Annotated in this window: 132 protein-coding genes, 1 tRNA gene and 1 pseudogene (1 of these 134 cut by a window edge); 59 read left to right on the top strand and 75 right to left on the bottom strand. The window is 52.1% G+C overall.

Going from position 1 to position 170,658, the window contains the following annotated elements; all coding sequences use genetic code 11:
* Positions 1 to 135: 135 nt before the first annotated feature.
* On the bottom strand, positions 136 to 2,070 hold the full coding sequence (locus JI741_RS24455) for a PAS domain S-box protein (RefSeq protein ID WP_202014063.1): 1,935 nt from the start codon (positions 2,068 to 2,070) through the stop codon (positions 136 to 138).
* Between the two features lie 913 nt (positions 2,071 to 2,983).
* Here JI741_RS24455 and JI741_RS24450 point away from each other — a divergent pair.
* From JI741_RS24450 to dapA, 15 genes are all read left to right on the top strand, one after another.
* Complete coding sequence (locus tag JI741_RS24450) at positions 2,984 to 5,218, top strand: M28 family metallopeptidase (RefSeq protein ID WP_202014062.1); 2,235 nt, start codon at positions 2,984 to 2,986, stop codon at positions 5,216 to 5,218.
* A gap of 233 nt (positions 5,219 to 5,451) precedes the next feature.
* Positions 5,452 to 5,889: an arsenic resistance N-acetyltransferase ArsN2 gene (gene arsN2, locus JI741_RS24445; RefSeq protein ID WP_202014061.1), complete on the top strand. Its 438-nt coding sequence runs from the start codon at positions 5,452 to 5,454 to the stop codon at positions 5,887 to 5,889.
* A 519-nt stretch (positions 5,890 to 6,408) separates the two neighbouring features.
* A complete protein-coding gene (locus JI741_RS24440) occupies positions 6,409 to 7,293 on the top strand; it encodes a hypothetical protein (RefSeq protein WP_202014060.1) in 885 nt (294 codons plus the stop codon).
* A gap of 109 nt (positions 7,294 to 7,402) precedes the next feature.
* Positions 7,403 to 9,295: a phosphoglycerate dehydrogenase gene (gene serA / locus JI741_RS24435; protein WP_202014059.1), complete on the top strand. Its 1,893-nt coding sequence runs from the start codon at positions 7,403 to 7,405 to the stop codon at positions 9,293 to 9,295.
* Between the two features lie 141 nt (positions 9,296 to 9,436).
* A complete protein-coding gene (locus JI741_RS24430) occupies positions 9,437 to 10,264 on the top strand; it encodes an ion transporter (protein ID WP_202014058.1) in 828 nt (275 codons plus the stop codon).
* Positions 10,265 to 10,642: 378 nt separating this feature from the next.
* Positions 10,643 to 11,725: an aminotransferase class V-fold PLP-dependent enzyme gene (locus JI741_RS24425; protein WP_202014057.1), complete on the top strand. Its 1,083-nt coding sequence runs from the start codon at positions 10,643 to 10,645 to the stop codon at positions 11,723 to 11,725.
* A 117-nt stretch (positions 11,726 to 11,842) separates the two neighbouring features.
* Complete coding sequence (locus JI741_RS24420) at positions 11,843 to 12,379, top strand: RNA polymerase sigma factor (RefSeq protein WP_202014056.1); 537 nt, start codon at positions 11,843 to 11,845, stop codon at positions 12,377 to 12,379.
* 38 nt (positions 12,380 to 12,417) lie between these two features.
* A complete protein-coding gene (locus JI741_RS24415) occupies positions 12,418 to 12,825 on the top strand; it encodes a hypothetical protein (RefSeq protein WP_202014055.1) in 408 nt (135 codons plus the stop codon).
* A gap of 13 nt (positions 12,826 to 12,838) precedes the next feature.
* The gene (locus tag JI741_RS24410) at positions 12,839 to 13,351 is read left to right on the top strand and encodes a hypothetical protein (RefSeq protein ID WP_202014054.1); all 513 of its coding nucleotides are present in this window, start codon (positions 12,839 to 12,841) and stop codon (positions 13,349 to 13,351) included.
* 54 nt (positions 13,352 to 13,405) lie between these two features.
* Complete coding sequence (locus JI741_RS24405; RefSeq protein WP_202014053.1) at positions 13,406 to 14,329, top strand: hypothetical protein; 924 nt, start codon at positions 13,406 to 13,408, stop codon at positions 14,327 to 14,329.
* 177 nt (positions 14,330 to 14,506) lie between these two features.
* Positions 14,507 to 16,033: a serine hydrolase gene (locus tag JI741_RS24400; RefSeq protein ID WP_202014052.1), complete on the top strand. Its 1,527-nt coding sequence runs from the start codon at positions 14,507 to 14,509 to the stop codon at positions 16,031 to 16,033.
* A gap of 167 nt (positions 16,034 to 16,200) precedes the next feature.
* The gene (locus JI741_RS24395) at positions 16,201 to 18,072 is read left to right on the top strand and encodes a M1 family metallopeptidase (RefSeq protein WP_202014051.1); all 1,872 of its coding nucleotides are present in this window, start codon (positions 16,201 to 16,203) and stop codon (positions 18,070 to 18,072) included.
* 113 nt (positions 18,073 to 18,185) lie between these two features.
* Positions 18,186 to 20,201 carry an NAD-dependent DNA ligase LigA gene (gene ligA / locus JI741_RS24390; protein WP_202014050.1) on the top strand — a complete coding sequence of 672 codons (2,016 nt, stop codon included), beginning with the start codon at positions 18,186 to 18,188 and terminating at the stop codon, positions 20,199 to 20,201.
* Between the two features lie 15 nt (positions 20,202 to 20,216).
* Positions 20,217 to 20,723: a DUF6913 domain-containing protein gene (locus JI741_RS24385; protein WP_202014049.1), complete on the top strand. Its 507-nt coding sequence runs from the start codon at positions 20,217 to 20,219 to the stop codon at positions 20,721 to 20,723.
* 9 nt (positions 20,724 to 20,732) lie between these two features.
* Complete coding sequence (gene dapA / locus JI741_RS24380; RefSeq protein WP_202014048.1) at positions 20,733 to 21,611, top strand: 4-hydroxy-tetrahydrodipicolinate synthase; 879 nt, start codon at positions 20,733 to 20,735, stop codon at positions 21,609 to 21,611.
* A 55-nt stretch (positions 21,612 to 21,666) separates the two neighbouring features.
* On the opposite strand, the gene JI741_RS24375 is transcribed toward dapA, so the two are convergent.
* Complete coding sequence (locus tag JI741_RS24375) at positions 21,667 to 21,843, bottom strand: BF3379 family histone-like protein (protein ID WP_073131007.1); 177 nt, start codon at positions 21,841 to 21,843, stop codon at positions 21,667 to 21,669.
* An 86-nt stretch (positions 21,844 to 21,929) separates the two neighbouring features.
* On the bottom strand, positions 21,930 to 23,186 hold the full coding sequence (locus JI741_RS24370) for an aminotransferase class I/II-fold pyridoxal phosphate-dependent enzyme (RefSeq protein ID WP_202014047.1): 1,257 nt from the start codon (positions 23,184 to 23,186) through the stop codon (positions 21,930 to 21,932).
* A gap of 297 nt (positions 23,187 to 23,483) precedes the next feature.
* Here JI741_RS24370 and accC point away from each other — a divergent pair, with 297 nt between their 5' ends.
* Complete coding sequence (gene accC, locus JI741_RS24365; protein WP_202014046.1) at positions 23,484 to 24,983, top strand: acetyl-CoA carboxylase biotin carboxylase subunit; 1,500 nt, start codon at positions 23,484 to 23,486, stop codon at positions 24,981 to 24,983.
* A 35-nt stretch (positions 24,984 to 25,018) separates the two neighbouring features.
* On the opposite strand, the gene JI741_RS24360 is transcribed toward accC, so the two are convergent.
* Both JI741_RS24360 and JI741_RS24355 read right to left on the bottom strand, forming a co-directional pair.
* Complete coding sequence (locus tag JI741_RS24360) at positions 25,019 to 26,176, bottom strand: site-2 protease family protein (RefSeq protein ID WP_202014045.1); 1,158 nt, start codon at positions 26,174 to 26,176, stop codon at positions 25,019 to 25,021.
* Complete coding sequence (locus JI741_RS24355) at positions 26,166 to 26,789, bottom strand: HAD family hydrolase (protein WP_202014044.1); 624 nt, start codon at positions 26,787 to 26,789, stop codon at positions 26,166 to 26,168. The genes JI741_RS24360 and JI741_RS24355 overlap by 11 nt, the downstream gene beginning before the upstream one ends.
* An 84-nt stretch (positions 26,790 to 26,873) precedes the next feature.
* Between JI741_RS24355 and JI741_RS24350 the strand changes: the two genes are divergently transcribed.
* A tRNA-Ile gene (locus JI741_RS24350) sits at positions 26,874 to 26,947 on the top strand.
* A 155-nt stretch (positions 26,948 to 27,102) separates the two neighbouring features.
* Here JI741_RS24350 and JI741_RS24345 read toward each other — a convergent pair.
* On the bottom strand, positions 27,103 to 27,492 hold the full coding sequence (locus JI741_RS24345) for a hypothetical protein (RefSeq protein ID WP_202014043.1): 390 nt from the start codon (positions 27,490 to 27,492) through the stop codon (positions 27,103 to 27,105).
* Positions 27,493 to 27,504: 12 nt separating this feature from the next.
* A complete protein-coding gene (locus JI741_RS33115) occupies positions 27,505 to 27,714 on the bottom strand; it encodes a type II toxin-antitoxin system HicA family toxin (protein ID WP_369411849.1) in 210 nt (69 codons plus the stop codon).
* Positions 27,715 to 28,000: 286 nt separating this feature from the next.
* Here JI741_RS33115 and JI741_RS33265 point away from each other — a divergent pair.
* The 15 genes and pseudogenes from JI741_RS33265 to JI741_RS24270 form a co-directional block, all read left to right on the top strand.
* A pseudogene (locus JI741_RS33265) lies at positions 28,001 to 28,348 on the top strand (DUF6563 family protein); the annotation flags it as partial.
* Between the two features lie 90 nt (positions 28,349 to 28,438).
* Positions 28,439 to 28,954 carry a hypothetical protein gene (locus tag JI741_RS24335; protein ID WP_202014041.1) on the top strand — a complete coding sequence of 172 codons (516 nt, stop codon included), beginning with the start codon at positions 28,439 to 28,441 and terminating at the stop codon, positions 28,952 to 28,954.
* Positions 28,955 to 29,079: 125 nt separating this feature from the next.
* Entirely contained in the window at positions 29,080 to 29,946 is an 867-nt protein-coding gene (locus JI741_RS24330; RefSeq protein WP_202014040.1) for a hypothetical protein, read from the top strand.
* Between the two features lie 483 nt (positions 29,947 to 30,429).
* The gene (locus tag JI741_RS24325) at positions 30,430 to 32,319 is read left to right on the top strand and encodes a transglutaminase domain-containing protein (protein ID WP_202014039.1); all 1,890 of its coding nucleotides are present in this window, start codon (positions 30,430 to 30,432) and stop codon (positions 32,317 to 32,319) included.
* A 5-nt stretch (positions 32,320 to 32,324) separates the two neighbouring features.
* Positions 32,325 to 34,409 (top strand): DUF3858 domain-containing protein, encoded by a 2,085-nt coding sequence (locus JI741_RS24320; RefSeq protein WP_202014038.1) that lies wholly within the window; start codon positions 32,325 to 32,327, stop codon positions 34,407 to 34,409.
* Positions 34,410 to 34,691: 282 nt separating this feature from the next.
* A complete protein-coding gene (locus tag JI741_RS24315; protein WP_202014037.1) occupies positions 34,692 to 35,549 on the top strand; it encodes a heme/hemin ABC transporter substrate-binding protein in 858 nt (285 codons plus the stop codon).
* A 9-nt stretch (positions 35,550 to 35,558) separates the two neighbouring features.
* Complete coding sequence (locus JI741_RS24310; RefSeq protein WP_202014036.1) at positions 35,559 to 36,626, top strand: FecCD family ABC transporter permease; 1,068 nt, start codon at positions 35,559 to 35,561, stop codon at positions 36,624 to 36,626.
* On the top strand, positions 36,626 to 37,438 hold the full coding sequence (locus tag JI741_RS24305) for a heme ABC transporter ATP-binding protein (protein ID WP_202014035.1): 813 nt from the start codon (positions 36,626 to 36,628) through the stop codon (positions 37,436 to 37,438). The genes JI741_RS24310 and JI741_RS24305 overlap by 1 nt, the downstream gene beginning before the upstream one ends.
* A 41-nt stretch (positions 37,439 to 37,479) precedes the next feature.
* Positions 37,480 to 38,556, top strand: a complete 1,077-nt coding sequence (locus JI741_RS24300) for a hemin-degrading factor (protein WP_202014034.1) — start codon at positions 37,480 to 37,482, stop codon at positions 38,554 to 38,556.
* Between the two features lie 5 nt (positions 38,557 to 38,561).
* On the top strand, positions 38,562 to 40,715 hold the full coding sequence (locus JI741_RS24295; protein ID WP_236676253.1) for a TonB-dependent receptor plug domain-containing protein: 2,154 nt from the start codon (positions 38,562 to 38,564) through the stop codon (positions 40,713 to 40,715).
* Between the two features lie 27 nt (positions 40,716 to 40,742).
* Positions 40,743 to 41,381: an HmuY family protein gene (locus JI741_RS24290; protein WP_202014033.1), complete on the top strand. Its 639-nt coding sequence runs from the start codon at positions 40,743 to 40,745 to the stop codon at positions 41,379 to 41,381.
* Between the two features lie 47 nt (positions 41,382 to 41,428).
* Positions 41,429 to 41,767 (top strand): DUF6686 family protein, encoded by a 339-nt coding sequence (locus tag JI741_RS24285; RefSeq protein WP_202014032.1) that lies wholly within the window; start codon positions 41,429 to 41,431, stop codon positions 41,765 to 41,767.
* Positions 41,768 to 41,875: 108 nt separating this feature from the next.
* Positions 41,876 to 42,808 (top strand): S1C family serine protease, encoded by a 933-nt coding sequence (locus JI741_RS24280; protein WP_202014031.1) that lies wholly within the window; start codon positions 41,876 to 41,878, stop codon positions 42,806 to 42,808.
* 126 nt (positions 42,809 to 42,934) lie between these two features.
* Positions 42,935 to 43,111, top strand: coding sequence for a hypothetical protein (locus JI741_RS24275; protein ID WP_202014030.1), 177 nt, complete (start codon positions 42,935 to 42,937; stop codon positions 43,109 to 43,111).
* Positions 43,112 to 43,156: 45 nt separating this feature from the next.
* Positions 43,157 to 43,540, top strand: a complete 384-nt coding sequence (locus JI741_RS24270; RefSeq protein WP_202014029.1) for a DUF5655 domain-containing protein — start codon at positions 43,157 to 43,159, stop codon at positions 43,538 to 43,540.
* A gap of 42 nt (positions 43,541 to 43,582) precedes the next feature.
* Here JI741_RS24270 and JI741_RS24265 read toward each other — a convergent pair whose 3' ends face one another.
* Together JI741_RS24265 and JI741_RS24260 are read right to left on the bottom strand one after the other, a co-directional pair.
* Positions 43,583 to 46,888 (bottom strand): DUF7948 domain-containing protein, encoded by a 3,306-nt coding sequence (locus JI741_RS24265; RefSeq protein ID WP_202014028.1) that lies wholly within the window; start codon positions 46,886 to 46,888, stop codon positions 43,583 to 43,585.
* Between the two features lie 62 nt (positions 46,889 to 46,950).
* Complete coding sequence (locus JI741_RS24260; protein ID WP_202014027.1) at positions 46,951 to 50,676, bottom strand: BamA/TamA family outer membrane protein; 3,726 nt, start codon at positions 50,674 to 50,676, stop codon at positions 46,951 to 46,953.
* A 146-nt stretch (positions 50,677 to 50,822) separates the two neighbouring features.
* Between JI741_RS24260 and JI741_RS24255 the strand changes: the two genes are divergently transcribed.
* From JI741_RS24255 to JI741_RS24245, 3 genes are all read left to right on the top strand, one after another.
* Positions 50,823 to 52,043: a Pycsar system effector family protein gene (locus JI741_RS24255; protein WP_202014026.1), complete on the top strand. Its 1,221-nt coding sequence runs from the start codon at positions 50,823 to 50,825 to the stop codon at positions 52,041 to 52,043.
* Positions 52,044 to 52,263: 220 nt separating this feature from the next.
* On the top strand, positions 52,264 to 52,800 hold the full coding sequence (locus JI741_RS24250) for a HEAT-like fold family protein (protein WP_202014025.1): 537 nt from the start codon (positions 52,264 to 52,266) through the stop codon (positions 52,798 to 52,800).
* A gap of 84 nt (positions 52,801 to 52,884) precedes the next feature.
* Positions 52,885 to 53,748, top strand: a complete 864-nt coding sequence (locus tag JI741_RS24245) for a DUF3667 domain-containing protein (RefSeq protein ID WP_202014024.1) — start codon at positions 52,885 to 52,887, stop codon at positions 53,746 to 53,748.
* A 30-nt stretch (positions 53,749 to 53,778) separates the two neighbouring features.
* On the opposite strand, the gene JI741_RS24240 is transcribed toward JI741_RS24245, so the two are convergent.
* The 4 genes from JI741_RS24240 to JI741_RS24225 all read right to left on the bottom strand — a co-directional run bounded on the left by JI741_RS24240 (position 53,779) and on the right by JI741_RS24225 (position 57,154).
* The gene (locus JI741_RS24240; protein WP_202014023.1) at positions 53,779 to 54,375 is read right to left on the bottom strand and encodes a tetratricopeptide repeat protein; all 597 of its coding nucleotides are present in this window, start codon (positions 54,373 to 54,375) and stop codon (positions 53,779 to 53,781) included.
* Positions 54,376 to 54,456: 81 nt separating this feature from the next.
* Positions 54,457 to 55,314, bottom strand: coding sequence for a non-homologous end joining protein Ku (gene ku, locus JI741_RS24235; RefSeq protein WP_202014022.1), 858 nt, complete (start codon positions 55,312 to 55,314; stop codon positions 54,457 to 54,459).
* Between the two features lie 77 nt (positions 55,315 to 55,391).
* Positions 55,392 to 56,126 (bottom strand): LytR/AlgR family response regulator transcription factor, encoded by a 735-nt coding sequence (locus JI741_RS24230; RefSeq protein ID WP_202014021.1) that lies wholly within the window; start codon positions 56,124 to 56,126, stop codon positions 55,392 to 55,394.
* Positions 56,123 to 57,154, bottom strand: a complete 1,032-nt coding sequence (locus JI741_RS24225) for a sensor histidine kinase (RefSeq protein WP_202014020.1) — start codon at positions 57,152 to 57,154, stop codon at positions 56,123 to 56,125. The genes JI741_RS24230 and JI741_RS24225 overlap by 4 nt, the downstream gene beginning before the upstream one ends.
* A gap of 256 nt (positions 57,155 to 57,410) precedes the next feature.
* Here JI741_RS24225 and JI741_RS24220 point away from each other — a divergent pair, with 256 nt between their 5' ends.
* The 3 genes from JI741_RS24220 to JI741_RS24210 all read left to right on the top strand — a co-directional run bounded on the left by JI741_RS24220 (position 57,411) and on the right by JI741_RS24210 (position 60,319).
* Complete coding sequence (locus JI741_RS24220; RefSeq protein ID WP_202014019.1) at positions 57,411 to 58,283, top strand: alpha/beta fold hydrolase; 873 nt, start codon at positions 57,411 to 57,413, stop codon at positions 58,281 to 58,283.
* 143 nt (positions 58,284 to 58,426) lie between these two features.
* Positions 58,427 to 59,005 carry a DUF7010 family protein gene (locus JI741_RS24215; protein WP_202014018.1) on the top strand — a complete coding sequence of 193 codons (579 nt, stop codon included), beginning with the start codon at positions 58,427 to 58,429 and terminating at the stop codon, positions 59,003 to 59,005.
* Positions 59,006 to 59,254: 249 nt separating this feature from the next.
* Complete coding sequence (locus JI741_RS24210; RefSeq protein ID WP_202014017.1) at positions 59,255 to 60,319, top strand: hypothetical protein; 1,065 nt, start codon at positions 59,255 to 59,257, stop codon at positions 60,317 to 60,319.
* A 219-nt stretch (positions 60,320 to 60,538) separates the two neighbouring features.
* On the opposite strand, the gene JI741_RS24205 is transcribed toward JI741_RS24210, so the two are convergent.
* Together JI741_RS24205 and JI741_RS24200 are read right to left on the bottom strand one after the other, a co-directional pair.
* Entirely contained in the window at positions 60,539 to 63,037 is a 2,499-nt protein-coding gene (locus JI741_RS24205; RefSeq protein WP_202014016.1) for a phosphocholine-specific phospholipase C, read from the bottom strand.
* Positions 63,038 to 63,148: 111 nt separating this feature from the next.
* On the bottom strand, positions 63,149 to 65,638 hold the full coding sequence (locus JI741_RS24200) for a zinc-dependent metalloprotease (protein ID WP_202014015.1): 2,490 nt from the start codon (positions 65,636 to 65,638) through the stop codon (positions 63,149 to 63,151).
* Positions 65,639 to 65,993: 355 nt separating this feature from the next.
* Here JI741_RS24200 and JI741_RS24195 point away from each other — a divergent pair, with 355 nt between their 5' ends.
* The 3 genes from JI741_RS24195 to JI741_RS24185 all read left to right on the top strand — a co-directional run bounded on the left by JI741_RS24195 (position 65,994) and on the right by JI741_RS24185 (position 67,410).
* Complete coding sequence (locus JI741_RS24195; protein ID WP_202014014.1) at positions 65,994 to 66,464, top strand: ferritin-like domain-containing protein; 471 nt, start codon at positions 65,994 to 65,996, stop codon at positions 66,462 to 66,464.
* A 25-nt stretch (positions 66,465 to 66,489) separates the two neighbouring features.
* The gene (locus tag JI741_RS24190) at positions 66,490 to 67,071 is read left to right on the top strand and encodes a DUF4142 domain-containing protein (RefSeq protein WP_202014013.1); all 582 of its coding nucleotides are present in this window, start codon (positions 66,490 to 66,492) and stop codon (positions 67,069 to 67,071) included.
* Between the two features lie 144 nt (positions 67,072 to 67,215).
* Positions 67,216 to 67,410: a YwbE family protein gene (locus JI741_RS24185; protein ID WP_202014012.1), complete on the top strand. Its 195-nt coding sequence runs from the start codon at positions 67,216 to 67,218 to the stop codon at positions 67,408 to 67,410.
* A 15-nt stretch (positions 67,411 to 67,425) separates the two neighbouring features.
* Here the strand turns inward: JI741_RS24185 and JI741_RS24180 are convergent, their stop codons facing one another.
* Complete coding sequence (locus JI741_RS24180; protein ID WP_202014011.1) at positions 67,426 to 69,789, bottom strand: ABC transporter permease; 2,364 nt, start codon at positions 69,787 to 69,789, stop codon at positions 67,426 to 67,428.
* Between the two features lie 199 nt (positions 69,790 to 69,988).
* Between JI741_RS24180 and JI741_RS24175 the strand changes: the two genes are divergently transcribed.
* Positions 69,989 to 71,107, top strand: coding sequence for an MBL fold metallo-hydrolase (locus JI741_RS24175; protein WP_202014010.1), 1,119 nt, complete (start codon positions 69,989 to 69,991; stop codon positions 71,105 to 71,107).
* 1 nt (position 71,108) lies between these two features.
* On the opposite strand, the gene JI741_RS24170 is transcribed toward JI741_RS24175, so the two are convergent.
* The 3 genes from JI741_RS24170 to JI741_RS24160 all read right to left on the bottom strand — a co-directional run bounded on the left by JI741_RS24170 (position 71,109) and on the right by JI741_RS24160 (position 72,668).
* Positions 71,109 to 71,570 carry a hypothetical protein gene (locus JI741_RS24170; RefSeq protein ID WP_202014009.1) on the bottom strand — a complete coding sequence of 154 codons (462 nt, stop codon included), beginning with the start codon at positions 71,568 to 71,570 and terminating at the stop codon, positions 71,109 to 71,111.
* A 20-nt stretch (positions 71,571 to 71,590) separates the two neighbouring features.
* Positions 71,591 to 72,373, bottom strand: coding sequence for a carboxylesterase family protein (locus tag JI741_RS24165; RefSeq protein ID WP_202014008.1), 783 nt, complete (start codon positions 72,371 to 72,373; stop codon positions 71,591 to 71,593).
* Between the two features lie 97 nt (positions 72,374 to 72,470).
* A complete protein-coding gene (locus JI741_RS24160) occupies positions 72,471 to 72,668 on the bottom strand; it encodes a cold-shock protein (protein WP_202014007.1) in 198 nt (65 codons plus the stop codon).
* 319 nt (positions 72,669 to 72,987) lie between these two features.
* Between JI741_RS24160 and JI741_RS24155 the strand changes: the two genes are divergently transcribed.
* Positions 72,988 to 73,272 carry a hypothetical protein gene (locus JI741_RS24155; protein WP_202014006.1) on the top strand — a complete coding sequence of 95 codons (285 nt, stop codon included), beginning with the start codon at positions 72,988 to 72,990 and terminating at the stop codon, positions 73,270 to 73,272.
* A 61-nt stretch (positions 73,273 to 73,333) separates the two neighbouring features.
* Here the strand turns inward: JI741_RS24155 and JI741_RS24150 are convergent, their stop codons facing one another.
* The 6 genes from JI741_RS24150 to JI741_RS24125 form a co-directional block, all read right to left on the bottom strand.
* Positions 73,334 to 73,996 carry an alpha/beta hydrolase family protein gene (locus JI741_RS24150; protein WP_202014005.1) on the bottom strand — a complete coding sequence of 221 codons (663 nt, stop codon included), beginning with the start codon at positions 73,994 to 73,996 and terminating at the stop codon, positions 73,334 to 73,336.
* A 525-nt stretch (positions 73,997 to 74,521) separates the two neighbouring features.
* The gene (locus JI741_RS24145; RefSeq protein WP_202014004.1) at positions 74,522 to 74,944 is read right to left on the bottom strand and encodes a PRC-barrel domain-containing protein; all 423 of its coding nucleotides are present in this window, start codon (positions 74,942 to 74,944) and stop codon (positions 74,522 to 74,524) included.
* Positions 74,945 to 75,124: 180 nt separating this feature from the next.
* Positions 75,125 to 77,422: a transglycosylase domain-containing protein gene (locus tag JI741_RS24140; protein ID WP_202014003.1), complete on the bottom strand. Its 2,298-nt coding sequence runs from the start codon at positions 77,420 to 77,422 to the stop codon at positions 75,125 to 75,127.
* A gap of 259 nt (positions 77,423 to 77,681) precedes the next feature.
* Positions 77,682 to 78,227: a hypothetical protein gene (locus tag JI741_RS24135; protein WP_202014002.1), complete on the bottom strand. Its 546-nt coding sequence runs from the start codon at positions 78,225 to 78,227 to the stop codon at positions 77,682 to 77,684.
* 228 nt (positions 78,228 to 78,455) lie between these two features.
* A complete protein-coding gene (locus JI741_RS24130; protein WP_202014001.1) occupies positions 78,456 to 79,418 on the bottom strand; it encodes an ABC transporter ATP-binding protein in 963 nt (320 codons plus the stop codon).
* Positions 79,419 to 79,469: 51 nt separating this feature from the next.
* Positions 79,470 to 80,339 (bottom strand): zinc-dependent peptidase, encoded by an 870-nt coding sequence (locus tag JI741_RS24125; protein WP_202014000.1) that lies wholly within the window; start codon positions 80,337 to 80,339, stop codon positions 79,470 to 79,472.
* 63 nt (positions 80,340 to 80,402) lie between these two features.
* Here JI741_RS24125 and JI741_RS24120 point away from each other — a divergent pair, with 63 nt between their 5' ends.
* Positions 80,403 to 82,043: an ABC-F family ATP-binding cassette domain-containing protein gene (locus JI741_RS24120; protein ID WP_202013999.1), complete on the top strand. Its 1,641-nt coding sequence runs from the start codon at positions 80,403 to 80,405 to the stop codon at positions 82,041 to 82,043.
* 22 nt (positions 82,044 to 82,065) lie between these two features.
* Here JI741_RS24120 and JI741_RS24115 read toward each other — a convergent pair whose 3' ends face one another.
* From JI741_RS24115 to JI741_RS24090, 6 genes are all read right to left on the bottom strand, one after another.
* A complete protein-coding gene (locus tag JI741_RS24115) occupies positions 82,066 to 82,338 on the bottom strand; it encodes a hypothetical protein (RefSeq protein ID WP_202013998.1) in 273 nt (90 codons plus the stop codon).
* Between the two features lie 26 nt (positions 82,339 to 82,364).
* Positions 82,365 to 84,425 carry an N-6 DNA methylase gene (locus JI741_RS24110; RefSeq protein ID WP_202013997.1) on the bottom strand — a complete coding sequence of 687 codons (2,061 nt, stop codon included), beginning with the start codon at positions 84,423 to 84,425 and terminating at the stop codon, positions 82,365 to 82,367.
* Positions 84,422 to 85,012, bottom strand: coding sequence for a restriction endonuclease subunit S (locus tag JI741_RS24105; RefSeq protein ID WP_202013996.1), 591 nt, complete (start codon positions 85,010 to 85,012; stop codon positions 84,422 to 84,424). Before JI741_RS24105 ends, JI741_RS24110 begins: the two co-directional genes overlap by 4 nt.
* 260 nt (positions 85,013 to 85,272) lie before the next feature.
* Positions 85,273 to 89,760, bottom strand: coding sequence for a T9SS type A sorting domain-containing protein (locus tag JI741_RS24100; protein WP_202013995.1), 4,488 nt, complete (start codon positions 89,758 to 89,760; stop codon positions 85,273 to 85,275).
* A 631-nt stretch (positions 89,761 to 90,391) separates the two neighbouring features.
* Positions 90,392 to 92,023, bottom strand: coding sequence for an alpha-L-rhamnosidase-related protein (locus JI741_RS24095; protein WP_202013994.1), 1,632 nt, complete (start codon positions 92,021 to 92,023; stop codon positions 90,392 to 90,394).
* 14 nt (positions 92,024 to 92,037) lie between these two features.
* Positions 92,038 to 93,681 (bottom strand): glycoside hydrolase family 140 protein, encoded by a 1,644-nt coding sequence (locus JI741_RS24090; RefSeq protein WP_202013993.1) that lies wholly within the window; start codon positions 93,679 to 93,681, stop codon positions 92,038 to 92,040.
* Between the two features lie 172 nt (positions 93,682 to 93,853).
* Here JI741_RS24090 and JI741_RS24085 point away from each other — a divergent pair, with 172 nt between their 5' ends.
* A complete protein-coding gene (locus JI741_RS24085) occupies positions 93,854 to 97,312 on the top strand; it encodes a ThuA domain-containing protein (protein WP_202013992.1) in 3,459 nt (1,152 codons plus the stop codon).
* Positions 97,313 to 97,322: 10 nt separating this feature from the next.
* Here JI741_RS24085 and JI741_RS24080 read toward each other — a convergent pair whose 3' ends face one another.
* From JI741_RS24080 to JI741_RS24020, 13 genes are all read right to left on the bottom strand, one after another.
* A complete protein-coding gene (locus tag JI741_RS24080; RefSeq protein ID WP_202013991.1) occupies positions 97,323 to 98,012 on the bottom strand; it encodes a response regulator transcription factor in 690 nt (229 codons plus the stop codon).
* Positions 98,013 to 98,113: 101 nt separating this feature from the next.
* Complete coding sequence (locus JI741_RS24075) at positions 98,114 to 99,118, bottom strand: glycosyltransferase family protein (RefSeq protein WP_202013990.1); 1,005 nt, start codon at positions 99,116 to 99,118, stop codon at positions 98,114 to 98,116.
* Positions 99,115 to 99,969 (bottom strand): UDP-2,3-diacylglucosamine diphosphatase, encoded by an 855-nt coding sequence (locus tag JI741_RS24070; protein ID WP_202013989.1) that lies wholly within the window; start codon positions 99,967 to 99,969, stop codon positions 99,115 to 99,117. Before JI741_RS24070 ends, JI741_RS24075 begins: the two co-directional genes overlap by 4 nt.
* 236 nt (positions 99,970 to 100,205) lie before the next feature.
* Entirely contained in the window at positions 100,206 to 100,859 is a 654-nt protein-coding gene (gene trmB / locus JI741_RS24065; protein WP_202013988.1) for a tRNA (guanosine(46)-N7)-methyltransferase TrmB, read from the bottom strand.
* Positions 100,856 to 102,151: a bifunctional folylpolyglutamate synthase/dihydrofolate synthase gene (locus JI741_RS24060; RefSeq protein WP_202013987.1), complete on the bottom strand. Its 1,296-nt coding sequence runs from the start codon at positions 102,149 to 102,151 to the stop codon at positions 100,856 to 100,858. Before JI741_RS24060 ends, trmB begins: the two co-directional genes overlap by 4 nt.
* Positions 102,152 to 102,194: 43 nt before the next feature.
* On the bottom strand, positions 102,195 to 102,401 hold the full coding sequence (locus tag JI741_RS24055; RefSeq protein WP_202013986.1) for a hypothetical protein: 207 nt from the start codon (positions 102,399 to 102,401) through the stop codon (positions 102,195 to 102,197).
* 7 nt (positions 102,402 to 102,408) lie between these two features.
* A complete protein-coding gene (locus tag JI741_RS24050; RefSeq protein ID WP_202013985.1) occupies positions 102,409 to 103,362 on the bottom strand; it encodes a hypothetical protein in 954 nt (317 codons plus the stop codon).
* 117 nt (positions 103,363 to 103,479) lie between these two features.
* A complete protein-coding gene (locus tag JI741_RS24045) occupies positions 103,480 to 104,256 on the bottom strand; it encodes a hypothetical protein (RefSeq protein ID WP_202013984.1) in 777 nt (258 codons plus the stop codon).
* Between the two features lie 125 nt (positions 104,257 to 104,381).
* Positions 104,382 to 106,085: a porin family protein gene (locus tag JI741_RS24040; protein WP_202013983.1), complete on the bottom strand. Its 1,704-nt coding sequence runs from the start codon at positions 106,083 to 106,085 to the stop codon at positions 104,382 to 104,384.
* Positions 106,086 to 106,113: 28 nt separating this feature from the next.
* On the bottom strand, positions 106,114 to 109,149 hold the full coding sequence (locus JI741_RS24035; RefSeq protein ID WP_202013982.1) for a tetratricopeptide repeat protein: 3,036 nt from the start codon (positions 109,147 to 109,149) through the stop codon (positions 106,114 to 106,116).
* 157 nt (positions 109,150 to 109,306) lie between these two features.
* Positions 109,307 to 110,341, bottom strand: a complete 1,035-nt coding sequence (gene holA / locus JI741_RS24030) for a DNA polymerase III subunit delta (RefSeq protein WP_202013981.1) — start codon at positions 110,339 to 110,341, stop codon at positions 109,307 to 109,309.
* Positions 110,342 to 110,345: 4 nt separating this feature from the next.
* Complete coding sequence (locus tag JI741_RS24025) at positions 110,346 to 110,909, bottom strand: rhomboid family intramembrane serine protease (RefSeq protein WP_236676252.1); 564 nt, start codon at positions 110,907 to 110,909, stop codon at positions 110,346 to 110,348.
* Positions 110,910 to 110,986: 77 nt separating this feature from the next.
* On the bottom strand, positions 110,987 to 111,406 hold the full coding sequence (locus JI741_RS24020) for a hypothetical protein (RefSeq protein WP_202013980.1): 420 nt from the start codon (positions 111,404 to 111,406) through the stop codon (positions 110,987 to 110,989).
* A 238-nt stretch (positions 111,407 to 111,644) separates the two neighbouring features.
* On the opposite strand from JI741_RS24020, the gene JI741_RS24015 reads away from it, so the two are divergent.
* The gene (locus JI741_RS24015; protein ID WP_202013979.1) at positions 111,645 to 113,006 is read left to right on the top strand and encodes a sigma-54-dependent transcriptional regulator; all 1,362 of its coding nucleotides are present in this window, start codon (positions 111,645 to 111,647) and stop codon (positions 113,004 to 113,006) included.
* A gap of 12 nt (positions 113,007 to 113,018) precedes the next feature.
* Positions 113,019 to 114,929, top strand: coding sequence for a PAS domain-containing hybrid sensor histidine kinase/response regulator (locus JI741_RS24010; protein ID WP_202013978.1), 1,911 nt, complete (start codon positions 113,019 to 113,021; stop codon positions 114,927 to 114,929).
* A gap of 19 nt (positions 114,930 to 114,948) precedes the next feature.
* Here the strand turns inward: JI741_RS24010 and JI741_RS24005 are convergent, their stop codons facing one another.
* From JI741_RS24005 to JI741_RS23930, 16 genes are all read right to left on the bottom strand, one after another.
* Complete coding sequence (locus JI741_RS24005; protein ID WP_202013977.1) at positions 114,949 to 124,926, bottom strand: immunoglobulin domain-containing protein; 9,978 nt, start codon at positions 124,924 to 124,926, stop codon at positions 114,949 to 114,951.
* Between the two features lie 78 nt (positions 124,927 to 125,004).
* Positions 125,005 to 126,270 carry a hypothetical protein gene (locus JI741_RS24000; RefSeq protein WP_202013976.1) on the bottom strand — a complete coding sequence of 422 codons (1,266 nt, stop codon included), beginning with the start codon at positions 126,268 to 126,270 and terminating at the stop codon, positions 125,005 to 125,007.
* Positions 126,254 to 127,363 (bottom strand): porin family protein, encoded by a 1,110-nt coding sequence (locus JI741_RS23995; protein ID WP_202013975.1) that lies wholly within the window; start codon positions 127,361 to 127,363, stop codon positions 126,254 to 126,256. The genes JI741_RS24000 and JI741_RS23995 overlap by 17 nt, the downstream gene beginning before the upstream one ends.
* Complete coding sequence (locus JI741_RS23990; RefSeq protein ID WP_202013974.1) at positions 127,363 to 130,515, bottom strand: nSTAND1 domain-containing NTPase; 3,153 nt, start codon at positions 130,513 to 130,515, stop codon at positions 127,363 to 127,365. The genes JI741_RS23995 and JI741_RS23990 overlap by 1 nt, the downstream gene beginning before the upstream one ends.
* Positions 130,516 to 130,703: 188 nt before the next feature.
* On the bottom strand, positions 130,704 to 131,048 hold the full coding sequence (gene rplT / locus JI741_RS23985) for a 50S ribosomal protein L20 (RefSeq protein ID WP_202013973.1): 345 nt from the start codon (positions 131,046 to 131,048) through the stop codon (positions 130,704 to 130,706).
* 82 nt (positions 131,049 to 131,130) lie between these two features.
* Entirely contained in the window at positions 131,131 to 131,325 is a 195-nt protein-coding gene (gene rpmI / locus JI741_RS23980) for a 50S ribosomal protein L35 (RefSeq protein WP_202013972.1), read from the bottom strand.
* 22 nt (positions 131,326 to 131,347) lie between these two features.
* Positions 131,348 to 131,881, bottom strand: a complete 534-nt coding sequence (gene infC / locus JI741_RS23975; RefSeq protein ID WP_202013971.1) for a translation initiation factor IF-3 — start codon at positions 131,879 to 131,881, stop codon at positions 131,348 to 131,350.
* A 109-nt stretch (positions 131,882 to 131,990) separates the two neighbouring features.
* Positions 131,991 to 133,925: a threonine--tRNA ligase gene (gene thrS / locus JI741_RS23970; RefSeq protein ID WP_202013970.1), complete on the bottom strand. Its 1,935-nt coding sequence runs from the start codon at positions 133,923 to 133,925 to the stop codon at positions 131,991 to 131,993.
* A 136-nt stretch (positions 133,926 to 134,061) separates the two neighbouring features.
* On the bottom strand, positions 134,062 to 136,587 hold the full coding sequence (locus JI741_RS23965; protein ID WP_202013969.1) for a DUF5686 and carboxypeptidase-like regulatory domain-containing protein: 2,526 nt from the start codon (positions 136,585 to 136,587) through the stop codon (positions 134,062 to 134,064).
* Positions 136,588 to 136,646: 59 nt separating this feature from the next.
* Positions 136,647 to 137,222, bottom strand: a complete 576-nt coding sequence (locus JI741_RS23960; protein WP_369411847.1) for a SanA/YdcF family protein — start codon at positions 137,220 to 137,222, stop codon at positions 136,647 to 136,649.
* A gap of 96 nt (positions 137,223 to 137,318) precedes the next feature.
* A complete protein-coding gene (locus tag JI741_RS23955; RefSeq protein ID WP_202013967.1) occupies positions 137,319 to 138,005 on the bottom strand; it encodes a TrmH family RNA methyltransferase in 687 nt (228 codons plus the stop codon).
* 73 nt (positions 138,006 to 138,078) lie between these two features.
* Positions 138,079 to 139,386, bottom strand: coding sequence for a NupC/NupG family nucleoside CNT transporter (locus tag JI741_RS23950; RefSeq protein WP_202013966.1), 1,308 nt, complete (start codon positions 139,384 to 139,386; stop codon positions 138,079 to 138,081).
* A 146-nt stretch (positions 139,387 to 139,532) separates the two neighbouring features.
* Positions 139,533 to 140,132 carry a bifunctional nuclease domain-containing protein gene (locus JI741_RS23945; RefSeq protein WP_202013965.1) on the bottom strand — a complete coding sequence of 200 codons (600 nt, stop codon included), beginning with the start codon at positions 140,130 to 140,132 and terminating at the stop codon, positions 139,533 to 139,535.
* Entirely contained in the window at positions 140,133 to 141,086 is a 954-nt protein-coding gene (locus JI741_RS23940) for an electron transfer flavoprotein subunit alpha/FixB family protein (RefSeq protein WP_202013964.1), read from the bottom strand. It abuts the gene before it with no gap.
* Positions 141,087 to 141,140: 54 nt separating this feature from the next.
* Positions 141,141 to 141,878: an electron transfer flavoprotein subunit beta/FixA family protein gene (locus JI741_RS23935; protein ID WP_202013963.1), complete on the bottom strand. Its 738-nt coding sequence runs from the start codon at positions 141,876 to 141,878 to the stop codon at positions 141,141 to 141,143.
* Between the two features lie 303 nt (positions 141,879 to 142,181).
* Positions 142,182 to 142,607, bottom strand: a complete 426-nt coding sequence (locus JI741_RS23930) for a PRC-barrel domain-containing protein (protein WP_202013962.1) — start codon at positions 142,605 to 142,607, stop codon at positions 142,182 to 142,184.
* Positions 142,608 to 142,848: 241 nt separating this feature from the next.
* On the opposite strand from JI741_RS23930, the gene moeB reads away from it, so the two are divergent.
* Positions 142,849 to 144,003, top strand: a complete 1,155-nt coding sequence (gene moeB / locus JI741_RS23925; RefSeq protein WP_202013961.1) for a molybdopterin-synthase adenylyltransferase MoeB — start codon at positions 142,849 to 142,851, stop codon at positions 144,001 to 144,003.
* 74 nt (positions 144,004 to 144,077) lie between these two features.
* Here moeB and JI741_RS23920 read toward each other — a convergent pair whose 3' ends face one another.
* The 12 genes from JI741_RS23920 to JI741_RS23865 all read right to left on the bottom strand — a co-directional run bounded on the left by JI741_RS23920 (position 144,078) and on the right by JI741_RS23865 (position 155,515).
* A complete protein-coding gene (locus JI741_RS23920; protein ID WP_202013960.1) occupies positions 144,078 to 145,253 on the bottom strand; it encodes a trans-sulfuration enzyme family protein in 1,176 nt (391 codons plus the stop codon).
* A gap of 49 nt (positions 145,254 to 145,302) precedes the next feature.
* Positions 145,303 to 145,722, bottom strand: coding sequence for an OsmC family protein (locus JI741_RS23915; protein WP_202013959.1), 420 nt, complete (start codon positions 145,720 to 145,722; stop codon positions 145,303 to 145,305).
* The gene (locus JI741_RS23910; RefSeq protein WP_202013958.1) at positions 145,709 to 147,103 is read right to left on the bottom strand and encodes a high affinity choline transporter 1; all 1,395 of its coding nucleotides are present in this window, start codon (positions 147,101 to 147,103) and stop codon (positions 145,709 to 145,711) included. Before JI741_RS23910 ends, JI741_RS23915 begins: the two co-directional genes overlap by 14 nt.
* A 79-nt stretch (positions 147,104 to 147,182) precedes the next feature.
* Positions 147,183 to 148,064, bottom strand: a complete 882-nt coding sequence (locus JI741_RS23905; protein ID WP_202013957.1) for a DUF5777 family beta-barrel protein — start codon at positions 148,062 to 148,064, stop codon at positions 147,183 to 147,185.
* 11 nt (positions 148,065 to 148,075) lie between these two features.
* Positions 148,076 to 148,621, bottom strand: coding sequence for a YceI family protein (locus JI741_RS23900; RefSeq protein ID WP_202013956.1), 546 nt, complete (start codon positions 148,619 to 148,621; stop codon positions 148,076 to 148,078).
* A 37-nt stretch (positions 148,622 to 148,658) separates the two neighbouring features.
* Entirely contained in the window at positions 148,659 to 149,192 is a 534-nt protein-coding gene (locus tag JI741_RS23895) for a YceI family protein (RefSeq protein WP_236676251.1), read from the bottom strand.
* A 12-nt stretch (positions 149,193 to 149,204) separates the two neighbouring features.
* Positions 149,205 to 149,579, bottom strand: coding sequence for a hypothetical protein (locus tag JI741_RS23890; RefSeq protein WP_202013955.1), 375 nt, complete (start codon positions 149,577 to 149,579; stop codon positions 149,205 to 149,207).
* A 593-nt stretch (positions 149,580 to 150,172) separates the two neighbouring features.
* A complete protein-coding gene (locus tag JI741_RS23885; protein ID WP_202013954.1) occupies positions 150,173 to 150,370 on the bottom strand; it encodes a hypothetical protein in 198 nt (65 codons plus the stop codon).
* A gap of 4 nt (positions 150,371 to 150,374) precedes the next feature.
* Positions 150,375 to 153,533 (bottom strand): HEAT repeat domain-containing protein, encoded by a 3,159-nt coding sequence (locus JI741_RS23880; RefSeq protein WP_202013953.1) that lies wholly within the window; start codon positions 153,531 to 153,533, stop codon positions 150,375 to 150,377.
* 72 nt (positions 153,534 to 153,605) lie between these two features.
* Positions 153,606 to 154,211: an OmpH/Skp family outer membrane protein gene (locus JI741_RS23875; RefSeq protein WP_202013952.1), complete on the bottom strand. Its 606-nt coding sequence runs from the start codon at positions 154,209 to 154,211 to the stop codon at positions 153,606 to 153,608.
* Between the two features lie 130 nt (positions 154,212 to 154,341).
* A complete protein-coding gene (locus tag JI741_RS23870) occupies positions 154,342 to 154,920 on the bottom strand; it encodes a hypothetical protein (RefSeq protein WP_202013951.1) in 579 nt (192 codons plus the stop codon).
* Positions 154,921 to 155,005: 85 nt separating this feature from the next.
* Positions 155,006 to 155,515, bottom strand: coding sequence for a gamma carbonic anhydrase family protein (locus JI741_RS23865; protein WP_202013950.1), 510 nt, complete (start codon positions 155,513 to 155,515; stop codon positions 155,006 to 155,008).
* Positions 155,516 to 155,882: 367 nt separating this feature from the next.
* On the opposite strand from JI741_RS23865, the gene miaB reads away from it, so the two are divergent.
* The 5 genes from miaB (at position 155,883) to secG (ending at position 160,691) form a co-directional block, all read left to right on the top strand.
* Positions 155,883 to 157,343, top strand: coding sequence for a tRNA (N6-isopentenyl adenosine(37)-C2)-methylthiotransferase MiaB (miaB, locus tag JI741_RS23860; RefSeq protein ID WP_202013949.1), 1,461 nt, complete (start codon positions 155,883 to 155,885; stop codon positions 157,341 to 157,343).
* Between the two features lie 80 nt (positions 157,344 to 157,423).
* Positions 157,424 to 158,698: a sigma-54 interaction domain-containing protein gene (locus tag JI741_RS23855; RefSeq protein ID WP_202013948.1), complete on the top strand. Its 1,275-nt coding sequence runs from the start codon at positions 157,424 to 157,426 to the stop codon at positions 158,696 to 158,698.
* Positions 158,688 to 159,284, top strand: a complete 597-nt coding sequence (locus JI741_RS23850; protein WP_236676250.1) for an LptE family protein — start codon at positions 158,688 to 158,690, stop codon at positions 159,282 to 159,284. The genes JI741_RS23855 and JI741_RS23850 overlap by 11 nt, the downstream gene beginning before the upstream one ends.
* A 33-nt stretch (positions 159,285 to 159,317) precedes the next feature.
* Entirely contained in the window at positions 159,318 to 160,331 is a 1,014-nt protein-coding gene (locus JI741_RS23845; protein ID WP_202013947.1) for a DUF8458 domain-containing protein, read from the top strand.
* 9 nt (positions 160,332 to 160,340) lie between these two features.
* Positions 160,341 to 160,691, top strand: coding sequence for a preprotein translocase subunit SecG (gene secG / locus JI741_RS23840; protein ID WP_202013946.1), 351 nt, complete (start codon positions 160,341 to 160,343; stop codon positions 160,689 to 160,691).
* A 70-nt stretch (positions 160,692 to 160,761) separates the two neighbouring features.
* Here the strand turns inward: secG and JI741_RS23835 are convergent, their stop codons facing one another.
* Complete coding sequence (locus JI741_RS23835) at positions 160,762 to 161,478, bottom strand: hypothetical protein (protein WP_202013945.1); 717 nt, start codon at positions 161,476 to 161,478, stop codon at positions 160,762 to 160,764.
* Positions 161,479 to 161,793: 315 nt separating this feature from the next.
* Between JI741_RS23835 and JI741_RS23830 the strand changes: the two genes are divergently transcribed.
* From JI741_RS23830 to JI741_RS23815, 4 genes are all read left to right on the top strand, one after another.
* A complete protein-coding gene (locus JI741_RS23830; RefSeq protein ID WP_202013944.1) occupies positions 161,794 to 162,072 on the top strand; it encodes a co-chaperone GroES in 279 nt (92 codons plus the stop codon).
* 25 nt (positions 162,073 to 162,097) lie between these two features.
* The gene (gene groL, locus JI741_RS23825; protein ID WP_202013943.1) at positions 162,098 to 163,738 is read left to right on the top strand and encodes a chaperonin GroEL; all 1,641 of its coding nucleotides are present in this window, start codon (positions 162,098 to 162,100) and stop codon (positions 163,736 to 163,738) included.
* Positions 163,739 to 163,868: 130 nt separating this feature from the next.
* Entirely contained in the window at positions 163,869 to 164,252 is a 384-nt protein-coding gene (locus tag JI741_RS23820) for a TerB family tellurite resistance protein (RefSeq protein WP_202013942.1), read from the top strand.
* Positions 164,253 to 164,261: 9 nt separating this feature from the next.
* Positions 164,262 to 164,780, top strand: coding sequence for a hypothetical protein (locus tag JI741_RS23815; RefSeq protein ID WP_202013941.1), 519 nt, complete (start codon positions 164,262 to 164,264; stop codon positions 164,778 to 164,780).
* A 261-nt stretch (positions 164,781 to 165,041) separates the two neighbouring features.
* On the opposite strand, the gene JI741_RS23810 is transcribed toward JI741_RS23815, so the two are convergent.
* Both JI741_RS23810 and JI741_RS23805 read right to left on the bottom strand, forming a co-directional pair.
* A complete protein-coding gene (locus JI741_RS23810; RefSeq protein WP_202013940.1) occupies positions 165,042 to 167,078 on the bottom strand; it encodes an OPT family oligopeptide transporter in 2,037 nt (678 codons plus the stop codon).
* A gap of 33 nt (positions 167,079 to 167,111) precedes the next feature.
* Positions 167,112 to 168,365, bottom strand: a complete 1,254-nt coding sequence (locus JI741_RS23805; protein ID WP_202013939.1) for an MFS transporter — start codon at positions 168,363 to 168,365, stop codon at positions 167,112 to 167,114.
* Between the two features lie 233 nt (positions 168,366 to 168,598).
* On the opposite strand from JI741_RS23805, the gene pckA reads away from it, so the two are divergent.
* Both pckA and JI741_RS23795 read left to right on the top strand, forming a co-directional pair.
* Entirely contained in the window at positions 168,599 to 170,212 is a 1,614-nt protein-coding gene (pckA, locus tag JI741_RS23800; protein WP_202013938.1) for a phosphoenolpyruvate carboxykinase (ATP), read from the top strand.
* Positions 170,213 to 170,357: 145 nt separating this feature from the next.
* A protein-coding gene (locus tag JI741_RS23795; protein WP_202013937.1) for a metallophosphoesterase crosses the window boundary here: on the top strand, positions 170,358 to 170,658 show its beginning. 872 nt of this gene lie beyond the right edge of the window; the window shows 301 of its 1,173 coding nt (coding positions 1–301); its start codon is at positions 170,358 to 170,360; the stop codon falls past the right edge of the window.

Genomic DNA, 170,658 nt, shown 5'->3' with positions numbered 1-170,658 from the left:
CTAATTTCGTTTTGATTAACTTAGATTCTGTTCTCATTTTTCTGACAGTTTAAAGGGTTTGACTTTAGATAGTTTGCACTTCTAAGTTAACCCAACTGTCAGATTAAGTCGGAACTACTACACGTTAACGGACGATCATGCAATCACTTTGTGTTCTACTTCCTTTCGGATACCCATCGCGAGTAGCTGCTTCTCAAAAAGCCTGCTCCCGACCTCGTCGTCCTCAATGACATAGCGCACACCGATATATTTGATCGGCTTCCCGCGCTCATCCAGCACCGGCGAAATCACCGCGTCCACCCAATAGTGTGAGCCGTCTTTCTTCCGGTTTTTCACAATGCCTCGAAACACGTTGCCTGCTTTGATCGTGGTCCACATGGCTTTGAAAACTTCGCCGGGCATGTCGGGATGGCGCACTTTTTTGTGCGGCGCACCAACCAACTCTTCGCGACTGTATTGCGACACCTGGCAAAACTTTTCGTTCACATACAGGATGTCGCCATAAAGGTTCGACTCCGACATGATGGTGCTTGTGTTCAAGGCTGCCACGCGCGCATCAAGCTCCTGATTGACGCGACGTGTTTCGCGCATGTTCTGACTCAGCTCTTCTTCCTGCGCGCGCAGTTCCTCAATATATTGTTGCTGATCGTGTTCTGATTTCACGCGCTCGGTGATGTCGTGCAGGATGCAGGTAAAGATCTCCTTGCCCGCCACCGTGGTCATCTTCACGGTGAACTCAACAGGCACCTTCTCGCCACGCTTTTGAAACGCCTCCAGCACCGTGCGTGTGTTCGTGTTGTGTTTTATGGACGTTGCCTTTTCGTTAAACAGGATTTCCATATCTGCTTCCGGAAAAATAAGGTGCGCAGATTTGCCAATGATTTCACTTTCGGCATACCCCAGAAGTTCGAGGCCTGCACGATTCATTGATTCGATCTTTCCAGTACGGTCGGCAGTGAAGATGGTATCGGCGGCCGAGTCGAGAATGGCATTCAGCTTTGTGTTTTGCAGGAGTGACTCAGTCGATTTTCGTTCCAGGGCTTCCTGTGTGGCGTGAATTTCTTCGAGGTTCTGACGCAGCTCTTCTTCCTTCGTCTTCAGTTGCGTGGCCTGTTGCTGACTCTCCGCCAGCAGCTTTTGTGTTGCTTCCGTCATGCGAATGTCGCTCAGTGCCGCGCCAAGAATTTCGCCAACGCGCTCCAGGAAATCTGCCTCATACTTCTTCCAAACAGTGAACGAGGCCACCTCCAAAACCCCTTCCACGGTGTCGTAGTTTTTCAAGGGCACCAGCACAACACATCGCGGCGTGGCCTCGCCCAGCCCGGACGTGATGTTCACATAGTCCCGGGGAATGTTCGTGAGCAACGTAACATCACCTTCCAGAAACGCTTGCCCCACAAGTCCTTCGCCCGGTGCAATGATGCGTTCCACAAATTTCCGGCGTCCATAGGCATAACATCCTTTCAGTTCTAAAACCGGATTGGCATGATCGTCTTCCCCAACCACAAAAATTCCGCCCTGGTTGGCGCCGATATACCTCACCAGCTCGCCAATAAATTGGTTGAGCAGCTCGGCAGTGTTTTGATGTTGCTGCCGTGCTAACTCCGAAAAGCGCGTCAGCCCGGAAGCTGTCCACATGCGCTGCCGTTCTTCTTCGGCCACCGCCCGCATTTTATCTTTCATGTTTAGCAACTCGCCCGAGAGATTGTTTTGATTCAAGGCGTGCAGCGCGGGAGTCATGCCAGGGTAGGGGACATCGAACTTTCCCTCGCCGATGTATTTGATAAATTCGGTGGCGTTTTTTAGCTCTGTTTCCAGCACCATCAAATTCGCTTTATTCGTGTCCCCACTATTAAACAGAAAACGCGAAACTTGCTCGCCAACACGTTTATGAGTTTGTTGCACCGAAGTCTGCGTTCTCATGAACACCACAACCCAAATGCCTATGCCGGTCAAAATCAACAACTCGGCGGCTACCGGCAGCCACGGTGTTTGTGTGTGAATGTATAAAGCAATCTGCAGCAACACCAGGCCCAACGAGATGGCCACAATCCCAAAAGTCTTCATCATCAATTTTTTTCTACGCCCAAAAATGAAGGACTGCCCGCAAGCAACACCTGACAAAAATCAGTTTGGCAGAAAATGATGGGCTGACGTAAGGAATGGAGTGAGATTGCTTTTTTTTTGCGGGGAAAGAGTTGACAGAGCGGCAGTTTTTAGGAGAATCAAAACCAGAACGGCGATTCCCACAAGCCATTATTCTTCATGATTGGGGGAAACGGGGAAAGCGATCCAAAATGTATAGGAACGGCTAAATTCGCAAGACATGATTACACTATAATTTATATTATGTTAAATATAAAACAACCAATATTGCACCCCAATCACAATTCCAGAGCCCCGACGATAACGCGAGAATCCGCGTGCGACCCATTGATGGCCGCTTCGCGCGCCGGACCCGCGGCACCTTCTTCAACAGCCTCCTACGATTTCGGTCTCGAAAATAATTCAGACTGCCAACTCGACCTCAGTCCGATGGTCTTTGCTTGCATGGCACTGGGCAGCCCATGGAACGTTCCACAAACATAGTTAGGACCTACCATTGGTCGTGAAGCGTTGTTGGAACGTGTGCTGGCGTGCTATGGTGAATTATTATTATTGAAGTCCCGCAAGACGCAGCGGGGTAATTCTGTCTTTTTTTTTCGATTGGTCATTACGCGTTGCGTCACATCACGCGCCGACACACATTGTGTGCGGTGGATGTCGAAATATTATGAAACGAATCGTCAATGTCGATTCAGATACCTTTCAGAACTAAACCCAATTCATCCCTACATGCTCGAGTACTTCACGTGGACGAGACCAGAACATTCAACCTGACTCAGCCCCGGCGCCCACACCCCCGCCCACCCCAAACCGTTCGCATAAAATTCCGGTTTCAACCTTCTCCTTTCAGTATCTTTCCTCTTCAAACCATTAACCTATGAGAAAACTCCTACCCCTGTTGGTGCTGCTATCGTTTGCTGCGGCGCAGGCCCAGCAGAAAACACTATCGGGCTACACGAAAGAAGCGGCCGAGCGACAGCTTAGCGCTGAAGAGAAATTCGACAGCTACCTCACACCCACCAACCTCGACACGTGGATGAAGCGCCTCGCGGGTCGCCCCCACCATCTGGGGTCGGCCTATGGAAAGCAGAATGCCGAATACATGCGCGACCTCTTTAAAAGCTGGGGCTACGATGCGCAGATCGAAACCTATAAAGTGTTGTTCCCCACGCCCAAGGTGCGCCAGCTGGAATTGGTTGGTCCCACACGCTTCACTGCCAAACTCACCGAGCCCGCCTTCAAGGAAGACGCCACCAGCGGTCAGGTGAAAGAACAATTGCCAACTTATAATGCATGGTCGGCCGATGGCGACGTGACCGCCGAGCTTGTGTTTGTGAACTATGGCGTGCCCGCCGACTATGACCAGCTTGAACGCATGGGCATTGACGTGAAAGGAAAAATTGTGATCGCGAAATATGGCGGCTCATGGCGCGGCATCAAGCCCAAGGTTGCTCAGGAGCATGGCGCTATTGGATGCCTCATCTACTCCGATCCGGAAGGCGATGGCTATTATCAAGGCGATGTTTATCCGAAGGGATCGTTCAGACCTTATCAGGGTGTGCAGCGTGGTTCGGTTCAGGACATGCCGATCTATCCCGGCGATCCGCTCACGCCGGGTGTTGGTGCTACCGAAGATGCCAAGCGTCTCGATCGCAAGGTTGCCACCAACCTGTTGAAGATACCGGTGCAGCCCATCTCCTATGCCGATGCGCAGCCGTTGCTGGCTGCTTTGGGTGGCCCTGTGGCACCTGAGGGTTGGCGCGGTGCGTTGCCCATCACCTACCATGTGGGGCCAGGTGCGGCCAAAGTTCACCTGAAGCTATCGTTCGATTGGAAGATGGTGGATTGCCACAATGTGATTGCCAAACTGCAAGGCAGCGAGTTGCCCGACCAATGGGTTGTGCGGGGCAACCACCACGATGCGTGGGTGAATGGTGCCAACGATCCCATCAGCGGCATGGTGGCCCTCATGGAAGAGGCCCGCGCCGTGGGCGAGTTGGTGAAGACTGGCTGGAAACCGAAACGCACCTTGATCTACTGTGCATGGGATGGTGAAGAGCCGTCGTTGATTGGTTCAACGGAATGGGTAGAGCACCACGCCGCCGAGCTGCAACAAAAGGCTGTGGCCTATATTAACTCCGACAGCAACGGCCGTGGCTTTCTGGATGCTGGCGGCTCACACACATTGGAAACGTTGATGGATGAAGTGTCGCGCGATGTGGCCGATCCTCAAACGGGCATCAGCGTGCGCGACCGTCAGTTGGCCTACAGAGCGGCGAATGCTCCCAATGCCAAAGCAAAGAAGGACGCCCTCGATCAAAGGAAATTAACACTCGATGCCTTGGGTTCGGGATCGGACTATAGTCCTTTCTTCCAACACCTTGCCATTCCTTCGCTGAACCTCGGCTATGGTGGTGAAGACAACGGTGGCGAATACCACTCCATCTACGATTCGTACGATATGTATGTGCGCTTCAAAGATCCCAAGTTTGCCTATGGCATCGCGCTGGCCAAAACCGCCGGTCGCGCAACCCTAAGGCTAGCCAACGCCGAGGTGTTGCCCTTCGATTTCAAAGCCTTCTACAAAACCGTGAACGGCTACATGGGCGAAGTGACCGCCCTGCTCGACAACCTGCGCGAGTCGACCGCGGTTGAGAACCAGCTGATTCAAAACAAGACCTATGTGCTGGCATCGGACCCCAACATTAAATATATTCCGCCCACACCCAAAGACGCGGTGCCCTTCCTGAACTTCTCAGCGTTGCAAAATGCGCTGGCGGGGTTGGAAAAAGCAACGACCTTGTTTGCCGACCTGCGCGCCGCCAACACGGTGCCCAACACAAACCTGAAGCAACTGAACGAAATCCTCTATCGCGCCGAGCAAAAGCTGATGGCCGACACAGGCTTGCCCCGTCGCACGTGGTATCGTCACACCATCTATGCCCCGGGCTTCTACACCGGCTATGGTGTGAAGACATTGCCTGGCGTTCGCGAAGGCATTGAACAACGCACCTGGCAGGAAGCACAGGAACAGATCGACATCGCCGCCAAAGCCCTGGAGCGCTACACCAAAGAGGTGGAAGCCGCGTCGCGGATTTTGATGATGCGCTAGTTTCTGTATCAACCTATTCTTCAAGAGCCTGACCTCCCTTTCGAGGTCAGGCTTTTTTTTGTTTCCGGTGTTTGATGAATGCACCGGTGTTCGCGCATCCATGGCACGCAACGCGACATGCAGGTCGGCCCGACAGACACGTGCGTGCTTCGGGGTGAACACGCGATAAAAAAATTGGAAAAGAATCAAAACACGGTGTGGAAACGGGCGGGGAATTCTTTTACTTTAAGCTTATGGAACAGAACCTGAAAATGATAGACGATGCGGCAAGCTTTGAACACTTCCGCACCCTGCTACGCTCTTCCAATCTCCCGGCCGACGACCTGGACTATAAACGCGACATGCTGGTGGGCTACATCGAAGACAACGCCATGGTGGGCACCGGTGGCCTTGAAGTGTATGGCGACTATGCCCTGCTACGATCGCTCTCTGTCAAGTTCGGCATCCGTGGCAAGGCCCTTGGCACCACCATCACCGAACACCTCATTGCCCAGGCCCGCGAACGAAAGTTGAAAGCCATTTATCTGTTGACAGAAAACGCACACGGCTTTTTCTCGCGCAAAGGTTTCTCGCCGGTGAAACGTGAAGACGTTCCGCAGGAGCTCAATGCATCGTCTGAGTTTTCGCATGTGTGCCCTACGTCGGCAGTGGTGATGCAACTGGTGCTCTAGGGCTGCGTTGGCTCGCGCACACATGCCCATCTTTTCGATCGGTGGGTAATCACTGTATCTTTTCTTAAAACTCTTTCATTGGCTTAGGCTACTCTTGCATTCCCGTATGGGAATTGTGGATAATATCATGCTCAATCGCCGGGTTCCCACCCGGCGATTTCAAGCCGTGTCTCGTAAGGCATTCGTGCCACGCACAAACGAAATCGATCTTCAAACTCTCTGGCACGCGAAGCGCACGTTGAATCGGGTGATGCGCCTTTGCACCATGAACAACCCTGTGTCGAGATGACGCGAGCGTGGCGCAATTGAATGCGGGTATCGATTGCTATCGTCGGAGCCCGACGATTTTGATACAGCGCCACGCACAAGCGAAATCGATCGTCAAACTTTCTGTGCCTGCTGTGAACAACTCGTCCCGAACACCGTTAGTGTTTCGAGTGCATTTGCCGTGACCGATTGTTGGGGCGGCCGGTAACTTAATTTCATAAAGTGTTCTTTTCCTCAAAACTCCCTCTTGTCATGAAAAACGTTCTCCTGATCTTGCTGTGCGGCATGGCCGCGATGGTGTCGGCGCAGTCCTACACGCGCATACAACCCGGCACACGCTACGATGCTGGCGAAACGGTGCGATCGGCACGCTATGGTGTGCAGTCGCGCATTCCGTTGGGCTGGCGTGGTGTGTTGCCGCGCGACACGGAGGTGTTCATGGTGTTGCCCGACGATCCCGACAACGGCCAGGTGTTTGTGTTCATGAACGAAAAGGACAGCCCGGCCACCGCGCGCACAAGGTTTGAGCAGGGCATCAACCTCGACCCAAACATAAAGCTTGCCCCGACCGGCAACGTGACGCAACGCGGCGAAGGCATTGCCACCGAGTTCAGGCTCGAGGGAAAGAAAACAAACAAGGCAGACCGCTACTATGCCGAATCGAAATGCCACCCGAAAGGAACCGGTTGCCTGGTGGTGCTCCTCACAGGCAAGACCGTGAACTTCGAGGCCGGCAAAGCGGCCGTGATGGAGATCATGGACCACACCACGTTTGTTGAGCCTTCGGCCGAGCCCTATGTGGATTTTGACTGGAACGAATTCCTGACCAACAAGGTGCTGGTGAACTATGCCCTGACCTATGATGTGAAGAAAGAGAACACCGTGACCCTGTGTGCCGGCGGCACCTTCCACTCGCGACTGAAAACGAATGAGTTTGTGAATGGCAACGTGAAGCCCTATAAAGGAAAGAAGGCGGGTACCTGGTCCGTGACGGGTAAGGGTGAAAACACCACGCTGGTGCTGACCTTTGAGGGCCTTCCGCCGGTGAAGGTTGCCCTCACCATTCGCGACGAGAAAGTGTTTGCCAACGGGCAGCGATACTTTGTGGGCGAGAACGACGACTGCAAAGCCAAATAGCTCACCATCAGTCAACTTACACTAGCATTCGTTAGGACAATAAATAATGGGTAGCCTAACAATCGTAAATCGCAAAACCAAATTACATTTGCGGTTCACAACCAACCCAATGAAACTGAACAAGTACTTTGTCATCGATTTCGACAGCACCTTTACCAAAGTAGAAGCCTTCGACGTACTCGCCGACATTTCACTGAAAGACCACCCCGAACAAGCGCAGCGCAAGAGCCAGATCATTGCCATTACCAACCAGGGCATGAACGGCTCGCTTTCCTTCCGCGAATCGCTGGAAAAACGTTTGAACCTGCTGGCCCCTACCCGCCAGCATCTGGGTCCGCTCATCGCCTTGCTAAGAGACCTGGTGTCGGAGTCGTTCAAGCGCAACCGCGAGTTCTTCACCACCTACTCCGACAACATCTATATCATCTCCAATGGCTTCCGCGAGTTTATCGAACCCATTGTGACGGAATACGGCATCAAAGCCGAAAACATACTGGCCAACGAGTTCCGCTTCGACGAAGACGGACGCGTGGTTGGCTTCGACACCGAGAACCCCTTGTCGGCCAACGGTGGCAAAGTGGAACAACTCAAAAAACTGAACCTCCCCGGCGATGTATACGTTATTGGTGACGGATACACCGATTATGAAATAAAACACGCAGGACTGGCGAATAAATTTTACGCCTTTACTGAAAACGTAGAAAGGGAGAACGTCTTGAAACAAGCAGACCACATCACACCAAGCCTGGATGAGTTCCTGTACCTCAACAAGCTGAACACCGCCATCTCATATCCCAAAAACCGGATCAACGTGCTCCTGCTGGAGAACGTGCACCCCGTAGCCGTGGAGCTTCTGAAATCGGAAGGCTTCAACGTCGAAACCTATCACGCCGCCCTCACCGAAGACGAGCTGATCGAAAAGATCAAGAACGTGTCGGTATTGGGCATTCGCTCCAAAACGCAGGTTACCGCCCGCGTGCTCGAACATGCCAACCGCCTCATGGTGATTGGCGCCTTCTGCATTGGCACCAACCAGATCGATTTGAAGACCGCCACCAAAAAAGGCATCGCGGTGTTCAACGCCCCCTTCAGCAACACCCGCTCGGTGGTGGAACTGGCCGTGGCCGAAATGATCATGCTCATGCGCAACATCGTTGACAAGTCGAGCAAGATGCACAATGGCGTGTGGGACAAGTCGGCAAAAGGAAGCTTTGAAGTGCGTGGTAAAAAGCTGGGCCTCATTGGCTATGGCAACATCGGCACACAGCTTTCGGTAATAGCCGAATCGTTGGGCATGAAAGTGCTCTACTACGACACCGAAGAGAAACTCTCCCTTGGCAACGCCATCAAATGCAAGTCGATGAAGGAAGTGCTGGAACAGGCCGACGTGCTCTCGTTGCACGTTGACGGTCGCGAGTCCAACCAAAACCTTATTGGTCCCAAGGAGTTTGCGCTCATGAAAAAGGGTGTGATCTTCATCAACCTCAGCCGCGGACACATTGTCGACATCCAGGCCCTCCGTGAGAACGTGCTCAGCGGAAAAGTGGCAGGCTGTGCCATCGACGTGTTCCCTTATGAACCTGTGAGCAACGACGAAGAATTTATGTCTGAACTGCGCGGCTTGCCAAACACCATCCTGAGCCCGCACATCGGCGGCAGCACCTCCGAAGCCCAGGAAAACATCGGCAACTTTGTGCCCGGCAAGATCATGGACTACATCAACACCGGAAGTACCTCCAACAGCGTGACCTTCCCGAACCTGACGTTGCCCCTGCTGGAAAATGCACACCGCCTCATTCACATACACGAAAACGTGCCGGGCATACTCGCCAAGATCAACCACATTCTGGCCAACAACGGCATCAACATCGTGGGCCAGTATCTGAAAACCAATGAGAGCATCGGCTACGTGATCACCGACATCAACAAACAATACGACAAAGACGTGATCAAAGAACTTCGCGAAATTGACAACACCATAAAGTTCCGCGTGCTGTATTGATCGGCATGACGCCTTAACATCACAAAGCCTGTTGATCCTATGTCGACAGGCTTTTTTATTGCGCCGCCGCGAACGCACCAACCCTAACCTTCGCCATTGTCCTTTGATGCATTTCAATGCATTCCTGTATATCTTTCAGACATGGATAACAAAGAAGAACTACGCGGCACGCGGCGGAGATTGTATGAAATCATCTTTGAAGCCGACACACCGGCCGGAAGGGGTTTCGATCTCGTGCTGCTGTTCTGCATTGTGATGAGCGTGATCACCATCATGCTCGACAGCGTCCAGTCTGTGAAGGACGTCTATGGCGATTGGATCTTTGGTCTGGAGATGACCTTCACTTTGATCTTCACGGCGGAGTACATCGCGCGTGTGGCCGTGGTGTTGAACCGGCGCAAATACATTTTCAGTTTCTTTGGCATCCTCGATCTCATCTCCATTCTGCCTACGTATCTGGCCTTGTTCGTGGCCGGTGCGCAGTCGCTGATGGTGATTCGCAGCATCAGGTTGCTGCGTGTGTTCCGCATTCTGAAGCTTACCCGCTACGTTGGCGAAGGGCAAAATCTGACGCGCGCGTTAAAAGCCAGTCAGCATAAGATCACCATCTTTCTGTTCACCATTCTCACCACGGTCATCATCATGGGCGCGCTCATGTATCTGGTGGAAGGGCCAACACACGGATTCACCAGCATACCCCGCAGCATCTACTGGGCCATTGTGACCATGACCACCGTTGGCTATGGCGACATTGCACCGCAGACGGCGCTGGGCCAAACGCTGGCCTCGTTCATCATGATTATGGGCTATGGCATTCTCGCGGTGCCCACGGGCATTGTGTCGGCAGAGATGGTGAGTTTGAAACATTCGCAGGTGACCACACAGGTCTGCCCGCATTGTTTAAAGGAAGGGCACGACGCCGATGCCGTGTTCTGCAAGTTCTGCGGCGGCGATCTCAACAACGGGTAAGCGGCGCGCGACGGCGCGATGGCAAAAAAAAGCCCACTGGGTTTGGTGAGGTGTTTCTGAACCCCATGAAAGACAAGTTTTGAGCTGCTGTCGTTCGCAACCTTCTTCTGTTATCCTGCTTTTTGGGCGAGGTCCGCCAATTGGCGGATGAAGCCTGATTTTGTACGAAAGCTTCACTCGGTATTGTTTAAATTGTTAGGTTCAGCAAACGTGTCCCAAACCCGAGTGGGATTTGTATGCAACTTAGACAAAACATGCTTTTGCATCAACCTTGATCGGGAAGATTTTTTGGCAAGCAATATTCTGGTCACCGCAGTCGTTTGCTCCCGCCGGAAATGCCTGATATATCAATATCTTTTTTAGTTTTGTTTCCGCATTATGAACCCTACAGTCAACTTCACCCCCGGCCCTTCCCAGCTTTATTTCACGGTCGAAGATCACGTGCGCACCGCATTCCGCGAAGGCGTTCCGTCGTTGTCGCACCGCACCAAAAAATTTGAAAGCTACTACCAGTCCACTGTGGAAGGATTGCGCGCCTTGCTGAACATTCCGGCAGGCTATCACCTCTACTTCACCGGATCGGCTACAGAAATATGGGAACGTGTTGTTGAGAACCTGGTGGAAGAAAAGTCCTTTCACCTGGTGAACGGCTCGTTCTCCAAACGCTTCTTCGAAGTGTCGCAGCAACTGCAGCGCAAGGCCGACAAACTTGAAGTGGCCAACGGCCAGGGGTTTGATGCGTCGTTCCGCGCCACCGAAGGCACGGAGCTTATCGCCCTCACCCACAACGAAACCAGCACGGGTGTGATGCTGCCGCTGGAGTTCTTCAAAACGGTTCGCGCCAACCATCCCGATGCCTTGCTGGCGGTGGATGCCGTGTCGTCGCTGCCGTTTCCCGACTTTGATTTTAACCTGCTGGATTCTGTGTTCTTCTCCGTGCAAAAAGGCTTTGGTCTTCCCGCAGGGTTGGGCGTCTGGCTGGTAAACGACAAGTGCGTGGCGAAAGCCGAACAACTGCTGGCCAAAGGAAAGTCCATCGGGTCCTATCACACCATCCCAAGCCTGCACACCCACGCGCTGAAGAACCAAACACCCGAAACGCCAAACGTGCTGGCCATCTACCTGCTCAGCAAAGTGGTGGAAGACATGAACCGCAAGGGCATACAAGCCATTCGCAAAGAAACCGAATACAAAGCCGCCCTGCTCTACAACACCCTGAACCAACACAGTGTGCTGAATCCGTTTGTGAAAGACAAAGCCTTCCAATCGAAAACCGTGGTGGTGGCCGACACGGGCGAGCACACCGAGCGCATCACCAAACTGCTTCTCGAAAAAGGCATGCAGCCCGGCGATGGCTATGGTCCATCCAAGAAAACACAGCTGCGCTTTGCCAACTTTCCCACGCACGCCAAAGAACATTTCGAAGCCCTGGTCGACACGCTCGAAGCCTACAAGCCATAGCGCATCCCAAACCAAAATAATTGAATCCGCTTGCGCGGGAAGAAAAGAATTTAGGCTTACTTTTAAACCTTACCCTCACGCCTGAGTCTAAACAGTCCAATTGATTGATTTTCTTCCTTGGAAGATAAAGAACTGTTACAAAAGCTTCGAAGCCCCGAAACCCGGAATTATGGTTTCAACTTGCTGGTGCGCGAATACCAGAAGCGGGTCTATTGGCACGTGCGCAAAATGGTGATCGACCACGACGATGCCGACGACCTGACCCAGGAAGTCTTTATCAAAATCCACAAACACATCGACGGCTTTCGCGAAGACGCCCAGCTATATACCTGGATCTATCGCATTGCCACCAACGAATGCCTCAGCTTTCTGCAACGCAAGAAGCGGCGTTTCTTTCTGCCCATCGGCGATGTGGAAGGCGAACTCGCGGCCAAGCTCGACAGCTCATCACAACTCTCGGGCGACGACATTCAGCTGAAGCTGCAAAAGGCGCTCTTGAAACTGCCCGACAAGCAACGGCTGGTGTTCAACATGAAATATTTCGACGACATGCCCTACGATCAAATCAGTGAAATCACCGACACCAGCGTGGGTGCACTGAAGGCGAGCTATCACCACGCAGTGAAGAAAATTGAAGATTATTTATCAGAATGATTAAACTTTTAGGAGATTAAGATGTCAAAGAACCGATCATGAAAAAGCTGGAAGATATTCCGAAAAAAGAGGTGTTCGAGGTGCCCGATGGGTATTTCGACAAGCTCCCGGGCATCATTCACGCCCGTGTGAGCAAACCGGGAGCCGCCATGGCCACACCCGGGTGGGCTTACGGCCTCCGTTATGCGCTTCCTGCCGTGGTGCTTTTTGCCGCGGGCATCTTCTGGTATACACGCCCCGGCACAGACCTCTCACCCGAAGGCTTGCTGGCCGCCGTGCAAACCGAAGAACTGGTGGCCTACCTCAACGACACCGACGTGAGCACTGACGAGCTTCTGGAAGACGCCCAACTGGACGGCATTGACGCCAGTGAGATTGAAGGCGATGTGTATGGACTGAACATACCCGACGACGACCTGACCATTATTTTAGACGACATTGATTAAAAGATATACTGAGATGAAGGCGATTCTAGGCATTTTATTTACGCTCATGATCCTGCCGGCGTGGGCGCAAGACGACGACCTGCCGGCACCCGACCACAAAGCCCGCGAGAAAATACAGGCTGCCCGCATAGCCTACATCACCGACCAGCTTCAGCTCACGCCCGAAGAAGCCGAACGCTTCTGGCCCATCTATCGCGAGTTTGCCGAGCGACGCAAAGAGATTCGACAACAGTTGAAAGAGCTGAAGCACAATCAGGACGGCGGCACGCAAAACACAGAGCAGAACGCACAGGCTGCCGTGGAGACACAACTCAAGGTGAAACAGAAAGAGCTTGATCTGGAGAAGGACTATTCCGGCCGCTTGCTCAAGGTGATCTCGGCGCAGAAGCTTCGCACGCTTCCCGATGCCGAGCGACGCTTCCGGCAAATGATACTCGAACAAATTCAACGCCGCCAACTGCAGCAAGAGCGAAGGCAAAACCTACGCGACCAGCAGCAACAGAGGCTTCAGCAACGAAACAACTAAACAAGACTCTCCCGCGGCATGCATTGGTGTAGAAGATGGCTCTTCACTATCCTGATGTCTGCTTCCTGTCTGGCCGCCACGGCCCAGGAAGCAGATTCGCTTTTATTGCCCGACATCGACGACGTGCTCACTTTCGAAGACTCGCTCTCGATCTTCAACCTCATCGACAGCCTGTTGCAATATGGCGAGCCGGTGCGTTCGCAGTTTGCCCTGCGCATGGGCTACAACAGCAACGTGCAGTCGGCAGGCCGAACGCTAGGCATCGAAAACTTCGGACTCGCACCCGCGGTTTCCTACTATCACAAGTCGGGTCTCTATGCCGACGTGGCCGGCTTCTGGAGCAAAGACTTTGAACCCTCCTACTACCTCACCATCGCCTCCGTGGGCTACATGCACAGCTTCTCGAAACGGTTCTCTATCATGGGCGAGTACGATCGTTACTTCTACAACACGCCCAGCGAAGACGCCTACATTCCCTATAAGAACACGCTGTCGGTAACCCCCATGTTCGAGTTGAAGCCGCTGCTCATCAGTGTTAACTACGCCTTCTATTTTGGCGATGCCCACGCGCACCGCATCATGCCCGGACTCAGTGTGATTCTGGAGAAAAAGAATGTGAGGTGGATTGATCGCATTGCCGTGTCGCCGTCGTTCTTCGCGCTCTATGGAAACGAAACCATCACCTCGATTGAATATGTGGCACCGACAACGATTCGCGAAGCGCTGGAGAATTTCAGGAAGTATGGCACGCGCTTCAGCCTGGTGCAAACCACCCGGAATGTTTTTGGCATTATGAATTATGCGGCGAGTGTTCCGGTGTCTATCGGGTTCAGGAATTGGGGCATTACGTTTACCTACACCTACAATATTCCGAAAGCATTGCCCGGCGAGCCACTTACTCTGTCGGAAAGTTCATACCTGTCGGGCAGCCTCACCTACTTCTTTAAGGGGTTCAGGCGGAATAAATTCTCGTTGTAGTAAGGGCTTAGGAATCGTAATGAACACGACACAGCTCTCTCTTCTTCTCAAAAATGATGACGAACGCGAGGCTAAAAAGCCGATACTCCTTCAAACAGAAAATTGAGGGTGAACGATGACCCGGCGTTGTGGGATTGAATATAAAATCCCTATTTTCAATTTTTTCAAGTCCAACAAATGCGCTACACGAACTACCTACTCACCACACTCCTTTTGCTTGCCATCGCCGGTCGCGGCATTGGTCAAACGCCCAGTTTCATTACCGACAGCCTGGATGCGTACATTCAAAAGGGCATTGTCGATTGGAATATACCCGGTCTCGCCATCGTGGTTGTGAAAGATGGCAAAATCGTTACCATGAAAGGCTATGGTGTGCGCGACCTTTCGACCAAGGCACCGGTGGATGCAAACACGCTCTTCATGATTGCCAGCAACACTAAATTATTTACCGGCACGGTGCTCGCGCAATTAGAGAATGAAAAACGGCTTTCGTTAAATGACAAGATCAGCAAATACTTCCCGGAGTTTACGTTATACGATGCCAACGCGTCCGACCTGGTGACGATCAGGGACATGCTGTCACACCGCTTGGGAACCAAGACATTCCAGGGCGACTTTACGTTTTGGAACAGCACGCTTTCACGCGCCGAAATCATGAACAAGATGCGCCTGCTGAAGCCGGTTGGCCTGTTCCGCCAGGACTATGGATATTGCAACAGCTGTTTTATGGCGGCGGGAGAAGTGGTATCGAAAGTGACCGGACAAAGCTGGGAGCAATATGTGCAGCAAACCCTCCTGAGCCCGCTGCAAATGACCCGGTCAACCGCCGTGGGTGCGGGCATGGAGAACAAGGAAAATGTTGCCCGCCCGTATACCACAAGTTATACGGGCGTACTGAATCGTGTTCCGTACGACCAGTGGGACAACCTGGGGCCCGCAGCGAGTATTATCAGCAGTGTGAACGATCTTTCGCACTGGCTGTTTTTTCAACTCGACAGTGGCCGCTACCATGGGAACAGACTCATGCCGTTCAGCGTTCTGCAACGCACACGCGACATTAACATCGTGACCTCAAGTCGCAGGTCTTCTCAGTTGCCTATTAATTTTCGCGGCTATGGACTCGGTCTTGTGGTGGCCGATTACAACGGGCGGCAGGCCTATTGGCACACCGGTGGCGCGGCAGGAATGGTTAGTAACGTATGCTTCATACCGCAAGAAAATCTGGGTATCGCCATTCTAACGAACAACGACAATCAGAGCTTCTTCGAATTGTTGCGCTATCAGATTCTCGATGCCTACCTCGGCATGAAATACATAAATCGCAGCCGGCAATCGCTTCCGGCTTTCCGAAAAGAAATGAAGACACAGCTTGCGGAAATAGCCCGTTGGAAAACAAGCGTGAAAGGAAACAAGCCGGCCGTTGCGTTGCCGGCCTACGCGGGCACGTACACCAACGAACTTTACGGGCAGCTCACGATTGTGCAGCAACAGAATCATCTTGCATTCCGCTTTAACACCCACAAAGACCTTACGGGGACGTTGGAATACATGGACAATGACGAGTGGCTAATGAAATACGACAACATCGAGTATGGGCTGTTTGCCATCAGGTTCAAGATCGCCGGAGAAAAGGTGATTTCGGTCGAGACAAAGGCGAACGACTTCGTGGAGTATGATTCCTACACGTTCGTGAAACAGCCCTGAGACCTGATGTCCGGCTTCTGCGGTGAAGCGGCCGTCTGTGTCCGAAAAAAGTTGGTGGTCGTAAAGAACGCCTCACCGACTTTCTTCAATGGCCCAGGCGGAATAAATTTCCTTTGTAAAATTAAAGGCTTTCAATATTTTGCACACGTTACCAAAAAATGTGCGGAATGTTAAAGTTTGCGAGTGCTCTTCTCTTTGTCCTCATCATTGTCCAACCCAGCTCCGCCCAAGACTACCGGTGGCAACAACGCGCCGAATATACCATGGACGTGCGGTTGGATGTGAAGACGCACAAAGTGTCCGGCTCGCAAAAGCTTGTGTACTTCAACAACTCCAAAGACACGCTCACCAAAGTTTACTATCACCTCTACTTCAACACCTTTCAACCCGGCAGCATGATGGACGTGCGCTCGCGCAACCTGCCCGATCCCGACCCGCGTGTGAAAGACCGCATCTTCAACCTGAAGGAAAACGAGATCGGCTACCAGCACATCCAAAGCCTGAAGCAAGACGGCAAAGACCTCGGCTATAAAGTGGACGGTACCATCCTGGAAGTGGCCCTGGCCAAACCCATCCTGCCCAATACAAAAACCACGTTCGACATGAAGTTCGAATCGCAAGTGCCGCTCCAGATCCGGCGCTCTGGTCGCGACAGCAAAGAGGGCATCGCCTACTCGATGACACAGTGGTATCCGAAGATGGCCGAATATGATTTTCAGGGATGGCATGCCTATCAATATGTGGCCCGCGAATTTCACGGTGTGTGGGGCGACTTCGATGTGAAGATCACGCTCGACCCCTCGTTTGTGGTGGCCGGCACCGGCAAGCTGGTGAACGCCGACAAGGTGGGCTATGGCTATGAGAAAGCCGGTAGCACCGTGAAGCGCCCCGAAGGCGACCTGACCTGGAACTTTGTTGCGAAAAACGTGATCGACTTTGCCTGGGCCGCCGACCCCGACTACACCCACGACAAGGCACAAGTGCCCAACGGCCCCGAGGTTCACTTCTTCTATCAGAAGAGTGACAAGACCACCGAAAACTGGCTGAAGATGGAAGGCTATGCCGTGAAGCATTTCGAGTTCATGAACAAAACCTTTGGTAAATATCCATACGAAACCTACTCCATCATTCAAGGTGGCGACGGCGGCATGGAATATCCCATGTGCACGTTGATCCTGGGCGAAGGCAGCTTTGGAAGTCTTGAAGGTGTGATGAGCCACGAAGTGTCGCACAGCTGGTATCAAGGTGTGCTGGCATCGAACGAATCGCTCTATCCCTGGTTGGACGAAGGGTATACAGACTTTGCAAGCCAGGAATCGCGCTCGGCCCTGTTCAGCACACCCCTGGCCGAGGCGCATCAGGCGAGCTACACAGCCTACTTCAACCTCATCAAACGCGGCCTGCAAGAACCCATCAGCCAGCACTCCGATCACTACAACACCAACACTGCCTATGGCACGGCGGCCTATGCCATGGGCACCGTGTTTCTTCACCAGCTCAAGTACGTGATGGGCGAAGAACTGTTCTACAAGGGCATGCGCCAATACTACAACACGTGGAAGTTCAGACATCCCGAACCCAACGACTTCATCCGCGTGATGGAGAAAGTGTCGGGCCTGCAACTGGGCTGGTATCTTCGCTATTGGGTATACACCACCAAGAAGATCGACTATGGAATACAAAACGTTGTGGACCAGGATGGCAACACGTTTGTAACACTTGAACGTCTTGGTGAATTCCCTATGCCCATCGACCTGCTGGTAACCTATAAAGACGGCACAAAGGAAATGTTCTACATTCCCCTCAACGAAACACTGGGCAACAAACCCGTGGAAGACAAAACCATTCCCCGCAGCGACCTGGAAGCCTGGCCCTGGGTGAATCCCTCCTACACCCTCAAGGTGGGACATAAGACTTCCGACATCGCCACGATCCAGATCGATCCATCACAACGCATGGCCGATGTGAACACGCGCAACAACACCATCGACATCAGTGAAGGACTGAAGGCCTACGAAGACCCCACACAACAAAAGTAGACCTCTGCTGTTACATGCGTCACACCGTCCACGGGACTTCTTCGAGAAGAGCCGCGAAGCGTTCAGACATTCGTCATTATTTTTTAGCTTTATGCCCTTAGTGTTTACGCGATATGAAACCCGAACAGGCAAAAGCAGAAATTGAACAACTGACGGAACAGATCAACCACCACAACGATCTGTACTATCAGCAGAGCCGCACCGAAATCAGCGACCAGGCATTCGACAAACTCCTGGAGAAACTGATTGCCCTTGAAGAACAGTTTCCCCAATTCCGCGACGTGAACTCTCCCTCGCAACGGGTGGGCGGCACGGTCACAAAAGAGTTTGCCTCCGTCAACCACAAGTATCCCATGCTGTCGCTGGGCAACACCTACAGCCAGGAAGAACTGGAAGAGTTCGATGCCCGCGTAGCCAAAGCCCTGGACGGTGACCCCTACGAATATTTCTGCGAATTGAAATTCGACGGCGTGTCCATCAGCCTCACCTACGAAGACGGTATGCTGGTGCGCGGCGTGACCCGTGGCGACGGCGTGCGCGGCGACGATGTGACGGCCAACGTGCGCACCATCCGCAACATACCCCTGAAAGCAAAAGGCAAAAACGTACCACCCTCCTTCGAAGTGCGTGGCGAAGTGTTTATGCCCAAAAGTGTTTTCACCCAACTGAACAAGGAACGCGACGACATTGGCGAAGAGCGCTATGCCAACGCCCGCAACACCACCTCGGGCACACTCAAAATGCAAAACTCGGCCGAAGTGGCGCGACGCAAACTCGATTGCTTTGCCTACTACCTGCTGGGCGACGAAACAGGATTGAAGACACACGAAGAAAGCATTCACAAACTGGAAAGCTGGCGCTTCAACGTATCGCCTACCTACAAGCAGTGCAAGACCATAGCCGAAGTGCTGGAGTACATTCAGCACTGGGAATCAAAACGCCAGGACCTTCCCCTCGAAACAGATGGCGTGGTGATTAAAGTGAACAGCCTGGAGCAACAGCGCACGCTGGGGTTCACGGCCAAAAGTCCCCGATGGGCCATCGCCTACAAATACAAAGCACAAAGCATCAGCACACGACTCAACGGCATCACCTATCAGGTTGGACGCACCGGGGCGGTAACGCCGGTGGCCGAACTTGAGCCCGTGTTTCTCGCCGGCACAACGGTGAAGCGCGCATCGCTGCACAACGCCAACGAAATTGCGCGACTCGACTTGCGCGTGGGCGACTATGTGTTTGTGGAGAAAGGCGGCGAAATCATTCCTAAAGTGACGGGCGTTGAACTAGAGAAACGTCCTGCACACTCAACGCCCGTGGTGTATATCGACAAATGTCCCGAGTGCAACACACCGCTGGTGCGCGAAGAAGGCGAAGCGGCGTTCTACTGCCCCAACCTGAACGGCTGTCCACCCCAGATCCGCGGCCGCATCGAACACTTCATCCAGCGCAAAGCCATGGACATCGACTCGCTGGGAGAAAAGACCATTGAACAAATGCACACGCTGGGATTGGTAAAAAGCCCCGCTGACCTATACGACCTGAAGAAAGAAGACCTGCTGCGCCTCGACGGCTTCAAAGATAAATCTGCGCAGAACTTGCTGAGCGGCATCGACAAATCGCGCGAAGTGCCGTTTGAGAGTGTACTGTTCGCCATCGGCATCCGCTATGTGGGCAAGACGGTGGCCGAGAAGCTGGCGCGCTATTTCAAAACCATCGACAAGGTGGCCGCGGCTTCGGTAGAAGAACTGCTGGCCGCACCGGAGATTGGTGGAAAGATTGCACAGACGGTGCACGAGTTCTTCCGCAACCCGCAGAACCAACGTGAGATCGAGCGTCTGAAAGCGGCCGGTCTGCACTTTGAAAGCGACGCCAAAGAGCCGGAGAAAGAGAGCGACGTGCTGGGCAACAAATCGTTTGTGATTTCGGGCGTGTTTCAGGCCTATGAACGCGAACAACTGCACGACATTATCCTCAAAAACGGAGGAAGGATTTTGTCGGGAATTTCGGGAAAGTTGGATTATTTGCTGGCAGGTGATAATATGGGGCCTTCAAAGCGGGAGAAAGCCGAAAAACTGGGCGTGAAGATCATTTCCGAGCAGGATTTTGAAAATTTGATGAAGGGACAATAATTTTAACACCATTTGATGAAGCTGAATTTCCTGAAAATGAGAACCCGCATGCTGCTGAAGAACAACAAGGCAGAGCGGACCAACGTGACCTACAAAAAGGCGGAGAAGATCGGCATCATTTTCAGCGTGGAAGACAAGCTCAAACACGAAATTGTGAAAGAGCTCGTACGCAAATTTGAAACGGACGGCAAACACGTGGAAGTGCTGGAGTTTCTGCCCAACAACAAAGACAACTACGAGTTCAAATTCAACTTCTTTTCCGAGAAAGACCTGTCGTTCTGGGGCAACATCACCTCGCCTGACGCCGTGAGCTTTTCGGAGATGAAGTTCGACTTCCTGTTCTACCTCGACATCGCCCCCAATCCCCTCGTGCTCAACATCCTGGCACGAAGCCATGCGCGGTGTCGCGTGGGCCGGGCATGGGAAGACAGCCATCCCTATTTCGAACTCATGATCGAGTCTATCAACAGCCTGAAAGGGCTGATCGACGACATGTACAAGTACACAACCCAACTAAAATAAACACACGAAATGAGAAAACTTTACGGAACAGGTGTGGCGCTGGTCACACCGTTTACGGAAACCTTGGAAGTGGACTACAAAGCCCTGAAAAAACTTCTTCAGCACACCGCGAAGGGCGCAGACTATTATGTGGTGATGGGCACCACCGGCGAATCGGTGACCTGCTCTGACGACGAAAAGCTAAAGGTTCTCAATTTCGTAAAGGCCAACAACCCCAAAAACCTCCCCATCGTCTACGGCATTGGCGGCAACGACACCCGCAGCGTGGTGGACGAAATCATCGCCACGGACCTGAAAGGCGTGGATGCGCTGCTGTCGGTGAGCCCCTACTACAACAAGCCCTCGCAAGAGGGCATTTACAGGCACTACACGGCCGTTGCCGACGCCAGCCCCATTCCGGTGCTCCTCTACAACGTTCCGGGCCGTACGGCCGCTAATGTGACGGCAGAGACCACCCTGAAACTGGCCGAGCACAAAAACATCGTAGGCATCAAAGACGCTTCCGGCAACATGGAGCAGTTTCTGAAGATCGCTAAATACATGCCCAAAGACTTCGTGCTCATTTCCGGAGACGACATGTGGACGCTGGGCGTCTATGCTGTGGGCGGCAAAGGGGTTATTTCGGTGCTGGCAAATGCCTTTCCACAGTCGTTCAGGAAAATCAAGGACTATGCGTTTTCGGGCAACTATGCCAAGGCGGCGGTGGAACAAGCGCGCCTGCTGGAAATAAACGGCCCTATGTATGAGGAAGGCAATCCCGTGGGCATCAAATATGTGCTGTCGAAAATGGGGATCATGAACCCGGGCGTGCGGCTTCCTTTGGTGCCGGGCTCAGGCGAATTGAAAGCTAAAATAGACCGCATCCTGGCGGTTTTGAACAAAAAATAAGGGATAACTTTTCAAGTTATCCCTTTTATATTTCATTTCGGTTAATCCTGGCAGACTAAGCTTTGTTCTTGATATCCTGAACCTCAGAACGGATGGCTTGAGCAAGGTTCTTGAGATCTTGCATACCCTTTCTCACACGGGTACCGGCAGCACTGTTGCCCTTATTATAGAATTTGTCAGCATCTCCTTCAAGCGAAGCTATGAGATTCTTGAGCTCTTCAAACTTTTGCATTTTATTAGAGTTTTAGGATTAAAAATTAGTTTCTTACTGCCAATTTAGAAAATAACCTTTTAAAACCACTGAAAAAGCGGTTTTTTTTACATCCCCTTCGTCACCGACACCAACACTTCTTCCTTGTAGAACCCGTTGTCGAGCTTCTCTTTCAGCTTCGAGAAGGCCGTAAGTGTCAACTCCACGTCGGCCAGCGTGTGAACCGCCGTCGGAATGATGCGGAACATGATAACATCCTTAGGAACAACAGGATAGATCACGACCGAACAGAAAATGTTGAAGTTTTCGCGCAAGTCCATCGACATGTTTGCCGCTTCGCCAACACCACCCTTGAAAAGTACAGGCGTTACGGGCGAATTGGTGCTGCCGAGATTGAATCCACGGGCCTTCAGACCTTCCTGCATGGCTTTCACCACTTTCCACAGGTTGTCTTTCAGTTCGGGCTTGGTCTTCAGCAATTCCAGACGCTTCATGGCACCGATAACCAGCGGCATGGGCAAGCTCTTGGCATATATTTGCGAGCGCACACTATAGCGCAGGTATTTCAAAATCTTCTTGTCGCCGGCCACAAATGCACCGATGCTGGCCATGGATTTAGCGAACGTTGAGAAGTACAAATCTATCTGATCCTGAACGCCTTGCTCCTCGCCTGTTCCAGCACCGGTTTTACCCATTGTGCCAAAGCCGTGCGCGTCGTCCACAAACAGGCGGAAGTTGTATTTGCTCTTCAGCGCCACAACACCTTTCAGGTCGCCCTGCTTGCCCGACATGCCAAACACACCTTCGGTGATCACGAGAATGCCGCCGCCGGTTTCGTCGGCCAGCTTGGTGGCGCGCTGAAGTTGTTTCTCCAGGCTTTCCATGTCGTTGTGGGTATAGACAAAACGTTTGCCCATATGCAGGCGAACGCCGTCGATGATGCACGCGTGTGATTCGGCATCGTAAACAATCACGTCTTTGCGATCAACCAGCGCGTCGATGATCGACACCACGCCCTGATAGCCAAAGTTGAGCAACATCACGTCCTCTTTCATCTCAAATTCCGCCAGTTGGCGTTCCAGTTCCAGGTGATGCACCGAGTTGCCCGACATCATGCGTGCGCCCATGGGAAGGCCCATGCCATATTGCGCTGCCGAATCGGCATCTGCTTTTCTAACCTCGGGATGATTCGCCAATCCCAGATAGTTATTCAAACTCCAATTCAATACCTCTCTGCCATTGAACGTCATGCGCGGGCCAATCTCTCCTTCCAGCTTCGGAAAGAAGAAATAGTCATCCGGAAGGTGTGAATACTTGGCCAGGGGACCGGCCTCCATTCTGAGCTTTTCAAATAAGTCTACCATTGCGTCTTGATTGAATTAAAATTGCGGCAAAAATAACGAAAAAACCTTAACGAACGCTTCAACGATGGTGGTGGGTGGCGAAAAAGCGTGTTTAATATTGGTATTTTAAACAGCGGTAGCCGGTCGCCTGTTCAACAAAAATGATAAAAAAGCGGATATGAATTATTTGGATCGCCGCCATGCCTGTTTTCGCCTATTTAAATACCTTTGATTTTGCCTCATGATGATTTGAACAGATTCAGCACATGCAGCAGAAGTCCTAACGCTTTCATCATTTTCAAGACCAGACGTTCAAACATGCCGAAGATTCAGAAAATACTGGTGGCCAACCGTGGCGAAATAGCCTTGCGTGTGATGCGCAGCGCGCGCGAAATGGGAATAAAAACCGTGGCCGTCTATAGCGAAGCCGATCGCGAAGCCCTTCACGTGCGCTATGCCGACGAGGCCGTGTTCATTGGTCCGCCCGCATCGTCGGAATCGTATCTGCGCATGGACAAGATCATCGCCGCCGCCAAGCAAACCGGTGCCGATGCCGTGCACCCCGGCTATGGCTTCCTGTCGGAGAACGAAGACTTTGCCCAATTGGCCGCAGATGCCGGCATCATCTTTATAGGCCCCTCGGCTAAGGCCATCGAACTGATGGGCAGCAAGCTGGCCGCAAAGGCGGCTGTGGCCAAATTTAACGTACCCCTCGTTCCCGGCACCTCCGAACCCATATCCGATCTCACCAAAGCGAAGAAGATCGCGGCCGAAGTGGGCTACCCCATCCTCATCAAAGCCAGCGCCGGCGGTGGCGGAAAAGGCATGCGCGTAGTGGACAAGGAAAGCGATTTTGAAGAACAGATGGAGCGCGCCACCAGCGAAGCCAAGTCGGCTTTTGGCGATGGCTCCGTGTTCATTGAGAAGTACATCACCAAGCCCCGCCACATCGAATTCCAGGTGTTTGGCGACCAGCATGGAAACGTGGTGCACTTGTTTGAACGCGAGTGTTCCATTCAGCGTCGCCATCAAAAGGTGGTGGAAGAAGCGCCCTCGTCGGTGCTCACGGCCGAAAAGCGAAAGCTGATGGGCGAAGCGGCCATCAACGTGGCCAAAGCCTGTGGCTATTATGGCGCCGGCACTGTGGAGTTCATTCTGGACGATCACCTCGATTTCTATTTCCTGGAAATGAACACACGCCTTCAGGTGGAACACCCGGTAACCGAAATGATTACCGGGCTTGACCTCGTGAAGCTGCAGGTGAAAGTGGCCGAAGGCGAACCCATCCCCTTCAAACAGGAAGACCTCAAAATCAATGGCCATGCCGTAGAGATTCGCGTATACGCCGAAGACCCCGCCAACAACTTCCTGCCCGACATCGGCACGCTGAAAACCTACAACCGCCCACAAGGTATTGGCGTGCGCGTAGACGACGGCTTCGAGCAAGGCATGGACATCCCGTTCTATTACGACCCTATGATCGCCAAACTGATCTGTTATGCCGACACCCGCGCCAACGCCATCGAAAAAATGATCCGCGCCATTCGTGAATACGACATCACCGGCCTGCAAACCACACTGGGCTTTTGCCTCTTCGTGATGCAACACGAAGCCTTTCGCTCCGGCAACTTCGACACGCGCTTTGTGGAAAACTACTTCACGCCCGCCGTGCTTCAACAGAACCCTGTGGCCGAGGAAGAGATGATTGCCGCAGCGTTGGCCGTGATGCTGCAGCAACAGGAAAAGGTTGTGATGGCGGAAACGGCAAGTGCATCAACGGGTGGGGTAAGCAAATGGAAAGCGAACCGGCTTAAGTAGTTATCAAGCGGTCAATCAAGTTACAATTCCGTTTTTTAGGGCATTGCTTTCTTTGCCAGGATCGCCATTTGGAGGGGAGCCGGTGTGAAGCAAATGATAAAGACAACCACCGCGATCCACCCCAACACTTTTCGTCTGAAGTCGAGCGGCTCCTCAACGAGCGACGGAGGATGCTGAATGCCCACAAACCTGCCCACGATAAAAGCAAAAAACAAAAAGCCCGAGTATCCCTGCACCTGAGGAACAAAGCGCGCCAGCACGAACAACACCGCGAACATGAGCACGGCATACATGAGCGTGTCTCGCTTCTTGGGCAAACCGAGCGCATGAAGCACGTTGTAGAGAAACAGTATGGATAGTGGCGCGGCAATCATGAGCGAATCGTTGGGAAAATCGGTTGGGTTTAGGAACCCCAGTGCGCCGTAGAAGGTGAAGGCCACAAAAAACACAGTAGCAATGATCCTATGCTTCTTGAGTCCGAACAATCCATACACCACGTGCCCGCCATCAAGCTGCCCCACGGGAAGCAAATTCAGGAACGTAAAGAATAAGGCCATGTAACCTGCAAAGATGATGGGGTAATGATAAATCTCGTGCGCATTGGGCATGCGCGCAGGATCGGCCACATAGTTTTTGAAAAAGAGGAACAACAGATTGTCACCGATGGTTAGGTCGATCACCTCTTTGTCCTGCGGCTGATATACGTGGTCGGCATACGCCAGGCCATACGCCTTATATTCGGGATGCACGTTGAAGATATACTCCGGCTCCGGCAAATGTGTGAAGCCATAGAAAAGCACGATGATCGCCATCACAAAGCCCGCCAACGGACCGGCCACACCAATGTCGAAATTCTGACGACGCGAGTAGACCTGTTCCTTCAACCGGATCACCGCCCCCATGGTGCCGATGTTGAACATCAGAAACGGAAGGGGTGGCAACGGAATGTAGAACGGCAAGGTAGCCTTCACCTTATGATAGCGCGCTGTGAGGTAATGACCAAATTCATGAACCGTCAGAATCAGCAAAAGCGGCACAGAAAACTGCAGCCCGCCAATAAAATCATCCCAGCTATAGGGGCCATATAAAAATGACTTGCCGTACATCAATTCGCCGCCCGCCAGTGTGGTGGTGATGATGGTCGCGATAAACAGAGATGCCTGAATAATCCCGCGCCGCAGATCAGTATTCATGGAAGAACTCAAGGATTACGTCGGGAGTGGAAACGTGCAGGGTTTGGATGCCCAGTGCGCGGGCGCCGTCGAGGTTGGCCAGGTTGTCGTCGAGGAAAAGCGTTTCGGCTGCCGCCAATCCATTCTCGTCCAATACTTGCTGAAAGATGTCTGCGTTGGGCTTACGCTTCTTCATGACGTGTGAGTAGTAGGCACGGTGAAAAAACGGATCGAGCGAGTCGCCGCCCGTGATCATGTTGCGATTGATGTGCGCCAGGTGGATGGCATTGGTGTTGCTGAGCAGATAAACGTTGAACGAGTTTTTGAGTCGTTGCAACAGGTCCAGTTTTCGCGCGGGAATGTGTCGCAGCATGGCCAGCCAGCACGCGTCGACGTCGGCATCGGAAGCGTTCACGTCGTAGGTGTCGCGCACAAAGCCGCGAAACTCTTCGTCGCTCATCATTCCCATTTCATAAATTTCAAAGCCCTTGGAGGAGTGAAACAATTCCTGCACCTTCTGTTTGTCCATGCCCGACAAGTCGGTGAATGCCTGAAGCGTGTGATCGATGGAGAGGTCGAGGATGACACCTCCGAGATCGAAGATGAGATTTTTAATGGAAGGATCTGGCCGCACGATTTCTGTTTTGTGTATTCAACTTCAAATATGTAACATTGCAGCACTTTTTCAAACCGCGCTGCAAAGAACGGTTGCAGAAAGGGGCCCATAGCTCAGATGGTTAGAGCACCTGACTCATAATCAGGGGGTCGTTGGATCGTTCCCAACTGGGCCCACTTTGAATATCAAGCAGTTACAGCCCGTAGCTGCTTTTTTGTTTTTAGAACCGGCGATGTACGCGACATTCGGTTCCGGATTTTCTAGTTGAAGGATACCGAGCGTATTTCCCCGCAGTACACCCAACAAATTCAAAACCCGTTCAGCTTTGCTTTTAACGCGTAATGAGATTCAACTCCGACAATTCTCTGCCGAGCTCATGAATACTATCCATGATAAGCGCCGTTTGGCGTGACGAAGGTTTTTTCTTTCCCGTGGCATACTGCGCCAACAACGAGTAGTTCATCCCCACACGCGCCGAAAGCCCTTTCATATTAATCACGGGATACACTTCGAATATGCTCATGAGATCCATCTCGAAAGTGATATCTGCTTTTGTTACTTCCTTTTTCTTTTGCTCTGCTTCAAACAACACGTTAAGCGCCTCAACCATATTTGTGGTCAGCTCGTTAACGGTTTTCCCGGTAGTGAATGCAGCATACTTTTCTGCATAGGCCGAAAAGCCAGTCCGTGTCTTCTCTACTTTCACTTTAATCTTAGCCATTTTTAAGTGTATTTATTTTCTCTTCTTTTCTCCCAAATGCAACCCGGCAGATTTGAGCACGGCATGCAACGTGCCTACCTTCATTTCCTGCGAACCATGATTTGGAAACACGATCTTATTTGTTCTATCCGGATGTCCCAGAACAATGTGCGAACCGCGCTGTCGTTCCATTACCCATCCGTTCCGATATAGAAATCGTAAAATTTCGCTGCACTTTGCCATTCATAACTGGGATTGATCTAACACAATTTTCCTACGTCTAAGGAAAAGCCAAACCCATTCTCGCGACACAACAAAAGTACACTTTTATTTACCTTTTTTAAAACACAAAAGGTAAATTTTTATTTACCAATCCGTTCCTCAAGTTCTCCGACTAGTGTCATTCCTAAATGCGCGCGATTTACAACCATATCCGCAAGCAATCCGCCATAATTCGCACCACGCTAGCGCAACAAAGTATTTAAAAAAATATGTACTTTGCTCGAATTCGTTACTCGTCAGCCTACCCATGACACGTCGTATTCGCCTCGCTTGCCTTTTCATTGTTTGTTCAACGTACGTTTCCGCTCAACGTATTCCTCCCATTCTCGAAAGCAAGGCCTATGTGCGTGGGATTTACAGAACATACAAAGAGTTCCTCAACAACGCCCCCTCTATTCGCGACGAGTTCACGGTTAGCAATGGATCGGACAGTCACGGTTGTCTTCCGTTGCTTAAGGACAGCGTGGTGAACCGAAGGGATGCAAAATCGTTTTGGGGGTTCTCTACCGGCGACAGTATTTATGTGAATAGCCGACACTATCAGCATAACAAAGGTTATCGGGCCATGCGCGAAGTGAATCGTTATTGTTTTTGGGTGGACCGGATCACTACCATTACGTGGCTGGTAGTGTTGCCATATCCGGTGGCCGTACCCATACCACACGTTAACACAGAGAGTCTCGTTATGAATCTCAACAACGGAAGGTTCTACATCCTCGACAAAGCTGTGATGAATACGATTCTAAAAGATGACCCACAACTCTTCACCCAATACAAAAAGGAACAGGGACGCGGAAGAAGCAGCGTAATGTTTTCCTATGTTTCAAAATACAACGAACGTCACCGCGATGAGATTGGCCGAATTGAAAAGGATGCCAGCGTTGTGTTTTATAGACGGGCCAAAAAAGAGCGGCAAGACTCCATTCTAATTACAACAGCCGATAGTGCTGTCCATAAAATTGGTCCCGGCCAAATCATCAGATTAAACCTGATGCAGGCGGTCACCACACTTTGTTTTGACCAAAAGTGTTATGACGTCACTCTTAATACTTCCTTCACTAACTACGTTGAATGCAGTTATCAGGACAAAGACAATGCTTCCCATGCCAAACGTGTGGAACAACAAGCCGGCGAATTTTACATTCGCGAGATTGAATCACTTCAGGAACGAGAACGAAGACGAGCCCTGGAGGGGAAATAAAACTATGTACATCCCTTTGGTAAATATGCTCCAACACTAACAATCTACGTAAATCATTCCCGGTGAATAGTTTATGCGATTGCAAAAAAGTAGATTCGCCCATGCGAAGTATTATCGCATCAACAATGAGAATTCTATTCTATGGTGTCCCCTTTACAATCACCATCCTGATCGGATGCTCGCCTCGCGGAAATCAACATTCTGAAGAAGCCGTTCGTGTCGATTCTACACAGCCGATCGACAGTCCGTTGGAAATAAAAGTGGTTTCTCAGGACGTGGCCACTCAAGAAGTAGCCCCGAGAAAGTCCTATCAATTCGACACACTATCCCTTCCAAAGGTTGACAAGAACTCGCCCGTCAAGATTCTTGCTACCGGCACCTTTCATGCAAACGAAGTTTGGAAAGGGGTGGAGAAGGAAAACTGGGTTGCCATTTTTCGCAGACACAACCACTTCTTCACACAAAAAACGACAGTGGTTGCCAAGCGCGTTCACGATGAAATTATGGATGCCGACGATGAGAACACAGGCTGGTCTGTTTCTACGGTCTCGCCCGACACTGCTATCCTCTTGGTCTCAGGCATTACACTCCCCGAAGGAAAGATAATGCCCCTCACGTTGCCTGGCACGGAAATTTTGCCCGGCGATTCAATCACCTTCCGATATCAAGGCAACGACTACGCTTTGTTCGCCACCGGCAGCGACAAAGGTGATCCATCCGATCGGTACGACATTTACAACTATAAGCTTTACATCGCCGCCAACCGCAACGGACAGATCATTGTTCAACACATCGTAGCCATACCTAACTTTGACGACCACATGGTCAATGTTATTTTTGCCGGCGACCTTGACGGCGACAACGTGCCCGACTTTTTGATCGACACCGCCAGCAAATACAATAGCGAAATGCCTTCTCTTTTCCTTTCAAATTCGGCTACGCCGGAGACGCTATTGAAAATGGTGGCAACATACTTTGTTGTTGGATGTTAACACCCGTTCGAAACCACGAACGCCAGCCAAGAAATGCCGACGCCCCTCAACGGCCGTCACCATTCCTCCCCTGCCCTTACGAATGTAAGATCTCACTCCATTCTTTGAATTTCCATCGCGCCGGAAAGTGGAATTCAAAACCGGGCGAGTTATCTGACAAGCGGACGGCATCAAAACTGTTTGTTTTAAGCGATTCTGTGAGCCCGGCAGCCGTGTTGCGTTTCTTTGCAAATCATCAGGTGTGCTCAATGGGCGATGTGCCTCAAACGCGGGTGTGCGATTTCCAAGAAAGTCTTGCGAAAAAACTGCAAAAAAGCGTCACGGTTAAATTATGTTCTGGGCAACCTTCCCGACAGATTCATTCCCTTGGTTGCGGATTGTCTTTCCATCATATACCTTTATAGAAAGGCTTGACTTGCATTTTTTAATTTCCGGATCGTTACGCACTAAACGCACGTCGCAAGGCGTGTTTTACCTATACCTATGAAGAAACTCCTTCTCGCTTTTCTGCTGTCTGCGGCGGTGCTTTCGCATGCCCAGGATTATCCTAAGATGGCGCGCGACCTTCAAGTGAAATACAAGGATGAAGAGGCGGCCATTCTCAGGTCTAACATCGAATTTGTTCTCACAAAAGATTCCCGGGTCGGTGCCAAGGCCACGGTGAACCGCTCGGAGCAATTGCTGTCGCTGCGCTACAATGTTCCCATTCAGGAATCGGAAGTGTATGATGGCAACGCACTGATCGAAAAGTTTTCTGCCGAAAGCAACCTGAAGCAACGGGCACCCGATGCGGCGAAAGTGTGCGGGTCGTATACGTCGGAAGGTTTGTTTTTTGACGACAGTAAGTTTTGTACACACCAGTTGAAGTTGAAGGAAGTGGGCGAAGTGTGGGACATCTCGAGCGTGAAGAAAATCAACGACGCCAAATACCTGACCGCCGTCTACTTCCAGGACAAATTTCCATTGATCGACAAGAAGGTGACGTTTGTGATTCCTCAAGACATGGACGTGGAACTTCGCGAATTTAATCTCGCCGACTTTCCCATCACCAAAACCGAAACCACCCAAGGCGGCAACCGCGTGGTGGTTTATTCCGTGAAGGAAATACCCGGCATTGAATCCGACAGCTATACGCGCGGCGTGCAATACAACCATCCGCACATTCTGGTGCTGATGAAGTCGGTGGGAACGGCAGCACAGAAGACAAACATCCTCGCTTCCCCGCAAGATCTTTATAAATGGTATAGCAGCCTGACAAAAAGGCTCCAACCCAACCCGGCGGCCTATAAAGCAACGGTGACGCAGTTGATTCAAGGGAAGACTACTGACGAAGAAAAGATCAAAGCCATCTACTATTGGGTGCAGGACAACATCCGCTACATCGCCTTCGAAGATGGGCTCGCGGCCTTCAAGCCCGACGAAGCACAAAACGTTTTCGAGAAGCGCTATGGCGATTGCAAGGGCATGGCCAACCTCACGAAAGAAATGTTGAAGACGGCGGGCTATGACGCGCGCCTCACGTGGATTGGCACCAAGCGCATCATGTACGACCACTCGCTACCGTCGCTGGCCGTGAACAACCACATGATCTGCACGCTGATTCTGAACGGCAAGAAATACTTTCTGGATGCCACGGAGAAATACATGCCCTTCGGCGAAAACGCTGAGCGCATCCAAAGCCGTCCCGTGATGATTGAAGACGGCGACACGTTTATTGCCGACAAGGTGACTGCCTCCGACAAAAACCGCGACGCCGACCTGCGCGTGCTGAAAGCCAGTGTGAATGGCGAAAACCTGGAAGGCTCCTACAACATCACGCTGAAAGGCGAATCGAAAAAGAATTTCCTCTACGGCTATCACTATACCAAAACCGACAACCGGAAAGACTTTCTGGCCGACTTCATCGCCAGCGGCGACAAGAATGTGAAGAACACAGACCTGACCTTACCCGACCTGGAAGAACGCAGCGGCCCACTGGCCCTCGATTGCAAGCTGCAATATGCCGGCGCCGTGAGCTCGTTCAACAACGAATATTATGTCGACATCGATCCTTCGAAAACCTTCAAGCACTGGACCATCAAAGACACACGCCAGAGCGATCTTGACTTTGGTGAAAAGATCCATAACAAAACTACTGTGGAGCTGAGTGTGCCAGCCGGCTATTCGGTGTCGAGCTTGCCGGGCAACGTGGCCATTAACGATCCGGAGTTCAGCTTCAACATTCAGTATGCAACCCAGGGCAACAAGATTGTCTATACCAAAGAACTATCCGTGCCCGAAGGCGTGATCCGCAAGGCATCGTTTGGTCGCTGGAATGCCGCGGTGAAACAACTGGCCAAGGCCTATGAAAATCAAATCGTATTAAAAAAATAACGTTCATGAAAAAGCTGCTGTTAGCATGTAGTCTCGCTGTTGTTTTGGTGCAAGGCCTGTGGGCGCAATCGGAAGTAGAAAAGAAGGTGAAGCTGAAACTCTGGGGCCAGGCGCCTGACGAATTCAAGACCACGCAGGTTCCCGAGAAATGGAAGAACGAGTCGGCCGTGATGCTGGCCTTTCAGCGTGAGTATATTTGTGACTTCACCACCAAAGTGACCGGCATTGCCAGCGTGAACCGGTTCTATATCGAACAGATCAACATCCACTATCGCATCAAGTTGCTTGACAAGGCGGCTGTTGCTGACTATTCGGAGATTTCGTTTAACAACAAGACCATCAAGACCAATTTGTTTGGCAAGGCATCGGCCTATCGGATTCTGGGCATCAAGGTGATCAAGGCGGCGGGCACAGAAAAAGAAGTGGATCTGAAAGACGCCGTGAAGTCGGACGCCGGAAGCGGCAACGACCTGAAGATTCCCATTCCCAACCTGGAGCCCGGCGACATTGTGGACTACTTCATTGCCCTGCGGGATGAGAGCATGACGATGCCCGACTTTGGCGACGAGCAACTGCTCGAATCGAAGTATCCCATTGTGAAGCAAACCATCACGTTCATGCTGCCCCACCAGATGAACTTCTACAACACCCCCTACAACGGCGCACCCGACTTCAAGAAAGAAGTGAAAGACAACGACGTGCTCTATACACTGAAAGACGAGATGCGCGACAAAGCGCCACGCCTCATCTGGAATTATCCCTACCTCACAGCACCCCACTTCCGCTACCGCATATCCAAAGAAGAAAAGAAACCGGATGCCGAACAGGGTGCGCGTGATCTTATGAAATATTTCGCCTACAACAATTCCGACATCGGCTATCTTGTAGACTTCATGGACGTGAACTTCAAGAAAGACAAGAGCTCACGCAAGGCCATTGAAGAATTGTATTTCCTGCTGCGCAATCCCATCTACAAACAAGCCTACTTCGACATCAAGCAAGGAGAGCCCCTTGACAATGGCTACACACCCGATCGCTTTTTCTTTCTGGTGAGTCGCTATTGCACCAAGTATGACATTCCGCACGAGGTGTTGCTGATCCCTTCGCGCGAATACGGTCCTTTCCCCGACCTGGTGAACTATGGTTCGTGCGATCTCATCATGAAGATCAACATAAAGCCCACCCTGTATCTGAAACGCCCCACGCCGTTTGCATTGCCCGGCGATGTTCCATATGGTTTCGAAGGCATGGAGGGCGTGGCGCAATACACATCTGTGAAAGACAACATTCCGCCCGTTACCACCGCCGATCAGAACAACACGTCGGCCAACATTGATCTGACGCTCGATGCCGACGACAACACCAAGCTGAACGTGAAACGTAACATCAAGGCCATTGGTCACAGCAAAGTGTATCATCAGTATCTGGTGGTGACGGACTATGACTACATTAAAGAATATGATCAACCCAAATACATGGTGGAGCGTTCGCGTTTGCTTCGCGACCTGATAAAGGACTATAACAAAGAGAAGGCGAAGTTCGAACAACGCCTCACACAGGATTATACGGCACGCGACGAACGCATAAAGAGTGAATTGGAAGACGACATGGAGGTCAAGATTGCCGACTATAAAAACCTGACCGTGAAAAGCGCAGGCATGTGGCAAGAGTCTCCCACGGTAGATTATAGCGACGAGTTCTCGGCCGAGAACCTGACCAAACGCGCCGGCCCGAACATCATTGTGGAACTGGGCAAGGCCATCGAAAAACAAACCGATCTGAAAGAAGAACAGAAGACACGCACCCGCGATGTGTTTATGGACTTTGCCCGCTCATTCAACCACACCATTACCTTCACCATTCCCGAGGGTTATACCGTGGAAGGCCTCGATAACTTTACACGCAAAACCGAAAGCGACGCCGGCGGCTTTGTTTCGTCGGCCACCAGCGACGGCAAGAAGGTGGTGATCAACGTGCGGAAGTACTACACAAAAAATCACTACGCCGCAACAGACTGGCCTAAGGTGAACGCATTTCTGCAAACGGCCGTCGACTTCTATGGCACCAAACTGTTGTTGAAGAAGAGCTAGCCCTACCGGCCTTTCATAGCCCATCCAAGTCCTTGTTGCCCGCTGCAAATGTCTGGCAACAAGGACTTTTTAGTTTTCATATACCCTCAGCGTTGCAACCGCCTACCCTGCTCAGGGTACATTGACGAACCAACAGCACCGGACTTGTGATACCCTTTACGGCGTAGGTCACATTCTAAAACCCTACTCTCATGTGACACTGAAAATTGGCTTCTGCAAGCGATTGACGCAGGGTTAACGACCGGCCTACCTTTGCTTCCGATTCAACTAAACCTTGTCATCATGAAGAAGCAACTACGCTGCGAGAACATGGTCCTCGCTGTTCTTTTTATATTCACCTCAGCCTTCTCTTTTGCGCAAGAGCGCATCATTACCGCCGGTAGCGCCCTTACTGAAACGGTGTGCGCACTCGGCGACTGCGACAAAATTATCGCCTCCGACCGCACCAGCCTCTACCCTGCCCACATTCAGAAGCTACCCTCCATAGGCTACCGCGGGGGCATCCAGGCCGAGGGCATCATCAGCCTGAAGCCCACACTCATCATTGCCGAGAAAGACTATGTGGAAGATGCCGTGCTGCAACAACTTCGCGCCAGCGGCATCAAGCTTGTCATTGTAGATCGTCAATATACTATAGACGACACAAAGCGCTTCATCGCACAAATTGCTGCTGCGTTGGGCCGCGATGCTGAAGGCAAAAAACTTATCGCCACAATAGACCGGCAGATTGCCGACGCCACGGCGCAGCTCAAGAAAGCAAAGACAAATCCCAAGGTGTTGTGCATCTACAATCGCGGTGCTGCAACGGTGAGTGTGGCCGGCAAAAATACATTCGGAAACATTCTCGCCTACGTGGGTGCCACCAGTGCCGTGGGCGATGTGGAAGGCTATAAACCGCTGAACGCCGAAGCTTTGCTGGCGTCCAATCCCGAGTATGTGGTCACACTGTCGTCGGGCCTCGAAAGCATTGGAGGCATTGATGGTCTGTTGAAAGTGCCGGGCATGGCTCAGACCACTGCCGGAAAGCAGCGACAGATAGTGTCTATCGATGGCTTGAAGCTCACCAACTTCGGACCGCGTGTAGGCGAAACCATACAAGAACTGGTGACACTGTTGCATCCTGAGTTGCGCGCAAAATAGAAGTCGGTCATGAATCTTGCGCTTCCCCTTCGCGACTATCGCACACCGTTTCTTCTCACAGGCCTGAGCACCTCGCTGGTGGCGGCTGTACTGTTGTCGCTGGCCACGGGTGCCGTGTCTATTCCGGTAAACGATGTGGCCCTGATCTTTCTTCACAAGCTTGGTCTTTTTCAGCACGTGCCGGTAGACGATGTGTATGATCTGGTGCTCACGTCCATCCGCTTGCCTCGCATTCTGATGACGGTGCTCATTGGTGCATCGTTGGGTGTGAGCGGTGCGGCCTTGCAGGCACTGTTTCGAAATCCCTTGGTAGAGCCCAGCCTCATTGGGGTGTCGGGTGGATCTGCTTCGGCCGTGGTGTTGGTCATCGTGTTTGGAGGTGCGTGGGCCATTGCTCCTGGCCACTGGCTCTACAACTCGGTGCTGCAACTCACGGCCTTTGGTGGTGGCATTGTCGCCACGTTCATCGTGTTACGCCTGAGCAGTCAGCTGGGACAAACCAACATCGCGGTGCTCATTCTTTCGGGCGTGGCACTCAATGCGTTGTCGGGTGCCATCATCGGGCTTGCCATTTTCTATGCTGACGAAAATCAGTTGCGCACCTTCACCTTCTGGACGCTGGGCGACCTGGGAGGTGCCACGTGGGATAAGCTTCTGGTTGCTGGACCGTTGCTTGTAGGCTCATGTGTCGCCTTGCTCTTCTTTGCTCCGGCGCTGAACGTGCTGGCGCTTGGCGAGGCCGAAGCCTATCACTCCGGTGCAAATGTGGAGCGCGTCAAAAAACAGGTCATTGCCCTGACGGCATTGGCTGTAGGCATCAGTGTGTCGCTGTCGGGCATCATTGGGTTCATCGGATTGGTAGTGCCACACGTGATCCGACTCGGACTTCGGCCCGACAACCGGTTGGTGTTGCCTGCTTCCGTTTTGGGTGGAGCGTTGTTGCTGGTGCTGGCCGACATTGTGGCCCGCACCGTGGTGACCCCTTCTGAACTTCCCATTGGTGTGGTGACAGCCCTTGTGGGTGCGCCTTTCTTCATCGGCCTTCTTCTTCGCGCCAAACGCAAACACGAACTCTAATGTATCAAGCCACGAACATATCCTACCGCATTGGCGAAAAGCAATTGCTTCACAACGTGAACCTCACGGTGGTGCCGGGCAAGTTCACGGCGGTGGCCGGACCAAACGGCGCGGGCAAAAGCACATTGCTGAAAACCCTTGCACAGGAACACCGAAACTATCAGGGCGAAGTGCTGGTAAATGGCAAGTCGGCAAGAGTTTACTCACCGCGCGAGCTGTCGCTGGTGCGCGCCGTGCTTTCGCAAAACACCACCATCTCGTTTGCCTTCACGGTGCAGCAAATTGTGGAACTGGGTCGTCATGGCCATCGCAGCACGCGCAGGGAAAACGACGACATCGTAGACGAAGTGGTCGCGCTCACGGGCCTCGAAGCTTTTCGCGACCGCAGCTACCTCACGCTTTCGGGTGGCGAAAAGCAACGCGTGCAGCTGGCCCGTGTGTTGACGCAGGTTTGGGAGGAGACCCTCTTTCCCCGCTACATTTTGCTGGACGAACCCACCAGCAGCCTCGACATTGCCCAGCAGCAACTCATTTTCGCGCTTGCCAAGAAGGCCTGTTCGCGCAACATTGGTGTGATGGCCATTGTGCACGACCTGAACCAGGCCGTGCAGTTTGCAGACGATCTGTATTTTTTGCGGGCCGGCAAGATTATCGCCTCGGGCGAAGCACATGTCGTGTTCACCAAGCCCGTGATTGAAGAAACGTTTTGCTGCCGCGTCAACATCTATCGCGACCCGTGCAACAACTGCCCCTACATCATTCCCGAACGCGAAACCTTTTCGGAACCGCGATCGGTCGCCATCAACCTTTGAAACAATAACTCTAATTAAATAACGCTAAACGAATAACACACATGAGCATCATCGCCGAAAGTAAATCATCCTCCCTCATCGAAGCCTGGAGAGGAATTCAAAATGCAAAGCCTGGCATCCGCATCCGCGAAGCCGCAAAGGATCTGGGTGTGAGCGAAGCCGAACTGTTGGCTACCAAAACGGGCGAGCAGGTTGTGCGCTTGCAAGGCCCGTGGCCCGAATTGCTCACCCGTTTCAAAACGCTGGGCAAAGTGATGTCGCTCACGCGCAACGGCACGTGCATTCTGGAACACAAAGGTCCCTTTCAACAAATCGATGTGATGGGCGAAGGTGCCCGTGCCATGGCTACCGTGATCGGCCCCATCGAGACGCGCGTGTTCTTTAGCGGCTGGAAGTTTGCGTTTGCTGTGACCGAGGAGAAATCGGACCGCATCCTGAAAAGCATCCAGGTGTTTGATGGCGCCGGCGATGCTGTAACCAAAATATACCTGCAGGAAAAAAGCGACGTCGCTGCCTACGAAAGTCTCGTGCAAGACTTCCGCGCAGCCGATCAAAACCCTGATCTCGACGTGACCCCATATGCATCCGAAGCCCAGAACGGTCCTGAAGACACCGAAGCATTTCTGAAAGAATGGAGCGAGTTGAAAGACACACACGACTTCTTCGGTTTGCTGCGTCGTCACAACGTGCATCGCTATCATGCCCTGGAGTTGGCCGAAGGCACCTTCACCTATCGCGTCAATCCCAAGACCACACCCAAACGGATACTCGACGAAGCTTCCGCAACCAAATTGCCCATCATGATCTTCGCGGGAAACCGTGGCAATCTGCAAATACATCAGGGGAAAGTGCGGACCATTCGCGTGCTCGAGCGCGGCCACACGGGTCCTGAACAATGGCTCAACATACTCGATCCCGATTTCAACATGCACATGCGCATGGACCTTGTGCACACGGCATGGGTAGTGCGCAAGCCTACAACCGAAGGCGATGTGACCTCGATCGAACTTTTCGACGTGGAGAAAAATATGATCGCGCAATTCTTCGGTCTGCGCAAACCCGGCATTCCCGAGAAGACCGAGTGGCGCGCTGTGGTGAAATCATTATCTGCTCTCTGACCATCATGACTACATTTTTTGATACTGTTTATGTTGCCTTTGCTGTCGATCCCTATCGGAAGGGGTTGACGCGGGGAATGCTAGCGCTTGGTTTGGTGGCGCTCAGCATTCCCGTTGTGCGGGCGCAGGATTCGCTGGCGTCGCGTCAGCTGGATGCTGTGGTGATCTCGGCTACCCGCAGCGAGCGGGCGCTTTCTGAATTGCCGGTGCCGGTCACCGTCATTTCGCAGCAACAAATCAAGAACATGGGCTCGCTTCGCCTGAACGACGTGCTGGCCGAACAAACCGGCCTCACCCTGGTGAGCGATCATGGCACGGGCATTCAGATGCAGGGCTTCGCGCCGGAGTATACGCTTATTCTCATCGACGGCGAACCACTCATTGGCCGCGCTGCGGGAACGCTTGAGCTGAATCGCATTGCTGTGGGCAACATCCGCCAGGTAGAGATCATGAAAGGACCAAGCTCCAGTCTCTATGGATCGGAAGCATTGGCCGGTGTGGTGAACATCATCACCGACCGTCCAGCCGGAACCAGCGGAACCATCACGACGCGCTACGGGGCAAATCAAACCACCGATTTCTCCGGCACCGTGAACTATCAACGCGAGAAACTGGGCATCTACGCCTTTGCAAACCGCTACAGCACCGACGGCTACGACCTGACACCGGACACTGATGGGAAAACGGTTAGTCCTTTCACAAACTACACATACCAGACGCGTGTGTCTTACGACCTGTCGTCGCGCACCAAGTTCTCGCTGTCGGGTCGCTACTTCACCGAATCACAAAGCAGCGTGAGCAGCATCGCCGACGGCTCCGACATCGCACTGCTGGATGGCAAGGGAACTGTGAAAGACTGGAACGTGAACCCCGTGATGCATTTTAAACTGTCGGACAAATGGAAGACAACGCTCCGGTTCTATCATTCAAAATATAGCACAACTTCGACACTGAACTACCGGACAGACGGCGCCGTGTATGACGACACCTATTTCGATCAAACGTTTCTGCGTCCGGAAGTGCAGGTCGAATATTTTGTGAACACACGCAACGTGGTGACCTTGGGTGTGGGCAGAATCTGGGAGAGCGTGGCGGCAACGCGCTACGACAACCGGATGACCTATCAGACCAACTATGCCTATGCGCAATACGAATGGCAGCCGCTGTCGAAGTTGAATGTGCTGGCCGGTGGACGTTTCGATCAGCATAGCGCCTATGGTTCGCAGTTCAGTCCGAAATTATCGGCGCAGTATGACGTGAACCATTGGCTGAGTGTGCGCGGTTCGTTTGGAGTGGGGTTCAAAGCTCCCGACTTCCGTCAGCTATACCTCAACTTCACCAACTCTACGGTGGGCTACACCGTGCTGGGTTCAGAGGAGCTTTTGCAGGGCATTGCGCGCCTGCAACAAGACGGTCAGATCGACGCCATGCTGGCCGACCCCGCAACGTTTGGCGAGCTGAAAGCGGAATCGTCGCGTGCCTATAATCTTGGTGTGAAGCTGGTTCCGGCCAAACGTGTTTCTGTTTCACTGAATGCTTTTCGCAACGACATCCGCGACATCATCGACACCAAACCTGTGGCGCGCAAAACCAACGGACAGTTTGTGTACAGCTACTACAACCTGGCCCAGGTGTTCACGCAAGGTGCTGAAATGGAATCGTCTTTTATGGCCACCGACAACCTGACGCTTTCGCTGGGCTATCAATACCTGGTGGCAAAAGACAAGGCGGTGATCGACCAGCTCAACGCTGGCGAAGTGTATGCACGCGATCCGGAAACCAACGTGACACGCCGCGTGAAAGCAAATGAATATGGCGGCTTGTTCAATCGCTCGCGCCACATGCTCAACGCCAAGCTGTTCTACAACGACGAAGCCCACGGCTGGAGCGCCACCCTGCGCGCCATCTATCGCGGACGTTATGGCTTTGCCGACATGAACAACAACGTGATCCTGGACGACGACAGCGAATATGTGAAGGGCTATGCCACCGTGAATCTCTCTGTGGCCAAGACCATCCGCAAATCGCTGCGCCTGCAAGCCGGATGCGACAACCTGTTAGACTATTCCAGTCCGCAATACATTCCCACACTTCCCGGGCGATTGCTTTGGGTGAGTGCTGCGTTCACGCTTTCGAAGAAAAACAAATCAACACTTTAATCTATACACTTTTTAACTTCTACTATTATGAAATCTATTCTGAAATTGAATGCCGCCATGTTGTTCCTCGCGCTAACTGTGTTCACTGCCTGCAGCGACGACGATGACGATAATACACCTGTGAAACTCACCGCCAGCGAAGTGAAAGACCTCAATTCGGAAAGCACCAAAAACTTTACCTTGTTCAGTTTTGCCAATGGCGCCGTGGTGGCCAACACCGACAGCGTATCCTCCAAATGGGACATTGGTTTTCGCGGCACCACGCTCGTGCTCAACGGTGGCGTGAGCGGCCCGGGCCAGGCACAAGGACAAATTGTGAGTGGTATCTTCGACGAACTGAAAGAAGCTCCCGCAGACGGCTACACCGCCGACAGTCAAGCAGCCAAGGCCATCGTGGGCAGCGGCACCAGCGGTTGGTATACCTACACCGGCACAACATCGGTTCCTAACCACGCCATTCTTCCCAACGCCGGCAAAGTGATTGTGTTGAAAACAGCCGATGGAAAATATGTGAAAGTAGAAATCATCAGCTACTACAAAGGCAATCCCTCGACTACCACCACCACGTTTGCTGACCTGGCAACTCGTCCGTTGTCGCGCTATTTCACGTTCCGCTACATCTATCAACCCGATGGCACGCGCAACTTTGAGTCTACTGTAAAATAATGGCCGAACTAAAAAAAGACCTCTCACTATTTTTAACCTCCACGCCCATGCATTCCAAATCCGAACGCGAAATCATTACCGAGTCCAGCAACGGCTTTGTGAGCCGGTGTCCGTGCTGCCAGGAATATAACGTGGCCTACAAAACGGTGCTCCTGGTGTTTGATGAAGAGCAGATGCTACGCTTTTTTGAGTGGGTGGTCTCCTATCGTCATTCGCGCGAAAACTATAATCCTCTGCCCCACGGTCGCACCCGCATCTATTCAAGTCCGCACAGCAATCTGTTTTTGGTTTATAGTGATGCCGAGTTGGATGAGCTGGCCGACCTGTCGGCCGAGGTGCAGATTGTGCTGGAAGCCAGGAAACTTGTCAGGGGAGTTGGCTATTAAGGTCCTCTCTCCTGTCAAATTGGCTTTGCCGCCATTCAATAACCAGCCAAATCTTCCACCCAAACCAACTGGGCAGCTTTTTGAGGACGTACTCTGAAATTTCAGCGTATGGATGCTTTCTCGCAAATGATCATCGCGGCTGTGAACACCGCGAAGAACGCCGTTGTCAAAATTGATGTATTCAAAACCGTGCAAGGCAAGCTACGCCCCGCCGGTTCAGGCTCAGGCTTCATCTTTTCATCCGATGGTCTCATCTTCACCAACCACCACGTGGTGCAGGGCGCGGAGAAAATTATGGTATCGCTCCTCAACGAAAACGAAATAGAAGGCACCGTTGTCGGTGCCGACCCCGACACAGATCTGGCCATCCTGAAGATCTATAGCGACGGCTATTCTGTGGCCACCCTTGGCGATGCGCAGCAACTGCAAATCGGTCAGTTGGTCATTGCCATTGGCAACCCGTTTGGCTATCAGCACACCGTCACAACGGGTGTGGTAGGCGCATTGGGTCGCACACTACGCTCGCAGTCGGGCATGCTGGTCGACAACGTGATCCAATCAGATGCCGCCCTCAACCCCGGCAACTCGGGCGGTCCGCTCATCAACACCGACGGCGAAGTGGTGGGTGTGAACACCGCCATCATCACCGGCGCACAAGGCCTCAGCTTTTCTGTTGACATCAACACCGCGAAAGAGGTGGCCAGCCAGATCATCAAGAACGGAAAAGTATTCAAAGCCTACCTTGGCTTTATGCTCCAGGAAGTGAACATCACACCAAAGGTGCTGCGGCATTTCCATCTGCCCAATCAAAAAGGATTGTTTGTGGTGAGCATCGAACCAAACTCGCCGGCGGCATTGTCGCAGGTGAAAGAGGGCGACATCATCACGGCCTTCAACGGCAAGCCCATGAACTCGTTGCAGGAGCTGTTCAAGGAGCTTACCAAAAAAGACATCCTCAACATGGTCGACATTTCGGTAGTGCGACACACAGAGCTTCTTAACTTTGGAATATTTCCGACCCAGAAGGCTACGAAAAGCTAACCACTACTTTACAAGATTCTTTACCATCCTTTGCGGGATTTAGAAGCGATCGACAACGAGGCCTGAAAAAGAAATTTAGAACCCCGCTCCGATTTTCTTATCTTCATAGCCTAAACACAAGGTGCTATGGTATACTACAAGTTCATCTTCGGAATACTATTCCTGATCACGTTCGTTTTTTTGTTTGTGAAGACAGGGAAGCAAACACAGGGCAACCTTGTTTATCAAATGGTGCGCCGCACCGACATCCTGCTGGGTATTCTCGCAGGTGTGGTGTTGATCGTGACTTCGTTTGCTGCATAGCATTGTTGCGCCATGTGGACCTGTCCGCTCTGCCGTCAAAACTTTGTGAAAGCCAACCAAAGCCACTCGTGTGGCGACAAGGTGCTTGGCGATTTTCTGTACAACAAATCCGAGCACACACTGGCGTTATTTCGATATTTTGTGGAGCAATATCAAAAGATCGGACCGGTCACGGTTCATCCCACCAAGTCTATGATTGCACTGGCGGCCAAAACCCGCATCGCCTACATCACCCGGCTGGGACGCGACTTTGTTGATGTTGTTTTTCCGTTTCCAAAGCCTTACGAAGACAATCTTTGCTTTACCAGAATTGCGCAGGTGCCAGGCACGTCGCAATACAACCACCACCTTCGTCTTTCAAGCGTCGAAGATGTTAATGCAGAAGTAAGGAAGTTTATGAAGATGGCGTTTGCTCAGGCGAACGCGTAGGGCGTGGCTTACCGATCTTTGGCCAAGGAGATACGATCAATCTCACTTCACCACCTGCACCCAACTCTTGCACGTTGCGTGGTCGCTCACCGTCACTTCGTAATAATACACACCGGCCGCAAGGCCTTCGCCCTCCCAGTCGTATTGATAGTCGTCGGCACCAAACACTTTCTTGCCCCATCGGTTGTAGATCACTACCGAGGTTTTGAAGCCGTAGTCTGCCGGTGTCAAACCGGGTACGTCACCATACTGAATGGTGAAGCTGTCGTTGGTGTTATCGGCTTTGCCGGGAGTAATGATGTTGGGGATCAATAATTTGAATATGGCCGTCGGCACCACTTTCTCTGTCACACAAAATTCCCGCACGGCCACCAGCTTCACGTTATACATGCCGTCTTTCTCATATTCGTGTTGCTCCTGCTCGCCATCGGACGTTGCGCCATCCCCAAAATCAAAGAAGATGCGGTCGTTTTGCCAGAGGCTGTCCGTGAGGTTGCGAACGGATATGACGGGCCGGTTAAAACATTCGGCGGTTCGGTCTATTTCGAAGTCGGGTGCAATGAGGGGAATCACGTTAAGTTGCACCGTGTCCTTCTTCACACAACCCGTGGCCTCGGTCACCGTCACATAATAGATCGTGGTGTCTTTCGGACTAACGGTTGGGGTAGCGTCTCCCGACGTAAAGGCTCCATCCTTACTCTGCCAGGCATACACCGCACCGCCGCTCGCCGTCAGCGTATAGGACGCATTGAAGCAAAGGGCATCGTCGTCCTGCACTTTGGCTTTCGCGATGAACACGTTCACCTTGGTGCTGGTGGAATCTTTCCCAATGCAGGTGCCTTTGTCTATCGCCTTCAGCCAGATGGTGTACGTGCCCGTGTTTTGATAGCGGTGCACCACCATAGACGTGTCGAACTTTGTGATTTTGGTACCGTCGCCCAGGTCCCACTCATAAATCTCACCGCCGGTGCTGAAGTTTTGAAACACGATAGAGTCGGGAATGCAAACCACGTTGAGGCCCGGGCGATCGAGCGCCACAGAGTTGGATTGTATGCGGGCTTTCAACGACGACAAGTCGAACTTGAACGCGGCGTTGTTGCAATTCTGACTGTTGTTGGTGCGCGAGTGGGCATTGGGTGTGGTCGGAAAATCGGACGACGGCCCCCCCGAAGCATTGTCGAAGGCACAACCAGAGCATACAGCATGATAGACAATACCACCTTTATCGAAGCGACTTGTGCCACCATCAACGTGCGTCTTCGATTGTGTTCCGCCAAGATAGGTTCCATACAGAAACTGCGATGCATCGTCGGTCAACACCATGAAGTAAAAGTCCGAACCCGATGTGGTGCGCTGGTAGGCATCGGGTGTCACGGGCATGCCGTTGAAATTGGTTGGCCAATGATCCTCGTTCACGGCACCACCCCACCCCGACATGTAGATGTTGTTGCACTCGTTCACCAGAAATGCCGTGGGCGATATGTCGGGTATGCCGCGCCCCGAACCAAACACGGTAGAGAACACAACCGAAGAAAGTGACGAATTCAGTTTTTGAACAAACTGCCCGCTGTTGGCATTGCGAAACACGCCCGCAGTGACCAGAAAGGCTCCTGTGGTCTGCCCATAGACATACACTTCATCGTCTTCATTCAGGTCCAGGAAATAGATTTGATCAAAGCCCAGTGTGCCGGTAAAGGTCGCTTGCTTAATGGCGCTGCCATCGTGATCGACACGGGCGATCCAGCCATCGGCAAAACCCGCCATGGTCGTTTGAAAGGACCCGGTAGTGACGGGGAAGTCGGTGCTGGCTGTGCCACCTGCAATATAAATATCACCCGCCTTGTTAAACTTCAGGGTGTGCGATGCATCCGCGTCTGCACCGCCCAGAAATGTTGACCATGTGATGGCCGAAAGGTTTTTGTTGAGCTTCATCAGAATGGCGTCGGTCTCCCCACCGTTGTATGAATTGTCGATGCTATTCAGCACCGGGAAGTCTGCCGACGAAGTCACCGAACTGATGTACACATTATCAAACTCATCGGTGATCACATCGCCGCGAAGTTCGTCGCCATAGTTTTGCGTGAGCGGACTGAAGGGTGGATTCTGCCCATCGTTGGCCGAACCGCCAACATAGGTTGAGGCAAGCAATTGTTTACCGTCGCTGCTCACGCGGCTCAGGAAGATGTCGGTGCCCCGACCGAAGTCCACCACGTTTTGCACGGCAGTGCCTCCGTTGAAGCTGCGGTCGAACGCGGTTGCTGATGTCGGAAAGTTTATGGAACTGGTGGTGCCCAGCACGACCAACTCGTGGCTGGCATTCATCACCAGGCTGTGTGGCGATTCGGACAGGTCGCCCCCCAGGTGTGAAGCATAGAGCAAGGTGCTGCCGGTGGAGTCATACTTCAACAGTCCCACATCATAGGCGCCGCCATAGCTGGTTTGAAAGGCCCCCGGTGTAGCCGGAAAGAATCCGCCCAGGTTTCGGCTGGTCACGCCCGCCGAATAGAGTGTACCCCGCTCGCCGGGCGTAGCCGTGCTGCCCCAGTTGTCGGCTGTTGATCCGGAATAGGTTGAGAAAATCAGCAGGGGATCAATCACCAGCTCATAGCATGGGTCGTAGCCTTGTGGAAAGCAAAACGACAGGCGGTTGCCTTCCAGGTAAAATTCACACTTCACCTCCACGCGCTTGCCATCGATGAACTGATAGGCTACCGGCCGCTGCTCAATCACATCGGCCACCGAAGTTTTCACATAGAGATTTCCTTTGTCGAGCAGCAAGGCGTCGGTGCCTTCATACACCATGCTGATCAGCGACGGGTCTGCATAGGGTGCCACCACCAGGTCATACTTCACCTGCTGGCCAAGGCCGTATACTTTCAAATCGATGCCGGCATAGAATGACGGATAGAGTACTCCCTGAAAGGCATGTGCTTCGGAAGCCCACTGCGCCGGGTCGTTGCCAATGAAGTAATTGAAATAGGCCGACGATTGTCCGAAGGGATGCGGCACGGCGTCGGGGTTTGCACCCGAAAACGTAACGTCCACCACGTGGCCCTGAATGAGTTCTTCGCCGCCTTGTGTCGGGTTGTTTGCCTCGCTGTGTTTGTGATGCGACCGGTCGTGAAGCGCCTGCAGTTTGCCCTGGTCGATGAAGCGATAGCTGAAGCCGCCCCGTTGCAACACCATGTTGCCGCCGGGTATGGTGGCCGAAAACTGAACGTTGGCCGGCCACTGATTTTTGTTTTCAATAAAGGTGATATCCGGCGTGGGATCAGCCAAGGCCTGCATGGAAACGATCATCCCAACCCAAAAGAACGAAACCGATAACCTGATCATCCACGGCCGCATAAAAAACACAGTTTATTCAAAGGGTCTTCGAGTATGAAAGATAACGATAATCTGAAGCCTCGTCAAAACAAAAAGCCCATCCGGATGTAGCCCAACGTGCCCTCTTCGGAGTGCGCGGCTTCTACCGACAATATCGTGAGGTTAAACGGCGTGAACCACAGTCCACCACCCCACCCCCGGTGCCATTCGCTAGATTTTCCCGACACGGTTGACGGGTCGTTTCCATTGGCGTCCTTATACCACACTCTTCCAAAATCGTGGAAGCCCACTATGCCCAGGCTGGCTGGAAACAAATACGTTTTCAGACTCAACAGCTTGATCCGCATTTCGAGGTTGGAGTATAAACGGCTGTCGCCATAAAATCTTGTTTTGCGGAAGCCTCTTATTTCCGTGCGGCCACTCAAAATCTGGGCCTGATAGAATTCATACGTCCCCGTATTCAATCCTCCTCCTACACGCGCGGCAAACACAATGCGCGACGGAAACCGGAACGAATGATAGAGGCTCAGCGAACTTTCGTAGGACGAGAAGCTGTGGGCACGCATGTCCACACCGGCCATGTTGCGTCCGCTCACGGCAAACACAACGCCACGGGTAGTGAATATGGGGTTGTTGCGTTTGTCGACGGTGAATTTCCACGCGCCCCCCGTATAGGTGTTGTGGCCGTCGAACAACGGATAGGGCAAGGTAGCCGCATACTCTTCTATAAACCGGTCCTTACCTCCCGGATCTTCCACCTCCACGCGCTGAAAGGCGGGTCCGGCCTGGAGCAATCCCCAGTTGCCAATGCGACGGGTGATATAAGCTTCCAGTTTCCATTCCTCAAAGCGATAACGATAATATTCAATGGGCGTAGACAGCCCGGCGTGTTGCGGCTTGTCGTCGATGTTCAGGTCATACACACTTTCGTTGCCCCACCCGAAGAAGTTGTTCACGTAGTTGGGTTGTTTCAGGTCGGCAATGATTTGCAGCCCCCACTTGCCCACCACGTTGTTGAAGTCACCACGATACGAAAGATTGAACGAGGCCGTGCGCGGCGCCACGCTGAACAGTGCAAAGTGGCGCGACTTGAACGGCGACTTTCTGAAGCCTTGCGTCTGGTAAAGAAACCCGCCCCCGATAAACAGTCCGTCGTCGGGGTTCACGTTGCCCGTCACCAGGGGTGCTAACGTGTTATATTTGAAGGCCTTGCGGTCCCATTCATTCACCTGTGAATCATCCGACATACGATTGCCGGTTTCGCCTTTGGTCACCACGGTGCTGCCTTCTTTCAGGTCATAGAACAATGTCTTGTTGGCCAGCCCGGTCACGTGCGACTCGTCGCGCAAGGTGTCTTTGCCGTCGCCGCCAATCACACGCACCAAAATGCTTTGAGGGGTTGTGCCCGTCACGGCAAACAGGTCTTTTCCTCCGCGGCCATACAACCGGATCTCTTTCGTTTCGAATTTCTTGAAAAGACGTTCATACAGTTTCTTGCCTTCTTCGCCGTCTTTGTATTTATAGACCTTCACCAACACATCGCCCGAGGGCTGTCGTTGCACGTCGAACTTTTCATCCTTCTCCGAGCCAACCACTTCCACGGCCTTTGCCAAAAACTTATAATGTAAGACCGCGTCTTTCACCAGGTTCTCGCGCCGCACTTTCAGTTTCTGGATCACTTCCTTACCATGAAGATCATAGATCTCTATGGGCCATGCTTTGATGGAAGTCTCAATCACCTCGTCGGTCAATTTCAGTTGCAGGTCTTTGGCGGCGGCCACCCACTCGTCTTCCGATGGCTCGGTCAGAAATGTGCGGTCGAAGTAGCGTGCGTTGAACGACAATCCGGAGGGCCACCGTATGGTTTCAGCAAAGCCTTCAAACTTCGGCAACGCCCACTTGCGACTCCAGATCTTGGGGATCACACCCTCATTCACAAAGAACGCCTGGTCGCGGTCGCGCGGCACGGGCCGGTAGGTCTCTCCTTTTTTTGTTTTGAATGAAGACCAGCGCCATTGATCGTCGTGACGGTCCCAGTCGCCAATCCACAAATCGAAGATGCGCGAGCGCAGCACGAACCGCTGATCAACCTGGTTATCGTTGTCCTTTTCGGTCCTTTCCAGGACTTTACTTGTGTTTATTATATTCTTTGAATTACCAAAAAATGCCTTGTCAGACCAATCGCCCGCCGGCCGCTCTTCGAACAGCGACAGGGTGTTGGCGAATTGGCGGCGATAGATTCCCAGGCGAGCATCGTCGGGAATGTAGACGATGCGGGGGTTAGTGTGATAGATCTGGGCCGCGTCGGCAAGGCCGGGAACCACCACGGCCGAGTATGGATGTGAGGCCGATATCTGATCCTGCACCAGGTCCTGTGCAAAGGTTTTCCGAAGCATTTCGGGCACGGCGTTCTCCGGATATTTTTCAATGGAGCGGAGCACAAACTCCCGACCCGTCGAGTCTTCGAGGCGCAGCGAAAGCGTCTGCATGCCTCCACCCTTCTGCACAATCTTGAGCCCACCCTGCTCGGTGGCGATGTCGAACACAGGCACATCTATTTCCTGCCCCCAGGCCGACCGGTAGTTGGCGCCCAGCAGGCGCTCGTGGGTCTTGCTGGCGGCATACTGTTCGCTGGCCTTCACGCGCACCACCTTGTCTTTGAACGACACCGCGCCTTGCTCCGGCAGCGGCTTCATGCGATGCAATGCCGGAAGCTTGTCGCTATAGACCGACTTGCCTTCGGGATAGGTTTCGTCCACCTGTTTGTATTCTGTCAGAGCCGAACCGTCTGTATAAAGCGTGAGCTTCACATAGCCTTGCACGGCGCCCGCATATTTGGAGTATTGCTTTTGCTTCACGAACGATGTCTTGGAGCCTGCGCCGCTCACAATGAGGTGAAGGCTGTCGCGCACCAGATATTGCAGGGCATGCTCATGCCCGGCGGCATAGACGCTTCCGGGATATTGCAGCATCAGGTTCTGGATGAGGCCGCTCATCTCCTTATACAACGGATGGGCTGCATCCTGCACATCGCCAAACCATTTCCGGTAGAGCGGGTAGATGGAGCCGATCACCGGCATGGGGATGTATAAATTATGGTTCGCGGCCGTGAGGGGAAAGAGGTGGTCTTTCAATTGGAACACGCCACCGTGTTCGCCGTGTGTGATGAGCGGATGGTGGGCGGCCACAATCACACGCTTGCCGGCGTTGCGGGCAAAGATGTCGCTCAGCAACAGCCACACTTCGGCCGGTGTTTTGGCATCGCAGTCGCTTTCCTCACCGGGTTTGTCCCACGGGTGAAGAAGCCATTGCGTGTCGAGGATGACGAGCACAGCCTTTTCGGTGAGTGGAATTTCCACAGGACCCGGGCAGGCATCGCGGGGCAAGAGGGTTATGTTGTTGTCGTGCAGCGAATCGAGAAACTGCTGCTGGTTCAGAATGTATTCCTGGCCGCGGCGACGGGCGCGTTGCCAATCGTGGTTGCCAGGCAGAAAAATGCCTTTGGCGTCGAGGCCTTGAATCCACCCGGCCTGTGTTTTCAGAATGGTTTCGGAAATGGCGCGTTGCTTGGAGCCCACGGGCGGCATGCCTTTGGGATAAATGTTGTCGCCCAGATAGACCACGGTGGCGTTGGCACCCGAAGCGGACACCTCGCGGCGCAGGGCCTTGCCGAGGGGTTGGTCAACAATGGCGGGTTCACCGGCATCGCCCACGAGATAAAGCGTGTAGGCCACCTCGGCGGGAGCCTGCGCCCATAGGCCAAGGGAGCCGAAAAAGAATAACAGAGCGGGGGGTATAGTTTTTAACATGCGCGAACGTTCTAGCCAATACTTATCGAGTCGACCGGTGGGTGAACTCCCGATGAAAATTGCACGAAGCTATAAAGTTTGTTTCATCGGGGGGCTTTCCACCGATTCGAAGATAAAATATTTTCTACCTTTAGCTTTTAACAGTTATGGATTCTGAGTTCATCAGGCAAGCGCAAACGCTAGCAGAGGAAATTTTCCACGATCGAGCCTTCGAAAAGCACGTTTTTCACAACCTCGAACACACCCGTGACGTGGTGGCTGCGGCTACCGAGATTGGCAAGTACACCCAACTGAGTGCCGAAGACCTGGAGTCGGTGATTGTGGCGGCCTGGCTTCACGACGTGGGCTACAAGAACGGGTCGCAGGATCATGAGGCTGCCTCCATCGCCATCGCCACCGAATGGATGAAGGGCCTGGGCATTGCCGAGAAAAGAATCAACGACATCGCCCTGGCCATAGGCGCCACAAAGATGCCGCAAAACCCGCAGAACGAAATCGGCAAGGTGCTGTGCGACGCCGACCTCTATCACCTGGCCACCAAAGCTTGCCAGGAGAAAGGCGAACTGCTGCGGGCCGAGTGGTCGTTGCTGAACGACCAGCACATGACCAACGAAGAATGGATACAGTCGAACATCAACTTTTTAAAGTATCACGAGTATAAAACGCTCTATGGGCAATCTGTTTTGGAAGAAGGCAAGAAAAAGAACATCAAGAAATTGAAAACACTACTGAAAGGCGGCAGCGACGGTGTGAGCGAAAAGAAATACCGCAAGCTCGAAGAAGAAGTGGAGCACCTGAAGGGTAAGCTCGAGAAGGCCAAGACGTTAAAGCCCGACCGCGGCATCGAAACCATGTTCCGCACCACCTCGCACAACCACATCATGCTGAGCCAGATGGTCGATAACAAGGCCAACATTCTCATCACCATCAACTCCATCATCTTGTCGTTGGTGGTGTCGGTGCTGGTGCGCAAGCTGGAAGAAAATCCCTACCTCACCATTCCCACCATCATCCTCATCACGGTGTGTCTGGCCACGATGGTGTTTTCCATTCTGGCCAGCCGGCCCAACGTATCGTCAGGAAAGTTCACACGCGACGACATTCGGAACAAGAAGACCAACCTCCTGTTTTTCGGAAACTTTCACGCCATGAAGCTGGAAGAATATGAGTGGAGCATGAAGGAAATGATGAAAGACGCAGACTACCTCTACGGAAGCCTCATCAAAGACATCTATTACCTTGGAAAAGTGTTGGGCAGAAAGTACCGCCACCTCCGGATCGCCTACAGCATTTTCATGTTCGGCTTCGTGGTGGCAATCTTGTCGTTTATCGTGGCGTTTCAGTTAGCGGCTAAAGCTAATCTCTGAAGTCTTGTCGAGCACGTGGTGGTCCGACTGTTTTTTGATGAAACAGAAAACGCAAAGCCCGAGCTGCACCACTACGGTTGAGAATATAGTAATGAATAATTCCATACGTCGTCCCTCCTGTTTTTAATCGTGATGTGAAAGTAGTCAATCGAGGTAACCGGCCTCGTTCAGAAATGTTTATCAGACTTTACTTCCGATAACCGATCAAATATTCCTTCGAATGGATTTGACCAAGGCCCTCGAAAAAGAGCACTCCAAAGCTCAAATGACCAAAATCGTTGATTATGTGGGTCATAACAAGACCCGATTTAAAGCTTTGGTAGAGGTTTATCTTGCTGGTCCTTACCGTATTACCCAGAGGGCCGCCTGGCCGCTGAGCGTCATCGCCGAGCATCACCCGAACCTGATTCTCCCCCACCTGAAGCAACTCCTTGATTTTCTGAAGAAACCGGGCATCCACGACGCGGTGAAGCGCAACACCATGCGCCTGCTGCAGTTCGTTGAACTACCCAAGCGCTATCATGGAAAGGTGGCCGCCCTCGCCTTTGGCTACCTCCAGAGCAAATCGGAAACGGTGGCCGTGAAAGTATTTTCCATGACCGTGCTGCTCGCCCTTGTGCAGTCGGAGCCGGAGCTGAAAGAAGAACTGAAGATCATCATCGAAGATCAGATGCCCTACGCGAAGCCTGCCTTCCTGTCGCGCGGCGCGAAGACACTGAAGGCGTTGGCTAAGATGGATCGTCGATCCGCCGCTTAGGCCCACTTCCTGTGACGTGTAATATTCCCGCTGCCCTTGCCCTTGTTTTCTCCTGAGCCTATGGCGTATCTTCGCCCACCGAAAATGGAAATCTCTCAGCAAACCGACCTGCCGGAACACATCTGCAAAAACTGTGGTCACACCTTCAAGGGTATCTACTGCAACCTGTGTGGCGAGAAGGTGATCGAACCCAAAGACCGAAAGCTCAATTCCATTCTCACCACGGTGCTGATCTCCACCACCTTTGTGGACAACAAGTTCCTGAAATCGCTACGCCTCACCCTCTCCAACCCGGGCTTCCTGGCACGGGAGTATGTTGATGGGCGACGGGTGCGCTACATGCGCCCCCTGCAAATGTTCTTCATCCTGAACCTGGTCTACTTCCTGTTCCCGGTGTTGCAGATGTTCAACGCGTCGCTCTACACCCAACTGAACGTGTTGCCCCACAGCAACCTGGCGCGCAAAATGGTGCACCACAAAGTGGTTGAGCAAGGGCTGAGCATGCAGGGTTTCGAATTGATCTACAACCAGGAAACCACCAACCTGGCCAAACTGCTGGTGGTGATTTTTGTGGTGCTGGCGTCTGTGCCCCTCAGCCTCATCTTCCGAAAGAAGAACCGGTTCTATACCGACCACGTGGCCCTGGCGGTGGAACTCACCAGCTTCAACATGGCGCTAAATGCCATTGGCCTTTCGCTCATTTTCCTGGTGTTCAGCAAACTCTTTCATTGGGGGCACTTCACCTGGGGCACCTACCTGAACGACATCACGCTCACGCTCATCTTCATTGCCACCAATGTGTATTTCATTTTCCGGGCGGCCAAGACGTTCTATAACCAAAAGGGAAAACGTTTGGTCATCAAGGCCATGCTGGGTGTGGTGGGATTGTTTCTGGCGCTGGAGGCCTATCGCTTCGTGCTGTTCATTGTCACGATGCTTTCCATCTAAGGGGAGCTTCGCTCCTTCCTCAAATCAACATCAATAGGCTTGCTGCAGTTTGCTGATGAGGTCGTCGGCCTGCTTATAGTTATCGGGCGACGTGAGCTGGCGGTAGCGTTGCAGCACCAGCACAGCTTCGGGAAATTCCTTGTTCATGGCCAGGGTGAGGCCAAGGTTAAAATAACTATTGGGAAACGATGGCTCGATTTCGATGGACACTTCATAGTGCACTTTCGCCAACGGAAAGTTGCCAATCTCTCCGTAGAGGTTCGCCAGGTTATAGTGCGCCTCGAAGTGGCGCGGGTCGTTCTTGAGACTCAGGGTGAAATTGTCGATGGCCTTTGTGGTGTAGCCTTCCTGCCATTCCAGGATGCCGAGGTTGCAATAGGCATCGGCCAGGGAGTCGCCATCGTCGATGGCTTTCTGGTAAAGCTTGCGGGCTTCGTTCACGTCGCCCTGGTTGTCGATCATGAGGGCTTCTTCGAACTCGGAGAGTTGGTGAAGCCGCACAATCTTGGCACCGGTAAACAGGTTGAGCTGGCCGGGTGGTTTCGGTTCGACAGACCTCTTCTTCTGAACCCGCACGGGTCCGAACTTCTCAGGATCGGGAAGAGGAAATTTAACAACCTTGGCCATGTCGTACAAAGTTAACGGTAATGTACGAAAGGTGAAAGCGCTGCCCCTCGGGAAGCCCAAGTAGTTTTGAACCGTAGTTTCCTAGCTCGCCTTCCGCGTTTTGGCTTTTGGCTTCTCGGCTTTTTCGGTGGCTTTCTCTTTGGCGGCGGTGCCTTTGGCTTTCTCCATCGGCTTCTTGGCGGCGTCGATGCTGGCTTTGAGGGCGGTCATGATGTCGACCACTTTGGGCTCCTCTTCTTCCACCATCACCACTTCCTTGCCTTCTATCTTGGCATCGATGATGCCTTTGAGGGCATCGAAATAATGGTCTTTCATTTCGATGTTGCTGAACTTGGTGGTCATGGAGTCGACCAGCGTTTTGGCCAGCTTCAACTGTTCCTTGTCGGCTTTCACTTCCAGGAGCTGGGGCACCTCGCGCATGCTGCGCACCTCGTTGGGATAGCGGAGGCGGTACATGATGATGCCGCCGTCGTGAGGCGACAACAGCAACGGCGTTTCGCGGTCGCGAAGCACCACTTTGCCCACGGCGATCTTTCCAGACGCCTTCAGCGTCTCAGACAGAAGTCCGTAGGTTTTGGCTGCGATGTCGCCATCGGGCCCGATATAATAGGGTGTTTCAAACAAGGTGGGGTGCACTTCCGAGGAATCGACAAAGCCTTCGATCTCGATCACCTTCTCGCTTTTCAACTTCACTTTGGCGAAGTCTTCATTTTCGATGATCACGTATTGGCCAGGCTCGTACTGGTAACCTTTCACGATGTCTTCCTGGCGCAGGGTTTGGCCGGTCACTTTATCCTTCTTCTCGTAGCTCACTGGGTTGTGCCCTTCTTTCGACAGCAGGTTGAAGCTAATGGTTTGGCCAGTATCAATGGCGTTGTAAATACGAACCGGGATGGTGACCAGCGAGAATTGGATATGTCCTTTCCAGATTGCTCTCATAACATTATCAGTTAGATTAAAAAATGAATCAGGTGCTGCTAAGTTATTGAAAATGTTAAAGTTTAAAAACTTTACTGTCAATTTTTAATTAAGCGCTCCAGGATCTCCGCTTTCTTGTCGCGGCTGATCGGCAGGCGTTTGTTTCCCACCACCACCTCGTTGCCGTCGATGGCCGAGATGGCCCTCACGGCCACGATATACGACTTGTGAATCCGAAGAAACGCGGGCGCCTGCAGGATCTCCTCCAGGTTCTTCATGCGCAGCAGCGTCATGTATTGCTGCGCCGCCGTGTGAATGACCACATAGTTCTCCATGCCCTCCACATACATAACGTCTTTGTAGTGAATCTTTTCGTAGCGATAGTCCACTTTCACAAAGAAGTAGTCCTCGTCAGTCTTTTCCCTGGGTTCGGTGGGGCCGCTGCCGACGCTCCTGCCCTTCTGCTTCAGCTCAAAAAAGTCGCGGGCTTTGTTCACCGACTTCAGAAAACGCTCGAACGGAAAGGGCTTCACCAGATAGTCCACCACATCCAGCTCATAGCCCTGAAGGGCGAAGTTGGGATAGGCCGTGGTCATGATGGCCATGGGCGGCTCTTTGATGGACTTCAGGAATTCGATGCCCGTGATTTTGGGCATCTGGATATCGAGAAACATGAGGTCTACCGGCGTGGACCCGAGCACCTTGTTGGCTTCGAGGGCGTCTTCGCAGGTGGCCTTGATCTCGAGGAAGCCGATCTCGCGCACATACGAGAGCAGGCCTTCGCGGGCCAGGGGTTCGTCTTCTACAATGATGGTCTGTATTTTCAAGGTCATAACGTCAGGGTCAGGGTTACAGAATAGGTGCGCGCTGTGCTGTCGATGTGCAGGGTGTGGCGATCGGGATACAACAGTTCGAGCCTGCGTTTCACATTCTTCAGCCCGATGCCTCCCACCGTGCTCTTTGGCAAGCCGTCGTGGGTGTTAAAGAAGGTGGCCACGAGTTGGTTGTCGTTGCGGGTCAGACCGAAGCGGATCTCGTTGGGTTTGTCGCTGTCGTTGGATACAAACTTGAACGCATTTTCGAGAAAGGGGATCATGAGAAACGGGGCAATCTGAAATCCCGAAAGGATGCCTTCGGGCGCGTAGTCCACTTTCACCTTGCTGCCCTTCCGGAGCTTTTCGAGGGCGATGTAGTTTTGAAGATATTCAAGCTCTTTCTCGATGGCAATCTTGTCGTCGGAGCAATCGTAGAGTTGGAAGCGGAGCAGATCCGATAGTTTGATGAGCGTTTCGGAAGCCATGTCGGGGTCCTTCTTAATAAGAAAGTAAACGCTGTTGATGGCGTTGAACAGGAAGTGAGGGTTTACCTGCGCCTTCAGGTATTGCAATTCCGACTCCAGCCGCTGATGCTCCACGATGCGTGAATGGCGGTCGTTCTTCACCCGGTCGACCAGAAACTTTGCTGCCCCAAACGCACCCAACACGGTACCGTTAGACGTCAGCGCATAAAAGAAGATCACACTATAGTGGCTCGCAAAGACGCTGTTGTTCGCCTTGAAGATCATGGAGATGCACACCGCCAATCCCGCGGAAGCGACCAGCAACATACCCACAAACAGGAGGCAGAAAAGCCCATAGCGACGGGTATTGAAGTACCTGGGAATCAGCACATAAATAACACTGTAGAACGTGGCGGCATTAAACACAAAATAGAACGAGATCACAAACAACAGCATCACCTTGGATTTGTATTGCTCCTGGTAGACCGTCATCCAGAACAGGAAATAGCAAACCCACAACACCAGGTGATGTGCTTTGATGCGATAGAGCTTTTGCCAGAGCGTGATGCGCGTGTCCGTCATGCGGTTCAGTTCAAACCCCAAAGTAAAACATCGCCGCCCAAACACAATAATTCCATTGACCAACTGCGCCGAAGCATTGACCAACCGGAATCATGCGCCAGGGTGCAGGGTAGAAACCTGTAGAATCAGCATGATGCCGCCTGCTATTGTCGGCTGGAGCAGATGGTCATGGCATTGGTGCAGTTAGTCAATAAAAATTTCCGGGCCGTGCACACCGCCGTTCCTTTGAAGCATGAAAACGCAAAACCCGAAAATCATGAAACGAATCTATTCCCTCCCCACCATTGCCCTGCTGGCTTCCTTCCTGCTGACCAACTTCCTGGCCAACGGTCAAAAGCTGTTCACGGTCAACGTAACAGGAAAAGGCCAGCCCATGATCCTCATCCATGGCCTGTTCTGCTCCGGCGAAGTTTGGAAGGAGACTGTTGAACACTACCAGAATGCCTATGAATGCCACGTCATCACCCTGGCGGGATTTGGTGGCAACGCCCCTGCCCTGAGCGACCACTTCCTGGAGTCGATGAAGGACGAGGTGATTACGTATGTGAAAGACAAGAAGTTGAAGAACCCGATTATCATGGGACATAGCATGGGCGGTTTCCTTTCGCTCTGGGCCGCCGCGTCGGCACCCGACCTGTTTCAGAAAGTGATTGCTGTTGACGGGATTCCCTTCCTGAGTGTGCTGGCCAACCCCAGCGCTACACCCGACAACATGAAACCCATGGCCCTGAACATGAAGAACTCCATGGCCGGCCAGACCCCCGAGCAAATCAAAACAAATCAACAACGCATCCTGCAGTCGATGATCACCAGCCCCGAACGCATCAGCCAGGTGGCCGAGATTGCCTCGAAAGCCGACTCACCCACCCAGGGCGAAGTGATGTATGAGATGTTCACCACCGACCTTCGCCCCACCGTGGCCGCCATTCAAAGTCCCGTGCTGGTGATGGGTCAGTGGGCCGCCTACAAAAGCTATGGGGCCACACACGATGGCTCAGTGGCGGCCTACCAGGCACAAGTGGCCAACGTGAAGCACGCCACCGTGGCCATCAACGACACCGCGAAACACTTCATCTTCTATGATGAACCTGCCTGGTTCTTCCTGACCGTAGATAACTTTCTGAAATGATGTATCTTAAAGCAGGAGTCTCGCCATATCGCTTCATTCCTGCCATTCACTTCTCCGATCGTGCTATTCACTTCACCATCCTATTGTTTATCACAACGCCACCGCTACCTTAACTATCTGAACCTCCTTAACCTGTTAGACCTATGAATCTTAAAGAAAGCCTCCTCCTCGAAAAAAGAAACGCCTTCATCAACGCCAACGGCGGGCTAGCCTTGCCTGTGGCAGGATTTATATACTGGCTTGCCCTGGGCATTGCCGGTCTTTATGTGGCACCACGCTTCTGGTTTCCGCTGGCGGCGTTCACGTCGGGTCTCATCTTTCCCCTGGGCCTTGCGTTGGCCAAGCCAATGAAGTCAGACCTGATGGTAAAGTCGGCCCTCACCAACCTGCTGCTGCCGGCGTTTGTTTCCATGCTCATGTTCTGGCCCCTCGCGTTTGCCGGCGCCCGTGCCGACCTCTCTTTCGTGCCCCTCGCCATCGGCGTGGGCATGGGCATTCACTGGCCCGTGATCGGCTGGACCTATGGCCGCCCACTCTACATGGCACATGCCATCGCAAGAACCGTTGGTTGCACGGTGCTATGGTATACACTTCCCGATCAACGTTTTGTGGCCATTCCCTTCTTTGTGTCGGCCGCCTACCTCGCGACAGTGTTTGCCATTAAAGCTGACGTGAAGAAAGCCCGCCGTGAGAAGGAAACGGAGCGGATGGTGGTGGCGTGATGACGCAGTGTTTGCTTCGACTAAGCGATATATAAGGAAGCGTCAAAGCTTTATCGTCGTAGCATAGTCTCTCGCTTCGAGGACTATGCGGGTTCTATAATGAAACGCACAGTCCTCGATAGACTGTGCTACGACATCACAAACAAGATGACATGGGTCGTCTACACATTAGCCCATCCTGTCTATGATCCCGTCATTCAAGCAATTTCCTGTGCAGCTTGAGCGTATTAAGAGGCAAATGGAAAGCTCATGAAAAACATACGTATTCTTTTCGCGGCCCTCGTGGCCTTATTCGTCTGGAGTTGCGCCAACGAGAACGCCGACAACGCCCTGTCGGACACCAGCACCAGCAACACAACCTTGATAGACGTGGCCGAAACGTCGGGGCAACTGGCCAGCGGCACAAGCTTCCGCATCAACGGAAGCAGCACCGACAGCACCGACACTCACGAAAATGCGCATGGTCGTCGTGGCCATCCGAAGTTCAGGGGCATACTTGACGGCGCCAATCTTCTGGCACCTACGGAAGAGTTGCTCACCATCATCGATGCCGAGAGCGCCAGCGACTTCAGGGGACTTCGCATTTCGCGTAACGGTGGTGCAACCATCACAAACTACGATGCCAGCGGCAACGTAATTGCGCTCACGCTTCCCGCCACGGGTGGCCCAAATGGTTGCAGCTTCAGTGGTCATCAGTTCCCGGTCTATGATTCATTGTTGTCGAAGATCGCGAAGACGGTGATCGACTTTGGCAGCGGAGTCACCTACCGGCGCGACACCGTCACGATCACACGGTCGGGCAAAATCATTATCACACGCAGTGGCGACAGTGCCAACAAAACAGAAGTGACAACCTTTGAGAACTACGCCGTGAACGGCAACACCATTGAGGGAACAAAGACACGCACCAGCACATTCGACGCCACCACCGGCTCGGGCAAATCCGTCACCACTGTCACCGATGGAAAGATCACCTTCAGCGACGGCACCGTGGCCACCTGGACGAGCGACAAAACACGCACATCCACCGTGGTGCTAAACGACAACGGCCGCCCTATAAGCGGCGAGATCACAACAGAAGTGAAGACCTTTGTTACGGCAGCCGACGGCACGGTGATCTATTCCCACCAAACCACCAAACCCCTTTCCGAAAACCTGGCGTGCGAAGGCAGACGCTCCGGCCCGGTAAGCGGCACGCTCGAAACACACTACAGAACCGACACCGTAGTTGTTGATTTTGGCGACGGCTCCTGCACAAACCGTACCCTCACAATAACCATCAACGGTGTTACTACTACCAAGACTATAGAGTAACCTATAAAAACAAAAGCATCGTGACCGGCAGAGAGTGCTTGCGTCACGATGCTTATTAAGAATGTTATTATCGGTTGTGATCATACGTGGTCCATCATAGCATAGTCTCTCGTTTCGAGGACTATGCGGGATTTGAAGGAACGCGCACAGTCCTCGAGACGAGAGACTGTGCTTGGACCATTCCGCATGAGGTTATGTCACAGCGTTCTTTTATGTTGACTACCTTCCAATCAACGGATCGGTTGTGCCAGGGCGGCCTGTTTCCACGCGGCCGGCAAAGCGGCGCTCAAAGCCTGGCATTTCGCGGATCAGCACGCTGAAGTCATACCAGCCCGAGCTTTCCGTAAGGTCGAGTGTGGTGGTGAGCTTCCCTCCTGGCTGCACAACGTTTCCGCGTGTGCCATTCTGATAGGCCCAGTCTTTCACGTCGATGGTGAATTTGCTTTTGCTTTTGTTCACCACCAGCACGTCTACATTTCCATTGAACTCTTTGCCTGCGCGCGAATAGTCTACGGTCACTTCCAGTGAAGGATCGAGCGATGTTCCTTTGAATGTGCGGTAAAAGCCATTGGGACCATACACATGAAGATCATAGCCATCAGCACCAAAGTCTGTCAACATCCATGTGTCTGCAATGGGCTTTCCGGCAGACACCGCATAGGCGCGTGTGGCAAACGTTTTGCCGTGCGAATACACATGAAAGGGTGAGCCGCTGGAAGCTGCTCCGAATTTCTCTGTGCGGGCATCGAAGTTTATGACAATGCTCTTCCTGTCTTCACTAAGCTTGCCGTGGGCATAAAGCTGGTAGGGCAACGGCCGCGATGTGCGCGTGCCTTTCTCCTGTTGTGGCATGAGTGCAGACGACGATGGGTCGTTATTGATTTTTGCCGCTTCTTCTGCCGTGATCTTCTGAAAGCCGGCGGGGAGTTGCTTGAACTGCGCTTTGTGAACACCTTCAATAAACGATTCCTTATTCACAAACGGCGGCAACGAAAACGTCTCTCCGTTATAGGGAATGAAGGAAGACGTGAGGTCGCCACACACCGCGCGACGCCAGGCCGTGATGTTGGTTTCGGTTAAGGGCTTTCCGGTTTTGTGCGATACAAATTTCTCCAGGAACTGAATGACAGAGGTGTGATCAAACACCTGCGAGCACACCGCGCCACCGCGACTCCACGGCGAGGCAATCACCAGCGGCACACGGTATCCTAAACCAATGGAGCTTTCACGACTGTCTGCAGCAGGCTTGCGTTTCAGCTCCTGCGCCATGGTAACATATTCGATATTGGCATCCAGACCCGGCGACAGTTTGCCGGTGTTGGGTTTGGTGGGATGTGGTGGAACAAAGGGGGGCACGTGATCGAAGTAGCCGTCGTTTTCGTCGTAGGCCAGGATGAAGATGGTCTTCTTCCATACCTCCGGGTTTTGCGTGAGGATGTCGAGCGTTTCCGAAACATACCACGCGCCATACCATGGTGCGCCGGGGTGATCGGAAAAGTTCTCGGGAGCCACCAGCCACGAAACGGCGGGCAGTGTTCCATTCTTCACATCCTGGCGAAACTGATGAAGCACATCGCCCTTGGGGACTTTCATTTCGCGCACGGTACCGCCGTCTTCATACTTGGCCGTGGTGAGCGTATGATAGTCTGGATCGTTGCTGTTGGTGGTGAACGCTTTCCGGTGCAGGCTCTTCTCACGCTCCGGAATTTTCGCGAAGGCTTCGGGGGTGAGCGTCTTCAGGTCCTGCTGCAATTCGGCAAGCGTTGTCTTGCCTCTTTCAATCCTGGAGGCAAACGCTTTGGCTTCTTCGCCGGCAGGCATGCCTTGCAATTTCTTTTCGGCCGCTGCAATCTCATGAGTAATCTTCTCGATCTGCGCGGGCAGATGTTTGATATATACCTGCGAGAACTTGACATGATATTGCGAGAACCACTCAATGGGATTGTCGGTAAAGTTCGAAAGCCATGAGTCTTCTTCGCCTTCAAATCCTGCGCCCACACTCAGTTCGTTTTGATAGATCTTCCACGACACGCCACGTTCTTCCAATCGTTCGGGGAAGGTGGTCCATTGTGCGGGTCTATCATAGTCAAGCTCTTCGTTGCGCACACGCGCTTGTGCCGAAACATTTTCGCGGATGGTGCCGGTCCATAGGTATAGACGGTTGGGCGTTGTGCCGGTCAGCGACGAACAGAAGTTCTGATCACACACGGTGAAGGCATCGGCCAGTGCATAATAGAACGGCAGGTCTTCGCGGTTGTAGTGCCCCAGGGTGAGCGGCATGTCTTTATATTCTTCTTCGCCCGAAGGTTTGGCGATGAGCCATTGATCGCATCGGCCCCCGTTGCGGGCGTCCACCTGGTTTGTCCAGCTGTGGGGCAGCGAGCCCATCCAGGTGGCTTTGGTGTCTTTCATGTTGAGGCGAAAGGGTGCATAAGTCTCGCCTGCGGCGTTGGTCTGAAGCCACACTTTGTTTTTGTTGGGTAGTGTGATGGCCCGCGGGTCGTTGAAACCGCGCACGCCCTGCAGGGTGCCATAGCTGTGGTCGAACGAGCGGTTCTCCTGCATGAGAATCACCACGTGTTCGGCATCGAGGTAGGTGCTGCCAACGGCAGGGTTAATGGCAAATGCTTTTTGAATTGAGGGGGGCAGCACACCTGCTCCACCGGCAGCGGCAGAGAGCATGGCTACCTTTTTAAGAAAATCGCGGCGTGTTTCCATTCGCTGGTTTAAATAAAGGGTACGCTTAAAAGTAAGGCAATCCACGCGATCGCCGATGCGCATATTGCGAATTTAAAGATACATTAACGTACCGATAATGCCACGAAAGAGTCAGCGCTGCTTGTCGGCCAGCGTGGTGGTGATTTTGTTGTCGATGTAGCGAAGGTGGTAGATGCTCATCACGTCTTTCATCTTCAGCATGCCCTTCCTGATGTGCTGCTGAATCTCCCCCAGCTTGATGATGACGATGGGCGCCACGTCGCGATACTCCCGGTCGGATTTGGATGGACTGGCCAGGTCAAGCAGGCGTTCGATGTAGGACCGCTGCAGGTTGCGCCGGTAAAGGCTGATGCTTTCATACGTATTGAGTTCGGTCCACAGCGCCTCGTCCAGCTCGTCGAGGTAATTAATGAGCGGATAGGCCTTGCGTCCATAAGTAGCTTCGGAGGTCACGATCCTCGAAAGGCGCGAAGGGCTGAGCAGACTCGACAACACCATGTCCTGCGAACGGCTGATAATTTGTGTTGGCGATTGCCCGATGCGGGTGAGTATGGCCGTGTCGAGCAGCCACATCGGGGTTTGAAAGATGTGACGCGACAGGAAGTCCATCGCTTCGCGTTGCTGGTCTACCGGCACCGTTTCATAGACCGGTCCGGGTTGGTCCATGGATTTCAGGGTTTCATATTCTCCGCCAATGTAGGTCATCACGTGGCCGAGGTAATAGTCAAACTGGTTTGTAAGAGCGTTATACATGGTTGTGAGGCTGCGATAACCTTCGTGCGGTTGATAGGTCCACTCGGTGAGGTGGGGCACCACGCGTTGTAGATTCTTGATGCCATAGTCGCCGGCGCGCATGGCGTTGTCGCCAAGGTCTTCGGTTTGCGAGCGCGGGTCGTCTGTGGAGAACTCCGAACCAAACCGCAGCTTGTCGTTGCGCAGGCGCTCGTTGGCCCAGATGGTCATGACTGGAGTTTCTTCTTCGGCGGTCTTTGCACGGGGCAGCCAACGGTATCCCCACTCAATGGCCCAGATGTCGTACACACCGATACGCGAAATGAGTCCGCGTTCGCCCACGCTATCTTCGGGTTGGGCCACATAGTTGAAGCGGGCATAGTCCATGATCGACGGTGTGTGGCCGTTGGTGGCCAGCCACTCGCGGTCGCGAAGTTTTTCTACGGGCACGGTGGCGCTTGCACCAAAGTTGTGCGTGAGCCCAAGCGAGTGCCCCACTTCGTGAGACGCCACCGAGCGAATGAGCTGACCCATCAGTTCATCGTCGAAGGTCATCTTCTGGGCGCGGGGGTCGTTGGGTGCACATTGAATCATATACCACTCCCGCAGAATAGACATGAGGTTGTGATACCAGTTGATGTGGCTTTCCAGGATCTCGCCGCTTCGGGGATCGGTGATGATGGGCCCCGCCGCGTTGGCAAACGACGACGGCTTGTAGACAATGGCCGAGTGACGCGAATCCTCGAGGCTCCAGTTGGAGTTCTCACGGGCCGTGGGTGCCTCCAGCGCAATGATCGCATTCTTGAACCCCGCCTTTTCGAACGCCACCTGCCAGTCGGTCACACCTTTGATCAGGTACGGCACCCACACTTTGGGCGTGGCCGGGTCGATATAGTAGACGATCGGTTTCTGAGGCTCCACCAATTCGCCTGCGATGTATTTCGCCACGTCTTCGGGTTTGGGCTCGAGGCGCCAGCGTTTGATGTAGCTCACCACCCTCACGCCTTGCGGGTTGGCATCATAGTCGGTATAGCGTTCCGAGAAGTAGCCAATGCGCCGGTCCGAGAATCGCTTGCGCATGGGTTTCTTGGGAAGCAATACCACGGAAGTGTTCAGCTCAAGTGTAAAATTGTTGTCGCTCACCGTTTGCACATACGTCTTTATGGTTCTGATTTCCAGGTTCAGCGGGAAGGCATTCACATCCTTGATGTAGCTCATGTTGTTTTGCATGCTGCCCACACGCATGGTCTTGCGCGCGGCAGAGTTGAAAAAGAACACGTCGTTGTCGCCATTGATGTAGTCTGTCACGTCGATGAGGCTGCTCCTACCGCTCGGGCCATACGCACCAATACCAAACGCGGCCACGAGCGGTTGAAGGTTCGAACGCACCACGGCGTTATACATGGCGTCGGTGCTATCGCCGGCGTTTTCCTCGAAGGTGATGCGGCGCAGGAACAGTTTGTGACTGGGGCCTTTTTCGAAACGGATCACCGTGTTGTTAATCTGATCGCCGGCATAGCCCGTATACTCCTGCCGTATGCCCGCTGCCCCCTGCGCAATGCGGCACACGATCAGCAGGTCACGGCCTAGCAAGCTGTCGGGAATTTCGAAGTAGTAGTTGTTGTCGGTCTTGTGAATGGTGAACAGCCCGCGACGGGTGATGGTATTGGAGCGAACAATGTTGTTGTAGTTGCGCGGTGCCGACGACTGGTCGTTCCCCGCGGGAACAGACACCGGTGTTTCTTTTTTTGTAGTATCCTGTGGCGCAGCGGGCGCAGTGGTGGTTGTGGCCGGAACAGGCACCTGAACCTGTGCAAACAACGACACCGATAGAACCATGAGCAGAAAGGCAAATACGTGTATCCTCATACAATATTGTCTTTTATAAAAATGAAATACGCGCGATTCCACCATCCGGCAGACCTCAGTCTTGAAGTTAACCCTTTTCCCCTGCAAAGAGTTTTCAGCCTAACCTCTCCCAGCCTACGCATAACGAAATATAAGACAGCTCAATTGTAGCGGAGGCACGTCTGCCTTCGTTTTTCACGCAACATCTCGTCGCCGTTTAGGGTGTGCGCTACACACGAGCGCGATCTTTTTCCCCAAGCACCGTGGCTCACGGCCCCGAAAAGCACATCATACGCCGTGAACGGGTGTTTCCTGCATGGCATGGTTTTTACCCTCCTGTTGAAAACGTTTACAAATAACTTAACGAACAACACTCATGGAAAAGAATGAAAAAACCATTGAGGTACTGAACGACCTCATCCGAATCAATAACGACAGAATTGAAGGCTATAAAAAAGCTTCGTCCAACACAGAAATTGCTGAGGCAGACCTGAAGACGCTTTTCCACCGCATGGCCGAAGAAAGCCGTGACTATGTGGAAGAACTGTCGGCGCAAGTGGTGGACCTCGGTGGTCAACCGGCATCCGACACCACTACTTCCGGAAAAATCTACAGAACGTGGATGGACGTGAAGGCAACCTTCAGCGGCAACGACGCCGTGTCTATGCTCCGCGCCTGCGAGTTTGGTGAAGACGCCGCACAACGCGCCTACAGTGATGCGATGGACTCCGGCTCCGAAGTAGATCCTACCGTGCTTGGCCTCATTGCCCGTCAGAAAGCTTTGCTGAAAGGATCGCACGATCTGGTGAAGACCTATCGCGATCAATTCACCGAAATCGAAAAGTAATCATACAACCCAAAACTACAAAAGCATGAAATATAAAACCCTTAATATGCTGGCGGCACTAGCGCTGGGAATTTTCCTGGTAGGCTGCGGCCCGTCAAAGAACAAAGAAGAAAACACCGATAGCAACGAGGTGGCCGAAGAGCAGAACGAAGACAAGTTCGAAACAAAAGCTTCCGAACGCGACGCGGAGTTTGTAGCCAACGCTGTGGCTGGAAACTATGCCGAGATCAAAATGGCCGAGATTGCCAAAACCAGATCTTCAAACACCGAAGTGCAGGCCATCGCCGCCATGCTGGTAGACGATCACACCGCGGTGCTGAACCAATTGAAAGACTTCGCCTCCAAACGCGGCATCTCCATACCTGTTGAAGAAAAGGACGACGCCAAAGACAAGATTGCCGACCTTGAAAAACAGGATGCCAAAGACTTTGACAAAAAGTGGTGCAACACGCTCGTTGACAAGCACGAGAAAACCATCAAAGACTTTGAAAGCAACTGGGAGAAAACAGACGACTCGACGCTGAAGGAATGGATCAACCAAACCCTTCCGCACCTGAAGACTCATTTGGACAAGTTGACCACGTGCGATAAGAATCTGAAATCGTAAGGCCGAACAAGCCAACGCATAAAAGCTCAAAAATCTCAGGTCAGAACCTAGGAGGACTAATAATCCGCATCGAAGTTCTGACCTGATTTTTTGTTTTAAAGATCTGCAAGGTATTAGCTTTGCCGTTCAGCATAATACTGGCAGATGAACGGAACACAACGCTCAAACATCCGGGCCGGCCAACGCGTGGCCATTGTCCTCAAAAAAGATCAGCGCTCGGGCGCACTAACCGAAGGCGTGGTGAAAGACATTCTCACCAAGTCGCCCAACCACACCCACGGCATCAAGGTGAGGCTGGAGTCGGGCGACGTGGGCAGAGTGAAAGAGATACTTGATTAGCACCCCACAACATGTTTACTCGTTCCGAAGCGAATTCACCGGGTTGCTTCTGGCGGCACGCATCGCCTGTGTGCTCACAATGATCAACGCAAACGCCAGCGCCACAAAGCCCGTGAACGGAAACACCCACCACGGAATGCTGATGCGATACTGATAGCGCTCCAGGAAAATATTCAACAACCACCACGCCACCGGCGCCGCCACCACAAAGGCGATGATGACAAGTCGCGAGAAATCTTTCGACATCAAACCCACCAAGCTGCCCACCGAAGCTCCCAACACCTTGCGGATGCCAATCTCCTTGGTGCGCTGCTCTGCCGTGAATGCCGCCAGGCCAAACAAGCCCAGGCCCGTAATGAAAATGGCCAGCGATGCAAAGAGGCTTGCCAGTTTGCTGGTCATGGCAATGGTGGTGAACTTCTTCTGAAACTCCACATCCACAAACGTATATTCAAACGGATAGGCAGGATTGTACTTCTTGAAAATCGCTTCCACTTTGCTCAGCTCTTCCTTCAAATCATTGGCGCCGGCGAGGCGTATAGACACCGCGCTGATCCACTCCGGCTGCAACACGATGAACATGGGGCCGATCTGATGTTCGGGCGATCCCATCAAAACATTGTCTACGATGCCGATCAATTCCACCTTCCTGTCCCATAGGTCAAGCTGTGCACCAAGAGGGTTTTTCAGTTGCATGATGTCCATTGCGGCTTTGTTCACAAGGATGGCAGCAGTGTCGCTTTTGAAATCCTCGGAGAAATCGCGGCCTTCCACCAGTTTTATGCCCATGGTTTTGGTGTAGTCATATTCTGTGGCAATGGTGGCAAACAACACCTTGCGTCCTGGCTCCATGCCTGGCCAGGCCAAAAAATTGTTCGAATAGATGCCCGTGATGGGACTGTTTGATTTCGTGACCGAACTCACCGCCCCCGATTGAAGGAGTTCCTGTTTCAATACTTTGTAGTTCTTGCCAACGTCGGTGGTATAGTCAACCGTGATGAGGTTCTTCTGGCTATAGCCCAGGTCGCGACTCTTCACGTGTTCGATTTGCCGGTAGATAACCAGCGTGCCGATGATGAGCAGAATAGAAAAACCGAACTGCAGCGTCACCAATATCTTCCGCGGCAGACTGGCACTTTTTCCCACCTGCACTTTGCCTTTCAATACTTTGGAAGGCTGAAACGACGACAGGTAGAATGCCGGATAACTACCCGAGATAATGCCCGTGAAGAAGATAAGACCAAAAGCAAATATCCAGAACGACGCGCTGTTATAGGCAATGAACAGATGCTTGTCTACGAGATTATTATAAGCCGGCAACAGCAACTCTGCCAGCAATACGGCAATCACAAACGCCAGGAAGGAGATTAGCAAAGACTCGCCCAGAAACTGAAAGATAATTTCAAACCGTCGCGATCCCACGCTCTTGCGTATGCCCACTTCACGTGCACGCCGTTCGGAACGCGCCGTGGCCAGGTTCATGAAGTTGATGCAGGCGATGATGAGAATGAAGATGGCGATGACCGTAAACATCTGAACATACTCGATCATGCCGCCGCTTTCCTTCCCATTTTCAAAGTGGGAATGCAGGCGCCAGCGGGCCAGCGGATGAAGAAAAAACTCACGCTTCGTATCCACCTGGTCGTGCTTGGCGAGCATGTCTACAATCGCTTTCTCCACGGCTTCTTCCTTGTTGCCGTCGTTGAGCTCTACAAACACCTGAAACGAATAGTTGCCCCAGTTGCTTTTGTTTTCCTTAACCCACGAACGCGTCTCATTATATTTCCATGGCAACAGGCAGTCGAACTGGAAGCTTGAATTTTCGGGCACGTTCTTCAGCACACCGGTCACCTTCAAATCTGCTTCGTCGTCCACGCGGATCACCTGATTGATCGGATCGGCATCGCCAAACAACGCTTTGGCTGCAGCTTCGCTGATAACAATGGAGTGAACGTCGGTCAACACCTGCGCGGCATTACCCTTAACGAGCGGGAACTCAAACATGGTAAGAAACTCTTCGCTCACATAATGTCCTTTCTTCAGAATGCGCGTCTCCCCCACCGTCAGCATGTGATCACCACCCCAGTCGGCAACAACAGAGTTCTTGATGTTGCTGTCGGCCGTCTTCATGGCCTCATAGGTAGGCAAGGGCACCGACGTCCAGGAATTTATTTTGCCGTCGTAGGAAGCATGTATCCACACCTGGAAAAGCCTGTCGGTTTTGGGATGAAAGCGGTCAAACGAAAGCTCGTCGAACACCCACAGCAGGATGAGGATGCTGCACGCAATGCCGATGGAAAGACCGGCGATGTTGATGACCGAGTAGACACTGTTTTTAACCAGGTTCCGGAAAGTGACGAGCAGGTAGTTCTTCAGCATGGGGTTTGGCGTTTGATGAGGTACTGGATGAAAGGTGAAAGGTTTCAAGGGTTAGGGTTCAATTTTTTTGGACCTTGCACCCTTTCAATTGAAAACCTGGACGGCAGAAAGATTGATCTACGCTGACTTAGGTTGCACGACGGCGCAATTTTTTTACGGGCGGGCAAAATAATAAGGCTACCTTTTGCGACTCATCCCTATGTCACGACTGAAACGGATTGTTATCAGAATCATTAAAGGCCTGGCGCTAACGGTTGTGGCCCTCAGCTTGATTACCTACTTGTTTATGCAGCAGAAACCCTTTGGCAAACTTCCTTCCGGCGCACGACTGGAACGCATCAAAAAATCGCCACACTATCGCGACGGCGCCTTTCAGAACCTGGAAGAAACGCCCATGCTGGCAAAAGACGTTTCGTATATGGATATGGTCACCGAATACTTCTCGAAGGGCGAAGACAAGGAGCCAACCAAAACGCTTCCCTCTGTGCGCACCGACCTGAAGCACCTGCCCGACGGCGAGCCGTCCATCGTCTGGTTCGGACATTCATCCTACCTTATCCACATCGATGGCAAGAATATCCTGGTCGATCCTGTATTCAGCTTGCGCGCGTCGCCCGTGCAATACATGGGCATGAAGGCCTATCCCATTGAGACACCCTACAGCCTCGACGACTTCCCCGACCTCGATGCCGTGATTATCACGCACGATCACTACGACCACCTCGACTACAATAGCATCCTGAAACTGAAAGACAAAACCAAAAACTTCTATACCGCCCTGGGCGTGGGATCGCACCTCGCACACTGGGGCATCGAAGAAGAACGCATCCATGAATTCGACTGGTGGGAAGGCGAAACCATTTCGCCGGGCATGCAACTGACAGCAACACCGGCAAGACATTTTTCAGGAAGAGGGTTCACACGCTACCAAACGCTGTGGGCATCGTTCGTGCTGAGCACACCCACAAACCGGATATTCATCGGGGGCGACTCGGGCTATGACGGCTCGTTCAAAAACATCGGCGACAAATTCGGTCCCTTCGACATTGCCCTGCTGGAATGCGGACAATACGACCGCAAGTGGCCGTTCATACACATGATGCCGGAGCAAACCGTTCAGGCGGCCATCGATCTGAAAACACGCGTGCTCATGCCGGTGCACTGGGGCAAGTTCACCCTGTCCGTCCATCCCTGGCGCGATCCTATTCGCCGCGCAAAAAAGGAAGCCGCGGTGTTGCACATGCCCCTCACCACACCCCGCATCGGCGAAGTGTTGAAGTTGAACAGTTACCTGCCCAATAAAGCCTGGTGGGAATAAATCACTTCGAGGCCGTGAGCGCGCGCACCGCTTTCATCAGGGGCACGAGCTTAGCGTGAGGCTCTTCGTTGTCGAACGAATGACCAAAGGTTTGATTTTGTGTGGTGGTGATCTGAAGACTGGCCGCTAACGCGCCGTCGTATGCGCGTCGGTCTGTTGGTGGAGGAAGCGTTGGAACTTCTTTCAACTCAACACCGGCCAACGTCTTGAGCAATGTTTCCCATTCTTTGGGCGCGAGTTTTCTGCCGGTCCGTTTCGATTTCTCTTCGGCCCTGAAGTCTTCTATTTTCGAGATCACGCTATCGGCTGTGACCCTCACGTTTTCCTGATAGCCCCGACCGGTTTTGGTGAATTCAATCTGGCGGATGTCCGACTCTTTTTGAGCCTTGAGCGAGCAGGCGGTTAGCAGCAGCACGAGGACCAGCGACGACAATCCTGTATAAATTCGTTTCGTGTTTTTCATAAGTGTGTAAGTGTTTCGTTTCAGCGTTTGTTGGTGAATAGCCAGGGAATGAAGTCGGTGTCGGCAAAGGCCTTCACCCAACTGTCGTGCCCCACGCCGGGATATTCTGTGTATTTAACCTGAGCTTCGAAGCTCTTCAACTTTGCATAGATGTTACGCGAATGTTTGACAGGCACCACGTTGTCTTTCTCACCGTGAAAGATCCAAAACGGAATCTTGGCCACGCGCCGGGTATATGCTTTCAGGTCGGCGCCACCACAAATGGGAATGGCCGCTGCAAACACATCGCGATGCCGAAACACTGCCTCGAACGTGCCCATTCCACCCATCGATAATCCGACGATATAGACCCGCCGCTTATCGACCCGTTCGCGCTTTGTGATGTCTTCCACAAGCTCCATGGCGGTCTTGAGCGCGGTGGTCTCGGGATAGGTGTAGTTAAAATCAAGATCAAGCGGATAGTGGGTGCGCTCAAATTTCACCGATGCCCAATAGTCGTTTGTCGGGCATTGCGGAATCACAACGATGCAGGGAAAGGTGGCGCGGTGTTCGGCATTCAGAAAGATGGAGGCGCCCCAGGTGAGCTGCTTCTCGTTGTCGTTTCCCCGTTCGCCGGCGCCGTGCAGCAGCAACACCAGCGGATAGACATTCTTCTCGTCATATGCCTTGGGATATAGAATCCGATACGGAAGCGTTCCGGCCGACCCGGTGAAAGTCTTCTTGTCGAACAGTGAAAAGTCCTGCGTAAGGCCTTTCAGGTAAGCAAAGAGGGAGAGAAAACTCATGAGGAATATGCGTTTCATGCCGGGGTGCTGGTTTTAAAAATGTGCGGGATGAATATAAAAACAAAAAAGCCACCCCGATCTGTCGGGGTGGCTTTTGTGCAAGAATGATGTGTTATTAGTTGGCTAAACGAACGTTAACCGCATTCAATCCTTTTTTGCCTTCTTTCAATTCGAAAGTGACTTCATCATTTTCGTGAATTGCATCGACAAGAAGTCCTGAGATGTGTACAAAATACTCTTGTCCTGTTGCTGTTTCTTTGATAAATCCGAATCCTTTGGATTCATTAAAGAATTTTACTGTTCCTTCTTTCATTATTAATAATTATAAAAACTTGACGCAAAGATAATAGAATATTTCTAAGTAACGCAGTTCGGCGTCAACACGACGTAATAAAATTATCGGATTGGGAAGCATTTCTCCTTCCTGTAATGATTTGTGCAATTCTTTCGCAATTACTGAAACTAATCACCGCAACTTCGCGTATTGATAGTAGATTTGTATGCGTAACTTATTGATAAACAGCAAGAAGCAAACAAAATTTCCCTGGGCGAGCATTCGCCCGAAGGCCGTGCTGCAAGGCTTGGGAATCCAGAATTTAAATCCGTTAAACGCGACAACGCAAAAGATAACTATGGAATGGACAACCGTGTATTTAAGAGGCAAGGCTAATTTCGAAAACGACGTACGGCACAACCTGGAGCACTCCAGCTTCACGTTCATGCCTGGCTTCTCAAACGAACGTGGCCTCACACTCTATTGGATCGAAGACAAACATTGTCTCCGCGATTTCAAAAAGGCCATTGGAAGCAAAACAATCTTCAAACACCGCCTGCGCTTCTACAACAGCATCGAAGAATTTGTGGAGTCGAAGCACAATGTTTCAAAGCCGCGCCTGCCCTATAAGAGCAGCATTTAAAAATGCCGATGGGGCGACGCCCTTCCGTTGTGATGTTAGTTTGTTGAACAGCAATCGATTCCTACAGTTTCTCCTTTAGCCAGTCAGCGGTTGCCGGTACCAACTCTTCGATAAACTCCTTTTTCCCTTTTTTGAATGAATGATCGGCTCCCTCGAAAGTCACCAGTGTGGCCAACGGAAGCTTTCCGCATACCTGGGTGATCAGCGTCAGATCTGCCAGGGCATCTCTTGTGCCCTGAAGAAACAGTATGGGAACGGCAACCTGTCCGAGGTGCTCTGCCCGATCCGTTGCGGGAGCTCCTGCCGGATGAAGGGGAAAGCCATAGAAGACTATGCCGCGGATGCCCGTGTCTGACTTTCCTGATAGAAACCGCGACGACATTCTTCCTCCAAACGACTTGCCTGCTGCAAACAAGGGAAGCTTCGGAAACAGCTCACGCGCTTTTGCCAACGCAGCCCCTACGGTTTTTTCTGCTACAGCCGCCACGTCGGGCCGCTTCTTCTTGTTTTCGGTAAACGGGAAGTTGTAGCGCAGCGTGCCGATGCCCACTCCGGCCAATTGCCAGGCAAGCTTTTCCATGAACGCGTGCTCCATTCCTGCTCCTGCTCCATGTGCCAGCACCATCAGGGCCTTAGGATGTTCAGGCAAAATAAGCAGTCCCGACACCGCGCCAATGCTGTCGGATACGGGAATGGTTATCGTTTCGGGGGTTGTTGCACTCATGCCTTATGAAGTCAAAATGGTGAATGCGAAGATAAAAAAGAAGCGGTTGAAATGTAGAAATATTGAGAGGCAAACCGCCAGTGGACCTGTTGTTCGTGGCAAGGTATTAGCTCTAACCATCCTCCGTTTATCCTCCGTTTAAATACGGAGGATAAACGGAGGATGAGTAAAGGCACCCTACACCCAAGTCCTGAACACTACGAACGCATGGTTATGGCAGAACAAAGAAGCCCAAAGACAAATCCATGGATACCTTCAATGGAATGATGGTGGACTATGCTTTGGAGACAAGCAGACATTTCTGACCTGGAAACAGCGATTCCGAGAAAAGCCGTAGTGGATGAATGACGATATATCGTGGATAATCAACGATATATCGTAAAGCTTTGAGCAGTTTTTAGCAATCAATTGACCCTGGCAGGTGTAAGTTCGGAGCGCCAGCGAGGGGGCTATCCTGCGTCTTCCAACCTTAACCTATCCCGGAAGATGCATGGACCGCCCCACAGCGCAATGGCGTTTTCTTTGTTAGACAGGCGCTATCGTGTCGCCCCAATATGAATTGACGTCGTTATAATAGGAATGATCGTTGGTGGCCGGCCAATGGCTCTTGTCAAAACCCGGCATGGATTTGAAACTGTCGCGGTCGCGGTCCAGCACAAAACACTCCCGATCAGCGTCGAGATAAAGTTTGGTGAACGGGATGGCGAACAGTTTGCCGCCCAACCCCAGAAACGAACCGAATTCGAGCACAGCATAGTCAATGCCGCCGCTCACAACGTTGATCATCAGGTTATCGATCGTGCCCAGGCTTTCGCCCTCTTCATTCTGCACCGGGTCACCAATGATAGAGGTGGCCGTGAGGCGTCGAACCGGAAGATTGGCCATCGGCCCCTCATGATTTCTCCCCGTCACATTGTCTACTTCATAATCTTTTCCGTGCACATTCATAATCCCTCCTTTGTTTAAGGTTGAACATAGTGTTTCAGGAAAAGCAGATTAAAAATCGTGCAGAAAACGAAATGTGCTCAGAAGCATCGAAGCCGCTTTTCTTTAAAAGGACAGTGTGGATTTTACGCGCACCTGGGGCAATTAGTAAACAGCGATGGGAGTGGCCAAAGCCGACTGACGTCAACGGTCACGGAATGTTGTGCGTTTCGTTTTCTTTTTGGTCTTGAAGAGACGCTGAAAGAAGTTCCGGTCCGAGCGCGCCATGCTGCAATCCAATTTACCCGCCACCTCAGGCGAGAGCGGTGCAAAGCGCGCGGTGGTGACGGCGCGAAGTGTGTTGTCCTTGTTCATTTGCTGGAGCATGCCGCCCACAATGGGCAGCGCCGTGGAAGCCCCCTGGCCCAGTGAGGTACTGCGGAAGTGAATGGCCGGATCGTCTGCTCCTACCCAGCAGCCAATCACCAGCTTGGGCGTGATGCCGATAAACCACCCGTCGGCGTTAGATTGGGTTGTGCCCGTTTTGCCGGCGATGTCGTTTCGCAGGCCGTAGCGCGAGCGCAGGCTTGCGCCGGTGCCTTCGTTCACCACACGCTCAAGCATGTGCAGCATGATGTCGGCCGTCTCCTTCGCGACGGCGCGGGTAGGTTTGGGCTTCACGTCAAATTGCTCCAGCACAGTGCCGTTGCCTTCTGCAATCGCCGTGAGATAAGTAGGTTCCACGTGGTTGCCTCCGTTGGCAAATACGCTGTAGGCGCCGACCATTTCCAACATCGAAATAGACGGTGTGCCGAGCGCGATGGAAGGCACCGCCGGAAGTTCGCTGGTGATGCCCATCTTGCGGGCGGTGGCAATGGCGTTGGGTATGCCCGCCTTCTCGAGCAGCTTCACCGACACCGTGTTGACGGAACCGGCCAGGCCGCCTTCCATAGAATACTTCTGATCATAGGTATCGTCGTGCGAATTCTCAGGGGTCCAGCCTTCCATGTTTGTGTAGGCCGTTTTGCGTGCTGAAATATAGTCGCAAGGACTCACGCCTTGCTCCACGGCAGAGGCATACACTATCGGCTTGAAGGTGGATCCAACTTGCCGCTTCGTGGTTTCACGCACGTGGTCGAATTGGAAAAATTCATGATCGATCCCTCCTACCCAAGCTTTGATGGCGCCGGAATGAGGATCGACTGCGAGTATGCCTGCCTGCAAAAACTGGAGATGATGCACCAAAGAATCGTAAGCGCTCATGTCCATTTCTTTTTCGCCATCCCATGTAAACACTTTTCGGAGACCACCTTTTTTCCAGTCAGCCATGATCTCTTTCTCCGAGAGCCCTTCGCGCTTTTGGGACACATAGCGTGGCATGAACTTAAGTTTGGCTGCTGCAGCGTTTTTTACACTTCGCTTGTCTACCTGCGCTACAAATTTCTTTTGAAGAATCTTCATGTGCAGCTGCATGGCTTGCTCGGCATAGCGTTGCATGCGCGAGTCGATGGTGGTATATACTTTCAAGCCATCGGTATATAAGTTGTAAGGCGTGCCATCGGCCTTCTGATGTTTTTGACACCAGGCGAGCAATTCGTTCTGGATATAGGAACGAAAGTAGGGAGCAAGTCCCGAGTTGTGTGTGAGCCTTTGGTACTGAAGTTTTAAGGGACGTTTTTGCAACGACGTTTTTTCCTCTTCAGTGAGATAACCGTATTTCTCCATCTGCTCCAGCACCACATCGCGTCTGCCCTTGGCACGTTCGGGAAATATCCGGGGATTGTAAGTGTGCGTGGCCTTCAGCATCCCCACCAGCACGGCAGATTGATCTGTGGTGAGCTTATTGACGGGCACGGAATAGAATCGCTCGGCCGCCGTTTTGATGCCATACACATTGTCGCCAAAAGGAATGGTGTTCAGGTATAGCGTAAGGATCTCATCCTTTGAATACACGCGCTCCAGGCGACGTGCAACAATCATCTCCTTCACCTTGTTAGCCGCGAGCGAGAAAACAGCATGCGATTGACGCGGATACAAATTCTTGGCAAGCTGTTGCGTCAACGTGCTCCCCCCGCCTGCCGACTCGCGTTGAAAAAGAATGCCTTTGATGAATACCCTGAACAGACTCCGCGTGTCGATGCCGCTGTGCTGATAGAAACGGGCGTCTTCCGTGGCAATGAGTGCGTTCTTGAGATTATCGGAAATGGCCGACGACGGAACGGTGGAACGTTCTTGCAAATAGTAACGGCCCAGCAGTACACTGTCGGCGCTATATACTTCTGTGGCTACCTGATGTCGTATGGTTCGGAGCTCGGTCCGGTTGGGAACATGGCCAAACAGTCCAATCCAAACCAGCCCGACAAACAGAAATATCAATGCCAGCAAACCCGCCACCGCGAGCAGGGCGATGCGTATGGCTCGCTGATGCCGGAATGAAGAATTAACAACACGGCCCAGGGCCACCTTCAGGCGCTCCAACAGTTCAAAAAATGATTGCTTCATAGTAGGGTTCGGCAAACTAACGACAAGCCCTCGACAAAAAGCATGCACAGTTTAATTTCTTCCGATCAATGGCCATAATGAGCCGCCATGCGTCGTTATGAGCTGTCTTGCGAGAATGAGGTTACCGGGTGACAAGACGAAGGTGTGTAAATTTTCCACGGTCAGTGGTTATCATAACATAGGAGTGACCAGACATTCGGCCACAAAAAAAAGGAGGCTTCCCTCCTTTTCAAAAAACAATATGACCGTTAACGTGATTCTATATCCAGGAGATCTTGTAGTCGTCGAAGGAGTCACCAGCTTTTACTGATTTCGCATATTCCACTTTGGGTGATAGCACACCGGTTTTGCGAATGATTTCGTCCAGCAACCCGAATTGCAGCGAACTGTTGAAGGTCTGGGTTCTGCGCATGGTGATGTGCTTGGGCGATGATTCGAGAATCTCCCAGCCTCTTCCTTTCGGGTCCTTGATCATGGTGCTGGCCGTGGTGGCGAGGGCTTTCATGGTTTCGAGCGGCGTCGATTTGTCGCTTACCATCTTATAGGTCTTCATGGCTTCGAAGGCTGTGCGGCCAATTTGCCGGCCCACCACACGCATGTTGGCCTGGCCCAATTGCTGTTCGATATAGTCACACATTTTGTTGTAGATATCCATCGGCACCTGGTGTGTCGGGATCTGCAAGTTGATGTTGGCCGTCATGGCCTTCAGGGTTTCGTAGTCTTTTTGTGATTTCTCTTTGTAGATTTTCAGGATGTCCGTGATGAACGCCACGGCGATTGTTACCTGGTCGGTTGAATGATCCATACTGCACGTTAAATTGAATGGGCGAAATTACAGCAGCGTGCAGGTTAACGGGGATCGGCGTAAGGCTTTCCATCCTTCTCCAGAATTTCAGTCCGGGCAACGAAGACGACTCCATCCCAAGCCAGCGCCAAAGTGTTCGTAAACGATTGTAATCCCATCTAATACCGTTCAACCCATCTCAACGGAAAAAGTTACCCCGCCTACACCGTGTTGGGTTCGTCCGAAATATCAAATAACTGCGTCTTGCGAAGTAAATAAAATGAAGACGTTCTCTCCTTTTGCAAAAGGATCTTTGCCTCGCACGGTGAGGAGTTGTCCGGCAACAGCAACATCCAGCTCATAATGACTTCCAAAATAGTGCACGGCCGAAACAACACCGGGTTGCCCGAGCCGGCCCTCGCGCGACACCTGGAATTCCTCAGGTCTCACAAAACGGCCTTCGTCAGAGGCATGCCCAAAGGCTTTTGCCAGCGAAGGCGTGAGAATGAAATACTTACCAAAGAGCGCGGCCACATATTCGTTGATTGGTGCATGGTAAACCTCGTGTGGGCTTCCCTGCTGCACGATTTCTCCATCGCGTATCACGATAATGGAATCGGCCCAGGGCAAGGTGTCATCTGGATCGTGCGACACCAGCATACACGAAATGCCCAACCTATGCCCGATGTCATCCACCACAGCCTTCAGGGTGGTTTTATGAGCCATATCCAGGTTCGAGAAGGGTTCGTCCATCAGCAACAACTTTGGCGACGTTATGAGCAACTTTGCCAGCGCAACCCGCTGACGTTCGCCTCCCGACAGTTGGTCGGTTTTGCGCCCCAGCAAATGCGTGATCTGGCACACGTCATACAAGCGTTGAGCGTCGTCGTCCGAAAGCTTGCTGGCGTAGTGCAACACTTGTTCGATACGAAGTGACTTGGGCAATTCAAAATGCTGTGACAGATAAGCGATTGCCGGATGGCCAGCCACCAGTTTCTCTCCAGCGCCCAACACGCGCACACCTTCAAAAAAGATCTCTCCGGCGTCGGGCTGATTCAACCCGGCAATGGCTTTCAGTAAAGTGCTCTTCCCCGATCCGGTTTCGCCAGCAATCGCTATCTTCTGAAACTGCCCAAGTGAAAAGCTGATGTTCCTGAGCACGTGGCCATCGTCGCGCTGCTTATAAATTCCGGATACTTCTAGAAATGCCATGCAATGTTTGTTGGTGCTGAACGTCCTGGTGTTGGCCACGTAAATTTCATACTACGCTCCACAGCAATGCTTGAACTTCTTGTCCAGACCACACGGGCACGGATCGTTCCGCTGAATGGAAGAGCGCACGGGCGGCGCTGCCCCGGCAAGACGCGCCGTGTCCTGGTGAAAGGCTTGCGCGAGAAGTGTGTAAAGCTGAGGGTGATTTTTCTGAAGCAACTGCGGGCGTTCAAAAAAGTATTCGCCCACCACGGCAAGAAACTCTTGTTCGTTGGTGGCGCCATAAACATTGATGTCGCTCTTTCCTTTCAGGATGTCTTTCATGCTGGCATGAATCAGTTGCAGCCAGGGGCCGGCATAGGCCTTGTCGTTCAGAACAGTAGGAACGCCGTCGACGCTCCCGTCCTCCTTGTCGAGGAGGTGAACGAACTCGTGGATGCCCACGTTTTGTTTATCCGACCGGTTCGCGAAGCCTGCGCGAAGGGCGGGTTGGGACAGGATCATTTTGCCTTCGAGCGTTCCGCTGCCCACCATGCCCAGGATAGCTTCGTTTTTGCTTCCAATGTCGTAGTCGCGATCGAAGTGGCCAGGATAAAGCAACACCTCGTCCAGGAAGGTATAGTCCCAATCGGGAAATCCGAACACAGGAATAGCCGCGCTACTGGCCACGAGCAATTTGTCGGTGATGTCGAGGGTGGTTTCGATACCGGTAATGCGCACGTTGGCCAGGAAGCGCATCACATCGTTTTCAAACCGTTGCTTTTCGGATGCGGGAAGGTTGGTGTAGAACGTCACATTCTGACGCAAAATGGCTTTCCATGCCTCAGGAATGGGCGTTGTCACCACCTTCTTCTGGTGTTGCCGGGAATAGAAAATGCCAAATCCAATACAGAACGCAATGATGATAAAAAAAGGAATCATACCCGGAAAACCCATTAAGGGCTGGCAATTTAATAATATATTTGCCCCCTTATTTCAAAAATCATGATTTCAGTCGACGCGGTCAGTGTAGAGTTTAACGGTTCAGCCCTTTTTAGCAACATCACCTTCAACATCAACGACAACGACCGGATTGCCCTCATGGGTAAAAACGGTGCGGGCAAGTCCACGCTGCTGAAGATCATTGCCGGCGTGAGCAAACCTACACGCGGCAAAGTGTCGGCTCCCAAAGACGCCATCATCGCATACCTGCCCCAACACCTTTTGACGGAAGACAATGCCTCGGTTTTTGAGGAAGCATCAAAAGCCTTCTCCAAAATACTGGACATGAAAAAGCAGATGGACGAACTGAACCATCAACTGGAGACACGCACCGACTATGAGTCTGACGAATATTCTAAAATCATCGAACAGGTCTCGGAACTCAGTGAGAAATATTACTCTATCGAGGAAATCAATTTCGACGCGGAAGTAGAGAAAACATTGATGGGTCTTGGCTTTCTGCGCTCGGACTTCACGCGCCCCACAAAAGAATTCAGCGGCGGATGGCGCATGCGCATTGAACTGGCGAAGATCTTGCTGCAAAAGCCCGACCTCATCCTCCTGGATGAGCCTACCAACCACATGGACATCGAATCCATTCAGTGGCTCGAAGATTTTCTCATCAACAACGCCAAAGCGGTTATCGTGATCAGTCACGATAAGACCTTTGTAGACAACCTCACCAACCGCACCATCGAGGTGACCATGGGGCGCATCTACGATTATAAAACCAACTACACACACTACCTGCAACTCCGCAAAGAGCGTCGCGAGCAACAACAGAAACAATTTGACGACCAGGCCAAGCAGATTGCCGACATACAGGAATTCATCGATCGTTTCAAAGGCACGTATTCAAAAACACTTCAGGTGCAATCGCGCGTGAAGATGCTGGAGAAAATTGAGATCGTGGAAGTGGATGAGGTCGACACATCGGCGCTCAACCTGAAGTTCCCGCCTGCTCCGCGTTCCGGAAATTACCCTGTCATCGTGGAAGGCCTGACCAAACGCTATGGCGATCACGTTGTTTTTCAGGATGCCTCCATCACCATTGCCCGCGGCGAACGCGTGGCCCTGGTCGGAAAAAACGGCGAAGGAAAATCCACGCTGGTGAAAGCCATCATGGGAGAGCTTGAATACGAGGGAAAGCTTCAGCTCGGTCACAACAGCCTCATTGGATACTTCGCTCAAAATCAAGCCGCACTGCTCGATGAAAGCCTCACGGTTTTCGAAACCATCGACCAGATTGCACAGGGCGATGTGCGCACTAAGATCAAAGACATTCTTGGCGCATTCATGTTCAGTGGCGAAACCATCGACAAGAAAGTGAAAGTGCTCTCCGGAGGCGAAAAGACTCGCCTCGCCATGATCAAGCTACTCCTGCAACCCGTGAACCTGCTGATTCTGGATGAACCTACCAACCACCTCGACATCAAAACAAAAGACATCCTGAAAGAAGCCCTCATATCCTTCGACGGCACACTCATCCTTGTATCGCACGATCGCGACTTCCTCGACGGCCTGGCAACAAAAGTGTTTGAATTCGGCAACAAGCGAATCAAAGAACATTTTGAAGACATCAACGGATTTCTCCGGAACAAAAAAATGGAGAACCTTCGCGAGATCGAACGCAACAACAAGTAGGCATTTCAACCTTATACCCTTTTCACGAAGGGTCTGTGTTCTTCTTCCGGATCTCCGCCTCCACCCTTCGCAGAAACTCCGTGAGAGTATACATTTGTGATGCCATCTCATCAAAATTCAGCGGCAAATTTCCGTGTTCATAGATGAGGTAGAGGTGATAAATCTCCATCAGCGTATCCCTGTATTCTTCCGGCGTGGCCGATTCCAACAAGCGTTCGAACTCTGCAATAATCTCCACCGTTAATTTTGACGAAGATTCAATTTTAAAAACCATCTTGTCTTGATGTTCATCCATATCCGCAAAAGTTTAAAAAGTGAACGTTATAAGTGATAGTAATCCTTTCCTGCTTCGATGCACTGCTCAACAAGCAGATCCCAACGTACCGATCTTCGAAGTTGCCCCTGATCAACCCGCAAAATATCCTCAAGCTTTCCCTGAGTTTCCTTAATATGATTTATAGCGGAGCTCCAATCGCGAACAGCCGATCGCTGCAACACATCTACTACACGATGAACCAACTCTTCCAGATTAGCCTCAACAGGATCCTGATCGGCCTCCAATAACATCGACGACAAAATTCCAAACAACGTCCGCGTATCCTCGCCATACCTGACGGATGCTGGAAATGTTCCATAGCAATACGCTTCCACATCTCCCTTTATCGCCAGAACACGCTGCAAGTATTCCTCCCCTCCAATTTTTTCCTGCCGATAGGCGTCCACAATAGCATCCAGCCTGCGGTGATGGCTCAATGTAACAGCATTATCTTCTCCAGCTTCGTGAAGGAGTTTTCTCAACCGATACGCCAGCCGATTAGCCGCTGCGATCATCGGAGAGACATAAAGAAGAGCCCCGTCGGTGGCCTTGGTCAGATTGATGTCGTCGAGGCCATAGATCGCCAACTCGGCAAGCTTCGATTTGATCTCAACCCTTACCTCTTGCAACGCATCCTCCAACTGCTCCATTTCCTCATTCCTTGATATGATTTCCGATTCGTCCTCGAACAGCGCTTTTCTGTTGACATAGCGTGCAACACTAAGATTACATTGTTCCTGCTTCACGTCATCGACAGGAACAAGTCGCGAATACTGCGGCATAAATTCCCGCTCACGGCAAACTCCCACTATTTTCTCGATGTCTTCCGATCGCAACGAATTTTGAGCCTTCCCCGCCAGAAATTCACGGCTGGCATCTACAAACAAAATATTCTTACTCTTCCGGTTCTTTCTGAAAACAAGAATTGCCATGGGCGTTGTGCGTCCAAAAAACAAACGCGGCGGCAATTCAATCACGGCATCAACGAGATTTTTTGCGACAAGCCTTTCCCGAATCTTCTTCTCCTGGCGCCCCCGAAACAATGCTCCCTGCGGAACCACAACAACACCCATTCCTCCGGGTGCTATTGCTGAGACGATGTGCAGCATATAAGCCCATTCGCTTTTGCCCTTGGCGGGAAAGCCATACCCAAAACGTTGGAACACATCGCGCCTTGCTTCCTCTGAGGTGACCACCGTGGCTGTGAACGGAAGGGAACTGCCCACGCGCTCAAACAACATGAGGTTGTTGTTTTCAAGGTGTGCAGGTTTCTTCAACGTATCACCAAAGGCAATTCTGGCATCGTCAAGACTATTAAGAAACATATTAAGCTTGGCTGTAACCCACGCATCGCGATTAACCTCCTGGCCGTACAGCGCAAAATTGCGCGACGGATGTCCATCACGGTCCTTGACCTGTTTCGCCATGGCCACCAGCAACGAACCTGTGCCCAGAAAGGGGTCATATATCCGCATGCCCGGCTGCGGGTCCAATAGCTTGGCAACCAATTCGGAAACGGCCGATGGCGTATGGTTCCCCCCGTGCGACAACGAGGTTTCAAAGAATCTATCGATGAGATTCAACGCAGCACTTCCAACGTCATTTCCATGCAAAAGCTGAGTGCTCCAACTCCGTCCCGACAAATCCACCAAAAGTCTTTTTAACCTCTGGTCCCTTTCTCGCGTTTTACCAAAAGCCTCTGAATCAAAAATCAAACTATTAAAAACATCCTTCATGTTTTCAGAATTCTCCTTAGCAATATGCTGAAACACGGCGTCCGTGGCGGCACTCACCGAAGAATATCTAGCGCCGCTAACCAACGAATCAATATCATTTCCGGGAGGCATTAAAAATCTCACACGCTTCATCTTGCGTTGAATCCATGCTTCATCGCTACCAAACTGTTCTTTCGCACGCTCATGTGTATCATGCCAAAGATCACTCATATAGCGCAGCAGAAAAATTGCCAGCACTCCCTGCAATTTCAGCCATGAATCTTCGCTGGCACGAAACGTTTCATCAGCCAAATCTAATGCAGCTCCGATCTTGCTCTTTTCCGTGCTCATACTTTTTTATCAACAAGTTTCATCAGCGCCGAGGTAACCAACATCTTTTTCTTTTGCATGATCGATTGCATCAGAAGGCCTTCCTTTCTCACAAGTTTGTCAACCGCAACAATCTTTTCCTGAATCTCACGTGAAGGTAATTGCACCGTGACGCGCTCAAGCGTGGTCTTCGCCACACTGAGCATGTACGATCCTGATTGGTTAGCCGCAAAGAAATTCTGAACGTTCGATTGATTCAAATACCACGCGAGATACGCAGGCAAAACCTTCTCCGGATCCGGTCGCAGAACAAAAAACGCAGACGAGGCGATAGCCATAGGCAAATTCAAATCATACTCCAACGCACAATTGTGCGCCCCCTTAGCAACCAGCAACACATCTCCCTTAGCCAACAATGTTTTTCGTTCAAGGTTCTCCGAATAAACCCGCGTAAGACCACTGATTTTTATGGCCGAATAGTGATGCATCAGGTCCTTCATTTGAATAACGCGAAGGTCACCATCGTCATCGTGTATAATTCTACGTCGGAAAGAGTAGCCTGAGAAAATTTTTATCAGCAGACTATTTATTGGACAGGTTGCTATCATAACGGTATCGCTATGCAACAAAGTAATTCAAACCCTCAAGGGATCGCAAAATTATTTTTTCGCATAACGCTGCGGGTGTATTTTTTACCTCATCGTCCTTCCAAGCACAACACACTCAATTCACTGAAAATCAAAACCTAATCGTTTTCACCGTAAGGCCCATTTTTTTCACATTTTGCATTCTTCTCCACTACCCCAACAAAACAAAAAGGCTGCCTCACCAAGTGAGACAGCCTCTTTTATTTTGTTTGATCTAAAGACTATTGAACAACTACCTTCACACTTGCAGGTCCATGACTGCCACGCACCGTCAGGATGTAAACCCCGGGAGTAATCGAGGTGGTGTCAATCGCGTAAATCAATTCCCCTGTGTTCTCAGTGGTCAAAACCTTGGATAAAATCGACAATCCTTTGATATCTCTCAAATCTAGTGTCACATCTTCATTCGCGCCGTATCCTCTCAGGTTAACATTCAAAGGCACGCTGCGTGCGGGGTTAGGAAATACTAAAAGCGTTTGGTTTTCAGAGCCCCCGGAGTTGTTCACAGCAACAATTCCGATATCCACCGTCTTGCCGTCAAAGTCAGTTTGACGGAGGCGATAGTATGAAATACCGGAGTACGGTGTTTTGTCAAAGCCACCGTAGTGTGAAGCCATGCTGGTTGTTCCCGAGCCCTTCACGCGCAACACTTCAGAATACTTTTTCGTGTCTTTGGTTTTTTCGACGGTGAAATAATCGTTATCAACTTCAGTCGCAGTATTCCAGTCGAGCTCCACTTCGCCCGACAATAGTTTGGCTGTGAAGCTCACGAGGGTGACGGGAAGCGGGTTGTTGTTGTTGCCGGTTGCCAGGGTAAATGGACTGAATGCGGTGACTTTCGCGGATGACGTCACCGTTCCCGTTGCCGGACTAGCGCTTCCAGTTACACCTGCAGTTCCATGATCTTTCCACATACTGCCGTTCCAACGAGCCACTTTTATGCTACTCAAGTCATTAACGGTTCCAGAATACGCATCCCAACTTAGGGTTACAAATGCAGAAGTGATACCGGAAATAACATTAAGTATCCAATATTCACCAGTCTGGACACGCACGAGGGTCGGATCCTTCAGTGCCGTGTTGTATAAGGCCGTGGGATCACTGTGGAAATATTCCGCCTGAAAGGTTCCCGTAGCCGTCAGGCTGGTTGCGGTAATGGGTCTGTAAGCACCATCCTTTCCTACCGGAAAAGTAAAATCGGTAGCGCCAGCCTTCTGCATCGGCCCTTCTACGTAGCTATCGTCCGAAACACCTGTTATGGACGAAGTAGCTGATAGAAGAAGCAAGTTTGCGCCTGACGTAACAAGATTTCCTGACGTGAACGTCAGCGTTCCAGTAACCGTAATGTCTTGACCAAGAACAACTCCCAAGGGACCCGAATTATTCAACTCCAAATTCGTTATTGTAGTGGGCAATGCACCGTCCATTGCTTGATCTGCTGCTCCTGAAAAAAGCATGTTGGTGGTTGCCCCTTGTGTGAATGTACCGCCATTATATGTCCAGCCACCTGCTCCATTAATTTCAAGGGTAAAAGTCCCGCTTGTTGTCAGCCTGCCTGCAGTCATTGTCAATGTGCCGACGATCGCGTCGTTATCCAAAGTCGAAGTGGCTGTACTTGAACTATTAAATACAAAGTCGTTTGCCACATTCAGTGGAGCGCCTAAAGACCCTATTTTCGCAGTACCCGCCAACGCAACAGTCAAATTATTGGTCACATTTCCACCATTCGTGAAGTTGTAGGTCGCCGCGTTGCTGCCCGTGAGCTGGAGATTGTAGTAGTCAACGAGACGCACGTCATATGTATTTCCAGCGGCTTGTTTAAGTGTGACAGTGCCACCGCTCAAGGCATATGCTCCCGCTAACTCCGGGTAAGTTCCTGATGCGGTTTTCCCAATCGCAAGTTCCGACGTGCCCGTCATGATCAAATCTCCAGCACCATTCAGGGTGCTTGTTAGCATATCAAATATAGCCGCATCCTGAATTGTCAGGGAGTTATCAACTACGATGTCTCCGCCTGTGGTTTTCGTGCCTGCATTTGAAATCTGAAGATCGTAGTAACTTGAAAGAGGCACTTTAACAGTTTGCGCTCCGCCACCATTATAGTTGACGGTATTGGGTGATGCGCTTGCGTTGAGTACCCCGGTGGTCATAACCGCGCCAGTAACGTTGTAGACCGCGTTAACATCGTTAACCCACGTAGACGTAGCAGATCCACCTGTCAAACTTCCGGTATGAGTCACTGTACCTCCGTTGGTGATGGTCATTCCGGCACTAAGGTTAATGTTGGGACCGATCGTTATGTCTGCCGTATTCTGAATGGTCTTTGATTGTGTGACGTTTATCGCCCCCGTTCCACTAATGGTAGCCGCTCCGGTCACTCCTGTAATGGTAGTGTTAACACCACTTAGGGTCAATGTAGACCCACCCATTGCCAAAGTACCATCAACTTCCAGGTCACCCGCAACCGATAGAGTGTTTCCCATTGTTAGGCTATTACCTGCGTCAATCTGAAGATTTCCTCCAATGGTCAGCGGGGCACTTGATGAGGATACGCTTGTTCCGGAAATTGTCATATTTCTGGTCACTCCCCAAGTGCCCCCGGTTGGTGTAATTCTGCCCGTCCCTTGGGTGGAAAGGTCATAATTCACTGTAAACGTTCCTCCTGTCGCCGTCAGGTTACCCCCCGATTCAACAAAAACAAAATCAGTCGATGCTGCAGAGGATAATCTGACTGTAGTCCCCGCCGTGATATAAACGATTGAGGACGCAATAGGAACACAATTACAACTCACTCCTCCACGTGTCAGTGACCATGTTGAGTTTCCCGTAGTAGCATCATTCCATGTGCTGGATTTTCTTGAATAATAAGATGCCACCATGGGTGTAGCACTTCTATCACGTGTGCCAATCACAAACGAATTGTTCAATTGAGTAACAGACAGGCCCGACCTTATCACTGTCGGTGCTGCAGGTGTACCGGTTGTGGCTACCGTAGTTCCAACCCCATAAGGAGGACCTGCCAAAGTTTCCATTCTTAAATCGGCCACGGTCCCTTGATTGGAAAGTGAATTCATCGTGACGCTTAGAGTGTATGTGCCACCTGCAAGCGTCGTTGTCGAAACCACCGAGTTCATATCCGTCACCCGTTGAATGGGCGTTGATTCATTGTCTGTATAGGCAACATCCGTTGCTGTGTTGGCATCATTGTGCGACACGGTTACGTATCCAGCCGTCGTCGGATTGCTCGTGGAATTTATTTGAACCGGTCTATACGCAAGCGCGGTACCTACGGGAAACAACCCATATAATGGAGCAGCCGTGCTGCTAATCGCAACGGTTGGAAAATATCTTCTAAAGAATCCACCATAGGCGGTTCCTGTCGTTCTTACCAATGTGGCCGCAGCGCCATTGCCGACCGTCAATGTTTTTCCGTTCAGGTTGATGTTTCCTGATGTCAGGGTTAACGTATTTGAAATCGTTGCGTCGGTTGACGAAGCAAGTGTGAGGGGGCCGGTTGTGTTTACAGTAACTCTGTAAAACAACTCTCCTGCAGCATTGGTAATCGTCTGCACACCGGTTCCTCCAAACGTTGTTGTAAAGTTACCCGCCACAGAAGGTCCCGTATTCGTCCAGTTTCCACGGACGTTGATGTCGCCTCCAAGTGTCTTTGTTCCTGCGTTGATAAACGAAATATTGTAATAACTACTCGGGGGTGCGTTCAAACTCCTCACCGTTTGGTTGCCTGCTCCACTAAATGTTATGGTGCCGCCCGTTATGTTGTAGGTACCCGTCAATTCAGGAAGCGTCGTTCCGGTTTTGCCAAGCCTTAGTTCTCCACCCGTTGCCGTAAGTCTTGCCGCACCGGTTTGTCCTAGAGTAAAAGTTCCCATATCAAAAACACCGGCTGTCATGCGCAGGGTTCGGCCCGAAGTTATCGTGATGTTGCCGTTGGCCGTAACTGTTCCTCCTGCAAATGAATTGTTAATGGTCAGATCATAAAACTGCTCCGCAGTAACGGTTTGGTTGTTCAGACTTCCGTTGAATGTAACCAAACTGGTCCGCTCGGTGAAGTTTCCGCTGTTCGACCAGTTACCGGCAATATTGATGTTTGTTCCCTGATAAATATCTAGCGTCGCCGAAGCGTTGATGGTAAGATTTCCCCGAATAGTTGTTGTAGTCCTGATGATGCGTGACACTCCTGTAGCCCCAGACCCGCCAATAATGAGGTTGTAATAGGAGCTTTGAGCGTCCATGTTTCTGCTGCCGTTAGCGGGACGGTATTCAACTGTGTTGCCTGTTGCGGTTGCAGTCAGTGTCGTGCCCGTAGGGAAACTTCCCAGCCTCGTATATAGCAAATAGGAAGTTGACGCCGCATTCACGAACGTGCCACCGCCTGTAAAATTCGACGGGTTCAAAATGGAAATTTTGCCATTGTTGGTGGCTGTCCGACCATTCAAACTGAAACGGCTGTTGTTTGTAAACTTAATATCAGAGCCCGCGAGGATTGTTGTGTTATTTTGAAGTCTTATATAACTGTTTGTATTTGTGTTGCTATACGAGCCAACGCCACTTAAGGTGGACGGACCCGAATTGCTTATTCGAAGGTCGCCGCTGCTCCCGCCGTTAACAGTTCCATCCAAGATCAAGGAATTCGAATAGATATTACTACTGGAGCTAATGGTCAAAATACCCGTTGGGGTAATTTCCAAGCTAGCAACTGTTGTAGAATTACCTCCGTTCCAGGTCACCGTACGGCCGGCACAGATTATAACGTTGTCCGAAGCCCCCGGTGTTGTCGTTGCAGCGGACCCACCGCAAGACGAAGTTGACCAAGTAGACGCAGTGGTCCAGTTGCCATTCACACGCGCATAATACGTTTGCTGTGCGATCGAAATGTATCCCGTGATACACAAAATGAACGAGAGAATTGCTCGGAACGACCAACCCATTGTAGACAGTTTCACCATAGCTTAAAAACGTTTTACACCGGCAAAGATAGTGATTAAATGGCGGCCGGCTAGTGTGGCCCGGGATGATTTTGTTGGTAGATGCTTCCTCATAGATCGTTGTTGCGTTACTACTTCTCCTTTTTAATGACACACTCCTGCATTTAGTAACACCCCAAAACTAGCCATAAAACCCGTATACAATGCCCACACAAACCCAGCAATTCATGGCGCATGTAATTTCTAAGGCCATTTTGTCAAAACATTTTTGAATACAAACGATCAAACGTCTGCCCTCTTACAAGACAAAACCTTTACCCCTGTACACGGTCGGAAAATTAAAGATTTGAACGGCAGGCTTGAGCGTCTCGCTGTTTCCCACCATGATACACACCTACTGCTGAAAGACCTCGGGGTACTTCCGGATGAAATAAACCGGTGTACAGCTCCAGGCGTGGCAGTAACTATTTACTACAAAAGCATTGTAGGGTGTTAAGTAATCGTTAAGCGGATCGTATACTTCCCAAAACGTGTCCGCTCCCTTCGACACCATCCCGCCCCAGTAATTCATCATCAACGTTTTCGATTCTGCTTTCAGGTCGCATTGGATCATGGCTTCGAGGACGTAGTGGTACAAATACGGTGCCCCCGGGTACACCACACTCTTGACGGCCGACAACGCCCGGAACGCCTGGGCACCCTCCGCCTTTGTCGCCACGCCGCCCAAAACCATCCACGCCTGCGACGCGAATGATACCTGCCGTGATGGTCCACTTACGAATACTTTCAAGGTGGGATCGTATAGATTCTTCCTTGCGGCCTTGGTAAGTGTTTGCACGAGCGAAGGAAGTTCTGCTACGTCCTTTTCCTTTCCCAGGAGTTTTGCCAACGCATAAGTTTCGCGATACGCATGGATCACGAGGCCTTGCAGAGCAGCCTGTTTGTCTAGTCCTTCGCGCCAGTCGAAGAATAGCCAATAGTCATGACCCGCTTTCTCGTAGTCCAGCAGGTTGTTTTTTTGGATATAGGGTTTGGCTATTTCGAGTTGCTTCACAGCCACGGGCCAAAGGTCTATCACGGTTTCTTTATCGCCTGTTGCCTCCAGATAGTTTTTCAATACGAGGTTATATAACAGCGCATAATCCAGAAGCACGTTGGCCTGGGGATGCGGCGTGGGCTTCTCAAATACATTGCCATTGAGATAACCCTTATCATTGCTCAACGCGGCCAGCAGGTATAAACATCGCTTGGTTAGCGTGTGATTCTTATAGGAATATGCGTTGGCCAGCGCTTCCAGATAAAGATCGCCGATCCACAAACGGCGGTCGCGTTTTGGTCCGTCTTCATACACCGTTTGCATGCATTCCTTCAGCGTTGTTAATCCAATTTTATCGATGTCTGCAATCATTGGATTCGTTCCGGGTGCCAGTGCATCAGGAGTCGACGTCACACTCGTGGTGGCTTTTGCTTCGACGTGCGTTATCCTGAAATCAGAATAACGTGAACTTCCCAACAGTTCAATCTTTACATAGCGAAAGGCCAACCTTCGACTGAACGTGTAGGTGGCCGGCACCTCAGAAAGCGTAACAATTTCATCCTGCAGCCACGCGCGGCTCAGTGTTCCCTGATAAGGATCATAGGGCATCATGGCCTCGGCTGGAACTTCGGCAAAGGTGAACTTGAAACGCAGGGGAGCATCGGCCACACCGCGAATGTTATCTACCGAAAATGTGAAATGCCCGGTGAGGTGTTCACCAAAGTCCAGTACTATGCCCGACTTCTTCTTGAACGACCCCGTATAAAGCGAGTCGATGGGATGACGCGGAGCGGCCCGCCATCCCTGAAAAGCTTTTACATCTCGTTCCATCGAAACAACGCCGATGGGTTGCTTCACGGTTTCCCTCAGTTCCGGTGTGGCTTGCCGGGCTTTCTCTAACCATCGCGCACGCATGTCTTTGTAAACATCCTGCGCGCGCAGTTGTGCCACGCTACTGAAGATGAGGTAAAACGAAATCAAGATTCTCATACAAAGTTGTTTTTTCAGTTGGAACGTTCACCGATGAGCAATACCCAAGGACCGGCATCCGGAGCTCGATACGTGATAGACGCTTCGCTCTTTCCTCCACCCTGCTCCTCGCCTGTTTTGGGATTGAACCAATAGTAAGGCATATTCACCGGAACATCCTTAACCTTCAACTCACCTCCTGCGGGTAGATAAGCGACATAAAATTTTCCTGCTTTGGCCAGCAAGGGTTTGTTCCCCTCTGTTAGCTCCCAACGTTTTTCCATATCGGCAAAGTCAAAGCCGGCGAAAGCTTTGGCCACATAGCCCACGTAGCGACTTCCCTCCAGGTCAATTGCTTCGCGCCACGACACGGGTTGGTCGGTCCATGCACCCCAGCCGGGTTCGTCGGGAGTGATCTTCCATTGCCAGAGGCCGGCGGCGCCATAAACAACGCCCATCGTTCCGCCTTCCATGAGGTTCGACCACGCTTCCTCACCCTGCCACCATCCTAAACCTAGTTTTCCGCCACCCATGCCTTCGTAGGTTGGCTCTCCGTTGAGGTTGGCTTTGGTGGGTTGAGTGGCATACATTTCACTCACTTTATAGGTGACGTGCTTGCCCTCATGCCCGCTTTGTGCCCACTGAAAATCGAGCCATGGTTCTGCCTGGTGCGAGCGGTTGTGATGGAAGCATTTGGTGCTATCGCCTTGCGCCCATGGAGCAAGGTAGTTGTCTGCAGGATTGTAGTGGATGCCCGTGGGTTGCTTGTAGGCATCCCACATTTCAACCATCTCTCCTCCTGGCTTCACTCCCGGATCAAGGCCGGTGCCGTCGGCACTCACCAGCCAGAAGGCCGGCATGCTTCCGTAGCGGGCCACGAGGTATTGACAATAGCGCGCATACTCGGTGGGATCGGCTGTTGTGCCCAGCACCGTTTTTCCTTTCCATCCGAAGCCATGGAACACGGGTTGATAGACCGGAACAATTCCATGGTCTACGAGAACATCCATGAGATTGTCGAGGTGTTGAAAATATTCAGGCTTCAATTTGTTGATGTGCCCTTCGGGTAAGTCATCAAATCCACGCGCAAATCCGGTAACGGTGTCGCGTCGCGCGGGGCCTTCGGCATAACGGTCGGGTTGCACGGACATGAGCAGGGCTGCGTTGAATCCTTTTTTCTGACGGTCGGCCGAATAGACCTTCACTTGCTCCGCCGTGGCCCTGAAGGGAATTCCCCAGGGGGTGTCGCCAACAACAAAAAAAGGTGTGCCGTCGGCATGTACAGCATTCCGTTTTCCGGGTGACATTTTCAGAAAGCCATGTTTCAAAAGTGTGTTTGATCCGGAATAGGAAACGGATTTCAACGCTCCGGTTTTATTAGCCAGACCGTTGTCGGCAACCGAAGCGTACGATTTCCAGGTCCAGGTTGAGCCACTATCGAGTGGCGCGAAACGTACTTTCCAGCGATTGGCGCCATCCCAAAACGCAGGGCGAACCAGCGAGTCGGCGTCATTTTTGAACACGGCCCATACCGACACATCGGTATAAGGATTTGGATAACTCTTCTCGGCCGTCAACAAAATCTCGAGGGTTGTCCACTGAGGCACTTCTTTCAAGGGCTCCTCCCGTCGGCATGCGGCAAGGGCGAGACACAGGAATAGCGGAAGGATATACTTCATACGGGTTCTGATTGCATGACTGAAGATATGAAAATCGCTTTACTATCCTCCATTGATTTACGCCCGACAAAACCCCATGCTCCACTTAACCGGCCCCTGCTCCTTTGGTAAACAATCTAAAACTGCGGGCGATTTTTTCGCTATTTTATCATCACCATAACCATTGCACCCTATGTTTCGAATCAAGTCCGGAGGGAAATTCATTTCCTCCCTGCTCTTTGTCATCGTGATGTTTTCTATGTCCGGATGCCGCAACAGCTCCGGCCCCACCCCACCCAGAGTTTTGGTATTCTCAAAGACCAACGGATGGAAACACTCCTCCATTCCGTTTGCAAACACGGCCATACAAAAGTTGGGTACGGAGAACGGTTTTGCCGTTGACACTACCAAGAACGCATCATATTTCACCGACGACAGCCTCAGGCGCTACCACGCCGTGGTGTTTAACAACACGACGCGCAACGTCTTGAACGCCGAGCAACAGGCAGCCTTTGAGCGCTACATTCAAGCCGGAGGCGGCTATGTGGGCATACATTCGGCAGCCGACACAGAATATGAATGGCCCTGGTATGGAAAACTTATGGGCGCCTATTTTTCCAGCCATCCCAACAACTCGAACGTGCGCAAAGCAACCGTGAACGTCACCGACAAATCGCATATCTCCACGCAACATCTGCCCGACACATGGGAACGCACCGACGAGTGGTATAACTATAAATCTTTTTATTCCGATCTGAAAGTATTGGCTTACCTCGACGAGAATACGTATGAAGGGGGCACCAACGGCGCCGATCACCCCATTGCCTGGTATCATGAGTTTGATGGCGGACGTGCGTTCTACACCGGCGGCGGTCATCAGGATTCATCCTACACCGAACCCCTTTACACCGCTCACCTGCTGGGCGGTCTAAAGTATGCCATGGGCACGGGTGTGCTAGACTACAGTAAGGCTTATTCAGTGGCCATGCCCGAAGAGAACCGTTTTGTGAAGACAATCCTTGTGAACGATCTCAACACACCCATGGAACTTGCCGTGGCCGGCGATGGTCGCATCTTCTTCTCGGAGTTGCGCACAGCTAACCTCAGCATGTATAACACGATCACGGGAGAGTATAAGATCGTGCACCGTTTCAACGTCTGTACCAAAGGAGGCACCGGGCTGATCGGGGTGACGCTTGATCCGGACTTCGCCAAAAATCATTTCATTTATCTGTACTATTCACCGCCCATCGACAGGGAGCCGATCCTCTTCAACCTGTCGCGCTTTACCATGAAAGATGACAACACGCTGGACATGGCGTCGGAAAAAATTCTATTGAACGTTCCTGTGCAGATCAACAGCGGTGCGCACCATGGCGGCTCTCTTGCCTGGGACAAGAATGGCAATCTCTATCTGTCCACGGGCGACAGTTCAAGCCCCTTTCCTGCCAACGGCTATCCTCCGCTGGATGAACGCCCGGGTGATGAATTTTATGCGCTTGATGCCCAGCGTGGTCCTGCCAACACCAATGATCTGAAGGGAAAAGTGTTGCGCATCCATCCCGAGCCCGATGGCACGTACACCATTCCGGATGGAAACCTGTTTCCGAAAGGCACAGAGAAAACCCGTCCGGAGATTTTTGTGATGGGATGTCGCAATCCCTATCGCATTGCCGTGAACCCGAAGACTTCCGTTTTGTATTGGGGAGAGATCGGTCCCGATGCGGGCAACGATGGCCCACAGGGTCCGCGAGGCTATGACGAGTTTAATCAGGCAAAGAAGGCAGGCAACTTTGGCTGGCCCTATTTTGTGGGCAACAACAAGGCGTATGCCGAATGGGACTTTGCTAAAAACACTGCCGGCCCACTCTATGTAGCGGAGAAGCCGATAAACAATTCACCCAACAACACCGGGTTGAACGAATTGCCACCGGCACAGTCAGCCATGATCTGGTATCCCTATGCGGCTTCGCCCGAGTTTCCCGAGCTGGGTCAGGGTGGACGCAGTGCCATGGCCGGCTCGTTCTATACGTTTGACAAAGCATCTTCTTCGAAAACAAAATTCCCGGACTATTATGATGGCGCGTTGTTCGTGTTTGACTGGATGCGGAATTGGGTGTTGGCCCTGCGGTTCGACAAGGATGAAAACTATGTACGCAGCGAACCTTTTATGTCGGCCAATGGAGACTTCCGTCGTCCCATTGACATGGCATTTGGTCGTGATGGCGTGATGTATATGCTGGAGTATGGCTCGGTGTATGGCGCCGACAACGACGATGCGCGACTGGTGAAAATTGAATACAACACCGGCAACCGCGCACCCGTGGCTAAAGCGCGGGTGATCGACTCGGTGGCACAGGCACAACTAAACAAGCGTGTGTTCCTCACGTCCGAAAATCGCGCGCTCCCCATTGTGAAAGAAGCCGTTGGTGAAACACCGCTCCGTGTGAAGTTCGGCAGCATGGGAACAAACGATCCTGACGATGACGACAACGTTACATATGAATGGCTGTTTGACGGAAAAACCGTCGGCGCCAACATTCCCAATCCAACCTATACTTACACAACCCCCGGCACCTACGCCGCCGTGCTTCGCGTTACCGACAAGGCCGGATTGACCGCGACGGACACCATCGTGGTGAAGGCCGGAAACGATCGTCCTCAGGTGGCCATTACATCAAAAGGCAACCGCTCATTCTACTGGGGCAAGAAACCTTTTAACTACACTGTTGTTACCTCCGACCGCGAAGATGGTAAGATAGCCCCCGGCGCGGTGAAGGTCTTTTATGACTACAACCCTGAGCCTGGTGCACCCGATGCGTCGGCCAAGACAGCGGGTGTGTCTGCCTCAACGAACGTGCCCATAGGCTATGCTTTGATACAAGCCAGCGATTGCAAGGCATGCCACACTATCGACAAGCCCTCGGTGGGCCCGACGTACACCGCGGTAGCGCAACGCTATAAAGGCAAACCCGAGGCGATTGACATGTTGACAAAGAAAGTGATTGCCGGAGGTGGCGGCACATGGGGCAAAGAACACGTGATGAGCGCGCACCCCCAACTTGATGCGCGCGACGTGACTGAGATGGTGAAGTACATCATCTCGCTGTCGCGTACGAAAAAAGAAAAGTCTCCCATTCCCGCGCAAGGCACGTTGACCCTGAACGATCACCAGGACGACGAGCCCCGCGGCATGTATAAAATCACCGCGACCTATACCGACAAAGGAGCAAACGGCGTAGGCCCCATCACAAAGACCGATGTGGTGACACTGCGACCTGCAAAAGTGAGGGCGATAGACACCGACGCGCAAGTAGGCATACGCAGGTTTGGAAACAACCTTTCCGAAGCCGATCACAAGTCGTTTATGCAGCTGAACAACATTGACCTCACCGGCATCAAGAAGTTCATTTTTGAATATAGTGCCAAGGATAAAAACGGCGTCATTGAAGTGCGCATGGATTCACAGGCAGGCCCCATCATCGCCAAGGCAACGTGCAACAGCACGGGCGGTTTCGATAAGTTTGAGTCGGCCACGGCCATCCTGTCGGCTCCCCAGTCGGGTATGCACAACGTGTATTTTGTGGTGGTGAAACCCGACAAACCTAATGACGACATTCTTAAACTCAACAGCATTGAATTTGTACCCTAACAAACACACACTATTTGATGTCGAGGCGATAGCGGTTGTCGGAGGTGCGATGAATGAGGTTAAGGCCGAGTTTGTGACGAAGGTTTTCGATATAGACTTCGATCGATGTGTCGAATAGATAAATTTCTGAACCCCAGATGTTCCGGAGAAGGCTTTCGTGCGAGATGGTCTTCCTCGGATTCTGGGCAAAGAAAAACAGCAACTCAAACTCCGGTCGGCTCAGGGTGATTTCGGCATGATTAAACATGACCGAGCTTGATTTACGATTGATTACCAGGTTGCCGATTTTCAATTCGCGAATGCTTTTCCGGATCACAAAATTGCGCTTCAGCACCGTCTTCACTTTGTAGGTAAGCGCACGCAAGCCGATCACCTTCTCGATGTAGTCATCGCCACCGGTGTCGAGCGCCGCTTCCTGGTAGTAGCTCTCCGATTTTGCTGTGAGGAAAAAAATGTAGGTATCCTCAAAACGTTTAATGCTGCGCAGTGTCTTGCAGATTTCGATGCCGTTGGGATGTGGCATCATGATGTCGAGAATGATAAGGTCTGGATGAAATTCCTTGGCCACCTCAACGGCCTGTAGACTGTCGTCGATGGCCTTCACGCGGAAGCCTTCCTTTTCAAGATTGTATTCCAACAACTCCAGTATGTCCCGGTCGTCATCTACCAGAAGCACCCGAAAAGATTTCTTGTCGCCCATAGCTTTATGAACGACAAAGTACAACTCCACTATTACCCCACGTTTACAGGGCAGTTATGAAAAGTTTAATGTTCGGGATGCTCCGGCTTGCTAAATGAAGCTTATTGCTTGCCAATCTTACGGGTTCCCATGGCCACCGCCATCTCTACGGCTTCGGCGGTGATGTCTTTATAGTCGACAGATACATGGGCATCGGTATCGATCCATTCGATGATCTTTTCGATACTTTTCTTCTTCATTTTCTTCAACACCGGCACACCGAGCTGTTTCAACGACGCGGCATTGTAGTGTTGCTCCAACTGCGACTTCATGGGCACCACCAAAAGCTTCTTGCCCAGGTAGAGCGCCTCAGCCGGAGTTTCAAACCCCGCACCACACAAAACTCCCCGCGACGACGTCATGCTTGCCGCGAACTCATCTTTGTTGACAGGATAGACCGAGAGCTTTCCCACGTGGTAGGGCTTCTTCGCATGCTTCGAAAAAATGTGCCAGCGCACGTTGTTGATCTTTGCCAGCAAAGGCACCAGCTTCTTGTCATCATACGACGGCAGGTAGACCGTGTAGTGATCTTTCGTTTCGTTTTTGGCTTTGCGCACTGCCTCACGTATCACGGGAGTGAACATGTTCTTGTCGTAGCGGTTGAAATGAAACGACACATACGAATCGACGGGTGCATAGTTATGCAACACCCATTCTCCCACCGGGTCTATTTTTTTTGGCTTCGGAACCTTGGGCGACAACAAGGATGACTGATGACTAAGCCCCACACACGGAATGTCGCGCTTGCGGCAGGCCCACGCCGTCACGGGCTCAAAGTCGTTGATGACGAGGTCGTATTTTTCTACAGGGAATTTCTTGATTTCTTTATACACTTCCTTCGAGCTGTTGTGCCGAAATGTTTTCACGAAATCGATGCCCCCGCTTTTGCCGAAGTAAAAACTCAGGCCTTTCGATTTGTACTTCACGGGATAGGCCAGTTTGATGTCGGCCTGTGCACCGCTCACAAACAAGTCGAGGTCACCATATTGTTTCAGAATGGGGATGATGTCTTCGGCGCGGGCTAGGTGACCGTTGCCTGTTCCCTGAATGGCGTAAAGGATTTTCACTTTTTAACGTTTAAAAATTCATTGACCAGTCCCTTGAAAATCTTGTCGTCGTCCAGGCTTTCGTTGAAGCGCTTGGGGAGTTTAACGGCCTGGGCCTGGGCATCGTCGTGATAACGATAGATGCGCCATTGGCCGGCGTCGTACTCCAGAGCTGTAAGATTCTCAATCCAGTCACCCGAATTTAAGTAAATAACTTCACCTTTTTCGGTTTGGATTTTTTTCATTTCCGGGTGATGGATGTGCCCGCAAATAACGTAGTCGTATTCGTTCTCGATGGCAATGTCGGCCGCCGTCTTCTCAAAATCGTTTATGAATTTCACCGCCGACTTCACGCTGTCTTTCACCCGTTTGGAAAGCGATATCTTTTCCCGCCCCAGTTTCACCAGCAACCAATTCACCATGGTGTTGATCAGGATAAGCGTGTCGTAGCCAATGGCGCCCAGTTTGGCAAGCCATTTCGAATATTGCATGGTCACATCAAACACATCGCCGTGAAAAATCCACGCGCGCTTGCCGTTCAGTTTCAACACCAGCTTGTTGTCGATCTGGAAGGAACCAATGCGGAAGTGTGAAAACTTGCGCAGCATCTCGTCGTGGTTGCCCGTGAGGTAAACGATTTTTGTGTTCTTGGCCAGCAAGCCCGTGATGTGCTTCACCACCGCCATGTGCGACTTGGGCCAATAGCGTTTGCTGAACTGCCACATATCTATGATGTCGCCGTTAAGAATGAGTTTTTTGGGACGGATGGTTTTGAGATAACGCAGTAGATCTTCTGCGTGACACCCATAGGTGCCCAGGTGGATGTCTGACAATATAACGAGCTCAACGTCCCGTTTTCGCTTCTTCCCCATGTTTGCAAACTGCGATTCCCCAACAGACAATGGCTTCAGGAAATCATCGACCTATGATGAAAATTCTAACAAAACAAAAGTAACGTTTATCCCCCACTTTCCACGAGCACCCCCATTATGAAATTGTTACGAAGCAACAAACCGGCTACTGCATCCGTTTTAAATTGTTCTCTCCCGGCGGACCAATCATGGTCTCATTGTCATCTCAACAAACCTATGAAGCCGTTCTGTGCATCCTAGAAGTGATAGCGCATATACTTTATCTTTTCTCCCTTGGCGGCAAAGTGTTCTTCGTAGCGGGTTTTGATGTCGAAACACTCCGGCCTCAAAGCAGAATTATACACATCGTCAGAGAATTGCAGGTCGCTGATGTCGGTGCGCAGTTGCGCTTCTTCGAGACTATATTCGTACAGACCGGTGTTGTCGGTTTTTAGCCGGATGTAGGCGCCGGGCCTCACAAGCTTCTTGTAGATCTCTATGTAGCGCGGGCTGGTGAGTCTTCGTTTGATGTCGCGCTTGCGCGGGCGGGGATCGGGAAACGTGATCCAGACTTCATCTATCTCGCCCGGCTCGAAAAAGTTTTCCAGCAACAAAATCGGTGTGCGCAAGAATGCTACGTTGGTCAGGTTCTGTTCTGTTGCCAACGTGCTGCCTTTCCAGATGCGCTCACCTTTGATGTCGATGCCAATGAAGTTCTTTTCGGGAAACAGCTTGGCGAGGCTAACGGTATATTCTCCACGGCCACAGGCTAGTTCCACCGTCACAGGGTTGTTGTTCTTGAAATAGGTCGAACGCCAGTTTCCCTTGATCGTTTCGTAAATATCTTTGGTGCGCTCAATCACGTTGTCGCGCGCTTCAATGATTCTAAATCGTTCCTGCTTTCGTTTCATAAGTCTTTAATTTCGGCCACCACAAAGGTGCTCCCGCCTACGAAGATCATATCGTCTTCCGATGCTTCCTTTCGTGCTGCCTCCAACGCGTCGTTCACGTCGGGCATCACAATACCCGAGAGTCCGGCTTCGTTGGCCAATGCAGCCAGTGCCTGCGCATCCAGGGCGCGTGGAATTTTGGCCTGGCAAAAATAATAGCGCGCGTCGTTTGGCAAAAGCCGAAGCACGTCGCGAATGTCTTTGTCTTTCACCATGCCCACAATCATGAAAAGCCGGCGATATGGCTGGGCTTTGATCTGCGCCACCACCTCGCGTATGCCGTCCACGTTATGACCCGTGTCGCAAACCGTGAACGGCTTCGTTTCTAAAATCTGCCAGCGTCCTTTCAGACCGGTTTGTGTAGTGACCCGCTGCAGGCCATCGTCAAGTTGTTTATCGTCAATTTTCCAGCCGAGGTCGCGCATCAGCTCGACTGCCTTCAAGACACCGGCAATGTTCTTTCGCTGATAATATCCCTGCAAAGGCAGGACGAGGTCGGAGTATATGGTCTGATTGCCTTTTGTGATTGACAAGGCCACGCATCCCTTCACGTTGTGCTGGTTCACCTCAAACTCGTCGGACGCAAACTGAATGGTGGTGTGAAGTTGATCTGCCCGTTCCTGAAAAACCGTATCGATTCCCGGCTGTCTTTCGCTGACGATCACCGGCACATTAGTCTTGATAATACCCGCCTTTTCGCCCGCTATTTTTTCGAGTGTGTCGCCCAACAGATCCTTATGATCCCAGCCGATGTTGGTGATGACCGAAAGCTCGGGCACGATCACATTGGTAGCATCGAGTCTGCCCCCAAGTCCTACTTCAACAATGGCAATGTCTACCTGGCGCGACACAAAATATTCGAACGCCATGGCCACCGTGATCTCAAAAAACGATGGCTGCATATCGGCGATGGCGGGCTTCATCCGATTCACAAAATCGACAATAAAGTCCCGATCAATTTCTTCTCCATTCACGCGAATGCGTTCGGTGAATGTTTTCAGGTGGGGCGATGTGTAGAGTCCTGTTTTATATCCGGCCGACTGAAATATGGACGCCAGCATGTGCGAGGTGCTGCCCTTGCCGTTGGTGCCGGCCACGTGTATGCTTTTGAACTTGTGTTGGGGATTGCCCAGCAGGGCACAAAGCTTCAGGGTGTTGGTGAGATCGGGCTTTAACGCCGCCGCCCCTACACGTTGAAACATGGGCAGATTGCTGTATAGGAAGTCGAGTGTTTCCTCGTAGGCCGTTAACATGGGGCACAAAGGTAAGCGATGCCTTCATGCCGCGCCAGTTTTTTCAAAACCCCAGCTCGTCGCGGGGAATGTTGAATTCGTCGGCACTGGACTGTAGTATGGATAACATTTCCTGGTAGGCCAGCAGCTTGGCTTCGATGTGTGTTAGCTCTTCGGCATCGGCAAAGCCACGCCGCTCTTTCAGGTCGCGTATGTTCTGGTGAAGGGTGATGAGCACGTCCTGTATGAATTCAACAAAGCGGGCTTGCATGGGGCGTTTACCGGGCGCGTAACACAAAGATCACTTTACCCACCGATTTGGAGGCCACGTTTGCCCCGGTCTTTGTGAAGGACAATTCCTGCACAGCATTGCGGCACATGCGTTCGGCTTCGGCGCCGACAGTGCTTTCCAGACGGGTGACTTTGGTGAGGTTGCCGTCTTCGTCTATTTCAATCTGAAATACGAGTCGGCCTGTTTCGTTGGGCGGAACATTCACGACCGGTTTCTTATCCCATATCCAGCCCGACAGTTCAAGGCTTGAGCCTGTTCCGCCTCCGGTGCCACCGCCGCTCCCCGGAGATCCATAGAGGGCTTTAGCGTCGAGCGATCCGTTAGGGTTCCCCTTGTCGCCCACGGCACCGTCGTCGTCGCCATGGTTGCCGGGCTTGCCTTCCTTGGCTCCCGTTTTGTCGCCATTAGCCTGCGCGTTGGTTGGCGGGGTGTATACTGCTTTAGAATCGACCTTAGGTTTCACGGGCTCGGCGGGTTTAACCTCGGGCTTCACTTCTTTCTTTTCTTCAACCTTTTCCTTTGGCTTCTCGGCAGGCTTCGTTTCCTTCTTGTTCTCTTTCACTGCCACCGGACTCTCTTCGTCCTGCGAAGACAATATCTTTTCTTCTACCGCTTTGGTTTCGACAGGTTTGGATTCTTCGCGCGTTTCGGCGGGTTGCTCGGCAGGCTTTGTTTCTTCCGGCTCAGGTTGAGGCTTAGCGGTTTCTTCGGGCTGATCGCCATTGTTGCCAATGGGCTCCAGGGGCTGCACGTCACCGCTGCCCTGGTTGTCGACTCCGTAGTTTAATTCAATACCTCCTGGGTCAAGCTCACTCCATGGAGGATCGGGCGCGCGCCAGCCGATGACGATGAACGACAAAAAAATCAACAGCGCTTGCAGGCCTGTCGTGAGGAGAAAGGCTACCACTCTGTTTTTGTCTTCTTCTTGTCGAGCACTCATATGGCTTGGGCTAAAAATGCTATACTTCTATAACGCCTTAAAGCAGGCTTCTGTTATTGACGAAGCCGGTTAAAAAATTAACCCCGATGACCGTTTGATCATCGAGGTTTTTGATTCTTAGTATTTCACGACCCACACCTTCTCGCCATAGTCGCCGCCTTTCAGGCCGTCGGCTGTGGTTTGTGCGTTGTCGTAGGTATCGCCTTCGGCTATTGCCAGGCGGTGGAATTTCGTTTTACCAAACGGAGGGATGATTTTAGATCCCACTCCTTTTGCCGCGAGTTTCTTCGCGAAGTCCATGATCAGGTCGCCGTCGATAGAGCTGGCCACCACCACATAATATTTTCCAGAGCGTCCGCTCAGTGTTTCAATGGTGCCGGGTTCGGGTGTGGCCGAAGCTTTTGCTTCTTCTGCCTTTCTGCGTTCCTCTTCCTGGCGTTGTTGCTCGGCCAGTCGGTCGGCTTCCTTCTTGCGTTCGGCTTCCTGAATAGCCTGCAGTTCTCTCCGTTCCTTTTCTTCGGCGGCCTTCTGCTTGGGAAGCACAATGCCGAAGTAGTAGCCTGCCCCTGCCACAATGAGCAGCAGCAACAAAATGCCAAGCACTTTGGGCCACACGGCAGGTTTCTCTTCCTCTTCTTCCGGTTCCGAAAACTGCTTGTGATCGAACTCCTGGAATTGGTTGGTCTCCTGCAGGTCTTCAACAGGAACTTCGTTCTCAACTTCAGCGGGTTCCGATTCCTCTACCGGGGCTTCGGCGATGGGTTCAGGTTCTGGCTCAGGAGGCGTGTCGCGCCGTAAGGGTTCATAGTCAACCTCGGGCAAGCCAAAGGTGTCGTCTGAATTATCGGGATTCTCAGGTACTTGTTCTTCGTTTGGTCTCTTTCTTCTGGCCATGTTCTGGGCGCGTTATGGTTAAGGAACAGGGTAATTATACAAAAATAAGCTAAAATTTCACCGATACAAATGTCACCCCCTTTGGCTCCACCCCTCCGGTCACCCCTGCTCCACCCAAGGCCTGCTTAAAAACTCCACGTGATACCGGCCATGGCCTGGAAGCCGCGCACCGGGTAGTTGAGATACAACGGATACTTGCTCGACGTGATGTTGTTCAACTGCACGAAGGCCGAGAAGCTCTGCGAGAACAAATACTCGGTCTTCAGGTTCAGGTCAAACGCTCCCTTCAAGCTCACCGACTTGTCCGTCACCGGGTCGAGTGCCTTCATTCCACCTTGCGCAATAAGGTCAGCGTTGAAAAGAATTTTGTCATACACGTTGATCGATGCATTTGCCGTGAGCTTGTAGGTTGGCCGGTGCCAGGCGCTCGTCACCTTGCCGGTGGAATAGCCATAGAAATCGCCACGCACCATGAACTTCGCTTTCTCCGATTGTGCATAGCTCAGGGCTGCATAAAAGTTAGTACGCTTTGTGGCACTAACGTCATACACCGGTGTGAACTTCGAAACGTCTGTCGGCGTGTTCACAAAGAAATACCAGTTCTTCAATGTCGTGAATCCCAGGCCGGCATGTGCCGACACTTTGTTGCCTACTTTGGCGCGAATGCCCGCACCAAAATCAAACGTCTTGTTGGTGTGAAAGATGGGCACGTTGGGGCCCAGCCAGATGTTTTCGTTGCTCAATGATTGAAGGGATACTTTCTCCATACCGCCGGTCATATACGCCACTGCGTCTACGGAGGGGCTAAGCGGATAGGTTGCCTTCACATCGGGATAGATGTGCGTGCTCTTCTTGTCGATCGAGTCGTTCTCGAAGGCGGCCACAAAGCCAACGCTGAGTTTCAGATCTTCGATGGGCAGAAATTCATAGGAGGGCGATACCTGGAACAGGCTGCGGGGCTTTGCTTCCACCAACGCATCCTTGCGGCTGATCATGAAGTAGTCGGCCTTGATGGCAATGCGCGAATCTTCATCGAGTTTGTAATAGGATTTGAAATTAAGATCGACTTCCGTCTCACGGGCCTTATACTTGTCGGCCATGTGGCTGAACACGGCGCCGAGGCTATACGCAAAATCCGAGTTCTTCGCGTTCGACACTTCGCCACCCAGTTTGAAGAGATTATACGATTGTTTGATGGACGCGGCATCTACTTCCGTTCCCGGGGCATAGCCATAGAAGTGCGTGGTTCTGTTTTCGAACCCGGCATTGCCCGACAACGCAATGCTGTTGCTGAACGACTTGCCGAACACCGACAAACCGGTAGAGCCACTGCCCGAGTTGCGTCCATCAACAGGACCTTTGTCGGAACTGTTGTGATAGAGGTGCGCGCCAATCAGCTTATTCTTATCCCGGCGGCTGTTGAAGTATGCTTCCAACAACGGCGATACGTAATTTCCAAAGCCGGCTCTCACATAGCCGCCATATACGCCCGTGGGATTTTCGGCCTTCAACTTCAACGGTTTCACCGGTGGGTTGATCGGCGGCGCCTGAAAGCTGAACGACCGGAAGTCGTAGGTTATGGGGTTCTTTATGGTTTCGGCTGGACGTGGCGGAATCTTTTCGAAGTTACGGTTGGCCTTGGGCAAGGTGATCTCGCGCTTGTTTATGATCTCGATCTCCACGTCTTCGATCTCCCCTTCCTTTTCCCAATCCTTCTTGGGCGTGGTGCCTCCCTGTTGAGCGTATAGTGTAGTGCCGCACAAGAGCATGGCCACCAGAAGGGTGGTCATCCGTTTTGTCCAGGCTATAGTGGTTGTGCGTGTTTGCATGTTGTGTGTTGTCATCGCAAAAAATGGATTAACGATTGTTGTCTACCGTGTCGGCTTGAATCTGTTTCTGTCTCTCGGCTTCTTTTTGGTCGAGTTGGCTAAGCCTGCGCTTGGCTTCATCCTTCACGTTCTGCAACGGAAATTTGTCGATGAGCGACTGCAGGGTGGCCTTGGCCTGAAAGAGGTCGTCCATGGCCACAAAGTTGTCGGCCAGCAACAGGAACGATTTGCCCACCCAGTCTGGATATGACGCGAAGTCGTTGTTCAGACTCACCAGCGTTTCGTAGCACTGCTTGTATTGCTTTTGTTTATAGAAGATCTCGGCCAGCGAATACTTGGCTTCCGCGCCATACTCGTCGTGTGCCGAGTTGAGCGTATTGAGGAATTCGTCTTTAGCTCCTTCGAGGTCGCCGCGGGCCACCGCTGTCTTTCCAAGATAGAGCGACGCTTTATTTTGAGACGCAGCGCTCACGTTGCCCCGTTCCAAAATGGTCTTCGCATAGACATCGGCTGAGTCGTATTTGCCCAAGGCATAGAACGACTCCATCAGACCCGACCAGGCATTATACTGATCTTTCTTGCTGGCAGCAACACGCTCCACACGTTTAAAATCCGTTACGGCATTTTCAAATTTGCCCTGCTTGAATTCTATCTCTGCCAGACGCGCCACGGTTTTGTTGGCCTGTGCGAATGTGGCATCGTTGCTCAGCTCGCGATAGAGCGGCAAGGCCTTGTCGAAATCTTTCAGGCGATAGTAGGACTCCGCCATGTAATAGCGCGCTTCCGGCAACTTGGCACTCAGCGGATAGGCTGCCACGTAGGCCGAGAAGCTGGTCACCGTTTTTTGATATTGCTGATCGAAATAGAAATTCTTGGCCGTCTCGAACTCGATGTTCTCGAAACCCTTGTTGTCGGGGCTGGCCTTCTTCACATCGGTCATATATTTTTCAAACTCCGAAGAGCGACCGGCGATACTGAGCACCTCCTGCAAGGGTAGCAACACTTCTTGTGCAGCAGGATGACCCGGAAATTTCTGGATCACGGCCGTGTAATCCGAAATGGTGCGGTCGTATTGTTTCAGGTTGAAATAGGATGCTCCACGGCGCATGTAGGCATAGGGCAGGAAACGGGAGTTTGCGCCTTCGCGGATAAGCTGCGACAATGCATCGGCTGCCTGCTGATAGTTGCCCTGTTCAATCTCAAACTGCGCGCGCTGAAAGATGGCTTCATCCTTATATTGTGATTTGGGATAGGAACGCACCAGCTCTGTTAGCTGGGTTCGGGCTTCTCCGTACTTCCGCTGGATTCCGTTTATCATCCCCGACTGCAGCAACACATAGTCGCTGTCGGTTGAGCCCAGTGTGCGGGCCTTGTTATAGTTGGCCAACGCTTCGTCGTATTGACGGCTCACATAATAACAATCACCCAGGCGAATCACACCGTCGGCATAGTTCGGCGTCGACTTGTTGCCTTTGTTCACAAACTCTTTGAAGCTGAACAACGCCTTGTCGTAGGTCTGCAAATTGAAGTAAGCATAGCCAAGGCCGTAGCGTGTCTTCACAAGGATTTCAGGATCAACCGATCCTCCTAAGCCCACCACGCGCAGGTAGTGGGTAGCGGCCTCTTCATATTTCTTACCGATCGAATAGGCCTCCCCGCTCCAGAAACTGGCCAGCGCCACATAGTTGGGGTCGTTGGGAAACTCGAGCGACTTCTTGAAATAGACCACGGCCTCTTCATATTCTTCCTTGTTGAAGAGTTCCGATCCTTTGAGGTAAGCAGCCTTCTGGTAAGCCTGGTTTATGTAAGGGCTGCGCGACGGCAAGGCGTCGATATATTCAATGGCCTTGTTGAAGTTGTTCCCGTTCACATAGCCCTGCGCCAGCAGCTCCTTCACTTCTACGGTGTGGGTACTGGACGGGTAGGTCTTTAAAAATCTTTCGAACTCGTCAATCGCCAGGTCGGGCTTGCCTGCGTCGTAAGATACTTTGGCGTATTGGAACGCGCTCTCTTCGGCCAGTTTGGGGTCTTTTGGATTTTTGCGGGCATAGTTGAACGCGTTGGAGGCATAGGGCTTATTGCCTTGCTTGAGATACAGAATACCAAGGTAGTAGGAAGCATAATAGCTCACCGTGTCTTTTGCCGCCGCCGCTTTGTCGAGGTACTCGATGCCTTTGGCGGTGTTGCCTGCGGCGTAGTTGGCATAGCCCGCACGGAACAAGATGCCCGTTTCGGCTTTGGCGTTGTTGCCCAGATACTTGTCATAAGCTTCGAGCGCCTTCTTATAGTCGCCCTTATAGTATTGAGCTTCGGCCACCAGCATGGCAATCTCGTTGGCATTCGCCAGGTCAGACCGTCCCTTGAGGGTGTTCACATATTCGATCACCGTGTCGTAACGACCTTGTTTATAATAGATGTTGGCAATGAGGTAGGGCACGATGGCGCTGTAGGAAGGGCTGCTCTCTGCCTTCTTCAGGTCGAACAGGGCTTCGTCGTATTTGCCTTTGGAGTATTCGATGTAGCCGGCATAATAGTTAGAGGCCGGGGTGTAGGCATTGCTGAGACGCTTCACGAAGTTGAATTGCTCCAGGGCTTCGTCGAGCTTCTTCTGATTGAAGTAGCTGTAGCCCCACTTGAAATGTCCCTGGCTCTGCTGGTCGAGCGTGAGCGCCGGGAAGTTCACTTTCTTGAAATAGGATGCGGCCTTGATGTAGTTGCCCTCCGAATAAAAGAAGTTGGCGAGATCGTAATACGCTGTCGATGCTTTGGGGCTCGAGGGATTGTGGTCGATGAAGTCGTCGATGAGCTTCTCGCCGTCTTTGTTGCCGAGGCTGAGGGCGCTGAAGGCTACATAATATTCCGCTTCGCTCCGGCGCGAATCGGTGGGCGATGCTTGCGCCAGGAATTCGGTGAACACCTGACGGGCCGCTCCAAAGTTGGAGTGACTAACAAGTTCGGTGCCGCGGCGATAGAGCTTCTCGACTTTGTTTTGAGAGAGCTGATCCTGGGCGAAGAGGCCAATACTAACACAGACAAAAAAAGAAAGAATGATAGATCTGATCATTACACGGGTGTATGAGTTGTGTGACTAAAACAGCGCTGCAAAAAAATTATTGCAAATAAAGAACCAAAAAAATAAGTTGAAAAAATATTCCGCTGCCCAAATTGCATGGACTTAAAGGTAATGCGCGAAGGTGTGATTGTCCAAATTTGTTCCTGAATTATGCGCTCATCACGTGCATGAGTCGCCACACCAACTCTCTGAAGATTTGTCCTTCATCGGCCGAGCCGTTGTTCACACCTTTCAGTTTCAAGTCGGCTTCTTTCAGTGACGCAATGTTGTCGATGATGCTTTGAAGGGGATATTGACGTAAAGCCAAACTATAATCACGCACAGCATAGGGACTCACTTTCAGTTCACTAGCTAGTCCCTTCTCACTCTTATCTGGAGCTTGTGTGGCAATGAGCAACTTGCTGAAGAATGAATAGAGATAGGCCACCACGGGGATCATCGGATTCTTCTTCGAGTTGCTTTCGAAGTAGTTCACAATTTTATTGGCGAGCAACGTGTCGCGGTGAAGAATGGCTTTTTGCAATTCAAAAATATTGTACTCCTTGCTCACACCCACCTGGTTCATCACGCGTTCGGCGGTGATGCCCTCCCCTGCCTGAAGCGATATAATGATCTTGTCGATCTCGTTGGCGAGGCGATGCAGATCGTTGCCCACAAACTCGCAGAGGCTTTGCACGGCCCGGTCATCGATCGCGATCTTCTTGTCTTTGGTGTATTCCAGAACAAATTCCGGGAGCTGGTTTTCGTATATCTTTTTTGTGGTAAGGGTCTCGGCCAGCTTGTCGATCTTCTTGCCAAGTTCACGACGCTTGTCGAGCGACTTGTGTTTGTGACAGAACACCAGCACCGTGCTGGGCACTTGCTTGGTGAGGTAGTCGAGCAGCAGTTTGCCGCCGATGTCTTTGTTGAGGTCCTGGATGTCTTGCGCCTCCTTCACGATCACCACCTGCCGTTCGGCCATCATGGGGAACCTGCGGGCATGGGTTAGGATGGTCGCCATGGTCACGTCCTTGCCATAGACAATCACCTGGTTAAAGCCCCGCTCCGATTCCGCCAGCACATGCTTCTCAATATAGTCTGAGATGAGGTCGATGTAGAACGTCTCTTCGCCTTGCAGAAAGTAGACAGGTGCATACTTCTTGCTTTTCAGGTCTGTCAATATCTTCTTTACACTTGCATCCATGGTTTCAGCTTACGGTCTTTTTGTTGCTAAAGGTAATGGCAGAACCGATTCCCACCAACGCTCCGGCAAAATGCGACTCCCACGACACCCTTGGGTCGGTGGGCAACACGCCATAGAACACGCTGCCGTAGAGAATGATCACCACCACCGATATGAAAAGCGACAGGAAATCGCGTCGGAATATGCCAAAGAAGATGAGGAAGAACGCCAGGGAATACACCACGCCGCTGGCGCCAATGTGGTTGGCGGGACGGGCAAACAACCAAACCAGGGCGTTGGTCCAGAAATAGGCGCGAAAAAACACGGCGCCGCCAATCTTATTATAAAAGAAGAATAGCACCACGCCCAGAAAGAGCAGCGGAATGGTGTTCGAAATGAGATGAAGGATGTCGCCGTGCAGCAGGGGCGCCACAAAAATGCCCACCAACCCGTGAAGGGTCCGGGGCACGATGCCGAACTCCCGTAACGGAATGCCGATCACGATCTCAAGATAGAACGCCGCCCACATCAGAAAAACGAGCCTGAACGGAACAACGGAACTGCCAAACACCGAAGATTCTGAAGCCATATCACATGCACGCTACAAGGGTGCAAAGATGAAAATTGCTTCGAAACGATCGCTAAAAAAGAAACCGGAAGGGGAAATTAATTTTGAGCCGGGTCGCTGATCATGGTCAGCTGAATGAGCCGGGCCTCTTCGGTGTTCACCGATTTCATGCCCCATAGCCCACCCGAGGACGACGCCACCTTGGCGGCCAGCTCTTTCATCATCTGATAGAGTTGGATGGCGAAGGCCTGGTCAATCTTCTTCCACACGGCGTTGATTTGCCCTAGCTCCTGGGTGAGCAACGGGGTACGCTGGGTTGATTCGTAGGGGTAGCTTTGCACAAGAATCTTCAGCTTGTCCTCAAAATCCTGAGAGACTTCCCTGAAATATCCCGTGAGTGCCGTCTTGCCTTTCGACTTTGACTGGGCCACGTTGATGGCTTCCTTTATCTCCTTACGGTCGATATCTCCATCTGCGCCGGCAATAAGAATGCACACCAACAACGGGGCTTTCAGCATAAGCTCCGTCTCTGTTTCCGATAACCGTGCGAATTCTTTTATCATTACACCTACCATAAAAGCTAATCAAAATTTCCCAAATCAAGCACTTTCCCAAATTTTTCTTTTCACGAATTACCCCTCTTTATCTCCAATGACATATATTGTAGTGATTTGTATTTTTTTGAAAGCCTGGCAAGGAAACATACCCGATAGTAGCCATGAGCGGAGAATGTAATATTTAACCTGACCGTGAATCATGTACGAAAAAGACCCTGTTAAGATCTTTGTTGTTGAAGATGACCCTGCCTACACCAAATTCCTAAAATATGTTCTGGGCCTCAACCCGGATTATGAGGTGGAGTACTACACCACGGGCAAAGATTGTCTCGCCAACTTGTACCGAAACCCCGCCGTCATCACGCTCGACTATTCCCTGCCCGACATGCCCGGCGAAAAAGTGCTGAGCCAGATCCGAAGCCACGACCCCAACATCAACGTCATCATTGTGTCGGCCCAGGAGAAAATCCATACGGCCGTTGAACTGCTCAAGTCCGGAGCCTACGACTACATTTCGAAGGATCACGAAACAAAAGAGCGGCTCCTCAACTCCATCAACAACGCCCGAAACAAAACCTCTCTCATTAAGGAGATCGACCACCTCAAGAAAGAGATCTCCGAAAAATACGAATTTGAGAAAAGCATCATCGGCACCAGCCCGGCCATCCGCCGCACGTTCGCGCTGCTGGAAAAGGCTGTGCAGACCAATATTTCGGTTAGCATTTCGGGTGAAACAGGAACCGGTAAAGAACTAGTTGCCAAGGCAATACACTATAACTCCAAACGTAAAAATAAACCGTTTGTCGCCGTCAACATCGCGGCCATACCCCGCGAGCTTATTGAAAGCGAACTGTTTGGTCACGAGAAAGGCGCCTTCACCGGTGCCGTGACCCGGCGCATCGGCAAGTTCGAAGAATCGGAAGGTGGCAGTATCTTTCTGGACGAGATCGGTGAAATGGACCTGAACCTGCAAGCCAAGTTGCTGCGCGTGTTGCAAGAACGCGAAGTGACCCGCATCGGCGGAAACCAGGTTATCAAACTCGACGTACGCATCATTGCCGCCACACACAAAGATTTGGCTGAGGAGGTTAAGGGTGGACGCTTTAGGGAGGACTTATACTACCGCTTGCTCGGACTTCCCATTCTATTGCCGCCGCTCCGCGAGCGTGGCAACGACGTGTTGCTCGTTGCTAAACATTTCCTGGATCAGTTTGCTCAGGAAAACCAGATGCGCAAGTTTAAAATAACAACCGAAGCCCAGGAGAAACTGTTACAATATCCCTTCCCCGGAAACATCCGCGAACTAAAATCCATCATCGAACTCTCGGCGGTGATGGCCGAAGACCAGGAGATACGCCCGCAGGATATCAGCTTCAACAGCACCGCGCGGATGGAATCGTTCCTCTATCAGGAAATGACCATGCAGGAATTTATGTATCGGATCATCCGGCACTTCCTCAACAAATACGATAACAATGTGCTGGAAGTGGCGCGCAAGCTCGACATCGGCAAGTCGTCGCTCTACCGCTACCTGAAAGAAATGGAAGAAGCAGGCATCTAGGGAACCATTGGCATGAAGCTTCAGAACTACGTAAACAAAGGGGCCTTCTATGAGGCCGTGGTGGAAGACGGATCGGATATCATCTTTATTGTTGATTTCACCGGCAAGATACGCTACCACAATGCTTCCGTGCACGAAACCCTGGGCTACCGCTCCAAGAGCCTCATCGGCAAAAACTTCTTCGACTATGTGCTCCCCACGTCTGTTGAAGACCTGAAGGAGCAATTCAAGAAAAGTCAGAAACGGGCCTATACCGAAAACGTGGAGTTCCAGTTTTTGTGCAAGGACCTCTCCTATCGCTACCTGGAATTCAACGCCATCAACCTGAAACACAAAGAAGGTCTGGCAGGCTTCATCCTCGACTGTCGCGACATCACGCAGCGAAAAGAAAACGAAGCCGAATTGGTGAGGCTGCAAAAAGCCAAAGAGCAGTTTCTGGCCAACATGAGCCACGAAATCCGCACACCTATCAACGGCATCGCCGGCATGGCCAACCTGCTGGGACAAAACCCCAGCCCCGAAGAACGCGAAACCTACCTGAACGCCATTCGCCACTCGGCCGAAAACCTGAAGGTGATCATCAACGACATCCTCGACCTAGCCGCCATCGAGTCGGGGAAACTCCGGCTAGAGAAGATTGCCTTCAACCTCAACGACATAGTTCCCTCGCTGCTAAGCACTTTCACCTATCAGGCCCGCGAGAAACGCATTTCGCTCGAATACCAAATCGACGAAAAGCTGAACCGGATTTTGCTGGGCGACCCGGTGCGGTTGAACCAGATTCTCATAAACCTCATCAGCAACGCGGTGAAGTTCACGCACAATGGCTCGATTAAAGTGATTTGCAGCCTGGAGCGCGAACAGAAAAACATGTGCTGGGTGCGCCTCGAAGTGATCGACACTGGCGTGGGCATTCCCGATGAAAAGCTGAACACCATCTTTGAAAGCTTTAGCCAGGCCGACGCCAGCGTGACGCGCAAATATGGCGGCACCGGACTGGGCCTCACCATTGTGAAACAACTTGTCGAATTGCAAAACGGCAGCATCACCGTGAAGAGCAAAGAACATGTGGGCTCCGCGTTCATTGTGCTGGTGCCGTATGCCGTGGGCAAGGCCAGCGGTTTCTCGGTCACATCGCCCAAAAATGAAAAGGCGTTGAAGGAAGTGAACGCCTCCCAACTCTATGTGCTGCTGGTGGAAGACAACGATATCAACCGCCTCTATGCCAAGAGTATTCTGAAGAACTGGCAATGCTTCACCGACACCGCCGAAAACGGATTGGTGGCGCTTGAGAAAATAAAGAACCAGGAATACGATGTGGTGCTTATGGACATCCAGATGCCTGTGATGGATGGCTATGAAACCACGAAAGCCATCCGCATGATGGATGCTCCCCTGTGCAACATCCCCGTGCTGGCCCTCACGGCCAATGCCACCAAAACCGATGTAGAAAAATGTATTGCCGCCGGCATGAACGACTACCTCCCCAAACCGTTCACGCCTGACGATCTGTATCGGAAATTGTTCAATGATCTGAAGATCACGCCGATTCAAAAGTCAAAAAAGAAAGTGAGTACCAAAGCAAAACCCTACAACCTCGAGTACCTCCGGTCAGTGTCCGGAAACAACGAAGAGTTTATCCGCGAAATGGTGTTGACCTTTACGCAAACCATTCCACCGGTGCTTACCGACATGAAGACTGCCATCGAAAATTCGGATTGGGAAAAGCTGGCGCGACTGGCCCATCAAATCAAACCGTCGTTCACACTCATGGGGCTGAACAACCTGCGCGCAAACATTCTCTTCATCGAAGAGAACAGCAAGCAGCTCACCAAGCTCGATGAGATACCGCGCGTGGTGTCGGATTTTATCCGCCAATGCGATGTTATCCTCCCGGAACTGGCAAAAGAGGCGCTGCCTTAAACCCTCAAATAGTTTTCTCTTAATTCATCACCGCGATCTTGCGGTAAACCACCGACGACTGTCCCGTCTGAATCGACATCACATAGATGCCGTTGGCGAGACCACTCACGTCCACTTGCTGCGGCCCCTGGGTGAAGTCACGGTTCAGGTTTCCAGCCAGCACGGTCACGCCGCGTTGATCGACAAGCTTCCAGGTGTAGCCATTTTTCAACACGATGTCGGTGCTGAAGTTCAGCAGCTTGGTTGCCGGGTTGGGATAGATGTTTAATCCATTCAGCTCCGCCAGGATTGGATCGTCCACGCCCACAATCAGCACGCCTTTCTTGCGGCCGGTAGGAACAATGTTGGATTGCAGTATTCGTCTCGGAGTGTTTTGCTCCTGCACAAACGCCACCAGGAAAAGGCTGTCGGAATTCAGAATAGGAACGTTCACGTCATATTCGATCGTGGCCAACTCAAAGTCTCCCTTCACCCACGAACGGTTCACTGTGCGTCCTTCGCTTTGCAGCAAGAGTTTGCGCACCACGTTGCTTCCCATTCCCGCTGCCCCACGCTCAATCAACGCAGCTTGCAGGATGATCGGCCCGCTGAGCGTCTTGGTTGAATCGATGTAGGTATACGTGATCCGGGGACGCATGAGGGTGTTGTTGCCGGATTCTTGCACGCTGTCGATCTTGATGGCGAACCGCGGATCTTCCAGCGCACGACGGTCAATTTCGTCACGCGTTATTTTCGCGTAGCCGCCCGTGAACACGGTGTTGAAATACTGGCCCTGAATACCGTCCATGATCGTGGTTGGCGCCTGCGACACTCCGTAGAACAGTGCACGCGCTTCCGGATCAACCGGGTTATCTCTGTTCAGCGGATCAAACTGCGGCGACGACATGTGGTATTGAATCGAGAAAAAGTCGGAAGAATCTTTCGCGGCTTTCTCCACGTCGTATAGGTCTTTCAAGTAGGTATCCGCAAAAACACTGGGCGAGCTCGTGTTGGTGAAATGTTCCACCAGCACATTCCGGTTCTTTTCGCCGATGTAGACATGGTCGAATGCAAAGCCATTCAACACCGACACTTTCTGGTTGTCGTCGTTGCTGGCGAAGGCCACACGGAACACCACCAGCGCGCGCTTGTTTACGGGAATCTTGTCGAGGTTGAAACGGGCATTGTGCCACTGGCGCGTGGTGTCAGACCAGGCGAAGTTGTCCTGTCCTCCGGGCTCGCTCGAAACATCGCGCTTGCTATACCAGTTGATGCCATAACCGTCGGCGTTACCAATGGTTTCCCAATTGTTGCCACCGTCCACAGAATACTGCACAACGGCTCCGTCAAATCCGGGTTGTGCCTCGCACCAGTAGTTGATGGCGATCATCGGACGTTTCAGGTTCTCGAGGTTAAGGCAAGGCCCAATCACCTGTGAGTTTTCGTTGTTATAATACGTGCCGAAATCGGTGGCCGCATTGGGGTTGCCACCGGTCCACCAGGCGTTGTGCCCCGCAGCAGAAGGTTTGATGTTGTTACCATTAGGAGGACCAAATACCCAGCTGGTATCGGAGGGTGTTCCGCTAGGCGTTGTCACAGCCACCCATGAACCAGGACCGTTTGCAAAATCAATGCTATAGCCGGCCGTAGGGCTGGGAATGTTGTAGTCAAGAATGAAGATTTTCTTTGTGCGCGCTGCCGTGCAGCCATCGTTGGTGGTGACCGTCAGTTCAACGTCATATACTTTGAACTGGGTGTAGCGGTGCTTGGGCTCTGTGTAGGTGCCTGAGTTGTTGCCTCCCTCCGTCACTGGCGCGCCGGCCGCGCCGGCCACCACATCGCCATCGCCAAAGTTCCACGAATAGTCTGCTACTGTGCTGAAGCCGCCGGTTACAGTAGCGTCTTTAAACTCCGTAGTTTCCAGTCCGCTGCAGAATTTTGTAGAAGAGAAATCAACAACAGGAACAGGCCCGATACGGATATCCTGTTCGGCAATGTTGGAACAGCCCTGGTTGGTTGTTACCGTAAGCGTCACGTGCTTGAGGCCTGAAGCCTGGTAGCGGTATGACGGATCTCTCGAAACACCGTCGTTGCCATTACCGCCTTCGCCATAGGTCCAGGCATAGGTAACGGTAGTGCCCAGGGGAATGAACGAGTTATCCTTGAATATCACGTCGTCTTTAATACAGGTTCCGTTGTTTATGTTGATTATGGCTTTAGGCGCAGGGAACACGGTGAATGTCTTGGTCAGAATGGTCTCGGCTCCCGCGGTATTCTTAAACGTATAGCTCATGGAATACGATCCAGCCACCAGCCCAATCGTATTCAAATAAAACTCGGTGTTCGACCCGGTGGTTATTGACGAAATCCGCGGTGCAATGGCCGGGTCGGCGCTTGAAAAGAATGTGGGCCCAAGACTGGTCGGGTCGTTCACGGATGGATAGCCAATCAGCCTCAGGCTTCCTGACTCTGCACAAATCTGGGGCAACCCGTTCACATCGGTTGTTTGTTTTTCGATGTCAAAGTCGATGGTTGTAACGGGGTTCACCACGGTATTGCGTGTGAATGAATTCACACACGAGTTTCCATCGGTGTAGGTATACGTCACCGCGATCAGACCGTAGCCTGCCGTGGCCGGATTAAACTGGCTCGTTCCGGCAATGATACCCGGACCGGTAAACACACCACCCGGCGGTGCGGGGAATCCTTCGAGCACTTCGATCGGATTGTTCTCAGCGTATGCCGATTTCAGGTTGAAGAAAGAAACGATGGGCAGTTTATTGACCTTGATAAACACCTGATCCGAAGCCGGTCCACAAGGGCCTCCCGAATCGGGGTCGTTTGTTGTTAAGGTCAGTGTGATGCTGCCTGCGGTGATGTCGGCGGGCGTCAGCGAATAGGTGGCCGTTGGGTTGGAGACGGACGAGAATCGCGAAGCACCGCTGCCGCCACTCCAGGTCACAGTCGACGTTGTGCCGCTAAACGAACCGTTGAGGTTCACCACCTTGTCTTCACAAACCTGGAAGTCCGCACCAGCACTCACCTTGGCCGACTCGTTAATATGGATGTTGATGTCTGCATGTTCGGCCACGCAGGGACCAAAACCATCGGGGTCGTTTGTCGTCAACCGGAACGTGAGCGTGTTGGTTACATCCCCAGGCAATGCCACGTTGTACATGGCCGCGGCGGTAGAACCCGTCACGCTCGTGGCCGAAAGTGTTCCGACACCGGCAACTTTGCTCCAGAGGCCGGACGAAGAACTGCCACTTAATGTACCCGTAAGGTTGATCAGGCTGGGTTCGCACACAACATAGTCGGCAGGCAATGTAACACGAGCTTGTCTATTCACAGCAATCGACACATCGTCCGAAGCAATCGAACAAGGGCCGGAGGCGTCGGGATCATTGGTTGTCAGGCGTAACACCACATTGCCACCAATATCTCCACCGGCTACGGTGTAGGTGGCGGTAACGATGTTGCCTGCTACGGTCGATCCTGAGATCGTTCCCGCTCCCATCCCAGACACAATGGACCAGGCGCCGGAGGTTGCGCTGCCACTCAGTGTTCCGCTAACGGGAATTGAGATCGGCTCGCACACGGCGAAATCTGCACCCGCATTCACCGAAGCAATGGGGTTCACCGTCACGGTCACATATTTCACAATGCCCGGGCAAGTATTGGCAGTAGGTGTTATGGCGTATACCACACTACCCGCCACAGAGTTCGTTGTGCTAAGGGTCTGGCTGATCACCGAGCCATCACCATCTGCTGCGCCCGTCACGTTCAACGTGGGCGTCGCGGTCCAGATAAAGGTTGTTCCGGCAACATTCTGGGGTGCGGGCGAAATGTTCACCACGGCGGTTTGCCCGCTACAGATCACGAGGTCGGCCGCGGAGGCAGACGGAAGCGGATTCACCGTCACAATAAAATCAACCGGAACACCGGCGCAACCGTTGTGCTGTGGCGCGATGCGGTAGACGACTGTGCCTACAATATTTCCCGTGTTCTTGGGAGCATCCGTAATCGATCCGGAGCTGCTTGCCGTTACCGATGCAGGATCGATCGGACCACTGATGTTTCCGGTCCAGTTAAACACGGTGCCCGCGATAGACGACGTGGGCACAAAACTCAATGCGATGTCGCTGCAAATCTGTTGCGACAAACTGGACACGCTGTTTGTGATGACGGGAACGGGTTTCACCGTGGCCGTCACAAAGAAAGGTGCGCCAGGGCAACCGTTGGCCGAAGGAACAATGCGGTAGGTGACCACACCATTCGTAAGATTATCGCTGCTTGACAGCAACTGCGATATCGTATTTCCGGAACCTCCCGAAGCGCCGGTCACATTCGGGCTGGAGAAAACCGTCCACACGAAGTTCGTGCCGGATACGCCGTTGGGATTGGTGATGCTTATGGAAGTGGACTGCCCCGAACAAATGGTTTGAGGCGATGCAAATGCGTTTGGTGTCGGGCGAACGGTCACCACATAAAATACCGGCGAACCGCTACAACCCGAATACGATGGTGTGATGGTATAGATAATGAACCCGGTTGCACTCGAAGAGTTTACCGGTGAGTCGGTGATGGCGCCGTTTCCGCTGGCACTCACGCTTGTTAAGCTACCGATCACAACCGAAGACCAGCTAAAGGTTGTTCCTGTAATGGATGCGGTAGGCAAAAAGTTGAGCGACGCTCCGCTGCAAATTTCCTGACTCAGCGATGTTGCCGAATTGGTGATCACCGGTTTCGGATTAACAGTAACCGTAACATCAACCGAATTGCCCGGGCAACCTCCTGCCGTTGGCGTGATGCGATACGTAACGGTGCCACTGTTTATGCCGTCGCTCGAGGTAAGGTTTTGAATGATTGTGGGTCCACTACCCGCCGAAGCACCGGTCACGTTCGTTGTCGAAAACACGATCCACGAAAACGTTGTGCCCGAAACACCATTGGGGTTGAGAATATTGACACTTGTGTTGGAACCCGAGCAGATGCTTTGCGGCGAAGCGGCAGCGGTGGGAATGGGTTTTACAATAACATTCACAGCATAGGCAAGTCCGTTGCAACCTGCAGCACTGGGTTGAATAAGATAGGTAACAGAGCCCTGGTTCACGCCGTCGCTAACAGAAAGCATCTGACTGATCAGATTGCCGCTTCCAGCCGATGCACCCGTAACATTCACGGCGCTTTGAACGGTCCACGTAAACGCTGTGCCGCTCACGCTGTTTGGATTGGTAATGGCGATGTTGGTGAATTGCCCTGTACAAATCGAAGCGTCCGATGCGCTTGCGTCGGGCACACGGTTCACGTTCAGCACGGCCGGACCGCTCACCACGTTCGGACCACAGGTGCCGCTCACATCTACGGTATAGCTACCCGCGTCGGCCGTGGTCACGGAAGAAATGGTGAACGAAGGTGAATTTGTGCCTACAGGCGTAACGCCGTCTTTATACCACTGATACACCGGAGATGTGGTCACTCCCGCATTCACGGTGAAGGTGATGGAATTTCCCTCGCACAACGTCTGGCCTGCAGGAGGTATGATGATCTCGGGCTTTTCCTGCACGTTCAATACCGATGCGGCACTGATCACGCCAGGGGCGCAGGTTCCTGCAACAAATACTGTGTAGGTTCCGGCATCTGCCGAAACGAGTGACGATATGGAATACGTCGCGCTCTGTGCACCACTAATATCCACACCATTCTTTCTCCATTGATACGTGAGTGCCGTGCCGGTGGCGTTCACACTAAAGGTGGCGCCGTTGCCTTCACAAATAGCTTGCGACGGTGCCGGTTGTGTAACAATAACAGGAGGCGTGTTCACGGTGAGCGTGGCTGGGGCGCTGGTCACAAAAGGACTGCATGCACCGCTCACCCTCACGGTGTAGTTGCCGGCATTGGCCAGGGTTGCTGAGGCGATGGTCAACGTCGCGCTGCTTCCGGCAATTGGGGTTCCATTCCGGAACCATTGATAGGTTGGACTGGTGGTTACGCCGGGGTTCACCGTGAAGCTCACAGTGCCTCCGGTACATACCGATTGGCTTGAAGGACCCGTAATAATTTCGGGAACCTCACGCACCGTGAGCACAGCGCCATCGCTGACCACCGCCGGGAAACACGTACCACTCACGGCCACGGTATACGTTCCGCTACTGGCCGTAACAACATTGGCTATAGAATAGGAAGCACTTTGTGCGCCGGCAATGTCCACGCCGTTCTTTTTCCATTGATAGGTCAACGCAGTTCCGGTGGCCGCAATGCTAAAGGTCACACCGCTACCTTCGCAGATGGCCTGACTGGGCGTCGGTTGTGCGGTGATGACAGGCGCAACGTTAACCGTGAGGGTTGCAGTCGGCACCACCGCCGGCGCGGGGCAGGCCCCTCCTACTATCACGGTATAGTCGCCGGCATCGGCCGCAACAACAGAAGAAATCGTATAGGTGGCACTGGTTGCTCCGGAGATATCCGTGCCGTCCTTTGCCCATTGATAAGTAGGGTTTGTGGTCACTCCGGCATCGACCGTGAAGGTGACAGCAGCACCCTCGCACACTGTCTGGTCAGATGGACCTGTAATGACTTCAGGTATTTCGTTGACCGTTAACACAGAGCCATTGCTCACCAGGGCAGGACTGCACACGCCACTGACGGCCACTGTATATGTCGCATTGTCGGACGCCGAAACAGAGAGAATGGTATACGTTGCAGCAGACGCGCCGGCAATGTCGACGCCGTTCTTTTTCCATTGATAGGTCAGGCTGGTGCCGGTGGCCGTAACACTGAACGAAGCGTTGTTACCTTCGCAGACGGCCTGGCCTGAGACGGGTTGACTGGTTATTACTGGCGCAACGTTCACGACCAGTATCGCCGCAACGCTTGTGATGGGGGGATTGCACGCGCCACTAACTCTCACCGTATAGCTACCCGCGTTGGAAGCGGTGGCACCCGGTATGGAATAGGTTGCGCTGGTGGCACCCAGAATATCGGTGCCCCCTTTGGCCCATTGATACGTAGGATTAGTCGTCACGCCGGCGTTAACGGTGAAGTTCACCGTGGCCCCCTCGCACACGGTTTGCCCCGCGGGACCGGCGATGATTTCAGGTGTTTCGCGAACCGTCAACACCGAACCATTGCTTACCACAGCCGGAAAGCAAGTTCCGCTCACGGCCACGGTGTAGGTGCCACTGTTAGACGCGGATACCGATGATATGCTGTAGGTGGCAGACGTTGCGCCGCCGATGTCTACGCCGTTCTTTTTCCATTGATAGGTCAGGGCTGTACCACTCGCGGTCACACTAAATGATGCCCCATTGCCTTCGCAGACGGCCTGGCTGGGAACGGGCTGCACCGAGATGACCGGCGCCGAGTTCACCACCACGTTAGCCGCTGCACTGAGCACCGGCGATGTGCATGTGCCACTAACGGTCACCGTATAGCTACCCGCATCGGATGCTACCGCAGAAGGAATGGAATAGGTTGAACCAGTAGCCCCGGATATATCCACACCCCCCTTTGCCCATTGATATGTGGGATTGGTGGTGACACCTGCATTGACTGAAAGATTCACCGCCGCGCCCTCGCATACGATTTGACCTGAAGGACCGGCTGTGATCTCCGGTCTCTCCTGCACCGTCAACACAGCACCGTTGCTTACCACGGGCGGGGTGCAGGTGCCGGTCACCGTAACGGTATACGTTCCGTTGTCGGCGGCAGAAATATTGGAAAGGGAAAGGCTTGAGCTTGTTTGTCCAGCGATGTTCACCCCATTCTTTCTCCATTGATAGGTCAGGGCCGTTCCGGTGGCAGTTACGCTAAACGCAGCTCCAAGGCCCTCGCACTGCGCGACACTTGCCGGTTGCACAGTAATCGCCGGTGCTGTATTCACGGTAAGTGCTGCTCCGGTCAAAATGCTGGAGCCGCAGGTTCCTCCCACACTCACGGAATAGGTTGCCGCGTCTGCTGTGGTCGTCGCCGGGATAGAATAGGTTGCTGACGTTGCGCCGCCAATGAGGGTCACCCCTTTGTACCACTGATAGGTAGGGTTTGTGGTTGGACCGGCATCTACAGTGAAGGTGGCCGGGGCGCCTTCACAAACCACTTGTGCCGCAGGCGGCGTTGTTACTTGCACCGTGCGTTGCACGGTCAATACCGAACCGCTGCTCGTTACTGAATTACAGGCGTTGCTCACCACCACGGTGTAGGTGGCAGCATCGGTGGGCGTGATGGAAGGAATGGTATAGGTTGCTGCGTTCGGCGCGCCGATCACCACACCGTTTTTTCTCCACTGGTAAGTTATCGGGCCCGTGCCGCTTGCCACTACCGTGAACGATGCGGGACTGCCTTCACAAATAGCTTGTGCGGCAGCTGGTTGTGTCGTGATGGCTGTGAGCGCGCGAACGGTTAAGGTGGCATTTGTGCTCGTAGCCGATGGTCCGCACGAGCCGCTAACCACTACTGAGTATGTTCCGGCACTTGCCGCATTTATCGTAGGAATGGTGTAGGTGGCGCTTGTGGCTCCGCCGATGATGGCTGCGCCTTTATACCATTGATATCCCGGGCTTGTCGTAACCCCGGGGTTCACGGTGAAACTGGCAGAGTTGCCTGCGCATAACGTTGCGCTGGAAGGGTTTACGGTGATCTCCGGCTTCTCCCAAACTGTCAGAACAGAGCCATTGCTGGTCACCGAAGTGCATGCGTTCGAAACGGTCACGGTATACGTGGCGCCGTCGGCGGTGGCAATGTTGGGGATACTATAGGTGCTGGCGTTGGCCGATGGAATGTTGACGCCGTTTTTGTGCCATTGATAAGTCAGCGCGCTACCCGTGGCCGTCACCGAAAATGACGCGTTGCTCCCTTCGCATATACTTTGTGTGGCTGTGGGCTGAGCGGTTATGGCCGGCGGATCCAATACGGTTATCGTGGAGAAACTATACACATCCGCCTGACAGCCTGTGACGGTGTTGACGGCGTGTATCTTAATGTCTGTTGTCGCGGTCAATGCATTGCTTGACATCACCAGTGAGCTGCCCGTGCCATTATAAGTTGTGCTCAGCACGCTATTGTCCGATACGCGCCACAATTGATATGAAACATTGTTTTGGGTGGGTATGGTGAACTGCGCGGTTGCTCCCGTGCATATGGTGTTGGTAACTGTTGTGGGAACCACCGGGCTGGGCGGACCGGAAATGGTCACCACCTTTTGAGCCGTGCAGGAAGGGATAAAGGCAACGTAATCTGATGCGGCAGTCCAGCTTGTATTATTTCTACCCGGAACGGCATTGGCTACAGTGCCTGCAGCATTCTCGATTCCCTGGGTCATACCCATGCCACCGTCAAACTGTATATTCTGCGAATGCACTTCGATGATGTTGGTGGACTCGTGCAGCTGAATTTGAAACGTTACACTTTGCGCTGCACCCGCGTGACGGACCGCGTTGAAGTTTACAATAAATTTCCGGCGTGGCGCAGAGCCAACCAGAACGCGGGTAACTGTTCCGCCGGTTGAAATATCGAGATTGTCCCAGGCGCCGGCAATGAGGTTATTGGGCGCCGTGGTGTTTGGAAGGGTTTGATTCATTCCCGAGTTGGATGTTCCAAACGTCAGGTACCCATTCGCGTTTATGGTGAGGGTGCTGTAGGTGTTGCCGAAGAATGTAAAGTTGAACCCGATGCCTGTGGAGGCGCTGCTTTCGTCGGCTGGTAGCGATGGAAATGTGACTGTGGTGGCTGCCGAGGGGTCAGGGCTGTAGACGCCCGCGGTCGACACAGTATAGGTATTGGCTGTGCCGTTGGTTGTGTATAAAGTATGTGTTCCAACTCCAGCTGTCGCGGGCGCGAATGTCGATCCACTCACGCCGGGGCCGTAGTAGGTTGTTCCACCAGTGAGTGTGAACGACGCGTCTGTGGAGCAGTAGCTACTGTTCAGGTTTGTGAAATTGCATTGCGCAGCCCCGAAATAGGGCTTGAGTAAGGCTATACCTATAATGAATAGAAAACGGAGCCCTTTGTAAAATCGAACCATTCGAGGTCTAAGTAATGCGCTATGAACTTAATTTTTTTAACTGGGGAAATGTAACCACCTAATATACTTCTACTTCCCCTAATTTGAAAAACCACCGGTTTTTGTCACAATGATCAGTGCCATTTTCCGCTGCGTTTCCAAATCGATTGTGCCCAAAACAGCTATTCTCCCGCCTCGCAACGCGGCCACCGCGCCGGCTTTATCGTTCCCCTCCTCGCTCCCAAACGTTGTGGACCATATCTTCGATCCGTCACGCCGGATATGCGAAAGAAAGATGTTCGTATTGTTACTGTTGTTTTGCGTTTGATTCGCCAATAAAAAATAGCCATCCTCCGCAACCGCCGCCGCCGCTGCAACTCCCTCCATCGGCGCGCCCTCGGGCAACTTCAGCGCAGGGCTGGGGCTCAACTCAGATAGATCTTTGCTATACTTTGTGATGAATATATCGCTGCCTGAACCGTTAATGCTGGTACCTATCATGAAAAATCCGTCGCCTTGCACCGCGGGAACCTTGATGGCCTGTGCAGCTTTGGTAACATCGCCGTTCTGGCCTGTGGTTCTGCGTATCGACTGATTGCCGTTCACGTTCACAACTATCACTTCAAATTTAGGAACAAACACCCCGGTGCCCTCAAATTCAGGACGATCAGAATAACCAAAGACAGCATATTTCACCGTGTCTTGGAGGTTCACTTCAAAAACCTTTGTCCCCCAACCTTCCTTTTCACCACCTTGCCGGGAAAGCGTTTTCACGGACGCTAACGACTGGCTTACGCGCAGCACCATGATGTCGGCCTTGTCGTCGGCGGGGTCGATGGGTTCCGGGTTCACAACAGGGTCTGGTTGTTCATAGCCGCTGACGAGAAAGTCGTTGTTGGAAGACGGTGTGATGCTCTTTGCGAATTGTGTTCCTGCGTTGGGCAGCACGAGACTGTCAATGCCCTTGCCGTCCTGATCGAGGATCGTGACGCGAATGCTGTAACTGCCAGCATTCACAATGTTTGACACCACCACCAGTTTTCCCTGGTGAATTCCTCCCGGAATATACTCCACATCCACAGCTTCCTCGTTGCGCCCACCCATGTGACGTTGCCACAGAACATTGCCCAACGAATCGGTTTTCGCGATAAAAGGCATGCTCGATTCTGTGAGCGATGAAGAATTGCCCAACAGAATCATTGTTCCGTCATCATTCACATACAGATCTCTGCCATCCTGATTACCGTCTGCTCCGTAATACTTTATGAAATAGTTCTGAAAAAAAGGCTCCACCCTGCCGCCAGTATCGCAACCCAACAGGAATAAAACAACTGCGACAATGGCTACACTAGTTATCCGCATCATCGTCTTTTTTAATTTTCCGTAGCACGGATTTTGTCCGGGCATGCTTGAGTTTCCGTGGCTTGTAGAAGGGATGAACATAGCCGATCGATAACGTTAAATTATCCAATCTGAAATCGTCGTCCACATAGGTCCAGCGATAGGTGATGTCATCGTAGCGATGATCGGCACTTACCACATTTCTAAATCCAAGCGAATATTTTAAGTCTACAAAAAAGTAGTCGAGCTTGTATTTGTAACGCACACCCCCGCCAACGAAAAGCGACTGGTTGAACGTTTGTCTTTTATCTTTAAAATTCAAAGAAGGACTTTGTTTATCACTGGACGACAATTCTTCTCCGAGTTTGCTGTCGCGGTTAAAGATCTTGATGCTGGCCTTATCCGTGATCATAGCCTGCACGGAAAAACCAATAAAACCATACGGTCTGATCTTGCCAACATCGTCACAGTATTTAATGGCGATAGGCACCGTCAGCCAACTTTGCCGATCGACCATCTCCACAATGTCCTTGTTTTGACCAAAAAGATTTTGGGTGGTGTGCTTAAATACCGTGGAGGTGAAATTCAGTCCGGCCGAAACGCTGATGCGTTCATTGTAATTAAAATCAAATCCCGCCCCGCCCTGGTAGCCCAACTTCAGGTTATATTTCTGTTTGGTTCCTGCTTCTCCCCCAATAGAAACATCATGGATCACGCGCACGGGCGACACGTTGGGACCGGCCTGCGCCCAGAAGGAAAAGATGGGTGTGGCCGTGAACTTCTTGCTCAGGTAAACCAGGTCGATCGGGTCACGGTTTTGATCGGGAACAAATTCAGGATTGGCGCGCAACACGTTGAGGTAGCTTTGCTCCGCTCCCAGCGGGTCTTCCAGCAACAAGTAAGTTTCTGCCAGCAACAAATAGGCACGTTGACGCCACTCACTGTTCTGATTCTTTTCGATGCAACCGCTTAGCATGCCGGGAATGCCATACAGGTGGCCTTCATTAAATTCTTCCAACGCACGGCTCAAGGTCAACTCGCACTCGTCCTGGGCAAGGATTTTGCCGTGACAAGCGAGAAGGAAAACAAGACCAACTAAAAATCTTTTACCAAACATCAATACTCCTTAATTAGTAAGCGTACGCATGTGTTTTCATAGGGTATTTCATCCACGTCGCCGACGTATTTCTTCCACTCATCCTGCGTCATGTTACGCGTCAACTTAGGACAAATTTTCTCGGCCAGCAACGAGGGGTCTGTGGGCCACACCCGGATTTCAGATTCGCTGCAGGCGGCGATCAGATAGTCCGATCCTTTGGCGAATTCGATGTCCCAGATAAAGCCATTGTTGTTGCCCATCACCACCGGAAGATCTTCCGGATTTTCCAGCACATAGAGCTGCAACCGCTTGTCAAGTCCGGCGCTCGCCAATAGTTTTTCGTCGGGGCTAAATTCAACGTCGTTCACGCCGGCGCGGTGCCCGGTGAACTGTCGTGTTTCTTTTGTGGTGAAGTCGTAGATTTTGACCAGCCCGCGTTTGTTCACCACATCGTCTACACCATAGGCCAGGTATCTTCCCGAAGGGCTGAACTTGATGGAGAGCACACGGTTGGGATTGTCGTCTGCCACCAGCGTGGTAGACATGTCTGCCAGGTTGATGAGCACCACTTGTCCCGACCACGATGCGCCGGCCAGCGTTTTGCCGTCGCTGCTCAGGCTCAACGATTTTAGTTCATAGGGCAACGATGCCAGCTTCTTTACCTCACCGGTTTTTGCATTGATCTGCGAAAGCGTGTTGCCCACACTCGACACAATGAACGCCGAATTGTCGGGCAGGAATTGAATGCTGTTGGTGCCGCCGCTCAGGCCTTTCACCACGAGGGGCTTCCCTCCCGCTTTCAGGTTATAGATCTGCACGAATGCGGAGTCGCTTCCATTCACGAGGTAGGTTTCGTCCTTGCTCAATCCAATGGTCTTGGTGGGATATGGATTGGCAAAAGGTGTGGCCGCGTTGGTGAGTTTATCAAAGTCTCCCTTGTAGATGCGGCCGTCGGCACCCGCAGAATAAAATTCGTTGTTCTTATCCGACACAATCAACGACTTCATGTGCACACGGGGCGGTCCCTGAATTTTCATGGCGTTATACGTGAGCCCGTTGATTTTTGTGAGCGCGCTGTATAAACCGGTGTAGATATAGGGTTCATATTTCTTGCCCTCGTAGCGACGGTGGAACATAAATCCCTGCATGGCCATGAGTCCGGCCAGGTCGTTGTCGTCGTCTTCCACGGCTGCCTTCGACGCCAATTCCTGGGCTTTGGTGAGCATGAACAGGCGGTTGGCTTCGGTATAGGCTTTTTCGGCGCGCACATATTCTGTCTGGGCGCGGTTGCGTTCCACACGGGCCGAGTCGCGTTGCACGTTGGCCTCCACCAGGTTTTGAATGGCTTCGTTGCGGGCCACGCGGGCCGTGTTCAAGGCAATCTGCAATTGATTGGTCGCCTCTGTGATTTGATCGAAGGCCTGTTGCAGTTCGGCCTTTTGCTTTTTCACAATCTCGGCCTGCTCTTCTGCTTTGCGCTGATTGGCTTTCGCGATCTTGGATTGCGCCACCGCTTCCTGACGGTTTTTCTCGGCGCGCAATCTATCCGTGTCGGCCTGTAGCTTTTGCAGGTAGGCAAACACAAAGAAGATGATGGCCACAATGAAGGCGATGCCAAGAATGATGGCGGTGGCGCGCGTGCGGCGAAGCACCCGTCGCTGCATCATCTCCTGGTTCTTCAACTCAGCTTCGTAGGTGATGCGGCTGGTGTCGAGAAATACGATGGCGCGTTCGAAGGCTTCGTCGTAGCGTTGCCCCCATTCGCGCGTGGGATTCTGTTTCTTCTGCCAGTTGAGGGCGAGTTGCAAATCGGGCGGACGCCACAAACCGGTCTTGCCGATCTGATACATGGCTGCCGCTTCCGACAGGCGCTTGTACATGGAGGCCGATTCGAACTCGTCGTCCACCCAGCTCTCCAGGCGGTTCCAGATGCGCATGAGGCTTTCGTGCGAAAGCTCGATCATGGAATCTGTGTTCAGCGGAATGTTGGCCGCCGGCATCAGAAACGAGCGACCTGCACGCCGGAATTGATCCACCACGGCAATCACTTCTTCTTCGCTGGCTTCGGCCAGTTCGGCCACCAATCCCAACCGGCATGCACGACGTTTGCCGCGGTTGTTCTGGTTCTTTTCGGTTATGTTTTTGAATAAGACCTCGGCGATCTGTTTGTCGCGGGTCGAAAGTTCATCGTAGGCTTCGTTGGCGTGTTGGGCCAGGGCCTGGCTCACCTTGCCCACGGCGTTGTAGTGCCGGATGTCTATCGGCTCGCCGGGTTCATGGTTGCTGATCCAGTAGTCCCACGTGCGCATCAGCGCGTGCTGCAGGATGGGGAGTTGGTCCTGGTTATTTCCTACGTCGTTCAGCAAGCGTTTCACCAGGCGATTGGAAATGGCTCCACCGGCCACAGTCACGGGACCTTCTATCACCGAGCGTTTCTGGTCGCGGGTGAGCTGAGGAACGAGGTAGTTGCTTTGGTTGATCTGCTGGGTGAGGCCAGCAAACACAGAACATTCGCCCACAAAGTCCGAACGCATGGTCAGGGCTATGTAGACAGGCACATCGCTTTGCTGGATGGCCGTGAGCACGAGGTTCACATAGAGCTGCGCTTCGTTCAGGGCTTCCTCGCTGTCGGCCATTTCGCGATAGCGGAAGATCTCCTCGAACTGGTCGATGTGGAAAAACACATTCTCTTCGCCCGAACGCTGGAGGTAGCGGGCAATTTGAATCAGGCCATCAGAGCCGCTGCGAAGCACCGAGCTCACGATGGCGCGGTGCACCTGGGCATCTTTGCCGTTCAGCCGTTTGGTCTTCACCATGAAGTCCACAATGGATTCTGTGAGGCCATTGAGGGGTGCTGACCCGGGGCGGGTGGCCACCACGTTCCAGAATGAGCCCGACTCGGTGTCGAAGCCGCCGTAGAGGAATGGAATGAGACCGCACGACATGAGCGATGACTTTCCGCTGCCGGAATAGCCCATCACCGTGACGAAACGGTTGCGTGTGATTTTGAGAAGGATATCGTCGATCTGGCCATCGCGGCCAAAGAACAGATGCGAATCGTCTATGGAAAAAGGTCGTAGGCCAGGGAACGGATTCTCTTCGCCGGGTGAAAAATTGAGTGGGACTTCCCGGTTATATTCGTGGCCGCTATGTAAAGGCTCGTTCAGCATGGATAAACCGGGATTGCCAGCAGAGTGGATAACTGGGGTTGAAGACGTGTACTGCGCACTCGGGTTTAAGTTTAAAAAAGTAGCTCCTTAGCAAGCCAAAAAAATGCTACGGCCGAATTTAAACTAAAATTACTAAAAAGAAAAGGGGCTCGAGGCCCCTTTATCATACTATCCGTTAAGGAATTAAATTACTTCACCTTATTCACCAGTGCTTCGAAAGCAGCAGGATGATTCATGGCCAGGTCGGCAATGACTTTACGGTTAAGGCTGATGCCGGCTTTGTTGAGTTTGCCCATCAAAGCGGAGTAAGACAAACCATGAGCACGTGCGCCGGCGTTGATACGGGCGATCCAGATGCCACGGAATTCTCTTTTCTTTTGTTTTCTATCGCGGTAGGCGTAGACTAAACCTTTTTCAACGGCATTCTTTGCTACCGTCCATACGTTTTTCTTACGACCAAAGAAACCTTTGGCCAGCTTCAGGATGCGTTTGCGTTTTGCTCGTGAAGCTACATTGTTGACTGATCTTGGCATTTTATTGCATTTTTTGACGGATGGCGGTCCTTCTTTTGTTCGGGACTCTTAGGCGCCAGCAATCGGGTTAAACATTGAACCACTAAAGAATAAGCATGGCTTTCACATTGTTCATATCTGATTTTGCAACCAGGCCTTTGGCAGACAATCTGCGTTTTTGCTTGGTTTCCTTTTTGGTCAGGATATGATTTTTGAAAGCGTGCTTACGCTTAATTTTACCAGTGCCAGTCACTTTAAAGCGTTTCTTGGCGCCTGATTTTGTTTTTAACTTAGGCATTATATATAAAAATTAGAAAACTCTACTTTTTAGCCTTCGGCATGATGATCATGCCCATCCGCTTTCCTTCCAGCTTCGGCAGTTGCTCTACCTTGCCAAACTCTTCCAGCCCTTGCGCGAACTTCAGCAGCAGGATCTCTCCACGCTCTTTGTACACGATAGACCGGCCCGCGAAGAATACCGTGGCTTTCACCTTGGCACCTTCTTTCAGAAAGTTCTCGGCATGTTTCAACTTGAAGTTAAAGTCATGCTCGTCGGTGTTGGGGCCAAAACGGATTTCTTTCAAAACCACTTTCAGCGCCTTCGACTTGATCTCCTTCTGCTTCTTTTTCTGCTCGTACTTAAATTTCGAGTAGTCAACGATCTTACAAACCGGAGGATCGGCATTCGGGGAAATCTCAACCAGGTCCAAACCTTGGTCCTGCGCCATTTTAATGGCTTGCTGGATTGGGTAGACATCGACCTTGATCTCTTCTCCGACTACCCTCACCCGCTGGGCGGTGATCCTTTCATTGATCCGGTAAGGCTCTTCGGGTCGTTGAGGCCCCCTTCTCATCGGTTTTCCAAAACCGGGTCTGTTGTTATTAAAGATTGCGATACTATTAAAAATTTAAGTTTCAAAAAACAGGGTGCAAATATCGTGATATTTTTTGCTTTTCAAAATATCAGATGGGTGCAGAACATTCAATTCTAAAGCGATTCACAAACTCGTCCAGGGGCAAACTGCCTTGATCACCTTGTCCGTGCTTGCGCAAGGCCACCAGATTCTCGGACGATTCCTTCTCGCCAACGATGAGCATATACGGGATTTTCTTGGTTTCGGCGTCGCGGATCTTGCGACCAATTTTCTCGTCGCGATCGTCCAATAAACCTCTGATATCCTGCTCCTTAAGCTTGTCATATACAAGCTTTGCATAATCATTAAAACGCTCGGATATCGGCAACACGGCAATCTGATCGGGTGCCAGCCACAACGGGAAATTGCCCGCGCAGTGCTCGATCAAAACGGCGATGAATCGCTCCAGCGAACCAAAGGGTGCGCGGTGAATCATGACCGGTGTATGTTTCTGATTATCCGATCCAACATATTCCAATTCGAACCGCTGTGGCAACTGATAGTCGACCTGAATGGTTCCCAACTGCCAGCTCCGGCCCAACGCATCCTTCACCATGAAGTCCAGTTTGGGGCCATAGAAGGCCGCTTCGCCTTTCACAGCCACGGTCTTCAGTCCTTTTTCGTCGGCGGCCTCCTGGATGGCCGCTTCCGCTTTCTCCCAGGCGCTGTCTTCGCCGATGTATTTCTGCTTGTTCTCAGGGTCGCGCAGCGATACTTGAGCCGTGAAGTTTTCGAAGCCTAACGAGTTGAATACGTGCAACACAAGGTCTATCACTTTAAGGAATTCTTCTTTCACCTGGTCGGGGCGACAGAAGATGTGGGCATCGTCTTGTGTGAAGCCGCGCACGCGGGTGAGGCCGTGCAACTCACCGCTTTGCTCATAGCGATATACGGTCCCAAATTCTGCCAATCGAATGGGCAGGTCGCGGTATGAGCGCGGCTTGGTTCTGTAGATCTCGCAGTGGTGCGGGCAGTTCATGGGCTTCAGCAAAAACTCCTCTCCTTCATCCGGTGTGTGGATGGGCTTGAACGAATCCTTGCCGTATTTTTCATAGTGACCCGACGTCACATACAATTGCTTGCTTCCAATGTGGGGTGTCACCACGGGGTCGTAGCCGGCCTTGATCTGGGCTTTGCGCATGAATTGCTCCAGGCGTTCGCGCAGAATGGTGCCTTTGGGCAGCCACAACGGAAGGCCCATGCCCACGCGTTCGGAGAACGCAAAGAGCTCAAGCTCCTTGCCCAGCTTCCGGTGATCGCGTTTCTTCGCTTCTTCGATGAGGTGGATGTATTCTTCCAACTCCTTTTGCTTGGGAAACGTGATGCCATAGATGCGGGTGAGCATCTTGTTCTTTTCATCGCCACGCCAGTAGGCGCCGGCCACGCTGGTGAGTTTCACCGCTTTGATGAAACCGGTATGGGGTATGTGCGGGCCTTTGCAAAGATCCGTAAAGTCGCCTTGCTTGTAGAAGGTGATCTTTCCATCATCCAGGCCGCTGATGAGTTCGATTTTGTAGGGGTCGCCTTTCTCGTTGAAGTACTTGAGGGCTTCGGCTTTGGTCACGTCGCTGCGAACGTACTGGCTGTCGCGTTTGGCAAGTTCCTTCATTTTGGCTTCCACGGCCGCGAGGTCGTCGTCGCCAAAAGGTTTGCCGTTCAGGTCGATGTCATAGTAGAACCCGTTTTCGATGGCGGGGCCAATGCCGAACTTCACGTCGGGATATAATGCTTCCAGGGCCTCGGCCAGCAAGTGAGCCGACGAGTGCCAGAAGGTTGTTTTGCCGCTTTTGTCGTTCCAGGTGAGAATTTTGATGGACGCATCTGTGGTGATGGGACGCGCAAGGTCCCAAACCTCTCCGTTTACTTCGATGGCCAATGCAACACGCGCCAGCCCTTCGCTGATGCTGGACGCAATTTCAGAGCCTTTCACGCCCTGAGGATACTCCCGAACACTACCGTCGGGAAGGGAAATTTTTACATTCATGATTTGAACTAAACTACAAAATTAATTCAGGGCACAAATATGCAACATTCTACGCTGCATTATGCAGGTTTTTAGGGAAAGGAACATTTTATTTCGCGTTTTCACCAGCGCCGATTTTCTCATGCAGACATGCCGGTCAAAGCTGAAACTGGAAGCTGAACAACACACCGAAGTTGTGTACATCGGGCCGGTCAAGATAGGTGACGCGATGCACAAAGTCGATGCGCAAAAAGCGGAAGATGTTCTCCACGCCATAGCCCAACTCCACATAGGGCTCGTTGCCAAAATAGCCGACGGGCAATGTCGGTTCGCCAGTGGGTGTGTTGGGCGCCAGCAGGGCGCGGTTGGCTTCGCTGAGGCCGCCATAGATCACGTTGGCCGTGCCCAGCAAACGCCACTTCAGTTTCCGGAGCAAGGGCACACGGTTCAGCAGAAACCCTTCGAAGTAGTGGCGGTAGCGCAGAGTGACGTAGCGGTCGCTGATGAACTCGCCATAGTTCATCAGGTTGTAGGTGATCGCGCTGTAGAGCGGAGTCTGGTTTCCCAGGTGCAGGCCCAGCAACGGATACGGTAAGGGTGTGAAAATGTACTCCCCCATCACATCCACAAACGCCTCTCCCAGCGGGCCGAAGCGGATGCGCTTGAAAAGACTCAGGCGCAGTTTGTCGTAGTCAAAATCGCTGTTGGCTAATCCTTTGAAGCCGCGGGTGTAGCGCAGGGTGATAATTGGCCACCGCGTAGTGCCCAGGCTGATGCGGTCGTTGTCTGACTGCAGGAACATTTCGTCGCGGGCATAGCGTGTCTCTACCGTTACCTCGGCCGATTGAAAATCCTGGCTCACGGTGGATGTCGCGATGTCGTCGGGTTGATCGTAGTAGGCAAAGTCGTAGGTGGGCTCGAAGGTGAAATAGCGGAATGCCATCCGTTGGGTGAAGCCCTTGAACAACTCGCGCTTGAAGTCGGCCCGCACTTCGTTGGTGTAGTAGCCCCGTCTGAAATAGCCAAACCGTTGCGAGGCCAGCAGCAGGTAGTTGTCGGCGGCCGCCTCGGCGTCGATGCCCACGCGGCCCAGGTCGCTGCGGGCGCTCAGGGTGAGCGTTGTCCATCGCCTTCGCGACATGATGTTCTGGGCCGAGACTGTGTATTTCACACGTTGGTCGCCAAAGCCATAGCCCAGCTGTGCACCAAACACCCACTTGTCGCTGAAGGCGATGTTGGTGCGAAATCCCGGTTGCAGCCGGACGCCTTCAATGTTGTTGTAGGAGAATATCGAAATGTAGGGACCGATGTCCACCTTGCCCACCTTGTAGTAGCCATTGATGAAGATCTTGATGAGGTCGGTATACGTTCGCACCACCGGGATAGCCTGCAGTGTGTCGATCATTTTGTAGACGTTTTTCTCCGTCGCACTCAAGGGCTCATGGCGGATGGAGTCCCAGAAAACTTCGGCTTCGTGCATGCGCACATCTTCGGCCATGGTGATGGGCAATTGGTAGAAGGAAACGTCGTGAGGTTTGTTGATTACAAAGTTTTTGTTGGACGTATAGAACTTGGCCAGCATGCCCGCGCTGTTGCTCGTCATCTCCCCTACGTCGATCAATACACGATTCTTCACCGGGAGCCATGCACCGTCTTCTGCCGGTTCCAGTTCCTGCTGGATCTTTATCTTCTCTACAAAATTCAGGTTGGCCTGCTTGCCTACAGCAGCATCGATTTGCTTTAGCGCATAGCCCTCTTTGGTGATCCAGATGGACCCCGTGAAGGCGAGGTCCTGCGGGCTGCGCGGTGTGAAGTCGAGCCGGTAACAAAATTGTCCATCCACATAAAGGCTATCCACCAAATCAAAATCATAGTAGAGACGCCAGCCGTCGGCCAGGGGCGACACAAAGTCTTTTGTCACGATGTTCACCCAGTTCTGGTAGAAGTTGTATTCCTGAAAAGAAGATCCTACCAATTGGGTGATGGTACTGCCATCCTCCACGCCGAGGCCGTTCACCTTCGAGTTGAGAATGTGTTCGTAGCGCAGGGTGGGTTTGTCGCGGTAGTAGACTTTTGAAACGCTCTCTGTGATCAGGATCGGCAGAATGGGTTTGCCGTCTTCGCCGGCAATGCGTTCGATGCTGTCGAGCACCTGGGTGATCTTCTGCACCACCTTGCGTTTCCGGAATTTGTCGGTGAGGTTGTCGACGTCTATTTCCACTTTGGTATAGGTGTCGTATTCATACGCCACCAGTCTGCGTTTGTCGTTCCTGCTTTTGTTCTTCACCACGTTGCGCATGATGGCAAACGCCGGATTCTCGCCCGAGAGCACCACTACTTCCTGGAGGTTTTGGGCGTCTTCGCGGATTTGAAAGTGTATGGTTTGTGTTTTGCCTTTCACCACGGCTTTCCTGCGCGACAGGTAGCCGATGTAGGAAACCACCAGTGTGTCGCCGGGATGCGTGGTTCTGATTTCATAGTTCCCATCGAAGTCGGTGGTGGCCCCCGTGGATGTGCCCGGGAAAATCAGGTTGGCAAAAGGAATGGGGTCGCCCGAGTTGGCGTCGGTCACCTTGCCTTTGATGACCGTTTCCTGTGCCCACAAAAATGCCGGAAGCCCACACAGCAACATGGCCATGACGAGACGGGTACGGAAAAATACGTGGGCTACGTCTCTTCGCACGTGCGGGGGGTTATGATGTGTTCTTAAATGAATTAACCTCGCTTTGTCCTGTTATGTTCTTAGCGGGTGGTGCTCACTTTGATCTTTTCTTTCTCGCCCAAAAAACGCGGCGAGGTTTTGAGGATATATAAATCGAGCACAGCTTTTGGCCGGGCAAAATACTCGCGGAACCGAACCTTGAGTGCATAGTCGAAATCGGGTTCATCGGCCACCATGGCCACGGCGTCGATGTCGTAGTAGCGGCTGATGAACAGCGCACGATAGCTGTGAAAGGGTTGCGTGATGATGATGATCTTGTTCTGCCCAAATATCTTCTGACAACGCACAACCGAATCCAGCGTGCGAAGACCTGCGTAGTCGAGGGTGATGGCATAGTCGGGCACACCCATTTTGAGGAGGGCCTTGCGCATTTCCATCGGTTCGTTGTAATACACTGAACGGTTGTCGCCGCTCAGGATGAAGTGATCGACCTTGCCCAGGCGGTAGAGCTCATAGGCTTTCTCCATGCGTTTTTGAAAAAAGGGATTTGATCCCCCACCCACGGTTTTGTGACTGGTGCCCAACACCAAGGCCACGCGATGATCGGGAAGTTGCTGCAGGTCGGTGAATACGTCTGAGGATGTGCTCCAGACCACCCAAAGGTTACACCCAACGATAAACAACATGCATACCCCAAAAACGATCCACAAAAGATTCCTCAGCCTGCGCATAGATTAACCTGACAAACAAAGCTACTGAATTGCGCGCAGAAACTCCTGCTCGATCAACTCGGAGTTCCGCACAATTTTGCGATACCACTGCAGCCGGATGTGATCTTTCTCTTCGTCGCTGAGGCCATAGGTCTTGCCCGATTGGTGAAGTTTGGTAACGATTGAGTTGAGGCAGATGGCCACGCTCACCGAGATGTTGAGGCTTTCGGTGAAGCCATACATGGGGATGCGCACTTTGGTGTCGCACAACGCGAGGGCGCGCTTCGACACGCCGCGGAGTTCGTTGCCAAACAGCAGGGCCACCTTGCCTTGTGTGGGGTCTACGTCGTGAATGGATACGCCGTCTTCGTCGGGGTCGGCTGCGAGAATGCGGTAGCCCTCTCCCTTCAGCTTCGCGATGCACGCTTCGGTGTTGTCGTGTTGTTTGGAGGTGTGCTGCACAATGTCAAGCCATTTGTGCGACCCTTTCAGCACGCGCGGGTTGATACTGTATTTGCTGATGTTCTCTACAATGTGTATGTCTTGCAGGCCCATGCACTCGCAGGTGCGCACCACGGCGCTGGCATTCTGCGATTGAAAGATATCTTCCAGTACCACCGTCACATGGCGGGTCCGCTGGTTCATGATCTTTTCCACGCCTTGCAGCTTATGATCGGATATGAATTGCGCGAAGTGGGCCGTGACCAGTCGTTCGTGGGGTGTGAGCATAATGCAAAGTTATACGAAGAGCTTTAACCACGTGTTGCCTGCAGCACGTGGTCGTTTCTAAGGAGTGACCTTTTCAGCTGAACAATGCGCCGGCAATGGTGGCCGTCATCATGGTGGCCAGTGTGGCCGCGATCATGGCGCGCAATCCCAGCTTCGAAATGTCGGCTTGACGCGAAGGGGCCATGCCACCCGTGCCGCCAATCTGAATGGCGATGGAGCTGAAGTTGGCAAAACCGCATAACGCATACGTTGAGATAAGAATGGACTTTTCGCTGAGGATGCCCGCCGTCTTCATCACGCCCAGGTCCGAATAGGCCACAAACTCGTTGATCACCATTTTCTGTCCCAGCAAACTGCCAACGGCCAGGGTATCTTTCCAATCCACGCCTATGAAAAACGCAAAGACCCGGAACACTTGTCCGAGAATGTATTGCAGCGAAAAGCCGTCGAATGTTCCGTTGGTGCTGTTCACCACAAATTCGTTGAGGCCGGTGTAGTGGCCAATGAGGCCTACCAGTATCCAGTTCAAAGCATAGATCACGGCGATGAACGCCAGCAGCATAGCACCCACGTTGAGCGCAAGCTTCAGACCGTCGGCGGCGCCTGTGGCGATAGAGTCGATCAGGTTCACGCCCACGTGATCTTTGGTGAGCTTCAAAGATTTGTCTATGGGTTCGGTTTCGGGCAGGAACAGTTTGGCCATCACCACCGACGCTGGCGCACTCATGATCGAGGCCGTGAGCAGATAGGTGGCAAACTTGGTTTGTTCGGCCGGGTCGCTTCCGCCGAGAAAAGAAACATAGGCTCCAAACACACTTCCCGCGATGGTGGCCATGCCACCCACCATGAGGCAATGCAGTTCAGACTGTGTCATGCCGGGTATGAAGGGCTTCACCAGCAAGGGTGCTTCGGTTTGCCCCATGAACACATCGCCCGCGATAGAAAGACTTTCGGCGCCCGACATTTTCATGGTGCGCGTCATGATCCAGGCAAAGCAGTATACAATTTTTTGCAACACGCCCAGGTGATAGAGGCCGGCGGTGACGGCCGAAAAGAAGATGATGGTGGGAAGGGTTTGAAAGGCAAAGAGGAAACCCAGGTTGTGTCTCACGCCTTTCACGGCGTCGGAGTTTCGCGACAGGTCGCCATAGAGAAATTCGGCGCCCTTCTGGGCAAAGTTCAGGAACACGATGAACTGCGCGCTCACATATTCGAACGCCAGTTGCACGGCTTCTATTTTAGCGATGAGCAAGCCGAACACAATTTGCAAGGCAATGCCCGCGGCGACGAGGCGCCAATCCACAGCTTTCCGATTCGTAGAGAAGAGGTAGGCCACACCCACAATAAACACCAGGCCACCCAGCGCGCGTATATAATCCATAACGAAGAGCAAAAAGCACAATGCCGTGTGGCGAACCAGCGCCGGGCATTGTCTTCACATTGGTTTAGGTTTAGGTTTCGGTCACGATAAATCTATAAACACAAAAAAGCACGAAGTATAGTCCTTCATGCTTTTCGTTATTCTTCTCAGTTGCGTTTGCTCAATTCATCGCGAATCTTTGCGGCCCGCTCATAGTCTTCCTTGTCGATGGCGTCTTTGAGCAGCTCATTCAATTTTTCGATGGAGTAGTTTTTAAAGTCGTCTTTGCGGGAGGTTTCTTTTTTCACTTTGGCTTTCGCCTCGGTTTTGGGTTCGGGTTTGTCTTCCTCCACCTCGTCGGTCAGCACGATGCCGGCTTCGGCCAGAATGTTTTCATACGTAAAGATCGGGGAGTCGAACCGCAGGCCGATGGCGATGGCGTCGGAAGGGCGCGCATCGATCTCGCTTTTCTTCAGGCCGTCGCTGCACACAATTTTCGCGAAGAACACACCTTCTTTCAAGTCGGAGATGATGATCTCTTCTACCGTGAAATGAAAATTGTTGGCGAAGGCCTTGAACAGGTCGTGCGTCATGGGCCGGTTCGGAATGATCTTTTCTATTTCGATGGCGATAGCCTGTGCCTCAAACATCCCGATGATGATGGGGAGGCGGCGGCTGCCTTCGGTTTCGCCAAGCACCAACGCGAACGAGCCGGTCTGTGATTGACTCGATGATAGTCCTAGTATTTCCAGTTTAATTTTCTTCACTTACTTCGCAGCTTTGATCGCCTCAGTCAATTTAGGAATTATTTCGAAAGCATCACCAACAATACCGTAGTCGGCAGCTTTAAAAAACGGCGCCTCCGGGTCCTTGTTGATGACCACAATATATTTGGAAGAGTTCACGCCGGCCAGGTGCTGAATGGCACCGGATATGCCGATGGCGATGTATAGCTGTGGGGCCACCTTCACTCCGGTTTGCCCTACGTGTTCGTGGTGTGGTCGCCATCCCATGTCAGACACAGGCTTGCTGCATCCGGTGGCGGCGTGCAGGGTTTTGGCGAGTTCTTCCAGGATGCCCCAGTGTTCGGGTCCCTTCATGCCGCGTCCGCCTGAAACCACGATGTTGGCTTCCGGCAACAACACTTCGCCGGTTGCTTTTTCGGACGATGTGATGTGCGTGGCAAAGTCAGCATCGCTCAGGGTCACCGCATAGGGCGTTACCTGCGCAGCACTTCCCACCTCTTTTATCTCGGCGGCATTCTTGCGAAGGCCGATCACTTTCTTCTGATTTTTCAACTCCACCCACGCAAAGGCTTTGCCGGTGTAGATGCTTCTTTTCACCACAAAACCACCCGACGTTTGCGGAAGGTCCACCACGTTGGAGGCGAGGCTGGCGCCAATTTTTGTGGCTACGCGTGCGGCCACCGGTGTGCCCAGCGACGAGTTGGCGAGCACCAGAATGTCGGCGCCTTCGTCTTGCAGCGCTTTCTCCAGCACCGATGCATAGGCCTGGATCACTCCCTGGTTCAACTTTTCATCGGCAGCGTGCAACACTTTTTGCGCGCCATATTTTCCAAGCGCTTCCAGCTCGGCTTTATCTACAGCACCCAGCGCTATGGCGGTTACCGGTCCACCCAATGCATGGGCATAGGCAACGGCTTCGATGGAAGTCTTTTTTATTTTTCCTTCTGCACTCTCGACAAATACGAGTATGGCCATACGAGAAAATTAAGGTTAAAAGAAAATTTATGATTTCGTAAACGACACTTCGGCTTACAATACTTTGGCCTCGTTCTTCAAGAGATTCACCAGCTCGCCCACATTGTCGGCCGGGATCATCTTCACAGAACCTTTTGGAGGAGGCAATTCGAATTTCTGAAGCTTCACGCCGCTGTCAACGGTTTTCGGTTCAACAACTTTGAGCGGTTTGGTGCGCGCCGACATGATGCCCCGCATGTTGGGGATCTTCCATTCGGCTATGGGTTCCTGACAACCGGCCACAAAAGGAAGCGACACTTCCAGGTATTCTTTCCCGCCTTCAATTTCGCGGGCCAGTTTTGCTTTTGTTCCGTCGATGTCAAGTTTCATCACCGGCGAAATGGAGGGAATGCCCAGCAATTCGGCCACGATGCCATGCACCACGCCACTGTTGTAGTCGATGGACTCGCGGCCCATGAGAATCAGATCATAGCCTGCGCCTTTTGCCAGCTCGGCAATTTGTGCGGCCACAAAAAATGAATCGGTAGGTTCGGCATTCACGCGGATGGCGTCGTCGGCACCAATGGCCAGCGCTTTGCGCAAGGTCGGCTCGGTGTCGGCCAGCCCCACGTTGAGCACCGTGACGGTGGCACCCGAAGTTTCTTTCAACTCAATGGCCCGTGCCAGCGCGTAGTCGTCGTAGGGACCTATGATAAACTGAACACCGGTGGTGTCGAACTTTGTGTTGCTATCCGTGAAATTGATTTTGGAGGTCGTATCCGGAACGTGCGTAATGCAAACTAAAATCTTCATCTGGCTCTAAATCAATAAGTTGAAAATTGCTTTTCCAAACTGCGGTCAAGATACAAAAAACCGGTTTCCAAACGCCAAAATGCGCATATTTTTAAGATTCAGAGCGTTTTTGCGCATCGGCTTCCACAATCGTTTTGTTGGACGTTGTTCAATCTCAGGCGCGTCATTGATCATCCCAAGCATGACACATTGAGACGTATTCAAACAAAGGTGAGCCCGATTCAACAGGCCCTAAAAAAAGAAAGCATTGGCGACAAACCAATGCTTTCCGGAAAGAGATTTAGCAACTACAGCAATAACATGTTAATAGGATGAGCCGGTGTTGGGACCCATAAAGCCACCCCAGTAGGTGTTGGTCGATTCAAACTCGTGCGAGTTTGTGCCGGGCCAATGATCCTTGTCGAAGCCGGGGGCTTCCTTCAGGATTTCTTTATCAAGATCCAGCACAAAAGCATGTTCGCTGGTGTTGAGGCGAAGCGCGCGATACGGAATGGCAAACAGCTTTTGGCCGAGGCCAAGAAAACCACCACTCTCCAGCACAATGTATTCAATGGCGCCGGTCTCCACGTTTAACATCACGTCTTTGATGTCGCCCAGCTTTTCGCCTTGCGGATCTTCAATGGTGTCTTTCATGATTGACGATGCCGTTAAAATTCTAACCGGGGAGTTGGCCTTCACGCCTTCGTGATTTTTGCCCGTGAGGTTGTCGATATCAAGATTGGTTTTCATTGTCGTTTGGGTTTATGTTTTATATGCTCCATTCCAAACCACTTAAAAACTGTGCCACGTTGCCTAAGGCCCGAATGGAGCTTGTGATGATGATGACACTAGGTTGTCTGGGATTATTTCTCCACAGTGGCGCCGGGAACCGTTGCCAGAAACTCACACCGGCCCGGTCAATTAAGATGCCGCCGCGGAACTTATGACACCGCGATTCGGATTATATTTGGAATCGCACTGGCGCACCTCCATGACCACATTGACCCCTGAAGAAAACATTCGCTACAGCCGCCACCTGGTGTTGAAGGAATTTGGCCCGACCAATCAGGAGAAGCTGAAGGCTGCCTGTGTGATGGTGGTGGGTGCCGGTGGACTTGGGTCCCCTGCCCTGCTCTATCTGGCCGCCGCCGGCATTGGCACGCTGGGCATTGCCGATGGCGACCACGTTGAACTGACCAACCTCCAGCGCCAGGTGCTCTTCACCACCGACGACATCGGCAAACGCAAAGCCGACGCGGCAACGGAGAGGCTGCACCGCCTCAACCCCACCATCACACTCCAACCCTACCCGGCCATAACCCGCGAAAACGCCCTGGACATCCTGCGCGAATTCGATGTGGTGATCGACGGCACAGACAACTTCCCTACACGCTATCTGCTGAACGATGCCTGTGTGCTGCTTGACAAACCGCTGGTCTATGGCTCCATCCTTCGCTTCGAAGGACATGTGTCTGTGTTTAATATGAAAGATCATCGGGGCGAAAACAGTGCGCACTACCGCGACCTCTTTCCCGAACCACCCGATGCTTCAAGCGTACCCAATTGTGAAGAAGCCGGCGTGCTGGGCATTTTGCCCGGCATGGTGGGCAGCATGCAGGCCACAGAAGCCATCAAGATCATTACCGAACTCGGCGAACCCCTGGCCAACACGCTGGCCATCTTCGACGCGCTGTCTATGACACTTAGTCGCATTCGCTACATTAAATCTCCTCACCGGAAGCCCATCACAGAACTGGTGGATTATGAAGATTTTTGTGGTTTAAATCAGCAGAAAAACAAATCTTTGAACTCTAACGAATGGAATACTATGAAGGAAATAACCGTACAAGAGCTTAAGCAACTGAAAGATTCAGGCGCCGATTTCCAACTGATTGACGTGCGCGAGCCTCATGAATTTGATATCTGTGACCTCGGCGGCGAGCTCATCCCGCAAGGCGACATCCCCGGCAGTGTCGACAAGATTGACCGCACAAAGAAAGTGGTGATTCATTGCCGGAGCGGCGCGCGCAGCGGCAACATGGTGCAGTGGCTCGAAAAAAATCACGGCTTCGAAAATCTCTACAACCTGAAAGGCGGCATATTGGCCTGGGCAAAGGAAATAGATCCTGAAATGCCTACGTATTGATGAACGAACTGTTCAAAAAAAATGAAGCCACCCGTTCAAGGTGGCTTTTTTGTGTCAAGCGTTTTAGAAGAAGTCTATTCCCGTTCAATAGCCTGTTTCACATCCGCGATGATGTCGCGAATATCTTCCAGGCCAACGGCGATGCGAATCAAGCCTGGGGTGATGCCCACCACGGCGCGCTCTTCGTCGGTTAGTTTCGAGTGTGTGGTCGATGCCGGGTGAATGGCGATGGTGCGGGTGTCGCCGAGGTTGGGTGTGTGTGAAATGAGTTTGAGGTTGTTCAAAAATCTGCGGCCCTGATCGAGTCCACCTTTCACTTCGAATGTCACCAGCCCTCCGCCAAGACGCATTTGTTTTTTAGCCAGCGCATGCTGGGGATGCGAGGGCAGGAAAGGATATTTCACCGTGGCCACATGGCTGTTGCTTTCCAGGTATGTGGCCAGCTTCAGCGCGTTGTCGCAGTGGCGATCCATGCGCACGGCCAGCGTCTCCAAACTTTTTGAAAGCACCCATGCATTGAAGGGCGACATGGCCGGGCCTGTGTGGCGTGTGAAGAAACGGATTTCTTTGATCAGTTCTTTTGTGCCGAGAATGGCGCCGCCAATAACACGGCCCTGACCGTCCATGAATTTTGTGGCCGAGTGGGTCACGATGTGTGCGCCCCATTTGGCCGGGGTTTGCAGATAGGGTGTTGCAAAACAGTTGTCAACGTTCAGAATGAGATTGTGTTTCGCGGCCAGTTTGCCAAGCCACTCCAGGTCCAGCAAATCCAACGCGGGGTTGCTGGGTGTTTCCACAAAGATCATCCGCGTGTTGGGCTGTATTTTAGATTCCCAGGTTTCGGGTTCCGAAATGTCGGCGTATGAATGGGTGATCCCGAAGCGCGGGAAGATGGTGTTCAGAATCTGATGCGTCGATCCAAAAACGGAGCGACAGGCCAGCACGTGGTCGCCGGCTTTCAAAAGGGCGGCCATGCTGCTATACATGGCGGCCATGCCCGACGCGGTGGCAATGCCGTCTTCGGTGCCCTCCATGAGGCAAAGCTTCGCGATGAATTCGTTTGTGTTGGGATTGGAGTAGCGGCTATAGATGTTGCCGGCTATTTCATCGGCAAACATGGCGCGTGCTTGCTCGGCATCGTCAAATACAAAACTTGAGGTGAGATACAACGGCACGGAGTGTTCGCGAAACTCCGAGCGTTCGTGCTGGGCGCGAATGGCGTTGGTCTCAAAATAGAATTCTTCTTCCATGTGGTGGCGTAAATAGGTCAATGAACGTTAATGGCCTTGCTGATTTTTCTCAGGGTATGATCTCAAAGCTGTAGGTGATCTTTGCGTTGGCTTCGAGCGTCTTGGCCACGGAGCAATATTTCTCGACACCCAGTGACACGGCGCGCTGCACCTTGTCGCGATCGAGGGCACCAAACATTTTGAAGTGCACGTGCACTTCGGTATAGAGCGAGGGCACCACGTCTTTCTCGCGTTCGCCTGTGACGGTCACCTTGATGTCTTTCAGCGGTTGCTTCTGTTTTTTCAGAATATTGATGATGTCGATGGAACTGCATCCGCCCATGGCAGCCAGCAGCAGTTGCATGGGGCGCATGCCCAGGTTGGAACCTCCCACATCGGGCGACGCATCCATCTGGATTTTGGCACCCTGCTCATTCACGGCTTCCATGTGGAAGTCGTCGTTCAAACGATTGATTTCAATTTTTACCATACATTCCTTCTTTCTGCGGCCAGAGATACACCCCGGCCAGCATTCCCAAAAAACTAACAAGCGTTGCCGGCACCAGGCTTGGCCAGCTTGTGTCGCACGCCTCAAAGATAATCCATGTGAGCATGCCAAGCACCATCGACAACAAGGCGCCCGTGCTGTTGGCCTTCTTCCAATACAACCCTAAGGTTAAGGGCACAAACAGCGACACCAGGCTGAGGATAGACGACTCGCCCACGAGTTCGTAGATATTAGAACGCAAACACGCCATAATGGTGGCCGATGCGCTGAAAATTAAAACAGAAATCCGCGTCATCAACAGCAGTTGCTTGTCGGAGTAGCGATGACCGATGAGGGGCTTCATGAGGTTCTCCGAAAATATGGCCGCGGGCGCCAGTATAGACGAGCTGGTGGTGCTCATGATGGCCGACAGCAACGACCCAAAGAAAAGAATCTGGATGGGAAGGTTGGTGTGCTGCAACACCATGTTGGGAAGCGCAAGCTGTGTGTCGCCCGTGAGCTGGTCGGGATACATGTGGCGGATGCACAAACTAATGAACAGCGGCAACATGGCGATGGACAAGTAGAGGAGCGCCGCGATGTAGCACGACCAAACCGCCGTGCGCTCGGACGACGATGACATGGCCCGCTGATACACATCCTGCGAAGGCAACGAGCCCAACCCCAACACCGACCACGCCGCGATATAGGTCACAATTTCTTTGAAGTCTGCGTCGGGAAAAAAACGAAGGTTCTCGCGTGGCATCTCCAAAAGCACCACGCCTACCCCACCCGCTTTGCCCGCAAGAATGACCGCGAGCACCAGCAAGCCCACAATGATGATGATGCTTTGCATGAAGTCGGCAATGGAGATGGCCCACATGCCGCCCACAAAGGTGTAGAGGGTCACCACCAGGGCGCTGATCACCACGCCCTGCCAGGTTTCGAGTCCCGTCACCACGTTCAGAATCAAACCCATGGCCACCAGTTGCGCGGCTGTGTAGCCAATGTAGGGCGGCGCCAGAAACAAGCTGGCCACGCGCTCGGTGCGACCGTTGAAACGGATCTTGAAAAAATCGCCCAGGGTGAGCAGGTTCATGCGATAGAGTTTGCCGGCGAAGAATGTTCCAAACAAGATCAGGCACAACGCCGCGCCAAACGGATCTTCGATCACGCCATAGAGTCCATTCTTCAAAAATTCAGACGAAGCACCAAAAACTGTTTCAGATCCAAACCAGGTGGCGAACATGGCGGCCGAGCTCAGCACCAGCGGCAGGCTGCGACCCGCCAACATGAAGTCGCCGGAGGTTTTTACTTTTCGGGAAGCCCAAAATCCCACCAGTACCGTGAGCGCGAGGTAGGTGATGATGGAGAAAAGTAACAATGCGTGGCTTGTATTTAGACGGTTAAAAGTCTAAAAGTAAAAAACCAGGAGAGTTTTTCATAAAGCGGGTCGGCTTGTGCTACTTATTTTTTTTGAGTTGGAATGCGCGTGTCACATTGAAGCCGAGGTGAATATCGCCGTCGAAGAAATTGTCGCGCGTTTCGGTGATGAAGGCACGCTCGGTGAGGCCGATAGCGTTGGTCAGCAACAATTGAAACACGTGTCCACCCGTCTCGATGTCGATGCCGAGCGACATGGCGTCATAGTAGGGCGACCCGCTGACGCGGCTCACGTTGTAATAGTATTCGCCCGTGAGCGCGATGCTCCGCGTCAATTTGATGCGACCACCAAAGCCCACAGCAAACTGATCGTTGCTCTCGATGGACTGTGTTACATAATTTTTGTGCACCAGCGTGGGCATGAGTTGGAATGAGAAGTTCGGAGAGAACTTGCGCGCAATGAGCAGTTGGCCGGTGTAGGCCAGCCGGTCCACGTTCTCGAAATCGGGCGCGACCTCCTTGTTATCTTTGGGCGACAGCTTGTAGGCGGCACCACCCAGCACCGTCACCGACACCGGGAAGTTTTTCACGCCGCTGCTTTGACGTAGCAGCTTGTATTTCAAATAGCCGTCCATCGTTTTGTCGGTTGAGTTCCGGCCAATGCTTGCCGAAAGATGATCGGTGATGCCATAGTCCAACCCAAGCCGTACATAGGCCTGGTCGAGTCCGAACATTTCGTAGGATCCGCCATTGATGGCACCAAAGCGGTGACCAAATATAAACTCCAGCGTGCCTGCCGGTTTTGTTTCCACGGTGTGGCCGTTGCCCAGGCGTGTTCCTTTAAAAGTGGCGAAGGCATATTCAGTTTCCTTCTTCGAATCTTTCTCCAACTCACCCAACAAATCGTTCTGTGCCATCACAACGCACGGGGTAAGCAAAAACATGAGTACTAGTTTTTTCATAGCAGGTTGATTTAAAGGGGCCGATACATAAAGTCGAGCGTTACTTCCACTTGCTGGGCGATGTTCTGCCACACCAGTTGGGGTATCTTGATGTTATAGTCCGATAGTTTTACAATGAATTTTGATTTCAGCGCCAGGCGATTGCCCACCACCTCGATGGTGCCGGGCACGTCAATTTCTTTGGTGACGCCATGAAGCGTGAGTTTGCCTTTCGCGTGCACATCCTGTTTGCCGCCCGCGGCCAGACTAAAGCCGATGATCTGCCCCTGGAACGACGACTTGGGAAACTTCTCCGAGTCCATATACTTCTCGTTGAAGTGGATCTGCATGGTCTTGTTCACAAACTGAAAATCCTTGACGCCCAACAGGTAGGCCACTTCGCCATCCTGCGCATCAAAGATGCTGGTAACTTTTGCATTGGTGGCCGATATATCTTCCACTACACCATCGGAGAAAAACGACACCACCGATTTCTCGGCGAAGTAACGTTGTTGTGCTGCCAGGCTCCACGGAGTCGACAACATCAGGAGAAGCAAGAGGGGTTTTAGAGGCTTCATAGATTAGCGTGAGTCGGATCGCAAGGTCACAGGGTTTTCATTTTGGCTGATAGGTGAAGTCGATCGTGACCTCCACCTGTTCGGCGATGTTCTTCCAAAACAACTGGGGTATTCTTACTTTATAGTCTTCGAGCTTCACCATGAACTTCGATTTCATCACAAGCCGGTCGGCCTGTTTTTCGAGTGTGCCCGGAATGTCCACGTCGTGGGTCACGCCGTGGATGGTGAGTTTGCCCTGCGCATGCACCTGCTGAACGCCCTCCACCAAACCTTTGAAGCCTACAATTTTGCCTTCGAAGGTTGACTTCGGGTATTTTTCAGACTCCAGGTATTTTTCATTGAAATGCTCCTGCATGAGCGACTTCGCGAATTTGAAATCCTTGATCGGAACAGAATAGGCCACCTCGCCTGAGGTGGCGTCGAACATGCTCACGGCCTTGGTGTTTTCCGCTTTAATATCTTCTACCGAAGCCTTCGAGAAAAACGACACAAAGGTCTTCTCAGCGCTATAGCGCTGCGCCATGGCCGGCACGCTTGCCAGCAAGAGAACGATCAGTTTTACGATCTGCATGTTTGTCCCTTCTTAGTTGGCCTTCGCGCCCTGCTCTACCCAACAGACCAGCGTGCGAATCTGTGCGTCGGTTATTGTGCCGATCTTGGGCATGTGCCCACTGGCGCCCGCAGGACGGGTCACGCGGTCTTTGATCTGAAGCGCATGGCTTTGGACATTCGAAAACACACGCCAGTCGCGCGATGCACCATTGCCCCCATCGTGACACCCGCCGTCGCCGGTGATGGCACAGCTGGATTGAAGGATGGGCTGCACGTCGGTGGCAAAACTCACCTCTGCCGACGTCTGGCAATTAAACAAACCCTCGGGCGCACTGTGGTTCACGCACTGGGCCAACAGCACCACCACAAACGCCAGGACCCCAAAAGACACTACACGAGTTTTCATAGATGAAAAGTTAGACAAAACAATTGTAGGTACAATAACCCTAACAAATATGGTCAGGGGTTAGCAAAAACGGAATTTCTGTCGTCGTGAATTTCGAGACAAATGCCAGGGGTGTTAAAATAAAAATCCCCCGAAGTCCTTGACCTCGGGGGATTTTTACTGTCTATAGTTGGCTTTAATCTGAAACAAAAGTAAAAACAAGTTTTGACATGATCATCCCTTAAATCGGTCATTGGAAAATAATGGGGACGAGACGTCGCTGGCGGGGATAAAGCGTTGCCGGGAACGGCTGAAAATAACAATCCCCCGAAATCCTGGACTCCGGGGGATTGTTATTGTCTATAGTTGGCTTTAATCTTAGGTCAAAGGTAAGGTATGTGTTTCAACTGGCATTCGTGAAATCGTTCACTGGAAAATAGTAGGGTTGAACGACGGATAACGAGGATAAGGAACCAAAATGCCCTAAATTGAAAATCCCCCGAAGTACTCGACTAAGGGGGATTGTCATGTCTATAGTTGGCTTTAATCTGTTTCAAAGATACAAATATCCGTTGTCAAAACAACCGTTTGCATCATAATTCCTCAAAAAAAAATCAATTTTTCTTTGAAAATCCCTTTACAGTATCTGAAACCCCGGAATCCAGGGGCATGTATTTTTCCTTCAGACGTTGCTTAAGTTGTGATTTCGACCCTGGAAATGAAGTTTTCCGGCTGATGTCGTAGCTCGCATAGGCCAGCAGTATGGCAAACAAAATCACTACCCCCACAAAGATCTTTTTCGATCGCGACATGGCCTCAAATATACTCCAATACCTTATCGGCCAGCTTCACATTGTCTGACAATAGTTCGTAGAACTGGTCTTTGTTGAATTTCAGCACCACTGTTTCGCTGCGGGCAATGATGAGGTTGGTGTTTACAAAGTTGGGAAGCCCCAGCATTTCGCCGATGAACTGCCCCGTTTCAAATTGCGACACCAACTGCCCGCGCTGATAAAAATCGACCGAGCCCGACACCAGCACATAGAAGGAGTTGTTCTGTTTCTCGTCGAGCGGCAGAGAATCGTGTGGCTTCAGGTGGATCTCGTCGCAGATGTCGGCGAGGTAAGACAGCGTGAGCCCCGGCACATTTTCGAAGAAGTTGTTGCGCTGGAAAAACAACACCATCTCGAACCTTGTCATCTTACGCGACTGAATGATGAGGGCATTCAATTCCTTTTCCATCACATCACCCAAACGCTTGGTGTTTTTCTTATACTCGTCGGGACTTAACCTGTTGAGTGCCCAGGCCGACACTTCGCGAATGAGTGTGTCGGGATTGAAGAGCTGTGCAATGAGGTCGAGCTTGAAGTCTTCGATGCGCAGAATGCCGATCTGGTAGATCACACAAGCTTTGGTCCACCGGTTCGACTGTGCAAAGTCGCGGTTGATCATGAACTTCAGCACCAGTTTCGAGTCGAGTTTGATGCGGGGATAAAAGTCTTCGAGACGACCGGTGCGCTCGGCATCGGTGAGGTCGTCGAGGATGGGGATTACGCGCTGCTTCAATTGCTCAGACAAGAACACGTCCAGCAACTCGATGGCATAGGTGATGCCCTCGGCCGTGCCGCTGTCGATGTTCTCTTTCACCAGCTGTATCGAGCGGGTGTCGTAAAGCATGGTGAGCAGCATATAGATGTGTTCGATGTCGTTTTGAATTTCCGAACGCAGCGTGGTTTTGATCTGTTCGTGAAATCCCTCGTCGCCCACTTCCTGAAGCGCACTGAGGTTCCAGCTGATGTCGGCGATATCGGATTCGATGGCGTATTTGATGCGGGTGATCTGCGAGATGCCGGCTTTGAACCCGCATTCGCCCAGCGACAACAACACCTGCGACACGATGATCTTGTTGGGGTAGTCGATTTTGCCCCACAGAATTTCACGGGCGCGCTGCCCCCCTATCCGGCCGATCACCTGGATCACGCGGAGCATCATCTGCGTGCTCTGCCCGCTCCGGTAGAACGCCGAGTCGAGAGCCGGCAAGGTTTCGGACCCGATGAGCGTCAGTGCGTTCATGGCCTGGTTGCTGAACACCGGGTTGCCCAGGTTTTCGATCACGGCGTTGATCACTTCGGGGTTGTTCTTTTTTATGGACGTCTTCAGGGCTGTATTGCGCACCTTGGGTTCGGTGTCGTTCAGCAGCTCCATGAGAAACGACGTGCATTCGTCTTTCGAGGTGTGAAGCAGCAACTCGGCTGCATAGTGTCGGTCGTTGGGATTGGTGGAACGCGTGAGCTTCTGGATGCGGGTTTTGGTGATGTCGCCGCCGTTCTCGATGATGAGTTGCAGGTCAAGCATGCTGAGCACGTTCTTCTCGCTGCCATCCACTTTCGATTCGTCCATGCGGATCACATATTGGTCCGACACCGACAACCCCTTCAGCTCGTTCATTTTTTCCTGGGCGTAGTAGCGCGCGGCTTCGTCTTCATTTTTCATGAGGCTGTTGGCCCACTGCGGCACCAGCGCTGCGTTGATCTTCTCCAGCAGCTTATATGAAAAAACAGCCTTGCTGGAGTAGGGCACCGTGAGCATGTTCTCCAGGCGCGTGGTGATTTGCGCATAGCCCTTTTCCAGTTTTTCCTGATGTTCTTCCGTGCTCTCCAGCTTAAGGCGGATCTTGTTTCGATAGCCCTTATAGAGGTTGTTTACCACCACAAAATAGACGGCCGCCAGAATGATGAGGAATATGGATATGTGCAGGATGTTGAAGAACGGAATGAATGCCAGCACGAAAATGAGAATGCCTGCAATAAAACGGGCGCTTTCGTTCACCAGCCCTTCCACTTTGGCTTGTATGTTGAAGCGAAGGCGCGATTCCAACGGAATGAAAAACAGCTTGAACACCGGGTTCTCCATCGAGTCGCGCAACGTCCAGTTGAAAAGGCGGCTCAGCGAAACGAACAGGAAGAAGTAGATGAACCCCGTGGGCGAAATGCTTTTGTCGAACCCGAACACCGTTCCCATGGTGATGGAGCCCACCGAGAAAATGATCATCACAATGGGCAACACAAACAGGGAGATGCGCAGACCGTAGTTGCTGATGATGCGCTGGTTCACAAACGTCTGCAGAATAAGGCTGATGCCATAGACCGCGCCGATGAAGAACGAGTTGAAGTTGGTGAGGTCGCGCACGTTGGGGTATTGCACCGTCACCAGGGTTTGGAAGGTATACTGGCTGAAAGTGAACATCACCATCGACACCAGCAGGAACAGCGACAAAAGCACGATGTATTGATCCGAGAATATCTTGGTGATGCTGGTTTCGCGCCGAACCGTTACGCCAAACTCGCGCGGATCGTTTTTGGAGAGTGGAAAGGTGTGGGCAATGATGAACAGCAACACCGACACCATGGCGATGCTGATGGCACAAATGAGCAGGTAGTTGGACGTGTCCTTAAAAATCTCGGAGGTGAAGGGTATAAAAATGAGGGTGGCCAGGATGGCCGCAATAAGTTGCCCCGTGTCGATCCAGCCGATGATGCGTTTGGACTGGCGGAAGTTGAAGAGCCGCCCGAAGATTCCCCAGAAGCTCAACAGCAGAACCGCTGTGTTGGGTCCCGACATGCAATAGAGCGCAAAGATGAACCGGTCTGTAAATGCGGGATCGCCAAAGTGAATGAGCCAGTAGGCACTGAGGGTGAACAGGAACATGAGGGCCACACTGCCCAACGCCAGCGTGGTGAACTTGATCCAGTTTTGAAAGAATGAGAAGAGACCTGTGGTGATGATCCCCAACGCGCCGGCCACCAGGAAGGCTTTGTCTAACTGGTCGCCCATACGGTTCAGGAAGAGGGAGTCGACCGTTACCTGGTAGGTGGCAATGAACACCCCCATGAAAAAGCCCGTGCACAGCATCAGCACAATTTGCTTCTGCTCCTGGGTTTTGATTTGAAGGGCACCAACGAAACGATTTGCCATAGCGAAAACCAAATATAAAAAAAAAACCGGCTTGTGGCCGGTTTCTCAGAATCATGTTGTGGGTCTGTTCGACTACTTTTTCACGGCTGTCGAATCTGCCTTTTCAGTTTTGTAGTCGCTGTTGAGTCCGTCGGTAACGGCCTTCGAAATGTCGAGGGCATCGTCGGCATACAACACGTCGCTTGATACGTCAGTTTTCAAAACCACTTGCAAGCCATTTTCTTTGCCGTATTTTTTCAGGAAAACGGTCACGCGCTCATAGAGGGCTTTGTTCAGTTTTGCTTCTTCGTCCATCAACTGTTGGCCGAGGCTTTGTTGATAGAGTTGCAGGTTCTGTTGTTTTTTGCCGAGGTCTTCTTCGGTGGCTTTCACCTGGCCCAGCGTCATGCTTTGCACGTTGCGTTGGTAGGCGGCAATTTCATTTTGCAGGCTGATGGCTCGGTTGCGATAGTCCTGGTCCATCTTCTTGGTCTTGTCTTCCAACAATTGACGGTTCACCTTCAGGTATTCATAATTTTTCAATACGCTGTCGGAGTTTATGTAGGCAATCTTCAACTCGCCGGGTGCTGCGGTGGTCGATGATGCAGTGGCGGGTTTTCCGGCAGAAAAATGCAAGTAAAACAAAACACCCACTGCAACCAGCAGCACGGCATTTAAGATTAGGGACAAATTCTTCATTCTAGGTTTTAAGTTTCAGGGCGCAAATATGTGCAGAAATAAAAGCTTAGGCAAATTATTCCCACCCTCGCAAAACCAAGGTGGTCGCTCTATGCCGGGAAGTAAACCGCTGGAAATGAACCCGAAAGCCTTAGTCGGCCTCCTGGTCCTGGGTTTGGAAGGAATATAATGTGTCGTCCAACTTGAGGTTGTCCTCATTATAGTCTTTAATGAAACGCTCGATTGTCTTCGTCGTTATTTTTTCCGTGTGCAGGCCCACGTCGAGGCTCACCCCAAATTCGGCATGGGGATCGATGTCGATGTGCTCCTTCACTTTGATGGTTTCTTCTTCCTCCAACTCCATGATCACTTCGGCCATGAACAAGCCGATTTCCTCTTCGAGGGGATCGAGCGCTTCGAGGTTTCCGTTTTCATCTTCGTCGTAGGTGATTTTTTTATACGAAGGGAAATGCTGGGCGGCACGGTGCTCGGCAATTTCATACATCTCGCTTTCGTGTTGCAGGCGCAGCGTGTAGATGACGGCATCATAGACCACATCGCGGCCTTCAAATTTGCCTATAAAATAGAAGTGTGCATACTCGTCGGAATTGTCGTCTTCTTCATCCAGAACATAGTCCTTTCCTGCGGCTTTCATTTTGGCCTGATAATCTTCGATGTACTTGGGATCGAAGCCTTCGTTGTCGACTAATGGATTATTTGTTAAGGGCATACGTTACTCTTCTTTATGAATATAACAATAAAAGTGGAATTTGTTCTATACTTCAATGTAAATATGAAGGAATCGGACGGTTAAATCATTTGTACCATTCGGCATACATGGGATAGTTCCGTGCCGTGCGTTGGATGACGGCCTTCATTTCTTCGCTGGTGTCTTTGATGCGTTTGGCGGGTGTGCCGGCGTAGGTGCTTCCGGGTTCCACTTGTGTGCCGGGCAGCACCACGGCTCCCGCGGCAATGACAGAATTCGATCCGATGACAGCGTCGTCCATGATGATGGCGCCCATGCCCACCAGCACGTCGTCGTGAATGGTGCACCCGTGCACGATGGCACTGTGCGCTATAGACACGTTGTTGCCGATAACGGTTTTTGCTTTTTGATAGGTGCAATGAATGATGGCCCCGTCTTGTATGTTGGTGTCATTACCGATGGTGATGGAGTGCACGTCGCCGCGCACCACGGCATTGAACCACACGGTGCAACGGTCGCCCATCACCACCTCTCCCACCACGGTGGCGTTGTCGGCCACAAAACATTCGTTGCCAAACTTTGGTGTGAACCCTCTCACGGTTTTGATGAGTGCCATGCGTTTCTAATTTGGGCGAAAGCTACAATGCCCGGGAGATTTAAAAATACCCCCGGCCAAAATAAAATCGTGCTCACGAATGGATCGCAGACCTGGCTTGGCCGTTTAGGGGGTAAACGCCAACGTTGGCCCGCGTTGGATATGGTATAGGTGCCTTGCACTTTCCTCCCAGGTGCTGTACTCATCCTGCGTTTTGAAACGGAGGATAAACGCAGGATGAGTACAGGCACCTAAAACCCAGCCCTATCGCACCCGGGCGGGTGGCACGTGCGATTGTGCCGGCGTTCAAATATTAAAGAAAATCTAACCTGACAAGATGTCACGGGGATGGTAAAAGTGTTATTTTTGTAGTTCGAAACGCCTAGAAATGGATAATCTGATCAGTGAACTAGAGATATTAAGGGAGCCGGAAGGCGAAGCGTGCGAAACCTTTCACGTTACGAAAGACCATTCCACAGGCAACAACCGGAAGCTCTACATTGAAAGCTATGGCTGCCAGATGAATTTCTCCGACAGCGAGATCGTGGCGTCCATTCTTCAGAAAAACGGCTTCGACACCACTTCCGACATCACCGAGGCCGACGTGGTTTTCCTGAACACCTGTTCTATACGCGACAAGGCAGAACAGACTGTTCGTCACAGACTTATGCACATTCACGGCCTCAAGAAACACAAGCCCGAAATGCTGGTGGGCGTGCTGGGCTGTATGGCCGAACGACTGAAATCAAAATTGCTGGAAGAAGAAAAGATCGTAGACCTCGTGGCCGGCCCCGACGCCTATCGCGACCTGCCTAACCTCATTGCCCAGGTCGACGACGGCAACAAGGCCGTGAACACCTTCCTGTCGCGCGAAGAAACCTATGGCGACATTGAGCCGGTGCGTCTGAACTCCAACGGCGTGACGGCGTTCATTTCCATTATGCGGGGATGTGACAACATGTGCTCGTTCTGCGTGGTGCCCTTCACCCGCGGTCGCGAACGCAGCCGCGACCCGGAAAGTATCGTGGCCGAAGCCCGGCAATTGTTCGACAACGGCTTCCGCGAGGTGACGCTGCTGGGCCAGAACGTTGACTCCTACAAGTGGAGTGCAGACGAAAACAACAAGGCCCGTCTCGAAAAAGTGGGCCTGACCAACGTGGTGACTTTTGCGCACCTGCTGGAGCGTGTTGCCCTGGTGCACCCCGATCTTCGCGTGCGTTTTTCGACGTCGCATCCTAAAGACATCACCGACGAAGTGCTGCACACCATGGCGCGGCACGACAACATCTGCAAATTCATTCACCTCCCGCTACAAAGCGGCAGCACGCGGGTGCTGGGCTTGATGGAACGTGGTTATTCACGTGAATGGTATCTTGGTAAAGTTCAGAGAATCAAGGAAATATTGGGCGACGAGTGCGCGCTTTCTTCCGACATGATTGCGGGCTTCTGCTCCGAAACCGAAGAAGAACACCAGGAAACGCTCACGCTCATGGACGAGGTGAAATATGATTTTGCCTACATGTTTTATTACTCCGAACGCCCCGGAACACTTGCCGCCAAGAAATATAAAGACGACATATCCGACGCTGTAAAGAAGCGGCGTCTGGAGGAGATAATTGTGAAGCAACGTCAACACGCGGTGCTGCGCAACCAGCAAGAGGTGGGTAAGGTCCACAGAATTCTGGTGGAAGGAAATTCAAAACGCTCTGCCGACTTTTTGCAGGGCAGGAATTCGGCAAACAAGGTGTTCGTGTTTCCCCGCGAGCACTTTCAAAAAGGACAATATGTTAACGTATTGGCAGAGGATTGCACAGGGGGCACGTTGGTGGGCAAAGCAGTGGACTATTGAGCCCCGCTTCTCCCCGGCCACCGGCATCACAATCCCTTCCATTCTTAAAACACTGACAAGGATCAGTGACTTATCAAAACATGGCCATAACAGATTCAGAAATACAAAATGTCAAACAACGCTTCGGCATCATTGGCAACTCGCCGTTGCTGAACAACGCGGTGAGCGTGGCGATGCAAGTGGCACCCACCGACATGTCGGTGCTCATCACCGGCGAAAGCGGAAGCGGAAAGGAATCGTTCTCAAAAATCATTCATCACCTGAGCCCCCGGCGACACGGCCAGTTCATCGCCATCAACTGCGGGTCCATTCCGCTGGGCACCATCGACTCGGAATTGTTCGGGCACGAGAAGGGCTCTTTCACCGGTGCCCACGAGGCCCGCAAGGGATACTTTGAAGTATCGAACGGCGGCACCATTTTCCTGGACGAGATTGGCGAAATGCCTTTGGGAACTCAGGCCCGGCTGCTGCGGGTGCTCGAAAACGGGGAGTTCATTAAAGTAGGTTCCTCGAAGGTTCAGAAGACCGATGTACGGGTGGTGGCAGCCACCAATGTGAACCTGATGCACAACGTGGAAGACGGAAAATTCCGCGAAGACCTCTATTACCGCCTCAGCACCGTGCCCATCTATGTTCCGCCTCTCCGTGAACGAGGACGTGATATTGAACTGCTGTTCAGGAAATTTGCCTCCGATTTTGCCGACAAATACAAGGTAAAACCCGTAGCCCTCACCGACGACGCCAAAGATCTTTTGCTGCAATACCGTTTCCCTGGAAACATCCGCCAGCTTAAAAATCTGGTTGAACAGATCTCGGTTTTATCCAGTGATAACAAGGAAATTACGTCCGACGGCCTGCAACGTTACCTGCCCAAGGTGAACACCCTACCGGCCCTTTACAAAAGCGGGGTTGGCGAGAAAGACAGTCTTTCGGAACGCGACATTCTTTACAAGGTTCTCTTTGACATGAAGAAGGACTTTAACGATCTGAAGAAGCTGGTGCTCGACACCCTGCCCAGCCAGGCCAAGGCGGCACAGCTGGTGAAGGATCATCCGGAGCTCTTTGAAGGGATACATGAAGTGGAAGACAACAACCGTCACGCCCACTCGTCTGAACCTGTGGTGCTTAACCTGTCGCCCTCCGCGTCGGACCAGAGCAACGGGCATGTGGAGGACGTGCACGACATCAGTCACGAAACGGAAGACGATTCGCTTTCGATCGAGAAAAAGGAAAAGGAACTGATTCTCCGGGCACTCCGGAAGAACAACAACAAGCGCAAATATGCGGCACGCGATTTGGGTATTTCCGAACGCACACTCTATCGGAAAATTAAACAATACGACCTTGAAGATTAATCACAACGCGCCCGCTACAGTCCCTTCAACATCGTCGCTTAATGCCTTGCGCCGAAAGCACTTATGGTACTTCACCCCTGTGGCATTGGCCTTGTTGCTGACCTTGGGCGGCTGCGGCGTAGGTGTGCATTATTCCATGACCGGGTCGTCGACCAGCGCCAAAACCATTTCGATCCGCGAGTTCTATAACAACACGGACCTGGGTCCGGCCAACATGGGGCAGACGTTTACCAACGATTTAAAAAACTATTTCATCCAGAACTCCAACCTGGCGGTGGTGGTCGAAGAGGGCGAGCTTCAGCTTGACGGCGAGATCACCGATTTCAGGATCTCTCCCATTGCCCCGGTGTCGACCGGCGACCCTACGCAGCTCACCACCGCTTCGTCTACACGCCTGACCATCACCGTGAAAGCCACTTATGTGAACACGCTCGACGAAACGATGAGTTTCAAAGACAAGACCTTTTCGTTCTATAAGGACTTCCCCAACGAGCAGAACATTACCGACGTGGGCGAGCAGTATACCAAAGCCATTTTCGAGCGGATCATCAACGACCTTTTCAACGCTTCAGTTGCCAATTGGTAAATTTTACTATTTTTACCTTAAGGCACCCCAACTGTGAAAAAAGAAAGCTTCATTAAACTACTGGAACATTACCCCGAGTGCTCCTCCGAGGAGGCCCAGGAAGTGTTGGGGCTGAAGGATGCTTTTCCTTACAGCCAGCTGTTGCATGCGCTGTCGGCCCGGCTCAGCAAGGACCAGGGGTTTAGCACACAGGGCACCGAACTGCAGATGGCGGCTGTGTATGCCGCCGACCGCGGTGTGCTGAAAGAGGTGATGACCGCCGGCGACGTGGTTGTGGTGAAGTCGGGCAGGCTGTCGTCGCTCATCAGCGACGCGGCTGCAACGATGACCGCCGCGCCCGTTGAAGTGCCCGAGGCCGAGGGCGAAACCCTGGCCGACGAGGTGATGCACGACCTGGAGATACTTCACCAGCTGAAGCATAATTTTGAAGTGCTGTTCATCGAAGGCAAGGAGGAAAAAGCCAAAGCCTCCGAGAAAACAAAACCGGCCAAAGCCGACGATGAACTGCCGGAGTCGTTTCATCGCGATCCCAACAAATCGAAGCGCGAGCGCATCATTGAGTTGGCCCGCGCCATGGAAGAACCCCCGAAGACCAAACGCGAGCGCATCATTGAACTTGCCAAGTCGCTGGAAGCCGAAGCGCAACGCGAACAAGCTGCCCCATCGGAAGCCGAACCCCGCACGCCTGGAAAGAAAAAACGCGACGAGGGTGGCGAAGACATTATTGAGGAGATCGCCAGCACCAAGGAAGAGATCAAGCCTGAAAACGATAAACAAAAGGAGCAGCTGCAAATGATCGAGCAGTTCATCAAAACCCAGCCCTCCATCACCAGCAACAAAGACAAACCCGTTCATGCCGCCTCCGGCGACCTGAGCACCATCAAAACCGGTGAGTTCAACGACAATGTGGTGTCGGAAACGCTGGTGGATATTCTCCTGAAACAAGGAAAAAAAGACAAAGCCATCGAGGTTTTGAAGAAGCTGATTTGGAAGTTTCCACAAAAAAAGGCTTACTTTGCGGCTCAAATTGAAGAACTAAAAAATTAGTCCGCTAGTATGTATCCAATCATTATTTCCCTTATCATCCTTTTCGCTTTTTTATTGGTGCTGGTTATTCTGGCCCAGAATTCGAAAGGCGGCGGACTTACCAGCCAGTTTGGTGGTTCTTCGGCCAGCAACATCATCGGTGTGAAAAAGACCGGCGACCTGTTGGAGAAACTTACCTGGGGCTTCATTGTAGGCATCATGGTGCTTTCGCTGGCGACTAACTTTGTTACTCCTGGGCAAAGCAGCAGCACAAACGACATCCTGGACCGCGCAGGCCAACAGGCTCCCGCTACACAGCAGGCTCCTGCCCTGAACCTGGATTCGACAGGAAGCACTCCTGCCGACACTACTCCGAACTAAGAAACGGTCGAACGATAAAAAAAAGACCCCGACGTGTCGGGGTCTTTTTTGTTTTCAGCCTATCCGTTATTTAGGCCGCTTGCGAAATGTGCTTCACGAAAAGGCGCTTGGCCACGGGCATGAGGGTTTCTGAAAAGGGAAACTTCGTGCGGGCCAGGATGAGGTAGGCTGCCGGGTTGGGCATGTCTTTGAACTTGCGGATAAGGTCGAGCTTGAGGCGTTCGTAGGTGTTGGCGGTGTTCTTCTCCACACGGTCGATGAACTGGGTGTTGAGGCTTCGCAGCTGCTCCTGGCTATCGCCAAAGATGCTCATCTGGTAGCGGTAGATATGCGTCTCTTTTTCAGGGGGTTGGGTCACGAAGAGGTAGCCCTCTTTCGCGTAAAGCGGGGTCACTCCCACCGGCGATATTTCACATTGCGACTCCACATATTCATAGATGACAGAGCCTTCCTGAAGGGAGCCCTTGATCTCGGGCAGGGCGAAGTTTATAATAGACTCCAGCTCCTGCATGATGGCGTCGTCTTCTACCATTTCGCGGTAGCGGAGCTCCAGGTTCTTCAGTTCTTCGAGCGAGAGTTCTTTGGGGAAGGCTTCGCGGAAAAGGGTCTTGTTTTCTTTCAGGGCCATCAGGTTCCGGTAGTGAAACACCAGGTCGGCGAGGAAGGGATAGAGCTCTACTTTGCCAAAGGAGTTCTTCACGGTTTGGAGATAGCCCATGAGCACGTATTTCTTGTACTCAAAATCAATCATCCCTTGGGTGAGCCAGTCTTTCGATAATTTGTCCATAGAAAGTATCAGTTACAACACATCCTAATTTAGCGATTCTGCCAACACGTCGCAACTGCGGAAGGGAGCAACCGTGAGCCGGAAACTACATGCGTGCGATGGCGGTTGATAAAATAGAGCTTCAAAGTGCTTGCGGAGAAAGACTGACAACCTGGCCTGAATGTGGCGAAAGCCTGACAGACTACGATTGAAATACCGGCGCAAAAGCTGACAGTTTGTGAAAAATTAGTCGTAATTCGCATCTCTTTACGGCTTGGCACAATAGGTGATAAGCCGAAGAAGTCAATTTGTTAACCTTTTAAACCATTTAGAGATATGGCAAAAATCAACTTCAAACCAAATGAGGACAGGGTACTTGTTGAACCCGCTGAAGCTGAAACCAAAACTGCGTCGGGTATCATCATTCCTGATACAGCAAAAGAGAAACCCCAGAAAGGAACGATCGTCGCGGTTGGCGAGGGCCTGAAAGACAAGCCTGTTACTGTTAAGGTGGGCGACAACGTGTTGTATGGCAAATATGCCGGCACCGAAATCAACATCGACGGCAAAGAGTATCTGATCATGCGGAACTCTGACATTTTCGGCATTATCTAATTCAAACAATTCAAACATTACAATTATGGCTAAAGAAATAACCTTCGATACCAACGCGAGAGATAAGATAAAGAAAGGTGTTGACAAACTTGCCGACGCAGTGAAAGTAACCCTCGGTCCCAAAGGCCGCAACGTTATCCTCGACAAGAAATTCGGCGCCCCTACCGTAACCAAAGACGGTGTTTCCGTGGCGAAGGAAATCGAATTGAAAGACGCTATCGAAAACATGGGTGCACAACTCGTGAAAGAAGTAGCTTCGAAAACTGCTGATGCTGCCGGCGACGGTACAACAACGGCTACTGTATTGGCCCAATCTATCTATGCACACGGCATCAAGAACGTGGCGGCTGGTGCCAACCCGATGGATCTGAAACGCGGTATCGACAAAGCTGTTGATGCAGTGGTTCAAAACCTCATCAAACAATCCAAGAAAATCAAAGACAGCAGCGAAATCGCGCAAGTGGCTACCATCTCTTCTAACAGCGATGAGACCATTGGCAAGATGATCGCCGATGCCATGGATAAAGTAGGTAAAGACGGTGTGATCACTGTTGAAGAAGCAAAAGGAACCGAAACCGAAGTGAAGACCGTTGAAGGTATGCAATTCGACAGAGGTTATCTCTCGGCTTACTTCGTTACCAACACGGAGAAAATGGAAGCTGACCTCGATCAGCCTTACATCCTCATCTACGACAAGAAAATCAGCAGCATGAAAGAATTGCTTCCTGTGTTGGAGCAATCGGCACAAACCGGCAAACCTTTGGTGATCATCGCTGAAGAAGTTGACGGCGAAGCCCTCGCTACATTGGTGGTGAACAAGATCCGTGGCGCCCTCCGTGTTGCCGCTGTGAAAGCTCCCGGCTTTGGCGACAGAAGAAAAGCTATGCTGGAAGATATCGCTGTCCTGACAGGCGGCAAAGTGATCTCTGAAGAGCAAGGCTTCAAACTGGAAAACGCTACGTTGGACATGTTGGGTCGCGCTGAAAAAGTGAACATCGACAAAGACAACACTACGATCGTGAACGGCGCCGGCAAGAAACCTGAAATCCAGGCTCGCATCGCCCAGATCAAAGCACAAATCGAAACCACTACGTCGGACTACGACAAAGAAAAACTCCAGGAACGTCTGGCGAAACTTTCGGGTGGTGTGGCTATCCTCTACGTAGGTGCTGCAACCGAAGTGGAAATGAAAGAAAAGAAAGACCGCGTTGACGATGCATTGCACGCAACACGCGCTGCCGTTCAAGAAGGCATCGTCCCTGGCGGTGGTGTGGCTTACATCCGCGCCATTGAATCGCTGAAGGACATCGCGACTCTTGGTTTGAGCAACGAAGATCAGGCAACCGGCGTGAACATTGTTCGCCTGGCCCTTGAGTCTCCTTTGAGAACCATTGCCGAGAACGCCGGACAAGAAGGTTCTGTGATCGTGAACAAAGTTCGCGATGGCAAGAAAGACTTCGGATACAACGCCCGCGACAACAAGTTCGAGAACTTCTTTGAAGCCGGTATCATCGACCCTACAAAAGTGACTCGTCTGGCCCTGGAGAATGCTGCTTCTATCGCAGGTCTTCTGTTGACCACCGAAGCTGTGGTGTCTGAAATCCCTGAAGAAAATGCTGCTCCTGCCATGCCTCATGGCGGTGGTGGAATGGGCGGCATGATGTAATCCATCGCCTTCCTATATCACAAAAGGCCCCGCCAATTGGTGGGGCCTTTTTTTGTGTTCCCACGCCTGCCGCCTCCGCAGATACAGGTGATTTGATTTTTTGCTATTTTCGTTTTCTAACTGTCCCGCTATGCTTATCCATCCGACCTTCTCTGACTTCATCCTGTTTCTGTACGTGCACATTTCGCGTGCCGACGACAGCTATGATCCGCATGAACTGGCCGCCATCAAAAGTAAAATGAAAAGCCTGTTTCCCGAAGGCACCGACCTGGAACGCAAGCTCTACGCTGCCCTGCGCGAATACAACGACCTGGACAAGGCAAAGCTCAACACCGTGATCGACACATCGCTCCGCCATTTCAGCGGCGACGCCACGGCCACCGTGCCCAACGATGTGTATGCCGACCTCTATGAAATTGTGCAGGCCGATGGCAAGATCGACCAGTCGGAAACCCGGACGCTTGAAGCACTGAAGAAGGTGATCGATCATCACATGGCCAAGAGTGTTTCCTGAACATCGCCTATGAAAACCGGTCTGCTGTTCCTCTGCTGTTTTTTGTTCTGCGTGCTTTCGTGCCGGAAGCCCGGATACCTGAGCCATGCCGAAGGCAGCAACGGCACCATTCCTCCCCTCGCCACAGCGGTTTCGCTTCGCGACACCTTGCCACCGAGCATGGTGAACACACTTCATCTTGAACAGGTGTCGGGCATCAAGGTTCAATATGCCGATGGCCATGCCGTCTATTACTTTGAATACGAAGCGGAGCACCCCACGCTCCTCGCCCTGCTGGCCCAATCGCCTTTTGCCAGAGACGCCACCGTGGCCGACACGCATTGCCGGCCGCTTACGGCACCCGAATTATCATCTTTGCATGACACTCTTTCTCCTGTAGAGCAACAGCATTCCACATCGTTCTGGGAAGCGCTTGTGCGCGACGTGGCGATTTATGAGTGCCTCAAAACTCCGCGCAAGCACACGTTGCTGCTATCCAAAACCTCGAACCGGGTGTTTCACCGGATTGAGCTTACGGGAGTTATCTAGACTTTACCCCTCTTCTTATTTTGCCTAGACACACATGCTCATGTTGTGGTCGACACCTCTAAAAATGTCTTGTCCTTTCGTGGGGAATCAGCACGCGTAGAAATATTCACGGATGACAAGCAGGCTCTATTCATCGCTTGCCGCGAACATCTGGATGGGGGTATTTCGGTTTCTCCCTAATGAAAAAATCCTGACGTGTTTCCTTTTCAGGTTGAACAGCGTCAGGATTATATTGACTTTCAATTCAGGCGTGAGGCCTGATTAGTCTTTCTTGGTAGCGAGGCGATAGAGCATCACCATCATGGCGATGAAGAACAGAGTGCCCATGATTTGGTAGCCGCCGTGGCCGAGAACGGAAACCAAATTAGCCTCCAAACTCACACGATCCATCCCGGAAACAAACACAGCGAATATGGCTGCTATTACTCCTGTTATTGCTCCTCCGGCGATAAGTCCCGTTGCAAAGAGACTTCCTTTGCCCAACTCATCATCCTCTTTCTTTTCGCCCTTGCGTTCAGCTCTCCAGTCGACAAAACCTTTCAGTGCGCCACCCGCGAAGATGGGAAGTGTGGTAGATAATGGCAGGTAAAGTCCGATAGCAAATGCCAATGCTTTTATTCCGCACAATTCCATCGTAACCGAAACGAATGCTCCAACCAGCACAAACTGCCAATCGAGGTTATAAGAAAGAATTCCTTTCGCCAAAGTTGCCATTAATGTTGCCTGCGCGGCAGGATAGGTGTCGCTGCCAATCGCGTGCGTGATGCCTTTTGCTGCCATAGCCTCGGTGGGAATGTCCAGAATCAATACAACCGCTCCAATGGCAATTGAAGATACAATGGCTCCAATGAATAGAGATAGTTGCTGATATTTAGGAGTTGCGCCGATAAGGAAACCAGTCTTTAGATCTTGTGATGTTCCTCCCGCATTGGCGGCCGCTATACAAATCATACCACCTACCACGAGTGCCAATGGCTCATAGAATTTACCCGACCAACCCACGCTGGTAAAGATCAGGCAAGTGCCCATCAGCGTTGCAATCGTCATCCCTGAAATAGGATTGTTGCTGGTGCCCACGAGGCCGACGATACGGCTTGACACTGTCACAAAAAAGAAGCCGAATACAATAACTAAGATCCCAATCAAAAATTTCTGCAGAAGACTATCAATAGGAATGATCGGCAAAAATGTTGTGAGTAAGACGAGCGCGATGCTTCCGATAATAACAACCTTAAATGAGAGGTCGCGATCGGTTCGTTTGATTCCACTTTCTCCTTTTTCTTTCAATGACGCCACACTTTCTCTGAATGAGCTAATTATTGTTGGTATAGTCTTAAGAAGCGTGATAAATCCCCCGGCTGCCACAGCACCTGCACCGATCTGGCGGATGTAGGCACGATAGATGGCGTCGGCATAGTTTCCAAAGGTGTGTGTTTGTGGATCCCAAGATCCAGCTCCACCGGCCGTATGGATATCGGTGAGGTAGCCAAGTTTTATTAACTGAAGTGCTATTACATCGGAGGGCACTAACGTTGCTAACAATGGAATCATTGCCCACCAGGCCAGTACAGATCCGGCAACCAGAATACCCGAGATTCGTGGACCAATGATATATCCAACACCCAGATACTCGGGTGTTATTTCGCCCCGTGATGCTGCAGAGGGCCAGTATTTGTTCGCCTGACTTGTCACAAAACTGGGTACTTCCGAAATGATGTGAAATATCTTTTGCATGACTGCATAGAGCGTTGCAACGCCCATACCATAGAATGCAGTTTGAGCGAATACACCACCCTTTTCGCCCGCCTGTAGCACAGAAGCACAAGCTGTGCCCTCCGGATAGGGCAAGACACCATGTTCTTTTACAATGAGAGAACGACGAAGGGGAATCATCATGAGCGTCCCCAGCATTCCACCAAACGAGGCTAGAATCAGTATTGTGAGGTAATTAAAGTAGTCCGCCCCAACCGAAATACCATTTTCATCAGAAGAGAGGAACAAAAAACCTGGCAGCGTAAACGCCACACCCGCCGCGATGGATTCACCAGCAGACCCAGTGGTTTGAATTATATTGTTTTCGAGAATGGTTGTCTTTAGAAACTTGCGCCCTAACGTGATGGCTATCACAGCTATGGGTATGGATGCCGTTACGGTCAACCCTGCCTTAAGGGCGAGGTATGCCGTTGACGATCCAAACAAAATGCCGAACAGCGATCCGAACAAAACGGATTTGACGGTGAACTCCGCCATGTTTGATTCGGGGGGTACGTAGGGCTTGAACAATTTATTTTCTTCCATGGAAGGTTAGTTAAGGTTAATGAGTCAGAGAAGTTATGCGTCCTGGTGTTTGGGGGCCAGGAACAGGTTGTAGAGTGTCATCAGGGCTGTTGACGTGAAGCCAATGCCTGCCACGATGAACCACGTGGTTTGCGGATGGTCTGTGAGGTAGTTGATGCGCAGCCAGTCGGCCACGGGACCTGCCGTGAACGATCCGATGGCCACGGGCAGAAATGCGAAGCCCATGTAGGTGCCCACTTGTCCTTTTGGTGCCAGGCTGCTCACATATTCATAGAAGCGCGGTGCCTGTATGGCCTCGCCCAGTGCATAGAAGGCAATGGCTGCCACGGTAGCCCACAGCGTGGGCACCATGCCGATGAGTATCCACGAAAAGCTCGCCAGCAGAAAACCCAGGGTCATGGCCGTGATGGGCTTCCACGACTTCACCAGCGCCGCCATGGGCACCGTGAACAGGATGATGCCGGTGGCATCGACGGTTTCGAGGAGTTCGAATTTCTCGAAGTGCAACACATCCTTTGCATAGAAGGGCAGCAGGTAGAAGATCTGCCAGAACATGATCCAGAAGCCTGAGAAGATCACGAGAAAGAAAATGAACCGGAGGTTGGCAAACACCATGAGCATGTCGGTGAACACTCGCCCAAAGGTTCTTACTTCCGTGGCCTGACTTTCGGGTTCCTTATAGAAGAACCACGCGCCCAGAAACAGGAAGAACGATGTTATGGAAGACATGATGAGCACATGCTCGATGCCCCAGTGTTCGTGCACCATGAGCGCCACAATGGGGCCGAGTGCGCCGCCAAGGTTGGCCATGGAATAATAGATGGAGAAGCCGAGGCCTTTCACGCTTGGCTTTGAGGTGATGGCCACGGTGCCTACGATGCAGGGTTTGATCAGTGAGCCGCCAACGGCCGTGAGCATCAGCATGGAGAACACATATGCTTTTTTGCCCACGAGGTTCACGATGGTTTCGCCATAGCTCATGCCGGCGAGGCCGACCAGGAAATAGCCGAGGCAGAAAATGAAGAAGCAGGCCATCAGGGTTTTCTTGAAACCATAGCGGTCCACAATGACACCGGCCACAATGGGAAGGGAAAAGATGACGCCGGAGAAGATGCCGGCATAGGTGGCTCCTTCTTCCACGAGGCCTACCCGTTCTACGAGGAAGACCACCAGCACGGCTTTGGCACCGTAGAAAGCGAGGCGTTCAAAAAGCTCCAGGGAGTTGGCTATCCAGAAAGTTGGAGAAAATCCGGTACGGACTTCCTGTAGTCGTTGTGCAAACGCCATTAATACAAAGTCAGGTTTAGGTCAAAAAATCCAATCAATATTCTGCGAAAGGAGCCTTTGGGAAAATGTTGTTCAGGCCAGGCTTCCTTCCTCCAAATCGGGCTCAAAGTAGGCTGATAAATCCATTTTCGCAAATGCACCCTAACAGTCGTAAAGTTAGTAATTTTTATTAGCGCAAACGATTGAAATAGCTTGAATGAAGGTATATTTGTGAACTCATTAACCCAATTATCATGCAAGAACTCGGAATAAAGCCGGCCGATGCCTCGGTCGCAGACCTTGGTATTGAGGAGGGGAAAGCCTACTGGAACCTGCCTCCCGACCAACTCATTGCCCGTGCGCTGAGCGATGGCCAGGTAACGCTTGCCAGCAACGGTGCCATTACCGTAAACACCGGAGAATTTACCGGTCGCTCGCCCAAAGACAAGTTCACCGTGAAAGACGAGATTACCCGCGACACTGTGTGGTGGAACAATTTCAACATCCCCTTCGATCCGCAGCATTTCGACAGGCTCTACACCAAGATGATTGCCTACTTTAACGGCAAGGACTGTTTTGTGCGCGACGTCTATGCCTGCGCCGATCCGCGCTATCGCATGAACCTGCGCGTGATCACCGAAACCGCCTGGTCCAACCTGTTTGTGCACAACATGTTTCTTCGTCCACTGGAGCGCGAGCTGAAGAGCTTCCTTCCCGAGTGGCACATTCTGAATGCGCCGGGCTTCAGGGCCGATCCTGCCACCGACGGCACACGGCAGCATAACTTTTCCATTATCGACTTCAAGCGCAAGATCATCCTCATTGGCGGCTCGGGCTACACCGGCGAGATCAAGAAAGGTGTGTTCACGGCGCTCAACTTCATGCTGCCGCAACAACGCAATGTGCTGTCTATGCACTGCTCGGCCAACATGGGGAAGACCGGCGACACGGCCATCTTCTTTGGTCTTTCGGGAACCGGCAAGACCACGCTGTCGGCCGATCCGGAGCGCAAGCTCATTGGCGATGACGAACACGGCTGGACCGCCGACAATGTGATCTTCAATTTTGAAGGCGGCTGCTATGCCAAGACCATCGACCTCGACGAAGCCCGCGAACCGGAAATCTTCCACGCCATTCGCAAGGGAGCACTGCTGGAAAACATTTGCTTCAAACCCGGCACCACCGAGGTTGACTACGCAAATTGCTCCACCACCGAGAATACGCGTGTGAGCTATCCCATCGATCACATTCCCAACATTGCCGTGCCCTCGCTGGGTATGAATCCGAAAAACATTTTCTTTCTGACCTGCGATGCTTATGGTGTGCTCCCTCCTATTTCGAAGCTCACCCCAGGCCAGGCTGCCTTCCATTTCATATCGGGCTACACCGCCAAGGTTGCCGGCACCGAAGAAGGTGTGACCGAACCCACCATGACGTTCTCGGCCTGCTTCGGCGCGCCGTTCATGCCCCTGCACCCCACGGCCTATGCCAACATGCTGAGCCAGAAAATGCAGGACGCTAACGTGAACGTGTGGCTGGTGAACACGGGCTGGTCGGGTGGCGCCTATGGCGTGGGCAAACGCATGAGCCTGTCCATTACGCGCGCGCTCATTCGCGCAGCCCTCAACGGTGAGCTGGCCAACGTAGACTATCACACGCACGATGTGTTTGGTTTGGCCTACCCCACCCGTTGCCCGCAGGTGCCGGCCGAGTTGCTGAACCCGCGCAACACCTGGGCCGACAAGGATGCCTACGATCATAAGGCACACTACCTGGCCGAATCGTTTTTGAAGAACTTTGAGAAATTCGCGGCGTTCGCGAATGAAGAAACGCTGATGGGGGGACCGCAAGTGAAGGTGCATGCCTGAGCTTTGTCCAACCTGGCTTTAGTTAGATGGCCGCTTCCGACTTGTCGGGGCGGCTTTTCTATTTTCACGAACCTTGCGTCACCTGTCGCTTTGCTAATTTTCTGCGGATTGGCCATCTTTCATCATCACCAAATGAATGTACCCCATGATACGTCACCTGCTTTCGTTTCTTCTCCTGCTCTCTCCTTCCCTGCTTTGCGCGGCCACGGTGAGCGGCTATGTGTTTGTTGACAAAAACATCAATGGCGTGCGCGACAAAAACGAAGCTGGCGTTGGCGGCGTGGCCGTGTCGGACCAGGTGCAGGTGGTGCAAACCGATGGCAGTGGCCGCTATACGCTGAACGGCGTGCAAGGCTATGGCCTCGTGTTTGTGAGTGTGCCCACGGGCTTCAAGACTGTGGGCGCCTATTGGCAGAACATACCCGCGGGAAACGAAGAGGTGAATT

The sequence above is a fragment of the Chryseolinea lacunae genome, from assembly GCF_016735595.1.
GTDB lineage: Bacteria > Bacteroidota > Bacteroidia > Cytophagales > Cyclobacteriaceae > Chryseolinea > Chryseolinea lacunae.
Note: the sequence above shows the minus strand (reverse complement) of the source record. Positions and strands in the feature narration are given on the sequence as shown.

Excerpts from the sequence above, each read along its gene's own strand:
- JI741_RS24455 (WP_202014063.1), bottom strand. The coding sequence starts at position 2,070 with ATGATGAAGACTTTTGGGATTGTGGCCATCTCGTTGGGCCTGGTGTTG.
- JI741_RS24450 (WP_202014062.1), top strand. The coding sequence starts at position 2,984 with ATGAGAAAACTCCTACCCCTGTTGGTGCTGCTATCGTTTGCTGCGGCG.
- arsN2 (WP_202014061.1), top strand. The coding sequence starts at position 5,452 with ATGGAACAGAACCTGAAAATGATAGACGATGCGGCAAGCTTTGAACAC.
- JI741_RS24440 (WP_202014060.1), top strand. The coding sequence starts at position 6,409 with ATGAAAAACGTTCTCCTGATCTTGCTGTGCGGCATGGCCGCGATGGTG.
- serA (WP_202014059.1), top strand. The coding sequence starts at position 7,403 with ATGAAACTGAACAAGTACTTTGTCATCGATTTCGACAGCACCTTTACC.
- JI741_RS24430 (WP_202014058.1), top strand. The coding sequence starts at position 9,437 with ATGGATAACAAAGAAGAACTACGCGGCACGCGGCGGAGATTGTATGAA.
- JI741_RS24425 (WP_202014057.1), top strand. The coding sequence starts at position 10,643 with ATGAACCCTACAGTCAACTTCACCCCCGGCCCTTCCCAGCTTTATTTC.
- JI741_RS24415 (WP_202014055.1), top strand. The coding sequence starts at position 12,418 with ATGAAAAAGCTGGAAGATATTCCGAAAAAAGAGGTGTTCGAGGTGCCC.
- JI741_RS24410 (WP_202014054.1), top strand. The coding sequence starts at position 12,839 with ATGAAGGCGATTCTAGGCATTTTATTTACGCTCATGATCCTGCCGGCG.
- JI741_RS24405 (WP_202014053.1), top strand. The coding sequence starts at position 13,406 with ATGTCTGCTTCCTGTCTGGCCGCCACGGCCCAGGAAGCAGATTCGCTT.
- JI741_RS24400 (WP_202014052.1), top strand. The coding sequence starts at position 14,507 with ATGCGCTACACGAACTACCTACTCACCACACTCCTTTTGCTTGCCATC.
- JI741_RS24395 (WP_202014051.1), top strand. The coding sequence starts at position 16,201 with ATGTTAAAGTTTGCGAGTGCTCTTCTCTTTGTCCTCATCATTGTCCAA.
- ligA (WP_202014050.1), top strand. The coding sequence starts at position 18,186 with ATGAAACCCGAACAGGCAAAAGCAGAAATTGAACAACTGACGGAACAG.
- JI741_RS24385 (WP_202014049.1), top strand. The coding sequence starts at position 20,217 with ATGAAGCTGAATTTCCTGAAAATGAGAACCCGCATGCTGCTGAAGAAC.
- dapA (WP_202014048.1), top strand. The coding sequence starts at position 20,733 with ATGAGAAAACTTTACGGAACAGGTGTGGCGCTGGTCACACCGTTTACG.
- JI741_RS24375 (WP_073131007.1), bottom strand. The coding sequence starts at position 21,843 with ATGCAAAAGTTTGAAGAGCTCAAGAATCTCATAGCTTCGCTTGAAGGA.
- JI741_RS24370 (WP_202014047.1), bottom strand. The coding sequence starts at position 23,186 with ATGGTAGACTTATTTGAAAAGCTCAGAATGGAGGCCGGTCCCCTGGCC.
- accC (WP_202014046.1), top strand. The coding sequence starts at position 23,484 with ATGCCGAAGATTCAGAAAATACTGGTGGCCAACCGTGGCGAAATAGCC.
- JI741_RS24360 (WP_202014045.1), bottom strand. The coding sequence starts at position 26,176 with ATGAATACTGATCTGCGGCGCGGGATTATTCAGGCATCTCTGTTTATC.
- JI741_RS24345 (WP_202014043.1), bottom strand. The coding sequence starts at position 27,492 with ATGGCTAAGATTAAAGTGAAAGTAGAGAAGACACGGACTGGCTTTTCG.
- JI741_RS33115 (WP_369411849.1), bottom strand. The coding sequence starts at position 27,714 with ATGGCAAAGTGCAGCGAAATTTTACGATTTCTATATCGGAACGGATGG.
- JI741_RS24335 (WP_202014041.1), top strand. The coding sequence starts at position 28,439 with ATGAATCTCAACAACGGAAGGTTCTACATCCTCGACAAAGCTGTGATG.
- JI741_RS24330 (WP_202014040.1), top strand. The coding sequence starts at position 29,080 with ATGAGAATTCTATTCTATGGTGTCCCCTTTACAATCACCATCCTGATC.
- JI741_RS24325 (WP_202014039.1), top strand. The coding sequence starts at position 30,430 with ATGAAGAAACTCCTTCTCGCTTTTCTGCTGTCTGCGGCGGTGCTTTCG.
- JI741_RS24320 (WP_202014038.1), top strand. The coding sequence starts at position 32,325 with ATGAAAAAGCTGCTGTTAGCATGTAGTCTCGCTGTTGTTTTGGTGCAA.
- JI741_RS24315 (WP_202014037.1), top strand. The coding sequence starts at position 34,692 with ATGAAGAAGCAACTACGCTGCGAGAACATGGTCCTCGCTGTTCTTTTT.
- JI741_RS24310 (WP_202014036.1), top strand. The coding sequence starts at position 35,559 with ATGAATCTTGCGCTTCCCCTTCGCGACTATCGCACACCGTTTCTTCTC.
- JI741_RS24305 (WP_202014035.1), top strand. The coding sequence starts at position 36,626 with ATGTATCAAGCCACGAACATATCCTACCGCATTGGCGAAAAGCAATTG.
- JI741_RS24300 (WP_202014034.1), top strand. The coding sequence starts at position 37,480 with ATGAGCATCATCGCCGAAAGTAAATCATCCTCCCTCATCGAAGCCTGG.
- JI741_RS24295 (WP_236676253.1), top strand. The coding sequence starts at position 38,562 with ATGACTACATTTTTTGATACTGTTTATGTTGCCTTTGCTGTCGATCCC.
- JI741_RS24290 (WP_202014033.1), top strand. The coding sequence starts at position 40,743 with ATGAAATCTATTCTGAAATTGAATGCCGCCATGTTGTTCCTCGCGCTA.
- JI741_RS24285 (WP_202014032.1), top strand. The coding sequence starts at position 41,429 with ATGCATTCCAAATCCGAACGCGAAATCATTACCGAGTCCAGCAACGGC.
- JI741_RS24280 (WP_202014031.1), top strand. The coding sequence starts at position 41,876 with ATGGATGCTTTCTCGCAAATGATCATCGCGGCTGTGAACACCGCGAAG.
- JI741_RS24275 (WP_202014030.1), top strand. The coding sequence starts at position 42,935 with ATGGTATACTACAAGTTCATCTTCGGAATACTATTCCTGATCACGTTC.
- JI741_RS24265 (WP_202014028.1), bottom strand. The coding sequence starts at position 46,888 with ATGCGGCCGTGGATGATCAGGTTATCGGTTTCGTTCTTTTGGGTTGGG.
- JI741_RS24260 (WP_202014027.1), bottom strand. The coding sequence starts at position 50,676 with ATGTTAAAAACTATACCCCCCGCTCTGTTATTCTTTTTCGGCTCCCTT.
- JI741_RS24255 (WP_202014026.1), top strand. The coding sequence starts at position 50,823 with ATGGATTCTGAGTTCATCAGGCAAGCGCAAACGCTAGCAGAGGAAATT.
- JI741_RS24250 (WP_202014025.1), top strand. The coding sequence starts at position 52,264 with ATGGATTTGACCAAGGCCCTCGAAAAAGAGCACTCCAAAGCTCAAATG.
- JI741_RS24245 (WP_202014024.1), top strand. The coding sequence starts at position 52,885 with ATGGAAATCTCTCAGCAAACCGACCTGCCGGAACACATCTGCAAAAAC.
- JI741_RS24240 (WP_202014023.1), bottom strand. The coding sequence starts at position 54,375 with ATGGCCAAGGTTGTTAAATTTCCTCTTCCCGATCCTGAGAAGTTCGGA.
- ku (WP_202014022.1), bottom strand. The coding sequence starts at position 55,314 with ATGAGAGCAATCTGGAAAGGACATATCCAATTCTCGCTGGTCACCATC.
- JI741_RS24230 (WP_202014021.1), bottom strand. The coding sequence starts at position 56,126 with ATGACCTTGAAAATACAGACCATCATTGTAGAAGACGAACCCCTGGCC.
- JI741_RS24225 (WP_202014020.1), bottom strand. The coding sequence starts at position 57,154 with ATGACGGACACGCGCATCACGCTCTGGCAAAAGCTCTATCGCATCAAA.
- JI741_RS24220 (WP_202014019.1), top strand. The coding sequence starts at position 57,411 with ATGAAACGAATCTATTCCCTCCCCACCATTGCCCTGCTGGCTTCCTTC.
- JI741_RS24215 (WP_202014018.1), top strand. The coding sequence starts at position 58,427 with ATGAATCTTAAAGAAAGCCTCCTCCTCGAAAAAAGAAACGCCTTCATC.
- JI741_RS24210 (WP_202014017.1), top strand. The coding sequence starts at position 59,255 with ATGAAAAACATACGTATTCTTTTCGCGGCCCTCGTGGCCTTATTCGTC.
- JI741_RS24205 (WP_202014016.1), bottom strand. The coding sequence starts at position 63,037 with ATGGAAACACGCCGCGATTTTCTTAAAAAGGTAGCCATGCTCTCTGCC.
- JI741_RS24200 (WP_202014015.1), bottom strand. The coding sequence starts at position 65,638 with ATGAGGATACACGTATTTGCCTTTCTGCTCATGGTTCTATCGGTGTCG.
- JI741_RS24195 (WP_202014014.1), top strand. The coding sequence starts at position 65,994 with ATGGAAAAGAATGAAAAAACCATTGAGGTACTGAACGACCTCATCCGA.
- JI741_RS24190 (WP_202014013.1), top strand. The coding sequence starts at position 66,490 with ATGAAATATAAAACCCTTAATATGCTGGCGGCACTAGCGCTGGGAATT.
- JI741_RS24185 (WP_202014012.1), top strand. The coding sequence starts at position 67,216 with ATGAACGGAACACAACGCTCAAACATCCGGGCCGGCCAACGCGTGGCC.
- JI741_RS24180 (WP_202014011.1), bottom strand. The coding sequence starts at position 69,789 with ATGCTGAAGAACTACCTGCTCGTCACTTTCCGGAACCTGGTTAAAAAC.
- JI741_RS24175 (WP_202014010.1), top strand. The coding sequence starts at position 69,989 with ATGTCACGACTGAAACGGATTGTTATCAGAATCATTAAAGGCCTGGCG.
- JI741_RS24170 (WP_202014009.1), bottom strand. The coding sequence starts at position 71,570 with ATGAAAAACACGAAACGAATTTATACAGGATTGTCGTCGCTGGTCCTC.
- JI741_RS24165 (WP_202014008.1), bottom strand. The coding sequence starts at position 72,373 with ATGAAACGCATATTCCTCATGAGTTTTCTCTCCCTCTTTGCTTACCTG.
- JI741_RS24160 (WP_202014007.1), bottom strand. The coding sequence starts at position 72,668 with ATGAAAGAAGGAACAGTAAAATTCTTTAATGAATCCAAAGGATTCGGA.
- JI741_RS24155 (WP_202014006.1), top strand. The coding sequence starts at position 72,988 with ATGGAATGGACAACCGTGTATTTAAGAGGCAAGGCTAATTTCGAAAAC.
- JI741_RS24150 (WP_202014005.1), bottom strand. The coding sequence starts at position 73,996 with ATGAGTGCAACAACCCCCGAAACGATAACCATTCCCGTATCCGACAGC.
- JI741_RS24145 (WP_202014004.1), bottom strand. The coding sequence starts at position 74,944 with ATGAATGTGCACGGAAAAGATTATGAAGTAGACAATGTGACGGGGAGA.
- JI741_RS24140 (WP_202014003.1), bottom strand. The coding sequence starts at position 77,422 with ATGAAGCAATCATTTTTTGAACTGTTGGAGCGCCTGAAGGTGGCCCTG.
- JI741_RS24135 (WP_202014002.1), bottom strand. The coding sequence starts at position 78,227 with ATGGATCATTCAACCGACCAGGTAACAATCGCCGTGGCGTTCATCACG.
- JI741_RS24130 (WP_202014001.1), bottom strand. The coding sequence starts at position 79,418 with ATGGCATTTCTAGAAGTATCCGGAATTTATAAGCAGCGCGACGATGGC.
- JI741_RS24125 (WP_202014000.1), bottom strand. The coding sequence starts at position 80,339 with ATGATTCCTTTTTTTATCATCATTGCGTTCTGTATTGGATTTGGCATT.
- JI741_RS24120 (WP_202013999.1), top strand. The coding sequence starts at position 80,403 with ATGATTTCAGTCGACGCGGTCAGTGTAGAGTTTAACGGTTCAGCCCTT.
- JI741_RS24115 (WP_202013998.1), bottom strand. The coding sequence starts at position 82,338 with ATGGATGAACATCAAGACAAGATGGTTTTTAAAATTGAATCTTCGTCA.
- JI741_RS24110 (WP_202013997.1), bottom strand. The coding sequence starts at position 84,425 with ATGAGCACGGAAAAGAGCAAGATCGGAGCTGCATTAGATTTGGCTGAT.
- JI741_RS24105 (WP_202013996.1), bottom strand. The coding sequence starts at position 85,012 with ATGATAGCAACCTGTCCAATAAATAGTCTGCTGATAAAAATTTTCTCA.
- JI741_RS24095 (WP_202013994.1), bottom strand. The coding sequence starts at position 92,023 with ATGAGAATCTTGATTTCGTTTTACCTCATCTTCAGTAGCGTGGCACAA.
- JI741_RS24090 (WP_202013993.1), bottom strand. The coding sequence starts at position 93,681 with ATGAAGTATATCCTTCCGCTATTCCTGTGTCTCGCCCTTGCCGCATGC.
- JI741_RS24085 (WP_202013992.1), top strand. The coding sequence starts at position 93,854 with ATGTTTCGAATCAAGTCCGGAGGGAAATTCATTTCCTCCCTGCTCTTT.
- JI741_RS24080 (WP_202013991.1), bottom strand. The coding sequence starts at position 98,012 with ATGGGCGACAAGAAATCTTTTCGGGTGCTTCTGGTAGATGACGACCGG.
- JI741_RS24070 (WP_202013989.1), bottom strand. The coding sequence starts at position 99,969 with ATGGGGAAGAAGCGAAAACGGGACGTTGAGCTCGTTATATTGTCAGAC.
- trmB (WP_202013988.1), bottom strand. The coding sequence starts at position 100,859 with ATGAAACGAAAGCAGGAACGATTTAGAATCATTGAAGCGCGCGACAAC.
- JI741_RS24060 (WP_202013987.1), bottom strand. The coding sequence starts at position 102,151 with ATGTTAACGGCCTACGAGGAAACACTCGACTTCCTATACAGCAATCTG.
- JI741_RS24055 (WP_202013986.1), bottom strand. The coding sequence starts at position 102,401 with ATGCAAGCCCGCTTTGTTGAATTCATACAGGACGTGCTCATCACCCTT.
- JI741_RS24050 (WP_202013985.1), bottom strand. The coding sequence starts at position 103,362 with ATGAGTGCTCGACAAGAAGAAGACAAAAACAGAGTGGTAGCCTTTCTC.
- JI741_RS24045 (WP_202013984.1), bottom strand. The coding sequence starts at position 104,256 with ATGGCCAGAAGAAAGAGACCAAACGAAGAACAAGTACCTGAGAATCCC.
- JI741_RS24040 (WP_202013983.1), bottom strand. The coding sequence starts at position 106,085 with ATGCAAACACGCACAACCACTATAGCCTGGACAAAACGGATGACCACC.
- JI741_RS24035 (WP_202013982.1), bottom strand. The coding sequence starts at position 109,149 with ATGATCAGATCTATCATTCTTTCTTTTTTTGTCTGTGTTAGTATTGGC.
- holA (WP_202013981.1), bottom strand. The coding sequence starts at position 110,341 with ATGGATGCAAGTGTAAAGAAGATATTGACAGACCTGAAAAGCAAGAAG.
- JI741_RS24025 (WP_236676252.1), bottom strand. The coding sequence starts at position 110,909 with ATGGCTTCAGAATCTTCGGTGTTTGGCAGTTCCGTTGTTCCGTTCAGG.
- JI741_RS24020 (WP_202013980.1), bottom strand. The coding sequence starts at position 111,406 with ATGCTGAAAGCCCCGTTGTTGGTGTGCATTCTTATTGCCGGCGCAGAT.
- JI741_RS24015 (WP_202013979.1), top strand. The coding sequence starts at position 111,645 with ATGTACGAAAAAGACCCTGTTAAGATCTTTGTTGTTGAAGATGACCCT.
- JI741_RS24010 (WP_202013978.1), top strand. The coding sequence starts at position 113,019 with ATGAAGCTTCAGAACTACGTAAACAAAGGGGCCTTCTATGAGGCCGTG.
- JI741_RS24005 (WP_202013977.1), bottom strand. The coding sequence starts at position 124,926 with ATGGTTCGATTTTACAAAGGGCTCCGTTTTCTATTCATTATAGGTATA.
- JI741_RS24000 (WP_202013976.1), bottom strand. The coding sequence starts at position 126,270 with ATGATGCGGATAACTAGTGTAGCCATTGTCGCAGTTGTTTTATTCCTG.
- JI741_RS23995 (WP_202013975.1), bottom strand. The coding sequence starts at position 127,363 with ATGTTTGGTAAAAGATTTTTAGTTGGTCTTGTTTTCCTTCTCGCTTGT.
- JI741_RS23990 (WP_202013974.1), bottom strand. The coding sequence starts at position 130,515 with ATGCTGAACGAGCCTTTACATAGCGGCCACGAATATAACCGGGAAGTC.
- rplT (WP_202013973.1), bottom strand. The coding sequence starts at position 131,048 with ATGCCAAGATCAGTCAACAATGTAGCTTCACGAGCAAAACGCAAACGC.
- rpmI (WP_202013972.1), bottom strand. The coding sequence starts at position 131,325 with ATGCCTAAGTTAAAAACAAAATCAGGCGCCAAGAAACGCTTTAAAGTG.
- infC (WP_202013971.1), bottom strand. The coding sequence starts at position 131,881 with ATGAGAAGGGGGCCTCAACGACCCGAAGAGCCTTACCGGATCAATGAA.
- thrS (WP_202013970.1), bottom strand. The coding sequence starts at position 133,925 with ATGAATGTAAAAATTTCCCTTCCCGACGGTAGTGTTCGGGAGTATCCT.
- JI741_RS23955 (WP_202013967.1), bottom strand. The coding sequence starts at position 138,005 with ATGCTCACACCCCACGAACGACTGGTCACGGCCCACTTCGCGCAATTC.
- JI741_RS23950 (WP_202013966.1), bottom strand. The coding sequence starts at position 139,386 with ATGGATTATATACGCGCGCTGGGTGGCCTGGTGTTTATTGTGGGTGTG.
- JI741_RS23940 (WP_202013964.1), bottom strand. The coding sequence starts at position 141,086 with ATGGCCATACTCGTATTTGTCGAGAGTGCAGAAGGAAAAATAAAAAAG.
- JI741_RS23935 (WP_202013963.1), bottom strand. The coding sequence starts at position 141,878 with ATGAAGATTTTAGTTTGCATTACGCACGTTCCGGATACGACCTCCAAA.
- JI741_RS23930 (WP_202013962.1), bottom strand. The coding sequence starts at position 142,607 with ATGAAAACCAATCTTGATATCGACAACCTCACGGGCAAAAATCACGAA.
- moeB (WP_202013961.1), top strand. The coding sequence starts at position 142,849 with ATGACCACATTGACCCCTGAAGAAAACATTCGCTACAGCCGCCACCTG.
- JI741_RS23920 (WP_202013960.1), bottom strand. The coding sequence starts at position 145,253 with ATGGAAGAAGAATTCTATTTTGAGACCAACGCCATTCGCGCCCAGCAC.
- JI741_RS23915 (WP_202013959.1), bottom strand. The coding sequence starts at position 145,722 with ATGGTAAAAATTGAAATCAATCGTTTGAACGACGACTTCCACATGGAA.
- JI741_RS23905 (WP_202013957.1), bottom strand. The coding sequence starts at position 148,064 with ATGAAAAAACTAGTACTCATGTTTTTGCTTACCCCGTGCGTTGTGATG.
- JI741_RS23900 (WP_202013956.1), bottom strand. The coding sequence starts at position 148,621 with ATGAAGCCTCTAAAACCCCTCTTGCTTCTCCTGATGTTGTCGACTCCG.
- JI741_RS23895 (WP_236676251.1), bottom strand. The coding sequence starts at position 149,192 with ATGCAGATCGTAAAACTGATCGTTCTCTTGCTGGCAAGCGTGCCGGCC.
- JI741_RS23890 (WP_202013955.1), bottom strand. The coding sequence starts at position 149,579 with ATGAAAACTCGTGTAGTGTCTTTTGGGGTCCTGGCGTTTGTGGTGGTG.
- JI741_RS23885 (WP_202013954.1), bottom strand. The coding sequence starts at position 150,370 with ATGTCGCGATCGAAAAAGATCTTTGTGGGGGTAGTGATTTTGTTTGCC.
- JI741_RS23880 (WP_202013953.1), bottom strand. The coding sequence starts at position 153,533 with ATGGCAAATCGTTTCGTTGGTGCCCTTCAAATCAAAACCCAGGAGCAG.
- JI741_RS23875 (WP_202013952.1), bottom strand. The coding sequence starts at position 154,211 with ATGAAGAATTTGTCCCTAATCTTAAATGCCGTGCTGCTGGTTGCAGTG.
- JI741_RS23870 (WP_202013951.1), bottom strand. The coding sequence starts at position 154,920 with ATGCCCTTAACAAATAATCCATTAGTCGACAACGAAGGCTTCGATCCC.
- JI741_RS23865 (WP_202013950.1), bottom strand. The coding sequence starts at position 155,515 with ATGGCACTCATCAAAACCGTGAGAGGGTTCACACCAAAGTTTGGCAAC.
- miaB (WP_202013949.1), top strand. The coding sequence starts at position 155,883 with ATGGATAATCTGATCAGTGAACTAGAGATATTAAGGGAGCCGGAAGGC.
- JI741_RS23855 (WP_202013948.1), top strand. The coding sequence starts at position 157,424 with ATGGCCATAACAGATTCAGAAATACAAAATGTCAAACAACGCTTCGGC.
- secG (WP_202013946.1), top strand. The coding sequence starts at position 160,341 with ATGTATCCAATCATTATTTCCCTTATCATCCTTTTCGCTTTTTTATTG.
- JI741_RS23835 (WP_202013945.1), bottom strand. The coding sequence starts at position 161,478 with ATGGACAAATTATCGAAAGACTGGCTCACCCAAGGGATGATTGATTTT.
- JI741_RS23830 (WP_202013944.1), top strand. The coding sequence starts at position 161,794 with ATGGCAAAAATCAACTTCAAACCAAATGAGGACAGGGTACTTGTTGAA.
- groL (WP_202013943.1), top strand. The coding sequence starts at position 162,098 with ATGGCTAAAGAAATAACCTTCGATACCAACGCGAGAGATAAGATAAAG.
- JI741_RS23820 (WP_202013942.1), top strand. The coding sequence starts at position 163,869 with ATGCTTATCCATCCGACCTTCTCTGACTTCATCCTGTTTCTGTACGTG.
- JI741_RS23815 (WP_202013941.1), top strand. The coding sequence starts at position 164,262 with ATGAAAACCGGTCTGCTGTTCCTCTGCTGTTTTTTGTTCTGCGTGCTT.
- JI741_RS23810 (WP_202013940.1), bottom strand. The coding sequence starts at position 167,078 with ATGGAAGAAAATAAATTGTTCAAGCCCTACGTACCCCCCGAATCAAAC.
- JI741_RS23805 (WP_202013939.1), bottom strand. The coding sequence starts at position 168,365 with ATGGCGTTTGCACAACGACTACAGGAAGTCCGTACCGGATTTTCTCCA.
- pckA (WP_202013938.1), top strand. The coding sequence starts at position 168,599 with ATGCAAGAACTCGGAATAAAGCCGGCCGATGCCTCGGTCGCAGACCTT.